Source organism: Micromonospora sp. SCSIO 07396 (assembly GCF_053667945.1).
In genome coordinates this window covers 3995339-4226024 of the sequence record NZ_CM132210.1, presented here as the reverse complement: position 1 = coordinate 4226024, position 230686 = coordinate 3995339, and the positions used below count along the sequence as shown (strand labels likewise).

The 230686-nt window shown below is 72.9% G+C and carries 199 protein-coding genes, 2 pseudogenes and 1 riboswitch (2 of these 202 cut by a window edge); of the genes and pseudogenes, 101 read left to right on the top strand and 100 right to left on the bottom strand.

All coding sequences use genetic code 11. From position 1 onward, the window contains the following. Positions 1-163, bottom strand: the 5' portion of a protein-coding gene (locus ACWCHM_RS18190; protein WP_204957240.1) for a DUF5988 family protein. The gene continues 107 nt to the left of window position 1, outside the view; the window shows 163 of its 270 coding nt (coding positions 1-163); it begins with the start codon at positions 161-163; its stop codon lies off the left edge, out of view. A gap of 827 nt (positions 164-990) precedes the next feature. Here ACWCHM_RS18190 and ACWCHM_RS18185 point away from each other — a divergent pair. The 3 genes from ACWCHM_RS18185 to ACWCHM_RS18175 all read left to right on the top strand — a co-directional run bounded on the left by ACWCHM_RS18185 (position 991) and on the right by ACWCHM_RS18175 (position 7338). Next, on the top strand, positions 991-3825 hold the full coding sequence (locus ACWCHM_RS18185; RefSeq protein WP_204957241.1) for a helix-turn-helix transcriptional regulator: 2835 nt from the start codon (positions 991-993) through the stop codon (positions 3823-3825). A 142-nt stretch (positions 3826-3967) separates the two neighbouring features. Then, positions 3968-4774: an ABC transporter ATP-binding protein gene (locus ACWCHM_RS18180; RefSeq protein WP_204957242.1), complete on the top strand. Its 807-nt coding sequence runs from the start codon at positions 3968-3970 to the stop codon at positions 4772-4774. Continuing rightward, on the top strand, positions 4774-7338 hold the full coding sequence (locus ACWCHM_RS18175) for an FtsX-like permease family protein (RefSeq protein ID WP_454219111.1): 2565 nt from the start codon (positions 4774-4776) through the stop codon (positions 7336-7338). The genes ACWCHM_RS18180 and ACWCHM_RS18175 overlap by 1 nt, the downstream gene beginning before the upstream one ends. Positions 7339-7406: 68 nt before the next feature. Here ACWCHM_RS18175 and ACWCHM_RS18170 read toward each other — a convergent pair whose 3' ends face one another. Genes ACWCHM_RS18170 through ACWCHM_RS18160 form a run of 3 tightly spaced genes read right to left on the bottom strand, consistent with a single transcriptional unit; the run spans position 7407 to position 10881 of the window. Beyond that, positions 7407-8069: a response regulator gene (locus tag ACWCHM_RS18170; protein ID WP_204928153.1), complete on the bottom strand. Its 663-nt coding sequence runs from the start codon at positions 8067-8069 to the stop codon at positions 7407-7409. Further along, positions 8033-9337, bottom strand: a complete 1305-nt coding sequence (locus ACWCHM_RS18165; protein ID WP_308447894.1) for a sensor histidine kinase — start codon at positions 9335-9337, stop codon at positions 8033-8035. The genes ACWCHM_RS18170 and ACWCHM_RS18165 overlap by 37 nt, the downstream gene beginning before the upstream one ends. Before the next feature lie 17 nt (positions 9338-9354). After that, the gene (locus ACWCHM_RS18160; RefSeq protein WP_454219108.1) at positions 9355-10881 is read right to left on the bottom strand and encodes a serine/threonine-protein kinase; all 1527 of its coding nucleotides are present in this window, start codon (positions 10879-10881) and stop codon (positions 9355-9357) included. Between the two features lie 427 nt (positions 10882-11308). On the opposite strand from ACWCHM_RS18160, the gene ACWCHM_RS18155 reads away from it, so the two are divergent. The 4 genes from ACWCHM_RS18155 (at position 11309) to ACWCHM_RS18140 (ending at position 15738) form a co-directional block, all read left to right on the top strand. Beyond that, positions 11309-13144 carry a 2-oxoacid:acceptor oxidoreductase subunit alpha gene (locus ACWCHM_RS18155; RefSeq protein ID WP_454223104.1) on the top strand — a complete coding sequence of 612 codons (1836 nt, stop codon included), beginning with the start codon at positions 11309-11311 and terminating at the stop codon, positions 13142-13144. Further along, complete coding sequence (locus tag ACWCHM_RS18150) at positions 13137-14186, top strand: 2-oxoacid:ferredoxin oxidoreductase subunit beta (RefSeq protein WP_454219106.1); 1050 nt, start codon at positions 13137-13139, stop codon at positions 14184-14186. The genes ACWCHM_RS18155 and ACWCHM_RS18150 overlap by 8 nt, the downstream gene beginning before the upstream one ends. After that, on the top strand, positions 14183-14821 hold the full coding sequence (locus tag ACWCHM_RS18145) for a 4'-phosphopantetheinyl transferase family protein (RefSeq protein WP_454219105.1): 639 nt from the start codon (positions 14183-14185) through the stop codon (positions 14819-14821). Before ACWCHM_RS18150 ends, ACWCHM_RS18145 begins: the two co-directional genes overlap by 4 nt. A gap of 77 nt (positions 14822-14898) precedes the next feature. Then, positions 14899-15738 carry a metallophosphoesterase family protein gene (locus ACWCHM_RS18140; protein ID WP_454219103.1) on the top strand — a complete coding sequence of 280 codons (840 nt, stop codon included), beginning with the start codon at positions 14899-14901 and terminating at the stop codon, positions 15736-15738. Between the two features lie 4 nt (positions 15739-15742). On the opposite strand, the gene ACWCHM_RS18135 is transcribed toward ACWCHM_RS18140, so the two are convergent. Further along, positions 15743-17140 carry an acyl-CoA synthetase gene (locus ACWCHM_RS18135; RefSeq protein ID WP_454223103.1) on the bottom strand — a complete coding sequence of 466 codons (1398 nt, stop codon included), beginning with the start codon at positions 17138-17140 and terminating at the stop codon, positions 15743-15745. Positions 17141-17339: 199 nt separating this feature from the next. Between ACWCHM_RS18135 and ACWCHM_RS18130 the strand changes: the two genes are divergently transcribed. The 3 genes from ACWCHM_RS18130 to ACWCHM_RS18120 all read left to right on the top strand — a co-directional run bounded on the left by ACWCHM_RS18130 (position 17340) and on the right by ACWCHM_RS18120 (position 20385). Then, positions 17340-17846, top strand: coding sequence for a mycothiol transferase (locus ACWCHM_RS18130; RefSeq protein ID WP_204961438.1), 507 nt, complete (start codon positions 17340-17342; stop codon positions 17844-17846). Positions 17847-17944: 98 nt separating this feature from the next. After that, on the top strand, positions 17945-18322 hold the full coding sequence (locus ACWCHM_RS18125; RefSeq protein WP_454219100.1) for an SCP2 sterol-binding domain-containing protein: 378 nt from the start codon (positions 17945-17947) through the stop codon (positions 18320-18322). After that, the gene (locus ACWCHM_RS18120) at positions 18319-20385 is read left to right on the top strand and encodes an amylo-alpha-1,6-glucosidase (RefSeq protein ID WP_454219098.1); all 2067 of its coding nucleotides are present in this window, start codon (positions 18319-18321) and stop codon (positions 20383-20385) included. Before ACWCHM_RS18125 ends, ACWCHM_RS18120 begins: the two co-directional genes overlap by 4 nt. Here ACWCHM_RS18120 and ACWCHM_RS18115 read toward each other — a convergent pair. Further along, positions 20377-21072 (bottom strand): Pr6Pr family membrane protein, encoded by a 696-nt coding sequence (locus ACWCHM_RS18115; protein ID WP_421488941.1) that lies wholly within the window; start codon positions 21070-21072, stop codon positions 20377-20379. The genes ACWCHM_RS18120 and ACWCHM_RS18115 overlap by 9 nt on opposite strands. A gap of 52 nt (positions 21073-21124) precedes the next feature. Then, complete coding sequence (locus ACWCHM_RS18110) at positions 21125-21412, bottom strand: hypothetical protein (protein ID WP_281899234.1); 288 nt, start codon at positions 21410-21412, stop codon at positions 21125-21127. A 183-nt stretch (positions 21413-21595) separates the two neighbouring features. Between ACWCHM_RS18110 and ACWCHM_RS18105 the strand changes: the two genes are divergently transcribed. Then, positions 21596-22060: a hypothetical protein gene (locus ACWCHM_RS18105; RefSeq protein ID WP_281899232.1), complete on the top strand. Its 465-nt coding sequence runs from the start codon at positions 21596-21598 to the stop codon at positions 22058-22060. A gap of 4 nt (positions 22061-22064) precedes the next feature. Further along, entirely contained in the window at positions 22065-23111 is a 1047-nt protein-coding gene (locus ACWCHM_RS18100; RefSeq protein ID WP_421488940.1) for a polyprenyl synthetase family protein, read from the top strand. Between the two features lie 9 nt (positions 23112-23120). Here the strand turns inward: ACWCHM_RS18100 and ACWCHM_RS18095 are convergent, their stop codons facing one another. Further along, positions 23121-23627, bottom strand: coding sequence for a DinB family protein (locus tag ACWCHM_RS18095; protein WP_421488939.1), 507 nt, complete (start codon positions 23625-23627; stop codon positions 23121-23123). A gap of 144 nt (positions 23628-23771) precedes the next feature. Here ACWCHM_RS18095 and ACWCHM_RS18090 point away from each other — a divergent pair, with 144 nt between their 5' ends. Then, positions 23772-24671 carry a DUF72 domain-containing protein gene (locus tag ACWCHM_RS18090; protein ID WP_454219094.1) on the top strand — a complete coding sequence of 300 codons (900 nt, stop codon included), beginning with the start codon at positions 23772-23774 and terminating at the stop codon, positions 24669-24671. Between the two features lie 109 nt (positions 24672-24780). Here the strand turns inward: ACWCHM_RS18090 and ACWCHM_RS18085 are convergent, their stop codons facing one another. The 4 genes from ACWCHM_RS18085 to ACWCHM_RS18070 all read right to left on the bottom strand — a co-directional run bounded on the left by ACWCHM_RS18085 (position 24781) and on the right by ACWCHM_RS18070 (position 29098). After that, a complete protein-coding gene (locus ACWCHM_RS18085; RefSeq protein ID WP_067311729.1) occupies positions 24781-25404 on the bottom strand; it encodes a hypothetical protein in 624 nt (207 codons plus the stop codon). A gap of 100 nt (positions 25405-25504) precedes the next feature. Continuing rightward, positions 25505-26368, bottom strand: coding sequence for an alpha/beta hydrolase family protein (locus ACWCHM_RS18080; protein ID WP_204961170.1), 864 nt, complete (start codon positions 26366-26368; stop codon positions 25505-25507). 56 nt (positions 26369-26424) lie between these two features. Further along, on the bottom strand, positions 26425-27642 hold the full coding sequence (locus ACWCHM_RS18075) for a glycosyltransferase (RefSeq protein WP_204961171.1): 1218 nt from the start codon (positions 27640-27642) through the stop codon (positions 26425-26427). 238 nt (positions 27643-27880) lie between these two features. Next, positions 27881-29098: a globin domain-containing protein gene (locus ACWCHM_RS18070; RefSeq protein WP_454219091.1), complete on the bottom strand. Its 1218-nt coding sequence runs from the start codon at positions 29096-29098 to the stop codon at positions 27881-27883. 145 nt (positions 29099-29243) lie between these two features. Between ACWCHM_RS18070 and ACWCHM_RS18065 the strand changes: the two genes are divergently transcribed. Then, positions 29244-29699, top strand: a complete 456-nt coding sequence (locus ACWCHM_RS18065) for an RrF2 family transcriptional regulator (protein ID WP_204961173.1) — start codon at positions 29244-29246, stop codon at positions 29697-29699. A 62-nt stretch (positions 29700-29761) separates the two neighbouring features. On the opposite strand, the gene ACWCHM_RS18060 is transcribed toward ACWCHM_RS18065, so the two are convergent. Further along, positions 29762-31018, bottom strand: coding sequence for an SGNH/GDSL hydrolase family protein (locus ACWCHM_RS18060; RefSeq protein WP_204961174.1), 1257 nt, complete (start codon positions 31016-31018; stop codon positions 29762-29764). A gap of 312 nt (positions 31019-31330) precedes the next feature. On the opposite strand from ACWCHM_RS18060, the gene ACWCHM_RS18055 reads away from it, so the two are divergent. Together ACWCHM_RS18055 and ACWCHM_RS18050 are read left to right on the top strand one after the other, a co-directional pair. Further along, positions 31331-33388, top strand: a complete 2058-nt coding sequence (locus ACWCHM_RS18055; protein ID WP_454219089.1) for a DNA gyrase/topoisomerase IV subunit B — start codon at positions 31331-31333, stop codon at positions 33386-33388. Between the two features lie 38 nt (positions 33389-33426). Beyond that, positions 33427-35916, top strand: coding sequence for a DNA gyrase/topoisomerase IV subunit A (locus ACWCHM_RS18050; RefSeq protein ID WP_454219088.1), 2490 nt, complete (start codon positions 33427-33429; stop codon positions 35914-35916). A 44-nt stretch (positions 35917-35960) separates the two neighbouring features. On the opposite strand, the gene ACWCHM_RS18045 is transcribed toward ACWCHM_RS18050, so the two are convergent. The 7 genes from ACWCHM_RS18045 to pseB form a co-directional block, all read right to left on the bottom strand. Further along, the gene (locus tag ACWCHM_RS18045; RefSeq protein WP_454219087.1) at positions 35961-36593 is read right to left on the bottom strand and encodes an alpha-ketoglutarate-dependent dioxygenase AlkB; all 633 of its coding nucleotides are present in this window, start codon (positions 36591-36593) and stop codon (positions 35961-35963) included. 13 nt (positions 36594-36606) lie between these two features. Further along, positions 36607-37695, bottom strand: a complete 1089-nt coding sequence (locus tag ACWCHM_RS18040) for a PseG/SpsG family protein (protein ID WP_454223101.1) — start codon at positions 37693-37695, stop codon at positions 36607-36609. Beyond that, complete coding sequence (locus ACWCHM_RS18035) at positions 37692-38420, bottom strand: cytidylyltransferase domain-containing protein (protein WP_204961439.1); 729 nt, start codon at positions 38418-38420, stop codon at positions 37692-37694. Before ACWCHM_RS18035 ends, ACWCHM_RS18040 begins: the two co-directional genes overlap by 4 nt. A 74-nt stretch (positions 38421-38494) precedes the next feature. Continuing rightward, entirely contained in the window at positions 38495-40300 is a 1806-nt protein-coding gene (locus ACWCHM_RS18030) for a class I SAM-dependent methyltransferase (protein WP_372446015.1), read from the bottom strand. Further along, positions 40297-41133, bottom strand: a complete 837-nt coding sequence (locus ACWCHM_RS18025) for a hypothetical protein (protein WP_204961179.1) — start codon at positions 41131-41133, stop codon at positions 40297-40299. Before ACWCHM_RS18025 ends, ACWCHM_RS18030 begins: the two co-directional genes overlap by 4 nt. 12 nt (positions 41134-41145) lie before the next feature. Then, entirely contained in the window at positions 41146-42303 is a 1158-nt protein-coding gene (locus ACWCHM_RS18020) for a DegT/DnrJ/EryC1/StrS family aminotransferase (RefSeq protein ID WP_204961180.1), read from the bottom strand. Further along, on the bottom strand, positions 42300-43283 hold the full coding sequence (gene pseB / locus ACWCHM_RS18015; RefSeq protein WP_204961181.1) for a UDP-N-acetylglucosamine 4,6-dehydratase (inverting): 984 nt from the start codon (positions 43281-43283) through the stop codon (positions 42300-42302). Before pseB ends, ACWCHM_RS18020 begins: the two co-directional genes overlap by 4 nt. A 323-nt stretch (positions 43284-43606) precedes the next feature. Between pseB and ACWCHM_RS18010 the strand changes: the two genes are divergently transcribed. Then, positions 43607-45397, top strand: coding sequence for a hypothetical protein (locus ACWCHM_RS18010; protein ID WP_454219086.1), 1791 nt, complete (start codon positions 43607-43609; stop codon positions 45395-45397). A 96-nt stretch (positions 45398-45493) separates the two neighbouring features. Here the strand turns inward: ACWCHM_RS18010 and ACWCHM_RS18005 are convergent, their stop codons facing one another. After that, the gene (locus tag ACWCHM_RS18005; protein WP_281899204.1) at positions 45494-46006 is read right to left on the bottom strand and encodes a GNAT family N-acetyltransferase; all 513 of its coding nucleotides are present in this window, start codon (positions 46004-46006) and stop codon (positions 45494-45496) included. An 89-nt stretch (positions 46007-46095) separates the two neighbouring features. Between ACWCHM_RS18005 and ACWCHM_RS18000 the strand changes: the two genes are divergently transcribed. Genes ACWCHM_RS18000 through ACWCHM_RS17985 form a run of 4 tightly spaced genes read left to right on the top strand, consistent with a single transcriptional unit; the run spans position 46096 to position 48742 of the window. Continuing rightward, complete coding sequence (locus tag ACWCHM_RS18000; protein WP_239486210.1) at positions 46096-46347, top strand: acyl carrier protein; 252 nt, start codon at positions 46096-46098, stop codon at positions 46345-46347. After that, positions 46344-47591 carry an AMP-binding protein gene (locus ACWCHM_RS17995; RefSeq protein ID WP_454219085.1) on the top strand — a complete coding sequence of 416 codons (1248 nt, stop codon included), beginning with the start codon at positions 46344-46346 and terminating at the stop codon, positions 47589-47591. Before ACWCHM_RS18000 ends, ACWCHM_RS17995 begins: the two co-directional genes overlap by 4 nt. Beyond that, entirely contained in the window at positions 47584-48330 is a 747-nt protein-coding gene (locus tag ACWCHM_RS17990) for an SDR family NAD(P)-dependent oxidoreductase (RefSeq protein WP_204961185.1), read from the top strand. The genes ACWCHM_RS17995 and ACWCHM_RS17990 overlap by 8 nt, the downstream gene beginning before the upstream one ends. After that, on the top strand, positions 48314-48742 hold the full coding sequence (locus tag ACWCHM_RS17985; protein ID WP_281899197.1) for a hypothetical protein: 429 nt from the start codon (positions 48314-48316) through the stop codon (positions 48740-48742). Before ACWCHM_RS17990 ends, ACWCHM_RS17985 begins: the two co-directional genes overlap by 17 nt. 43 nt (positions 48743-48785) lie before the next feature. On the opposite strand, the gene pseI is transcribed toward ACWCHM_RS17985, so the two are convergent. From pseI to ACWCHM_RS17970, 3 genes are all read right to left on the bottom strand, one after another. Next, positions 48786-49835: a pseudaminic acid synthase gene (gene pseI, locus ACWCHM_RS17980; RefSeq protein ID WP_454219084.1), complete on the bottom strand. Its 1050-nt coding sequence runs from the start codon at positions 49833-49835 to the stop codon at positions 48786-48788. 62 nt (positions 49836-49897) lie between these two features. After that, entirely contained in the window at positions 49898-51016 is a 1119-nt protein-coding gene (locus tag ACWCHM_RS17975; protein ID WP_204961187.1) for a glycosyltransferase family 2 protein, read from the bottom strand. Positions 51017-51105: 89 nt separating this feature from the next. After that, positions 51106-52431: a polysaccharide pyruvyl transferase family protein gene (locus ACWCHM_RS17970; protein WP_454219083.1), complete on the bottom strand. Its 1326-nt coding sequence runs from the start codon at positions 52429-52431 to the stop codon at positions 51106-51108. A gap of 180 nt (positions 52432-52611) precedes the next feature. Between ACWCHM_RS17970 and ACWCHM_RS17965 the strand changes: the two genes are divergently transcribed. The 4 genes from ACWCHM_RS17965 (at position 52612) to ACWCHM_RS17950 (ending at position 56990) form a co-directional block, all read left to right on the top strand. Beyond that, positions 52612-53838 (top strand): acyltransferase family protein, encoded by a 1227-nt coding sequence (locus ACWCHM_RS17965; RefSeq protein ID WP_454219082.1) that lies wholly within the window; start codon positions 52612-52614, stop codon positions 53836-53838. A gap of 215 nt (positions 53839-54053) precedes the next feature. Further along, entirely contained in the window at positions 54054-54449 is a 396-nt protein-coding gene (locus ACWCHM_RS17960) for a hypothetical protein (RefSeq protein ID WP_454219081.1), read from the top strand. A gap of 137 nt (positions 54450-54586) precedes the next feature. Beyond that, positions 54587-55348, top strand: a complete 762-nt coding sequence (locus ACWCHM_RS17955; protein ID WP_454219080.1) for a hypothetical protein — start codon at positions 54587-54589, stop codon at positions 55346-55348. A gap of 372 nt (positions 55349-55720) precedes the next feature. After that, a riboswitch (cyclic di-AMP (ydaO/yuaA leader) is annotated at positions 55721-55865 on the top strand. 273 nt (positions 55866-56138) lie between these two features. Then, positions 56139-56990, top strand: coding sequence for a C39 family peptidase (locus tag ACWCHM_RS17950; RefSeq protein WP_204961444.1), 852 nt, complete (start codon positions 56139-56141; stop codon positions 56988-56990). 408 nt (positions 56991-57398) lie between these two features. On the opposite strand, the gene ACWCHM_RS17945 is transcribed toward ACWCHM_RS17950, so the two are convergent. From ACWCHM_RS17945 to ACWCHM_RS17930, 4 genes are all read right to left on the bottom strand, one after another. Beyond that, positions 57399-59111, bottom strand: coding sequence for a CDP-glycerol glycerophosphotransferase family protein (locus ACWCHM_RS17945; RefSeq protein ID WP_454219079.1), 1713 nt, complete (start codon positions 59109-59111; stop codon positions 57399-57401). A 24-nt stretch (positions 59112-59135) separates the two neighbouring features. Next, positions 59136-60644, bottom strand: coding sequence for a D-ribitol-5-phosphate cytidylyltransferase (locus tag ACWCHM_RS17940; protein WP_421488925.1), 1509 nt, complete (start codon positions 60642-60644; stop codon positions 59136-59138). Between the two features lie 170 nt (positions 60645-60814). Continuing rightward, positions 60815-61633 carry an ABC transporter ATP-binding protein gene (locus tag ACWCHM_RS17935; protein WP_281899178.1) on the bottom strand — a complete coding sequence of 273 codons (819 nt, stop codon included), beginning with the start codon at positions 61631-61633 and terminating at the stop codon, positions 60815-60817. Next, complete coding sequence (locus ACWCHM_RS17930) at positions 61626-62519, bottom strand: ABC transporter permease (protein WP_204961194.1); 894 nt, start codon at positions 62517-62519, stop codon at positions 61626-61628. The genes ACWCHM_RS17935 and ACWCHM_RS17930 overlap by 8 nt, the downstream gene beginning before the upstream one ends. Before the next feature lie 177 nt (positions 62520-62696). On the opposite strand from ACWCHM_RS17930, the gene ACWCHM_RS17925 reads away from it, so the two are divergent. The 5 genes from ACWCHM_RS17925 (at position 62697) to ACWCHM_RS17905 (ending at position 69827) form a co-directional block, all read left to right on the top strand. Next, the gene (locus ACWCHM_RS17925) at positions 62697-63335 is read left to right on the top strand and encodes a TetR/AcrR family transcriptional regulator (protein ID WP_421488924.1); all 639 of its coding nucleotides are present in this window, start codon (positions 62697-62699) and stop codon (positions 63333-63335) included. Between the two features lie 167 nt (positions 63336-63502). Beyond that, entirely contained in the window at positions 63503-65599 is a 2097-nt protein-coding gene (locus ACWCHM_RS17920) for a DUF6077 domain-containing protein (protein ID WP_421488923.1), read from the top strand. 214 nt (positions 65600-65813) lie between these two features. Then, the gene (locus ACWCHM_RS17915) at positions 65814-67568 is read left to right on the top strand and encodes a CDP-glycerol glycerophosphotransferase family protein (protein WP_204961445.1); all 1755 of its coding nucleotides are present in this window, start codon (positions 65814-65816) and stop codon (positions 67566-67568) included. Positions 67569-67738: 170 nt separating this feature from the next. Next, positions 67739-68395, top strand: a complete 657-nt coding sequence (locus ACWCHM_RS17910) for a response regulator transcription factor (RefSeq protein ID WP_204961197.1) — start codon at positions 67739-67741, stop codon at positions 68393-68395. Positions 68396-68405: 10 nt separating this feature from the next. Then, positions 68406-69827, top strand: a complete 1422-nt coding sequence (locus tag ACWCHM_RS17905; RefSeq protein ID WP_454219078.1) for an ATP-binding protein — start codon at positions 68406-68408, stop codon at positions 69825-69827. Between the two features lie 4 nt (positions 69828-69831). Here the strand turns inward: ACWCHM_RS17905 and ACWCHM_RS17900 are convergent, their stop codons facing one another. The 3 genes from ACWCHM_RS17900 to yaaA all read right to left on the bottom strand — a co-directional run bounded on the left by ACWCHM_RS17900 (position 69832) and on the right by yaaA (position 72459). Next, positions 69832-70794 carry a TAXI family TRAP transporter solute-binding subunit gene (locus tag ACWCHM_RS17900; RefSeq protein ID WP_372446016.1) on the bottom strand — a complete coding sequence of 321 codons (963 nt, stop codon included), beginning with the start codon at positions 70792-70794 and terminating at the stop codon, positions 69832-69834. A gap of 101 nt (positions 70795-70895) precedes the next feature. Continuing rightward, positions 70896-71561: a hypothetical protein gene (locus tag ACWCHM_RS17895; RefSeq protein ID WP_204961199.1), complete on the bottom strand. Its 666-nt coding sequence runs from the start codon at positions 71559-71561 to the stop codon at positions 70896-70898. Between the two features lie 97 nt (positions 71562-71658). Continuing rightward, complete coding sequence (gene yaaA, locus ACWCHM_RS17890) at positions 71659-72459, bottom strand: peroxide stress protein YaaA (RefSeq protein WP_307821436.1); 801 nt, start codon at positions 72457-72459, stop codon at positions 71659-71661. 158 nt (positions 72460-72617) lie between these two features. On the opposite strand from yaaA, the gene ACWCHM_RS17885 reads away from it, so the two are divergent. Beyond that, the gene (locus ACWCHM_RS17885; protein ID WP_454219077.1) at positions 72618-73658 is read left to right on the top strand and encodes an App1 family protein; all 1041 of its coding nucleotides are present in this window, start codon (positions 72618-72620) and stop codon (positions 73656-73658) included. 7 nt (positions 73659-73665) lie between these two features. On the opposite strand, the gene ACWCHM_RS17880 is transcribed toward ACWCHM_RS17885, so the two are convergent. The 3 genes from ACWCHM_RS17880 to ACWCHM_RS17870 all read right to left on the bottom strand — a co-directional run bounded on the left by ACWCHM_RS17880 (position 73666) and on the right by ACWCHM_RS17870 (position 79565). Next, complete coding sequence (locus ACWCHM_RS17880; RefSeq protein ID WP_454219076.1) at positions 73666-75153, bottom strand: M48 family metallopeptidase; 1488 nt, start codon at positions 75151-75153, stop codon at positions 73666-73668. Positions 75154-75225: 72 nt separating this feature from the next. Then, positions 75226-77328, bottom strand: coding sequence for a 1,4-alpha-glucan branching protein GlgB (glgB, locus tag ACWCHM_RS17875; RefSeq protein ID WP_454219075.1), 2103 nt, complete (start codon positions 77326-77328; stop codon positions 75226-75228). Further along, positions 77316-79565: an alpha-1,4-glucan--maltose-1-phosphate maltosyltransferase gene (locus tag ACWCHM_RS17870; RefSeq protein WP_204961203.1), complete on the bottom strand. Its 2250-nt coding sequence runs from the start codon at positions 79563-79565 to the stop codon at positions 77316-77318. Before ACWCHM_RS17870 ends, glgB begins: the two co-directional genes overlap by 13 nt. A 168-nt stretch (positions 79566-79733) precedes the next feature. On the opposite strand from ACWCHM_RS17870, the gene ACWCHM_RS17865 reads away from it, so the two are divergent. Further along, complete coding sequence (locus ACWCHM_RS17865; protein ID WP_422752486.1) at positions 79734-80042, top strand: hypothetical protein; 309 nt, start codon at positions 79734-79736, stop codon at positions 80040-80042. Between the two features lie 68 nt (positions 80043-80110). After that, positions 80111-80422, top strand: a complete 312-nt coding sequence (locus ACWCHM_RS17860) for a hypothetical protein (protein WP_422752485.1) — start codon at positions 80111-80113, stop codon at positions 80420-80422. 84 nt (positions 80423-80506) lie between these two features. Here ACWCHM_RS17860 and ACWCHM_RS17855 read toward each other — a convergent pair whose 3' ends face one another. Then, positions 80507-80863: a GntR family transcriptional regulator gene (locus tag ACWCHM_RS17855; protein ID WP_454219074.1), complete on the bottom strand. Its 357-nt coding sequence runs from the start codon at positions 80861-80863 to the stop codon at positions 80507-80509. Positions 80864-81034: 171 nt separating this feature from the next. After that, positions 81035-81262 carry a winged helix-turn-helix domain-containing protein gene (locus ACWCHM_RS17850; RefSeq protein WP_204927966.1) on the bottom strand — a complete coding sequence of 76 codons (228 nt, stop codon included), beginning with the start codon at positions 81260-81262 and terminating at the stop codon, positions 81035-81037. Positions 81263-81478: 216 nt separating this feature from the next. Here ACWCHM_RS17850 and ACWCHM_RS17845 point away from each other — a divergent pair, with 216 nt between their 5' ends. Continuing rightward, a complete protein-coding gene (locus ACWCHM_RS17845) occupies positions 81479-81676 on the top strand; it encodes a hypothetical protein (protein WP_281899156.1) in 198 nt (65 codons plus the stop codon). A gap of 16 nt (positions 81677-81692) precedes the next feature. Continuing rightward, the gene (locus ACWCHM_RS17840) at positions 81693-82895 is read left to right on the top strand and encodes a helix-turn-helix domain-containing protein (protein WP_454219073.1); all 1203 of its coding nucleotides are present in this window, start codon (positions 81693-81695) and stop codon (positions 82893-82895) included. A 9-nt stretch (positions 82896-82904) separates the two neighbouring features. Here ACWCHM_RS17840 and ACWCHM_RS17835 read toward each other — a convergent pair whose 3' ends face one another. From ACWCHM_RS17835 to glgA, 3 genes are read right to left on the bottom strand one after another with little or no spacing between them, the layout of a single operon-like run. Then, a complete protein-coding gene (locus ACWCHM_RS17835) occupies positions 82905-83162 on the bottom strand; it encodes a Txe/YoeB family addiction module toxin (protein ID WP_204961208.1) in 258 nt (85 codons plus the stop codon). Next, positions 83159-83434, bottom strand: a complete 276-nt coding sequence (locus ACWCHM_RS17830; RefSeq protein WP_067303547.1) for a type II toxin-antitoxin system Phd/YefM family antitoxin — start codon at positions 83432-83434, stop codon at positions 83159-83161. The genes ACWCHM_RS17835 and ACWCHM_RS17830 overlap by 4 nt, the downstream gene beginning before the upstream one ends. Before the next feature lie 43 nt (positions 83435-83477). Then, entirely contained in the window at positions 83478-84680 is a 1203-nt protein-coding gene (glgA, locus tag ACWCHM_RS17825) for a glycogen synthase (protein WP_454219072.1), read from the bottom strand. A gap of 95 nt (positions 84681-84775) precedes the next feature. Here glgA and glgC point away from each other — a divergent pair, with 95 nt between their 5' ends. From glgC to ACWCHM_RS17800, 5 genes are all read left to right on the top strand, one after another. Then, positions 84776-86008, top strand: coding sequence for a glucose-1-phosphate adenylyltransferase (gene glgC, locus ACWCHM_RS17820; protein ID WP_204961210.1), 1233 nt, complete (start codon positions 84776-84778; stop codon positions 86006-86008). Positions 86009-86078: 70 nt separating this feature from the next. Beyond that, the gene (gene pgm, locus ACWCHM_RS17815) at positions 86079-87716 is read left to right on the top strand and encodes a phosphoglucomutase (alpha-D-glucose-1,6-bisphosphate-dependent) (protein ID WP_454219071.1); all 1638 of its coding nucleotides are present in this window, start codon (positions 86079-86081) and stop codon (positions 87714-87716) included. 159 nt (positions 87717-87875) lie between these two features. Then, on the top strand, positions 87876-89243 hold the full coding sequence (locus tag ACWCHM_RS17810; protein ID WP_454219070.1) for a hypothetical protein: 1368 nt from the start codon (positions 87876-87878) through the stop codon (positions 89241-89243). Further along, positions 89243-90562, top strand: coding sequence for a hypothetical protein (locus tag ACWCHM_RS17805; protein WP_454219069.1), 1320 nt, complete (start codon positions 89243-89245; stop codon positions 90560-90562). Before ACWCHM_RS17810 ends, ACWCHM_RS17805 begins: the two co-directional genes overlap by 1 nt. Then, positions 90559-91863, top strand: coding sequence for a hypothetical protein (locus ACWCHM_RS17800; protein WP_454219068.1), 1305 nt, complete (start codon positions 90559-90561; stop codon positions 91861-91863). Before ACWCHM_RS17805 ends, ACWCHM_RS17800 begins: the two co-directional genes overlap by 4 nt. A 31-nt stretch (positions 91864-91894) precedes the next feature. Here ACWCHM_RS17800 and ACWCHM_RS17795 read toward each other — a convergent pair whose 3' ends face one another. From ACWCHM_RS17795 to gmd, 3 genes are read right to left on the bottom strand one after another with little or no spacing between them, the layout of a single operon-like run. Next, positions 91895-93019: a DegT/DnrJ/EryC1/StrS family aminotransferase gene (locus tag ACWCHM_RS17795; protein ID WP_454219067.1), complete on the bottom strand. Its 1125-nt coding sequence runs from the start codon at positions 93017-93019 to the stop codon at positions 91895-91897. Next, positions 93016-94218: a glycosyltransferase gene (locus tag ACWCHM_RS17790; protein ID WP_421488906.1), complete on the bottom strand. Its 1203-nt coding sequence runs from the start codon at positions 94216-94218 to the stop codon at positions 93016-93018. Before ACWCHM_RS17790 ends, ACWCHM_RS17795 begins: the two co-directional genes overlap by 4 nt. Beyond that, positions 94215-95228 (bottom strand): GDP-mannose 4,6-dehydratase, encoded by a 1014-nt coding sequence (gene gmd / locus ACWCHM_RS17785; protein ID WP_204961217.1) that lies wholly within the window; start codon positions 95226-95228, stop codon positions 94215-94217. Before gmd ends, ACWCHM_RS17790 begins: the two co-directional genes overlap by 4 nt. Positions 95229-95409: 181 nt before the next feature. On the opposite strand from gmd, the gene ACWCHM_RS17780 reads away from it, so the two are divergent. Together ACWCHM_RS17780 and wecB are read left to right on the top strand one after the other, a co-directional pair. Further along, on the top strand, positions 95410-96651 hold the full coding sequence (locus tag ACWCHM_RS17780) for a glycosyltransferase (protein WP_454219066.1): 1242 nt from the start codon (positions 95410-95412) through the stop codon (positions 96649-96651). 64 nt (positions 96652-96715) lie between these two features. Then, complete coding sequence (gene wecB / locus ACWCHM_RS17775; RefSeq protein WP_204961219.1) at positions 96716-97840, top strand: non-hydrolyzing UDP-N-acetylglucosamine 2-epimerase; 1125 nt, start codon at positions 96716-96718, stop codon at positions 97838-97840. Here the strand turns inward: wecB and ACWCHM_RS17770 are convergent. Further along, the gene (locus ACWCHM_RS17770) at positions 97769-98500 is read right to left on the bottom strand and encodes a NeuD/PglB/VioB family sugar acetyltransferase (protein ID WP_204961220.1); all 732 of its coding nucleotides are present in this window, start codon (positions 98498-98500) and stop codon (positions 97769-97771) included. The genes wecB and ACWCHM_RS17770 overlap by 72 nt on opposite strands. 235 nt (positions 98501-98735) lie before the next feature. Here ACWCHM_RS17770 and ACWCHM_RS17765 point away from each other — a divergent pair, with 235 nt between their 5' ends. Then, entirely contained in the window at positions 98736-99944 is a 1209-nt protein-coding gene (locus ACWCHM_RS17765) for a glycosyltransferase family 4 protein (protein ID WP_281899131.1), read from the top strand. A 139-nt stretch (positions 99945-100083) separates the two neighbouring features. Next, on the top strand, positions 100084-100602 hold the full coding sequence (locus ACWCHM_RS17760; protein WP_204961222.1) for an acyltransferase: 519 nt from the start codon (positions 100084-100086) through the stop codon (positions 100600-100602). Positions 100603-100622: 20 nt separating this feature from the next. Here the strand turns inward: ACWCHM_RS17760 and ACWCHM_RS17755 are convergent, their stop codons facing one another. Further along, positions 100623-102653 (bottom strand): hypothetical protein, encoded by a 2031-nt coding sequence (locus tag ACWCHM_RS17755; RefSeq protein WP_281899129.1) that lies wholly within the window; start codon positions 102651-102653, stop codon positions 100623-100625. A gap of 225 nt (positions 102654-102878) precedes the next feature. Between ACWCHM_RS17755 and ACWCHM_RS17750 the strand changes: the two genes are divergently transcribed. Genes ACWCHM_RS17750 through ACWCHM_RS17735 form a run of 4 tightly spaced genes read left to right on the top strand, consistent with a single transcriptional unit; the run spans position 102879 to position 107765 of the window. Beyond that, complete coding sequence (locus ACWCHM_RS17750; RefSeq protein ID WP_204961224.1) at positions 102879-103835, top strand: NAD-dependent epimerase/dehydratase family protein; 957 nt, start codon at positions 102879-102881, stop codon at positions 103833-103835. Next, the gene (locus tag ACWCHM_RS17745) at positions 103832-105319 is read left to right on the top strand and encodes a lipopolysaccharide biosynthesis protein (RefSeq protein WP_454219065.1); all 1488 of its coding nucleotides are present in this window, start codon (positions 103832-103834) and stop codon (positions 105317-105319) included. The genes ACWCHM_RS17750 and ACWCHM_RS17745 overlap by 4 nt, the downstream gene beginning before the upstream one ends. Continuing rightward, positions 105304-106506, top strand: a complete 1203-nt coding sequence (locus ACWCHM_RS17740) for a glycosyltransferase (protein ID WP_454219064.1) — start codon at positions 105304-105306, stop codon at positions 106504-106506. The genes ACWCHM_RS17745 and ACWCHM_RS17740 overlap by 16 nt, the downstream gene beginning before the upstream one ends. 5 nt (positions 106507-106511) lie before the next feature. Further along, positions 106512-107765: a glycosyltransferase gene (locus ACWCHM_RS17735; RefSeq protein WP_454219063.1), complete on the top strand. Its 1254-nt coding sequence runs from the start codon at positions 106512-106514 to the stop codon at positions 107763-107765. Positions 107766-107822: 57 nt separating this feature from the next. Here the strand turns inward: ACWCHM_RS17735 and ACWCHM_RS17730 are convergent, their stop codons facing one another. From ACWCHM_RS17730 to ACWCHM_RS17720, 3 genes are read right to left on the bottom strand one after another with little or no spacing between them, the layout of a single operon-like run. Then, positions 107823-109277 carry an O-antigen ligase family protein gene (locus tag ACWCHM_RS17730; RefSeq protein WP_454219062.1) on the bottom strand — a complete coding sequence of 485 codons (1455 nt, stop codon included), beginning with the start codon at positions 109275-109277 and terminating at the stop codon, positions 107823-107825. Positions 109278-109332: 55 nt separating this feature from the next. Next, positions 109333-110331 (bottom strand): dTDP-4-dehydrorhamnose reductase family protein, encoded by a 999-nt coding sequence (locus ACWCHM_RS17725; protein ID WP_281899120.1) that lies wholly within the window; start codon positions 110329-110331, stop codon positions 109333-109335. Continuing rightward, the gene (locus ACWCHM_RS17720; RefSeq protein ID WP_204961230.1) at positions 110328-111371 is read right to left on the bottom strand and encodes a polysaccharide biosynthesis protein; all 1044 of its coding nucleotides are present in this window, start codon (positions 111369-111371) and stop codon (positions 110328-110330) included. The genes ACWCHM_RS17725 and ACWCHM_RS17720 overlap by 4 nt, the downstream gene beginning before the upstream one ends. 220 nt (positions 111372-111591) lie before the next feature. Between ACWCHM_RS17720 and ACWCHM_RS17715 the strand changes: the two genes are divergently transcribed. From ACWCHM_RS17715 to ACWCHM_RS17705, 3 genes are read left to right on the top strand one after another with little or no spacing between them, the layout of a single operon-like run. Further along, entirely contained in the window at positions 111592-112428 is an 837-nt protein-coding gene (locus tag ACWCHM_RS17715; protein WP_454219061.1) for a sugar transferase, read from the top strand. Next, on the top strand, positions 112425-113354 hold the full coding sequence (locus tag ACWCHM_RS17710; protein WP_454219060.1) for an NAD-dependent epimerase/dehydratase family protein: 930 nt from the start codon (positions 112425-112427) through the stop codon (positions 113352-113354). The genes ACWCHM_RS17715 and ACWCHM_RS17710 overlap by 4 nt, the downstream gene beginning before the upstream one ends. A 5-nt stretch (positions 113355-113359) precedes the next feature. After that, positions 113360-114631 carry a glycosyltransferase family 4 protein gene (locus ACWCHM_RS17705; protein ID WP_204961233.1) on the top strand — a complete coding sequence of 424 codons (1272 nt, stop codon included), beginning with the start codon at positions 113360-113362 and terminating at the stop codon, positions 114629-114631. Here the strand turns inward: ACWCHM_RS17705 and ACWCHM_RS17700 are convergent. Together ACWCHM_RS17700 and ACWCHM_RS17695 are read right to left on the bottom strand one after the other, a co-directional pair. After that, positions 114594-115028, bottom strand: coding sequence for a hypothetical protein (locus tag ACWCHM_RS17700; RefSeq protein WP_454219059.1), 435 nt, complete (start codon positions 115026-115028; stop codon positions 114594-114596). The two genes, ACWCHM_RS17705 and ACWCHM_RS17700, sit on opposite strands and share 38 nt — an antisense overlap. 189 nt (positions 115029-115217) lie before the next feature. Then, entirely contained in the window at positions 115218-117680 is a 2463-nt protein-coding gene (locus ACWCHM_RS17695) for a Tex family protein (RefSeq protein WP_281899112.1), read from the bottom strand. A 247-nt stretch (positions 117681-117927) separates the two neighbouring features. Between ACWCHM_RS17695 and ACWCHM_RS17690 the strand changes: the two genes are divergently transcribed. Beyond that, positions 117928-119439 (top strand): deoxyguanosinetriphosphate triphosphohydrolase family protein, encoded by a 1512-nt coding sequence (locus tag ACWCHM_RS17690; protein WP_454219058.1) that lies wholly within the window; start codon positions 117928-117930, stop codon positions 119437-119439. A 77-nt stretch (positions 119440-119516) separates the two neighbouring features. Here ACWCHM_RS17690 and ACWCHM_RS17685 read toward each other — a convergent pair whose 3' ends face one another. The 6 genes from ACWCHM_RS17685 to ACWCHM_RS17660 all read right to left on the bottom strand — a co-directional run bounded on the left by ACWCHM_RS17685 (position 119517) and on the right by ACWCHM_RS17660 (position 126911). Further along, positions 119517-120662, bottom strand: coding sequence for an MBL fold metallo-hydrolase (locus ACWCHM_RS17685; protein WP_454219057.1), 1146 nt, complete (start codon positions 120660-120662; stop codon positions 119517-119519). A gap of 141 nt (positions 120663-120803) precedes the next feature. Continuing rightward, the gene (locus ACWCHM_RS17680; protein ID WP_454219056.1) at positions 120804-121796 is read right to left on the bottom strand and encodes an SDR family NAD(P)-dependent oxidoreductase; all 993 of its coding nucleotides are present in this window, start codon (positions 121794-121796) and stop codon (positions 120804-120806) included. Then, positions 121793-122977: a zinc-dependent alcohol dehydrogenase gene (locus tag ACWCHM_RS17675; protein ID WP_204961237.1), complete on the bottom strand. Its 1185-nt coding sequence runs from the start codon at positions 122975-122977 to the stop codon at positions 121793-121795. Before ACWCHM_RS17675 ends, ACWCHM_RS17680 begins: the two co-directional genes overlap by 4 nt. A 505-nt stretch (positions 122978-123482) precedes the next feature. Next, positions 123483-124244, bottom strand: coding sequence for a succinate dehydrogenase/fumarate reductase iron-sulfur subunit (locus ACWCHM_RS17670; RefSeq protein WP_204961238.1), 762 nt, complete (start codon positions 124242-124244; stop codon positions 123483-123485). After that, positions 124241-126178, bottom strand: coding sequence for a fumarate reductase/succinate dehydrogenase flavoprotein subunit (locus ACWCHM_RS17665; RefSeq protein ID WP_204961239.1), 1938 nt, complete (start codon positions 126176-126178; stop codon positions 124241-124243). The genes ACWCHM_RS17670 and ACWCHM_RS17665 overlap by 4 nt, the downstream gene beginning before the upstream one ends. 1 nt (position 126179) lies before the next feature. Then, on the bottom strand, positions 126180-126911 hold the full coding sequence (locus tag ACWCHM_RS17660) for a succinate dehydrogenase cytochrome b subunit (RefSeq protein WP_454219055.1): 732 nt from the start codon (positions 126909-126911) through the stop codon (positions 126180-126182). Positions 126912-126940: 29 nt separating this feature from the next. On the opposite strand from ACWCHM_RS17660, the gene ACWCHM_RS17655 reads away from it, so the two are divergent. Then, complete coding sequence (locus ACWCHM_RS17655) at positions 126941-127879, top strand: LysR family transcriptional regulator (RefSeq protein WP_204961241.1); 939 nt, start codon at positions 126941-126943, stop codon at positions 127877-127879. Here ACWCHM_RS17655 and hrpA read toward each other — a convergent pair whose 3' ends face one another. Further along, complete coding sequence (hrpA, locus tag ACWCHM_RS17650) at positions 127880-131935, bottom strand: ATP-dependent RNA helicase HrpA (RefSeq protein ID WP_454219054.1); 4056 nt, start codon at positions 131933-131935, stop codon at positions 127880-127882. Positions 131936-132169: 234 nt separating this feature from the next. Between hrpA and ACWCHM_RS17645 the strand changes: the two genes are divergently transcribed. After that, on the top strand, positions 132170-132649 hold the full coding sequence (locus tag ACWCHM_RS17645) for a cytidine deaminase family protein (protein ID WP_204927927.1): 480 nt from the start codon (positions 132170-132172) through the stop codon (positions 132647-132649). Positions 132650-132684: 35 nt separating this feature from the next. On the opposite strand, the gene ACWCHM_RS17640 is transcribed toward ACWCHM_RS17645, so the two are convergent. From ACWCHM_RS17640 to ACWCHM_RS17620, 5 genes are all read right to left on the bottom strand, one after another. Continuing rightward, positions 132685-134181: a peptide ligase PGM1-related protein gene (locus ACWCHM_RS17640; RefSeq protein ID WP_454219053.1), complete on the bottom strand. Its 1497-nt coding sequence runs from the start codon at positions 134179-134181 to the stop codon at positions 132685-132687. A gap of 148 nt (positions 134182-134329) precedes the next feature. Continuing rightward, positions 134330-135064, bottom strand: a complete 735-nt coding sequence (locus ACWCHM_RS17635) for an iron-containing redox enzyme family protein (protein WP_204961244.1) — start codon at positions 135062-135064, stop codon at positions 134330-134332. 20 nt (positions 135065-135084) lie between these two features. After that, positions 135085-136032, bottom strand: a complete 948-nt coding sequence (locus ACWCHM_RS17630; RefSeq protein ID WP_204961245.1) for a U32 family peptidase — start codon at positions 136030-136032, stop codon at positions 135085-135087. After that, the gene (locus ACWCHM_RS17625) at positions 136029-136772 is read right to left on the bottom strand and encodes a GNAT family N-acetyltransferase (protein ID WP_204961246.1); all 744 of its coding nucleotides are present in this window, start codon (positions 136770-136772) and stop codon (positions 136029-136031) included. The genes ACWCHM_RS17630 and ACWCHM_RS17625 overlap by 4 nt, the downstream gene beginning before the upstream one ends. Before the next feature lie 227 nt (positions 136773-136999). Next, complete coding sequence (locus ACWCHM_RS17620; RefSeq protein WP_204961247.1) at positions 137000-137644, bottom strand: hypothetical protein; 645 nt, start codon at positions 137642-137644, stop codon at positions 137000-137002. Positions 137645-137839: 195 nt separating this feature from the next. Between ACWCHM_RS17620 and ACWCHM_RS17615 the strand changes: the two genes are divergently transcribed. Beyond that, complete coding sequence (locus ACWCHM_RS17615) at positions 137840-138565, top strand: nucleotidyltransferase domain-containing protein (protein ID WP_454219052.1); 726 nt, start codon at positions 137840-137842, stop codon at positions 138563-138565. 87 nt (positions 138566-138652) lie between these two features. Here ACWCHM_RS17615 and ACWCHM_RS17610 read toward each other — a convergent pair whose 3' ends face one another. Next, a complete protein-coding gene (locus ACWCHM_RS17610; RefSeq protein WP_454219051.1) occupies positions 138653-141166 on the bottom strand; it encodes a DEAD/DEAH box helicase in 2514 nt (837 codons plus the stop codon). A gap of 128 nt (positions 141167-141294) precedes the next feature. Next, positions 141295-141921: a tRNA (guanosine(46)-N7)-methyltransferase TrmB gene (gene trmB, locus ACWCHM_RS17605; RefSeq protein WP_239486251.1), complete on the bottom strand. Its 627-nt coding sequence runs from the start codon at positions 141919-141921 to the stop codon at positions 141295-141297. A gap of 221 nt (positions 141922-142142) precedes the next feature. Between trmB and ACWCHM_RS17600 the strand changes: the two genes are divergently transcribed. From ACWCHM_RS17600 to ACWCHM_RS17590, 3 genes are all read left to right on the top strand, one after another. Then, positions 142143-142817, top strand: coding sequence for a hypothetical protein (locus ACWCHM_RS17600; RefSeq protein ID WP_454219050.1), 675 nt, complete (start codon positions 142143-142145; stop codon positions 142815-142817). A 241-nt stretch (positions 142818-143058) separates the two neighbouring features. After that, positions 143059-143802 carry a class F sortase gene (locus ACWCHM_RS17595; RefSeq protein ID WP_204961251.1) on the top strand — a complete coding sequence of 248 codons (744 nt, stop codon included), beginning with the start codon at positions 143059-143061 and terminating at the stop codon, positions 143800-143802. A gap of 56 nt (positions 143803-143858) precedes the next feature. After that, a complete protein-coding gene (locus ACWCHM_RS17590) occupies positions 143859-145151 on the top strand; it encodes a lanthionine synthetase LanC family protein (protein WP_454219049.1) in 1293 nt (430 codons plus the stop codon). Positions 145152-145167: 16 nt separating this feature from the next. Here the strand turns inward: ACWCHM_RS17590 and ACWCHM_RS17585 are convergent, their stop codons facing one another. Next, the gene (locus tag ACWCHM_RS17585; protein ID WP_088646246.1) at positions 145168-145488 is read right to left on the bottom strand and encodes an antibiotic biosynthesis monooxygenase family protein; all 321 of its coding nucleotides are present in this window, start codon (positions 145486-145488) and stop codon (positions 145168-145170) included. Between the two features lie 157 nt (positions 145489-145645). On the opposite strand from ACWCHM_RS17585, the gene ACWCHM_RS17580 reads away from it, so the two are divergent. Beyond that, the gene (locus ACWCHM_RS17580) at positions 145646-146509 is read left to right on the top strand and encodes a helix-turn-helix domain-containing protein (RefSeq protein WP_454219048.1); all 864 of its coding nucleotides are present in this window, start codon (positions 145646-145648) and stop codon (positions 146507-146509) included. Between the two features lie 18 nt (positions 146510-146527). On the opposite strand, the gene ACWCHM_RS17575 is transcribed toward ACWCHM_RS17580, so the two are convergent. Next, a complete protein-coding gene (locus ACWCHM_RS17575; RefSeq protein ID WP_454219047.1) occupies positions 146528-147340 on the bottom strand; it encodes an exodeoxyribonuclease III in 813 nt (270 codons plus the stop codon). A 116-nt stretch (positions 147341-147456) separates the two neighbouring features. Next, positions 147457-148377 (bottom strand): proteasome assembly chaperone family protein, encoded by a 921-nt coding sequence (locus ACWCHM_RS17570; RefSeq protein ID WP_204961256.1) that lies wholly within the window; start codon positions 148375-148377, stop codon positions 147457-147459. A gap of 418 nt (positions 148378-148795) precedes the next feature. On the opposite strand from ACWCHM_RS17570, the gene ACWCHM_RS17565 reads away from it, so the two are divergent. The 3 genes from ACWCHM_RS17565 (at position 148796) to ACWCHM_RS17555 (ending at position 150859) form a co-directional block, all read left to right on the top strand. Next, complete coding sequence (locus ACWCHM_RS17565) at positions 148796-149680, top strand: peptidase M23 (protein ID WP_204961257.1); 885 nt, start codon at positions 148796-148798, stop codon at positions 149678-149680. 146 nt (positions 149681-149826) lie between these two features. Then, entirely contained in the window at positions 149827-149976 is a 150-nt protein-coding gene (locus tag ACWCHM_RS17560) for a hypothetical protein (RefSeq protein WP_168222413.1), read from the top strand. A 160-nt stretch (positions 149977-150136) separates the two neighbouring features. Next, the gene (locus ACWCHM_RS17555; protein WP_454223099.1) at positions 150137-150859 is read left to right on the top strand and encodes an EcsC family protein; all 723 of its coding nucleotides are present in this window, start codon (positions 150137-150139) and stop codon (positions 150857-150859) included. Between the two features lie 86 nt (positions 150860-150945). Here ACWCHM_RS17555 and ACWCHM_RS17550 read toward each other — a convergent pair whose 3' ends face one another. After that, positions 150946-151800 carry a GDSL-type esterase/lipase family protein gene (locus ACWCHM_RS17550; protein WP_281899087.1) on the bottom strand — a complete coding sequence of 285 codons (855 nt, stop codon included), beginning with the start codon at positions 151798-151800 and terminating at the stop codon, positions 150946-150948. A 253-nt stretch (positions 151801-152053) separates the two neighbouring features. Here ACWCHM_RS17550 and ACWCHM_RS17545 point away from each other — a divergent pair, with 253 nt between their 5' ends. The 8 genes and pseudogenes from ACWCHM_RS17545 to ACWCHM_RS17510 all read left to right on the top strand — a co-directional run bounded on the left by ACWCHM_RS17545 (position 152054) and on the right by ACWCHM_RS17510 (position 158470). Next, positions 152054-152317 (top strand): DUF6343 family protein, encoded by a 264-nt coding sequence (locus tag ACWCHM_RS17545; protein WP_281899085.1) that lies wholly within the window; start codon positions 152054-152056, stop codon positions 152315-152317. Positions 152318-152329: 12 nt separating this feature from the next. After that, a complete protein-coding gene (locus tag ACWCHM_RS17540; protein WP_454219046.1) occupies positions 152330-153742 on the top strand; it encodes an NADP-dependent succinic semialdehyde dehydrogenase in 1413 nt (470 codons plus the stop codon). 66 nt (positions 153743-153808) lie between these two features. Continuing rightward, entirely contained in the window at positions 153809-154774 is a 966-nt protein-coding gene (locus ACWCHM_RS17535; RefSeq protein ID WP_281899081.1) for a TIGR03885 family FMN-dependent LLM class oxidoreductase, read from the top strand. Between the two features lie 37 nt (positions 154775-154811). Next, entirely contained in the window at positions 154812-156389 is a 1578-nt protein-coding gene (locus ACWCHM_RS17530; RefSeq protein ID WP_421488889.1) for a Na+/H+ antiporter, read from the top strand. Then, on the top strand, positions 156389-156646 hold the full coding sequence (locus ACWCHM_RS17525) for a UBP-type zinc finger domain-containing protein (RefSeq protein WP_088646235.1): 258 nt from the start codon (positions 156389-156391) through the stop codon (positions 156644-156646). The genes ACWCHM_RS17530 and ACWCHM_RS17525 overlap by 1 nt, the downstream gene beginning before the upstream one ends. Before the next feature lie 96 nt (positions 156647-156742). Continuing rightward, positions 156743-157306 (top strand): annotated as a pseudogene (locus ACWCHM_RS17520) (snapalysin family zinc-dependent metalloprotease); the annotation flags it as partial. 205 nt (positions 157307-157511) lie between these two features. After that, positions 157512-158279 (top strand): Scr1 family TA system antitoxin-like transcriptional regulator, encoded by a 768-nt coding sequence (locus ACWCHM_RS17515; protein ID WP_204961264.1) that lies wholly within the window; start codon positions 157512-157514, stop codon positions 158277-158279. Continuing rightward, on the top strand, positions 158270-158470 hold the full coding sequence (locus ACWCHM_RS17510; RefSeq protein ID WP_204961265.1) for a DUF397 domain-containing protein: 201 nt from the start codon (positions 158270-158272) through the stop codon (positions 158468-158470). The genes ACWCHM_RS17515 and ACWCHM_RS17510 overlap by 10 nt, the downstream gene beginning before the upstream one ends. A 42-nt stretch (positions 158471-158512) precedes the next feature. Here the strand turns inward: ACWCHM_RS17510 and ACWCHM_RS17505 are convergent, their stop codons facing one another. Together ACWCHM_RS17505 and ACWCHM_RS17500 are read right to left on the bottom strand one after the other, a co-directional pair. Then, on the bottom strand, positions 158513-158923 hold the full coding sequence (locus tag ACWCHM_RS17505) for a hypothetical protein (protein ID WP_454219045.1): 411 nt from the start codon (positions 158921-158923) through the stop codon (positions 158513-158515). Positions 158924-159052: 129 nt separating this feature from the next. Next, positions 159053-161662 (bottom strand): glycoside hydrolase family 9 protein, encoded by a 2610-nt coding sequence (locus ACWCHM_RS17500; protein ID WP_421490423.1) that lies wholly within the window; start codon positions 161660-161662, stop codon positions 159053-159055. 264 nt (positions 161663-161926) lie between these two features. Between ACWCHM_RS17500 and ACWCHM_RS17495 the strand changes: the two genes are divergently transcribed. Then, complete coding sequence (locus tag ACWCHM_RS17495) at positions 161927-162652, top strand: PP2C family protein-serine/threonine phosphatase (RefSeq protein ID WP_204961267.1); 726 nt, start codon at positions 161927-161929, stop codon at positions 162650-162652. Positions 162653-162676: 24 nt separating this feature from the next. Here the strand turns inward: ACWCHM_RS17495 and hrpB are convergent, their stop codons facing one another. From hrpB to ACWCHM_RS17480, 3 genes are read right to left on the bottom strand one after another with little or no spacing between them, the layout of a single operon-like run. Next, the gene (gene hrpB / locus ACWCHM_RS17490) at positions 162677-165190 is read right to left on the bottom strand and encodes an ATP-dependent helicase HrpB (RefSeq protein ID WP_454219044.1); all 2514 of its coding nucleotides are present in this window, start codon (positions 165188-165190) and stop codon (positions 162677-162679) included. A 25-nt stretch (positions 165191-165215) separates the two neighbouring features. Next, on the bottom strand, positions 165216-165416 hold the full coding sequence (locus ACWCHM_RS17485; RefSeq protein ID WP_281899070.1) for a DUF397 domain-containing protein: 201 nt from the start codon (positions 165414-165416) through the stop codon (positions 165216-165218). 40 nt (positions 165417-165456) lie between these two features. After that, positions 165457-166302 (bottom strand): helix-turn-helix domain-containing protein, encoded by an 846-nt coding sequence (locus ACWCHM_RS17480; RefSeq protein ID WP_281899068.1) that lies wholly within the window; start codon positions 166300-166302, stop codon positions 165457-165459. 142 nt (positions 166303-166444) lie between these two features. On the opposite strand from ACWCHM_RS17480, the gene ACWCHM_RS17475 reads away from it, so the two are divergent. From ACWCHM_RS17475 to ACWCHM_RS17465, 3 genes are read left to right on the top strand one after another with little or no spacing between them, the layout of a single operon-like run. Then, entirely contained in the window at positions 166445-167071 is a 627-nt protein-coding gene (locus tag ACWCHM_RS17475; protein WP_204961271.1) for a GOLPH3/VPS74 family protein, read from the top strand. 53 nt (positions 167072-167124) lie between these two features. Continuing rightward, entirely contained in the window at positions 167125-168645 is a 1521-nt protein-coding gene (locus tag ACWCHM_RS17470) for an APC family permease (RefSeq protein WP_204961272.1), read from the top strand. Next, positions 168642-169235, top strand: a complete 594-nt coding sequence (locus ACWCHM_RS17465) for a GNAT family N-acetyltransferase (protein ID WP_454219043.1) — start codon at positions 168642-168644, stop codon at positions 169233-169235. The genes ACWCHM_RS17470 and ACWCHM_RS17465 overlap by 4 nt, the downstream gene beginning before the upstream one ends. Before the next feature lie 190 nt (positions 169236-169425). Here ACWCHM_RS17465 and ACWCHM_RS17460 read toward each other — a convergent pair whose 3' ends face one another. Continuing rightward, the gene (locus ACWCHM_RS17460) at positions 169426-170247 is read right to left on the bottom strand and encodes a SigB/SigF/SigG family RNA polymerase sigma factor (RefSeq protein ID WP_088644086.1); all 822 of its coding nucleotides are present in this window, start codon (positions 170245-170247) and stop codon (positions 169426-169428) included. 317 nt (positions 170248-170564) lie between these two features. On the opposite strand from ACWCHM_RS17460, the gene ACWCHM_RS17455 reads away from it, so the two are divergent. Then, positions 170565-171314 carry a hypothetical protein gene (locus tag ACWCHM_RS17455; protein WP_454219042.1) on the top strand — a complete coding sequence of 250 codons (750 nt, stop codon included), beginning with the start codon at positions 170565-170567 and terminating at the stop codon, positions 171312-171314. Here the strand turns inward: ACWCHM_RS17455 and ACWCHM_RS17450 are convergent. Further along, entirely contained in the window at positions 171263-172852 is a 1590-nt protein-coding gene (locus tag ACWCHM_RS17450; protein ID WP_281899059.1) for a phospholipase D family protein, read from the bottom strand. The two genes, ACWCHM_RS17455 and ACWCHM_RS17450, sit on opposite strands and share 52 nt — an antisense overlap. 137 nt (positions 172853-172989) lie before the next feature. Between ACWCHM_RS17450 and ACWCHM_RS17445 the strand changes: the two genes are divergently transcribed. After that, positions 172990-173118 carry a hypothetical protein gene (locus tag ACWCHM_RS17445; protein WP_269756975.1) on the top strand — a complete coding sequence of 43 codons (129 nt, stop codon included), beginning with the start codon at positions 172990-172992 and terminating at the stop codon, positions 173116-173118. Positions 173119-173179: 61 nt separating this feature from the next. Here the strand turns inward: ACWCHM_RS17445 and ACWCHM_RS17440 are convergent, their stop codons facing one another. Then, positions 173180-174166: a pirin family protein gene (locus tag ACWCHM_RS17440; protein WP_454219041.1), complete on the bottom strand. Its 987-nt coding sequence runs from the start codon at positions 174164-174166 to the stop codon at positions 173180-173182. A gap of 10 nt (positions 174167-174176) precedes the next feature. Continuing rightward, positions 174177-174659: a MarR family winged helix-turn-helix transcriptional regulator gene (locus ACWCHM_RS17435; protein WP_454219040.1), complete on the bottom strand. Its 483-nt coding sequence runs from the start codon at positions 174657-174659 to the stop codon at positions 174177-174179. Between the two features lie 136 nt (positions 174660-174795). On the opposite strand from ACWCHM_RS17435, the gene ACWCHM_RS17430 reads away from it, so the two are divergent. Then, positions 174796-175323: a GNAT family N-acetyltransferase gene (locus ACWCHM_RS17430; RefSeq protein ID WP_454219039.1), complete on the top strand. Its 528-nt coding sequence runs from the start codon at positions 174796-174798 to the stop codon at positions 175321-175323. A gap of 329 nt (positions 175324-175652) precedes the next feature. After that, positions 175653-176249, top strand: coding sequence for a DUF1684 domain-containing protein (locus tag ACWCHM_RS17425; RefSeq protein ID WP_454219038.1), 597 nt, complete (start codon positions 175653-175655; stop codon positions 176247-176249). Between the two features lie 69 nt (positions 176250-176318). Here the strand turns inward: ACWCHM_RS17425 and ACWCHM_RS17420 are convergent, their stop codons facing one another. Both ACWCHM_RS17420 and ACWCHM_RS17415 read right to left on the bottom strand, forming a co-directional pair. Further along, the gene (locus ACWCHM_RS17420; protein WP_454219037.1) at positions 176319-176573 is read right to left on the bottom strand and encodes a flavin reductase; all 255 of its coding nucleotides are present in this window, start codon (positions 176571-176573) and stop codon (positions 176319-176321) included. Next, positions 176570-176851, bottom strand: a complete 282-nt coding sequence (locus ACWCHM_RS17415; protein ID WP_454219036.1) for a hypothetical protein — start codon at positions 176849-176851, stop codon at positions 176570-176572. Before ACWCHM_RS17415 ends, ACWCHM_RS17420 begins: the two co-directional genes overlap by 4 nt. Positions 176852-177281: 430 nt before the next feature. On the opposite strand from ACWCHM_RS17415, the gene ACWCHM_RS17410 reads away from it, so the two are divergent. Next, complete coding sequence (locus tag ACWCHM_RS17410) at positions 177282-178049, top strand: DUF5753 domain-containing protein (protein ID WP_204961279.1); 768 nt, start codon at positions 177282-177284, stop codon at positions 178047-178049. Continuing rightward, entirely contained in the window at positions 178040-178231 is a 192-nt protein-coding gene (locus tag ACWCHM_RS17405) for a DUF397 domain-containing protein (RefSeq protein ID WP_204961280.1), read from the top strand. Before ACWCHM_RS17410 ends, ACWCHM_RS17405 begins: the two co-directional genes overlap by 10 nt. 212 nt (positions 178232-178443) lie before the next feature. Here the strand turns inward: ACWCHM_RS17405 and ACWCHM_RS17400 are convergent, their stop codons facing one another. Further along, a complete protein-coding gene (locus tag ACWCHM_RS17400) occupies positions 178444-179031 on the bottom strand; it encodes a general stress protein (protein ID WP_088644078.1) in 588 nt (195 codons plus the stop codon). Positions 179032-179215: 184 nt separating this feature from the next. Here ACWCHM_RS17400 and ACWCHM_RS17395 point away from each other — a divergent pair, with 184 nt between their 5' ends. The 3 genes from ACWCHM_RS17395 to ACWCHM_RS17385 are packed head-to-tail and all read left to right on the top strand — an operon-like array spanning position 179216 to position 182427. Beyond that, positions 179216-181063, top strand: coding sequence for a glycoside hydrolase family 15 protein (locus ACWCHM_RS17395; protein WP_204961281.1), 1848 nt, complete (start codon positions 179216-179218; stop codon positions 181061-181063). A 41-nt stretch (positions 181064-181104) separates the two neighbouring features. Continuing rightward, positions 181105-181884: an SDR family oxidoreductase gene (locus ACWCHM_RS17390; protein ID WP_204961282.1), complete on the top strand. Its 780-nt coding sequence runs from the start codon at positions 181105-181107 to the stop codon at positions 181882-181884. A gap of 42 nt (positions 181885-181926) precedes the next feature. After that, positions 181927-182427, top strand: a complete 501-nt coding sequence (locus ACWCHM_RS17385; RefSeq protein ID WP_454219035.1) for a metallophosphoesterase family protein — start codon at positions 181927-181929, stop codon at positions 182425-182427. A 2-nt stretch (positions 182428-182429) separates the two neighbouring features. Here the strand turns inward: ACWCHM_RS17385 and ACWCHM_RS17380 are convergent, their stop codons facing one another. Beyond that, complete coding sequence (locus tag ACWCHM_RS17380; protein WP_088644100.1) at positions 182430-182642, bottom strand: DUF3072 domain-containing protein; 213 nt, start codon at positions 182640-182642, stop codon at positions 182430-182432. Positions 182643-182736: 94 nt separating this feature from the next. Between ACWCHM_RS17380 and ACWCHM_RS17375 the strand changes: the two genes are divergently transcribed. Next, positions 182737-183675, top strand: coding sequence for an NAD(P)/FAD-dependent oxidoreductase (locus ACWCHM_RS17375; protein ID WP_454223098.1), 939 nt, complete (start codon positions 182737-182739; stop codon positions 183673-183675). A 29-nt stretch (positions 183676-183704) separates the two neighbouring features. Here the strand turns inward: ACWCHM_RS17375 and ACWCHM_RS17370 are convergent, their stop codons facing one another. Next, complete coding sequence (locus tag ACWCHM_RS17370; RefSeq protein ID WP_454219034.1) at positions 183705-185000, bottom strand: cation:proton antiporter; 1296 nt, start codon at positions 184998-185000, stop codon at positions 183705-183707. Between the two features lie 175 nt (positions 185001-185175). Next, positions 185176-187296 (bottom strand): ATP-binding SpoIIE family protein phosphatase, encoded by a 2121-nt coding sequence (locus ACWCHM_RS17365; protein ID WP_454219033.1) that lies wholly within the window; start codon positions 187294-187296, stop codon positions 185176-185178. 187 nt (positions 187297-187483) lie between these two features. On the opposite strand from ACWCHM_RS17365, the gene ACWCHM_RS17360 reads away from it, so the two are divergent. Next, entirely contained in the window at positions 187484-188356 is an 873-nt protein-coding gene (locus ACWCHM_RS17360) for a membrane protein (protein WP_454219032.1), read from the top strand. 62 nt (positions 188357-188418) lie between these two features. On the opposite strand, the gene ACWCHM_RS17355 is transcribed toward ACWCHM_RS17360, so the two are convergent. Both ACWCHM_RS17355 and ACWCHM_RS17350 read right to left on the bottom strand, forming a co-directional pair. Next, the gene (locus ACWCHM_RS17355; protein ID WP_204961288.1) at positions 188419-188784 is read right to left on the bottom strand and encodes a DUF6401 family natural product biosynthesis protein; all 366 of its coding nucleotides are present in this window, start codon (positions 188782-188784) and stop codon (positions 188419-188421) included. Positions 188785-188972: 188 nt separating this feature from the next. After that, a complete protein-coding gene (locus ACWCHM_RS17350) occupies positions 188973-189902 on the bottom strand; it encodes a hypothetical protein (protein ID WP_454219031.1) in 930 nt (309 codons plus the stop codon). 232 nt (positions 189903-190134) lie between these two features. Here ACWCHM_RS17350 and ACWCHM_RS17345 point away from each other — a divergent pair, with 232 nt between their 5' ends. Beyond that, positions 190135-190941 carry a hypothetical protein gene (locus ACWCHM_RS17345; protein WP_454219030.1) on the top strand — a complete coding sequence of 269 codons (807 nt, stop codon included), beginning with the start codon at positions 190135-190137 and terminating at the stop codon, positions 190939-190941. A gap of 15 nt (positions 190942-190956) precedes the next feature. Here ACWCHM_RS17345 and ACWCHM_RS17340 read toward each other — a convergent pair whose 3' ends face one another. After that, positions 190957-191169: a hypothetical protein gene (locus ACWCHM_RS17340; RefSeq protein WP_088644069.1), complete on the bottom strand. Its 213-nt coding sequence runs from the start codon at positions 191167-191169 to the stop codon at positions 190957-190959. A gap of 161 nt (positions 191170-191330) precedes the next feature. On the opposite strand from ACWCHM_RS17340, the gene ACWCHM_RS17335 reads away from it, so the two are divergent. Beyond that, positions 191331-192635, top strand: a complete 1305-nt coding sequence (locus tag ACWCHM_RS17335; RefSeq protein WP_204961291.1) for an MFS transporter — start codon at positions 191331-191333, stop codon at positions 192633-192635. Between the two features lie 142 nt (positions 192636-192777). Here the strand turns inward: ACWCHM_RS17335 and ACWCHM_RS17330 are convergent, their stop codons facing one another. The 4 genes from ACWCHM_RS17330 to ACWCHM_RS17315 all read right to left on the bottom strand — a co-directional run bounded on the left by ACWCHM_RS17330 (position 192778) and on the right by ACWCHM_RS17315 (position 195133). Beyond that, on the bottom strand, positions 192778-193041 hold the full coding sequence (locus ACWCHM_RS17330; RefSeq protein WP_454219029.1) for a hypothetical protein: 264 nt from the start codon (positions 193039-193041) through the stop codon (positions 192778-192780). Positions 193042-193155: 114 nt separating this feature from the next. Continuing rightward, positions 193156-193617, bottom strand: coding sequence for an SRPBCC family protein (locus tag ACWCHM_RS17325; RefSeq protein WP_281899028.1), 462 nt, complete (start codon positions 193615-193617; stop codon positions 193156-193158). A 52-nt stretch (positions 193618-193669) separates the two neighbouring features. After that, positions 193670-194086 carry a DUF2795 domain-containing protein gene (locus ACWCHM_RS17320; RefSeq protein ID WP_281899026.1) on the bottom strand — a complete coding sequence of 139 codons (417 nt, stop codon included), beginning with the start codon at positions 194084-194086 and terminating at the stop codon, positions 193670-193672. Between the two features lie 63 nt (positions 194087-194149). Then, positions 194150-195133 carry a YihY/virulence factor BrkB family protein gene (locus ACWCHM_RS17315; protein WP_421488875.1) on the bottom strand — a complete coding sequence of 328 codons (984 nt, stop codon included), beginning with the start codon at positions 195131-195133 and terminating at the stop codon, positions 194150-194152. A gap of 167 nt (positions 195134-195300) precedes the next feature. Between ACWCHM_RS17315 and ACWCHM_RS17310 the strand changes: the two genes are divergently transcribed. Beyond that, positions 195301-195702: a ChaB family protein gene (locus ACWCHM_RS17310; RefSeq protein WP_204961295.1), complete on the top strand. Its 402-nt coding sequence runs from the start codon at positions 195301-195303 to the stop codon at positions 195700-195702. 42 nt (positions 195703-195744) lie between these two features. Here the strand turns inward: ACWCHM_RS17310 and ACWCHM_RS17305 are convergent, their stop codons facing one another. Continuing rightward, the gene (locus ACWCHM_RS17305; protein ID WP_281899021.1) at positions 195745-197178 is read right to left on the bottom strand and encodes an aldehyde dehydrogenase family protein; all 1434 of its coding nucleotides are present in this window, start codon (positions 197176-197178) and stop codon (positions 195745-195747) included. 70 nt (positions 197179-197248) lie between these two features. Here ACWCHM_RS17305 and ACWCHM_RS17300 point away from each other — a divergent pair, with 70 nt between their 5' ends. After that, positions 197249-198853 carry a phytoene desaturase family protein gene (locus ACWCHM_RS17300; protein WP_454219028.1) on the top strand — a complete coding sequence of 535 codons (1605 nt, stop codon included), beginning with the start codon at positions 197249-197251 and terminating at the stop codon, positions 198851-198853. 28 nt (positions 198854-198881) lie between these two features. Here ACWCHM_RS17300 and ACWCHM_RS17295 read toward each other — a convergent pair whose 3' ends face one another. Continuing rightward, positions 198882-199649, bottom strand: coding sequence for a polyprenol monophosphomannose synthase (locus ACWCHM_RS17295; protein WP_281899017.1), 768 nt, complete (start codon positions 199647-199649; stop codon positions 198882-198884). 89 nt (positions 199650-199738) lie between these two features. After that, positions 199739-200188, bottom strand: a complete 450-nt coding sequence (locus ACWCHM_RS17290) for an SRPBCC family protein (protein WP_454219027.1) — start codon at positions 200186-200188, stop codon at positions 199739-199741. A gap of 184 nt (positions 200189-200372) precedes the next feature. Here ACWCHM_RS17290 and ACWCHM_RS17285 point away from each other — a divergent pair, with 184 nt between their 5' ends. From ACWCHM_RS17285 to ACWCHM_RS17250, 8 genes are read left to right on the top strand one after another with little or no spacing between them, the layout of a single operon-like run. Then, entirely contained in the window at positions 200373-202070 is a 1698-nt protein-coding gene (locus ACWCHM_RS17285; RefSeq protein WP_454219026.1) for an HAD-IIIA family hydrolase, read from the top strand. Further along, positions 202067-203029 (top strand): glycosyltransferase, encoded by a 963-nt coding sequence (locus ACWCHM_RS17280; protein ID WP_454219025.1) that lies wholly within the window; start codon positions 202067-202069, stop codon positions 203027-203029. Before ACWCHM_RS17285 ends, ACWCHM_RS17280 begins: the two co-directional genes overlap by 4 nt. Further along, a complete protein-coding gene (locus ACWCHM_RS17275; RefSeq protein WP_454219024.1) occupies positions 203014-204231 on the top strand; it encodes a glycosyltransferase in 1218 nt (405 codons plus the stop codon). Before ACWCHM_RS17280 ends, ACWCHM_RS17275 begins: the two co-directional genes overlap by 16 nt. Then, positions 204231-205001 (top strand): D-sedoheptulose-7-phosphate isomerase, encoded by a 771-nt coding sequence (locus ACWCHM_RS17270; protein WP_454219023.1) that lies wholly within the window; start codon positions 204231-204233, stop codon positions 204999-205001. The genes ACWCHM_RS17275 and ACWCHM_RS17270 overlap by 1 nt, the downstream gene beginning before the upstream one ends. After that, a complete protein-coding gene (locus tag ACWCHM_RS17265) occupies positions 204998-206482 on the top strand; it encodes a PfkB family carbohydrate kinase (protein WP_204961304.1) in 1485 nt (494 codons plus the stop codon). The genes ACWCHM_RS17270 and ACWCHM_RS17265 overlap by 4 nt, the downstream gene beginning before the upstream one ends. Then, on the top strand, positions 206479-207180 hold the full coding sequence (locus tag ACWCHM_RS17260; protein ID WP_204961305.1) for an SDR family oxidoreductase: 702 nt from the start codon (positions 206479-206481) through the stop codon (positions 207178-207180). Before ACWCHM_RS17265 ends, ACWCHM_RS17260 begins: the two co-directional genes overlap by 4 nt. Next, positions 207177-208187, top strand: coding sequence for a glycosyltransferase family 9 protein (locus ACWCHM_RS17255; protein ID WP_454219022.1), 1011 nt, complete (start codon positions 207177-207179; stop codon positions 208185-208187). Before ACWCHM_RS17260 ends, ACWCHM_RS17255 begins: the two co-directional genes overlap by 4 nt. Before the next feature lies 1 nt (position 208188). Continuing rightward, entirely contained in the window at positions 208189-209172 is a 984-nt protein-coding gene (locus ACWCHM_RS17250; protein WP_204961307.1) for a DNA topoisomerase IB, read from the top strand. Positions 209173-209373: 201 nt separating this feature from the next. Here ACWCHM_RS17250 and ACWCHM_RS17245 read toward each other — a convergent pair whose 3' ends face one another. Next, positions 209374-210408 carry an AraC-like ligand-binding domain-containing protein gene (locus tag ACWCHM_RS17245; protein ID WP_421488868.1) on the bottom strand — a complete coding sequence of 345 codons (1035 nt, stop codon included), beginning with the start codon at positions 210406-210408 and terminating at the stop codon, positions 209374-209376. Between the two features lie 459 nt (positions 210409-210867). On the opposite strand from ACWCHM_RS17245, the gene ACWCHM_RS17240 reads away from it, so the two are divergent. Then, positions 210868-211311 (top strand): hypothetical protein, encoded by a 444-nt coding sequence (locus ACWCHM_RS17240; protein WP_454219021.1) that lies wholly within the window; start codon positions 210868-210870, stop codon positions 211309-211311. 120 nt (positions 211312-211431) lie between these two features. Here the strand turns inward: ACWCHM_RS17240 and ACWCHM_RS17235 are convergent, their stop codons facing one another. Beyond that, positions 211432-215799 carry a LamG-like jellyroll fold domain-containing protein gene (locus ACWCHM_RS17235; protein WP_454219020.1) on the bottom strand — a complete coding sequence of 1456 codons (4368 nt, stop codon included), beginning with the start codon at positions 215797-215799 and terminating at the stop codon, positions 211432-211434. Positions 215800-215918: 119 nt separating this feature from the next. On the opposite strand from ACWCHM_RS17235, the gene ACWCHM_RS17230 reads away from it, so the two are divergent. Both ACWCHM_RS17230 and ACWCHM_RS17225 read left to right on the top strand, forming a co-directional pair. Beyond that, a complete protein-coding gene (locus ACWCHM_RS17230) occupies positions 215919-223073 on the top strand; it encodes an RHS repeat-associated core domain-containing protein (RefSeq protein ID WP_454219019.1) in 7155 nt (2384 codons plus the stop codon). A 54-nt stretch (positions 223074-223127) separates the two neighbouring features. Further along, entirely contained in the window at positions 223128-223562 is a 435-nt protein-coding gene (locus tag ACWCHM_RS17225; protein WP_454219018.1) for a hypothetical protein, read from the top strand. Between the two features lie 247 nt (positions 223563-223809). On the opposite strand, the pseudogene ACWCHM_RS17220 reads toward ACWCHM_RS17225, so the two are convergent. The 5 genes and pseudogenes from ACWCHM_RS17220 to ACWCHM_RS17200 form a co-directional block, all read right to left on the bottom strand. Beyond that, a pseudogene (locus ACWCHM_RS17220) lies at positions 223810-224692 on the bottom strand (IS5 family transposase); the annotation flags it as partial. Positions 224693-224986: 294 nt separating this feature from the next. Further along, on the bottom strand, positions 224987-225490 hold the full coding sequence (locus ACWCHM_RS17215) for a hypothetical protein (protein ID WP_282266572.1): 504 nt from the start codon (positions 225488-225490) through the stop codon (positions 224987-224989). A 61-nt stretch (positions 225491-225551) separates the two neighbouring features. Continuing rightward, entirely contained in the window at positions 225552-227183 is a 1632-nt protein-coding gene (locus ACWCHM_RS17210; RefSeq protein ID WP_204961313.1) for a RecQ family ATP-dependent DNA helicase, read from the bottom strand. Between the two features lie 179 nt (positions 227184-227362). Then, positions 227363-228313 (bottom strand): TIGR03557 family F420-dependent LLM class oxidoreductase, encoded by a 951-nt coding sequence (locus ACWCHM_RS17205; protein ID WP_204961314.1) that lies wholly within the window; start codon positions 228311-228313, stop codon positions 227363-227365. A gap of 96 nt (positions 228314-228409) precedes the next feature. Further along, positions 228410-228535 carry a hypothetical protein gene (locus tag ACWCHM_RS17200; protein ID WP_255470159.1) on the bottom strand — a complete coding sequence of 42 codons (126 nt, stop codon included), beginning with the start codon at positions 228533-228535 and terminating at the stop codon, positions 228410-228412. A gap of 139 nt (positions 228536-228674) precedes the next feature. Here ACWCHM_RS17200 and ACWCHM_RS17195 point away from each other — a divergent pair, with 139 nt between their 5' ends. Beyond that, a complete protein-coding gene (locus ACWCHM_RS17195) occupies positions 228675-230162 on the top strand; it encodes a glycoside hydrolase family 3 protein (protein WP_281898990.1) in 1488 nt (495 codons plus the stop codon). An 18-nt stretch (positions 230163-230180) separates the two neighbouring features. Here the strand turns inward: ACWCHM_RS17195 and ACWCHM_RS17190 are convergent, their stop codons facing one another. Next, positions 230181-230686 carry the 3' portion of a cysteine desulfurase-like protein gene (locus ACWCHM_RS17190; protein ID WP_281898988.1) on the bottom strand. The gene runs 721 nt beyond the window's last position, so 506 of the gene's 1227 nt are visible here — the last part of the coding sequence; the start codon falls outside the window, past its right edge; the stop codon is at positions 230181-230183.

Sequence of the window (230686 nt, the reverse complement as noted above, 5' to 3'; positions counted from 1 at the left end):
CCAGGTAGGGCACCTTGATCCGGCCGGTGCCGGCCGGCGCGCTGTGGGCCCGCTCGACGGCCGTCAGCCCGACCGGGCCACCTTCGAGCACCACGTCGAAGTGGTCGCCGCCGCGAACGTCGCTGAACCGCCGCGCGCTGCTCACCCGGGTGAGATCGTCCACGCTTTCCTCCTCGGCTGGGGGCGGGAGACGCGATCGACAGTGTTTCGCGTCACTGCCCTCGGATGCCTCCAGCGTGGCGGCACCGCCGGTCGGCGCATACCCGGAAGCGACCCCTAACTCCCGACCGGGGGCCAGATTTCAACGGCCGGCCAACCTGCGGTTACTTTGCGGCCCGGTGAGTCGCATTTGTGATAGCCCCCGGCTTGCCGCAAGGGTACGGCATTGACCAATGCTTATGAATTGCTTCTGTAATAGAGCTGTCTTCTCCCTGAAACTCAATTTTTGCTCAAGAGTAGATTGCCCGATTCGATGCTTCTCGTCCGGTCGGTGGTGGTGTGCCGACGTCGGGGGCAACGGTGCAGGCCGGGGGGAGTTGGCCCGAAAGCTTCCGGTAGGAGTCCTCTGTCGGAGTCATTTCCCAGGTCAGGGCCGTGTGCCGTGGGTGGAATCTGCGGTCATCCGCGCAGGTGGGAGGGGTCGCGATGGCTCTTCGATCATGTAATTGCTACCGAGTGGTAATTTCTCGACCGGGGACGACAAACCGACAAAACGCCATCCCCGCTCGTAATATCGGTGACGAAGTATCATCACCCCACTACCGTCTTGTACGGGTGTCTATGTATGCTGTGCTCGCCGTCGGGACGCGGTGAAAGCCATCAATCAATTGGCAGTCATCATTGCAAGACCTGGTTTGCCGGCTGACGTGGCCAGTGACCGGGCGGGTCCCGGCGGACCGCGTGGCATCGAGCCGAACGGTTTCGTCGGGGGCCTGACCCGGAGCCGGCAGCGCCCGTTCGATGCGTCATCGCTGACCTGGGGGGAGACGGGTGGATTTTGTGGAGAGAAGCCGCGAGCTTGACATCTTGCGGGACCTTTACTCCGACAGTGCCACGGGCAGGGGGCGGGTCGCGCTGATCAGCGGCCCCGGTGCCACGGGCAAGACCGAGCTGTTGCGGGCCTTCGCCGACCACGTCGGCGCGGCGGGCGGGCTGGTGCTGCGCGCCGCCTGTTCCCGGGCGGAACGGCTGCTGCCCGCGGCCGTGATGGGGCAGCTGTTCCACAGCGTGCCGCTGCCGGCCGAGGTGATGCGGCGCATCGGCGCGTTCGTCGACATCGACGGCGTCGCGACGGAGGGTGACGCCGACATCAGGGCCGTGCACGCCATGTGTGTCGAGTTGCTCGACCTCGCCCGTAGCCGGCCGCTCGTACTGCTCGTCGACGACGTCGAGTTCGCCGACGAGCGGACCCTGCACACCCTGCTCTACCTCCAGCGCCGGCTCACCGCCGCACAGATCCTGGTGGTGCTCACCGAGTCACCGCAGCCCCAGCCGTTCCATCCGGAGTTCCGGGCCGAGATCAGCCGGCAGGCGAGCTTCTGCAACATCCAGCTGTCACCGCTGTCCGAGGCGGGCGTCGCCGAACTGCTGCGCGGCTGGACCGACGACGAGACGGCCACGGCGCTCGCCCCGGCGTACCACCGGGTCAGCGGTGGCAACCCGTTGCTGCTGCACGCGCTCGGCCAGGACCGGCGGGTCGCCGGGGCGACGGAGCCCACCGAGGTGGTCGTCGGTGACCAGTTCCGCCAGGCCGTCCTGGCCTGCCTGCGCCGCTGGGACCCGACCATCCTGGAGACCGCCCACGGGTTGGCCCTGCTCGGCGACTTCGCCACCCCGGCGTTGCTGGCCCGGCTGCTGGACACCAAGCCGGCCCGGGTCCAGTGGGTGCTCAACGCGTTGACGATGTCCGGCCTGCTGCACGGCGGCCGGTTCCGGCACCCGGCGGCGCGGGCGGCCGTCCTGCACGACCTGGCCCCGGACGCGCTGTCCGAGATGCACGCCCGGGCGGCGGAACTGCTGCACGCCGAGGGCGCTCCGGCGCCGGCGATCGGTGGGCACCTGCTCGCCGCCGGTGGCCTGGCCGAACCGTGGGCGATCACGGTGCTCCAGGACTCGGCGACGCACGCACTGGCCGAGGACCGCGTCGACGACGCGGTGGAGTCGCTCAAGCTGGCGCACGACATGTGCGACGACGAGCCGCGCCGGGCGGCGCTGACCGCGATGCTGGCCGCCTGCCAGTGGCGGGTCAACCCGGCGGCGGTGAGCCAGCACCTCCAGTCGCAGCGCGAGGCGCTGCGGGCCGGGCACCTCTCCGAACGGCACGCCGCCGCGCTGCTGCGCTACCAGCTCTGGCACGGCCACCGGGCGGACGCCCAGGAGACCCTGCGGCACCTGCGCGACAACCGGCAGCAGCTCGACGCCACCACCGCCGCCGAGCTGGAGGGATGCGCGGAGTGGCTGCGGCTGCACTTCCCCGTCGCCTTCGCCGAGCTGGACGCCGACGTCGGCCCGACGGCCACGCCGGCCGGTGCCCCGGCCCGCTCCGACGGCTCCCTCGGGTCAGCCACGCCGTCGCTGACCGCCGTGCTCACCGACGGGGTGACCGACGAGGTGATCGCCCGCGCCGAGCAGGTGCTCGGCAGCCACCTGCTGGTCGACGTCGGGCTGGAGTCGGCGCTGTGCGCCCTGCAGACCCTGGTCTACGCCGACCGGATGGACCGCGCTGTGCACTGGTGCGACGTGCTCGGCACCGAGGCCGGCGCGCGGGGCGCCACCACCTGGCACGCCATCCTGTCCGACGTCCGCTCGCACATCGCGCTGCGCCAGGGCGACCTGCCGCTCAGCGAGCGGTTCGCCCGGGAGGCGCTGGACGCGATGTCCCCGCACAACTGGGGCGTGGCGATCGGCTCACCGCTGTCCAACATGCTGCTCGCCAAGATCGGCATGGACAAGCTCGACGAGGCCGAGGCGCAGCTCAAGCACGTCATCCCGGACGCGATGCGCGACACCTGGTTCTGGCCGATGTACCTGCGGGCCCGGGGCCACCTGCACCTGGCCGGCGGGCGGGTGCACGCGGCGCTGGCCGACTTCGAGACCTGCGGGCAGCTGGCCACCCAGTGGGGGATGGACCTGCCGACCCTGCTGCCCTGGCGCGGCGACCTGGCCCAGGTCTACCTGCGTTCCGGCCGGCCCGACCGGGCCCGGGGCATGGTGACCGAGCAGCTCTCCCGGCCCGGCGCCGACAACGCCCGCACCCGGGGCATCTCACTGCGGCTGCTCGGGTCCGCGCTCGACGTCAAGCAGCGGGTCAACACGCTGCGCCAGGCGGCCAACCTGCTCCAGGAGTCCGGCGACCGCTACCAGCTCTTCCTGGCCCTGGCCGCGCTCAGCAGCGCGCACTACGGGCGGGGCGAGTTCAACACCTCGCGGGTGGTGGCCCGCAGCGCGATGCAGCTCGCCAAGGACATCCAGGCACAGGCGTTGTGCCGCCGGCTGCTGCCCGGGGGCGACGCGGCCGGCGCCGACGACCCGGACACCCCGCCGGAGCACGAGGAGATGTCCCGGCTCAGTGACGCCGAGCAGCGGGTGGCGACGCTCGCCGCGCTCGGCCACACCAACCGGGAGATCGGCAAGAAGCTCTACATCACGGTGAGCACCGTCGAACAGCACCTCACCCGGGTCTACCGGAAGCTGAACGTCAGGCGGCGCACCGAGCTGTCGCTGGGGCTGCCGATGGACGCCGCCGGGGCCGGGCTGCTCGCCGTCGCGCCGGGCGGGACCGAGCGGTCCTGGCCGCAGTGGGAGTCGGCGGTCCAGGCGAGCTGAGCTCGTCAGCGGTGGCGATTCCGGGGTGGGCCTAGGCCCACCCCTTCGGGTCATTAGCTCCATTGAGCGCAATCGGCCCGATCCATACCGTGAAACATGTACCCACCGCCGTTCGGCGACGTTCTTTTGCGGGGAGCATGAGGTGAACAGAAACAAGGACCGGCGGACGCCGATCAGTGGTGCCGACGCGGTGCGGCTCGACGACGTGCGCAAGACGTACGGGCGCGGCGACAACCGTGTCGACGCGCTGCGCGGCGTCACGATGAGCTTCCCCCGGGGCAGCTTCACGGCCGTGATGGGGCCGTCCGGCTCCGGCAAGAGCACGTTCCTGCACTGCGCGGCGGGGCTCGACGTGCCCTCGTCCGGCTCGGTGGTGCTGGACGGCAAGGAACTCAGTGGCATGAACGAGAACCAGCTGACCCGGCTGCGTCGGGAGCGGGTCGGCTTCATCTTCCAGGCGTTCAACCTGATGCCGGCGCTCAACGTCGAGCAGAACGTGGGCCTGCCCTTCCGGCTGGCCGGCCGCCGGCCCGACCGGCACTCCGTGGTGGAGGTGCTGGGCCGGGTGGGGCTGGCCGAGCGGCGCAAGCACCTGCCGAGCGAGCTGTCCGGTGGTCAGCAGCAGCGGGTCGCGATCGCGCGGGCGCTGATCATGCGCCCGGCGGTCATCTTCGCCGACGAGCCGACCGGCGCGCTGGACACCCAGACCACCATCGAGGTGCTGCAACTGCTCCGCGAGACGGTGTCCAGCGGGGGACAGACCATCATCATGGTGACCCACGACCCGGTCGCCGCCGCTGCCGCGCACCGGGTGCTGTTCCTCGCCGACGGCCAGTTCATCGGTGAACTGGAGGCGCCGACCGCCGACGTGGTGGCCGAGCGGATGACCCACCTGACCGCGTGGCAGCAGAACCGGGCGCCGCAGTCCACCGGCAGGGGTGGCTTCTGATGACGTACCTCGCGTGGCGCACCCTGCGCTACCGCAAGCTCGCCTTTATCGCGACATTTATCGCGGTCTTCTTCGGTGTGGCGCTGATCGTCGCCTGTGGCGGGCTGATGGAGACCGGCATCCGGATGGCCGTCCCGCCGCAGCGGCTGGCGGCGGCCGACGTGGTGGTGAGCGGCAAGCAGACCTACGGCGTGCCCAAGAAGGACCCGCAGGACACCAAGAACATCAAGTCGGTGCCGCTGGCCGAGCGGTACTGGATCGATCCGGGCCTGGTCGGCAAGATCCAGGGCGTGCCCGGGGTCGAACGGGCGGTGGCCGAGGCGTCGTTCGCCGCCACCGTCGTCCGCAACGGCGCACCGGTGATCGTCGGGACCCAGTCGCTGGGCCACCGGTGGGAGTCGGCGCAGCTCGGGCCGTACCGGCTCGACGGGCAGCCGCCGGCCCAGGCCGGCCAGGTGGTGCTGGACCGGGCGGTGGCCAAGCTGGCCCGGATCAAGGTCGGCGACCGGGTCGACGTCGTGGTCGGCGGGGTCCAGTCGTCCTTCCAGGTGACCGGCATCGCCGCGCCGCCCGGTGAGCTGAGCCAGTCGGCGCTGTTCTTCTCCGACGACGACGAGCGGCGGCTCAACCCGCACACCGGCACCGCGGACGCGATCGGTGTGCTGGCCAAGCCCGGCACCGACCTGGACGCGTTGCGCGAGCGGATCGAGCGGGCCCTCGCCGACCGCAAGCTCGTCGTGCTCACCGGCGACGACCGGGGCGCGGCCGAGTTCCCCGAGGCGGTCGGCGGTCAGGCGCAGCTCATCCCGCTCTCCGGGGTCTTCGCCGGCATGACGGTCTTCGTGGCGATCTTCGTGGTCGCCAGCACGCTGGGCCTGTCGGTGCAGCAGCGGCAGAAGGAGATCGCGCTGCTGCGTTCGATCGGCGCGACGCCCCGGCAGATCCGTGCGATGGTGCGCCGTGAGGCGCTCGTCGTCGCGGTCGGTGCGGCGATCCTCGGCTGCGCGCCCGGGGTGTTCCTCGGGCCGCTGCTCTACGACATCGTCTCCGACGCCGGGGTCATCTCGCCGGTGGTGCAGTTCCACCAGGGTTTCATCCCCTACCTGGCCGCGCCCGCGATCGGCATCTTCGCCGCCATGGTCGCCGCCTACGTCGCCGGTCGCCGCCCCTCCAAGACCAAGCCCACCGCCGGCATCGCCGAGGCCGCCCTGCAGCGCAAGTGGGTGAGCTGGCCCCGGGTGGTGTTCTCCATCCTGTTCTTCGCCGCCGGCTTCGCGCTGATCCTGGTGACCGCGATCGTGATGCAGGGCGCGGTGGCGTCCGCGACCGCCGGGCCGGCGGTGATGTGCTGGGCGATCTCGATCGCGTTGATCAGCCCGGGGCTGACCCGGCTGCTGGCCGGCGTGCTCAGCCTGCCGGTACGGGCGTTCTTCGGCCTCGCCGGCTACCTCGGCACGGTCAACGTCCGCACCCGCGCCGTCCGGGTGGCCTCCGCGGTCACCCCGATCATGCTGGCCGTGGCGCTGGCGGTGGCCAACTTCTACCTCCAGACCACCCAGAACGAGGCCGCCGAGCGCTACTACTCGGACAACCTGCGGGCCGACCTGGTGCTCAGCTCCACCACCGGCGGCTTCCCCGCCGACACCGTGGAGGCGATCCGGTCCGCGCCGGGCGTCGAGGAGGCGTCGGCGTACGTGACCAGCGCCGGCTGGATCAACAAGCCGTACGACGGGTCGCACGTCGAGTCGCCCTGGCCGTTGCAGGGGGTCAGCGGGGCCAGCGCCGCCGGCATCACCGGGGTGCGCACCAGCGACGGCAACCTCGGTGACCTGCGGGGCGACACGGTGGCGCTGCCCGAGGTGGCCGGGAAGAACCTCAACGTCGGCGTCGGCGACCAGATCACCCTGCGGCTCGGCGACCGCTCGGCGGTGGACCTGCGGGTGGTGGCGCTCTACCCGGCGAAGAAGGGGTTCGAGACGATCCTGCTCCCCGCCGACCTGCTCGCCGCGCACAGCACCACCGGGCTGTCCCGGCAGATCCTGGTCACCGCCGAACCCGGCACCAGCCGGGACGCGCTGACGGCCAGCCTGCGGGAGAAGGTCGCCGGTAACCCCGGCACGATGATCGAGGGGCGGGAGGCGATCACCACGTTCGCCGAGCGGACCAAGACCCAGGCCTGGGTCAACTACCTGCTCGTCGCCCTGGTCGCCGGCTACACGATGATCTCGGTGGCGAACACCCTGATCGTGGCGACCGCCGGCCGCCGCCGGGAGTTGGGCATGCAGCGGCTCATCGGCGCCACCCGCAAGCAGGCCCTCCAGATGCTCAGCGTGGAGGCGGGCATGGTCGCGGTCATCGGGGTGGTGCTCGGCACGATCGCCTCCATCGCGACGCTGATGCCGTTCAGCATCGTGGTGCTGGGCCGACCGGTGCCCTCCGGTCCGATCTGGATCTATCTGGCCGTGGTGGCGGGCGCGACCGTGCTCGCCTTCGCCGCCACCGTGCTGCCGGGCCGCCGGGTGATGCTCTCCCGGCCGGCGGAGGCCGCCGTCGCCGTCGAGTGACGGCAACCCGCACACACGACGGTGCCCCCGGTCGACCGACCGGGGGCACCGTCGTGTGTGGTGTCGGGTCAGCCGACGTCGGCCCGGGTGCCGTTGAGGTACGCCAGCACGGCCAGCACCCGGCGGTTGCTGTCGTCGGCCGGGGTCAGGTCCAGCTTGGTGAAGATGCTGGTCGTGTACTTGGCGACGGCACCCTGACTGACGATGAGACGTTGGGCGATGGCCGTATTCGAACATCCCTCGGCCATCAGCTTGAGCACCTCCCGCTCGCGCGGGGTGAGGGTCGACAGTGGCTCCCGACGGGACCTGCCGGCGAGCAGCTGCGAGATCACCTGTGGGTCCATCGCGGTGCCCCCGTCGGCGACCCGGCGGATCGCGTCGACGAACTGGTCGCTGTTGAGCACCCGGTCCTTGAGCAGGTAGCCGATGCCGCCGCTGGCGTCGGCGAGCAGCTCCTTGGCGTACAACTGCTCGACGTGCTGGGAGAGGACCAGGATGGGCAGTCCGGGGCAGCGGCGACGCGCCTCCAGGGCTGCCTGCAGGCCCTCGTCGGTGAAGGTCGGGGGCAGGCGAACGTCGACCACCGCGACCTCCGGGCGGAGGGTCACCAGGGCGTCGAGCAGGGCCGGGCCGTTGTCGACCGCCGCGACGATCTCGAAGTCGTAGGATTCGAGGAGCTGGACCATTCCCTGTCTCAGGAGGAAGAGGTCCTCGGCGAGTACAACGCGCACGGCAGCTCCAGGATCGCGACGGTCGGCCCACCTTCGGGACTGCTGAGGACGAGCGTCCCGTCGAACGTAGCACAGCGCCGCTCGATGCCTCGGAGTCCGGTGCCGAGGGTGGCGTCGGCACCGCCCTGACCGTTGTCGATCACCACGGCGCGCAGCGAACCGTCCTCGTGCCGCAGGTCGATGCTGGCCCGGTCGGCGTTGGCGTGCTTGACCACGTTGTTCAACAGCTCCGACAGGGCGAAGTAGACGGCGGACTCCGCCGGGGCGGCCAGCCGGCCGGGTACGTCGGCGATGACGTCGACCTCGATCGGGCTCTCCAACGCGATCGCCCGGATGGCGTCCTCCAGCCCCCGCTCGGCCAGCACCGGCGGGTGGATGCCCCGGATCAGGCAGCGCAGTTCCTCCAGCGCGCTGGCGGTGGCGTTGCGCGCGTCGACCAGCAGGGTCTCCGCGACGTCCGGATTGGTCCGCAGCTGCCGGGTGGCCGCACCGAGCTTCATGCCGATCGCGACCAACCGGGCCTGCGCCCCGTCGTGCAGGTCCCGTTCGATCCGGCGCAGTTCGGTGGCCTGGATGTTGATCACATCCGAGCGGGTCTCGGAGAGGTGCCGCATCCGGGAGGCGATCTCCGCCCGTTCGCTCGGGCCCAGCAGCGTCCGGGCGAAGTAGGCGTGTCCGGCCACCACCCCGGGGGCGGCGGCCACCCAGATCGCGAACACCACCAGGCTGACCAGCGCGCCGAGCACCGCGTGCGGCCAGGTGTCCATCGGGGTGAAGCCGTACCAGAAATCCACCCCGGACTCCCGCATCAGCATCCAGAACCCGGCGGAGAGCAGCAGCCCTTCCACCGAGTAGACCAGCAGGGTGACCGGCAGCAGGCCGAGCACGAAGCCGACGAACACGTTGAGCAGGAGGAACAGCAGGTCGCGCCAGGTCGCCGGGTCGGTGAGGATGGACCGGCAGCGCTGCACCCAGCCGACCACCCCCCGCTCGGTCGGCGGCGCGGGCAGGTAGGGCGTGGCGATCGACACCCCGGCCCGGCCGGCGAGATCCCGGCACAGCCCGGTGAGCCAGCGGACCAGCGGGGTGACCAGGGGCAGCAGCAGCACCCCGACGCCGAGCGAGATGAACGCCGTGGCGAGCACGGTGGCGACGAGCAGGGCCAGGCTGAGCGCGGCGCTGGCGACGAGCACCACGCCGCGCCCGGTGGCGTGCAGCGCCCGGGACAGGGCCCGCCCGGTGAGTTCCGCGGTGATGGCGACGTCCATGTCCTCCGGCTCCCCGGTCACGGCAGATCGATGGTGGTGCCCGCACTCAGTGGCGTGTCGTGGACGACCAGTTGGCGCAGTTCGGTGCCGACCGGCGTGTCGTAGACCAGTGATCCGCTGACCGTCGCGCCGGGCTTGATGCTCTTGGTCAACCGTTGCGTGTCCGGATAGTAGAGCAGGGAACGGGTGTCCGGGGTGTATCCCCGCCCGTCCGCGTCGACCAGTCGCTGGCTGAGCGGCCAGACGATGGTGCCCTTGGACCCCTTGTTGACCACGTCGACGTCGACCATGCAGAACACGCCGTCCGCCTTCTGGGTCAACGGCCAGAACCCGATCTCCCGCGACCCGCAGTGCACCCCCGTCACGGTGAACTCCAGCGACCCGTCCTGCCCGGTCGCGGTGGCGGGGGTGGGGCTGGGGGTGGGGGTGGGCGACGGGCTCGGGGTGGGGCTCGGTGTGACGACGCCGGACGGCGCGGACGGGTCCGGCCCGGCGGACGGTGCCCCCCGCTGGTCGGCCTGTCGCAACGCGACCACGCCCAGCACGACGAGGGCCACCACCGCCACCACCCCGGTCAGCACCGCCGGCCAGGGCGGCGGCGGTCGACGCGGCGGCGGCGTCGGGGCGACCAGGGTGGCCGGCTGGCCGGCCACCGGGTACCACCGGGTGCCGTCGAGCTGCTCGGTGGTGGCGGCCACCGGTTCCACCGCCGAGCGGATGCTGGCCGTGTCGGCGCTGCCGACCAGGATCAGCATCGCCTCCCGGGCGGTGGGACGTTGCCGGGGGTCGGTGCGCAGCGCCCGCGCGACCACTGCGGCGAGGCCGGCGGGCAGCCCGCTCAGGTCGGGCGGGCCGGCCGGGTGCACCCGGGGGTCGACCGGCAGCCGACCGGTGGCGGCCCAGCCGACGAGGATCCCCCAGGCGTAGACGTCGGCGGGCTGGGCGGGCGGGAAACCGGCGAGGCGCTCCGGGGCCAACCAGCCGGGCGTGCCGTACGAGGGGCCGGTGGTCGGGTCGAGTGCCTCGATCAGGCTGGCCAGCCCGAAGTCGATGACCTTCGGACCGAACGGGGACAGCAGGACGTTGCGGGGGGTGAGGTCGCCGTGCGCCAGCCCGGCGGCGTGGATCGCGGTGAGCCCGGCGGCCACCCCGACGGCCAGCGCCTCGGCCTGCGGGCCGGAGAGCGAGCCGTGCCGGGTCACGTGCTCGTGCAGGGACGACCCGGTCACGTACTCGGTGACGAGGTAGGGGACCGACCCCTGCGGGTCGGCGTCGAGCACCCGGGCGGTGCAGAAGTCGGCGACCCGGCCGGCGGCGGCGACCTCGCGGGCGAACCGTCGCCGGAACTCCGGCCGGGAGCGCAACTCGTCGTGGACGACCTTGACCGCGACCCGGCCCCCGCCCGGGGCCTCGGCCAGGAAGACCACCCCCATGCCGCCCGAGCCGAGCAGGCGGCGCAGCCGGTAGGGCCCGACGTGTTCCGGATCGCCCGGCCGCAGCGGTGACCCCGGCTCGGCCACTGCGCCGCTGGTCAGCTCGCCCATGTAGACAAGTGTCCCATGCCGGGTCGAGGCACGCGCCCCCTGCGCCGTCCCCGGTGGACGCCCCGCGTCGCCCGTCGCCGGGCCGTCCGCGGGTGGGTCGGGGTAGGGGATCGCTAAGGGTTGGCACGGCCGGGACCGGAACCTAGCGTGTGGTCGCACGCGCTCGCCGGCGCTTGATGCGGTCGGCGACCCCGCCGGCTGACGCCGGGGTCGCCGACCCCGGCGGTACGGACCTGCGCCGGCCGTACCGCGCCGGCCGACGGCTGCGCTGGTACCGCCGGGGCCGGGTGTCGGCCCGCCCGTTCACCGGCGGCGCACCGTCGTGGTGCGCGCCGCGCAGCAGAGAGGGACGTGATCGCCCATGACCTCCACGACACGGTACGACGATGCGCCGGCGACGGACGGTGGGACCCCCGGCGGGACCGAGGTGCGTCAGTTGGACCGGGTGGTGATCCGGTTTGCTGGTGACTCGGGTGACGGGATGCAGTTGACGGGGGACAGGTTCACCTCGGAGACGGCGCAGTTGGGTAATGATATTTCGACGTTGCCGAATTTTCCGGCGGAGATTCGGGCGCCTGCGGGGACGTTGCCGGGGGTGTCGAGTTTCCAGGTGCATTTCGCTGATTACGATATTTTGACGCCGGGGGACGCGCCGAACGTGTTGGTCGCGATGAACCCGGCGGCGTTGAAGGCGAATGTGGGTGATCTGCGTCGGGGTGCGGACATCATCGTGAACACCGATGAGTTCACCCGTCGGAACCTGACGAAGGTCGGTTACGCGGTCAGCCCTCTCGACGATGACACCCTGGATGGGTTTGTGGTGCATCCGGTGGCGTTGACGTCGATGACGGTGGGTGCGTTGGCGGAGTTGTCGGTGTCGAAGAAGGACGCCGAGCGGGCGAAGAACATGTTCGCCCTGGGGTTGTTGTCGTGGATGTACTCCCGCCCGTACGAGTCGACCCTACGGTTTTTGGAGCGGAAGTTCGTCAAGCGGCCGGATCTGGTCGCGGCGAACATCGCGGCGTTCAAGGCGGGCTGGAACTACGGCGAGACGACGGATTCGTTCTCGGTGCGGTATGAGGTGAAACCCGCGGCGATGCTGCCGGGCACCTACCGCAACATCACCGGTAACGCTGCTCTGTCGTTGGGGTTGGTCGCGGCGGGGGTGCGGTCGGGGCTGCCGGTGTTCCTCGGCGCGTATCCGATCACCCCGGCGTCGGACATCCTGCACGAGTTGTCGAAACACAAGCGGCTCGGTGTGGTCACCATGCAGGCCGAAGACGAGATCGCCGCGGTCGGCGCCGCTCTGGGCGCCTCCTACGGCGGCGCCCTGGGAGTGACCACCACCAGCGGCCCCGGTGTCGCCCTGAAATCCGAGACGATCTCCCTGGCCGTCGCCCTGGAACTCCCGTTGGTGATCGTGGACGTGCAACGCGCCGGCCCGTCGACCGGCCTGCCCACGAAGACCGAGCAGGCGGACCTGAACATGGCCCTGCACGGCCGCCACGGCGAAGCCCCCGTCGCGGTGATCGCCGCGAAGTCCCCGTCGGACTGTTTCCACGCCGCCCTCGAGGCCGCCCGGATCGCCCTGACCTACCGCACCCCGGTGATCCTGCTGTCGGACAACTACGTCGCCAACGGCTCCGAACCCTGGCTGCTACCCGACGTCAACGACCTGCCCGACCTGCGCGTGGAGTTCGCCACCGCCCCCAACGGCGACGACGGCGTCACGTTCCTGCCCTACCTACGCGACCCGGACACCCTGGCCCGCCCCTGGGCCGTGCCCGGCACCCCCGGCCTGCAACACCGCATCGGCGGCCTGGAAAAAGCCGACAAGACCGGCGACATCTCCTACGACCCGGCCAACCACGACTACATGGTCCGCACCCGCGCCGCCCGCATCGAAGCCATCGACGTGCCCGACCTCGACGTCGACGACCCCGACGGCACCGCCCGGACCCTCGTGCTCGGCTGGGGCTCCACCTACGGCCCGATCGGCGCCGCCTGCCGCACCCTGCGCCACCGCGGCCAACCCATCGCCCAAGCCCACCTACGCCACCTCAACCCCCTGCCCGCCAACCTCGGCGACGTCCTTTCCGCCTACGACCGCGTCGTCATCCCCGAGATGAACCTCGGCCAACTCGCCCAGATCATCCGCGCCCGATACCTGACCGACGCGATCACCTACAACCAGGTCCGCGGCCTACCCTTCACCGCCGCCGAACTGGAGACGATGCTGGAAGAGGTCTGCAAAAATGCCTGAACCCGTCGCCCTGAAACTCACCGGCAAAGACTTCAAATCCGACCAGGAAGTCCGCTGGTGCCCCGGCTGCGGCGACTACGCCATCCTCGCCGCCCTCCAACAATTCATGCCCGAACTCAACATCCCCCGCGAAAACACCGTCTTCATCTCCGGCATCGGCTGCTCATCCCGCTTCCCCTACTACATGAACACCTACGGGATGCACTCCATCCACGGCCGCGCCCCCGCCATCGCCACCGGCCTCGCCGTCACCCGCCCCGACCTGTCCGTCTGGGTCGTCACCGGCGACGGCGACGCCCTGTCCATCGGCGGCAACCACCTCATCCACGCCCTACGCCGCAACGTCAACCTCAAAATCCTGCTCTTCAACAACCGCATCTACGGCCTCACCAAAGGCCAATACTCCCCCACCAGCGAAACCGGCAAAATCACCAAATCCACCCCCGCCGGCTCCACCGACGCCCCCTTCAACCCCCTGTCCCTCGCCCTCGGAGCCGAAGCCACCTTCGTCGCCCGCACCATCGACTCCGACCGCAAACACCTCCAAACCATCCTCCGCGCCGCCGCCCAACACCACGGCACCGCCTTCGTCGAGATCTACCAAAACTGCAACATCTTCAACGACGGCGCCTTCGACCCACTCAAACAACCCGACACCCGCGACGACTACCTCATCCCCCTCGAACACGGCCAACCCATCACCTTCGGCCACAACAAACAACACTGCCTCGTCCACCCACCCCACAGCTTCGGACTCGACATCCGCGACACCGCCACCACCCCACCCGAAAACATCATCACCCACGACACCACCATCACCGACCCCGCCTACGCCTTCGCCCTCACCCGCCTCCCCCAACCCGACCACCGCAACACCCCCATCGGCATCCTCCGCCAAACCCAACGCCCCACCTACGACACCCTCGTCCAACACCAAATCACCACCGCCAAAAACACCACCACCGACACCCCCGAACAACAACTCACCACCCTCCTCCACACCGGCGACACCTGGACCATCAGGCCGCTGGCCGACGCATGATCGACCGGATCACACCGCCTGGCGTCGTCGCCGTCGAGGCGTTCGACGACACCGACACCGAGCCGCTGCACCCCGCGGAGGCCGCGCTGGTGGCCCGCGCCGTCGAGAAGCGGGTGCGGGAGTTCACCACCGCCCGTACCTGCGCCCGCCGGGCGCTGCGCGCCCTCGGCGTACCGCCCGCGCCGGTGCTCACCGGCGAACGCGGCGCACCCGTCTGGCCGTCCGGTGTGGTCGGCAGCCTCACCCACTGCCCCGGCTACCGCGCCGCCGTGGTCGCCCGCGCGGCCGACGTACGCGCCATCGGCATCGACGCCGAACCCGACGCGGCACTGCCCGACGGCGTGCTCGACGCGATCGCCCTGCCCGAGGAACGCGCCATGGTGGACCGGCTGGCCACCGACGCCCCCGGACCGCACTGGGACCGGCTGCTGTTCAGCGCCAAGGAGTCCCTCTACAAGGCATGGTTCCCGATCACCGGGATCTTCCTCGGCTTCGACGAGGCCCGGATCGTCCTGCACCCGACCGACCGCACCTTCACCGCCCGCGTCCTCGTCCCCGGTCGCGGTCGGGACTTCGACGGTCGCTACCTGCACGACGCCGGCCTGACCCTGACCGTCGTCGCCGTACCGCACTGAACCCGAGCCGTACCGCACCAGCCGACCCGGAACCGCGCCCCGCCGTGCGGACCTGACGAACGAGGGGACCACACCCGATGAACGCCGGCATCTACGCCGTCAGCGACCTGCACGTGGCGTACCCGGAGAACCGGAAGATCGTGGAGAGCCTGTGGCCCCGAGCGGCCAGCGACTGGCTGATCGTCGCCGGTGACGTCGCCGAACTCTTCGCCGACGTCACCTGGGCGCTGACGCTGCTGGCCCAACGGTTCGCCAAGGTGATCTGGGCGCCCGGCAACCACGAGTTGTGGACCCACTCGCAGGACCCGGTCCGGCTGCGCGGCGAGGCCCGCTACCAGGCCATCGTGCGGCAGTGCCGGGACCTGGGGGTGGCCACCCCCGAGGACGACTACCCGATCTGGACCGGGCCCGGCGGCCCGCTGCTGGTCGCGCCGCTGTTCGTCGGCTACGACTACTCGTTCCGCGAGCCGGGCGTCACCAGCAAGGAACAGGCACTGGCCCGCGCCCACGCCGCCGGGGTGGTCTGCGCCGACGAGGTCTTCCTGCACCCCGACCCGCACCCGAGCCGGGACGCCTGGTGCCGGGCCCGGGTGGCGCTGACCGAGACCCGGCTCGCCGGCAGCGACCCGGCGGTGCCGAAGGTCCTGGTCAACCACTACCCGCTGGTCCGGATGCCCACCGACATCCTGCGCTACCCCGAGTTCGCCCAGTGGTGCGGCACCGAACTCACCGCCGACTGGCACCGCCGCTTCCACGCCACCGCGGTGATCTACGGGCACCTGCACATTCCCCGGGTGACCTGGCACGACGGGGTGCGCTTCGAGGAGGTCTCCGTCGGCTACCCCCGGGAGTGGCGTACCCGCCCCCGCCCCGACTCGTGGCTGCGGCGGGTGCTGCCGACGCCCGTGCAGGTCTGACGGCTCACCCCTCGACGAGGCGCTTCTTCTGCACCTTGCCCAGCGCGTTGCGGGGCAGGGCGTCGACCAGCCGCACCTCCCGGGGCCGCTTGTGCACCGACAGTTGCCGGGCCACGAAGTCCACCAGCTCCGGCCCGGTCACCCCGTCGCCGACCACGTACGCGGTGACCTGCTGCCCCAGGTCCGGGTGCGGCAGGCCCACCACGGCCGCCTCGCGCACCGCCGGGTGGGCCAGCAACGCCTCCTCCACCTCACCCGCCCCGATCCGGTACCCGCCGCTCTTGATCAGGTCGGTGCTCGCCCGGCCGACGATGCGGTGCCACCCGTCCGGGCCGACGGTGGCGACGTCCCCGGTGCGGAACCAGCCGTCGGCGGTACGGCTCGCCGCGTCGGCGTCCGGCCGGTTCAGGTAACCGTCGAACAGGGTCGGGCCGGTGACCAGCAGCTCGCCCATCGCCGTACCGTCGGTGGGCAGGTCCCGGCCCTGCTCGTCGACGATCCGGGTGCGTACCCCGGGCAGGGGCACCCCGACGGCGCCCGGACGGCGCGGGCCGTCGGCGCGGGCGCTCACCGTGATCAGGGTCTCCGTCATGCCGTACCGCTCGACGACCCGGTGCCCGGTCAACCCGGTCAGCTCGTCGAAGACCGCCGTGGGCAGCGCCGCGCTGCCCGACACCAGCAGCCGCGCGCCGCGCAGGGCGCGCGCCGAGGCCGACGCGGCGGCGATCCGCGACCAGATCGTCGGTACGCCGAAGTAGAGCGTCCCGCCGGCCGCCGCGTACCGCTCGGGCTGCGGCCGGCCGACGTGGTGCAGCCGGCTGCCGACCCGCAACGGCCCGAGCACCCCGAGCACCAGCCCGTGCACGTGGAACAGCGGCAGCCCGTGCACCAGCAGGTCGTCAGGCGTCCACGCCCAGGCGTCGGCCAACCCGTCCAGGCAGGTGGCGATCGCCCCCCGGGACAGCAGCGCGCCCTTCGGCGCGCCGGTGGTGCCGCTGGTGTAGAGGATCAGGGCGGTCCGCTCCGGTCCGGGTTCCGGATGCGTGGTCGCCGACACCCGGCCCAGGTCTACCGGGACGACAGGCAACCTGTCCGCCGCCGGGGAGCCCTCCGGGGTCGTGCCTGCCGGCGCGAGCAGGGCCCCGGCCGCCGAGTCGCGCAGGATGTGCTCCCGCTCCCGGGGCCCGGCGTCCGGCGGCACGGGCACCACCGCCGTGCCCGCCAGCAGTGCGCCCACCACCCCCACCACGGTCTCCATCGTCGGGGTGGTCTCGACCGCGACCCGGTCCAGGCCATGCAGGTCGTCGGCGACGGCGGTGGCCAGCCCGTGCAACCGGGACCGGGACAGCGACAGGTCACCCACCCGGATCAGATCCGGACGGTCGTCCACCGACGATGACATCGCGGCCAGCAGCGACACGGTCCACGCCCCTCCGGTCGATTCGCCCGGGGCACGGTGCGGCCCCGTGCCGCCGACGCTAGTGCGGCGACCGGCCCGTCACCACCCCTACCACGCTGCGCCACCGGGGTTCCCGGCGCGGCGGTTTGTGGTCGTCCGGTTGCGGTATCCCGGTCGGGTACGCCGCTACGAGGAGGACCCGGTGGATGTCGACGACCTGCTGACCGGAATCTACGACCAACTGCCCGACCTGGTGGACGCGGCGGTGGACGGGCTCGGCCCCGAGGAGCTGTGCCGTACCCCCCGGCCGGGCGTCAACCCGGTCGGCTGGCTGGTCTGGCACCTCACCCGGATCCAGGACCAGCAGGTCGCCGACCTGCTCGGGGTCGACCAGGTGTGGGTCGCCGGTGACCGGGCGGCCCGGTTCGGGCTGCCCGCCGACCCGGCCGACACCGGCTACGGCCACACCCCCGAGCAGGTCGCCACGGTCCGGCCGGAGAACGCGCAGGCGCTCGTCGACTACCACCGGGCGGTGGCGCAACGGACCCGGGGGTTCCTGACCGGGTTGCGCCCGGCGGACCTGGACCGGGTGGTCGACGAGAGCTGGGACCCGCCGGTGACCCTCGGGGTCCGGCTGGTCAGCATCGCCGCCGACGACCTCCAACATGTCGGCCAGGCCGCCTACCTGCGGGGCCTGCTGCGACCGTGACTCGTCCGGCCCGATCTCGTCCGGCCCGGGTGAGCCGGCCTCACCCTCTCGACCGGCAGGCTGAGCAGGCACGTGACACACCGTGGGGGAGGGCAGCCGTGGGGACGTCGGTGGCGGAGTTCCTGGACCGGTGGGACGGGGGTCGGCGGCCCGACCTGCCGGAGACGACAAGCGGCACGCTGCGCCTGGACGCCGCCGAGGACGGGCACACCGCGCACTGGCGGTTGACCGTCCGCGACCAGCGCGTCGAGGTCACCCGGTCCGCCGAGGACGCCGACCTGGTCGTCCGCGCCGACCGGGACGTCTTCGACCGGTTGGCGTCGGGCCGGACCCACCTCGCCACCGCGCTGCTGCGCAACGACCTGTCGGTACGGGGCAACATGCTGCTGCTGATGCTGCTGCGGCGGATCTTCCCCGGCCCGCCCGACGCCCGGCACCCCCGGGAGGCCGCCCGGGAGCGGGACGGTCACCGGTGAGGGAGGAACGGGTCCACGTCATCGCCGGCAACGCCTTCGCCGTCAGCGACGCGCACGGCGACATGGAGGTGGACCCGAGGACGCCGGTGGGGTTGTTCTCCTTCGACACCCGGTTCCTGTCCCGCTGGGTGCTCACCGTCGACGGGCAGCGGCTGCACGCCCTGTCCCGCGACGACATGACCTACTTCGAGACCCGGTTCTTCCTGGTCCCCGGCACGGCCAGTCACTACGTCGACGCGGACGTGTCGGTGATCCGGCACCGGTCCATCGACGACAGCTTCACCGAGCAGTTGACGGTGCTCAACCACTCCGCCGAGCCGGCCGAGTTCGTGGTGCGGATGGAGGTCGGCGCGGACTTCGCCGACACCTCGGAGATCCGCAGCCCGACGCCCCGGCGGATCACCACGGTCGCCTCCCCGTCCGACGCGGTGCTGCGGCTGCGCTACCACCGGGAGCGGTTCGCCCGGGAGGCGACGGTCTCCAGCACCGCCCCGGCCGACGTCGACGAGGGGGGCTTCACCTACCGGATCACCGTGCCGGCACACGGGAAGTGGACCACCGACCTGCACGTCGCGATGTCCATCCGCGGCGAGGGCGGGCACGACCTGCGGGAGAGCCTGGAGTCGCACCGGCTGCGGGTACGCCACGACATGCGGCACGACCTGAGCGACTGGCTCGACCGGGCGCCGCAACTGGTCAGCGAGCGGGAACGGCTGCCGGCGACGTACGAGCAGGCGCTGACCGACCTGGCCGCGCTGCGCTACGTGCCGCTGGCGTACTCGGGGCGGGTTCCGGTGGGGGGTCTGCCCTGGGCGATGGCGCTCTACGGCCGGGACGCGTTGATCACCTGTCTGATGACCCTGCCGTTCACCCCCGAACTGGCCCCGAACACGCTGCGCATGCTCGCCCTGCTCCAGGGCGGCCGGCTCGACGACCAGCACGACGAGGAGCCCGGCAAGATCCTCGGCGAGCTGCGGTACGGCGAGTCGGCCGCCTTCGACGAGCAGCCGACCGGGCTCTACTACGGGGCGGCCGACACCACCCCGCTGTTCGTGATCCTGCTCGACGAGTACGAGCGCTGGTCCGGCGACGCCGCGCTGGTCCGTCAGCTGCGCCACCCGGCCCGGATGGCGTTGGACTGGATCGACGGGTACGGCGACCTGACCGGCGACGGCTACCTGCGCTACCAGCGGCGCAACACCCGCAACGGGCTGGTCAACCAGGGCTGGCGCAACTCGCCTGACGCGATCGTGGACGCCGACGGCCGGGCTCCCGCCGGGCCCAGGGCCACCTGCGAACTCCAGGGCTACGCCTACGACGCGAAACGGCGTGGAGCCCGCCTGGCCCGGGAGTTCTGGGGCGAGCCCGAGTACGCCGACCTGCTGGAGCGGCAGGCCGCCGCGCTGAAGGAACGGTTCGACAGGGACTTCTGGCTGCCCGGCCAGGAGTACTACGCGTCGGCCCTGGAGCCGGACGGCACACCCGTGGTGGCGTTGACGTCCCAGCTCGGGCATCTGCTGTGGAGCGGGATCGTCGCCGAGGACCGGTCCGCCGCCCTCGCCGCCCACCTGGTGGGGCCGCAGCTCTTCTCCGGCTTCGGGGTCCGCACGTTCGCCGCCGGACAGTTGGCGTACAACCCGGTGGGCGCGCACCTGGGTGCCGTGTGGCCGTCGGACAACGCACTGGTCGCGGCCGGGTTGCGGCGGTACCACCATGACGAGGAGGCCGCCCGGATCGCCGACGGCATCTTCGCGATGGCGGATCTGGTCGGCGGGTCGGTGCCGGAGGTGGTCGCCGGTTATCCCCGGGAGAGCACCGGCTACCCGGTGCAGTTGCCGATGGCCGGCCGGCCGCAGTCGTGGTCCGCCGGGGCCCTGCTGATGCTGCTCGGCACGATCCTCGGGCTGCGGCCCTGCGGGGACAACCTGCTGGTGAACCCGGCCCTGCCCGCCGGTTTCGGCCGGGTCGAGCTGCTGGACGTGCCGGGCCGGTGGGGTCGGGCCGACGCGTACGGCCGGGACCGGTCGGCCGTACGCCCGGGGCGTCGCCCCCGGCTACGCTGACCGTCCGGCCGGTGGCGGGGTCGGTCGCGTGGGGGTGACCGGGTCGGCCGGCGGGTGGGTGACCCACCGGGACAGGGCCCGGTCGACGCCGACGAAGAGCAGACCGAGCAGCCAGAAGGCGACGGCGAAGAAGACCGCGCTGACCGTGACGCCGTCGTAGCCGAGCTGCCCGGCGTCGACGAACGGGTACGGATAGCGGTGCACGACCAGCCCGCGTACCAGGGCGAACCCCAGGTACGCCAGCGGGAACGCCAGCCACCAGAGGGCGTACCGGGGGCGCAGCCGGCCGCGCGGGTCGAACAGCGTCCAGTCGGCGACGGCGAGCAGCGGCACGACGGTGTGCAGGAGCTGGTTGCCCACCGCCTCGCCCGGCGTCCGGTCGGGCTGGGTCATCGCGAACGGGCTGGCCGGGTTGGCCAGCACCAGGTGGTAGACCACGCCGGTGATGGTGATGTAGAGCGTCACCGCGCCCTTGAGCGCGGACGGCGGTTCGGGCCGACGCCGCGCGGCCCGCCAGGCGGCGTAACCGGCGAACAGGCCGACCGCCAGGTTGCTCTGGATGGTGAAGTACGGCAGCAGCCCGGTGACGGTGGCCGGGCCGAGGGCGGTGAGCACGATCCCGGCCAGCACACCGATCACGATCGCCAGCCGGAAGGCCACCGCCAGGCGTCGACGCCGCAGACTCATCGGCGCAAGCTACCAGCTCCCGTCGGTGCCGTCGTCTGCCGTGGCTCGGCGGTCACCGGCCCCGGCGGTCGTCGGTCGGCGTCGGCGGCTGGACGTCGTCGCCGTCCAGCGGTCCGGTCGGATCGGCGGCGGACCGGGCGGGGACGGGGGTGGCCAGGGCGGCGCGCGCGGCCCGGAACGCCGACACCGCCGCCGGCTCGCCTGGTAGTTCGGCCGGGGCCACGGCGGCGCGCACCGCGGTCAGCAGCGTCGCCAGCGGCCGGACCGGACCGGTCGACCCGTCGACCACCCCGCTGAGCAGCCGCTCAGCGGTTTCCTGATCCAGACGGTATCGGGTCATCTCGTGTCCCTCAGCGTCGGCGCGGCGTGGGACGTCACGCCGCCGGGGCCCGGCGTGGCCCCGGTCACATCCGACCCGCGTGGCGACGACGCGAACCCGGTCGGCATCCCTACAGTACGTGACCGGCTGGGGTGCGCTGGTGTAAAAATCCGCTGGACAGGTCGCATCGAGGGAGGTTGGGCCATGCCCGAACGTGACACCCACCGTGACGAACGCTTCGATCAGGTCGGCGACGAGGTGTCGGCCGCCGTCACCCGCGCGGCATCGGTGCTCCAGGAGGAGCTGTCCGCCGGCATCGACAGCGCCCGCCGGCTCCAGGAGAAACTCACCGCCGACCGGCGGGTCGACCCGGCGGCCTTCGACGAGGTGGCCGGACGGGTCCGCAGCGACACCCACGCGCTGATCGACATGGTGGTCGCCCAGCTGCCGGCCACCGGTGACCGGGGCGAGCTGACCCGCCGATACGCCGCCGACGCCCACGACGTGCTGGACAGCCTGCTCGACCTGGCGCGGCTCGCCCCGGAACTGGCCAACGGACTGATCGACCGGATGTCCCGGCAGGGGTCGGAACCCACTCCCGGCCCGGTCCGCGTCGACCGGGACGCGGGGGCCCCGGCGGCCGACGGCGGGCCCGGCCCGGTGTCCTGAGCCGATGACCCTCCCCGGCATCGACGACCAGGTCGGCGCGGTGCTGGACCGCTACCGGGCGCGGACCATGGCGACCCTGCTCGCCGACCTGCCCACCGGCGGCCCCCGCCACCTCTACGATCTGGTCGCCGACTATCCCCGCCGCTCCGGCAAGGGGCTGCGGGCGGCGCTCTGCCTGGCCGCGTGTCGGCTCGCCGGGGACGGCGGCGAACCGGACGAGGCGGCGGTCAACGTGGCCACCACCGTCGAGTTGTTCCACAACGCCTTCCTCATTCACGACGACATCCAGGACGGCAGCGAGCAGCGGCGGGGCGCGCCGACCCTGCCCGCCGCGTACGGCGTGGGCGTGGCGCTCAACGTCGGCAACATGACCAACCTGCTCGCCCTGGACCGGCTGCTGGCCAACCGGGACGCCCTCGGCTCCGGCACCACCTGGCAACTGGTCGAACAGACCCGGCTGATGCTGCGTCACTCGCTGGAGGGCCAGGCCATCGAGATCGGCTGGATCAGGGACAACGCCTGCGACCTCACCCCCGACGACTACTACCGGATGTGCCTGAAGAAGACGTCCTGGTACACCTGCATCTACCCGTGCCGCACCGGCGTGCTGGCGGCCGGCGGCGGACGGCTGCGCCCTGACCGGCTGGACCGCTACGGCTGGTATCTCGGTGCGGCCTTCCAGATCACCGACGACGTGCTGAACCTGGTGGGGGAGTACGCCGCCTACGGCAAGGAGATCGCCGGCGACCTGTGGGAGGGCAAGCGCACCCTGATCCTCATCGACTTCCTCGCCCGCTGCACGGCCGGGGAACGGGAACGGGCGGTGGCCTTCCTCGGCACCCCCCGCGCCGAGCGCACGGCGACCGAGGTGCGCTGGCTGCACCGCCGGCTGACCGCGTACGACAGTGTCGAGGTGGCCCGCCGCAGCGCCCGGGAACTGGCCGGGGCGGCGCTTGCCGAGGGGCGTGCCGTCCTCGGTGACCGGGCCGACACCGAGGACGGCCGGTTCCTGCTCGGCCTGACCCGTTACGTCGTCGACCGCCCACGGTGACCGGCCGGCTCAGCCCATCGTCTTCGCGCCGTCGATGGACTCGCGGATGATGTCGGCGTGCCCGGCGTGCTGGGCGGTCTCGGCGATCACGTGCAGCACCGTCCGCCGCACCGACCAGCTCGCTCCCGGCTCGAACCAGGGTGCCTCCGGCAGCGGGTGGACCGTGTCCAGGTCGAGGGTGGCGACCAGCTCGTCGGTGCGGGCCGCCGTCCCGGCGTACCGGGCGAGCAGGTCGGTCAGGGTGTCGTCGTCGGTCATCCGGAACATGCCCGCCCAGTCGACCGGCTCGCTCTCCATCGCCTCCGCACCGCCGGCCATGAACCGCGCCCACCGGTGCTCCACCATGGTCACGTGTTTGATCAGGCCGCCCAGGCACAGCTCGCTGGCGGTGCTGCGGGTCGCCGCCTGCGCGTCGGTCAACCCGCGCACGGTGTGCCGCAGGAAGCCGCGGTGCAGGCCGAGGGACTGCACCAGGTCGGCCCGTTCGCCGGTGAGCACCCGCTCCGAAGTGGTCATCCGCCACCCTCCGTGGTCGATGTCGTCGGGGGTCACGCTAGGGCCACCCTCCGACACTTTCCGCCCCGCCCCGCCCCACCGCACCTGCGACCGCATCCGCCCCTGCGGTTGCCGATCCGGCCGCCTGGCGGTGGACTGGACCACATGGGAACGATCAGGGTGGGCACCTCGTCCTGGGCGGATCAGACGCTGCTGCGCGCCGGCTGGTATCCCCGGTCGGTGCGTACCCCGGCCCAGCGGCTGGGCTGGTACGCCGGACGGTTCGGGCTGGTCGAGGTCGACACCTCGTACTACGCCGTCCCGGTGCCGCAGACCACCGCCGGCTGGGCGGCGGCCACCCCGCCGGGCTTCACCTTCGACGTCAAGGCGTTCAGCCTGTTCACCGGGCACCCGACACCGGTCCAGGTGCTGCCGAGGGACCTGCGACCGGCCACCGGCCCGTCCCGGGTCCGCCGCCGCGACCTGCCCGAGGCGACGTACGACGAGCTGTGGGCCCGGTTCCGGGCGGCGCTGGCGCCGCTCGTGGCGGCCGACCGGCTCGGCGCGGTGCTGCTGCAGTTCCCGCCGTGGCTGGTGCGCGGGGAGGGCGCCCGGCGGCGGATCGCGGAACTGGCCGACCGGTGCCGGCCCTGGCGGGTCGCCGTGGAACTGCGCCACGGGTCCTGGTTCGACGGTGCGGCGGCGGCCGAGACGGTGACCTTCCTGCGCGACCACGACCTCAGCCTGGTCTGCGTGGACATGCCGCAGGGGCACCCGTCCTCGGTGCCCCCGATCATGATCGGTACCGCCGAGCCGGTGCTGGTCCGGATGCACGGCCACAGCGCGCACTGGGAACACGGCAGCAAGGAGGACCGGTTCCGGTACGCCTACGCCGACGACGAACTGCGCCGCTGGGCCGACCTGCTCACCGACCTGGCCGACCGGTCGGGCGAGGTGCACGTGCTGTTCAACAACTGCTGCGCGGGGCAGGCCCAGCGCGACGCCGCCCGGCTGGCCGAACTGCTCGGGGTGGTGGCCCCCACGACGGCAGCCGCCCGCCACTGACCGTGCCGGTACGGGCCCACCGTTCGTGCCGGGCCACTGACCGCGCCGGTACGGGGCCCGCCGTCGGCGTTGACGGCGGCCCCCGTACCGGCCGGTCCCGGCCCGCCGGTCAGCCGGCCATCGCCATCCGCCGCCGGGCCCCCGTCGCGGCCAGCCGGCCCATCGTCATCGGGGCACCCATCAGCCCACCGGCGCGCCCGAGCATCCCCCGGAACACCTGGCCCGGCTTCTGCTGCTCACCCATGTACGCGGTGACCACCACCAACGCCCCGGTCAACGCCGGCACGGTCCACTGCAGGACCTTCATCTGCCGCTGCCGGTGCGCCACCTCGGCGGGCGTCTGGTAGTTGGGCTCGGTGGTCCCCGACACCGGCGGGTTGCCGGCGTTCTGCAACTTCATGCCCACCAGCCGGCTGTAGCCGGTGACCGCGAGCGCGCCGACGGTCAGCGCCGTCTTCACCGCGCTCATCCGACCCACCCCGGACTGGGCCATCATCCGGGGGCTCTCGGTGGCCAGCTCACCCACCGCGCCGGCCAGGTGCGCGCCGATCGCCGCCGCGTTGACCGGCGTCCACCGCGACCAGCCGGCCGAGGCCACCGGAAGCCGTTGGGTCGAGTCGCTGATCCGTGCCGCCGCTCCGTTGACGCCCAGCGCCCCCATCAGGGAGCCACCGAACCAGGCCGCCAGGCCGAGATCGTGCATCGAGCGCAGTGCGGTGTGTCGTTCCGACATCTGATCCCCCTCCACCGTGTTCGGGCGCAGCGGCATACCCGTCCCGACGGGGGCTACGCGCCCGGCTGCCGGCGGGCAGGTACCGGACCGGACACCGGGGTCAGCGGCGGGGCAGACCGGCCGCGAAGTCGGCTACCCGCCGGCTCAGCGGCAGGCCGGCCCGGACCCAGCGGAAGTGGTCCAGCGGGGCCCCGGCCTCGGCCGCCGTGTACCGGTGCCTGGTGACCGGCGCGGCGGTGAGCTTGGCGCAGAGGTGGTCGACGATCGGGTGCGGGGTGTACTGGTCGTCGTCGACGCTGACCGCCAGCACCGGCAGGGTCAGCCGGCCCACCGCCGCGTCGCCGTCCACCCCGTCGAGGGTGGGGAAGCGACCGGTGCGGGCGGTACGCGCCCAGTCCCGGATCACCCCGCGCGCCTGCCGGCCGCCGAACCCCCAGCCCGGCCAGACCCCGAGCGTGCCGGCGACCGCCGCGATCCCCTGGCTGTACGGCAGCACGCCGTACCGGCGCAGGCCCGGGTAGCCGCGCCAGTACGGCATGCCGACGGCGAACAGGGCCAGCCCGTCGACCTGGTCGACACCGTGCAGGGCGAGGTGCAGCAGGGCCGCCTGCCCGCCGAGGGAGTGCCCGAGCAGCAGCGTCGGGCGGCCGTCCCGGTGGGACTTGAGCGCGTCGAGGACCGCGCCGACGTCGGCGGCCAGTTCGCGGTAGCCGTACCGGCAGGCCCGCGACGGCGTGGGCGTGCTGGCCCCGGTGCCACGCAGGTCGGCGACGACCACGGCCAGCCCGGCGGCGCGCAGCGCGGCGGCGAACGGGCGGTAGTAGCGGGCGCGGACCCCCATCGCCGGGCAGATCAGCACCAGCGGCGCGGCGGGCGACCCGGTGGGCTCCGGATAGACCTGGATGCCGATCCGGGCCCCGTCGACGTCGACGAACTGCTGCGTGTAATCCGCGTCCCCGCTCACCGGAACATCCTACCGGTCGGTAATAAGCGGTCTGTCGCGCCGCCCGCCGGGGGCGGTCAGGCCGCCGCCGGGGCCAGCCGGCCGACCCCGCTGACCGCGGCGTAGACCGTGCCGAGCTGCTCGGCCCAGTGCCGCAACGAGTAGCGCACCCGCACCCGGTCCAACGCCGCCGTCGCGTACGCGAAACGGCGTACCCGGTCGGCGAGCAGCCGGCGGACCGCGGTGCCCAGCGCCCGGGGGTCACGCGGCGGCACCAGGTCCCCGGTCAACCCGTCGACCACACTGTCGGTGATCCCGCCGACCGCCGTGCCCACCACCGGCACGCCGCACGCCATCGCCTCCAGCGGGCTACGGCCGAACGGCTCGTACCACGGGGCGGCGACCAGGACGTCGGCGGAGCGGTACCAGGCCGCCAACTCCGCACGGGGCACCGCACCGACCAGCCGGACCCGGTCGGCGACACCGCAGGACCCGGCGAGCGCGGTCAACCGGCGGGCGACGTCGTCGGCCGGCAGCGACCCGGCCGGCGGCCCGCCCACCACCACGTACTCGGCCCCGGGCACGCCGGGCAGTGCCCGCACGACGTCCTGCACGCCCCGGCGTTCGTGCAGCGGACCCACGGTGAGCAGCCGGGGCCGGCCCGCGACCCGGGCGGCGGCCGGCCCGGTCGGGCTGAACAGCCGCTCGTCCACCCCCGACGGCACCAGCGCCAGCTTCGCCCGGGGCACCCCGAGCCGGACCAGCTCCCCCAACTCGTCGTGTGACTGGACGACGACCCGGTCGACGGCCCGCCCGAGCGCCCGCTCGTAGCCGATCCGCCCCCGGCCGGCCCGCTCCCGGCCATCCGGGCGGCGACGGTACGCGCTGCCCAGGTCGTGGTACGTCAACACCACGGGCGTGCCGGTACGCCGACCGGCGTGCACGGCCGCCAGGCCGCTGAGCCAGAAGTGGGCGTGCGCCACGTCCGGCCGCCACCCGTCCTGCTGCCAGTGCGTGGCCAGCCAGCGGCCGAACTCGCCCAGGTGGGGCAGGAGTTCGTCGGCGGGCACCGGCCGGGCCGGACCGGCGGGCACGTGCCACACCTGGTACCCCGCGTCGGTCGGCACCGTGTCGGGCAGCCCGGTGTCGTCCCGTCTGGTGTAGACCCGCACCTCGTGGCCCTCGGCGGCCAGCGCCGCCGCCTGCTCGGCGACGTGCAGGTGCAGCCCCACGGCGTCATGTCCGCCGGGAACGGCGAGCGGGCTGGCGTGTCCCGAGACCATCGCGATGCGCATGCTTCCTCCTCCGTGGGCCGGTCACCGGCGAGGCGGAATCCGGTGCGGCGGCTCCGGCCGGCGTCATCACCCGGTCCCGCGCACCGGGCGCGTGACAGGCACCCGGCCGCCCCTGCGGCGTCGGTGCCCGGACGTCACGCGCCGCCCGGCATGCCGAACCAGTTGCCCAGCGCGGAGGCGGTAAACAACAACTTTGCGTGCCCGTCCGAGCGCCCTGCGTCCCCGTGACCGGCAGTGCTCAGCCCACCTCGGGCAGCATCCCCGGACCGAACACCTCGTAGGCGATCCGCTCCACCGGCACCCCCCGGCGCAGCAGGCCGCCGCGGACCCGGTTCATGAACGGCAGCGGACCGCACAGGTGCACGTGCACGTCGGGGGAGAGCGGGATCAGCTCCGGGTCGATCCGGCCCCGGGTCACCTCGGCGGGCAACCCCCGGGCGTCGTCGCCGGTGGTCTCCTCGTACCACAGCCGCAGGCGCAGCCGGGGCAACCGGGCGTGCAGCTCGACCAGGTCGGCCCGGTGGGCGTGGGCGGCGCCGTCCCGGTCGGCGTGGGCCAGCACCACCGGCCGGTCCGGCGCGGTCGCCGCCAGGTGGGCCAGGGCCGACATCGCCGGGGTGAGCCCGATCCCGGCGCTGACCAGCAACAGCGGCCCCTGGCCCGCCACCGCGCTCACCTCGCCGAAGGGTGGGCTCAGCGGCAGGGTGCCGCCGGGGCCGACGTGGTCGTGCAGGAAGCCGGAGACCAGCCCGTCCGGGGCCGCGCCCGTGCCGCGTACCCGCTTGACGGTGATCCGCCAGTGGTCGGCGTCGGGCCGGCCGGAGAGGCTGTACTGCCGGATCTGCCGGCCGCGCCCGCCGTCGAGGTCCACCGCGACCGAGACGTACTGGCCGGGCACGAAGCCCGGCACCGGGCCGCCGTCGACCGGGACGAGGGTGACCGAGACGACGTCGGTGGCCTGCGGCGTCACCCCGGTGACCCGCCAGTCGCGCCAGACCACCCCGCCGTGGGGCAGCCCGGTGGCCGCGTACAGCCGGGCCTCCCGGGCGACGAGTTCGCAGGCCATCAGCCAGTACACCTCATCCCAGGCGGCGGCGACCTGCGGGGTGACCGCCGCGCCCAGCACCTCGCCGACGGCGGCCAGCAGGTGCCTGCCCACCAGCGGGTACTGGTGGGCGGCGATGCCCAGTGCGGCGTGCTTGTGCGCGATGCGCTCCAGCACCGCCGTCCACCCGGTCGCGTTCTCGCCGGTGAGGTGCCCGGCGTACGCGACCACGGAGGCGGCCAGCGCCGCCTGCTGCCGGCCGGTCGCCTGGTTGCCCCGGTTGAACAGGTTCAGCAGTTCCGGATGGGCGGCGAACATCCGGGCGTAGAACCGGCCGGTGATCCGGTCGGCATGGGCCCGGACCACGGGCAGGGTGGCGGTGACGACGGCGGCTGACGACTCCGAGAGCACGGCTCCTCCTCCAAACGGGTACCGGAGACCACTAAAACAGGAACTTGAAAGTCCTCTTAGAGCCGAAAGTCCCGGGCCCGTCGGCACGCCGGTCACCGCCACCCGGCCCCTGTCCGCCACCAGGGGCGCTGGCTAGGGTCGGACCGTGAAGCTCAACCTGTCGACGGACATGGCCCTGCGGATCGTCATGCTCACCGCCCCCGCGTCGACCCGGACCACCGTCGACGAGTTGGCCGAACGGCTGGACCTGCCCCGCAGCCACGTGGCCAAGGTGGTCCAGCGGCTCCAGCGCATCGGGGTGCTGTTCACCGTCCGGGGCCGCTGCGGCGGGGTGGCCTTCGCCGAGGGGGCCGAACGGATCACCGTCGGCCGGGTCGTGCGTGCCTTCGAGGGGGAGGGGGAGGTGGTCTCCTGCGAGGAGACCGGCTGCGCCCTGCGCGCCGGCTGCCGCCTGCGGGTCCAGCTCCGCCGCGCCCAGGCGGCCTTCCTCGCCGTACTCGACGAGATGCCCCTGGAGGAACTGGCCGGCGGCCCGGCGGTGGCCCTGCTGCCCACCCCCGCGCCCGGCCCGGCCGCGGCCCGCACCCCGGTGGCGACCTGAGCGGCCCGGGGCGCGGACCGGCCGGCAGGGCGACCCACACGATCGCCCTGCCGGCGTCGGGTTCAGCTGATCTGGATCGTCCCGTCCGGCGAGCGGACGCAGGAGACCGCGTGGGCGCTGGTCGCCGCCGCACCGGTCAGGCACCGGCCGAGCACCTGGTGCCCGGCCGCGCTCGGGTGCCAGGACTCCTGGCACGTCTGGAAGTACGTCCCACAGGTGTTCGCGATTCGCTGGATGTCCAGCTTGTCGTAACCGGACAGGCTGGTCACGAAGACCCCGGAGGTGCCGTCCTGGAGCCGGATCGGGGTGGCCAGCGCGTTGCCGGGGCTGCCCGCCGACTCGCACAGCCGGGCCCCGTCGAAGGCCCGCTGCACGTTGAGGTAGACCAGGTCGGCGGCGGGGAACTCGGCGGACAGCGTGCTGCGGACCGAGCTGACCAGGGTGCCCAGGCCCTGCGAGAAACGCTGACCGGGGGCGAGGCTAGCCCGGTGGATCGGACAGCCGGCCGCGTACCGCTCGGCCCCCAGGTCGCGGAACTTGTCCCGGGTGTCGTCCCGGCTGTCCTCCTCCCAGTAGGTCGAGGCCAGCTCCGGCGGCAGCGGGTTGGTGTAGTCCTGGAAGACGATCCGGTGCTGGCCGTCGGCGTCGATCTCGTCCAGCGTGGTCAGGATCTGCCGGACCGCCGCCGTGGTCTCCGCCGTCGCGGCGGCGACCTGGGCGGAGGTGGCCAGGTCGGCGTCCGAGCAGGGCTCCTGCTCCACCGGGCCGCCGAGGTACGCCCAGAACTCCCACCACCCGGTCCAGGCGTCGGCGATGAACCGGTTGGCGCACTTCTCGGCGACACTGCCGAAGGTGAACGAGCTGTTGTTCGAGCCGAGACCGACCAGCACCAGGTCGATGTCGTGGGTCTGCCCGACCGCGCGCAACTGGTCGAGCTGGGCGGCGACCTGGCGGCCCTTGGCCCGGCTGGCCGAGGCGTTGGCGATGTCGTAGGGCTGGCCGCCGGAGCAGGCCAGGTTGAACCGGTCGGCGATCCCCGGCAGATCCGCCCTGAACAGTGAGGCGTTGGGTGACCGGTGACAGAAGTACGCGTTGGTGTTCGGTGCCGACCAGCCCGGGAACGGCTGGGCGACCCCGTTGACGTCGGTCACCGCCGAGTACGCCCCGGCCCCCTCGCCGCTGATGAAGCTGTCGCCGAGGGCGACCGCGGCGGTGGGCAGGGCGGCGACGGCCGGCGCGGGCGGGCCGGCGGCGACCGGCAGGGCGGCCGCGGCGACGGTGAGCAGCGCGGCGAGGGCGCTACGGTGGAACCTGGACATGACGTCCCCCATCTGTCCATGGAAATGTGAAAGATCCTTCCGGGCCGGATCAGATCACTTGGCGAGATGGACGTCAATGCCTCTTAACACGATCGTCCAACGGCGGAAACGGTCGTTCCCGGCCCGGGGTGCACCCCGTCAGGGAAGGCCCCGACGCCTGACGGCGTTGTCCCCGGCGGACGCGCACCCGCCGTCCGACGTGGGGCTGCACGGCGCTGTCGGGGCGTACGGCTACGCTCGCTGCGGCACGCCGCGCGTGGAGATCGAGACGGTGAGCGGCACCACACCGCCGAGACCGGGGAGTACGACCAGTTGACCGCACAGCCTGAGACCCTCTACGGGGCAGACGACCTCACCCACCTGGAGGGCCTGGACGCCGTCCGCAAGCGTCCCGGCATGTACATCGGCTCCACCGACAGTCGTGGCGTGGGTCACCTCGTGAACGAGATCCTCGACAACTCCACCGACGAGGGTGTCGCCGGTCACGCCACCACGGTCGAGGTGATCCTGCACGCCGACGGCTCGGTGCAGGTCGACGACGACGGCCGGGGCATCCCCACCGACGTGCACGCCAAGTCCGGCATCTCCGGGGTCGAGCTGGTGCTCACCCGGCTGCACGCCGGCGGCAAGTTCGGCGGCTCCGGCTACAAGACCTCGGGCGGCCTGCACGGCGTGGGCGCCTCCGCGGTCAACGCGCTGTCCCGCCGGTTCGACGTGACCGTCAGGCGCGGCGGCAAGGTGCACGCGATGTCCTTCCGGCACGGGGTGCCCGGCGTCTTCGCCGGTGACGGCCCGGACGCCCCGTTCACCCCCGGCCCCGGCCTGCAGGTCGTCGGGGCGATGAAACGCGGCCAGCGCACCGGCACCTCGATCCGCTACTGGCACGACGCCCGCTACTTCGAGACCGGCGCGCGCCTCGACGTCGAGGCCGTCCGGATGAAACTGCGCAACACCGCCTTCCTGGTCCCCGGGGTCGACTACCGGCTGCGCGACGAGACCGCCGAGGAGCCGGTCGAGGAGCGCTTCCACTACCCCAACGGGCTCACCGACATGGTCGAGTTCCTGGCGCCGGCCGGTGACCGGCCGGTCTCCGGCACCCTGCTGGTCACCGGCGAGGGGACGTACCGGGAGAACGCCGCCGACGCCAACGGCGTGATGCAGTCCAACGTGCAGCGCCGGGCCGAGGTCGAGATCGCCTTCCGCTGGGGCACCGGCTACGAGCGCACCGTCGAGTGCTTCACCAACACCATCCGCAACGCCCACGGCGGCACCCACCGCCGGGGCTTCGAGCGGGCGCTGACCCGGACCCTGGCCGACGCCGTCCGCAACACCCGGGGCCTGCTCAAGCCCAAGGAGGACCCGCCCACCCTGGACGACGTCCTGGAGGGGATGACGGCGGTGGTGCACGTGCGCATCCCCGAGCCGCAGTTCACCTCGCAGACCAAGGACGAGCTCTCCACCGCCGGCATCACCAAGGTGCTCCAGACCCTGGTCGAGCAGCAGGTCAAGGCCTGGCTGGAGGACAAGCGCAGCAAGGCCGAGGCGCGCACGGTGCTCCAGAAGATCGTCGACGCGGCCCGGGTCCGGCTGACCCAGAAGCAGCAGAAGGACGCCGCCCGGCGCAAGACCGCCCTGGAGGGCGCGTCGATGCCCGCCAAACTGGTCGACTGCCGCGCCGCAGGCATCGATAGGAGTGAATTATTTATCGTGGAAGGGGATAGCGCCCTCGGCACGGGGCGACTTGCCCGTTCTGCGGAATATCAGGCGCTGCTGCCGATTCGCGGCAAGATCCTCAACGTGCAGAAGGCCAACCTCCAGCAGGTGCTCGACAACGCCGAGTGCGCCGCGATCGTGCAGGTGCTCGGGGCCGGCTCGGGACGTACCTTCGACCTGTCCGCGCTGCGCTACGGCCGGGTGCTGATCATGGCGGACGCCGACGTGGACGGTGCGCACATCCGGACCCTGCTGATCACCCTGTTCGCCCGCTACATGCGCCCGCTGATCGAGGCCGGCCGGCTCTACGCCGCGATGCCGCCGCTGCACAAGATCACCACGAAGGGGCGCAGCCCGCAGACCACCTACACCTACACCCAGGCCGAGATGGAGGCGACGGTCCGCAAGCTGGAGAAGGCCGGCAAGCAGATCGTCACCCCGATCCCGCGCTTCAAGGGCCTCGGTGAGATGGACGCCGACGAGTTGTGGGAGACCACGATGAACCCGGCCACCCGGGCCGTGCGCCGGATCACCCTCGACGACGTCGACGCCGCCGAGCGCATCCTCGAACTGCTGATGGGCGAGAAGGTCGAGCCGCGCCGTAACTGGCTGATCGACTCCTCCGACCGGGTCGACCGGGACGCGATCGACGCATGAGCACCGTGGCCGCCGCACACCGGGAAGAGAGCTGAACGATGGCACGCCGTAAGGACGACCGCGCCAAGGTGGACCTGTCCGCCTTCGACCAGGCCGGCGCGCGGGTCTTCGACAACCCGCTGGTCACCGAGGTGTCCGACTCCTACCTGGAGTACGCCTTCTCGGTCATCCACTCCCGCGCCCTGCCCGACGCCCGCGACGGCCTCAAGCCGGTACACCGCCGCATCCTGTACTCGATGCACGAGAACGGCTTCCGGCCGGACCGCTCGCACGTGAAGTCGGCCCGGGTGGTCGGCGACGTGATGGGGCGCTACCACCCGCACGGTGACACCGCGATCTACGACGCGATGGTCCGGATGGCCCAGGACTTCTCGCTCAACGCCCCACTTATCGACGGGCATGGAAATTTTGGTAGCCCGGACGACGGCCCGGCCGCGGCGCGCTACACCGAGGCCCGGCTCGCCCGGGAGGCGATGCTGCTCGTCGGTGAGCTGGGCGAGGACACCGTCGACGTCGAGCCCAACTACGACGGCTCGCTGACCCAACCGACCGTGCTGCCCGCCGCCTTCCCCAACCTGCTGGTCAACGGCGCGTCCGGGATCGCGGTCGGGATGGCGACCAACATGATCCCGCACCACCTCGGCGAGGTGGTCTCCGCCGCCCGTTGGCTGATCAACCACCCGGACGCCGACCTCGACAAGCTGATGGAGTTCGTCCCCGGCCCCGACCTGCCCACGGGCGGTCTGCTGCTCGGGCTGGACGAGGTGCGCCGGGCGTACGAGACGGGGCGCGGCGTGGTGCGGATGCGCGGGCGGGTCGAGATCGGCCCGCTGGAGGGCAGCCGGGGTCGGCAGGCGATCACCGTGGTCGAGTTGCCGTACGGGGTCGGCGCGGAGAAGGTCATCGCGGCGATCACCAACGAGGTCAACAAGACCAAGCGGCTCACCGGCATCGCCGACGTCAAGGACCTCACCGACCGGGAGAGCGGCACCCGGCTGGTCGTCGAGTGCAAGGTGGGGGTCAACCCGCAGGCGTTGCTGGCCGACCTCTACCGGCTGACCCCGCTGGAGCAGTCGTTCGGCATCAACAACCTGGTGCTGGTCGACGGCCAGCCGCGCACCCTCGGGTTGAAGGCGCTGCTGGAGGTGTTCCTGGCCCACCGGTACGAGGTGGTGACCCGGCGCAGCGCGTACCGGCGGCGCAAGCGCGAGGAGCGGCTGCACCTGGTCGACGGCCTGCTGATCGCCCTGCTCGACATCGACCGGGTGGTCAAGCTGATCCGGGCCAGCGAGGACGCCCAGGCCGCGAAGGACGGCCTGATGCAGAAGTTCAAGCTCTCCGAGATCCAGGCCACCTACATCCTGGACACCCCGCTGCGCCGGCTGACGAAGTACGACCGGATCGAGCTGGAGGCCGAGCAGGACAAGCTGCGCGGGGAGATCGCCGCGCTGTCGAAGATCCTCGACGACCCGAAGGTGCTCCGCAAGGTCGTCTCCGACGAGCTGGCGGCCGTGGTGAAGCAGTTCTCCGGGTCGCGGCGGACCACCCTGGTCGACGGGGACCTCAAGGAGGTGCTGGCCGCGTCGGTGCCGGCCGGGCCGCTGGAGGTGGCCGACGACCCGTGTCAGGTGATCCTTTCGGCGACCGGGCTGGTGGCCCGGACGGCTGCCGAGTCGGAGGAGGCCTCCGAGGGGCGTCGGCGTAACGGCCGGGTCAAGCACGACACGGTACGCGCGGTCGTGCACACCACGGCCCGGGGCCGGGTGCTCCTGGTCACCAGCGCCGGCCGGGCCTTCAAGGTCGACGTGTTGCCGCTGCCGGTGCTGCCCGAGCAGGCCGGCACGGTGTCGCTGCGGGGCGGGATGGCCGCCGCCGAGCTGGTCCCGCTGGCGGCGGGGGAGACGGTGATCGGGCTGGCCCCGCTGGGCCCGACCGCGCAGGGCTCCCCGGGCCTGGCGGTGGGCACCCGGCAGGGCGTGGTGAAGGTGTGCACACCGGAGTGGCCGGTGCGGTCCGACGAGTTCGAGGTGATCTCGCTGCGGTCGGGCGACGAGGTGGTGGGGGCCACCTGGCTCGCCGACGGCAGCGAGACGTTGGCGTTCGTGACCAGTGAGGCGTCCCTGCTGCGGTTCGCGGCGTCCGTGGTCCGCCCGCAGGGGCTCAAGGGTGGCGGGATGGCCGGGGTCAGCCTGCCCACCGGTGCCCGGGTGGTGTTCTTCGGGGCGGTCCGCACCGACGACGCCGTGCACGGGGAGCCGATGGTGGTCACCTCGACGGGGGCGACGGTCAAGGTGACGCCGTTCGCGTCGTACCCGGCGAAGGGGAGGGCGACCGGCGGGGTGCGGGCGCAGCGGTTCCTCAAGGGTGAGACGGATCTGGTGGTGGCCTGGATCGGCGCGCGGCCGGTGGGTGCGACGGCGACGGGTGACCCGGTGGAGTTGCCGCCGGCCGATCCGCGCCGCGACGGGTCCGGCTTCGCCGTCATGCTCGGCCCGACCGTCGTCGGGCACCTGATCGAACGCGACTGAGGTCGCCCCGGCCGCCGCGAGGGCTGACGGCCGCCCCGTCGGCGTCAGGCGACGTCGACGGGGCGGAACTGGACGCTGACCCGGGGGCCGACCGGGCGGGTGGTCTTGGGCACGGCATGTTCCCAGGTGCGCTGGCAGGACCCGCCCATCACCACCAGGTCGCCGTGGCCGAGCGGGAAACGCAGGGTGTCGCCGCCGCCCCGGGGGCGTAGCAGCAGCGGGCGGGGCGCGCCGAACGACACGATCGCCACCATCGTGTCGGTGTGCGCGGAACGGCCGATGGTGTCGCCGTGCCAGGCGACGCTGTCCCGCCCGTCGCGGTAGAGGCACATGCCGGCGGTGACGAACGGCTCGCCCAGCTCGGCGGCGTAGTGCCGGCTCAGTGCCGCGCGGGCGGCGGTGAGCAGCGGGTGCGGCAGCGGGCGGTCGGGGCCGTACCAGCAGAGCAGGCGGGGGACGTCGACCTCGGTGTCGTACATGGTGCGGCGTTCGGCCCGCCAGGGGACGTCGGTGCGTAGGGTGTCGAGGACCGTGTCGGAGCCGCGCACCCAGCCGGGCAGGTGGTCGACCCAGGCGCCCCGGGTGAGCATCCGGCGGCGCAGCCCGGTCAGCGGGGTCAGCGTCGGGTCGGTGTCGGTGAGGTCGAGCATCGACGGTTGGTAGGCGGCCGGCGGCATACCCGGCACCCTATCAGGGTTTTAGCACACCCGTACGATCAGCGATCCTGGTGAGGACAGCGTCGGCCACCCGCTGCCGGCCGCGCCCGTCGACGGTGGCCCAGGCGCGGGCGGCGAGCGCCGCCCGCCGCTGCGGGGAGGCCAGCAGGGTGTGCAGGGTGCGGGCCGCGTCGGCCCGCGCGGCCCGGCCGGCCAACCCCGGCGCGGTCAGCTCCGGCAGCTCACCGAGGCCGGCGGCGAGCCGGTGCGCCACCACCCGCCGGTACGCGTCGCGCTGGTTGTCCACCACGCAGACCAGCGCGGCGGGCGCACCCAGACAGCACAGCTCCCAGGTGGAGGTGCCGGCGGCGCTGACCACTAGGTCGGCCGCGCCGATCAGCGTGGGCAGGGCGTCGGTCGGCGCGACGAGGTGCAGCGACTGCCCCCGCCCGGTGCCGACCTGCGACAGGTCGGCCTCGATCCCGGGGCGGGCGACGACAACGGTCACCGCCATCGGGTGCCCGGTGCCGAGCAGCACCCGGGTCAGCACCGGGGCCGCGCCGACCGCGTCGGTGCCGCCGAAGAAGGCCAGCACCCGGGGTCGGTCCGTCGGGGTGGCCGGCGGTGGCGCCGGCGGCCGGGCGGCGGTCACCGCGTCGCGCAGCAGCGCGTACCGGACGCCGGCCAGCAGCCGCCCGTCGCCGGGTGTGCCGGCGGTGGGCTGCCCGTCGGGGGTGTCCGCGCCGAAGTTCTGGTCCAGGTAGAGGTCGGCGTCCTGACCCCGGGTGTCCCCGTCGACGATCGCCAGGGTGACCACGCCGGCCGCCCGCAGCGCCCCCGCGCCCGCCGGGTCCAGCTCGTACGAGTCGAGCACGAACGCGTCGAGGGCGTGCGTACGGGCCGCCTCGACCAGCCCGGCGGGGGTGTCCGGACCGGGGTGGACCGGGATGCCGCACGCGGCCAGGTGGGCGGCGGCCCAGCCGACCCGGTCCACCGTGCCGAACAACTCGACCCGCGCGCCCCGGGCCAGGAACTCCTCCCCGAGGGCCAGACACCGCACCAGGTGCCCGACGCCGGTGTGCGGGCCGGCGTCGCAGCGCAGCCCGATCCGTGGTGGGTTCAGGATTCCTCCAGCCGCTTCTGGCGTACCGAGGAGTTGAGGGTACGCAGGTCGGGCCGCCCGTCCAGCCAGTCGGCGAGTTTCGCCAGCGGCACGCTGACGTCGCCGAAGTGGTCGACGACCGCGCTGACCAGCGCCCAGTCCTGGTCGGTGTCGAGGGTGAGCCGCAGCGCCGACCGGTCCGGGGTGAGGGTCACCCCGAGCACCCGGAACAGCTCCGGATGGGCGTACGCGAAGGAGGTGACGTGCACCCGGTGGTGGTCGGCGGCGAGCCGGTCCAGGGTGCGCAGCGCGTCCGCCCGGATGATCTCCACGTCCAGCCCCCGGGGCAGGGTACGGGCGATCGAGGTGCTGGCGTAGTCGAGCCCGGGGACGGCCCGGTAGACCGCCGCCACCAGGGTGACGATCTCCGGGTCGAGCAGCGGGCAGTCGGCGGTGAACCGCATGACGGCGTCGCCGGGGTGGGCGTCGAGCGCGCCGACGAACCGGCTCAGCACGTCGTCCACCGGTCCCCGGTGCACCGGCACGTCGAGCCGCGCGCACTCGGCGACCACCGCGTCGTCGACCGGGTCGACACTGGTGGCGACCACCAGGTCGGCGAGGACCCCGCTGTCCCGGGCGGCCCGGACCACCCGGCCGAGGACGCTGCGTCCGGCCAGCGGGCGCAGCACCTTGCCGGGCAGCCGCGACGAACCCATCCGGGCCTGCACGATCCCGACGATCCGCAGGTCGGAGCCGGCCGGCCCGGCCGGTGCGAGCGCGCCGTGCGGTGGGGCGTCGGACTGTCCCGTGTGCGGGGCGGTCACTGCTGTTCCTCCGCCGGCTTCGGGCCGAGCGCCTCGCGGGCCCGCCGCTTGGCCGCCCGGGCACCCCGCTTCGCCAGCCGGGCCGGGGTGATGGCGAGCCGGCCCACCCGGTAACTGAGCGAGCCGCTGAGCAGGTTGATCGTGGCGTCGGCGCGGCGCAGCGCCCGTTCCCGCGAGGTGAGCAGCTCCTCGGTCCACTTCAGCAGGGCGGCCAGCCGGGTCAGCTCCTCCCGCTGGCGTACCCAGGCTTCGCGCATCTGCTGGTAGCTGCGCGGTCCGGCGGGCGGATCGGTGGGGGTGACCGCGTGCAGTTCGGTGGCGAGCATCCCCCGCCCGTCGGCGTCCAGGCCACGCAGGGCGGCGGCGACCGCCGCCTCGGTCTCCACGGCTGCGTCCACGGTGGCCCGGTCCAGGTCGTGCCCGGCGACCCCACCGAGGACCACGGTCAGCCCGGCGACGTCGAGGGTGGACGGCCACGGGTGGGCGTAGCCGCCGGTGAGCAGGGTGACCGCGAACCGCCACAGCCCCCGGGCCAGCACCACGTCGAGGGGCAACGGTTCGCTGGCCCGCCAGCTCGGGTCGAGCACCGCGAAGGTGTCCCCGTCGACGACCACGGTGTCCGGGTCGGCCAGCGCCGCCGCGCCGGTGAGCCGCCTGTCCGGGTCGGCCTGCCCGGCGAGCCAGCCCGCGTAGCCGCGCAGCAGCCGGCGCAGGGCGTCCAGGTCGCGACGCAGGCAACCGTCGAGCAGCACGGTGCGCAGCAGCCGTCCCGGCGGAACCGGGCCGGTGAGTGCGGCCGGGTCCCGGTGGGCGGCCTCCCGGCTGGCGAAGGGCGCCGGCCGGGTCCGGTCGGCCCCGCCGCCGGTGACCGACCAGTGCCAGCCGTCCGACCGGTCGGCCACCTCGACCACTCCGACGCCGGGCGGGCCGGTCTGCACCAGCACCACCGGCAGCGCCCAGTCGACGGGCGCGTCGGGGCCGGGGCGGCGGGCCAGCGTCAGCCAGCCGGGGGCCAGCGCCGCGCCGAGCCCGGCGTGCAGCGCGTCGACCGCCAGCCGGGCCGGGTCCTGGAGCACCGGGCCGGCGGTGAACCCGCCCGCGCAGGCACCGTGCAGCACCGCGTCGAGCAGCCCCGAGGTGGGCCGCTGCTCCAGCGCGTCGGTGGCGACCAGGGCCGTCGGGGCACCCGGACCGGGGTACGCGGCATAGCTGACGCCCACGGTCAGCCCCACCTCGGCGAGCTGGGCCCGCAGCTGCTCCCGGTTGGCCGGGCGGCCCGCGTCGAGCACCCCGCCGATGCTCCACGCCGCGTCGCCCCGGTCGGCGTACCAGGGGGTGGGGGCGACCAGCCGGGACACCCCCAGCGGGTTGTCCAGGCGCAGCAGCAGCGTGCCGCCGGGCCGCAGGGCGGCGGCCAGCCGGGCCAACACCCCCGTCCAGCCCAGCCGGGCCCCCTCGACCGACTCGACGGCGTCCAGTCCGGCCCCGGCCAGCACCACGTCGAACGTGTCGGCCGGGTCGAGTCCGGCGGGGCCGCCGACCACCACCCGGGCGGCCCGGTCGGCCAGGGCCACCGCGTCCGGGTGGCTACGCAGCAGGCAGGTCACCTCGGCGTGGGCGAGCCGGTCCAGCAGCGCCGGGTCGTGCGGCCCGGCCAGCAGCACCCGCGCCCCGGCCGGTACGACCAGGGCGGCCAGCGCGCCCAGCGGCCCCCCGTCGGCCAGCCGCTGCTCCGGCAGGTCGGACCAGGCCAGCATCTCCCCACCGGGCAGGACGACGGGGGCGGTGGTTCCAGTGGTCAACTCGTGCCTCCTGCGGGACGTGCCCAGCCGAGCAGTTCACGCAGCTCGGCGGGGGTGCAGCGGTGGTCGGTGCCCAGCTCGGCGTGGGCGATCGCGACGGCGGTCGGCAGGTCCACCGACTCGCCGTGCAGCTGCGGCCACTGCCGGCGGATCCGGGCGGTGCCGCCGAAGGTGGGGTCCTCCTTGGCCAGGATCATCGGGTCGCCGTAGACGGCCGGCTCACAGCCGGCGGCGATGCCGTAGAAGATGGCGCTGGTCAACCGGTTGGACGCCACCCGGGCGTGCCGGCGCAGCTCGGTGAGCTGCTTGTCGAGGAACAGCGGGTCGGTGTCGCGCCACCAGTGCCCCCGGTAGCCGTGGCAGATCACCCGGAAGCCGGCGTTCTCGTAGAGCCGGCGGACCCGGCGCATGCCGTACTCGTGCCAGTAGAGGCAGACGGTGACCGGGCCGGGCTCGGTGTCCCGGATCCGGGCGATCAGCTCCCGGTGGTCGCCCTTGACGTGCTGACCCTCCCAACCGTGGAACGGGTACCAGATGGTGCCCTCCCGGGCGGCCGGCGGCGGGTCGTCGCGGCGCAGGTCGAGCAGGTACGCGAAGGGTGCGCCGACGACCACCACGTTGCGCCGCCCCACCGACCAGGCCCGTCGCCGGGTCTGCTCCGACCAGAGCAGGCTGGGGGTGCGCTCGGCGTACGGGTGGCCGGGGGCGAGGCCGTCACCGATGTTCCAGCCGTGCTGGACGTACCCGTTGATCCGGGGCGGGTGGCCGTCGCCCAGCCCGCAGTAGCGGGCCAGCACGTGGGCGTGGCCGTAGAAGTGGTTCGCGTGGTGCATCGGTTCCCCCGGTCAGGCGGCGGTGGGCGCGGTGACGCCGCGCAGCGCCGCGCCGAGCGCGTCGATCACCCGGTCCTGGTCGGTGTCGGTGAGACCCGGGTACAGCGGCAGCGAGAGCTGCTGGGTGTAGAACGACTCGGCCACCGGGCAGGACCCGCGCCGGTAACCGAGGTCGGCGAAGGCCGGGTGCCAGTGCACCGGCAGGTAGTTGACCTGTACGCCGATGCCGGCGGCGCGCATCCGGTCGTACACCTCGCGGCGGCGGCCGTCGAGGACCCGGACCGGGTAGAGGTGCCAGGCGGGGGCGGCCCAGGACCGGCGGGTCGGGGTCAGCACCCCGTCCAGGTCGGCCAGCGCCTCGTCGTAGCGGGCCACCAGCCGGGCGCGGGCGGCCAGGAAGTCGCCGAGCCGGCGCAGCTGGCTGCGGCCCAGCGCGCAGAGCACGTCCGGTAGCCGGTAGTTCAGCCCGAATTCGTGCACCTCCTGGTGCCAGCCGCCCTCGTCCGGGGCGCGCAGCTCGGCGCGATCCCGGACCAGCCCGATGTTGCGGAACCGGCGGGCCCGCGTCAGCAGCTGCGGGTCGGCGGTGGCGACCGCGCCGCCCTCGGCGGTGGTGAGGTTCTTGGTGGGGAAGAACGAGAAGGTGGTCAGGTCGGCCAGCGACCCGACCGGCCGGCCCCGGTAGCTGGCCCCGATCGAGTGGGCGGCGTCGGCCAGCAGCAGCGCGTCGGAGCCGGCCAGGGCGGTGCGCAGGGCGTCGTAGTCGGCCGGGTGGCCGGCGTAGTCGACGGCGGCGACGACCTTCGTCCGGGCGGTGGTCGCGGCGGCTGCCGCCGCCGGGTCCAGGGTGAACGTCCCCTCCTCGACGTCGGCGAAGACGATCCGCGCGCCGAGGGCGACCGCGCTGCTGGCGGTCGCCACGAACGTCATCGGCGGCACCACCACCTCGTCGCCGGGGCCCACCCCGGCCGCCGCGTAGGCGACGTGCAGGGCGGCCGTGCCGTTGGCGACGGCCGCGCAGCCGGCCCCGCCGGTCCAGCCCGCGAGGTCGGCCTCGAACGCGTCGACCTGGGGGCCGGTGGTGAGCCAGTCGCTGCGCAGGGTGGCGACCACGGCGGCGACGTCGTCGTCGGTCACCGACTGCCGGCCGTACGGGAGCATCGTCGTCATGCGGCGATGCCGAGCATGTCGCGCAGCTGCGGGACGCTCAACCACTCGTCGTTGCCGTCGGACTGGTAGGCGAAGCCGTCCGGCACCGGCTCGCAGTCGACGGGCGGCCGGTAGCCCCAGGTGGCGATCGTCGGCTGGACGATGAACCGGTCCTTCGCGCGCAGCGTCCGGCGGCTGTCGTCCGGGGCGATCATCTCCTCGTGCAGCTTCTCGCCGGGCCGGATGCCGATCTCGTGGGTGGTGGCGTCCGGGGCGACCGCCTCGACCAGGTCGAGGATGCGCATGCTGGGGATGCGCGGCACGAACAGCTCACCGCCCTGCATCTGGTCGAAGCTGTCCAGCACGAACTGCACGGCCTGGTCCAGGGTGATCCAGAACCTGGTCATCCGCTTGTCGGTGATCGGCAGGCTCTTGCCTTCGGCGGCGAGCCGGCGGAACAGCGGCACCACCGAGCCCCGGCTGCCGACCACGTTGCCGTAGCGGACCACGGCGAACCGGGTGGGGTGCTGGGCGGCGTAGTGGTTGGCCGAGACGAACAGCTTGTCGCCGACGAGCTTGGTCGCGCCGTACAGGTTGATCGGGCTGGACGCCTTGTCGGTGGAGAGCGCGATGACCTTCTTGACGCCGGCCTCGATGGCCGCGTCGACCACGTGCTGCGAGCCGGTGATGTTGGTGGCGATGAACTCCGACGGGTTGTACTCGGCGGTGTCCACCTGCTTGAGGGCGGCGGCGTGCACCACGTGGTCCACCCCGTGCATGGCCCGGGTGAGCCGGTGCCGGTCCCGGATGTCGCCGATGAACCAGCGCAGCCGGGGGTCGTCGCCGAGTTGCTGGCGCAGCTCGTACTGCTTGAGTTCGTCGCGGGAGAACACCACCACCCGGGCCGGGTCGGCCACGTCGAGGACGTGCCGGAGGAACGTCTTCCCGAAGGAACCCGTCCCGCCGGTGACCAGAATGGAGGACCCGTTCAACTCACTCAAGGTGGTGCTCCCCAGCTCGTGGTTGCGCCGCCGGCTCGGGCCAGGCGACCGGACGGACGCTAGCCAGGCCGGGTTAACACCCCGACGCCCCCGGGTGAACCGACCACGCTGGTCGTGTGAATGCCGGCCCCCCGGCAGGCGAACACTTGCCGACCCGGTGGCTGCCGGCTGACCAGCGGGTACGCCGCTGACTACAGTGGCCCGGCGCGGCCGGTGGGCACCGGGACCGCATCCGACACCCACGGCCGGACACCAGCCGGCCCGGGACCGCCGCGTGTCCCGGGCGGGCCGACGTGGGTGCCCCGACGAGCAGGAGGCGACGCATGGTGGCCGTCACCGAGGTGGGACACCGGGTCGCCGACCCGGCCGGGCGGCCGGTGGGCCGACGCCGTCGACTGGTGCCGGTGCTGCTGGTGGTGGGCTGGCTGCTGGGCGTCGGCTGGCGGATGTGGCTGTCCCGGCACGTGCCGCTGCCCATCGCCCACACCGACGAGGACAGCTACCTGCACACCGCCCGCGCGCTGGCCGGCGGGCCGGGCGGCTTCAGCAGCGAGAACGGGCCGTTGCGCCGGGTCGGCTACCCGCTGCTGATCTCCCCGGTGTTCCTCGGGGAGCGGGACTTCGCCGACAGTTACCGACTGGTGCAGTTGATCAATGCGGCGGTGAACGCGACGGTGCTGCCGCTTGCGTACCTGCTGCTGCGTCGGCTGACGCCGGTACGCCGGCCGGTCGCCCTGGTCGCCGCCACCGTCGCGGCCACCCTGCCGGCGACGGTGTTCTACGCCGGGGTGGCGATGATCGACGCGGTGCTCGCGCCGCTGGTGCTGGCCTGGCTGCTGGCCGTGCACCACTGGGTGCGCCGGCCCGGCCCGCTGGCCGCCGCCGGGGTGGGCGCCCTGGTCGGGGTGTTCCACCTGCTGCACTCCCGGGGCCTGGTGATCGTGGGCGTGCACGCCGGCCTGGTGCTGCTGCTGTTCCTGCGGCGTCGGGTCAGCCCGGCGCAGGTGCTCGCCGCGGTGCTGCCGGTGCTGGCGTTGGCGCTGCTCAACGAGGTGGTCATCCGGCTGCTCGGCGACCGGGTCTACCTGCTGGGCGACCCGCCAGGCGGCGGCACCGTCCGGGCGGTCGCCTCCGGGCCGGGGCTGCTGCGGGTCGGGGCGGCGGTCGCCACCCAACTCTGGTACCTGGTGGTCATCACCTTCGGGCTGGCCGGCGTCGCCTGGGCCGGTGCCGTGCACCTCCTGCTGCGTCGTCCCACCCCCGCCGCGACCCCGGGGCCCGACGCCGTGCCCCCGGGGCCTGCCGCCGGCCCGGCGGACGCGGTCGGGGCGACCCGGTGGACGGTCGGGGTGGCGCTGGTGACCAGCGTGGGGGTGGCGGCCGGAGCGTCGGTGATCCTGGCCGGCATCACCGGCAAACCGCTGGACGCCATCTACGGCCGGTACGTGCAGATGCTCGCCCCGTTCTGGCTGCTGCTCGGGGTGGGGATGCTGGTGACGGCGACGCCCCGGCAGCGGTGGCGGCGGGCGGCGGTCGCGGTGGGCCTGCTGCTGGCCGGCGCGACCCTGATCGCCGCCCGGCTGGCCTGGGTCGCCGGCCGGGGACACGAGCTGCGCTACGGCGGGTTCGGCGCACCGGACCTGATGGCGCTCACCGGTGGCTGGCGGGAGTTCCGGCCGTTCACCGGGGCGGCCGTGGGGATCGCCGGCTGCCTGCTGCTGGTCGCCGCCCTGCGGCTGCCCCGGTGGCGGGTGCCGGTGCTCGCCGCCCTGGTGGTGGTGAACCTCGGCACCATGCAGGTGATCACCGACCGGCTGGTCCGGCCGCTGGTCGCGGCGACCGCGCCCACCCCCCGGGTTTCCGACCTCGGGGTACGTCCCGGCGACCGGGTCTGGGCGTCGCTCGGCGTGCAGTGGGTGCTCCGGTTCAACCTCAGCCACCAGGTGACCTGGGCCGACGTGCGGTGGTTCGGGGACGACCCGCCGGCCGACGCCGACGTGGTGTTCGTCAGGTGGGCCCCCGGCGAGCCGGACGACTGGGACGGCACCCGGCGCGGCTTCGTCCGCCTCGGCGGCAACCCGGAGCAGCACTGGGCCGCCTGGCGGCGGAGCTGACTCCATCGCCGGGCCGCCCGTGACCGCCCCGCCGGGGCGCAATTCGGTTAACGGGGGGTGGCGAGTCGGTGAATGGTCGCCGGACAATCGGGAAAATCAGCGATGACGGCGGTTCTCCCGATTCAGGGAAATGGGGACGACGGTGATTTCCCGGCCGTCGTGCGTCTCCCGTCGGGCGGTGCCCTCGACGAACCGGAACCGTCGGTTCATCTGCCGGACGACCGTGTTGTCGGCCAGTACCTCGCCGTCGAGCCGGTCCAGCGCGAGCACGTCGAAGGCGTGGTCCACCGCCGCCCGCATCACGCCCAGCCAGGCGGGCAGCGTCGCCCCCCGCTCGGTCAACCCGTCGGCGTCCAGGTAGAAACCCCAGGAAGCGGTGCGTTGCGGGCCGTCCGGACGCAGGTCGAAGAAGGTCACCACGCCGGCCGGCCGGTCGTCGTACAGGTAGATCAGCACCCGGCGGGTCGGGTCGGTACGCGCCCGCGACCACCATGCCGCGTGTTCGGCGGCGGTGATCTCGTGACTGGTCTTGCTGACCCGCCGGTTGGTTTCCTGATTACGCCAGGACAACATCAGGTTAACGTCGTCCGTCGTGGCCTCGCGCAGCACCCGTACCCCTTTGTATTCACCTTGTGGACTCCTGCGGACCTTACCCGGGTAAAGCGGCCCGATAATTGTCGGGCTGTACACTCCGGCGCATGAACGAATTGAGTCGCGCGCAGATTCGCGACCTCATGGCGCAGGTGGTGCGCAACCAGGGCCGGGTGCTGCCCGACGACGACGCCACCGACCTGCGGGAGATCGGCTTCCGGTCGCTGGACTTCTCGGAGCTGGCCCTGCGGGTCGAGGACGCCACCGGCGAGGAGCTGAACTTCGACGCCCCCGGCCTGCGCCGGATCGCCACCGTCGGCGACGTCCTCGACTTCCTCGCCGAACTCCAGCGACAGTGACCGTCGCGACCTCGCCGGCCGGGCTGGACAACCGGGTCGTCGTCGCCGGGGTGGCCCGGAGCTGGCGCGACCTGCCCGCCCCGGCGCTGCCGTCCCCCGGGGTGGTCCTCACCGCCGGGGCCGCCGACGCGCTCGCCGTCGCCGGGCGGCACGCCGTCGACGGCACCGAACTGCTGCTCGCCGCCCCCACCCGGGTCGACGCGGCGATGCGCGACGAGCTGCGCGCCGCCGGGTTCGCCGTCACCGTGCTCACCGACGGGGTGCCGCAGACCGAGCCGCCGGCCACCACCAGGTCACCCGAGCCGGGTCGGCTCTGGCTGCTGACCTCCGGGTCGACCGGGCGGCCCAAGCGGGTCGGGCACAACCTCGACTCGTTGACCACCGTACGGTCGGCGCAGCCGGCCCGGACCTGGCTGTGCCCGTACGCCCCCGGCAGCTACGCCTGGTGGCAGGTGGTCACCCTGTCGTTGACCCAGCCCGGTCAGCACCTCGTGGTGGTCGACCCGCACGAGTTGGACGACTGGCCGGCGCTCGCCGCCGCGCACGGCGTCGACGCCGTCTCCGGCACCCCCACCTTCTGGCGGCGCACCCTGCACCGCGACCCGCAGGCGCTGGCCCGGGTGCCGCTGCGCCAGCTGACCCTCGGCGGCGAACCGGTCGACCAGGCCGTCCTGGACCGCCTGCGGGAGCTCTTCCCGACCGCCCGGATCTCCTGGATCTACGCCTCCTCCGAGGTCGGCGCGTCGATCGTGGTGCACGACGGGCGGGCCGGGTTCCCGGTCTCCTGGCTCGACCGGGTCACCCCGGGCCGACCCACCCTCTCCCTGCGCGACGACGAACTGGTGATCACCTCCCCGCACCACGGGGTGGGCCTCGGCGGGCCGGTGCGCACCGGTGACCGGGCCCAGGTGGTCGACGACCGGGTGGTGATCACCGGCCGGCTGGACTCCGACGAGATCAACGTCGGCGGCAGCAAGGTCTCCGCCGGGCTGGTCCGCGCCGTGCTCACCGCCCACCCCGGGGTGGCCTGGGCCCGGGTCACCGGCCGCCGCGCACCGGTGCTCGGCCGGATGGTGGTCGCCGAGGTCGTCCCCAGCACCGCGCCGGGCGACGCCGGGGTCCCGCCTGACGAGGGCGCGCTGGTGCGCTGGTGCGCCGACCGGCTCCCCGAGTACGCGGTGCCCCGGCGCATCCGCCTGCTGACCGAGATCCCCGTCAAGGAGACCCTGAAGAGCGATGTCTGACTCCCCGCCCGTTCCCGCCAGCACCGTGGTCCTCGTCTCCGGCGGGTCCCGGGGGCTGGGCCTGGCCATCGTCACCGACCTGCTCGACGCCGGGCTCACCGTGGCCGCGTTCGCCCGCAGCGTCACCCCCGAGCTGGAGAAGCTGGCCGACGCGCACCCCGACCGGGTGCACGTCGGGGCGGTGGACGTCACCGACCTCGCGGCGGCCCAGCGCTTCCTGCGGGAGGTCGAGGCGCGGTTCGGCCCGGTCGACGGCCTGGTCAACAACGCCGCCGTCGGCCAGGACTCGATGCACACGCACACCGCCACCGCCGACATCGCCCGGATCGTCGAGACCAACCTGACCGCGCCGTTGCAGCTCACCCGCCTGGTGGCCCGGCGGATGCTCGGCCAGGGGCGGCGCGGGCGGATCGTCAACGTCACCTCGATCTGCGCGCAGCGCGGCTTCCCCGGCCTGGTCGCGTACTCGGCCACCAAGGGCGGGATGGACGCGGCGACCCGCTCGCTGGCCCGCGAGCTGGGCGGGCGGATGCTGGTCAACGCCGTCGCACCGGGTTTCTTCGCCTCGGAGATGTCCGCCGTGCTGGGCAGCACCCAGCTCGACCAGATCGTCCGTCGCACCCCCACCGGCCACCTGACCGAACCGGCCGAGGTGGTCCCGGTGGTGCGGATGTTGCTGTGCGCGCACACCAACATCAACGGCCAGGTCATCGTGGTCGACGGTGCCGCCTCGATCTGACCTGGCCCATCCGGGCCGGGACGTCGGGCTACGGCCGGTGCCGGCGTTGCTGGGCGCCGCCGAACGGCACCTGCGCGTCGGCACCCCCGCCGAGCTGCGGTACGCGGTGACCCGCAGCCACCTCGACGACGGGCGCTGCGTCGGCTGGTACGGGCCGACCGCGCCCGGTTGGCGGGTGGCGATCGACGCCGAACGGGCCACCGCCGAGGTCCCGCCCGCGTTGGCCGCGCGCTTCGGCCCGGCCGACTTCTGGGCCCGCTGGACCCGGGCGGAGAGTCTGTGCAAGCTGGCCGAGGTGCCGGTGGCGGCCTGGTGGCGGCGGCACGGGCTGGCCGTACCCCCGCACACCCGCGCGGTCTGGCGCACCCTGCGCCTGGCCGACCTGGTGGTCACTGTCGCCTTCGCCCCCTGAGGCGTCCTGCTGCCCCACCGCAACGGCGGGGCAGCAGGACAGCTCAGATGAGGTCCCAGCTCAGCGGGGTGCCCCGGGGGACGTCGGTGGTGAAGGTGCGGCCGAGCACCCGGTCGATCTCCACCGGGGGCAGGCCGCCGGCCGGACGGATCGAGCGGACGTTCGCGGTGGTCACCTCGTCGCCGGCCCGGACGTCGGCCACCACGAACAGGGAACGGCGGAACCGCAGCCCTTCCCGCTCGGCCGGGGTCGGCCCGACGGCGGTGCCGCCGAGCGCCGCGTGCGCCCGCGCCGACTCCACCACCAGGGCGGCCAACTCGTCGGGGTGCAGCGAGAAGTCGGAGTCGACCCCGCCGTCGCCCCGGTCGAGGGTGACGTGCTTCTCGATGAAGCAGGCGCCCAGCGCCACCGAGGCCACCGGCACCCCGATGCCCGGCGTGTGGTCGGACAGGCCGACCGGCACCCCGAACGCGTCGGCCAGCACCGGGATCCGGCGCAGGTTGCTGTCGGCAGGCGGGGCCGGGTAGGCGGCGGTGCAGGCCAACAGCACGATGCCGCCGGCCCCGCCGTCGCGGGCGGTGCGCACCGCGGCGTCGATCTCGGCGAGCGTGGCCATGCCGGTGGAGATGACCAGCGGCTTGCCGGTGCCCGCGACCAGCCGGATCAGCGGCAGGTCGACCAGCTCCGACGAGGCGATCTTGTACGCCGGGACGTCCAGCCCCTCCAGCAGCTCCACCGCCGACGGGTCGAACGGGGACGAGAACACGGTCAACCCCCGATCCCGGGCCCGTTCGACGATCGGCCCGTGCCACTCGTACGGGGTGTGGGCCCGCTCGTAGAGCCGGTAGAGGTTCTGCCCGCCCCACAGCTCGTGCCCGCCGGAGATCCGGAACGCCGGGGTGTCCACGTCGATGGTGATGGTGTCCGGCCGGTACGTCTGCAGCTTCAGCGCGTGCGCCCCGCTGGCCGCCACCGCGTCCACGATCGAAAGCGCCCGGCCCAGGTCACCGTTGTGGTTGCCGGACATCTCCGCCACCACGAACGGCTGCTCCCCGGCCCCCACCAGGTGCGGCCCGATCTTCACTGTCGTCATCTGAAACCCCTGTTCCCTGTGCTCGTTGCTGGTACCCCCGCCGCCGCCGAACCACCGGCCGGTCACCTGCTGCCGCGACCCGCCAGCGCGTCGCGGTCGGCGGGGGAGTGGTGGGCCGGCCCGACGACCGGCGGCACCGGTTGCGGTGGGGCGGCCGGGCGGCGCAACCACCCCGCCAGCCGGTGCGCGTTGCGCAGCACCGCGTACGCGAGATAGGCGTCCCGACCGACCAGCCGGTGCTTGAGCCCGGCCACCCCGCCCGGCCGGGGGTAGCCGCCCGGCGGCAGGTGCCGGCGGTAGTGCGCGGCGACCCGGTGGAAGAACTCCCGACGCAGGTGCGGGTGCAGCCGGCCGTCGTTGCCGACCACCACCAGCATGTGGTTGACCATCAGGGCGAACAGCTCGCCGCGCAGCCGCTCGTCGGGATACCGGCGGGCGACCCAGTCGAACAGCCGGTCGTACTGGTCGAAGGCGTCGAAGTGGCGACCGCTGCGGGTGGAGGTGATCGCGCCCTGCCGGCCCTGCCGGTAGAGGTAGCAGACCCGGTCCAGCACGGAGATCCGCTCGGCACCGATGAGCAGCGGGTTGCTGAACGGGATGTCCTCGTACCAGCCGGGGTGGAAGCGCAGTTCCAGCGCGTGCAGGTGGGCCCGGCGGACCACCTTGTTCCACGCGGTGTGCTGCACCCGCAGCAGCCCGGGGCGGTCGGCGAGGCGGACCACCCCGGGGATGCCGCGCAGCAGGTGACTGCTCGCGTCCACCTCGCGCCGGCCGTCGTCGCGTACCCGCAGGTGGTCGAGCATCAGCACGTCGGGGCGGTGCGCCCGGAGCCGGTCCAGCACCGCCGGGACGGTGCCCGGCGGCAGCCAGTCGTCGCTGTCGACGAACCAGACGTACTCGCCGACGGCCACGTCCAGGCCGGCGTTGCGGGCCGGACCCAACCCGACGTTGCGGGCCAGATGCACCACGCGGACGCCCGGATGCTCGGCCGCGTACGCGCGCAGCAGCTCCCCGCACCGGTCCGGCGAGGCGTCGTCGACGGCGACGATCTCGACCGCGCCCGCCGCGTCGGCCGGCACGTCCGTGCGCACCGAGTCGAGGCACTGGTGCAGGTACGCCTCCACCCCGTGGACCGGGACGACGACGCTGAGCAGCGGGGTGGGCGCGGGCTGGTTGACCACCCCGCCACCCTGGTGCACGGGTATGGACGGCCACGGAACGTGACGTATCCGGTGGAGATGGAGCTGCTGAACACCGGCCGAGCGGCAGGTTAACGACCCATGATCCGCCGTACCGGTGCCGGGACCGCGCGCCGCACCCGGGCCCGAAGCCGCTGGTCACGCAGCTCCCGCACGTCGTCGCCGAGCGCCGTGTTGCGGTCGCGCAGCCACTGGATGCGGGCCAGCAGTTCCTCGGGTGAACTGGCCGAGGCGGGCCGGACCGCCGGTGGGAACACCGTCTCGCGGACCTGCGCGTCGAAGCGGGCCGCGCTGTCGCCGTCGTCGAACGCGTTGCCGAGGTCGTGCCGGGCGAGGAAGGCGCGCATCACCTCGTAGCGGGCCCGGTGCCCGGTGTTCAGGCCGGTGTAGTCGGCCTCGGCGTAGAGCTGGGCGGCGTCCACGTCCGCCGGCACGTCCGGCATCAGCCGGTGCGGGATGTCGAAGTAGCGGGCCAGCTCCAGGGTGCGCGAGTCGTGCGCGAACAGGTAGCCGGGGGTGCCGGAGACCAGCGCGGTGATGGTGCCGTGGATGCGGGTGCCGAAGGCGAAGTCGAACCCGGCGAGGTAGTCCATCCAGGTCCACGGGTCGAGGAACATCCGCACCTTGTCCTGCGTGAACAGCGGGTGCGAGGTGTGGATCGGGATGGCGCTGGTCTTGCCCCGGTCCTGCGGCGCGTCGCCGTAGAGCAGGGTGCCCAGCGTCTTGAGGTCCTGCGGCAGGTAGCGCAGGTTGGGGTAGCGGGCCTGGTGCGAGGCGATGATCTTCGCCATCGACTTGACGTACGGGGAGACGGTCAGCGCCACCCGGGCGTCGGTGCTCAGGGCCGGCGCGGACTTCTCCACCCGGAGCCGGTCGCCGTGCAGGAACATCGACGGGCAGCCGATCACGTCGACGGCGGAGAAGCCCAGCGTGTTCAGGTACTGCGCGGTGATCTCCCCGCGTACGCCGATACTCGGCCCCCGCTCCAGCGCCGCCCGGACGAACCGGCTGACCACGTCGTCGATCGGACGCAGGTACTCCCGGTCGCCGTGGATGTCGGTCTGTACGCCCACCCCGAACACCACCACCGGGATGCGCAGCCGCTCGACCAGCTTCGTCATCACCTCGATGCGGTGGGCGTAGCTGCGCCGGAACGCGTTGGCCAGCGGGATGACGTACACGTCGTACTGCTCGTTGATCCGGTCGGCGTCGCGCAGGTCGACCTTGAACTCGGTCGACGTGATCCGCGCGGTGGAGGTGCGCAGCAGCTTGTGCGCGGCGTGGCTGAAGACCAGGTTGCCGTTGTTCTCCCCGATCCAGTTCCCCTCGTACGCCTCCTCCGGGCCGCGTACGTCGAACGGGTCCTTCTTCGCCCGCATCAGGATCCGCTGGTGCACCACTTCGCTCCGTTCCTCGTTCGCCGGGAGCCTCCGCCGGCCGCCGATCTGACCCACGGGTACGCCGACACCGACAGGTCCCGCGATGTTAGGGCAGTGGAGGGATTTCGTACACCTTCCGCACATCCGCACCACCCCGGTCCGTCGCCGGTACCGGGGGGTGCCGGTAGGGTGCCCCGGGTGACCAGCGTGCCCACCCCCGCGTCCCCGGCGCTGAACCGGCTCCCGTCGCTGACCGGGCTGCGGTGGATCGCCGCCATGCTGGTCTTCGGCTACCACGTCGGCACCATGCGGATCGTCACCCAGCCCGACGCCAAGGCGGTGGTTGACTGGCTGTTCACCCTGGGCCTGTCCGGGGTGCAGTTCTTCTTCATCCTCAGTGGCTTCGTGCTGGTCTGGTCGGCCCGCGACGGCGACCGGCGGCGGGACTTCTGGCGTCGCCGGCTCGCCAAGATCTATCCCAACCACGTGCTGACCTGGGCGGCGGCGCTGCTGGTGATGTGGTGGTTCGCCGACCCGGTGGTGCCCCGCGCCGCCCTGGAGAACCTCTTCCTCGTCCAGGCGTGGGACCCCACCCCCGGCTACTTCTACAGCATCAATAACGTGAGCTGGTCGCTCTCCTGCGAGCTGTTCTTCTACCTCTGCCTGCCGCTGGCGCTGCCGGCGATCCGACGGGCCCACTCCGGCGTGCTGTGGGCCGTGGTGGTGGCGGTGCCGCTGGTGATCCTGGCGCTCTGGCCCGGCCAGCAGTTGCTGCCCGAGGGCAGCAACTGGTGGTTCACCCAGGTCTTCCCGCTGGTCCGCTCCACCGAGTTCTGGCTGGGCGTGGCCGCCGCCGAGCTGCTGCGCCGGGGCCACTGGCGGGGTCCCGGGCTGACCCTGGCCAGCCTGCTGTTCGTGGTCGTCTGGGTGGCGGCGCACTGGATCCCGGCCGAGATGTGGGCGGCGCTGCTGTCGGTGGCGTACATCCTGGTCATCCCGGCGGCGGCCCGCGCGGACGTGCAGGGTCGCCGGTCGCCGTGGCGGCACCGCACCCTGATCTGGCTCGGTGAGGTGTCGTTCGCCTTCTACCTGGTGCACGTGCTGGTGATGATGACCGTGCTGCGGCTCACCGGGCACTGGGGTGTCGGGTTGCCCGGCTGGTCGGGGCCGCTGGCCGTGCTCGGCTTCCTGGTGGTGAACCTGGCGCTGGCCGCCGCGTTGCACCGCTTCGTGGAGACCCCGATGATGCGCCGGCTGGCCCCCCGCCGCCGCACCGCCCCGGCCGCTGTTCCCGGTGCCGCTGTTCCCGGTGCCGCTGCTCCGGGTGCCGGCGGGACGGCGGTCGTGCCGGGGCCGAGGGGGGCCGACGGCGGGCCGCGCGACGCCCGCCCCGTCGAGTACGCGGGCCCGCGCGACCCGCACTGATCTTGCCCCGGCTCTGTTCCCTGCCGGCCTGCCGCTACCTGCCGCCTCGGTGGCGGTGTGCCGGCTCGGTCGTGGGCGGCGGCGGGACTCCCTCCACGGTGGATGCCAAGCCCGGGGTCCGTCGCCCGCCCGGGTGTGACCGGTTGCCGCGCGGCCGGCGCGGCGACACGCCCGGCGGTGCTGCGGGCCGGTGGCCCCTTCGGTAGCGTGGTCCCGTGTTCCCGGTCGCGCCCACCAGTCCCCTGTGGTGGGTCGCGCGCGGGATGTCCCGGCTGCTCGCCGGCCTCGCCGTCGCACTCGCGTTCGCCGCCGCCGGCCCGGCGCTGTCCGGCCCCGCGCTGTTCGATCCGGTCCCCGGCGCACTGTCGGCCGACGCGTCGCACTCCTTCCCCGCCGCCGGGGCCCTCGACACCCCGTCCGATCAGGGTGACGGCATCCGCGCCGACGGCCGCGGGACGGAGCGGGTCGACGTGGTGACGACCGACCGGGTCGACGCCGGCCTGCCCGCCGTGCCGGCCGGTCCGGCACGGGAGCTTCCGACGGCCACCCTGTCGACACCGGCCGGTCGGATGCCCGCCGCCCCCGGGCCCCGGGCACCCCCGGCGCGCTGACCCCGCCCCACCGGGGCCGCCCGCCCGCCGCCACCACCACGACCTCGTCCCCGTACCGCCCCGGACGGACGTTGCCCGCAACGGTTCCGCCCCGGTACGGCCCCGATCCGCCCCATCCGCCCGCGAGGTGTCGACCCGTGACCACCGTGCTGTCCCAGTTCCTGATCGGGGTGCCGACCGCCACCGCGATCTGGTCCCTGCTGCTCGTCCTCGCGTTGACCGGCCTCGCCGTCCTGGTCGCCCGCCCCGAACGGGAGCAGCCGACCGACGTGACCGCCGTCGGGCCGCCGCCCGACGCCCCACCCCCGGTCGCCGACCTGCGCCGCTACGCCGACGAGGTGACCGTGGCCGCCGCCGGGGCCGCCCAGACCGCCCGCCGTCACCGGGCCGCCTGGCTGGCCGCGCAGGACACCCTGGAACGGGCCTGGCAGGAGTACGACGAGGCGGAGACGGCGGCCCGACGGTTCACCGGCGCGGGGGCGCTGCCCAGCCCGCGTACCCCCCGGACGCCTGCCGAGTACGCCGGCCGGGAGCGGTGGCTGCACCAGGAGGCGGTGGCGGCGCACTGGCGGGGCGAACTGTCGGTGGAGCGGCTGCGGGACGTCTTCGCGCACCGCGACGGCTGGGACCCGCGCCGGCACCCCGTCGAGCACGAGGTGATGCTCGCCCGGGCGGTCCGGGAGGACCGGCGGGCGGCGTACCGGGCGGCGCACTGGCGGGAACGCGTCGCGTGGCGGGCCGCCGAGCTGGCCGCCGAGGCCGCCCGGTCGCTGGCCGCCGAGGCGTACGCGGCGACGCAGCGGGTGCGTCCGGGCCGGGTGCCGCTGCCCCGGGCCGCGACGTCGGCGGCGACCCGCCCGAGCCCGGCCACCCGCTGGCACCCGGCCCGGGTGGGCTGACCCGCCCCGCGACTACCGCCTGGGTCCACCCCGGGCCGGGTGGGCCGGGAGGTCGGGAGGTCGGGAGTCCCGGGGACCGAATTGTTACCCAGGCGGGTGTGGACGCGGTCACGCAGCGGCGGAACCGGACAGCCCGTCACACCCGGTCACATCGACTTCGTTGATCATCGGAGGTTGCGGGTCGGTTGTCCGGTCACGGCCCCGACGGGCCCGGACGACCATTCGTCCCCGGCCCGCACCCGGGCTGCCCGAACGCCCCGCACATCGGCCTGCCCAGCTATGTTTACGCAGGTCACAGGGCTTGGCGGGAGGGGAGGGCGACCAGTAGTGTCGCTGCCGTCCGGTGCGGTTCCCGATCGCAGCAGGCGACGCCGCGCCGACCCGCTCAATCGTGCTTGTCACGAACCGGGGACCCACACGCACCACCTGGGGTGAATCTCCGGGCCACGGCCCGGGGTAGGGCGATCTTCCCGCCCGAATCCGTCAGCTAACCCGGTCGGCGGCAGCGGAAGGAGTTCCCTCCTCGTGCAGCATGACCCCACCCCCTCGGTAATCCCTCCACCTCGGTGCCGGGGTGCCGCCGGACCGTCGCGCCTGACGCGCTGACCCGGCCGTCCACCCCGCCGCCCGACCCCGCTCGGGCGACCCGCCGATCCGCCCGGCTCCCGTCGGGCGGACCCTGCCGAACGAGCGGCCCAAACACCCGATCCGCGCGTGGCGTACCCGCCACGTGCCGGTCCGGCGTGCCCGGCCGCCTCGCCCCGTGGAGGAACACCCCGTGAAGCACCACATGAAGCGACAGCTCCGCCGACTGGGCGCCCAGCGCCCGTACCGGATGGTCGTCGGCTCGGCGGCGGTCCTCGTCCTGGCCGCCGGTGGCACCGCCCTGGCCGCCGGGGTCGACGACGCCCCGACCGACCAGCAGCGCGCCACCGCCGTGGCCGAGACCGCCCCCCGCCTCGACGACGTCGCCAGCCGCGCCCAGGCCCGGGTGGCCACGCCCGCCCCGGCCAGCCCGTCGGCCACCCCCACGGCCAGCCCGTCGGCGAGCCCCACCCCGTCGCCGCGCGTCACCCGGGCGAAGTCCCGTCCCACCGTCGACCCGGACCTGACCCGCAAGGCGGCCCCGAAGCCGCCGTCGTCGAAGGTTCTGCGCTACGACTACCAGGCCCAGATCACCTACTACTACTGTGGCCCGGCGGCGGTGCGTAACGCGCTCAGCGCGGCCGGCATCGAGCGCGGCCAGGACGACCTCGCCGCCCAGTTGGGCACCACCGAGATGGGCACCAACTCGGCCGAGGACACCACCCGGGTGCTCAACGCCGTGGTCAAGGGCGATCCGTACCGGACCCGGATGTTCGCCGGCACCCCGAGCGACGCGCAGGTCGAGCGGCTGCGGGCCGACGTGGTCGCGGCGGTCACCGACAAGCGGGCCGTGGTCGCGAACGTGGCCGGGGACGCCACCGACCTCGACGGCGGCTGGCACTCCTTCCCCGGTGGCCACTACGTCGCCGCCGTGGGCTACCGGGACAACGGCCGTACCGTGCGGATCGCCGACTCGGCCGACCCGTCCCTGCCGGCCTACTGGGTCGGCGTGACCACCCTGGCGAACTGGATCGCCACCCGGGGCTACTCCGCCTGACCCGTTGCTCTCGAATTCGATCCGGACCGCCTCGGCTGCCTGACCACGGGCACCGGGGCGGTCCGCTGTCGGCCCGACCGACGAGGACTGACGGCATCGGCACCACCGATGCCGGGTGCCACCCGGCGCGCCCCGGACCAACCACGCCTGCATCGTCCGAGGGGTGCACATACCACCCTCGCTCCCTACAGAGCTGATGACGGCAACGACTCAGTGCCGACGCCGCACCTACTTCAGGCGGAGCCGATCATTGCCGGTACCCGGCCGGTCAGCGAGGGCACACACGGCGTGATTCGTTTGCGTCATCAGGTCTGTAGGCGGCAGACGGCACTTGTGAGGGGGCGTCCGTGCACGCGTCGGGCCCGAGTGGCGAACCACGCCACCACCCCGGCCCGGGTCGACTCCCGGTCAGCCGCGCGGGGACACCGAAGCGTCGTCCCAGGTGGCGGTGCCGGCGGTACGCGGGGCCGGCGGGTTCCAGCCCGGCTCCAGCTCCCGGCGGGCCGCGTCGAGGAAACCGTCGGCGTACGCGTCGTCGGGGAAGTCGCCCAGGTAGCGGCGGCGGGTGTCCCACCGGGCCGCCGCCAGCGGATCGGTGTCCAGCAGCCCGGTCAGCACCTCGTCCAGGTTGGCCATGTCCCGGCGCAGCACGTAACCGGAGCGGGCCAGCGGGAACCGGTCCAGGAACTCGTCACCGTCGACGCCCAGGTCGGTCACCGCGTACGGCTTGCCCGAGTAGAGGTAGTCGGAGATGACCCCGGAGACGTCGGAGACCAGCGCGTCGGAGCGGTTGACACAGTCGGTCAGGCTCAGCTCACGGCTGGCCGCTGCCCCCCACAGGTGCTGCCGCCCGGTCCGGGTCCGGTCGGCGGCGAGCAGCTCGGTGAGCCGGGCCAACTGCCGGGCCGAGGCCGGGTTCTGCCCGGTGTACGGGTGGGCCCGCAGGATCACCGTGGCCCCCCGGTCGAGCAGCCGGCGCAGCAGCGGCTCTGCCACCGGCAGCGAGCAGTAGTTGGCGTCGGCGTGGTGGCCGGTCCAGGTGGGGGTGTAGAGCACCGTCGGGGCGGCCGGCGGGCGGGCCTCCCGGCGTACCTCGATGGCTTCGACCTGCGGACGGCCGACCACGACGAACTTCTCGGCGGGGATCTCCACGCCGGCCCGCGCGTACCGCTCGATCGCCGCCGGACCGGCCACGAAGATCTTGTCGAAGATGGCCGAGACCGGGTTGGCGCTGGGGGCCTTGTCGCTGTCGCCGTGGTGCAGCTGCACGTGGGTGAGCTGGGTGAACCGGATGCAGTGGCTGTTCTTCGCCCCGTGGTTGACATAGAACGCCACCCGCAGGCTGGGCACCAGCGCCTCGTCCATGGCCTTGAGGGTGGGGCAGTAGACCACCGGGGCGCTGGTCGCGGCGGCGATCGTGGGCAGGAATTCCGGCTCCCGCAGCAGCACCAGGAACGGCCGGCCCAACCGTTCCAGGTAGGGCAGCCACATGGTGACCTGGTATTCCGAGCCGGGTGGGGCGGAGAAGTAGAGCAGGAACTCCGGCTGGTGCGCACGTAGCGCCCGGGTCACCGGGCCGCCCCCGCCCGACGGCCGGAACCGCCGCCGGGCCAGGTCCAGGCCGACCGCGCCGCAGCCGGCCGCCACCACCAGCACGACGGCCAGCGCGACCACGGCGGGCAGGGCGAGGGCGGCGGCCACCGCCACCACCGCGAGCAGCCCCAGCAGGATGCCGCCGAGGCGGGCGGCGACCAGCGGGGTCCACGCCCGCACCGGCAGGTTCGCCGCCCGGATCTCCAGGTTGCCGGCGTCGCGCAGCGGCCCCACCAGCAGCACCAGGCCCAGCAGCAGCAGCGCGGTGAGCGCCAGCACCGGGTCGAACCCGTCGTCGAGCCGGCGGGCGTAGCCGACCAGGATGCCGGCGGCCAGCAGCACCGTCTCGGCGACGATGTCGGCGTCGGGGCGGACCCGGCGTTCGTAGCCGGCGGCGGCCAGCGCGGCCACCGCCAGGGCCAGGCCCCAGCCGGTCGCGCCGGTGAACGCCACCACCAGGAAGGCGAGCACGGCCAGGCCGGTGGTCAGGCACCGTGCGATCAGTTTCCTGACCAGGTCACCACGCATGTCGTACGTCTCCGGGGGGTCGGGTCAGCCGGCGTCGACGCCGCTGGGCAGCCGGTCCTGCTCGGCCGCGGTTGGCTGGGCCGGCACCGGGGCCGGCTCGCCGGGGGCCCGCCGGACGTCGATCACCTGACCGGTCAGGTCGGAGATCAGCACGTCGAGCGAGGATTGGGCGACCGTCTCGGCGGCCAGCAGGGTGTGCTCCGGCTCCTCACCGAACGCCTTGGTACGCATCGGGGTGGCGGTGCGCTCCGGGTTGATGCAGTTGACCCGGACGCCGTACTCGGCCCACTCGTCGGACAGCGCCTGGGTCAGGTTGACCAGCGCCGCCTTCGTCGAGGAGTAGAGCGCGTACTGGGCCCGGCCCCGGGTGTAGGAGCTGGACGTGTAGAGCAGCAGCTGACCCTTGGTCTGTTGCAGGTACGGCAGGGACTGCCGGGCGGCGATCACCGGCCCGACGAAGTTGACCTGGAGGACCCGGTCCATGGTCTCCTCGTCCATCTCGGCCAGCGCGCCCTTCTCCAGGATGCCGGCGGTGACCACCACGTGGTCGATCCGGCCGGTGGCCTCGAACGCGGTCTTCAGCGCGGCCTCGACGTCGCCGGTCTGCTCGACGTGGGTGCCGGTGCTGGACCGGCTGAACGCGAAGACCTGCGCACCGTAGCCCCGGGCCAGCTCGGCCAGGTCGTGGCCGATGCCGTAGCTGCCGCCGAAGATGACGATCGTCCGGCCGGCCAGCTCCTCGGTGTAGCTGCGGTGCGACAGCCGGGGGGCCTGGGCGGCGGCGAGCTGGAACAGCTTGTCGGCGAGGTGCACGTCGACCGGGTGGGTGACCTTGATGTTCTCGTCCGACCCGTCGATCACCTTGATCGGGGTGCCGGGCAGGTAGCGCAGCACCACGCCGCAGTCGTCGGTGGCGGCGAAGTCCGGGTCGCCCTCGGCCCGCCGGTACGCCTCCCGGATGGTGCCCGAGCGGAACGCCTGCGGGGTCTGCCCCCGGCGCAGCCGGGACCGGACCGGGATGTCGGTGATGCACTCGTCCTCGTCGACCTGGATGATCGTGTCGGCCGAGGGGATGGCCACGTCGACGGCGGAGTAGGTCCACAGCGCGTTCACGCACTCGCGGACGATCCGGGCGCTGACCAGCGGGCGGACCGCGTCGTGGAAGAGGATGTTGACGTCGCCGTCGCCGACCGCGTCCAGGGCGATCCGGGTGGTGGCGTTGCGGGTGTCGCCGCCCTCGATCACCTTGCTGACCTTGCGGAAGCCGGCCTTGTCGACGATCTGCTGGGCGTCGGCGACGTGGCCGGTGGCCATCAGCACGATGATCTCGTCGATCTCCGGGGCGGCCTCGAAGACGGCCAGGGTGTGCTCGATGATCGGCTTGCCGGCGATCTTCAGCAACTGCTTCGGGATGCCCAGGCCCAGCCGGGTCCCGGTGCCTCCGGCCAGCACCACCGCCACCGTCCGCGAGGGCCGCCACGGCGCCGGGGTCTCCGGTGTGGCGTCCGGGCCAGTGGTGTGGTCCTGCGTCATTGCCGATCCTCACTCTCGGGGGATGTCTGCACGCGTCCCGGGGGTCACCCTGAACGGAGGGTTGCGCCAGCGTGGCGACGGGATGAACCTTAACGCGCGGACCGCGCCGCCCCAACGGGACGACGCGGTCCGCTGGGCGTCGAACCGACGCGGTACGCGCGCCCGGAATGCTACTTGCCGTTGGCGAATGCCTCGTACGCCCGGATCACCTCGTCGGTGGGCCCGTCCATCCGGATCAGCCCCGACTCCAACCAGATCGTCCGTTCACAGGTGTCCCGTACCGAGGAGAGCTGGTGGCTGACCAGGAAGACCGTGCCGGCCCCCTCGCGTAGTTCCCGGACCCGCTGCTCGCTGCGCTTGCGGAAGCCCTTGTCGCCGGTGGCGAGCGCCTCGTCGATCAGCAGCACGTCGTGTTTCTTGGCGGCGGCGATGGAGAACCGCAGCCGGGCCGCCATGCCCGAGGAGTACGTCCGCATCGGCAGGCTGGCGAAGTCGCCGCGCTGGTTGATCCCGGAGAACTCGATGATCTCCGGAGTCATCCGGGCCACGTCGTCGGGCTGCATGCCCATCGCCAGGCAGCCGAGGGTGACGTTGCGCTCACCGGACAGGTCGTTGAGCAGGGCGGCGTTCACCCCGAGCAGGGACGGCTGGCCCTGGGTGTAGACCGCGCCCCGGTTGACCGGGAGCAGCCCGGCGATGGTGCGCAGCAGGGTCGACTTGCCGGAGCCGTTGCTGCCGATCAGGCCGATCGCCTCACCCCGGTAGGCGGTGAAGGAGACCCCCTTGACCGCGTGCACCTCCTGGATGTTCGGTGCGGAGGAGCGCTTGACCAGCCGGCGCAGCGCGGCCACCGGGGTGGTACCGCCCCCGGCGCCCTTGTGTACCCGGTAGATCACGTGCGCGTCGTCGACCACCACGGTGGGGATCCGCTCGACGACCCGGGGCAGGGTCACGGTGACGTCGTTGGACGTCTCGAACCGGTCATCCACGGCCGTACTCCTGTTCGCCGCGCCAGAAGTAGACGTACCCGGCGATGCCACCCAGCACCGCCCAGCCGAACGCCACCAGCCAGAGTTGGGTCACCGACTCGTTGAGCAGCGGCGCCTGCTCCAGCAGGGCGTACCGGGCCAGCTCGATGTAGACCAGGATCGGGTTGAACTGGATCAGCGTCGAGGCCCACTCGGGCAGCCGGTCGAACAGCTTGACGCTGTAGAGCACGCCGGAGCCGTACATCCAGGTGCGCAGGATGAACGGCATGACCTGCTTGAGGTCGCTGGCCTTGGAGCCCATCCGGGCGACCACCATCACGACCCCGGCGTTGAACAGCGCCTGCAGCAGCAGCGCCGGGGGCAGCATCAGCCAGGCCAGGGTGATCGGCTCGCCGGTCACCAGGACGATGCCGACCAGCACGATCATCGAGGCCAGCAGCTGCTGGAACTGGGTGAGCGTGGCGGCCAGCGGCAGGCAGGCCCGGGGGAAGTGCAGGGCCCGGATCAGCCCCAGGTTGCCGCTGATCGACTGGGTGCCGGCCAGCACCGCGCTCTGGGTGAAGTTGAAGATGAACAACCCGGTGGTCAGGTACGCGATGAAGTTCGGGATGGTGTTCTGCCCGAGCACCACGCCGAAGATCAGGTAGTAGACGGCGGCGTTGGTCAGCGGGGTGAGCACCTGCCAGATCTGGCCCAGCTTGGCGTTGCTGTACGAAGCGACCAGTTTGGCGTTGGCGTACGCGGCGGTGAAGTGCCGGTAGGCCCACAGTCTGCGGCTGTACTCGGTCAGGGAGGGGCGCTCGCCGGCGACCCGTAGTCCGTGCCGAGCGGCCAGCTGCGCCTGGGTCAGGCCCGTTTCGGGGTCGACCAGCGCGGTGGTGGCCATGGGAAGGGCGCTCCGATCTTTCGTACCAACGGGATGCGCGCGACGATGGGAACTGTGGGTCGGCGCGGCGCCGGGGCAGCCTCGTCGCTGCGTGGACGGTAGTCCATAACACGTCGGGACGCAACCGTACCGTCGTTGCGCTACATTGGCCCCCGTGACAGGTGCGAGAAGTCCCCGATGACCAGCGACAAGAGGCGTGCGCCGGCCGGTGCCGCAGTGCTGAGAGGCGACATCACCAGGGCCATCCGCCGCGCGTTGATGCAGGAACTCGCCGCGGTCGGATACGGGCGGCTCTCCATCGAGGCGGTGGCCCGCCGGGCCGGGGTGAGCAAGACCGCGATCTACCGGCGGTGGAACTCGAAACTCGACCTGGTGATCGAGACCGTGGTGGCCGCCGCCGGCAACAAACTGCCGGCGCTGGACACCGGCAGCCTACGCGGCGACCTGACGCTGCTGTTCCAGGTGATCGCCCACGCGCTCGGCCACCCGCTGGCCTCGCAGATCATCCCCGACCTGCTGGCCGAGGCGGCCCGCAACCCGACCATCGACGCCACCCTCCAGCAGCTCCTGCGGGCCAAGCAGCAGGAGATCGGCGGGCGACTGATCGGCCTGGCGGTACAGCGCGGCGAACTGCCCGCCGACACCGACGCCGACGCGGCCGTCGACCTGATCGTCGGCCCGCTGTACTGGCGGCTGGCCATCGCACGGACCCCGCTCACCCCGAGCTACCTGGACCTGCTGGTGGAGTCCGTGGCGACCGGGTTGACCGCGAACGGCACGGTGCCCCGCCAGCGGGAGGCACCGGTGTCCGGTTGACCGGTCCCCACCCGGCCGTCTCCGGGACACCGCCACGCCGCCCACCGGCCATCGATCCGAGGTGGTTGCGGTTACCCTGCTTTGCGGACCGGAGCCGGGCGACCGTCCGCCGCCCGCCGGCCGTACGACTCTCGCGTACCGTGCCCGTACGACGACAAGGACGACCCGTGCCGAACGCCGACCCCGTTGCCGTCGCGCCCCCGCCCGTCGCACCACCCCCCGCCGGGCCGGTCGCCGGACGACCGCGCCCCGCGCACCGGCTGCGGTCGGCGCTCGCCGCCGCCCCGGCCGTCATCACCGACGCGGGTGTGCTCGGCTTCGCGCTGTGGACGGTGCTCTACCACGCCTCCTTCCTGTTCGGGCTGCGCCCGTCGGTGACCTTCCTGAGCTGGCTCGTCGGCTGCGTCGTGATCGCCGCCGTGGTCGCGGTGCGCGCCCTGCGGCGGACCCGTGTCCCCGTCACGCCCCCCGCACCGGCCGCCGACCCCGTCCCGGCGGGCGGGACGGGCCAGCCGCGCCGCTTCCTGCTGCCCGTGGTCGCCGCCGGAGTGGTCGCCGCCGTCACCGCCGGCCTCGCCGGCACCCCGGCCGGCGACGTGCTGTCCTGGTGGGTCCCCGCCGTCGCCGGCGCTGTCGCGGGGATCGGCGTCATGCTGCTCACCCGGCGGGCGTGGCGGGCCGACGACGCCGACCCACCCGCGCCACCCGTCCCCACCGCTCTCCAGTCCGGGTACGCGCTGCTGATCTCGGTCGGGGTCGCGATCTCCTCGCTCTACCTGGCCCGTAACACCCCGGACGACGTCTACTACGTCGGCAAGACGGTCTGGGTCGCCGAGCGTGACCTGGTGCCCACCAACGACTTCCTGTTCACCGAGAACGTCGCCCCGGCGATGGGCTCGCTGCCGCCCACCCCGTCGATCGAGGTGTTCGACGGCGCGCTCGCCCACGTGCTCGGCATCCACGGGGCGTCCGCCACCTGGTACCTCGCGCTGCCGGTGATGGCGGTGCTGGCCGTCCTGGCGCTGTGGCGGCTCACCCACCGATGGGCCCCGCGCCGCCCGGTGCTCGCGTTCAGCGTCGCGGTGACCTACCTCTACCTGGTGGCCGGGTCGGACGCCGCGCTCGGCACCTTCCACCTGCCCCGCCTCTACGAGGGCAAGGGGATGTTCGTCTCGGCGGTCATCCCGTTGATGTGGCTCTACCTCACCGAGTGGTTCGACACCCGGTCCCGCCGTTCGCTGCTGCTCGTCTTCGCCCTCTCGGTCACCGCGGCCGGCCTCACCACCACCTCGGCGATCATCCTGCCGATGCTGGTCGGCGCGGCCGGGCTGGCGATGCTGCTGGTCGGCCGGTGGAAGGACGCGGTGGTCGGTGGGCTCGCCGCCGTGGCGTACCCGGTGGGGGCGATCGTGGTGTCCCGGCTCGTGCTGGGCGGCATGGACGCCGCCGGTGCGGACGACGCCTTCTTCGACGCCGAGTACACCTACCGGCGCACGCTGCTGGTCGGGATCGTCGGGGTGATCAGTGGCCTGGCGCTGTGGTGCGGGCCGCTGCTGGCCCGCCGGCGCACCCCGGCGCTGCTGGCCGCCGGTGCCGCCCTGGTGATGAGCGTGCTGCTGGTGCCCGGCGTGCTGGAGACGCTCGGCGCGCTGACCGGCATTTCCGTGGTGCTCTGGCGGGTGCCGTGGCTGCTCGCCCTGCCGACCCTGATCGGTCTGCTCTGCACGGTGCACGTCCCGTCGCCGTCGCGGCTGCTGCGCGGTGCGGTCGGCGCGCTGGTCGCCGCCGCGATGGTCACCTCGTTCGCCGTCTGGGCCACCCCGATGTGGTCGCCGGACAGTTGGGTGGAGACGCACACCCGACCCACCTGGAAACTGCCCCAGCAGCGGCAGGAGATCGCATTCTGGATCGCCGGACGGGACCGGCCGGACGGGCTCGTCCTGGCCCCCTCGACGATCATGCGAACCTCACTGATCGTCACCAGTCGGGTCCGGGTCGTCCTGCCCCGCGACTTCTACCTGGTCGAGTACGACCTGAACTCCGATTTCGCCAAGGACCGGCTGCTGCTGGCCCATTTCGCCGACGGGCGGGAGAAACCCGACCGGGCGCAGGTCGCCACCGCCGTCGACCGGCTCGGGGTGGGCACCATCTGCGTCTACAACGGCAACCGGTACGCCCGGCAGACGGCCGTCGAGCTGGGCTTCACCGAGTTCGCCTCGCGGCGTGGCCCGGGCGCGACGACCTGCTACGGCCGGACGGGCTGAGCGGCGGACGGCCCGGGTCGTCCGCCAGGTATCGTCTCGTCTGACCGAAATGGACCTGGATACCCGAGCGACACCGGGACGTCCTCTCGCGTTAAAGTCGCAGTCACCCGCAGGCCGGCCCGTTCGGTCGCGGTGCTGCGGTCACGCCCGTCGTACGACGAGGCCGTCGACCGCCGGGCCCCGCCCGTCATCGATCTCGTTGGGAGCGTCCCCCTTGTTCGGCTCGTTACTGGAACGCACCGGCACCGCCGCCCGAGGCGCGCTGCTGGTGCTGTCCTACCTGGTCATGCTCGTCGCGGGCGTTTTCGGATGGGTGGCCCTGTTCGCCGTGGCCGGGCTGGCCGCCGTCGTCGGCGAGTTCGCCGTCACCCGCTGGTCGCCTCCCTCGGAGACGCTGCTGGAGAAGGTCGGCCTCAACCGGGGCTACCGGCAGCTCAGCCGCGACCTGGCCAGCGTGCTGCTGGTCGCCGCCACGGTCCCGCTCACCGGGGTCGAGCTGACCTGGCTGCTGGTGCTGCCGGCGGCGGTCTGGGTGACCGCCGTCTTCTCGGGCGCCCTCAACACCATGATCGACAGGCGGAACCCGGTCTCCGCCCTGGTCCGCAACATCGAGCTGGGTCCGATCCGGTCGGCCCCCCGCCCGCCCGGCTGGGTCGCCGCCCTGGCCGGCGTCCCGCTCGCGGTGCTCAACGTGCTGCTGATCCCGGCCGCCGTGGTCGCGGCGGTCCGCACCGACGTCACCGTCATGCTGGCGGTCGCCGCGCTGGCCGCCGGGCTCGCCGCCCTGGTCGGCGCGGTCGTCGCGGTGACCTGGCTGCGCGGGCGGGGCACCGGCAAGAGCCCGGTGCTGCCGGTGCTCCAGCGCTGGATCGACGGCTACCGCCCCGAGGTCGCGCTCTACTTCGCCGGCCCGGCCAAGGACGTCTACCAGGCGAACATGTGGCTGGCCCCGACCGAGGCGCTGAACCAGCGGGCGGTCGTGCTGATGCGCAGCAGGGAGGCGTTCTTCGAACTGGCCGACACCCGGCTGCCGGTGATCTGCGTGCCGACCGGCCCGGACTTCATGAACCTCGAACTGGGCACCGTGCGGGCCGCCCTCTACGCGGCCAACGTCGGCGCGAACATCCACATGCTGCGCGAGCCGGGCATGAAGCACGTGTTCGTCGGCCACGGCGACAGCGACAAGCAGGCCAGCGTCAACCCGTACAGCAAGGTGTACGACGAGGTGTGGGTCGCCGGCCTGGCCGGACGGGAGCGGTACGCGCGGGCTGCGGTCGGTGTCCGCGACGAGGACATCGTGGAGATCGGCCGGCCGCAGCTGGCCGGGGTGCACACCTTCGGCGGGACCGCCCCGGACCGGCCGTTCACCGTCCTGTACGCCCCCACCTGGGAGGGCTGGCTCGACGACGACCCGTACCACACCTCGCTGGTGCTGATGGGGGAGCGGATCGTCCGGGGCGTGCTCGCCTCGCCGCAGGTGCGCCTGGTCTACAAGCCGCACCCGCTGACCGGCTCCCGCTCCAAGGAGGCACGGGCGGTGCACGAGCGGCTGGTGTCGCTGATCCGCGCCGCCGGCGGCGACCCCGACTCCGGTTCGCTCGACGGCCCGGGGCACCGGGTGGTCACCGGCCGGGTCCCCGCCCTGTTCGACTGCTTCAACCAGACCGACCTGCTGATCAGCGACATCTCCAGCGTGGTCTCCGACTTCGTGCAGAGCCAGCGGCCGTACGTGGTGGCCAACCCGAGCGGGCTGCCGGAGGACGAGTTCCGGCGCGAGTTCCCCACCTCCAGGGGGGCGTACCTGCTCTCCCGGGACTGCGGCGAGCTGGAGAAGATCGTCGCGGTGACCCGGGCCGGTGACGACCCGATGACCGACGCCCGGCGGGAGCTGAAGACCTACCTGCTCGGCCCGGCCGAGGCCAACCCGATGGACCGGTTCCAGGAGGAGATCGGCCGGCTCTGCCGCTGACCGACCGGGCCGTGGGACCCGGGGTGGACGCCCGCCCCGGGTCCCGCGCCGTTTCCCCGGCCGGTGGCGGCGGCATCCCGGTGACCGGCGCGGGGTCGCCCACCGTTTCCCCCACGCCGGCGCTTCTGCCACCATTCGCTCGACATCCGTACGACGAATGGGGGTCACCGGTGCGCATCCTGCTGGTCGAGGACGACCGACGGGTGGCCGCCGCCCTCGCCTCGGCGCTGACCCGACGCGGGTACGAGGTCGAGCACGCGGCCACCGTCGCCGCCGCCCTCTCCGCCGCCCCCTGCGACCTGGTCCTGCTCGACCTCACCCTGCCCGACGGGGACGGCACCGAGGTGTGCCGGGAGTTGCGGCGGCGCAGCAGCCAGCTCGGCATCATCGCGGTCACCGCCCGGGGCGAGGAACGCGACCGGGTGCTCGGTCTGCGGCTCGGTGCCGACGACTACGTGGTGAAGCCGTTCTCGATGGTGGAGTTGCAGGCCCGGATCGAGGCGGTGCTGCGGCGGGCGGCGCACGCCGCGCCGGCCCGGGACCTGATCGAGGTCGGGCCGGTCCGGATCGACGTGTCCGCCCGGACGGTCGCCGTCGCCGGTCAGCCGGTGGCGTTGACCCGTAAGGAGTTCGACATCCTGCTCTCGCTGGCCCGTCAGCCCGGCACGGCGGTGCCCCGGGACCGCATCCTGCTCGACGTCTGGGGCACCACCTGGGCCGACCGGCACACCGTGGAGGTGCACGTCGGTTCGCTGCGCGGCAAGCTCGGCGACGCCCGGCTGGTGGAGACCGTACGCGGGGTCGGCTACCGGCTCCGGGGCGAGTGAGGGGCAGCCGGTGCGGCGTCGACTGGTGATCAGCTACCTGCTGCTGATGGTGCTGGTGCTGCTGGCGTTGGAGACACCCCTCGCGGCGACCCTGGCGTCCCGGGAGACCGACCGGGTCCGCGCCGACCGGCTCGCCGACGCGACCCGGTTCGCCTCGCTGGCCGGGCCGGCGCTGCGCGGCGGCGGAGCAGGGCCGCTGACCGGCGAACTCGTCAGCTACGACCAGCTCTACGGCATCGGGGCGGCCGTCGTCGACCGGGACGGCCGGGCGCTGGTGGTGTCGACGAGTTGGCGTACCGGCCGGGACACCCGGGCGGCCCTGGACACCGCGCTGGCCGGGCAGCAGTTCAACGGTCCGGACTCGGTGTGGCCGTGGGTGGACGGCCCGCTGGTGGTGGCCGTGCCGATCAACGACGGTGGTGAGGTGCTCGGCGCGGTGGTCACCGCCACACCGGTGGCGAAGGTGCGCCGCACGGTCACCGCGTGGTGGCTGCTGCTGGCCGGGATCGGCCTGCTCGCCGTGCTGGCCTGCGTCTCCACCGCGTTCGGGCTGGCCGGTTGGGTGCTGCGCCCGGTGACCGAGCTGGACGCGGTGACCCACGAGATCGCCGAGGGGGACCGGGGTGCCCGGGTGCAGGACCGGTGGGGCCCGCCGGAGCTGCGCCGGTTGGCGGCCAGCTTCAACCACATGGCGGCGGTGGTCGCCGACGTGATGGACCGGCAGCGGGCCTTCGTCGCGCACGCCAGTCACCAGCTGCGCAATCCGTTGACCGCGTTGCGGCTGCGGGTGGAGGAGCTGGGGCCGAGCGTGGTCGACCAGGACGGCCGGGCCGAGCACCGGCTCGCCCTGGAGGAGACCGACCGGTTGGCGCTGGTCCTCGACGGGCTGCTCACCCTGGCCCGCGCCGAGCGGGAGCAGAACGAGCGGGTCACCGTGGACGCGGCGGCGGTGGCCGCGTCCCGGGTCGCCGCGTGGGAGCCGCTGGCCCGGCACCGGTCGGTCACGTTGCGCCTGGCGGCGGCCGGCCCGGCCTACGCCCGGACCGTGCCGACCGCCGTCGACCAGGCATTGGACGCGCTGATCGACAACGCGATCAAGTTCAGCGGCGACGGTGGTGAGGTGACCGTGGCGGTCCGGCACGCCGAGGGGGGCACCGCGCTGGAGGTGCGCGACACCGGCCCCGGGATGACCTCGGGCCAGCTCGACCAGGCCACCGAGCGGTTCTGGCGGGCCCCGGACGCGCAGAACATCGAGGGCGCCGGCCTCGGGCTGACCATCGTGGCGGTGCTGGTGGACGCCTCCGACGGCCGGCTCACCATGCACCCGGGTCAGCCGCGCGGCCTGGTCGCCGAGCTGTGGTTCCCCGGCCCGTGCGGCACCGACCCTCCGTCGGACGCCGGTGCCCCCGCCCTGCCCGCCGGGGCGGGCTGAGCGGTCAGGGTTTGGCGGACCGGTACCAGTCGGCCGCGCCCGGGTGCAGCGGTAACGGCGTGGTGGCGATCGCCGAGCGGGGACTCATCCGGCCGGCCGCCGGGTGGGCGGCGGCCAGCTCCGACCGGCGTTCCATCAGCAGCCGGGTCACCTCGCGTACCAGGGGCTCGGGCAGGTCCGCCCGGACGATCAGGTAGTTGGGGTTGGCGACGGTGGTGACCGGGTCCACCCCGTACACCGAGCGGGGGATGTCCCGGGAGACGTACACCTCGCGGTAGGCGCGGCGCAGTGGCTCGGTCCACTCGCCCAGGTTGACCAGCCGGATCGAGGTGGCGTCGGCGAGCGCCTTCACCCCGCGTACGGGCAGGCCGCCGGAGAAGAAGAAGGCGTCGATCCGGCCGGCGCGCAGCGCCGCCACCGAGTCGTCCAGCCCGAGGTGTTCCTGTCGGACCTGGTCCCCGCCGAGCCGGGCCACCGCCAGCAGCCGGGTCACGGTGACCTCGGTGCCGGAACCGGCCGCGCCCACCGAGACCCGTCGCCCGCGCAGGTCCGCGAGGTCGTGGATCGGTCCGCCGGCCGTGGTGACCAGGTGCAGCAGGTCGTCGTAGACGCGGGCCACGGCCAGCACCTTCGGCGGGGTGGTCGGGTTGGTGTCGAGCACGTCGGCCTGGGTGAAGCCCAGTTCGGCGGCACCGGAGCCGACCAGCCGGACGTTCTGGGCGGAGGCGGCGGTGACCACCACGCTGGCGCGCACGCCTGGCAGTTCGCGGTTGAGCACGGTGGCCAGCGACTGGCCGAAGGCATGGTAGACGGCGGTCGGGCTGCCGGTGGCGATCCGGATCGGGATCGGCTCGTCGGGGGAGTCCTGGCAGGCGGCCAGCCCGCCGAGCACCACGACCAGCAGCATCAGCAGCGCCCCGCCGGCGGAGGCGGGCCGCCGGCCGCGCCCGGTCCGGCTACGGCTCACGCGGTGCACTCTGCGCCGTCACCGGCTCCGGCGCAAGCTCGGGCGGCCGGTGACCGGTCTGAGCACCGGTCAGCGTGCGGTGTGGTGGCCGGTGGCCGTGGTCAGACCAGGGTGGGGGTCCGGGCGGGCGCCAATGCGGCCCGCTCCATGATCCGCAGCCGGTCCGGCCCGTCCGCGACGCTCACCACCAGGCAGCCGGCACCCGGGCGCAGCAGGGCCGGCACCTCCAGCAGCGCCGCCGACCGGATCAGCACGGCGGCCAGTTCCCGGTCGGCCAGCCGGATGCCGAGGATGTGCCGCCGGACGTGCCGGCCGCCGGCCAGCAGGGCCGAACGCCAGGCGGCCGAGGCGAGCCGGGTCCGCCAGGCGGCCCGGGGGGTGGAGGAGCCGACGGCCGGCCCGAGCAGTTCCCGACGCCCCTGCCGCCAGCCGGTCTCCCGCAACCTGGTGAACCCGGCGCGGTGATCCGCCGGCACGTGCAGCCGGTGCAACTCGTAGCGGCGGCGCAGGCCACCGGTGACCACCTCGTGCTCGACCGGCACGTCGAGCCGGGCGAGCAGTTGCCGCATCCGCAGTGCGGCGTCCTCCCGGTTGAACTCCACCGCGACCCGCTGCGGTGGCGTGGGGGCGTGCGGGCGGGCCGTCGGTGTCGGCGTGCAGCGCACCAGGCAGGCCACCTCGAACGCGTCGGCCAGGGTCAGCCAGTCCAGCGGCGGCGGGGACGACGGGAGGCGTGGCCGGTCGAGCAGGCGGGGTTCGGAGGTCATCGGACCGCTCCTTCTCGACGTCGGATGCCCCTAACGGTCGCCTGCCGGTCGGCCCGCCTCCAGCCATCGGCACGGGATTTGAGGAAATCTTGCGTTCCTAGAGTTCGGTCACCACCACGTCGATCTGCCGGGGCCGGCCCGCCGTCACCGGCTGCTCCTCGACCGGATACTTCAGGTCACGCAGCGCGGCGATCAACGCGGTCGCGGTCCGTGGCCGGGCCCCGGCCAGCAGCAGGTCACGGACCAGCCGCCCCTTGGTCGCCTTGTTGAAGTGGCTGACCACGGTGCGTTCGCCCGGCCGGCGCTCGTGCAGCACCCGCACGGTGACCGTCCGACCGGCCAGCGCCGCGGGCGGCGTCCAGGTCGCCGCGTAGGCGGCGGAGCGCAGGTCCAGCACCGGGCCGCTGCCGGCCGCCGCCGTCAGCACCGGCGTCAGCACCCGCCGCCAGTACGCCGACAGCGCCCCCACCCCCGGCAACCGCGCCCCGATCGGGCACCGGTACGGCGGGATCCGGTCGGCGAGCCGGACCGCGCCCCACAGGCCCGAGCTGACCAGCACGGTGCGACGGGCCGTCCGCAGCGCCCCGGGCGGCAGGGTGGAAAGGCCGAGCGCCTCGTAGAGCACCCCGGTGTAGACCTGCCCGGCCGGTGCGGTGGCGGCCCGGTCCAGCCGGGCGTTGCGGGCCAGCTCGCCCCGCTGGCCGGCGGTCAACCCGAGGGCGGTCAGGGCGGCGTCCGCGGCGGCGTCGGACCGGCCGGTGGCGCTGAGCGTCATCAGCGCGCCCAGCACCTCCTCGCGGGCCGGGGTCAGCTCGGGCAGGGAGAGCCGGGTCAGGTCGAGCCGACGGCCGGTGCCGGTGTCGGCCTTGCCCTCGGAGGGCGGCAGCAGGATGAGCACCGGCACAGCGTACGGACCGAGGTCGGTGCCCCGGCCGGACGGCGCTCGGGCCGCTCCCGCTCCCACCCGGACCGCCGGCCCGGCGTGTGCCGAGCAGCCCGGGTGGCTACCTGGGCGCTCGCCTGGCCGCTGCCGGACACCTGTGGCAGGGTTGCAGCGTGCCATCCACCACCGCAGGCCAGCTGGCCGTACCCACCCTGCACCGGGCCGCGCGGATCGAGGACGCCCTGCACCAGTTGGTGGAGCGTCGGCTGCGGCGCACCGGGTGGCAGCCCAACATCGTCGCGTACGCCGGTTACGGCGCGCCCGGCTGGGCCCGGGTGCTGTGCCGGGTGCTGCTCAGTCGCCCCGACCGGCGGCAGGGCCGGCTGGAGAAGGTGCGCGGCTGGCGCAGCTTCGCCACCCTGCCCGCCAAGCACGTCGAGGTCACCATCGAGGCGGGCGGCGGCGTGCACACCGCCCAGGCCGACCGCAGTGGCTTCGTCGACACCGTGGTCAAGGCCGACTTCATCCCCGGCTGGGCGTCGGTGCGGCTGCGGGTCGCCGACGCCGAACCGGTCGAGGCGCTGGTCCGGGTCATCGACCCGGAGGTGCGCCTGGGCATCCTCTCCGACATCGACGACACGGTCATGGTGACCGCGCTGCCCCGCCCCATGCTGGCCGCGTGGAACACCTTCGTCCTCGACGAGCACGCCCGCACGGCCGTGCCGGGCATGGCGGTGCTCTACGAACGCCTGGTCACCGCCCACCCGGGCAGCCCGGTGTTCTACCTGTCGACCGGCGCGTGGAACGTCGCGCCGACGCTGACCCGGTTCCTGTCCCGGCACCTCTACCCGGCCGGTCCGCTGCTGCTCACCGACTGGGGGCCGACGGCCGACCGCTGGTTCCGCAGCGGCCGGGAACACAAGCGGGCCACCCTGGCCCGGCTGGCCACCGAGTTCCCCGACGTGCGGTGGCTGCTGATCGGCGACGACGGCCAGCACGACCAGGAGATCTACCGGGAGTTCGCCGCCGCCCACCCGGAGAACGTGGCCGGGGTGGCGATCCGCCGGCTCTCCCCGACCCAGTCGGTGCTCGCCGGTAGCCTGCCCGTGCCGAACGACCGGCCGTCGTCGGCGGGGCCGGTGGGGCAGAAGTGGCTCTCCGCCCCGGACGGGGCCGGCCTGTGGAAGCTGCTCCGCGACGCCGGCCTGGTCTGATGCCCGGTCAGGCGGTCGGGGCGGCTTCGGAGGTGACAGTCGTCCGGATTCCGAGCGCGGCGAGACGGTCCCGTGCGGCCGGTACGGTGGCGGGGTCGGCCGACAGGTCCACCAGCTCGCCGAGCGGCAGCGGTTCGCCGGCCGTGCTGGACAGCTCGGGCGGGCCGGACCAGGAATGCCGCCACGAGGCGGCGGCGGAGTCGACCGCCGCAGCCTCCAGCGCCCCCTCGTAGGCCACCGTCAGGGACCGGAGGGCGTCCTCCTCGGCGGCATCCGGGGCCAGCTCCCGGGCGAGGTCGAGGCACCGGTCCTCGGCGAGGAGGGCCAACAGCAGGTCGAGATCGGCGTCGGGTCGCCCGGTCAGCCGCGCCGCCGCCCGGTACAGCGGGTCGGCCTGCTCCCGGGCGGACCGGTGCGCGAGGGTGGGGGTGAGCCCGTCCCAGGGCAGCAGTCGGATTCCGGGCCTGTCGAACAGGCTGTCCCGGAGCCGGCGACCTGCGGCGTCGAGGTCGGGAACCAGTACGGTGGCGGGGCGGCGGTCCGGGACGACGGACACGTCCGGCACGAAACGCAGCGCGGCGATCCGTTCCCTGAGCGGTGGGTGCGACTCCCACCAGGCGGGCTCGGCGGGGGCCACCTCGACACTGCGCTCGCGGATTTCCTCACGGCACTCGGCCAGGTAGGCGGCGAACCCCTCGAACAGGTCCTCCGGGAGGTGCCCACGGTCGTACGCCGGCAGCACGTGGTCGGCGAGGTACGCGTCCCAGCCGGTGCCCACCAACCGGATCTCGCGTAGGGCGCTCACCATGGCGTCCCGCCCGGCGACGGCCACCGCGTAGCGGTCCGCCTCGTACTCCATCTGCCGGCTGATGCCCTGCTCGACGGCGACGAACAGCCGGGCGTACGCGGAGAGGACCGCGCGCAGCACGCCGTCCACGGTGTTCTGGGCGGTCCCGACGATCATCATCCGGGCCCGCAGGGCGATCCGCACGCTGCGGGTGTGCCGACCGGAGAAGTGCCCCATCTCGTGGGCGAGGACCGCCCGGATCTGGTCGACGGTGTACGCCGGCAGCAGGGGCAGCCCGAGGATCACCGTACGGCGGCCGGGCAGCAGGCCGAGCAGCCGCACCTCCTCGGTCACCGCGGCGTTGGCCCCGGCGACCAGGCGGACGTCGTCCGGCTCCCGGGTGCCCACCCGGGCCGCGAGGTCCCGGACGATGCGCCACAGCTCGGGTGCCTGTTCCGGGCTGAGCAGGATGCCGGTCGGCGGGGCGGGGCGTCGGGTCAGCATCCGACCGAGAGTGAAGACCAACGCGAACAACACGGTGAGGGCGGCACCGACGACGAGCGGCCGGAACACCCGGCTGCCGGAGCCGTCCCCGTCGGTGCCGTAGCCCAGGCCGAACGCCCCGACCCCCACCACCAGCGCGACGGCCAGGACGAGGAAGCCGACGAGCAGCATGATGGACAGCACGGCCTGCAACCACGTCTTCACGCGCGTTCCTCCCCCGGTGCGGCGTGCACAGTATCGACCGGAGGAGATGCGCCACAAGGCCCTTTCGGACGGTCAGTCGCGGCGCAGCCAGAGCACGCCGAGCGGGGGGACCCGCAGCGAAACCGAGGCGGGCAGGCCGTGCCAGGGGACGTCCTGGGCGTGCACCGCGCCGAGGTTGCCCACCCCGGAGCCGCCGTAGTGGTGGGCGTCGGTGTTGATCACCTCGGTCCAGGTGCCGGCGGCCGGCAGGCCGACCCGGTAGTCCTCCAGCGGGCTCGCGGAGAAGTTCGCCACACAGACCAGGGTCGCGCCGTCCGGGGCGATCCGGACGAAGGAGACGGTGTTGTTGGCGACGTCGTCACCGGCGATCCAGCGGAACCCGGCCGGGTCGGTGTCCTGCGCCCACAGCGCCGGGGTGTCCCGGTAGGCGGCGTTGAGGTCGGCGACCAGCCGCTGCACGCCGGCCCGCGCCGGATCGTGCAGGAGGTACCAGTCGAGGCCGCGTTCCTCGCTCCACTCCCGGTCGTCGCCCAGCTCGCAGCCCATGAAGAGCAACTGCTTGCCCGGGTGCGCCCACATGTACGCCAGCAGCGCCCGTACGTTGGCCAGCCGTTGCCAGGTGTCGCCGGGCATCTTGCCGGCCAGCGACCCCTTGCCGTGCACCACCTCGTCGTGGCTGATCGGCAGCACGTAGTTCTCGCTCCAGGCGTACGCCAGGGAGAAGGTGAGCTGATGGTGGTGGTGCTGCCGGTAGATCGGGTCCTTCGCGGTGTAGAGCAGGGTGTCGTGCATCCAGCCCATGTTCCACTTGAAGCCGAAGCCGAGCCCGCCGTCGCTGGTGGGCCGGGTGACCCCGGGCCAGGCGGTGGACTCCTCGGCGATCATCACCACCCCGGCGTGGTGCTTGTAGACGGTGGCGTTGACCTCCTGCATGAAGGCGATCGCCTCCAGGTTCTCCCGGCCGCCGTGCTGGTTGGGCAGCCACTGCCCCTCGGGGCGGGAGTAGTCCAGGTAGAGCATCGAGGCGACCGCGTCGACCCGCAGGCCGTCGACGTGGAACTCGTCGCACCAGTACAGGGCGTTGGCGACCAGGAAGTTGCGGACCTCGCGGCGGCCGAAGTCGAAGACGTACGTGCCCCAGTCGGGGTGTTCGCCGCGGCGCGGGTCGGGGTGTTCGTAGAGCGGGGTGCCGTCGAAACGCGCCAGCGCCCACTCGTCCTTGGGGAAGTGCGCGGGCACCCAGTCCAGCAGCACCCCGACGCCGGCGGCGTGCAGCCGGTCGACCAGGTAGCGGAAGTCGTCCGGGTCGCCGAACCGGGAGGTGGGTGCGAAGTAGCCGGTGACCTGGTAGCCCCAGGAGCCACCGAACGGGTGTTCCATCACCGGCAGGAACTCCACGTGGGTGAAGCCCATCTCGGTGACGTACGCGGTGAGCTGCTCGGCCAGCTCCCGGTAGCCGAGGCCGGGCCGCCAGGAGCCGAGGTGCACCTCGTACACGCTCATCGGTTCCCGGTGCGGCTGCCGGCGGGCCCGACGCTCCATCCACAGCGCGTCGGTCCACTCGTAGCGGGACCGGTGCACCACCGAGGCGGTGGCCGGCGGCACCTCCGCGTACGCGGCCAGCGGGTCGGCCTTGTCCCGCCACTGTCCGTCGACGCCGAGGACGCGGTACTTGTAGCGGGCCCCCTCCGGCGCGCCGGGCACGAAGATCTCCCAGACGCCGCTGGAGCCGAGGCTGCGCATCGGCCAGCCGTCGTCGGCCCCCCAGCCGGTGAAGTCGCCCACCACCCGTACCCCACGGGCGTTCGGGGCCCACACCGTGAACGCGACGCCGTCGTCGCGGACCCGCGCGCCGAGCGCCTCCCAGAGCCGTTCGTGCCGGCCCTCGCCGATCAGGTGCAGGTCCAGCTCACCGAGGGTCGGCGGGTGACGGTACGGGTCGTCGGTGACCCACCCGTCGACGTCGACCCGGTAGTCGAGCACGCTGCCCTCGACGCGGGCCTCGAAGACGCCGACGTCGTGCACCCGCTTCATCGGGTGCCGGTCGTCGCCGACGAGCAGCGCCACGTCACCCGCGCCGCGCCGCATGGTGCGGATCGTGGTCCACCCGTCGGCGGGGTGCGCGCCGAGCAGGGCGTGCGGGTCGTGCGTCGCGCCGGCGATCAGCTGGTCCATCGGTCGTCCTTCGGGGCGGGGTCGGTCGGGGTGCTGCCGTGCGGGGCACGGCCGGTCCTGGTGCCACCGGCCCGGGTTCCGCCGGCCCTGCCGCGGCGGACCCTGGCAGGGCCGGGCGCGGGCAGGTCGGTCGCGGCGGCTCCGGTCGGCTGGTCGGCCTCCGGGGCGGGGGCGGGGGCGGTCGGGGCGGTGCCGCCGGAGAGTTCGGCGGGCACCTCCGTCACGGTCAACTCGGCCGGTTCCGCACCGGCCGGCGGCACGGCCGGCGGTGTCGGCGGACGCCGGACCGTCAGCACGTGCGCCGGTTGCAGGTACGGGTCGAGCCGGACCGCGTTGCGCTGCCCCCATTCGTAGCTGGCCCCGGTCAGCTCGTCGTGCACGGTGAACCGTTCGTGCCAGTCGAAGCCGAGCGCCGGCATGTCCAGTGTGGTGTTGCCCCACTGCACGGTCTGCGAGTCGAACGAGCAGACCACGATGACCGTGTCGCCGGTGTCCGGGTCGCGCTTGGACCAGCAGAGCAGCGCCGGGTTGTCGATGTCGTGGAAGACCAGGTTGCGCAGCCGGTGCAGGGCCGGGTGCTCGCGGCGGACCCGGTTGAGGGTGGCGACGAACGGGGCGAGCGAGCGACCGTGTGCCTGCGCGCCGGCCCAGTCCCGGGGGCGCAGTTCGTACTTCTCGTTGTCGAGGTACTCCTCGGCCCCGGGCCGGGCGACGTGCTCGAACAGCTCGAACCCGGCGTAGATGCCCCAGGACGGGCTGAGCAGGGCGGCCAGCACCGCCCGGATCTTGAACATCGGCGGTCCGCCGTGCTGCAACGATTCGTGCAGGATGTCCGGGGTGTTGGGCCAGAAGTTGGGCCGCATCCAGTCGACCGAGGCGACCAGTTCCTCGCAGTACTCCCGCATCTGCGCGGCCGTCGTGCGCCAGGTGAAATAGGTGTACGACTGGGTGAAGCCGATCTTGCCGAGCCCGTGCATGATCGCCGGCCGGGTGAACGCCTCGGCCAGGAAGAGCACGTCCGGGTCGGTGCGTTTGACCTCGGCGATCAGCCAGTGCCAGAAGTCGAACGGCTTGGTGTGCGGGTTGTCCACCCGGAAGATCCGGATGCCCTCGCCGATCCAGTGCCGCACCACCCGCAGCACCTCGGCCCGGATGCCCTCGGGGTCGTTGTCGAAGTTGACCGGGTAGATGTCCTGGTACTTCTTCGGCGGGTTCTCCGCGTACGCGATGCTGCCGTCGGCGCGGGTGGTGAACCATTCCGGGTGCTCGGTCACCCAGGGGTGGTCGGGGGCGCACTGCAACGCCAGGTCCATCGCCACCTCCAGGCCCTGCTCGGCGGCGGCGGCGACGAAGTCACGGAAGTCCTCGGGCGTACCCAGGTCGGGGTGGATGGCGTCGTGGCCGCCCTCGGCCGCGCCGATCGCCCACGGCGAGCCGACGTCGTCGGGGCCGGCGGTCAGCGCGTTGTTGCGGCCCTTGCGGTTGACCCGGCCGATCGGGTGGATCGGCGGCAGGTAGAGCACGTCGAAGCCCATCGCCGCGACCCCGGGCAGCCGGTCCATCGCGGTGACGAAGGTGCCCGAGCGGGCCGGGGCGTCGACGGTGGCCGGGATGGCGCCTTCGGAGCGGGGGAAGAACTCGTACCAGGCGGAGAAGAGCGCCCGGGGGCGGTCCACCCAGAGCAGGTGCGGGGTGCCGGTGGTGACCAGTTCCCGCACCGGATGGGCCCAGAGCAGGTCGGCCAGGTCGAGGGCCGGGGCGACCCGGTGGGCCAGCTCGGCCTCCTTGTCGCCCAGCGCGGCCACCGCCGCCTCGACCCGCCCGACGTCGCCGGCCGGTACGAGCTCCAGCGCGGCGGTCAGCACCCGCACGCCCTCGGCCAGGTCGTTGGCCAGCTCGGCCGCGCCCTGCCCGGCGGCGACCTTCTTGGTCACCGCGTTCTGCCAGGTCAGGTACGGGTCCTGGAACGCCTCGACGGTGAAGGTCCACTCGCCGACGGCGTCCGGTCGGATGGTGGCATGCCAGCGGTCCTGCCCCGGTTCGCCGGGGCGCATCCGGGTGAACGGGCGGGTCACGCCGTCCGGGCCGTGCCAGACCACGTTGCAGCCGAGCGCGTCGTGGCCTTCCCGGTAGGCGCGGGCCGACACCGGCACCAGCTCGTCGACCACCGCCTTGGCCGGGTAGCGACCGCAGGCGACGACAGGGGAGACGTCTTCGATCGGGAACCGTCCGCTCACCCGCTCAACCTACTGTGCGAGATCCCCTCGCGCTCAACCAAGCGATCCCTTCTCCCGCCGGCCGCCCCGTCGGACGTTCGCCCAGCTCCGGACACGTGGCGTTGCGGGCTGATCACCACGTGTGTATGGTCGGCTGGGTCAATCGACGGATCATGATCTGGAGGTAGGATGAATCGGCTCAAATCCCGCGCGGCGGCCCTCGTGGCGGGTGCCTCGATCGCTGGCCTCGCCGTGGGTGTGGTGCCCGGCACCGCCGCCCAGGCCGGTTACTACCAGTACCGCAAGTGCTCCGATGCGGTCTCGCTCTCCTTCTTCGTCGACAGCACCTCGTCGACCACGCGGTGGCCGCACTCGATCGGCTGGAACAACGTCATGTACGCGGCGCAGGAAGCCAACGGCCGCTACCACGTCTCGCTCTGGGACACCTCGGGTGACACCAACGGCTGGGTCAGCACCGCCTGGGTCCGCGCCTGCTGAGCGGCCCGCCGCCGACTCTGACGACGACGCGGCCCCGACCCACCCACCCGAAGACCCGGAGGTACCCCATGAGCACGATCGGCAAGCGCGCGGCAGCCCTGTTGACGGTGACCGCCCTGACCAGCCTCGGCGCGGCCGTGGTGACCGGTGGTGCCGCGCAGGCCGCGTACTACCAGTACAGCAAGTGCTCCACCGCCGTCAGCCTGTCCGTGTTCGTGGACAGCACCTCGTCGACCACGAAGTGGCCGCACTCGGTCGGCTACAACACCCGGATGTTCGCCGCGCAGGAGGCCAACGGCCGCTACCACGTCTCGCTCTGGGACGCCTCGGGTGACACCAACGGCTGGGTCAGCACCGCCTGGGTCCGGCCCTGCTCGTAGTTCCCCGGGTTCGCGCAGGCGTCCGACCTGCCCGTAGCTCTCCGGCGGCTGCCGCGTGGCCGGCCGTGCGGTAGGTCCCCCCCTTCAGGCCCCTGCCCCGCGTCGGAAATCCCCTCCCCGCGTCACCTGTCCGGAGACACGTGTGCCCGGCTGGCATGTCCCTGCCAGCCGGGCACGCCGTATTGGCGAGTGGCTGGCGGAGGATGCTGTCTCCCACTGCCGGGTGGCCCGCCGCATCCGCTGCGCCCGAGCGGAGATGCCGATGATGATCCCGTGGGCCTGTAGCAGCATCACCGCTCGCTGCACGATCGAGACGCTTGCCGAGTAGAGCTGGGCCAACTCGGCGTAGGTGGGCAGCCGGCTCTCCGGTGGGTACTCGCCCTGCTGGATGCGGGCATGCAGGTCGGCGGCGATCTTCCGATAGCCCATCGGGATGGTCATGGACCGGCTCCGTTCGGCAACACTATCGTCGGAGAACCTGTATTCCTGTCAGGCATAAATATGCCTGACAGTCATACGACCTTCTGGAGAGTGGTACCCCCGTCGGGGTTACGCATCGTGCGGGCGGGCAAGCTATTCCGGGCTGTCGGGTGTCCAGCAGCGGTTCCCGCGCTATGCGGGCGGCTTCGGTGCCACGAACGAGCCCTTGCCCTGGTGTACCTCGATCCAGCCCCGCTCATCCAGAATCCAGAGGGCTCGCTTGATCGGGTTGTCGGAAGAGCTGTACTGCTGGGCGAGCTGGGCGATCGTCGGCAGTCTGTCGCCGGGTTTGAGCGTGCCGCTGCGAATCGACGCGATGACGTCGTCAACGACCTGTTCATAGACGGGCTTGCGGGGCATGGGACCACCTCTCGTCAGCCGGTCCAGAATCTCACCAGGCGCGACACGGTGTGGACTCTGTGTTGACTCAGGTGCCTGAGGGTCCTAAGTTGGTCCCTGTCAGGAGGGCTTTCTCGTCAGCATCGGATCGCCTCCCGGTCGGAATCGGCAAATATGCACAACCATCCGGCCGTCGGCCATGACCTGCATCTTTGGCACACTCATGAGGAGGTATGGATGGATGGGCGTCCACATCAGGGGCCGCTGCGAGGGGCGTACCCGGTGCCGGGTGGTCCTGCTCCGCTGCCGGATGGCGACCGGGTGCCCGTGCCGGTCCGGTCGCGCCGCACGCTGCTGCGTCGGCGGCGGTTCGCCTACGGTGTGGCGGTCGCGGTGTGCGTACTCGTGCTGCTCGTGGTGGGGGTTTCGCGGTGAGCGGGACGGGCCGGCGGTGAACGAGCTGCCGGTGGGCCGCCGGGTCGCCCAGTGGCGGGTGCGGCGCAACATGACGCAACAGCAGTTCGCCGACCATCTCGGCAAGTCGAAGAGCTGGGTCGACAAGGTCGAGCGCGGGGTACGCCGGCTGGAGCAGGTGTCCAACCTCCGGATGGTCGCCGAGACGCTCCGGATCGACCTGGAGGTGCTGCTCGCCGGGTCGGCGGGGGAGCCGGCGCGACCGGAGACCGCCACCACCGGGGTCGACGCGGTGCTGGCCGCGCTGGCCCGCTACCACGTCGAGCCGCCAGCCCGGCCGCCCGACATCGCGGAGCTACGCACCCGCCTGGCCCACGCGGAGCAGAGCTACCGGCACGCCCGGTACCCGGAACTGCTCGTCCTGCTGCCCGGCCTGGTCGACGCCGTCCGCGCGGCGCGGGCACTGCGGGCCGGTCGGGCTACCGACGGCCTACTGGCCCAGGGGTACGGCCTGGTCGCGCTGGTGCTGCTCAAGGTCGACCGGCCGGAGGTGGCCTGGTTGGCTGCCGACCGGGCGCTGGCCGCCGCGCAGCTCACGAAGGACCCGTGGGTGGCCGCCGCCGCCACGGTGCCGTTGGCCCAGGCGCTGCGCCACGGCGGCCGGCGGCGGGCCGCGATGGAGGCCGCCGCCGTCGCCGCCCACCGCCTCCTGCCGGGGCGCTCCCCGAGCGCGCCACGGCCGACCTCGTCGACACCCGGTGACGACCAGTCGGCCGACCCGACCCTGCTCGCCACGCTGCTGCTCCAGGCCGGCCTGGCCGCCGCCGGGCGGGGTGACGGCCGGGCCGCCCGGGACCTGCTCGACCGGGCCGGCCGAGCCGCCCGGGATGCCGGGGCCGAGGGTGGCACAGCGGCGGTCGAGGCCGCGCGGGTGGTCGCCGAGGCCGCCCTCGGCGAGATCACGGCGGCGACGGTACGCCACGAGCGGCTGGTGGCCGGCGACGAGTGGCGGTGGCTGCCTCCCGAGCACCGGGCCGCGTACCTGCTCGACGCCGCCCGTGCCTACGTGCTCGACGGCAACCTGCTCCGCGCCGGCCGGGCGGTGCTCGAAGCGGAGCGAACCGCCCGCAGCGAGGTCCACCACCGCCCGGCGGTACGCCCCCTGGTCGCCGTGGTGGCCCGTTCCGCCGCCGCCCCGCCCGCACTGACCCGCCTCGCCGCCACCCTCCACGTCACCTGAGTCTGAGGGCTACCTGTCGCCGTAGTGGTACCGGCAGGCGATGATCTCGACGTCGTCCTTGGTGACCCGGTACACCAGCCGGTGTTCGCGGTCGATCCGGCGGGACCAGAAGCCGGACAGCTCACCCCGCAGGGGCTCCGGCTTGCCGATGCCCTCGTATTCGTTGCGCATGACGTCGGCGATGAGATCGTTGATGCGCTTGACCAGCTTGCGGTCCGTGTGGCTGAGGTACTGGCTCCACGCTGTCGCGGTGAAGACCAGCCTCACGCGACGTCCCGTACGGTCGTCGGGTCGACCAGTTCCCGCTCGGTGGCGTCACCCTCGTCGAGTTCCGCGATCGATCGGCGCAGGGCTGCCGCGTTGCCCGGACTGCGCAGCAGGTACTCGGTCTCCTTCATCGACTCGTACTCCGCCAGCGGCACGATGACCACCGGCTCGTGACCCGACCGGGTCACCACCACCTCCTCCGCGTCGTTGATGACGCTGTCGAGTTCGGCGGCCAGGTTCTGCCGTAGCTGGGTGAAGTTCACGGTCCGCATGACCACCTCCGAGGCAGGTACAGAAAACTGTACCTGACCCTGGTTATTCCAGGAGTGAGCGGTACAGCTCCAGGGTCTGGACGGCGATCGCGTCCCAGGAGAAGTGCTCGACGGCCCGCCGCCGGCCGGCGAGACCCAACTCCTCGGTGCGCTGTGGGTCGGCCAGCAGCTCGTTGATCGTCTTGGCGAGGTCGGCGACGAACCGGTCCGGGTCCAGCGGGTTGCCGCTGCCGTCGCCGGCCTGCTCGATCGGCACCAGCAGCCCGGTCTCGCCGTCGGCGACCACCTCGGGGATGCCGCCGGTGGCGGTCGCCACCACCGCCGTCTCGCAGGCCATCGCCTCCAGGTTGACGATGCCCATCGGCTCGTAGACCGAGGGGCAGACGAAGACGGTGGCGTGGGTGAGCACCTGGATCACCTCGGGCTTGGGCAGCATCTCGGCCACCCAGACCACCCCGGACCGGTTGGCCCGCAGCTCGCCGACCAGCCCCTGGACCTCGGCGGCGATCTCCGGGGTGTCCGGGGCGCCGGCGAGCAGCACGAGCTGGGTGTCGGCGGGCAGCTCCCGGGCCGCCCGCAGCAGGTACGGCAGGCCCTTCTGCCTGGTGATCCGCCCGACGTAGACCACGCTGGGGCGGGCCGGGTCGATGCCGAGCCGGTCCAGCACGTCGGTGCCGTGGTCGGGGGCGTACTGGGCGGTGTCGATGCCGTTGTAGACCACCCGCACCCGGTCGGGGTTCACCGCCGGGTAGGCGGTCAGCACGTCCCGGCGCATCCCCGCGCTGACCGCGACGATCGCGTCGGCGGACTCCATCGCCGTCCGCTCGCACCAGGAGGAGAGCGCGTAACCGCCGCCGAGCTGCTCGGCCTTCCACGGGCGCAGCGGCTCCAGGCTGTGCGCGGTCACCACGTGCGGCACCCCGTACAGCAGCTTGGCGGTGTGCCCGGCCAGGTTGGCGTACCAGGTGTGGCTGTGCACCACGTCGGTGCCGGCGCACCCGGCGGCCATCGCCAGGTCGACGCCCATGGTGCGCAGCGCCGCGTTCGCGCCGCCCAGGTCGGCCGGCTCGGGGTACGCGGTGACGCCCGGCTCGTCGCGCGCCGCGCCGAAACAGTGCACCCGCACGTCGGCGAGCCGGCGCAGCTCCCGGGCCAGGTACTCGACGTGCACCCCGGCCCCGCCGTACACCTCCGGCGGGTACTCCCGGGTCAGCAGGTCCACGCGCAGCGGGGCGGAGTCGGTCATGACCGGCACCCTAGTGCAGAATCCGGCCGGGCACCGGTCACGGAACTGCGCCCGTACGAGTGGTGAAGTCGCAGCGGTATGGATAGCGTCTGGTCATGGCTGCCAAGGTGCTCGCGATCGTCCTGGCCGGCGGAGAAGGCAAGCGCCTCATGCCGCTCACCGCGGACCGGGCCAAGCCGGCCGTCCCGTTCGGCGGGATGTACCGCATGGTCGATTTCGTCCTGTCAAATCTGGCGAACGCCGGCTTTCTCAAGATTGTCGTGTTGACCCAGTACAAGTCCCACTCGTTGGACCGGCACATCACCAAGACCTGGCGGATGTCGACGCTGCTCGGCAACTACGTCACGCCGGTGCCGGCCCAGCAGCGCCGGGGCCCCTGGTGGTTCGCCGGTTCCGCCGACGCGATCTACCAGAGCTTCAACCTGATCAACGACGAGCAGCCGGATTACGTGATCGTCTTCGGTGCCGACCACATCTACCGGATGGACCCCCGGCAGATGGTCGACGACCACATCGCCTCCGGTGCCGCGGTGACCGTCGCCGGCATCCGCCAGCCGCTGTCGACGGCCGACCAGTTCGGCGTGATCGAGGTCGGCCCGGACGGCAAGCGGATCACGTCCTTCCGGGAGAAGCCCACCGACGCCGTCGGCCTGCCCGACGCCCCCGACCAGATCTACGCCTCGATGGGCAACTACGTCTTCTCCACCCGGGCGCTGTGCGAGGTCGTCGAGCGGGACGCCGCCGACAAGACCAGCAAGCACGACATGGGCGGCAGCATCATCCCGATGCTCGTCGAGCGGGGCGAGGCCAACGTCTACGACTTCAAGGACAACGAGGTGCCCGGCAGCACCGACCGGGACCGGGGCTACTGGCGGGACGTGGGGACGCTCGACTCGTTCTACGACGCGCACATGGATCTGATCAACGTGCACCCGGTGTTCAACCTCTACAACTTCGACTGGCCCATCTACACCGACCAGCCGCCGTACCCGCCGGCGAAGTTCGTCCACCAGTGGGGTGAGCGGGTCGGCCGGGCGGTCGGCTCGATGATCTCGCCCGGCGCGGTGATCTCCGGTTCGCTGGTGGAGAACTCGGTGGTCTCGCCCAAGGTCAAGGTGCACTCCTGGGCGCAGGTCGACGGCGCGGTGCTGATGGAGGGCGTCGAGATCGGCCGGCACGCGGTGGTCCGCCGGGCCATCCTCGACAAGAACGTCTTCGTGCCCGAGGGCGCCGAGATCGGCGTCGACCTGGAAAAGGACCGGCAGCGCTACACGGTCTCCGACAACGGCGTCGTCGTCATCGGCAAGGGTCAGCGCGTCGAGCCCTGAGCCGGGTGTGACCCGGCCGCCGCCGGGGAAGACAGCGCTCCCGTCCCGTACCACCGAGGAGGTTTCCGCAGTGGCCCACCCCCGTGCCGGACAGCCCGCCGAGCCCGCCGACCTGGTCGACGTGCCCCGGCTGGTGACCGCCTACTACGCCGAGCACCCGGACCCGGACGACCCGGCGCAGCAGGTCTCCTTCGGCACCTCCGGCCACCGGGGGTCCAGCCTGCGTAACGCCTTCAACTCCGACCACATCCTCGCGGTCACCCAGGCGCTCTGCGACTACCGCCGCCAGCAGGGCCTCACCGGGCCGCTGTTCCTGGCCCGGGACACCCACGCGCTGTCCGCCCCCGCCGAGGCCGACGCGCTGGAGGTGCTCGCCGGCAACGGGGTGACCGTGCTGCGGGACAGCCGCGACGGCTACACCCCCACCCCGGCGCTGTCGCACGCCGTGCTCACCCACAACCGGGGGCGCACCGACGGGCTCGCCGACGGCATCGTGATCACCCCGTCGCACAACCCGCCCGACGACGGCGGCTTCAAGTACAACCCGACCAACGGCGGGCCCGCCGACACCGACGTCACGAAGTGGATCCAGGACCGGGCGAACGCGATCCTGGCCGCCGGGCTCAAGGAGGTCAGGCGGATCCCGTACGCGCGGGCGCGCGCCGCCGACACCACCGGCACGTACGACTTCCTCGCCGGCTACGTCGACGACCTGCCCTCGGTGCTCGACATCGACGCGATCCGCGACGCCGGGGTGCGGATCGGGGCCGACCCGCTCGGCGGGGCCAGCGTCGCCTACTGGGGTGAGATCGCGCAGCGGCACCGCCTCGACCTGACCGTGATCAACCCGTTGGTCGACCCGACCTGGCGGTTCATGACCCTGGACGGGGACGGCAAGATCCGGATGGACTGCTCGTCGCCCAACGCGATGGCGTCGCTGATCGCCGCCCGGGACCGGTTCCAGGTCTCCACCGGCAACGATGCCGACGCCGACCGGCACGGCATCGTCACCCCCGACGGGGGCCTGATGAACCCCAACCACTACCTGGCGGTGGCGATCGGGCACCTGTTCCGTACCCGGTCGCAGTGGGGTCCGGCGGCGGCCGTCGGCAAGACCCTGGTCTCCTCCTCGATGATCGACCGGATCGCCGCCGACCTGGGCCGGCCGCTGCTGGAGGTGCCGGTCGGCTTCAAGTGGTTCGTCCCCGGGCTGCTCGACGGCACGGTCGGCTTCGGCGGCGAGGAGAGCGCGGGGGCGTCCTTCCTGCGCCGTGACGGCAGCACCTGGACCACCGACAAGGACGGCATCCTGCTCTGCCTGCTCGCCGCCGAGATCATCGGCAGCACCGGCCGGACCCCGAGCGAGCACTACGCCGCGCTGACCGACCGCTTCGGCGCGCCCGCGTACGCCCGGATCGACGCCCCGGCCAGCCGGGAGCAGAAGGCGGTGCTGGGTCGGCTCTCCCCGGATCAGGTCACCGCCACCGAGCTGGCCGGTGAGCCGATCACCGCCACGCTGACCAGCGCCCCGGGCAACGGCGCCTCGATCGGCGGGCTGAAGGTGACCACCGAGTCCGGGTGGTTCGCGGCCCGGCCGTCGGGCACCGAGGACGTCTACAAGATCTATGCCGAGTCGTTCCAGGGGCCCGAGCACCTGGCCCGCATCCAGCAGGAGGCGAAGTCCCTGGTCGACGAGGTGCTGGGCTAACAGCCGGACGACGTCGTCGCGCCCCGCCGGTCACCGCACGGTGACCGGCGGGGCGTAGTCGTCTGCGCCCGTTTCCGGGGTTTTCTCCCGGTGAGCGTGTCGCCGCCCCCGCTGCCTCGTTGCGCATGAGGCGACCGAAAACAGTGAGGGGAACATCTGATGGTCTGGTCCAGGGCGGTCACCGACCCTGGACCGCGGATCGACGTCATCGACACCCGGGCGGTCCGCCTGACCCGAGGCGTCCGGTCGAGACGGCAGCGGGAGCTGGTCGGTCGGCTGTTGCGCTGCTATCCGGTCAGCTTCCTGGTGCTCGCCCCGTACGCGTTGCTGATCTTTCCGATGGCAGTGTTCTACGACAACCCGCAGACCGGCTTCATCGTGCTCCTGGTGGGGCTGGCCCTGCTGGGCAGCGTCAGCGTGGAGACGCTGGGTCTGCTCTTCGGGCGTCCCGACCCGCAGTGGCGGCAGGGCATGCGGCAGGCGACCGCCCGGTATCCGTACATCTATCCGGTGGCCCGGCTGGTGACGTTGACCAGCATCGCGGCCGACCTGCTGGGCGCCTACCTCGGGCGGGGGAGCATCGTCGCGCAGATCTCCGGGGAGTTGTCCGATGCGCCGATGGTGGCGCTGACCAAGCTCTTCTCCGGCTGGGGCGCGCTCGGCTTCGCGCTGCTGGTCGCCAGCCACCTGGGCGGCCGACTGACCCGGGGCAAGCTGTACGGCTGGCTCGCCGCGCTCGTCACCACCCAGGCGGTCGTCACCATGCTGACCGCCCTCACCGCCCCCCTGATCGCCTTCCTGTTCTTCGTGGTCGCCGCCGGGGTGGTCTGTGGCGTGTTCCGGCTGCGGTACCTGTTGCTCGGCACGGTGGTGATGGTCCTGCTCTGGCCGTCCATCTTCGACTACCGCAACGAGATCCGACAGGACCAGGGCATCGAGGTGAGCGACGCCGTCACGGCGGCGGACCGGATCCGCCTGGACCGGCAGTTGACCCTCGTCGCGGGCATCGATGTCCCCGTCGACCTCGGCCAGCCCGGCCTCGTCGACCACCTCCGGTACGGGCTGGTGCCCCGGATCGTCGATCCCGACCGGCCGGCGCTGTCCACCGGGCAGCAGATCAACCAGTTCCTCGGCGGCGGCCCGACGTCCGCCTCCAACTTCCTGCTGCTGGGCAACATCTGGTTCTTCGACGGGCCCGTCGGGGTGCTGGGCGTGCACGCCTTCTGGGCGGGCTTCGTGGCGTTGCTGCTGCGGTGGCGGGCCCGGCCCGGGCCGGCCCGGTTGAGCCTGTTCTGCCTCGTCTGCTCGGACGTGCTGCTGTGGTCCGGCACCTACCCCGAGTCGACGATAGCCTTCCTGCAACACGTGGTGTCGGCCATGACGGTCTTCTTCCTCCTGTGGCTGACCCGCAGGATCCCCCTCGGGGCAGGTGGCCGTCCGGCGCTGCTGCCTGCTGGCGGGCGTGTGCGGTCGGGAGCGTTGCGGGGCCCCGGCCGACGTGGCGCTCACCGGGCAAGGGACGCCTGATGATCGGGCCCAGGGCGGCCGGAGAGCAGCTGGCCGTCGACTGTGGACCCGGGCCCGGGGTGAGCGGCGCGTTGCCGGTCGGGCCGGGCCGTGGCGGCTGGTCCCGGCAGCGGGAGCTGGTCGGTGGGCTGTTGCGCTGCTATCCGGTCAGCTTCCTGGTGCTCGCCCCGTACGCGGTGTTCATCCTCCCGATGGCGGTGCTCAACGACAACCCGCAGACCGGCTTCATCGTGCTCCTGGTGGGGCTGGCCCTGCTGGGCAGCGTCAGCGTGGAGACGATGGGTCTGTTCCTCGGGCGTCCCGACCCGCAGTGGCGACGGGGGATGCGCCAGGCGACCGCCCGCTATCCCCGGATCTACCCGGTGGCCCGGCTGGTGACCCTGACCGGGATGGTGTCGAGCATCATCGGGGCGCACCTCGGGCGGGGGACCATCGTCACCCAGGTGTCCGGCGACCTGTCCGACAACCCGCTCGCGATGGTGTGCGCCCTCTTCTCCGGTTGGGGCACCCTGGGCTTCGCCCTGTTGGTGGGCAGCCACCTCAGCGGCCGGCTGTCGCCACAACGGTTGTACTGCTGGGTGGCCGTGCTCGTCGGCGTGGAGGCGTACGTCGCGGTGCTGACGACCCGCTCCGCGCCCCTGGTGGCCCTGGTGTTCTTCGTGGCCGCCGCCGGGGCGGTCTGCGGGGTCTTCCGGCTGCGTCACCTCCTGCTCTGGACGGTGGTGCTCCTGCTCGCCTGGCCCGCCATGTTCGCGCAGCGCAACGCCCTCCGGGAGGAGCAGGGGGTGGTGGTGGACACCCAGGTCACCGCTGCCGACCGGCTCCGGCTGGACAGCCAGCTCACCGCCGTGGCGGCGTTCGCGGTGCCGGTCGAGATCGGCCAGCCCGGTATCGCCGACTACTTCAGGTACGGGCTGGTGCCCCGGGTGCTCGATCCGGACCGGCCGGCGTTGTCCACCGGGCAGCAGATCAACCAGTTCCTCGGCGGGGGACCGACGTCGGCGTACACCTTCCTGCTGTTGGGCAACATCTGGTTCTTCGACGGACCCGCCGGCATGGTGGCCGTGCACGCCTTCTGGGCGGGCTTCGTGGCACTGCTGCTGCGCTGGCGGAGCCGGCCCGGCCCGGCCCGCCTGACGCTGTTCTGCCTGGTCTTCTCCGACGTGCTGCTCTGGTCGGGGACCTACCCCGACTGCACCATCGGGTTCCTGCAACACGTGGTGTCGGCCGCACCGGTCTTCCTGCTGTTGTGGCTGACCCGCAGCGCCCCCGCCGGTCGCGACGACGAGGTGACGCTGCCGGTGGGTGCCGTCCGGTGACCGTTCCGGTCCGCTCCCGGGTCGGCGGTACCGGTGTCCGGGGTGCCCCCCGACGCGGTCGTCGGGCTCTGCTCGCGCTGGTCGTCGGGGGGTTGTCCAGCGGCGGCAACCTGCTGGTGGCGGTCACCGTCACCCGGCTGGAGTCGATCGGCGGGGTGGGCGAGTTCGCGCTGGCCTTCTCGTGTTACGTGCTCGGCTCCGGGCTGGTCCGCAGCATGGTGACCGAGGCGACCCTGGCGGCGGGGACGGGCGTGGCCCCGGCCGCCCGACGGGTCGTCCTGCTCGGGGTGCTCTGCGGCGTTCCGGTCGGTGCGGCCGGCGTGGCGTACGGGTCGCCGTATCTGCTCGTGGTGGGCCTCGCCCTGCCGGGCCTGGTGCTCTACGACCACGCGAAGGCGGTCGCCGTCGGGCTCGGCGTCCCGTCGGGCGCGTTGTGGCAGGAGGCGACCTGGGCGGCTCTCACCGGCTGCGCCGCGCTGGCCGGCCTGCTCGGGCTGGTCGACGCGCCGTGGGTGGTGGCCGGTTGGGCGGCCGGCGGCGGCGTGGTGGGCGTGGTCGTCGCGGTCCGGCGCGGCTACGCCCTGCGGCCCGGCTGGTACGTCGACCGGGCGCAGCGCCGGATCGCGCTGGGATTCGGTACGCAGTTCCTGCTCACCACCGGGTCGGCGCAGCTGTCGCTGAGCGCGGTGGCGGCCTTCGCGGGCACCCCGGTGGTGGGGGCGTTGAGTGCCGGGCGGACCCTGCTGGGGCCGGTGAACCTGCTGCTGTCCACCGCCGCCACGCTGACCCTGCCCTACCTGGCCCGCACCCGTACCGCGTCCCGGTCGGTCCGGTCCCGGGCGGCCGTGCGGGTCGCGCTGCTGGTGGCCGCCGCTGTCCTGCCGATCACGGCGGCGGTCGCCCTGCTGCCCGACCGGCTGGGCAGGATGCTCCTCGGCGGCAACTGGGACCTGGCCCGCAGCCTGCTGGTGCTGCTGGCGCTGGAGAGCCTGTTCGCGGTGCCGGCCGCCGTCGGCTTCGCCGGGCTACGGATCGAGCAGGCGAGCCGCCTGGCGATCCTGCTCGGGGTCCTGCTGGGCGGGCTGCGGGTGCCGGTGGTCGTCGGCGCGGCGGTCCTGGGTGGGGCGACCGGCGCGGCGGGCGCCCTCGCGGTGTTGGCCCTGGTCAGCGCGGTCGCCTGGGCGGGCAGCTACCTGCTGCTGCTGCGGGGGGCCGGCCGCCCGCCCGCCCACCGGTGGGATGCCCGGTCCCACCCGCCGGCACACCGGCGTCGACGCCACCCGGTCCCGCCCATGGGCTGATCGGGGACGGGACCGGGTGGGTCGGCCGGGCTCAGCCGACCGCCGCCAGGGCGGCGCGGACGCGTTCCACCACCGTCTTGACCCCCGGCTCGGTCAGCTCCGGATAGGTGGGCAGGTTGATCCCGCGCCGGCTCAGGTCGACGGTCACCGGGCAGTGCGCCGCCGGATCGTGGTGGGCGGGCAGTTCGGGGATCGGCACGAAGAAGGGCCGGGTCTCCACGCCGAGCCGGTCCAGCGCCAGCGCCAGCGCGTCCCGGGAGGCGGTGTCCCCGGCGGGCCCGACCAGGAAGCAGGCCATCCACGGCGCGCGGCGGACCCCGGGGAGCACCGGCTGGGCCGACAGGGCCGGCTCGTCGGCGAGTTGCGTCTCGTAGCCGGCGACCACCGCGTCCCGCCGGGCGATGATCTCCTCGGCCCGGTCGAGCTGGGCGCAGAGCAGCGCGGCGGCCAGGTTCGTCATCCGGTAGTTGTAGCCCAGCACCGGGAAGTAGTACCGCCGCTGCGGGTCCATCCCCTGGTTGCGCAGCAGCCGCATCCGTTCGGCCAGCGTCGCGTCGGAGGTGGTCACGCAGCCGCCCTCGCCGGCGGTGAGCACCTTGTTGCCGAAGAACGAGAACGTCGTGGCGTCGGCCAGGGAACCGGTCGGCTCCCCGTCGAGCGTGGCCCCGAAGGACTCCGCGGCGTCGGCGACCAGGAGCAGACCGTGCCGCTGGCACAGCGCGCGCAGGGCCGGATAGTCGGCGGGGTGGCCGTACAGGTCGACGGCGACGACCGCCCGGGTGCGTGGCCCGATCGCCGCGCGGACCGCGGCCGGGTCGACGCACCAGCTCTGCGGCAGGACGTCCACACAGACCGCCCGCGCCCCGCAGTACGCGACGGCGTTCGCGGTCGCCACGTAGGTCAGCGCGGGCACGATGACCTCGTCGCCCGGACCGATCCCGGCGGCGGCGAGGACCAGGTGCAGGGCGACCGTGCCGTTGGCGGTGGCGACCGCGGTGCCGGCGGCGCACCGGCGGGCGAAGCGGTCCTCGAAGTCGGTGAGGAAGGGACCCCGGGAGGAGACCCAGCCGCTGCGCAGGGCCTCCACGACGTACCGTTGCTCAAGGTCGGTCAGGCTCGGGCGGGACACCGGATAGCTGTCGTCGGTCAGGCTCACGAGGTTTCCTCCCCGGTCAGTTCGGCGGCGAACGCCGAGCGCGGCATCGGTCCCGGCCGGCCGTCGGCCACCCAGCGCAGCACGTCGAGGTAGTCGCCGCCGGTCGCCGTCCAGGTGCGGGCGGCCAGCCGGCCGTTGGCGTGCCGGGCGGCGGCGGCGTAGTGCGCCCGGTCGGCCAGCAGCCGGTAGACCGCCTCGGCCAGCGAGGCGGGCTCGGTGGCCGAGAAGACGGCCGCCTCGGCGCCGGTGAACTCCAACTGCGCCAGCAGCGGTTCGGCGTCGGCGCAGGCGACGGGCAGGCCCCAGCTGAACGCCTCCAGCATGGCGCCGCTCGCCGCCTCCCACAGCGACGGGATCACCACCGCGTCGGCGCGGGCGTAGAGGGCGTTCAACTCGTCGAGGGTGACGAACCCGGGGAAGGACACCCGGCCGCGCAGGTCGGGCTGCGCGGCGCGGGCGAGCAGCCGGCTGGCGTCCGGCTCGACCAGCGGACCGGGGCAGACCAGCCGGCACTGCGGGAGCAGCGCCATCGCCTCCAGCAGCGTCGCGTGGTTCTTGTGGGTCGCCGTCGAGGACGGGTAGAGCAGCAGGCCCGGTTCGGGGCGCGCGGCGGCGCGGGCGGGCGCGGGTTGGAACGTCGGGGTGGGGATGAGCGCGGTCCGCTCCGCCGCCTCGGGAAACAGCCGTAGCGTCTCCCGGTACGGGTGCGGCCAGGTCACCACGACGGCGTCGGCGCGGGCCACGTTCTCCCGGACCACCGCGGCGAAGCCGGGGGAGTGGAAGGCGGCCAGCAGGTGCCGCAGGTCGTGCACCACGACGACCGACGGGCCGGTGCCGATCGGGGCGCTGTGGAACGGGTAGAGCGTGACGTCCGCGCCGCGCTGCCGGGGCACCGAGCGGTGCCGGACCGCATTGACCGCCCGGCGTACGGCGAGGGAGTCGCGGACCCGGGTCGGTGTCCAGCGGCGTAGGAGCTGCCCGGGGGCGGTGTCCGAGCGCAGCGGCTGGGTGACCTCGGCCCAGCCGATCCGTTCGGCGGGCACCTGGTCGCGCCACCGCTCCAGGGTGCCCCGCAGCACGTTCACCCGCAGCTCGCAGGAGGTGTCGGCGACCATGCCGGTGAGCAGGCCGTAGGTGAACGCCTCGACCCCGGCGGCGTGGCCGGGCCGGATCGGGGTGGCCTCGACGGTGATCCTCATCGGTCCACCCGCACCAGGCGTCCCATCCGCTCGTCCTCCAGCAGTTGCCGGTCGGCGTCCACCATGATCCTTACCAGGTCGCCGAAGAGGGTCTTGGGCGCCCAGCCCAGCCGCCGCCGGGCCTTGGTGTAGTCGCCGATGAGCGCGTCGACCTCGGCCGGCCGGAAGTAGCGGGGGTCGATCTCGACGTACCGTTGCCAGTCGAGCCCGACCCGGTCGAAGGCGGCCTCGACGAACTCGCGCACCGAGTGCCCCTCGCCGGTGGCCACCACGTAGTCGTCCGGGGTGTCCTGTTGCAGGGCCAGCCACATCGCCTCGACGTACTCGGGGGCGTAGCCCCAGTCCCGGACGGCGTCGAGGTTGCCCAGGTAGAGCCTGTCCTGGATGCCGGCCTCGATCCGGGCGACCGCGCGGGTGATCTTGCGGGTGACGAAGTTCTCCCCCCGTCGGGGGCTCTCGTGGTTGAACAGGATGCCGTTGACGCAGAACATGTCCCACGACTCGCGGTAGTTGACCGCCGTCCAGTAGGCGTAGACCTTGGCGCACGCGTACGGGCTGCGGGGGTGGAACGGGGTCTCCTCGCGCTGGGGCGGCGGGGCGGAACCGAACATCTCCGACGAGGACGCCTGATAGAAGCGGCAGTCGACGTCGGCCGCGCGGGCCGCCTCCAGCATCCGCAGGGCACCGAGCCCGGTGACGTCGGCGGTGTAGCCGGGAATGTCGAACGAGACCCGGACGTGGCTCTGCGCGCCGAGGTTGTAGATCTCGTCCGGCCGGATGTCGCGGATCAGCGCGGTCAACGACGCCGGATCGGACAGGTCGCTGTAGTGCAGGAACAGGCGGGCCTCCCCGTCGCGGGGATGGACGTCCACCTGGTCGATCCGTTCGGTGTTGAACGAGGACGACCTTCGCTTTATCCCGTGCACCGTGTAGCCCTTGTCGAGAAGGAACTCGGACAGATAACTGCCGTCCTGACCGGTGGTGCCGGATATGAGTGCCACTCGCGACATGGGGGTCCTCTCGTGCCGGGTCAGATATTTCTTCGCCGCCTTCCTTATACCGGCTCAAGTCCTGCTGGCTGTGGGTTTCCGGCTAGTGTTCGACGGATTGGCGATAATTGCGTAACGCAGTCACGAAATGGGTCTCCGCTCGTTGAACCGATCAGTTTCGTGTCTTCAGCGAGGAGCGAGGATGGCCGGCGACACCAGCCCCGCGACGGAAGTCGACGAACGGTTGGCCGAGGCCGGGGGAAAGAGTTTCCGGGTCCTCGTCACGGCCGGCTACTTCAGCCCCGGCTGGCGTGCCGGAGGGCCCGTCCGCTCCATTTCCGACGTCCTCGACACGGCCAGCGCCGGGGTCTCCACCATCCTGCTGACCCGCGACCGTGACCTCGGCAGCCCCGCCGCCTATCCCGGCCTGTCCGGCACCTGGGTACGCCGGGGCCGCACCGACATCTTCTACCTCGGCGTACGGCACCCGGCGCACTGGCGGACGCTCTGGCGCTCGCTGCGCTCGGCGCGGTTCGACCTGCTCTACGTCAACAGCGTCTGGTCGGTCTTCTCGATCCTGCCCATCGTCGCGGCCCGGCTCGGCCTGCTGCGGGCGGAGCGCATCCTGGTCGCCCCCCGGGGCGAGTTCGGCGCGGCCGCCCTCGGCCTGCACCGGCTGCGCAAGCGGGTGTTCCTGGCCGGCTGGCGGTGGATGCTGCGGGGACGCCGGGTGCTGTGGCACGCCACCGGGCCGCAGGAGGTCGCCGACATCCGCCGGGTGCTGCCCCGGGCCCGCATCGGGGTGGTGGCGATCGCCCCCGGCCCCGAGCCGCACCCCGCCCCGGTCGCGCTGCCGGCCACCGACCACACCCGGCTGGTCTTCATCAGCCGGATCTCCCCGATCAAGAACCTCGACCTGGTGCTCGCCGCGCTCGCCCACGTCCGGGTCCCGGTGCGGCTGGACATCTACGGCCCGGTCGAGGACCCGAGATACTGGCAACGGTGCCGGGAACTGCGGGCGGCCCTGCCGGACCCGTCGGTGGTCAACTACCTGGGTGAGCTGCCCCCCGGGCAGGTGGGTGCGACGTTCGCCAGGTACGACGCCTCGGTCCTGCCGACCCGGGGCGAGAACTTCGGCAACGCCATCGCGGAGAGCCTCGCGGCGTACTGCCCGGTGGTCTGTTCGGACCGGACACCGTGGACGCCCGTGCTGCGCGACGGCGGAGGGCAGGTGCTCACCGAGCTGACCCCGGCGGCGCTCGGCGCGCTGCTCACCCGGATCGCCACCGCCCCGCCCGAGCAGCGGCAGGCGGCCCGGCTCAGCGCGGGGGAGGCCTACCGCAGGTGGCGGCGCAGCCGACCCCGGATCAGCGTGCTCGACCAGGCGTGGCAGGCGATCGACGAACCGTCGCACCGGGTGCCCCCGCAGGGCCGCTCGTCGTGACCACCGCCGACCCGTACGGCCGACGGTTCCCGCAACCACCCAGACCAACCACGAGGAGACGTCCGTGACCCGGGTGATGACAGTCGTCGGGACCAGGCCGGAGATCATCCGCCTGGCCCGGGTGATCGACACGCTGGACCGGACCGTGCAGCACACGTTGGTGCACACGGGACAGAACTGGGACCCGGCGCTGTCCGACATCTTCTTCACCGAGCTGGGCGTACGCCCGCCCGACCGGTTCCTGCGGGCCGACACCCGGTCGCTGGGCAGCCTGCTCGGCGCGGTGCTGGTCGGCACCGAGAAGGCCATCGCCGAGCTGCGGCCGGACGCGCTGCTGGTGCTCGGCGACACCAACAGCGCCATCGCGGCGCTGATGGCGCGGCGGATGAAGGTGCCGGTCTACCACATGGAGGCGGGCAACCGGTGCTTCGACCTCAACGTGCCGGAGGAGACCAACCGCCGGCTGGTCGACCACGTCGCCGACTTCAACCTGGTCTACTCCGAGCACGCCCGGCGCAACCTGCTCGCCGAAGGGCTGCACCCCCGCCGCATCCTGCACACCGGCTCACCGATGCGCGAGGTGCTCGACCACTACCGGCCGCAGATCGAACGGTCCACCATCCTGGCGCAGCTCGCCCTCGAACCGGACGGCTACTTCGTCGTCAGCGCCCACCGGGAGGAGAACGTCGACCACCCGGACCGGCTCCGTCGGCTGCTGGACTGCCTGTGCGCGGTACGCGACGAGTGGCGGCTGCCGCTGCTGGTCTCCACCCACCCGCGTACCCGCAAGCGGCTGGAGGTGCTCGCCGTCGACGGCACCCTGCTGGACGGCATCACCTTCCACGAGCCGTTCGGCTTCTTCGACTACGTGACCCTGCAACGGCACGCCCGGTGCACGCTGTCCGACAGCGGCACGGTCAGCGAGGAGGCGGCGATCCTCGGCTTCCCGGCGGTGACCCTGCGCGAGTCCATCGAACGCCCCGAGGCGCTGGATACCGGGGCGATCGTGATGACCGGCCTCGACCCGGAGGGTGTGGTGGAGGCGGTGCGGGTCGTGGTGGACCAGGTGGCGGCCGGTCCGGTCGACTGCCCGGCGGACTACCGGGTCCCGGACACCTCACGCCGGGTGGTCGACTTCATCCTGTCGACCGTGCGCCGACACCACGACTGGGCGGGCATCCGCCGCTGACCCCGGCGTCACCGGCCGGGCGGGTACCCCGGTGACCACCGTGTCCGCCGGGACGTCCCGGGTCACGCACGCGCCCGCGCCCACCACGGCGTCCCGCCCGACCCGCAGCCCCGGCAGGACGGCGGCCGTGGTGCCCACCATGACGCCGTCGTCCAGCCGGCAGTAGCCGGAGACCGCGGCGAGCGGATTGACCGAGACGTGGTCGCCGAGCACGCTGTCGTGCCCCACGGTGCAGTTCTGGTTGAGGTGCACCTGGCGGCCCAGCACCACGTTCGTCGTCACCCGGGCCCCGCCGGCCGCGAACAGCCCCTCCCCGACGACGCAGTCCGGGCCGATCTCCGCCGCCGGGTGCACCACCGTGGCGGCGGGCAGGCCGTACCGTTGGAGAGCCAGATCGGTCTCGCGGCGCAGCCGGGGATGCCCGACGCCCAGCGCCACCGTCAGGCCCGCCTGGCCACCGGCGAGCCAGCGGGTGGGGCCGAGGAAGGGGACGCCGAGCCGCCGCACCCGGGCCACGTTCTCCTCGGTCGGGTAGTCGTCGACGAAGCCCAGGACCCGCCACGGGGCCGCACCTGCCGCGTAAGCATTGAGCAGCCGAATTACCCCGAACATCTCCCTGCCCATGCCGCCCGCGCCTACGATCACTACGTCGGTGGTCAACCGTTGCCCCCTCGGCCACGGAGAACACCGGTCGCGTTCCGCCAGCCGGCCCCGCGCGGCACCGCCGGTGCCCGTCCGACGTGCGCGGCGGCACGGGTCGAGTCCATGGCCCGCGAGCGCACCCTTCCCCTCGACGGCGACCTCCGGCACGGGCCGGGCCCTCCGGCCACCGCCCGTGCGGTGCAGACATCCCTACGGGACGCCGCCTTCCGGGCGGCACGGTGAAGGTGGGCCGATGGTGAACAAGTTGACAAGGCTGCCCTCCCTGGACGTCGCCGACGCGCCACGACGGTCCGTGGGCACCTACCGGGTGGTCGCGACCGCGGGGGTGTTCGAGCCGGGTTTCCGGGGCGGCGGCCCGATCCGCTCGCTGCGGTTCATCCTGGACACCCTGCCGGGGGACCTCGACGTCACCCTGATCACCCGGGACCGGGACCTCGGCTCGTCAGCACCGTACCCCGGTCTGTCCGGAAGGCTGCTGCGACGCGACGGGCGGTCCGCCGTCTTCTACCTCAATCCGTGGGCCCCCCGGCACTGGGCCCGGCTGGTCCGCCACGTCCGGGCCCGTCCGGTCGACCTGCTCTACGTCAACAGCATCTGGTCGTTGTTCTCGGTGCTGGCGATCCTGGCGGTGGCGCTGCGCCTGGCCCGGGTCGGGGCCATCCTGGTCGCCCCGCGCGGCGAGCTGTCGCCCGGCGCCCTGGCGATCAGGGCCACCAAGAAGCGTGTCTTCCTGGCGTTGTGGGCACCGCTGCTGCGCCGGCTGCGGGTGCGCTGGCAGGCGTGCAGCGGGCTGGAGGAGCGGCAGATCCGGGCCAACCTGCCGTGGGCGCAGGTGATGGTGAACGGCAACGAGAGCCCGATCCCGGCGGACCCGCCCCCACCTGTCGTCGCGCACGACGGTCCGCTGCGGCTGGTCTTCGTCGGCCGGATCTCGCCGATGAAGAACCTGCGTACCGCCCTGGAGGCGGTGGCCGGCACCACCCGGCCGGTGGAGTTCGACATCTTCGGCCCGGCGGAGGACCCGCACTACTGGTCGCGCTGCCAACGGGTCATCGCGACCATGCCGGGGCACGTCCGGGTCCGCTACCTCGGCGAACTCGCGGCGGCGGACGTCATGCCGACGTTCAGCCGCTACGACGCGTTCCTCTTCCCCACCCTCGGTGAGAACTTCGGCCACGTCATCCTGGAGAGCCTGGCGTCGGGTTGCCCGGTCGTCTGCTCGGACAACACGCCGTTCAGCGACCTGATCGCCGACACCGGCGGGATGGTGGTCCGCCCGGCGACGGCGGCCGACCTCAGCCGGGTGCTCGACCTGCTCGCCGACCGGACACCCGCCGAACGCGCCGAGGCCAAGGCCACCGCCGGGCGGCGCTACCGGCACTGGCGGCAGCGGCACCGGGAACTGCACGTGCTGGCCCACGCCCGCCAGTTCTGCGGCTGACCGTCGAGGACGGCGGTCAGCCGTCACCGGGGTCGGACCCCGGTCGTTGTCCCAGTGAGCGGACCCGCCCGTCCCCGGGCCGGCAGCCCGGGACCGTACCTGCGATCGAGGACAGCCAGTGCCCAGTCGTGTTCGTACGATGGCCCGGCGCGTACGGGACCATCTGGCCGCGTCCCGCGACCCCGAGGCGTTCGTCAGGTCCCTGGGGGTCAACCTCACCGGTCGGGTCAGGTTCTACGGGGTCAACCGGGCGATGTTCGGCTCGGAACCCTGGCTGATCACCATCGGCGACAACGTCTACGTCACCTCCGAGGTGCAGTTCATCACCCACGACGGCGGCACGCTGATCCTCCGCAAGGAGTATCCCGACCTCGACTGGACCGCGCCGATCACGATCGGCGACGACGTCTACATCGGCATGCGTGCGATGATCCTGGCCGGCGTCACCATCGGCAACCGGTGCGTCATCGGGGCCGGTTCGGTGGTCACCCGGGACGTCCCGGACAACACGGTGGCGGCCGGGGTCCCGGCCCGGCCGCTGCGCACCACCGACGAGTACCTGGAACGGCTGCGGGCCAAGTCGCTGGGCATCGGGCACCTGCCCGTCCCGGCCAAGCACGAGGCGATGAAACGGATCTACGGCGTCCCCACCGGCTGACGTCCCGCCCGGCCGCCGGGTCAGGCCCGCCGGTAGGCGACCTGCGGCGGGGGGAACCGGTGCAGCCCGGCGATGGTGATCGCCCCCAGCGCGCCGGTCACCCCGGTCACCTCGTAGCCGTACCGGTCGCCGGTCATCGCCGCCGCCGTCGAACCCAGGTTCAGCACGGTGGCGCAGCCGACGCCACTGGCCCGCACCGTCGGCGCGGTGCCGCCGCTGACCTGCCACACCTGCGCGTACCAGTGCCAGCCGGCCGGCAGCCCGACGGGCGCGGCCAGCACCGACTCCTTCACCCCGACGGTGGTGACGGCCACGGTGCCGAAGTCGGCGACCGGGCCGAGCAGGGCGGGCCGGCCGGTGGCCGGGTCGTGGGCGTACACGCCGTGGCGCAGCACGCCGGTGCCGACCCGGGTCACCTCCACGCAGGCCCGGTCGACCGGGGTCGGCTCGGCCAGGAAGAACGGGTGCAGCAGCAGCTGCTGGTAGGCACCGGTGCAGGTGCTCTCCACCGTCGGGCCGGACCGGACGAGGAAGTAGCCGCCCCGGGCGAGGGACGCCCCCGGCAGCGGCTGCGCCACTGCCCCGTCGGGGTCCGCGCGCCACATCCCGTAGCCGGGGGAGACCGGCACGGCGTACGGCACACCGGCGACGGTGACCCGGTCGGGCACGGTGAGGTTCGTCGCGCCCACCGGCACCAGCAGCCGGTGGAACAGCTCGGGCGCGGCCAGTTCGGCCTGGGCGACCGTGCCGACCCGTTCGATCACCACGAAGTCGTCGTCGCCGGCGGAGACGACGAGCCCGGTGGCGGTCGACGGCGGGGCCAGGTAGCGGCGGTAGGCGGTCCCGGTCACCGACTCACCGGCGGCCAGGGTGCGCCCCCACACCAGCTGCGGGTAGTTCTTCTTCAGGCTGGAGCTGATGAACCAGCTCTTGGCCGTGGTGTAGCGGGCCCGGACGGTGGGCACCCCGTCCGCGACCGGCAGCAACCCGACGGCGATGCCCCACTGCTGCACGCTGCCGCCGCTGACCACCCACTGGGTCATGCTGGCCGCCGGCATCGTCCGGTCGGTGAGGTTGGCCGGGGTGACGTCGGTGAGGGCGGCGAGGGTGTCGATGTTGGCCCAGGTCGACCAGTTCAGGCCGCCGGCCACCCCCACGTTCGGCATGAACTGCCGGCGGGAGCCGCCCGTCACCGGTGTCAGCGGCGCGCACTGGGTGACGCCCGCGTTGAGGGTGAACCGGGTCAGCGCGGTCACCGTCTGGGTGACGAGCAGGCCGCCACCGGGCGACCAGCGGTAGACGTTGGCGATCCGGCACAGCGACGGGATCCTGGGCATGATCGTGGCGATCGGGGTGCCGACGTTCGCCCGCGCCGTGTCGATCATGCCTTGGTAGGTCGGGATGAGGTACGACTCCCGGATCACCAGTTCCAGTCCGGTCGACCGGCCGTCGGGCACCGGCCGGCCGTCGAGTTCGACGGCGACCGTGTGCGAGTGGGTGGCGGGGCGGATCTGCACGTCCGGGGTGAGACCGGTGATCGGCACGGTGGTCCGGTTGGTCGCCCCCGAGACGTGGGTGAGCGGCCCGGCCGGCTTGACCCGGGCACCCTGCGCGATGCCGTCCACCACCGTGTACGGGTTGCCGAACAGCAGGCTGTTGGCGTTGGTGACGGCCAGCAGGGTGAAGATGCGGGTGCCGTCGCTCCACTGCGAACCCACGTCGGCGGTCGTCTTGCCGTGGTTGGTCACGACGATCTGGTTGCCGACGTTGTAGCCGTGGTTGCCGCCGACGTACGACCAGCCGGTGTTGATCGGGCAGTTGTCGTCGGAGGTGTCGTGGACGCGGGTGCCCACGGCGGACATGACCGGCCACACCTGGGCGTCGGTGGCGGTCGAGGGCACGAGGCTCACCTGCGGCAGGCCGGAGTGCCACAGGCCGACCATCCCCTCGGGGTACGCCAGGTTGGCCGGCATCACCACGTCCCGGGTGGCGTCGAACCGCGACCTGACCGACATCAGGGCGTTGGACCGGTAGACGATCAGCTCGGGCATCCCACACCTCCACCGTGACGCACGACGACCCTGTCACTGTGCGCGTTTCCGCAGCTCACGGCGCTTTTTGGTCGGTTCCCGGACAGCACCGTCGGCCGTTCGGTGGAGACCGGTCCGGCCGCCGGCCGACATCCCCGCCGTGGGGAGGGTGAATTTCGCGCCGCCGCCGTAACGTGCCGCGCCCTGGCTCGATGTACAGGTGATGTGCGTACATGGGGGTGGTTCATGCGCATTCTGATTACGGGTGGGGCCGGTTTCATCGGCGCCAACCTGGCCCGCGCCGCGTTGGCCGAGCCGGCCGTCAAAGAGGTCAGCGTCCTCGACGACTTCTCGGTGGGGCTGCGCGGCAACCTCGCCGGGCTCGACGTCGACCTCGTCGAAGGGTCGATCCTGGACCCGGCGGCCCTGGACGCGGCGATGGCGGGCCGGGAGGCGGTGGTCCACCTGGCCGCGCTGCCCAGCGTGCCCCGGTCGCTGCGGGACCCGCTCGCCTCCCACCACGCCAACGCCACCGGCACGCTGATGGTGCTGGAGGCGGCCCGCCGGCACGACGTCGGGCACGTACTGGTCGCCTCCTCCTCGTCGGTGTACGGGATGAACCCGGCACTGCCCAAGGCGGAGCTGACCTGGACCCGCCCGATGAGCCCGTACGCGGCCAGCAAGCTCGCCACCGAGGCGTACGCGCTGGCCCACCAGGCGTCGTTCGGGCTGCCCACGCTGGCGTTCCGGTTCTTCAACGTGTTCGGCCCCGGGCAGCGCCACGACCACGCGTACGCGGCCGTCATCCCCCGGTTCACCCACGCCGCCCTGCGCGGCGAGCCGGTGCAGGTGCACGGCGACGGCACCCAGTCCCGCGACTTCACCTACGTGGGCACGGTCTGCGAGGTCATCCTCGACGCGGTGCGCCGCCGGGTGCACCACCCGCACCCGGTCAACCTCGCCTTCGGCGCGCGGGCCAGCCTGCTCCAGGTCCTCGACGAGTTGGAGGAACTGCTGGGCCGGCCGATCGCCAGGGAACACGTGGCACCGCGTACCGGGGACGTCCCGCACTCGCTGGCCGACAACACCACCCTGCGGGAGTTGTTCCCGGACGTCACCCCGGTGGAGCGCCGGCAGGGGCTGCGGGCCACGGCCGGGTGGCTGGCCGAGCGGCTTGCCGTCGCCCCCGCCCCCCTCCGGTGACCCGGGCCGCCGCCGGCACGGCCCCCGCCGACGCGACGGCCGTCGGGACCACACCCGCGACCGCCACCCCCGCCCCCGCAGCGGCCGGCACGACGGCCGACGGACCGACGACCGGCGGCACGACGGCCGACGACGGGACGACGACCACCCCCGCGCCGCCAGCCCCGGCGTCGGGGCCCAGCCGGGACCGGACCGTCACGGTGGGCATCGCCACCGCGATGGTGGCCAAGGGGATCGGCCTGGCCGCACCGCTGGTCATCACCCCCGCCTGCTTCCGGTACCTCGGCGAGCAGCGGTACGGCCTGTGGATGGCGATCACCGCGCTCACCGGGATGGCCTGGTTCGCCGACCTGGGGCTGGGCAACGGGCTGCTCACCCGGCTCGGCCAACTGGCCGACGACCCCCGCCGGCAGGCCCGGGAGATCTCCGGCGCGTTCGCCACCCTCGGCGTGGTCGCGGTGCTGCTGCTGGCCGCCCTGCTGGTGGTGACGCCGGTGGTGCCCTGGGTGGAGCTGTTCGCCGTCGGTGACCCGGGCGTCGCCGCGCAGACCCCCACCCTGGTCCTGCTCTGCTTCGGCGCGTTCGTCGTCAACATCCCGCTCTCGCTGGTCCAACGGGTGCAGTACGCCCGGGGCCAGATGGTGCAGAGCAACGCCTGGCAGTCGGCCGGCGCCCTGGCCGCCCTGGCCGTGGTGCTCGCCGCCATCGCCGCCGGTTGGCCACCACTGGTGGTCGTCGCCGGTGCGGTGCTGGCCGTGCCGGTGACCAACCTGCTCAACACCGTCACCTACTTCTGGGCCTGCCCACCTGCCCACCGGCCGGGGCCACGACTCGTGCACCGGGACACCGTCGCCGGCCTGCTCCGGCTGGGTGTGCGGTTCTTCGCGCTCACCACGATGTCGTCGATCGCGCTGAACGTGGACAACCCGCTGGTCGCCAACGTGCTGGGGCTCGCGGCGGCGGCCCACTACGCGGTCGTGGGGAAGCTGTTCGGCGTGCTGTGGGTCTTCGTCGGGCTGGTGGGCATGACGGTCTGGCCGGTCAACGGCGCCGCCCTGGCCCGGGGCGAGGTGGCCTGGGTACGCCGCAACACCCGGCGGATGGTGCTGCTCTACGGGGTGGTGGTGGGCTCGGTCGGGTTGGCGCTGGTCGGCACCGGTCACCGGCTGATCGCCCTCTGGCTCGGGTCCGTCGACCGGTCGACGATCCGGCTGCCCGTCCTCGTCGGGCTCGCCAGCTGGTCGCTGCTGGTCGCGGTCACCTCACCGCTGCTCATGGTGCAGAACAGCATCGGCCTGCTCCGGCCGCAGTTCGTCGGGTGGGCGGCGTTCCTGGTGCTGGCCACCGCGCTCAAGGTCTGGGGGCTGCGCCAGTTCGGCCTGGCCGGGCTGCCGGCGGCGGCCTGCGTCGCGTACCTGTCGACCATGGTGCCGGCCGCGCTGGTGGGCTACCGGCGGGCGCTGGCCCGGTGTGGTCCGTCGTGACCGGCCGGCTGCGGGTGCTGCGGGTCGTCGGCGAGCTGAACTTCGGCGGCACCGAGATGCGTACCGCCGAACTGCTGCCCCGGCTCGCGGCCGGCGGCGTCGACCTGCACCTGGTGACGCTCAGCGACCGGGTCGGGCCGGGGCCGCTGGCCGACGTGGTCGCCCGGCACGGCGGCAGCGTCACGGCGATCCCCCTCGACGCCCGCTTCCCCCTGCGGTTCCTGCGGCTGCTCGCACGGCTGCGCCCGGACGTGGTGCACGCCGACTGCGCCAACTTCTCCGGCGTGCCGCTCGCGCTGGGCGCGCTGCGCGGCGTACCCGGGCGGGTCGCGCACTTCCGGGGCGACGACAACGCGCCGCGCACCCTGCGCCGCCGGGTCTACCGGTTCGTCTGCGGGCGGCTGCTGCGGATCTGCGCCACCGACGTCCTCGGTGTCTCGCCCAGCTCCCTGACCTTCGGTTACCACCCGGGCTGGCGGGCCGACCCCCGGTGCCGGGTGGTGCTCAACGGGCTCGACCTCGACCGGCTGCGCCGCCCCAGCCCCGACGACCTGCGGGCCCTGATCGGCGCGGGACCGGCCGACCTGGTCTGCGTGACGGTGGGCCGGGCCTCACCCGAGAAACGCCGCTGGCTGCTGCCGCCGATCCTGGCCGCGCTGCGCGACCGGGGGGTGTCCGCGCACGCGGTGCTGGTCGGGCCGGGCGACCCGGCCGACGACGAGCGGGTCCGCGCGGCGGCGGACGCCGTCGGACTCGGCGACCGGGTGCACCTGCTGGGCCCCCGCGACGACGTGGGTGGGCTGCTGCGGCAGGCCGACGTCGTCGTCCACCCGTCCTGCCTGGAGGGGCTGCCCGGGGGAGTGCTGGAGCCCGTCGCGTTGGGCGTCGGCACGGTCGCCGCCGACCTGCCGGGCGTGCGCTTCATCGACGAGCGGCTGCCCGGGGTGACAGTCGTCGGGGTCGACGCCCCGCCGCAGGTGTGGGCGCGGGCGGTGGGCCGGGCGGCGGCGTACACCGCGTCGACCGCCCCCGCGGTGGCCGCCGACCGGTTCGTCGCCAGTGCCTTCGCCATCGACACGGCCGCCGCCGCCCATCTGGAGATCTACCACCGGTGGGCGGCGGCCCACCCCGGTCGGGACCGCACGCCACGACAGAGCAGCCGGCCACCTGTCGGCTCGGGACGGTGAGACAGATGAACGAGCAGACCGTGGTCGTGGGTCGGCGACCCCTACCGGACGGCGGACCGACCGTGCGGACCGGCCCACCGGGTCCCCTGCTCGTCGGTGCCTACGCCTTCCCGTACGGCGACGCGACCTCCAACCGGCTGCTGCAACTCGCCCGGTCCGCCGCGCCCGAGGGCACCCGCACGCTCGTCGTCAACGACTGGCCCTGCGAGCTGCCCTTCCCCGCCCGGCCACCCGAGGCGGCCGGCGTCGACCTGGTCACCCTGCGCGTGCGGGGCCGGTACCGGCTCACCCGGCTGCCGGCCCGGCTGGCCCGCCCGGTCCGCGTGCTGCGGGCCGCCCGCCGGCAGGGGGTACGCCGGGGCGACGTGAGCGTGGTGCTGCTGCCGATGGCGCTGATGACGCTGGGCAACTGGGCGGTCCTGCGGCTCGCGTTGCGCTGCCCGGTGGTGGTCGACGCCAGCGAACGCCACGACCGGCGACAGTTCCGCCACGGGTGGCTCACCCCGTACTACGTCCGGCACCGGTGGTCGACGTTCCTGGCCACCCGGCTGGTCGACCGGGCCACCGCGGTCTCCACCACGCTGGCCGGCTACCTCACCGGGCACGGGATGTCGGTGCTGGTGGTGCCGCCGCAGGTCGACTGCGACGACTTCCCGGCGGCCCGGCCACCCGCGCTCTCCACCGGCCTGCGGCTGCTCTATGCCGGCACCCCCGGCCGCAAGGACATGCTGGACGTGATCCTGCGCGGGATCAGCCTGCTCACCCCGGCGCAGCAGCGCCGGGTCAGCCTCACCATCGCCGGGGTCACCCGTGAGGCCGCCGCCACCCACTCCGACCTGGACGTCGCGGTCCTCGACGGGATCGTGGCCGAGGTGCGGTTCCTCGGCCGGGTCCCCCGTGACACGGTGCTGACGCTGCTCGCGGAGTCGCACTTCTCGATGCTGGTCCGCCCCACCGGCGGATACGCGGCCAACGGTTTCCCGTCCAAGGTGCCGGAGAGCCTCGCCGCCGGCTGCCCGGTGCTGCTCAACCACACCAGCGACCTGGCCGCCCACGTGCACGACGGCGTCGAAGGGCTGGTGCTCGACGGCAACGGCCCGGACGACGTGCGGCGGGGGATCGAGCGGGCGCTGCGGCTGCGCGACGAGGAGTGGACGGCGATGAGCCGGGCCGCCCGGTCCCGGGCCCGCGGTTCGTTCGACCACCGCGCCTGGCGGGACGAGGTCAGCGCCTTCCTGGTGGCCGACGACCGGCGCTGAGCCGGGTGCACACGAAGCGGTGGGCGTCCCGACCGGGACGCCCACCGTCGCGTGACCTCAGCGCAGGGCCGGGACCGGTAGGCGGATCAGGCCGTCGGCCGGGACACCGACCCACGGCGGGGACGACGCCGGCTCCGCCTCCGGTTCGTCGACGTCGACGCGTTCACCTGGCAGGTGCAGCAGCACCCCGGCGGCCACGCACCAGAACACGTACGGGTACGTCTGCCCGGTGCCGAAGATGGCCGACTCGGTGATCTGGATCAGCAGGCCGGTGACGACGAGCCAGACCAGCCCGGAGTCGGCCCGGCGTACCGGTGCGCGCAGCGCGACCCGTCCGACGGCCAGTAGCAGCAGCGCCAGCGGCGCCACGGCGGCGAGCCCCAGTTCCAGCAGCAGTTGCAGGTAGCTGTTGTGCACCACGCTCACCCCGGTCCCGAAGGACTCGTCGAGGCTGGCGAGGGCGAACAGGTGGTTGCGGGAGGCGTACCCGAAGCCCAGGGTGGGGCGGTTCTGCCACCACAGGTCGACGGTGGCCTGCCACATCTCGGTGCGGCCGTTGGACAGGTCGCCGCCGGTGGGGTCGGTGAAACGCAGCACGAGCTGCCGCATCCAGGGGCCGGCGAACAGGACCGGCAACAGGTTGAACAGGTACGCCACCAGCAGCCCCACGGCCAGTCCGGCACCCAGCCGGACCATCCGGCCCAGCCCGTTGCGCAGCACCACCCAGCAGGCCCCGGCGAGCACGGCGATCAGGCCGGTGCGGGACTGCGACAGCAGCAGGCAGGCGACGGCCGGCACCATGCCGAGCAGGTCCACCCGGCGACGGGATTGCCGGTAGACGGCCCAGCCCAGCGGTGTGGTCAGGGCGCAGACGATGCTGAGCATGTTGGGGTTGTTGTAGAGGCCCTCGAACCGGTCGGTGCGCGACAGCGCGGCCATCAGCGTACCGTCGGTGAACCCGACGCCGAGGCTGATCACTGCGGAGCCGCTGAGGACCAGGTAGACCATGCGCAGGTCGGCCAGCATGACCGCCCGGTCGGTCCACCGGCGGCGGACCAGGACGTGCACCAGGGCGGCCAGCAGGAGCAGCGCCACGCCCCGTTGCAGGGTCTCCAACGGCACCACCGACCAGGTGAAGCTCAGCGTGGCCAGGCCGGCCATCGCCCAGAGCGCGCCGACGAGCAGGCGGGTCCACGGGTCGACCCGGGCCACCGTCCGGCCCGGCGCGCCCAGCGCCCAGACGACCAGGACGGCCACCGCCGCGTACCGGGGATAGAAGCTGGCCTCCACCAGGGCCGGCAGCTTCGACGAGGCGCAGACCAGCAGCGCCATGGTCAGGCCCAGCAGCCACCGCCAGCCGTCCATCTGCTGCGCGAGCGCGAACAGCGCGAGCAGCAGCAGCGCCACCGCGCCGACCGCGACCAGCGGGACGGTGACGCTGGCGACGGTGGTGACCACCACGGCCAGGACCGCCCCGACGACCAGGCACAGTTGACCCACTCGGTTCCCCACGTGATGTCCTTCGACTCCGACAGGCCGGCAACGCCGGCGGTGGTCGTTTGCTGCGTCAGCGCGGCGCGCCCGCCAGGCCCGGCCGGGCCTGGCCGAACGCCCAACGTTCCCGGGCGGCGTGCAACGCGGTGATCATGTCCGGCCAGCTCGGCGGACGGTATCCGGTGGCGTGGGCGAGGGCGTCCGCGCGCAGCGACCGGTCGCAGACGAACCCGTCGTCAGGCACCAGCTCACCGGGCCACCCGTACACCTCGGCGACCAGCCGGAGCAGGTCGTACTTCGTGATCGGTTCGGCGGCGACGTGGTAGAGGCCGGTGAGCTCCGGCCGGGGCAGGACCACCGTACGCAGCAGCCGGGCGAACTCCACGGTCGTCACCCCGCTGTAGACCGCCCTGGTGAAGCCGCGCACCCGAGCCCGTTGGGAGAGGAACCAGTCGACCAGGGAACGGCTCGTGGTCAGCTCGTGCCCGACGATCGAGGTACGCAGGGTGAGCGCCGACGCCCCCGTCGCCTCACCCAGCAGTTTGGACCGGCCATAGAGGTCGGGCGGGTCGGGCAGGTCGTCCTCGGTGTAGCCGCCCCGCCGGCCGGAGAACACGCAGTCGGTGCTGACGTGGACGAGCCGGCCGCCGACCTGTGCGCAGGCGTCGGCCAGCAGGTGGGGGAGGAGCGCGTTGAGGGTGACCGTCGGGACCGCGTCCTGCACGTCCGGCCGCTGCTTGATGACGCCGACGCAGTTGACGACGACGTCCGGCCGCACCTCGTCGACGAGCCGTCGGACGTGGTCGAACCGGGTCACGTCGACGGCCGGGACGATGCGGGCCAGCAGGTGCGGCGGATACCAGCCCGCCCGGTCGTCGATGCTGCGGGCGAGGCCGTGCACGTCGAGCGTCGGATCGTCGGCGAGTTCCCGCAGCACGGCGTGCCCGAGCATGCCGGTGACGCCGACGACGAGGACCCGCCGCGCCGGGGCGGCGGCCCGCTGGTCCGCCCGGTCGTCGGTGCGACGGCGGGGCACCCGGTCCGGGCGGGTGGCGTCGGCGGTCGCGCTCAACGCGTCACCACTGCCGGAGTGGCGGCCTCGACCTGCGCGCGCACCTCGGGCAGCGTCATCAGCAACGACTCGATCTCCGGTACGGACAGTCGGCGGGCGTTGTGCGAGTGGAAGTCGGCGAGGCCGCCGTGTTCGACGTCGCCCTCCTCGAAGTACAGGGAGTAGTTGAGGTCGCGGCTGTCCACCGGCACCCGCAGGAAGTCGCCGAGGTCCTCGGCGAACGCGAGTTCCTCCCGGCTGGCCAGGGTCTCGTAGAGCTTCTCCCCGTGCCGGATGCCGAGCACGGTGAATTTCGCCGGCACCCCGAACAGGTTGCACAACGCGGTGGCCAGGTCGCCGATGGTGCAGGCGTCGGCCTTGCGGATGAAGACGTCCCCGGGCTGGCCGAAGGTGAACGCGTGCTCCACCAGTTCCACCGATTCGGGCAGCGACATCAGGAAACGGGTCATCGACGGATCGGTGACCGTCGGCAGGCCGCCGCGCAGGATCTGGTCGATGAACAACGGAATCACCGATCCGCGCGAGTACATGACATTGCCGTAACGCACGCAGCAGACCCTGGTCCGGGCCGTCGCGTTGTTACGGGAGTGCGCCTGCGCCACCTTTTCCATCAACGCCTTGGTCAGGCCCATCGCGTTGACCGGGTAGACGGCCTTGTCGGTGCTGAGCAGGACCAGCGTCTCCACCCCGACGCGTTCGCAGGCGTCCACCACGTTGGCACTGCCGAGCACGTTCGTGCGGACCGCCTCCAGCGGGAAGAACTCGCAGGAGGGCACCTGCTTGAGCGCCGCGGCGTGGAAGACGAACTCCATACCCCGGGCCGCCTTGAGCACGCTGTCGTAGTCGCGCACGTCACCGATGTAGTAGCGGACCCGGTCGTTGCCGAGGCGGTGGCGCATCGCGTCCTGTTTCGACTCGTCCCGGCTGAGGACCCGCACCTCGGCGGCACCGGCGTCGAGCAGTCGGGAAACCATTGTCTGGCCGAACGAACCAGTGCCCCCGGTGACCAGGAAACGCCTGTCCGCAAGCGAGGAAAGCATTTCTCCTCCTGCCTTTTCCCGTCGGACCATCCGCGGGGATCACGATCTCGTCAATGGTGACCATACTGTTGCGATAACGAGACCGTGCGGGCTTCCGGTAAAGGGAGGGACAGTCACGTTTCACGTTTTGCGCGGTGCCTCGCGACGGTCGTTGCCGAACCACCGGTGCGGCAAATGTGAAACTGCGGGCCGGTCGCCGGGAAGATGGTAGGTCTGTTCCATGTCCAAAGTTGCTGCCCCCGCGGCACAGCCGCGCGCCGGTGCCGCCGGCCCGGTGACCGGACGGGCGACCGGCCCGTCGACCCGCCGCCCGTACGACAGGTGGAAGCGGCTGCTCGACGTGCTCGGCGCGCTGGTCGTGCTGACCCTCGGCGCGCCCCTGCTGGCCCTGGTCGCCCTGCTGGTGCTGGTCACCCATGGGCGGCCGGTGCTGTTCCGGCACACCCGGCCCGGCCTGCACGGCGAACTGTTCGAGGTGGTCAAGTTCCGCACCATGCGCCACCCCGACCCGCAGCGCGGGCTGGTGACCGACGCGCAACGGCTCACCGGGTTCGGCAGGTGGCTGCGGGCGAGCAGCCTCGACGAGCTGCCCGAGTTCTGGAACGTGCTGCGCGGCGAGATGAGCGTGGTCGGCCCCCGCCCGCACCTGGTGCGGTACCTGACCCTCTACACCCCCGAGCAGGCCCGCCGGCACGACGTGCGGCCGGGCATCACCGGGCTCGCCCAGGTACGCGGACGCAACGCCCTGAGCTGGGAGGCCAAGTTCGCCTCCGACGTCGAGTACGTCGACAGGCGCTCGTTCCTGCTGGATCTGAAGATCGTGCTGACCACCGTCCGGGTGGTGCTCAACCGGGAGGGCATCTCGGCCCCCGGCGCGGCCACCTGGCACGAGTTCACCGGCAACGCCCCGTCCCCCGCCGACGATCGGCCCGCCGCGCCGCCGTCCGGTGCCGACGGCTCCGCCACGCCGTCGTCGGGTGCCGCCGTACCGTCGTCGGGAGTTGACCGGGCGTGCGGGTCGTCGGCCGACGACCGGGACGTCGTGCAGCGCCGATGAGCCGGGTGCTGCTGCTGGGCGCGGGCGGATTCCTCGGCCGGCACATCCATGCCGTGCTGGCCGCGCACGGCACCGTCCGGGCCCCCTCCCGCGCCCGGTGTGACCCGGCCCGGATGGAGCTGCCCGAGCTGACCGCGCTGGTCGCCCGGGAACGCCCCGACGTGGTGGTGAGCGCCGCCGGTCGCATCGTCGGCTCCGGACCCGACTTCGTCCGGGCACACGTCGTGGCGACCGCGCAACTCATCGAGGCGGTGGCCGTCGCCGCGCCCGCCGCCCGGCTGGTCCGGATCGGCTCAGCGGCGGAGTACGGCGTCGTGCCGCACGGCCTCGCCGTCGCGGAGGACCATCCGGCCGCCCCGGTCAGCGAGTACGGGCTCAGCCATCTGGCGGCGACCCGGCTGGCCGAACTGGCGGGTGACGCCGGCCGGCTCGACACGATCGTGCTGCGGGTCTTCAACCCGGTCGGGCCGGGGATGCCGGCCGGCAACATGCTGGCCCGGGCGACCGCGATGGTCCGTACGGCGATGGCCGACGGCGCGGACGGCATCGCCCTGGGCCTGCACGACACCTACCGGGACCTGGTCGACGTGCGGGACGTGGCGGCGGCGGTGCTGGCCGCGACGCGGTGCGGCCCCGTCGGCGGGCAACGGATCGTCAACGTGGGCAGCGGACGGGCGACGGCCACCCGCGACGTCGTCCAGCTGTTGGCCGACGTGGCCGGGTTCACCGGTCAGATCCGCCCCGGTGGCTTCCCGCCGGACGCCACCCGCTCCGCCGCGGTGCCCTGGATGTGCGCCGACGTCGACCGCGCCCGCCGGGTGCTCGGCTGGACCCCGGCGTACGACCTGGCCGCATCGCTGCGCGCCCTGTGGCGGGCCGACGGCGAACCGTCGGACCGACCGGTGGCCGGCGTGGCGGCGGGGTGAGGCGGATGCGGATCGGTCTGCTCACCCAGTGGTTCGACCCGGAGCCCGGCCCGGCGGCCCTGCCCGGGATGCTCGCCCGTGCCCTCGCCGAACGGGGGCACGAGGTCCGGGTGCTCACCGGGTTCCCGAACTACCCGACGGGCCGGCTGGCCCCCGGCTACCGGCTGGCCCGCCGCCGCGACGAGGTCGACGGCGCGACCCGGATCCGCCGGGTGGCCCTCTATCCCAGCCACGACCGTTCCGCGCTGCGCCGGGTGGCGAACTACGGCTCCTTCGCGGTCTCCGCGCTGGTCTCCGGCACCCCGGCGCTGCGTGGCCTGGACGCCCTCTGGGTCGGCAACTCGCCGATCAGCGTCGCCCTGCCGATGTGGTTCACCCGCCACGTGCACCGGGTGCCGGTGCTGCTGCACGTGCTGGACCTGTGGCCGGACAGCGTGGTCGCGAGCGGGTTCCTCGGCACCGGCCGGGCGTCGCGGGCCGTCGAGCGGGGGATGGCCGCCTGGTGCGGGGCGATGTACCGCAGCGCCTCCCGGGTCGCCCACGTCGCACCCGGCGCCGCCGACCTGCTCGCCGACCGGGGCGTGCCCCGGGACAAGCTGGTGCACATCCCGGTGTGGGCGGACGAGACGGTGGGCGTCCGCGCCACCGACCTGCGCGCCGAACTCGGGCTCCGTCCCGACCAGGTGGTGCTGGTGTACGCGGGCGCGCTCGGCGAGGCGCAGGGGCTCGACTCGCTGGTCGACGCCTGCGCCCGTACCGACGATCCCCGGCTGGTCTGCCTGATCGCCGGTTCCGGCACCACCGGGGAGCGGCTCCGTCGGCGGGCCACGGCGGTGGGCGCGTCCAACGTCCGGTTCCTCGGGCAGTTGCCCCGGGAGCGGATGCCCGCGCTGATGGCCACCGGGGACGTGCACTACGTGAGCCTGCGCCCCGGCGGCATGTCCGCGTACACGATGCCGAGCAAGGTGCAGGCGACCCTCGCCGCCGGGCGGGCGCTGCTGGTCGCCGCGGAGGGCGACGCCGCTGCGGTGGCCCGGGACAGCGGCGCGGGGATCACCGCCCGGCCCGGTGACCCCGGCTCGATCGCGGACGCCCTGCGTGAGGTCTGCGACCTGGGCCGGGAGAAGCTGGAACTGCTCGGGCAGGCTGGTCGGGCGCACTACGACCGGATGTTCTCCGTCGCCGTGGGTGCCGACCGGGTCGAGCGGACCCTGCACGAGATGGTGGCGGAGCCGGGGTTCAGGGCCAGTCGTCGCCGGCGGCGAGCCGACGGGTGAGCAGGTCGGCCAGCGGGATCGACTCACCGTCGCGTCCGCCGCGCCCGACGACCAGGGGTGGCCGGGCCGGCGGCACGTCCACGCCGAGCAGCCGGGCGCGTACGCCCGACGGCACGGTGAGCAGGTAGAACCGGCCGTCGACGGTGACCGCGCGCAGGCCGGCCCGGTCGACGTACCAGCCGGTCAGCCCGGTCCGGTACCGGCCCCGCCCGTCGTAGCCCCGGGCCACCAGCCGGGTGGTGCGCAGCCCGCGCCGGGTCGCCTCGGCGGTGAACCGGGCCACCAGTTCCTCGGCCCGCGCGTGCTCGCCGTCGCGCTGGCGGGCGTCGGCCGCCGCGTGCGCCCGGACCGCCCGCTGCCGCCGCTCCCGCCACTGCGGGCCGCCGTCACCATCCATGCCGCGACGGTACGCCCACCGCCGGCGACCCGGCGACGCCCCGTCACCGGCTGCACCCGGCCCCGGTGCACGGTCCGCCGCCCGTCGAACCGGTCCGGCGAGCGCGCACCCGCCCGGCCCGACCGCGACGCGGTGACCGGCGGGTGCCGCCCCGCCCGGTCGGTGCCGGGCGGGGCGGTGCCGGCCGGGTCAGGCCAGGCCGGCCCGGCGCAGCGCCTCGGCCATCGCGTCGTTGGCGGGTGCCGGCGCGGAACCGCCCCGGCCCTGCCGTTGCTGCGGCCCGCCCCGGGTACCGCCCCGCTGCTCCCGCTGGCCGCCGGTCCCGCCCGCGCCGCCGGACCTCCCCGCGCTTCCGGACCCGCCCGCGCCACCGCGCCGGCCGCCCGGGGTCTCGCCGCGCCCGCCCTGGGGGGTGCCGCGCTCGCGCCGCTGCCCGTCGGTGGCCGGCCGGCCACCGCCCGCCGGCACCTCGTCGTCCAGCCGCAGGGTCAACGAGATCCGCTTGCGCGGCACGTCGACGTCGAGCACCTTGACCCGGACCACGTCACCGGACTTCACCACGTCGCGCGGATCCTTGACGAAGGTGTGCGACATCGCCGACACGTGCACCAGGCCGTCCTGGTGCACGCCCACGTCGACGAACGCGCCGAACGCGGCCACGTTGGTGACCACCCCCTCCAGCAGCATCCCCGGGGTCAGGTCGCCGATCTTCTCCACCCCCTCGACGAAGGTGGCGGTGCGGAACTCCGGTCGCGGGTCCCGGCCGGGCTTCTCCAGCTCGGCGATGATGTCGGTGACGGTGGGCAGGCCGAAGGTGTCGTCGACGAAGTCGGTGGCCCGCAGCCCGCGCAGGATCGCCGACTTCCCGATCAGCGAGCGCAGGTCCTGCCCGGTGCTGGCCAGGATGCGCCGCACCACCGGGTACGCCTCCGGGTGCACGCTGGACGAGTCGAGCGGGTCGTCGCCGCCGGGGATACGCAGGAAGCCGGCGCACTGCTCGAACGCCTTCGGGCCGAGCCGGGCCACCTTCTTCAGCTCGGCGCGGGTGCGGAACGGGCCGTTGGCGTCCCGGTGCAGCACGATGTTCTCGGCGAGCCCCGCGCCGATGCCGGAGACCCGGGTCAGCAGGGGTGCGGAGGCGGTGTTGACGTCCACCCCGACGCCGTTGACGCAGTCTTCCACCACGGCGTCCAGCGAGCGGGACAGCTTCACCTCGGACAGGTCGTGCTGGTACTGGCCGACGCCGATCGAGCGCGGGTCGATCTTGACCAGCTCCGCGAGGGGGTCCTGGAGCCGCCGGGCGATGGAGACCGCCCCGCGCAGCGACACGTCCAGCGTGGGCAGCTCCTGCGAGGCGTACGCGGAGGCGGAGTAGACCGACGCGCCGGCCTCGGAGACCATCACCTTGGTCAGACCGAGCTGCGGATACCGCTTGATCAGGTCGGCGGCGAGCTTGTCGGTCTCCCGGCTGGCGGTGCCGTTGCCGATCGCGACCAGCTCCACCCGGTGCGCCCCGGCCAGCTTCGCCAGCGTCTCGATCGAGGCGTCCCACTGCCGGCGCGGCTCGTGCGGGTAGATCGTGTCGGTGGCGACCACCTTGCCGGTGGCGTCGACCACCGCCACCTTCACCCCGGTCCGCAGGCCCGGGTCGAGACCCATGGTCGCCCGGCTGCCGGCCGGCGCGGCGAGCAGCAGGTCGCGCAGGTTGGTGGCGAAGACCCGGACCGCCTCCTCCTCGGCCGCCTGCCACAACCGCATCCGCAGGTCGGCCCCGAGGTGGATCAGGATCCGGGTACGCCAGGCCCAGCGCACCGTGTCGGCCAGCCACCGGTCGGCGGGCCGGCCCGCGTCGCTGATGCCGAACCGGCCGGCGATGGCCGCCTCGTAGCGGGTCGGGCCGGTGGGCGGGGCGTCCGGGTCCTCCTCGACGTCGGGGGCCATGGTGAGGTCGAGCACGCCCTCCTTCTCGCCCCGGAACATCGCCAGGATGCGGTGCGAGGGCAGCTTCGGGTACGGCTCGGCGAAGTCGAAGTAGTCGGCGAACTTCGCGCCGGCGTCCTGCTGCCCGTCGCGTACCCGGGCGACCAGCCGGCCCCGCGACCACATCTGCTCGCGCAGGGCGCCGATCAGGTCGGCGTCCTCGGCGAACCGCTCGATCAGGATGGCCCGCGCGCCCTCCAGCGCGGCGGCGGCGTCGGCCACCCCGCGGTCGGCGTCGACGAACCCGGCGGCCGTCTCCTTCGGGTCCCGGGTCGGGTCGCCGAGCAGCGTCTCGGCCAGCGGCTCCAGCCCGGCCTCCCGGGCGATCTGCGCCCGGGTCCGCCGCTTGGGCTTGTAGGGCAGGTAGATGTCCTCCAGTCGGGACTTGGAGTCGGCCGCCATGATCTGCGCTTCCAGCGCCTCGTCCAGCTTGCCCTGGCTGCGGATCGACTCCAGCACCGCGGCCCGCCGCTCGTCCAGCTCCCGCAGGTAGCGCAGCCGCTCCTCCAGGGTGCGCAGCTGGGCGTCGTCGAGCAGGCCGGTGGCCTCCTTGCGGTAACGGGCGATGAACGGCACGGTCGCGCCGCCGTCGAGCAGCTCCACGGCCGCGCGCACCTGGCGCTCGGCGACGCCGAGCTCGTCGGCGATCCGCTGATGGACTGACTGGGTCACGATGTTGATCCGCCTTCGTTTCGGGTTCCCTGCTGCATTGTGCCGCCCACCCCCGACGCGGTGTGCCACCCCCGCCGGGACGGTGCCGGCGGTCGTCCGCCCGCCAGACCGCCGATCGCCCGACCGGCGTATCCCGCCGGCCGCCCCGGGCCCGGCCGCCGGCCGGCGTACCCCGCCGGGCCCGGCCCGCCGGTGGCCCGGCGTGAGCCGGCGCGGCCGGGCGGTCGGCTGCGCTAGCGTGGCGATCATGGAGCAACCTGCGGACCCGCGTGCCCGTCGCCTCTTCGGCGGCAGCGCCCGAGCCCTCGGCGACCTGGCCGCGAGCCCGTTCCGGGCCGACCGGGACCGGATCGTCGCCTCACCGTTCTTCGCCCGGCTCGGCGGCGTGACCCAGGTGATCAGCCCGGTCGGCTCCGGCCTGCTGGTGCACAACCGGCTCACCCACAGTCTCAAGGTCGCCCAGGTGGCCCGCGCGATCGCCGAACGGCTGACCGCCGACCCGACGCACCGGGACCTGCTGGACAAGTTGGGCGGCTGCGACCCGGACGTGGTGGAGGCCGCCGCCCTCGCCCACGACCTCGGCCACCCACCGTTCGGGCACCTGGGGGAACGGGTGCTCGACCGGCTGGCCCGGCAGCGGCTCGGGCTGGCCGACGGATTCGAGGGCAACGCCCAGTCGTACCGGATCGTCACCAGCACCGAGATCCGGGGGGCCGCCACCACGGGCCTCGATCTGACCGCCGCCGTCCGGGCGGCGATGCTGAAGTACCCGTGGACCCGGCTGGACCACCCCGACCCGCACCCCCGGCACCTGCGTCCCGCCCCCCGGGGTGCCGCCGCCCCACCCGACGACCCGGACAGCGGCTCGCTGAAGTTCGGCGCGTACGGCACGGAACTCGCCGACCTGCGGCAGGCCCGCGCGCCGTTCGCCGGGCGGATCGCGCAGTGGCAGCAGACCGTCGAGGCGTCGGTGATGGACACCGCCGACGACATCGCGTACGCCATCCACGACGTGGAGGATTTCTACCGGGTGGGGGTGCTCCAGCAGGGCACCGTCGCCGCCGAGCTGATGGCCTGGCAGCGCGAGGGCGGGCACCTGCGGGCGGTCACCGACGCCGCGTTGACCGGCGCGGCCCGCCGCCCCGGTTCGGCGATCGAGGCGCTGCGCCGGCAACTGCACCGCAAGGACGCCTGGGTCGCCGACGACGACGCGTTCGCCGCCGCCGTCGAGCACGTCCGCGAGGAACTGGTGGACGGGCTGCTGGCGCTGCCCTTCGACGGGTCGATCGAGGCGGAGCAGTACGTGGCCCGCTTCTCGGCCCGGTGGACCACCCGGCTGGTCGACGCGATCACGGTGACCGCCGTCCCGGACGTGCGCTCCGGTCACGTGCTGCTGGCCCGCGCCCAGTGGCACGAGGTGCAGGTGCTCAAGTTCGTCCACCACCGCTTCGTGCTGGCCCGCCCCGACCTGGCCCTGCACCAGCGGGGCCAGGCCCGGCTGCTGGGCACCCTGGTCGAGTCGCTGTGGGAGTGGCTGCTCGACCCCGAGGAGGAGTCCCGGCTGCCCCGCCGCCTGCCCGACCTGGTCGAGCTGGCCGAGGCGGAGCTGCACCCGCGTACCCCGGACCGGATCTCCCGGGCCCGGGGCCGGGCCATCGTCGACTTCGTCGCCCAGCTCACCGACGGGCAGGCGGCGGCGATGCTGGACGTGTTGTCGGGCCGCTCCGGCGCGCTGTGGACCGACGCCTTCGTGCTCTGAGCGCCGGCCCGGCGCTCTGCGGCGAACGGCGCGGCGGGCCGGCGCTCTGCGGCGAACGGCGCGCGCCGGGCCCGTGGTCAGGCGACCGTCTGCCACCAGCCGTCGACCGGCGACGGGTCGTCGGCCACCACCCGCTCGCCGGGGCGGGGCACCGCCAGCCGCACGCCCCGCGCCTTGGCCTCGGCCCAGAGCCGGTCCACCGGCTCGGACCAGTCGTGCAGGGCCAGGTTGAAGGTGGCCCAGTGCACCGGGACGAGCAGGTCACCGCGCAGGTCGAGGTGGGCGGCGACGGCCTCCTCCGGGAACATGTGGATGCCCGGCCAGGCCCGGTCGTACGCGCCGATCTGCATCAGCGTCAGGTCGAACGGCCCGTGCTCGGCGCCGATCTCGGCGTACCCGTCGAAGTAGCCCGAGTCGCCGGTGTAGAAGACCTTCCGGTGCGCCCCGGCGACCACCCACGAACTCCATAGCGTGCCGTCGCGGCGCAGCCCCCGGCCGGAGAAGTGCTGGGCGGCGGTCGCGGTGATCTCCAGGCCGCCGACCCGGTGCCCCTGCGACCAGTCCAGCTCGACGATCCGGTCGTCGGGCACCCCCCACCGGTCGAGGTGCGCGCCGACGCCCAGCGGCACCAGGAACGACGCCGACTGCCGGCGGACCAGCTCCCGGACGGTGGCCATGTCCAGGTGGTCGTAGTGGTCGTGGGAGATCAGGATCGCGTCGACGGTGGGCAGTTCGTCGAGGCGTACCGGGGGCTCGTGCAGCCGCCGGGGTCCCACCGCGGCCGACGGCGAGCACCTGTCGCTCCACACCGGGTCGACCAGCACCCGCTGCCCCTCGATCTCGATCAGCGTCGAGGCGTGGCCGTACCAGACGACGTTCAGCTCCCGGTCGATGTCGGTGGTCGGGGCGGGGGCCGGACGCAGCAGCGGGACCGGGGCGGTCGGGCGGCGGCGCTGCTGGCCGAAGAGCAGCTCCCGCAGCAGGTTGCGGCCGGAATCGCCGCCGGGCATGGTGCGGGTGGGCACCCGGTTGTGGAAGGTGCCGTCGCGGAACTGCGGGGACCGGGCCGCCCGTTGCGCCCGCGCGCCGGTCAGCCGGCCGCCCAGCGCCGCCGGCACGTCCCGCGCCGTCCACGCCAGGCCGGCGACCGCCGCCAGCCCGGCCAGTTGCCACAGCCGCCCGCCGAGCGTCCGCTCGACCGCACGTTCCGCTGGTTCCCGCATGTGTCGTCCCCCTCGCCGGTGTCCCGCGGTACACGGTAGTCACCGTCCGCCGCTGCCGCCCACGCCGACCCTCGGTACCCCCTCCACTGCGCCGGTCGGCCGACGCGGAGACCGCGACCAGCGGGGCGACGAGTTCCGGGCTCACCGCCGCCGACGTACCGCCCCACCCACCGCGAGAGCCGTCCCGGCGGCGACCGCCAGCCCGGTCGCCACGGCGGTCGCGCCGGCCGGCGTGCCGGCCCGGCGCAGCAGGGCGGACAGCTCCGGCAGCCAGCCGCCGCGCACCGCCGCCCCGGCCGGGTCCGGGGTGAACACGACGCCGTCGTGCGGGGCGACCGGCTGACCGGTCAGCCCGCCGCGACGCATCAGCGGCCCGACGAGCGCGTCGTAGATGCCCGGCACGATGGTGAAGCCGCCCCGCATGAGCAGGTTGACCCGGCCCACCGAGACCTCCCGGCGGGGCCGGTCGGCGCAGCGGGCGATGGCCCGCGCCACCCGCTGCGGGGTGGTGACCGGCAGCGGGGGCCGGCCGGCCCGCCCCAGGTAGTTCGCCGCCCGCTGGTAGACCGGGGTGTCCACACTGCCCGGGGTGACCAGGCAGACGTGCACCCCGGGCAGCTCCCGGGCCTCCTGCTGCACCGTGCGGACCAGCCCTTGCAGGCCCCACTTGCTGGTCACGTAGCCGCTCATGTAGGGGGCGGTGACGTGCCCGAGGACCGAGCCGGTGAGGATCAGGGTGCCCTTGCCGGCCGCCCGGAACCGGCGCAGCGCCACCCGGAGGACACCGGCCGCGCCGAGCAGGTCGGTGCGGACCACCCGGTCGAAGACCGCCGCCGGGAGGTCCTCGAACCGGCCGTACGCCATCACGGCCGCCGTGTGCACCCACACGTCGATGCGTCCGAACTCGGTCACCGCCGTGTCGGCGAGCGTGTCGAGCGCGTCGGGGTCGGTGACGTCGGTGGGCACCGTACGGACCCGCCCCGCGCCGGCGTCGTGGCACTCCCGGCGTACCTCGGCCAGGCTTTCGGGGGAGCGGGCGGCGAGGACCAGGCGGTCCCCGCGCCCGGCGAACTCCAGGGCCGCCGCGCGGCCGATGCCGCTGGTGGCGCCGGTGACCACCACCACCCGGCTCACGGCGCGAGCACGACCTTGACGCAGCCGTCCTCCTTCTTCTGGAACATCTCGTACGCCTTCGGCGCGTCCACCAGCGGCAGCCGGTGGGTCCGCAGGTCCTCCACACCCAGCGGGTCGTCGTCGCCGGACAGCAGCGGCAGGATCTCGTCGGTCCACCGGCGTACGTGGCACTGGCCCATCCGCAACTGGATGCCCCGGTCGAACATCTCCATCAGCGGCATCGGGTCGACCTCGCCGCCGTACACCCCGGAGATCGAGACGGTCCCGCCGCGCCGGACGGCCTTGAGGGCGGCCTTGAGCACGGTCAACCGGTCCACGGCGACCTTGTCGATCATCGTCTGGGCGAGCTTGTCCGGCAGCAGCCCGGCCGCGCTCTGGGCGAGCTTGCCGCTGGTCGAGCCGTGCGCCTCCATGCCGACCGCGTCGATCACCGCGTCCGGGCCGCGCCCGTCGACCAGGTCGATCAGCGCGCCGGGCACGTCGTCGAGCTGGCTGACGTCGAGCGTCTCGATGCCGTGCCGGCGGGCCATCTCCAGCCGCTCCGGCACCAGGTCCAGCCCGATCACCCGGCCCGCGCCGAGGTGCCTGCCGATCCGGGCGCAGAACTGCCCGACCGGACCGAGCCCGAACACGGCCAGGGTGCCGCCGGGCGGGGTGTCGGCGTACTTCACCGCCTGCCAGGCGGTGGGCAGGATGTCGCTGAGGTACAGGTAGCGCTCGTCGGGCCCGGTCTGCGGGATGGTGATCGGGCCGAACTGGGCCTGCGGGACCCGCAGGTACTCGGCCTGCCCGCCGGGTACCGATCCGTAGAGGGAGGTGTAGCCGAACAGCGACGCGCCCTTGCCCTCGGCGGTCACCTGGGTCGTCTCGCACTGGGCGTAGAGCTGCCGCTCGCACATCCAGCAGTGCCCGCAGGAGATGTTGAACGGGACGACCACCCGGTCGCCGGGCTTGAGCCGGGTCACCCCGGAGCCGACCTCCTCGACGATGCCCATCGGTTCGTGCCCGAGGATGTCACCGGGCTTCAGGTACGGCCCGAGCACCTCGTACAGGTGCAGGTCGGAGCCGCAGATCGCGGTCGAGGTGATCCGGACGATCGCGTCGGTCGGTTCCTCGATCCGGGGGTCCGGCACGTCGTCCACCCGGACGTCGTGCCGGCCGTGCCAGGTCAGTGCCTTCATGCCGGAAATCCCCTCTCGGTGCCGTCGACGGGTCTGCTACCCCGAGGGAGGCGCTTGAACCGGCGAGGTGGAACGGCTGTTCGTCAACCAGCACTGCCTCGCCGATCATGGAGTTGCCGTGGGTAACATAACGCCCGTAAAGCCCACAAAATCGGCACCATAACTCCATGATCGCCAAGCGAGCCCACCCCGTTGCCCGATCGGGCACTTCCTGTCCCGGGTTGACCAGCCGCCCACGGCGCTAACGCAACGTTGTTGTCCTGGATGTAGTGGCCTCATGGCGTGCGGAGGCCGCTACATCCAGGATCGAGCCCGCAGCCCGCAGCCCGCAGCCCGCAGCCCGCAGCCCGCGAGCCCGCGAGCCCGCAGACCGGGGCGTGGGGCGCGCTGGGTGCGGGGCGTGGGGGCGGAGGTGTGGGGGCGGGACGGAGCGACCGCCGCACCCCTCGATCGGGGGTGCGGCGGTCGGAGGGTCCGGCGGCGGCCGGTCGGACCGTCGGCGGGCTCAGGAACCGGGGGTGTCGCCGCGCTTGGCGGTGGCGGTGAGGTAGTCCCGGTTGAGCCGGCCGATGGTGTTCAGCGGGATGCCCTTGGGGCAGACCGCGGTGCACTCGCCGGCGTTGGTGCAGCCGCCGAAGCCGGCCTCGTCGTGCGCGTCGACCATGCCGATCACCCGGGTGTAGCGCTCCGGCTGGCCCTGCGGCAGCAGCGAGAGCTGAGTGACCTTGGCGGCGGTGAAGAGCATGCCGGAGCCGTTGGGGCAGGCGGCCACGCAGGCGCCGCAGCCGATGCAGGCGGCGGATTCGAAGGCGGCGTCGGCGTTGGCCTTGGCCACCGGTGCGGCGTGCGCCTCGGGGGCGCTGCCGGTCGGGGCGGTGACGTACCCACCGGCCGCGATGATCTTGTCAAAGGCGCTCCGGTTGACCACCAGGTCCTTGATCACCGGGAAGGCGCGGGCCCGCCACGGCTCGATGTCGATCGTCTCGCCGTCTGTGAACTGCCGCATGTGCAGCTGGCAGGCGGTGGTGCCGCGCTGCGGGCCGTGCGCGTCCCCGTTGATCATCAGACCGCACATGCCGCAGATGCCCTCGCGGCAGTCGTGGTCGAACGCGACCGGCTCCTCCCCGGCCAGGATCAGCCGTTCGTTGAGCACGTCGAGCATCTCCAGGAACGACATGTCGGGGGAGACGTCGTCGACCGGGTAGGTCACCATCCGCCCCTTGTCCTGGGGGCCGGACTGACGCCAGATGCGCAGGGTCAGGTTCACTTGTAGCTCCGCTGCGTGGGGTGGACGTACTCGAACTTCAGGTCTTCCTTGTGCAGCACGGCCGGCTCACCGGTGGCGGTGAACTCCCAGGCCGCCACGTAGGCGAACCGGTCGTCGTCGCGCTGCGCCTCACCGTCGGGGGTCTGGTGCTCGGCCCGGAAGTGGCCGCCACAGGACTCCTCGCGGTGCAGGGCGTCGATGCACATCAGCTCGGCCAGCTCGAAGAAGTCGGCCACCCGGCCGGCCTTCTCCAGCGACTGGTTGAGCCCCTCGCCGTCGCCCGGCACCCGGACCCGCTGCCAGAACTGCTCGCGCAGCGCCCGGATCTCGTCGATGGCCTTGCGCAGCCCGGCCTCGGAGCGCTCCATCCCGCAGTGCTCCCACATGATCTGGCCCAGCTCCCGGTGGAACGAGTCCACCGTCCGGTCGCCGTTCACGGCCAGCAGCCGGGCGATCCGGTCCTCGACGTCCCGCCGGGCCTGCACCGCCGCCGGGTGGCTGGCGTCGACCTTGTCCAGCGGCCCGGAGGCCAGGTAGTGGGCGATGGTGGTGGGCAGCACGAAGTACCCGTCGGCCAGGCCCTGCATCAGGGCCGACGCGCCGAGCCGGTTCGCGCCGTGGTCGGAGAAGTTCGCCTCACCGATGACGAACAGGCCGGGGATGGTCGACTGGAGGTCGTAGTCGACCCACAGCCCGCCCATCGTGTAGTGCACGGCCGGGTAGATCCGCATCGGCACCTGGTACGGGTCCTCGCCGGTGATCCGCTCGTACATCTCGAACAGGTTGCCGTACTTGGCCTCGATGGCCTTGCGGCCGAGCCGGTCGATCGCGTCGGCGAAGTCGAGGTAGACCCCGAGCTTGGTCGGCCCGACGCCCCGGCCCTCGTCGCAGACGTTCTTGGCGGCCCGGGAGGCGATGTCGCGGGGGACGAGGTTGCCGAACGACGGGTAGATCCGCTCCAGGTAGTAGTCCCGCTCGTCCTCCGGGATCTGCCGGGGGTCGCGGTCGTCGCCCTTGGCCTTGGGCACCCAGACCCGGCCGTCGTTGCGCAGCGACTCGCTCATCAGGGTCAGCTTGGACTGGTGGTCGCCGGAGACCGGGATGCAGGTCGGGTGGATCTGGGTGTAGCAGGGGTTGGCGAAGTACGCGCCCTTGCGGTGCGCCCGCCAGGAGGCGGTGACGTTGCAGCCCTTGGCGTTGGTGGAGAGGTAGAAGACGTTGCCGTAGCCGCCGGAGGCGAGCACCACCGCGTCGGCCATCTCGGTGCTGATCTCACCGGTGACCATGTCGCGGACCACGATGCCCCGGGCCCGGCCGTCCACGACGACCAGTTCCAGCATTTCGTGCCGGGTGTGCATCTCCACGTTGCCCAGGCCGATCTGCCGCTCCAGCGCCTGGTACGCGCCGAGCAGCAGCTGCTGGCCGGTCTGGCCCCGGGCGTAGAAGGTGCGCTGCACCTGCGCGCCGCCGAAGGAACGGGTGTCCAGCAGCCCGCCGTACTCGCGGGCGAACGGGACGCCCTGGGCGACGCACTGGTCGATGATGTTGACCGACACCTCGGCGAGCCGGTGCACGTTCGACTCGCGGGAGCGGAAGTCGCCGCCCTTGACGGTGTCGTAGAACAGCCGGTGCACCGAGTCGCCGTCGTTGCGGTAGTTCTTGGCGGCGTTGATGCCGCCCTGCGCGGCGATCGAGTGCGCCCGGCGTGGGCTGTCCTGGTAGCAGTAGCTGCGCACCCGGTAGCCCTGCTCGGCGAGGGTGGCGGCGGCGGAGCCGCCGGCCAGGCCGGTGCCCACCACGATCACCGTCAGCTTGCGCCGGTTCGCCGGGTTGACCAGTTTGGCCTCGAAGCGGCGGGTCTCCCAGCGCTTCTCGACCGGGCCGTCGGGAGCCTTCGTGTCGGCGATCGGCTCGCCCTCGGTGAAGAGTTCCATGTCAGGACACCAATCCGGTGAGTACGGCGAACGGGACCACCAGGTAGCCGGCGCAGAGCACCACGGCGAAGATCAGCGCGGCGGTACGGGCCCGCCGTTCACCCCGAGGGGTCTGCTGACCGAGGCTGCGCAGCGCGGAGAACACCCCGTGCCGCAGGTGGAAGCCGACGGTGACGATCGCCAGGGTGTAGAACAGCGTCACGTACCAGCGTTCCGGGGCGAAGTCGGCGACCACGTTGCCGTACGGGTTGCTGGCGTCGCCGACCGGGTTGAGGGTGCCGGTGGTCAGGTCCAGGATGTGGTAGATCACGAAGAGCAGGATGATCACGCCGCCCCAGCGCATGGTGCGCGCGGCGTAGCTGCCCCGGACCTTCTTGCGGTGGGCGTAGCGCACCGGGCGGGCGGCGCGGGCCCGCACGGCCAGCAGGGTCGCCGCCCAGATGTGCCCGAGCACGGCCACCACCAGCGCGGTGCGCAGGATCCACAGGAACCACACGCCGGGCAGCAGTGGCTTGCCGATGTCGCGCAGCCAGTGGGCGTAGTGGTCGAACGAGGTCTCGCCGGTGAACACCTTGAGGTTGCCGAGCATGTGGGCGACGAGGAACAGCACGAGCATGATGCCCGTCACCGCCATGACGGCCTTCAGGCCGACGTTGGAGCGGATGGGCGACCGAGTTTTCGTGATTACCACCTGACCGACGCTAGGAGCCCCGCAATCAGTCGTCCAATGCATCGAACTCGCAGTCTCGATAGCCGTAAGCTATGAAGATGCAGCTCCATCAGCTGAGGTACTTCGTTGCGGTGGCTGAAGTACGACATTTCACCCAAGCCGCCGACATCGTCGGCATAACCCAGCCGTCGTTGAGTAAGCAAGTTCACGCTCTGGAGACCACCCTCGGCGCCCCCCTGTTCGAGCGGGTACGCGGCAACATCGCCCTCACCGCCGCCGGCGAGGTGCTGCTGCCGCTGGCCAAACGCATCCTCGCCGACGTCGACACCGCCACCCGGGAGGTGCAGGAACTGGTCGGGCTGCGCCGGGGCCGGGTCCGGCTCGGCGCGACCCCCAGCCTGGCCACCTCGCTCGCCCCGCCGGTGCTACGCCGGTTCCGCGACGCCCACCCCGCCGTCGACCTGCGGGTCGAGGAGGGCGGCTCGCAGGACCTGGTCCGCGACCTGCTGCGCGGCGACCTCGACCTGGCCCTGATCATCATGCCGGCCCAGGGGGCCGATCCCGGCCTGCGGGTGGACCCGATCCTGCGGGAGAGCCTGGTGGTCGCCTCGGTGGAACCGCTACCCGCCGCGCTGGTCAGCGGCGAGTTGCGGATCACCGACCTGCGCGGCCAGCCGCTGGTGATGTTCCGCGAGGGCTACGACCTGCGCGACGCCACCATCCAGGCGTGCCGGGAGGCCGGCTTCGAGCCCACCTTCTCGGTCGACGGCGGTGAGATGGACGCCGTGCTCAGCTTCGTCGAGGCCGGCCTGGGCATCGCCCTGGTGCCGGGCATCGTGGTCAGCCGCCGCCCCGGCGTCCGGGTCACCCGGCTCGCCCCGCCCGGGGTGAGCCGGACCATCGCGGTCGCCCGTCGCCGCGACGTGGTGCCCACCCACGCCGGGCGGGAACTGCGCCGCATTCTCCTCGACTACGTGCACGCGGCCACCAGCACCAGCGACCTGCCGCCGGGCGTGGAACCGCTGCCCTGATCAGCGCCCCTCGGCGTCGTCCATCGCCCGGTAGATGCGCTGCTCGGAGACCGGATAGGGGGTGCCGAGAGCCTGCGCGAAGATGTTCACCCGCAACTCCTCGATCATCCAGCGGATCTGCCGTACCGGCTCCGAGGCGCGGCGGGCCGGGGGCAGCGCGGCCACCATGTCCCGGTATTCCTGCTGCACGGTGGCGATCCGGTCCTGCTGCTGTTTGTCCCGCTGCGGGTTGGCGGTCAACCGGTCGAGGCGGCGCTCCATCGCGGTCAGGTAGCGCAGCAGGTCGGGCAGCCGGGCGTACCCGGTCTCGGTGACGAAACCGTCGTGCACCAGGCCGGTGAGCTGCTGGCGCAGGTCGGCCAGGGCGGCCACCACCGCCAGGTTGCGGGTCGCGCCGAGCCGCTGCTCCACCGCGTACGCGGCGGCGAGCACCTGACGGACCCGGCCCATCACCTCCACCACCGTGTCGACCAGGTCGGCGCGGACCCGGTCGCGCAGCGCGGCGAAGCCGTCGGCGTCCCAGGCCGGCCCACCCGCATCGGCGATCAGCTTGTCGATGGCGGCCCCGGCGGCGTCGGCGATGAGCTGCTGCACCCCGCCGTGCGGGTTGCGGCTCAACGCCAGCTTCGCCTCGTTGCTCAGCCGCCCCTGGAGGAACTGCGCCGGTGACGGCACGGTCAGCCGCAACAGCCGCCTGGTGCCCGCCCAGTGCGCGGCGGACTGCTCGGCCTCGGAGTCGAAGACCTTCACCCCGACCGTGGCGCCCTCGTCGACAAGCGCCGGGTAGGCGGTCACCGCGTAACCGGCCCGGACCTGCTCGATGGTGCGCGGCAGGGTGCCGATCGTCCACCCGGTCAGCCCGGTCCGGGCCACCTCCGGCGCGGTGGCGGCCACCACCTGGCGTACCTCCTGGCGGAGCTGGCGTTGCAGGGCCGGCAGGTCCTTGCCCTCGGCGACCGGCTGGTCGGCGTCGCCGATCACCCGGAACGTCACCCGCAGGTGCGGCGGCAGCTTCGCCGGCTCCCACGCCTCCCGGGGCACGGTCACCCCGGTCATCCGGCGTAGCTGCCGACTCAGCGCGTCCAGCAGCGGCTCCTCGCCCGGGGTGATCGCGGCCAACGCCGCACGCGCGTGGTCCGGCACCGGGACGAAGTTGCGCCGGACCGCCTTGGGCAGCGACCGGATGAGCGCGATCACCAGTTCCTCGCGCAACCCCGGCACCTGCCAGTCGAAACTCTCCGCCGGCACCTGGTTGAGCAGCGGCAGCGGGATGTCGACGGTGACGCCGTCGGTGGGCGCGGTCGGGTCGAAGGTGTACGTCAGCGGCAGGGTCACCCCGTCGGCCCGCCACTCGTCCGGGAAGTCGGCCTCGTCGACCCCGCCGCGCCCGGCGTTGACCAGCACCTCCCGGGTGAGGGTGAGCAGGTCGGGCTGCTCGTGGCGGGCCTTCTTCCACCAGGCGTCGAAGTGTCGTCCGGAGACCACGTCGGCCGGGATCCGCTGGTCGTAGAAGGCGAAGATGCTCTCGTCGTCGACCAGGATGTCCCGGCGGCGGGCCCGGTTCTCCAGCTCCTCGACCTCGGCGCGGAGCTTCTCGTTGTCCCGCCAGAACTGGTGGTGGGTCTGCCAGTCGCCCTCCACCAGGGCGTGCCTGATGAACAGCTCCCGGCTCAGCGCCGGGTCGATCCGACCGAAGTTGACCTTGCGGGAGGTGACCAGCGGGACGCCGTACAGGGTGACCTTCTCGTAGGCCATCACGGCGGCCTGCTTCTTCTCCCAGTGCGGCTCGCTGTAGCTGCGTTTGACCAGGTGCTGGGCCAGCGGCTCGACCCACTCCGGCTCCACCCGCCCGGCGACCCGCCCCCACAGCCGGGAGGTCTCCACCAGCTCGGCGGCCATCACCCAGCGCGGCGGCTTCCTGAACAGCGCCGAACCGGGGAAGACCGCGAACTTCGCCCCCCGGGCGCCCAGGTACTCGTGCTTCTGGGCGTCCTTGAGCCCGATGTGCGACAGCAGGCCGGGCAGCAGCGACTGGTGCACCTTCGGGGTGTCGATCTCCTCCGGCAGGTCGGCGGCGACCCCGCGCCGGCCCCCGTCGGCCGGGGGCTGCGCCGCGCCCCGCCGGCCCCGCCGCCCGTCACCCTGCTCCGGGGTACGCAGCACCTGCCGCAACTGGGCGACGATGTCCTGCCACTCGCGGACCCGCAGGTAGTTGAGGTACTCCGCCCGGCACATCCGGCGGAACGCGCTGGAGGACAGCTCCCGCTGCTGCTCGCGCAGGTAGCGCCACAGGTTGAGCAGCGACACGAAGTCGGACTCCCGGTCGGTGAACCGGGCGTGCGCCTGGTCGGCCTGGGCCTGCTTGTCCGCCGGCCGCTCCCGGGGATCCTGGATCGACAGCGCGGCGGCGATCACCAGCACCTCGGTGGCGCAGCCGTTGCGTTCGCCCTCGATCACCATCCGGGCCAGCCGGGGGTCGACCGGGAGCTGGGCCAGCCGCCGGCCCAACGGGGTGAGCCGTTTGGCCGGGTCGGCCTCGGTCGGGTCCAGCGCACCCAGCTCGTGCAGCAGGTTCACCCCGTCGGTGACGTTGCGCCGGTCCGGCGGGTCGATGAACGGGAACGCGGCCAGGTCACCGAGGCCGATGGCGGTCATCTGGAGGATGACCGAGGCGAGGTTGGTGCGCAGGATCTCCGGGTCGGTGAACTCCGGCCGGGAGGCGAAGTCCTGTTCGTCGTAGAGCCGGATGCAGATGCCGTCCGAGGTCCGGCCGCAGCGGCCCTTGCGCTGGTTGGCCGACGCCTGGGAGACCGGCTCGATGGGCAGCCGCTGCACCTTGAGCCGGCTGGAGTAGCGGGAGATCCGGGCCGAACCCGGGTCCACCACGTACTTGATGCCGGGCACGGTCAGCGAGGTCTCCGCGACGTTCGTGGCGAGCACCACCCGGCGTCCGGCGTGCGGGGCGAAGACCCGGTGCTGCTCGGCGGCCGACAGCCTGGCGTACAGCGGCAGGATCTCGGTGCCGAGCAGCGCGCGTTTCGACTGGGTCAGCTTGCCCAGCGCCTCGGCGGTGTCCCGGATCTCCCGCTCACCGCTGAGGAAGACCAGGATGTCGCCAGGCCCCTCGGCGGCCAGCTCCTGCACCGCGTCGCCGATCGCCTGGATCTGGTCGCGGACGTTCTCCTCGTCGTCGCCCCCGTCCTCGTCGCCCTCGGCCACCTCGACCAGCGGCCGGTAGCGCACCTCCACCGGGTACGTCCGCCCGGACACCTCGACGACCGGCGCGGGCTTGCCGTCGGCGTCGGCGAAGTGCTCGGCGAACCGGGCGGTCTCGATGGTCGCCGAGGTGATGACCACCTTGAGGTCGGGACGGCGGGGGAGCAGCTGGCGCAGGTAGCCCAGGATGAAGTCGATGTTGAGGCTGCGTTCGTGCGCCTCGTCGATGATCAGGGTGTCGTACTGGCGCAGCATCCGGTCGGTCTGCAACTCGGCCAGCAGGATGCCGTCGGTCATCAGCTTGACCAGGCTGCGGTCGCTCACCTGGTCGGTGAAGCGCACCTTGTAGCCGACCACGTCGCCCAGTTCGGTGCCGAGTTCCTCGGCGATCCGGTCGGCGACCGTCCGGGCGGCCAGCCGGCGGGGCTGGGTGTGCCCGATCAGCCCGGTGATCCCCCGCCCCAGCTCCAGGCAGATCTTGGGTAGCTGGGTGGTCTTACCGGAGCCGGTCTCACCGGCCACGATCACCACCTGGTGGTCGCGGATGGCGGCGGCGATGTCGTCGCGCCGCTCGCTGACCGGCAACTGCGCGGGGTACGTGATGGTCGGCACGGCGGCCCGCCGGGTGGCCAGCCGGCCCTCCGCCCGGGACACCTCCCCGGCGATCTCGGCCAGCGCCTCGTCGCGCCGCTGCGGGTCGCGCAGCTTGCGCACCCCGTCCAGCCGCCGCTGGAGGCGACGCTGGTCGCGGAACATCAGCGCAGTGAGCCGGCGGTGCAGCTCACGGGCGGACACGGTGGCGGCGGGCGCGGCGGGGCCGGCGGCGGTTGGATTCTGCATGTCGTCGCCAAGGATAGGCAGCCGACCACCGGACCGCCCCCGGGTTACGCCCCGGAGTCCCACGGCCGCTGGTGGGTCGGCTACCCCCGGCTGTCCCGGCGCAGGTCACGGGCCGGGTGGGGGCGGGCGCGCGGTGCGGTGCGCGACCGGTCACGTCCCCCGGTGCGCTGCCCGGGAAACGGGCCGCCGCCGGGCTACGCTGAGCGCCGACGACGCGACCACGGGGGCTGCCGGATGACGACGACGATGCTGGACACCGACCGCGCGCTGGTCCAGGCTGCCACGGCGGTCGCCAAGCTGCGCTGCCGCAGCGAGAACCACACGGTCGCGGCGGCGGCCCGGACCACCGACGGCCGGGTCTTCACCGGGGTGAACCTGTTCCACTTCACCGGCGGCCCCTGCGCGGAGCTGGTGGCCATCGGCGCCGCCGCCACCCAGGGCGTGGGGGAACTGGAGACCATCGTCGCGGTGGGTGACCGGGGACGCGGCGTGATCCCGCCGTGCGGGCGGTGCCGGCAGGTGCTGCTCGACTACCACCCGGGCATCCAGGTCATCGTCGGACCGCTGGACGCCCTGCGCAAGGTGCCGGTGGCCGACCTGCTGCCGGACACCTACATCTGGGCCGAGCAGCGGCTCGACGCCTCCGCCATCGTCCGGACCGGGCAGTGGCCGATGCCGACGGTCCCGGCGAGCCGCCCCGCCTCGGAGGACTGAGCCCCCGTCGTGACGACCGGCCCGGCCGGGTGCGGTCAGCCGTCCTTTGCCGCCACGTCCAGGGCGAGGGCGCGGGTGCGGTCCATCAGCTCCGCCGCCTCGGCTGCGTCCCGGCCGATGCAGACCGCGCCGAACTTGCCGTGGTCGGGCAGAGCGCTGAGCATGTGCAGCACCGTGCCGGTGCGCCGGGTGTGGTCGTAGCGCAGCGGTGACCGCTCGACGGCGTCGATCAGCCGGGCCGGGGCCAGCCCCACCAACGACGGGTCGGTGATCGAGTCGGACGCCTGATAGACCCGCTCCGCGCGGCCGTCGGGGGTGTCGGTGAACAGCCTGCCGTCGGCGTCCGGCACGGTGTCGAGCAGGTGGCTGGCCATCACGAAACCGTGCTTGGTGCCCGTCGCGCGCAGGTTCAGCTCGCAGCCGAGCACCCGCACCGTCGCGCCCCGACGGGCGGCGAGGAAGTCGACGCCGTAGTCGCCAGTGGTGACGCCCTGCGCCACGAGGTACCGGCCGACGCGCAGGCCGTACTCCACCACCGTGTCGCGGTAGGCGGCGTCGGCCGGGAACGAACTGCCGACGTAGGTCAGCCCCACCCCACCGAGCACCTGGTCGTGGGTGGAGACGCACTCGACGTCGCCGGTCGGGGTCACCCGGCCTTGGAAGCTGGGGCTGCGCAGCTCGTCGGCCTCGACGAACTCCTCGGCGACGATGCCGGCGTGGGGGATCAGGTCGGCGAACTCCGCCCAGCCCAGCCTGCCGTCGACGAGGCGGCTGCCGGGCAGCCGCTTGGCCACGGCGGCGACCACCTCGGCCCGGTCGGTGCCGGTGACGTCGGTCAGGTCGACGGTGGCGTTGCCCATCCCCGCGCCGTACGCGGTGCTGCTCAGCTTCAGCACCAGCCGGCGTCGCCCGGCCAGCACGAGGTCGGCGACCGCCTCGGCGAGCGTGTCGACGTCGTGGCACTCGGGGGTGCCCGCCGGCACCTCGATGCCGAGCGTCCGGAACATCTCCCGGCCGGCGCTCTTGGTGCCGAGCGGGATGTACCCGGCGTCGGCCTGGTCCCCGGGGACGCCGAGGGCGGCGGCGTAGTCCTGTAGGGGGCGGGACGGCTCGAAGTAGCTCAGCGCGACCTCGTCACCCGCCTGCCGGGCGGCGGCGACGAAGTCGGCCACCCGCTCGCGCAGCCGGGTGGCCGCCGGGTTGGCCGGGTCGAGCAGCTTGTCGCTCAGCCAGCGGGGCGAGGAGTCGTCGAGGCTGCCGACCACCACCCGGTCCCGGCGGGGATCCCGCCCGTCGACCGGCTCCTGCGGCAGCAGCCCGAGGAAGTAGTCCACCTGGCGGTCGGCGTCGATCATGCGGGGGGCGGTGACGTAGAGCAGCGAACCGCCGCCACGGCAGACCACCGCGACGATCGCCGCCCCGACCGGCCGTTCGGGAAACAACGTCGATCCGCTCAACCGTTCCAACAGTTCGGGGCTGCATTCCCGGCTCTGCACGGAAACGACGGCACGACGGATGCCGGTGACGGCCATCGCGATCATTCTCCTCGGCGACGGAGGTCGACGGGCGGTCGTGCCACCGGAGGTGACATGACCGCCCGTCCGACGGACGGTGGGCCCGACCCTAACACCGCGATCGACGCCCCGAGGTGACCCGCGTCCGCCCGCGATTCCCCCGCCGTCAGGGGTGGGTCAGCGCTTTCACCACCGCGAATGCACCGTCCTGTTTGAGTACGGTGCGGTGGTACAGCTCGGTGTAGAAGGCGCAGAACAGCCGGTACACGTTGGTGATGTGTTCCACCACCCGACGCCGGTCGTCGTCGGTGTGCACGAACGTCATGAGCACGTCCCACACGAAATCGGTGTGGTCGTCCTCCAGGTCGTGGTTGACGTGCGCCTGCTGCCCCTTGGCCATGCCCGCGCCGAGCACCTGCTCGACGTTCTCGATCCAGTCCGGTTGGGTCATCAGCGAAACGTTCTCGATGAAGTACGAACTGGACAGCGAGGCCAGCGGCCGGCCCTCGTGTTCGAGGCCGTAGTAGAAGTAGCCCTGGAGCAGTTTGGTGGAGAACATCGGCTCGGTCGAGTAGATCTCCTCCCGGCTCACCCCGACCCGTTCCAGGTCCTTGGCGAACATCGAGTCGTGCAGCATCTCGTCCTCGGTGTACGCACACCACTTCTTGGCCAGCACCGGGTTGTGCTTGGTGAAGTAGTGGATCGTCAGCGCGTCGATCCACCGCTTCATCCGCAGCCGGAGGATGATCTCGATGACGTGCCGCTGGTAGTAGGCCATGTTGATGTCCCTGGCCCGGAAGAGGTGGTCCGCGCCCTCGACCTCGCGGTAGAACTGCTGCACCATCTGTCGCAGCAGTTCGTCGACCTCCTGCTTGAACTCGGCGTGCTCGTTCTTCGTCATGCGCTTGCCGGCCCCTGTCGTCAGTCGGATGCCGCGGCCGGAATCGCGTACTGCCGGCTGCGGCGGGAGATGGCGGTCTTGTCGGGAAGGTGGCGGTCGAGCATTTCCAGGCCGCGGGCGACGCGCCGGACCCGTTCGACGGTCCGTGCCTCACTCGGCGGGTCGTACGGATGTTCCTGCACGCTCGCGCCCATCTTGAGCATCACCGGTGCGGCGATCTGGACGATCTCGGCCAGTTCGTAGAACCGGATGAAGCCGCCCTTGGTGCGGTAGACGTCGGTGGGCACGTCCATCGGCAGTTCGGGGTTGAGCCGCCGGATCTCCTGGATCATCGGCAGGCCCAGGTCGTGCGCCAGGGTGATGCTGTCGGCACCGTTCTCGGCGAAGATCCGCGCCAGGAACGGGTTCGTCGGCATGCAGTGGCTGGAGGTCTTGAAGACCAGGTCGGCCGGGAGCAGCCCGTCCGACCGCAACTCCGCGAGCACCCGCAACACGCCGATGTCGTAGACGGTGATGCCCCGGCAGCCGAGCGCCGCGAGCCGCAGCGCCTCGGCGACGCAGGCGCGTATCCCGTCGCTGTTGTTGATCTGCCGCCCCATCTCCAGGCCGAAGCCGGTGCGGTAGAAGGCGCTCTTCGTGTCGTACTCGGGGCGCGGGCCCAGGCTGACCACGATGCCGTGGTCGTTCTCCCGGCACAGGGCGAACATGTCGGTCAGTTCGGCGTCCGAGAGCAGAAACGACCCCAGCGTCTCGTTGAACCGGGTGACCCGGACCCCGTGCTCGTTGAGCAGTTTGACCATGATTTCGAGGTCGCGCATCGAGTTCACCGCCGGGATCTCGACGCCGAACTGCCCGCCCCCGTCGAACTCGCCGGCCGAGCGGTGGAACTCGACGGTGTCGGTGAACGGGTAGCCCTTTCCGGCCAGCCAGTCCCGTGCCGCACTGCCGGACATGGTTACGTCGTTCACGCGATCTCCTGTCGGGGTGCCGGATCGGGGGTGATGCCCAGTGCCGCGGCCAGTGCCGCGCGGGCGGCCGGTGTCGGGGCGTGCACCAGGCACAGCACCCGGTCGAACTCTCCGACCTCGGCGGCGAAGAATGCGTCGACGCGCCGGTTTCCGGAGCGTGGCTGGTACCGCCAGAAGTCACTGCCGACGCTGCCGCCGCCGTGCACGACCACCCCGGTACGAGGATCGAACCGGCATTCCGGTGACAGTCGGGCGGCCAGTCGGGCGGCCAGCCGGCGTACCTCGTCGGGGTCGGAGCCGTCGAGGGACGGATAGCAGCGGATGTCGTCGTGCACGGTGAACCGGTGCATCACCGCGTACGCCTTCGGCGTGTAGGTCTTCATCGCCACCAGTTCCGGAAAGTCGCCGAGCCGGCGGGTGATTTCGCGGAACAGTCGGGAGACCAGACCGAAGGCGACGGTTCCCCCGTGGTGGTCCTCGGCGACCAGCAGGGTTTCGATGTAGGTGAAGGGCTGGTCGTCGGGGTCGCGTTCGGTGGCGGCGATGAGCCCGACGCACCCGTGGGCCGTCTCGGCGGCGACGAGGTGGTGGCTCTCCCGCAGGATGTGCTGTTTGGTGGCCAGGTAGTCGGCGACCTGGTGGCGGGGCATCGACCGGGCCAGGTCGGTGCGTATTCGGTGGACGAAATCAGGGGGGATCGATTCTGCCCCGGCGAAGTAGCGGAACCGGACGTGACTCATCGGAAATTCCACCTCCGATCGACCAGGTGCTTTTCTGCGCCATTACGCATCGAGGTAGACCAACGTTATTTCCGCAACACTCTACGTTCGGGGCCGGCGCTCAAGGTGATCGGAGCGGTATTTGGGAAAGTCTGCAACGACAGACAGATCGGACGGCGGCGGTGCCGTCCGATCTGTCTCAGAAAACTATGCAGGTCAATGCATAAACGAATGTTCCGGGAGTGTGGTCAGGCGGCGGTGGACCAGATGGCGCGGAAGGCGGCCGCCTCGCCGGCGAGCCACTGCTCGACCTGTGCCGGCTTGACATGCTCGGGCGTCCGGTGTGCCACCCCGCGCCGCACGTCCACCAGGACCGGCTCGGCGTGCGGCAGCACCGCGTCCATGTGTCGGGCCATCAGGTGCAGGGTGGCCAGGGCCGCCTCCTCGCTCGGCGGGGTTTCGTCGAAGTGCAGCCGCACCGCTTCGGCGTGGCCGTCGGCGTACCGGACGCCGAAGTGGGGATTGATCTTGACGGGCAGGTCGCCGAGCATCGCGAGGGCGTCGCGGGTCTGCGCCAGGTCGACGCCGGCCGGCTCGCCGAGCGACGCCAGCCACGCCGTCGCGCCGGGCGTCAGCGCCTGGTAGAGCGGACGCCAGCGCGGCTTGACCAGATCGGCCACCCCGGCCAGGTGGGTGCCGCCGGTGTGGAAGGCGATGTCGGCCTTGAGTGCCTTGACGAACTGGCCGTGCGGGTTGAAGCCGTGCCGGCTGGCCCGCTGCTTGCGCAGCCCGCCGACGAAGCTTGCCTTGGTGGGCCCGGTGCGGTCGACGTACCGGGTGAAACCGAGGAGGGTGGCGTACGGCGTGAGGGGGGCGTTGACGGGCGCGGTCACGAGCGTCCTCCCAGCTCAGGAACTCGATTAGTACATACATTCTAATCGACGGGGGTGACATCTCCCAGGGGTGGAAGCCGTCGATCCTCCATGTTCCGGCGCACTGGCCAACGTCGGCCGGACCGGACCACGCCCGCGCCATCGGAGTGACCATGCCGGCCGTCGACGCACCTGGCGTTTCCTACACTCGCCACCATGGCGACGTCACCTGCTGCCGTTCGAGACCTTGGCTACGAACTGAAGGAACTCGGTTGGGTCAGCGATCTCCTGGTGGCAGGGTCGTTGGCCACCGGTGACTACGTCCCACGCATCAGCGATCTTGACCTGGTTGCGCTTGTTGACGGCCCTGTCGACACCGGTCGGCAGGCAGCACTTTCAGTGATCCACCGTCGACTCGACGGCGGGAGCGGCGCGGGCTTCAGCCTGGGCTGCGTATACGTCGACACTGCGACCGTCTCCGATATCGAGGAGCAGCATCCGACCTGGACTCACGGCCAACTCGTTCACCGCATTCTTTCCCGGGTCACCAGAGCAGAACTGGCGAGACACGGATACGAGGTCTTCGGACGCTCGCCGCGCGAGGTCTTCCCCGCAGTCTCAGCCGAGGACATACGAGCGGCGGCCCGCGCCGAGCTCACCGGCTACTGGGCCTGGGCCGTTCGACGTCCGTGGATATGGGCGGACCCCACCATCGCTGAACTCGGCCTTACCTCCATGGCCAGGGGGCGCCACGCACTCGACAAGGGCGAACTCCTCACCAAGACGCAGGCCATCAGACAGGTGCACGCCCCGACCTGGCTGATCGACCAACTCAGCGCGAGACGGCGAGGCGAAGCCGTCTCCTCGCCCCGGATACGGACAGCCGTAGTCGCCTGGCTCGACGCCCGCCGGACAGTCGCTCGCGCGAAGCGCGCTCGGTGAACTCCCGACTCCCGCCTCGCCGCAACGCCCCGGGCGGCCACCGATGCCCGGACACGGACGCACCGGACGGCCCCTGCGGAGAAGAACTCAGAGCTGCCCCACGTCCGTCACCCGGACCACGGCGGCCCCCACCTCGTCCGAGGCGGCCAGGTCGACCTCGGCGCTGATCCCCCAGTCGTGGTCGCCCTCCGGGTCGTCCAGGATCTGCCGGACGGTCCACTTCTCCCGGCCCTGCTCGATCATGAGCAGCGCCGGGCCACGCGCGTCCGGCCCCACCCCGATCCCGTCGTACGCCGCGAAGTACGGCTCCAGCGCCTCCGCCCAGGCGTCGGCGTCCCACCCGGACGCCCCGTCCAGCTCGCCCAGGTCCCACCAGCGGCGCAGGGCGGCCAGCTCGACCCGGCGGAACAACGCGTTGCGCACCAGCACCCGGAAGGCACGGGCGTTGCGGGTGACCGCCGGCACCCGCTCCTCCAGCGACGCGTGCGCCTGGGCGGCGTCGGCGACGTCGGACGGGTTGCGCAGCCGCTCCCACTCGTCGATCAAGCTGGAGTCGACCTGCCGGACCAGCTCGCCCAGCCACTCGATGAGGTCGACCAGCTCCTCGGTCTTGGCGTCCTCGGGCACGGTCTGCCGCAGCGTCTTGTACGCGTCGGCGAGATAGCGCAGCACCAGCCCCTCGGACCGGGTCAGCCCGTAGAACTGCACGTACTCGCCGAAGGTCATCGCGCGTTCGTACATGTCCCGGACCACGGACTTGGGGGAGAGCTGGTGGTCGGCGACCCACGGGTGCCCCTGCCGGTACATCTCGTACGCGGCGTGCAGCAGCTCCGCCAGCGGCTTCGGCCAGGTCACCTCGTCGAGCAGCTCCATACGGGCCTCGTACTCGATGCCGTCGGCCTTCATCGCGGCGACCGCCTCGCCGCGCGCCTTGAACTGCTGCGCGGAGAGCACCTGGCGCGGGTCGTCGAGGATCGACTCGATCACGCTCAACACGTCCAGGGCGTACGACGGGGATTCGGCGTCGAGCAGTTCGATGGCGGCCAGGGCCAGCGGCGACAGCGGCTGGTTGAGCGCGAAGTCGAGCTGGAGGTCGACGGTGAGCCGGACCCGGCGGCCCGTCTCGTCGGGCTCGTCGAGCTGCTCGACCACCCCGCCGGCCCGCAGCGCCCGGTAGATCGCGATCGCCCGGCGGATGTGCCGGCGCTGGGCGGCGGCGTCCTCGTGGTTGTCGGTGAGCAGGTGCCGCATCGAGGCGAACGCGTCACCCGGCCGGCCGATCACGTTGAGCAGCATCGAGTGGCTGACCTGGAAGCTGGAGGTGAGCGGCTCCGGCTCGGCCTCGACCAGGCGCTGGAACGTCGGCTCGCCCCAGCCGACCGAGCCCTCCGGCGGCTTCTTCTTCACCACCTTGCGCCGCTTCTTCGGGTCGTCACCGGCCTTGGCCAGGGCCTTCTCGTTGTCGATCACGTGCTCGGGGGCCTGCACCACGACCCGGCCGAGGGTGTCGAAGCCGGCCCGCCCGGCCCGCCCGGCGATCTGGTGGAACTCGCGGGCCTTGAGCAGCCGGGTGCGCACCCCGTCGTACTTGCTCAGGCCGGTGAACAGCACCGTGCGGATCGGCACGTTGATGCCCACGCCCAACGTGTCGGTGCCGCAGATGACTTTCAGCAGCCCGGCCTGGGCCAGCGTCTCCACGAGCCGGCGGTACTTGGGCAGCATCCCGGCGTGGTGCACGCCGATGCCGTGCCGCACCAGCCGCGACAGCGTCTTGCCGAAGCCGGAGGTGAACCGGAAGTTGCCGATCGCGGCGGCGATCATGTCCTTCTCGGCCCGGGTGCAGACGTTCACGCTCATCAGCGCCTGGGCGCGTTCCAGCGCGGCGGCCTGGGTGAAGTGCACCACGTACACCGGGGCCTGCTTGGTCTCCAGCAGCTCCTCGAGGGTCTCGTGCAGCGGCGTCATCGCGTACGAGAAGATCAGCGGGACCGGCCGCTCGGCCGACCGGACGACGGCGGTCGACCGGCCGGTACGCCGGGTCAGGTCGTCGACGAACCGGGTGGTGTCCCCCAGGGTGGCCGACATCAGCACGAACTGCGCCTGCGGCAGCTCGATGATCGGCACCTGCCAGGCCCAGCCCCGGTCCGGCTCGGCATAGAAGTGGAACTCGTCCATGATCACCTGGCCGACGTCGGCCCGCGCGCCCTCGCGCAGCGCCAGGTTGGCCAGGATCTCGGCGGTGCAGCAGATGATCGGGGCGTCGGCGTTGACGCTGGCGTCGCCGGTCAGCATGCCGACGTTCTCCGCGCCGAACACCTCGCACAGCGCGAAGAACTTCTCCGACACCAGGGCCTTGATCGGCGCGGTGTAGAAGCTCGTCCGGTCGTCGGCCAGGGCGGTGAAGTGCGCCGCGATCGCGACCAGGCTCTTGCCCGAACCGGTCGGCGTATTCATGATCACGTTCGCGCCGGAGACGATCTCGATGACCGCCTCCTCCTGGTGCGGGTAGAGGTCCAGCCCACGCTCGGACGCCCAGCCGGCGAACGCGTCGAAGAGGGTGTCGGGGTCGGCGCTTCGAGGCAGCGCGGCAGTCAGCGTCATAGCGCCCCCATCGTGCCCGCACCACCACCCCGCCCGCCAACCGGGCCACCCGCGCGCTGAACCGCCTGGGGGTCGAGGTAGCGGCATCACTACCGGTCGGACACCGCCGGACGGGCCGCGCAGCGGGCTCAGCGGCGGCGGTGCACCAGATCGAAGACGGGCCGCCCGGCGGTCAGGGCCCGCCGCTCGAACTTGGTCACCGGGCGGTGGGCGGGCCGGGGAGCGTACCCGCCGTGCACGTCGACCAGCTCCGGGTCGGCGGTCAGCGTCGAGCGCATCGACCCGGCGTACTCGGCCCAGTCGGTGGCGCAGTGCAGCGTCCCGCCGCCGGCCAGCCGGGACCGCAGCAACGCCACGTGCTCCGGCTGGATGATCCGCCGCTTGTGGTGCCGCGACTTGGGCCACGGGTCCGGGAAGAACACGTGCACCGCGTCCAGGCAGCGCTCCGGCATGGCCCGGAGCAGCTCCAACGCGTCACCCTGGGCGACCCGGACGTTGCCCAGGCCGTGCCGCTGCACCAGGTCGAGCAGGTTGGCGATGCCCGGGGTGTGCACCTCGACCGCCAGGTAGTCCCGGTCCGGGTCGGCGGCGGCCATCGCCGCGGTGGCGTCACCCATCCCGGAGCCGATCTCCAGCACCACCGGCGCGCCCCGACCGAAGAACCCGGCCGGATCGACCGGCCCGTCGAGGTCGGCGATCTCGATCCCGTACGCCGGCCGCAGCCGGGCCAGCGCGTCGGTCTGCCGGCTGGTCATCCGGCCCCGTCGGGGGTGGAAGGTGCGGATCGTCCCGGTGCCCGGCCGGGCCACCGGGACGGCGGGGTTCTGGTCGATGGAGGTCACAGCGACCCGAGCCTACGCGACGGTTCCGCCGTATCGGATGTGCCGTCGGTCGGAGGGTGAGACGATTCATCCCGTACGGCAGGTCGGCGTCCGGGTCGGTCCGGCGCTGCCCCGGGGCGCCGGAAGGGGGAGACGTGTCGGTTCCGCTGTACCGCACCGCGCTCGCGGTCGCCGTCGGTGCCCTCGTCCCCGCGCTGTGGCACACCGCCCCGGCACCCGCCGCCCCGCCTTCCGCCGCTCCGGTCTCCGCCGCCCCGCTTTCCATGGCCCCGCTTTCCACCTCGCCGTTTTCCGTAGCCCGGCTTTCCGCCGCTCCGCAGGCTGTCGCCGCGGCCCCGGGGCCGGGTCAGCCCCCGCCCGACGGCGGTGGTGAGCCGCAGCCGCCGCCAGGCGTGCTCTTCGTCGAGGTGACCCCGGGGACCGTCGAGCCGGGTTACCTGGTCGGCATCCGGGCGAGCTGCCACGACAACTCGATCCCGGCGACCGTCGTGTCCGACGCCTTCGGCCGGGTCCAGGTGCAGCCGCAGCGCGGGCTGCTCACCGCCGCGCCGATGGTCAAGGAGCGCGTCCGCCCGGGCAACTACCGGGTCAAGCTGGAATGCCCCGACGGGGCGACCGCCTCGACGGCGCTCCAGGTGGTCAAGAAGGTCAAGCCCAGCCCCGGGCCGCACACCGGCTTCGGCGGCGCGGCCGGTGCCGGCGGGCTGCCCGGCGGGCTGCTCGTGCCCGGCGGGCTGGCGTTGACCATCGCCGGGGCCGTCGTCGGTATCGTGGCGGCCCGCCGGCCGCGTGGCGTCACCGGGCAGTGACGTGCCGCCCGCCTCCCCGGGTCCGCGCAACGGCCCGCTCCCGCCCCCGGGCAGCCCGCCCCCCGGTGGTACGCGGTCGCACCCTTCCCCCTCCGGCGGCCCGCTGCCCGGCGGTGCCCGCCCACGCTGGGGCGGCCTGATCCCCCCACCGCCCGGTCCGCCGCCGTCCGCCGCCGCGACCGCGACCGCGCGGCACGGCACTCCGACCCGCAGCACTGCGCCCCGGCCGCCCGACGATCCGATGTCGCCGCCGTTCCGTGCCCCGGTCCCGTCCAGCGGCGGCCCGACCGGCTCCGGCCGGTCCCCGTCCAGCAGCGCCCCGGCCCCGGCCGCCCCGGACGGCGGCCGGTCCCCGACGCGCGGCCCGTGGTCGGTGCCGCTGGCGGTGGTGCTGGTGCTGCTCGGGGTCTTCGCCACCGGTGCCGGGCTGGGGCGCTCGGTCGGGCCGCTGGACCGGACGGGCACGCCCTCGCAACGTCCGGCCGCCGACGCCCGGCGGAGTCCCGCGCCGGGCAGCCTGCCGGCCAGCCGACCGGTCCGGCTCACCGTGCCCACCATCAAGGTGGCCGCCCCGGTGGCCCCGGTCGGTCAGGCCCGCGACGGGTCGATCGACGTGCCGCCGCTCGACCGGCACAACGAGACCGGCTGGTACGACCGGGGCCCGACCCCCGGCGAGCCCGGCCGGGCGATCATCGTCGGCCACGTGGACTCGAAAGACGGCCCCTCGGTCTTCTACGACCTGCGCAAACTCGCCCCCGGCGACACGATCGAGGTGACCCGGGAGGACCGACGGGTGGTGGTGTTCCGGGTCGACTCGGTGGAGTTCTTCGACAAGTCGGCCCTGCCCGCCGACCGGGTCTACGGCCGCGACGGCGCACCCGCCCTGCGGTTGATCACCTGCGGCGGCCAGTGGATCGGCGGACGCACCGGATACGCCGACAACGTCATCGCGTTCGCCTCGCTGGCGGCGACGCGGTCACCCTGAGCAGCCGGAGCGTTATTGCGGCGACGCCGCCCGCCGGCGGATGGCAGGATCGCGCGGTGACGGCGGACGTGGTGCGGCAGGCTTTCACCTGGATCGAGTCGGTGGCGGTGCCCGCCGACGGCGGCCCGCTCTGGCGGGAGGCGGGCGAACCCTTCGACGACCTGTACGCCGGCACCGCCGGGGTGCTGCTCGGCTGCGCCGAGGCCACCGCCGCCTCCCCGGCAGGCGGGCTGCCCACCGGGACCGCGCCGCCCGTCACCGGGTCGGGCAGCGGGGCCGGGCCGGACAGCGGGACCGGGTCGGCTCTCGACCGGGTCGCGGCCGGTGCCCGGGACCGGTTGGTGCACCTCGCCCGGCACGAGCCGGACGCCCCGACGCTGCCCGACGACGGAATGTTCGGCGGTTGGGCCGGAGCCGCCGTCGCCCTGCGCGCCTGGGGTCGGGTCGCCGCCGACCCGGTCGCCCTCGACGTCGCCGCGTCGGTGACGGCACGCGTCGCCGAACGGCTGCGCGACCGCCCGGTGGACCCGGGCCGGTGCTCCGACGTCATCTCCGGCGACGCGGGCATCCTGCTGGCCCTCCTCGACGCCCACGACGACACCGCTCCGGTGGTGACGCAGGCGGCTCACCTCCTCGCCGACGGGCTGGTCGGGCTCGCCGAGGAACACCCGGACGGGCCGCACTGGCGGATGCGGGCCGGCGACGAGCGCCTGATGCCGGGCTTCTCCCACGGCACCGCCGGGGTCGCCTACGCCCTCGCCGTCGCCGGTGTCACCCTGCGCCGCGACGACCTGCTCGACACCGCCGTCCGGGCCGCCGACGGCCTGCTGGCCATGGGCCACCACCCGGACGGCTGGGCGCTGCCACTGCTGGTCCCGCCCCGCCCGGACCGCCCGGCTGTCAACTTCGGCTGGTGCCACGGCCCCACCGGTACGGTGCGGCTGTTCACCCTGCTGGACACCGTCGACCCGCAGCCCCGCTGGCAGCGGGCCGTGGACGGATGCCTGCGGGCGCTGCGCGACAGCGGCCTGCCGCAGCGGAGGTACCCGGGCTACTGGGACAACCTCGCCCGGTGCTGCGGCACGGCCGGCGTCGGGCAGTTGCTGCTCGACCGCTACTGGTCCACCGCCGACCCCGCCCTGCTCGACTGGGCGCACCGGCTCGCCGGGGACGTGCTCGCCCGGACGGTGTCCACCCCGACGGGGGTCGCCTGGTCCAACACCGAACACACCCGGACCCCGGCGGAACTGCCGCCGGAGCCCGGGTTCATGCAGGGCGCCGCCGGGATCGCCGGCTGGCTCGCCCGGCTCGCCGCCCCCACCACCGCGCCTGTCCTGCCCTGGCTCTGACCGCCGGGGCCGCCGGTCAGCCCTTGCCGGTCACCTGCTGGACCACCTCGAACTCCAGCAGCGTCGCGCCGGAGGCGACCGGCCGCTGCTGCTCGCCGCCCCCACCACCGGCGTGCGCGGCGCGCGACGGCCCGGCCGCCCACGCCTGGTACGCCTCCTCGGTCTCCCAGCGGGTGTACACGAAGTAGCGGCTCTCGCCGGCCACCGGGCGCAGCAGTTCGAAGCCGAGGAAACCGGGGGAGTTCTCCACCGCGCCGGCCCGGGCGGCGAACCGCTTCTCCAGTTCCTCGCCGGCACCGGGCGGGACGTCGATCGCGTTGATCTTCACGACTGCCATCTCCCCACCCTAGCCCCGCGCCACCGGGCCGGCCCCCGGCTGGTGCGCCGGGTCCGGTGAACGGATCGTGGAGAGTTGTCGTCGCCCCGCCCGCCACAACTCTCCACGATCCACCTGCCGCCGGCCCGTCCCGGCGAAACGATCAGTCGGTGGGTGGGTGGAGCCAGGCCAGGAAACGGTCGGTCAGGTCGACCTGACGACCACAGTCGAGCTGCGTCAGGTGTTCGGTAGCCTCCACCGACAACTCGGCCAGGAGAACCCGAAGAACGAATCTCTACGGGACGCGCTGACCGCCGCCGGGCTCACGGTCGGCCAGCTCGCGGAGAAGTGCGACGTCGATGCCAAGACCGTGCAGCGGTGGGTCAGCCGGGGTCGCCTGCCGCATCCACGCTCGCGGGTGCGGGTGGCAGGTGTTCTGGGTAAGGATGTGGACGTGCTGTGGCCTGATGCTGTGCGTCGCGCGGTCAAGTTGGGTGCGGACCGGGAGTTGGTGGGCGTCTATGCCCGCCGTTCCGACCTGCCCCGGTCGTTGCTCCGGGAGTTGATCGAGGGAGCGCGGTCCCGCCTCTGGTTCGGCGGCTACACGAGCTACTTCGTCTGGCTGGACGTGCCGAACGCCGCCGGGACCCTGGGGGCGAAGGCGCAGGCCGGAGCGGACGTACGTTTCCTGCTCGGTGACCCGGCGAGCCCGGTCACCGCCGGTCGGGACCGGGTCGAGGCGACCCCCCTCGACCTCGGGACCCGGATCGCCATGACGCGTGCCGAGATCGGCAAGTCGCCCACCCCGCTGGCCGTGCGGCTGTCCGACCGGCACGTCGCGATGTCGGTCTGGGTGTTCGACGACGACGCGATCGTGGCCACCCACATCGGCGGCGCGCTGGGCCAGGACTCCGTCACGTTCCACCTGCGCCGGCGGGAGAGCGATGGGCCGTTCAGCAGGTACGTCGAGCACTTCGAGGCGCTCTGGGCCGATGCGACGCAGCAGCAGCCCGCCGATGCGGCAGCAGAGCAGCGGGGCTGACCGGCTGGGTGTGGCGCGTTACCGGGCCCCGGTCGGGTGGGTCGGCTCCGTGCCGGGCAGGTCGGCGTCGACCACGACCGGGGCGTGGTCGGAGGGGCCCTTGCCCTTGCGGGCCTCCCGGTCGACGTACGCGGAGCGGACCGCGCGGGCCAGCGGCGCGGAGGCGTACACCAGGTCGATCCGCATGCCCTTGTTCTGGTGGAACATGCCGGCCCGGTAGTCCCAGTAGGTGTACGGGTGTGGGCCCTTCATCGGGGTGGGCACCACGTCGCTGAGGCCGAGGTCGCGCAGGGCGGCCAGGGCGGCCCGTTCGGCGGGGGTGACGTGGGTCGAGGTGGCGAAGAGCGCCGGGTCCCAGACGTCGGCGTCGGTCGGGGCGACGTTGAAGTCCCCGCAGACGGCGACGGGGCCACCGGCGGCCACCGCCGGCGTCACCGCGTCCCGCAGCGCCGCCAGCCAGGCCAGCTTGTACGCGTAGTGCGGGTCGTCGGTGGCGCGGCCGTTCGGCACGTACACCGACCAGATCCGGACCCCGGCGCAGGTGGCGGCGATGGCGCGGGCCTCGGGCCGGGGGAAGCCCGGCTCGTCGGGGAGCCCGACGGCGACGTCGGTCAGGCCGACGCGGGACAGGACGGCGACCCCGTTCCACCGGCCGTCGCTGTGGCTGGCCACCTCGTAGCCCAGCTCGCCGACCTCGGCGACGGGGAAGGCCCCGTCGGGGCACTTGGTCTCCTGGAGGCAGACCACGTCGGGGGCGGTGCCGGCCAGCCAGTCCAGCAGGCGGGGCAGGCGGGCCTTCACCGAGTTCACGTTCCAGGTCGCCAGGCGCATGGGCCCAGCCTGCCGCATCGCGGCCCGGCCCGCCGGGCCGGCCCGCCGTCGGGCCGGTTCCGGCGCGCGGGGGCGGGTGGGCGGGCCGGGCGGCGGCGACACCGCCCGGCCGTGGGTCAGGCGCCCGGGGTCTCCCCGGGTCGGGTCTGCTCGGCGAGGAAACGCTCCAGCTCGGCACCCAGCTCGTCGGCGGTGGGCAGCGGCCCGGTCTCGGCGGCGAGCAGGTTCTTCTCACCCCGGCCCCGGGCGAACGCGTCGTACTGCTCCTCCAGGGCGGTGACCAGCGCGGCGGCCTCGTCGGTCTGGGCGACCTGCCGGTCGATCTCCACCCGGACCGCCTCGGCGGCGGAGCGCAGGCTCTCGTTGGGCAGCAGCAGACCGGTGCTGCGGGACACCGAGGCGAGCAGCACCTCGGCGGCGGCCGGGTACTCCGTCTGGGCGACGTAGTGCGGCACGTGTGCGGAGAACCCGAGGGCGTCCCGGCCGGTCTCGCCGAGCCGGTACTCCAGCAGGTGCCCGACGCTGCCCGGGACCTGCACCCGCTGCAACCACGGTTCGTAGCCGGCGATCAGTTCACGGCGGGTGGCGTGCGCGGTGACCCCGGTGGGCCGGGTGTGCGGGACGGCCATCGGGATCGAGTTGAGCCCGACGGTGAGCCGGACGTCGAGCCGGGCGACCACCGCGCCGACCGCCGCCACGAACCGCTCCCACTGAAGGTCCGGCTCGGGGCCGGTGAGCAGGAGGAACGGGGTTTCGTCGTCGTCGCGCAGCAGGTGCAGGGCCAGCTCCGGGGCGTCGTAGTCCTCCCAGTGGTCCTCGACGAAGGTCATCACCGGGCGGCGGGACCGGTAGTCGAAGAGCTGGTCGACGTCGAAGGTGGCGATCGTCCGGGCGTCCAGTGAGGTGAGGAGCTGCTCGCGGGCCAGCCGGGTGGCGTTGCCGGCGTCGACGAAGCCGGTGAGCGCCTGGATCAGCACCGGCTGACCGAGGTCGGGCAGATCGTCGGTGAGCTGGTACAGCTCGTGTGGGTCGAGCACCGGTCGGACCTCCTGAGGAAATGCGCCTACGGGCGACCGCGCACGGACGGCACCCGGTTCGGGGAACGTACGCGTCGGCGTCATCCATTCCATCACTGGGCGCGTCGTGACCGATCCGGCTATCAAACCAGGAGGAAGCCACCAATTCGCCGGACGGGCCGGAGTGGCTCGGTCGGACGGTTCCGGCGTGTCACCCGAAAGGGTGACATGGTGGATCATGCAGCCGGCCACGGTGGTCTGGGTGGTCGATCCACTCCGACGACGGCGGGCGCGGTTGTTGACCGCAATGCCCGTTTCGGGTGGTATGTCGCCCTGGGTCTGCGTCCGGGGTGGGCGTCCCGGCGGCCCGCCGGAAAGTGTGGCGAGGGCCACTTCCTGCTGGTGGGTGGGCGGGAAAGGGCATGCCTAGCCTCGGCGGATGCGTGACGACGACACCATCGACGACCAGGGGGCCCCTCGGGGCATGACTGGCCGTTCGGACGACACCCCCTCGTCCGTTCAGGTCGGCGTTCTCCGTGAACCCGACTCCCTCCGTACCCGCCTCGGCGGGCTCGTTAACCTTCGCCGCCGCCGGCCGGCGCTGCTCGCCGCCGGGGTGCTCTGCTGCCTCGGCCTCACCGCCGTCGCCGGCGTCCAGGCACTGCCGGACGAGCGGGCCGACGACCGGACCGGCACCGAGGCCGCCCTCGCCGAGCGCGCCCAGCAGCAGGCCGCCTCCCGCGCCGAGGTCCGTACCCCGGTCACGGTCGTGCCCAGCAGCCCGCCCGCCGCCAGCCCGCCCGCCGCCACCCCCAGCCCGACCCCGAGCGCGACCAGGACCACCAAGCCCAAGCCCCGGCCGAAGCCGAAGCCCCGACCCAAGCGGATCGTTCCGGTGGCCGGCCTCGACCAGGCCCAGATGGACAACGCCAAGGAGATCGTCAAGGCCGGCCGGGCGATGGGCGTGCCGCGCCGGGCCCTGGTCATCGCGGTGGCCACCGCCATGCAGGAGAGCAACCTCTACAACTACGCCAGCGGGGTGCTGCCCGAGTCGCAGAACTACCCGCACCAGGCGATCGGTTGGGACCACGACTCGGTCGGGCTGTTCCAGCAGCGCCCGAGCAGCGGCTGGGGCGAGGTCGGCCAGCTGATGGACCCGGCGTTCGCCACCCGGGCGTTCCTCACCGCGCTGCTGGAGATCCCCGGCTGGGCGGACCTCCCGCTCACCGTCGCCGCGCAGGCCGTGCAGATCTCCGCCTACCCGGACCTCTACGCCCAGCACGAGTGGCGGGCCACCGAGGTGGTCACCGCCCTCCTGGTCTGAGCCGCCGGCCCGGCCCGCACCGCGGGCCGGGCCGGGCCGGTTCGCGTCGGCGTCGCCGGATGGCTACCCTCGGCCGGACACAGTGGACGGTTGGCGGTTGCTCGGATCGGGTACACATGACGCAGGACACCCGATCGGAGGACGACATGTCAGCACTGATGCAGCGGATCAGCGCCTTCCTGCGCTCCCCCAAGGGGCAGCAGCTGGTCGACCGGGGTCGGCGCGAGCTGGCCAAGCCGGAGAACCAGGCACGGCTCAAGCAGGCGGCCGGCAAGCTGTCGGGCCGTCGCCGCTGACCGTCCGCGAACCGATTCCAGCCCGGGAGCACCTGTGACCGAAGCCGTCCCCGTCGACGACGAACCGACCGTCCCCACGCCGCCGGTACCGGCGGACACCACCGGCCCGGCCGTTCCCGCGACACCGGCCGTCGGGTCGCCGACCGCCACGGTCCCGGCGGTGGGGGCGGCGGCTCCGGTTCCGGCGGTGCCGGCAGGTGATCCGGGCGACGCCCCGGAGGCGCCGCCGGCCCGGCTCTGGGACCGGATGCGGGACGACCCGCAGTACGCCCCGGAGCACCTGGCCCTGGAGGCGGTCCGCCGGCTCGGCCCGGAGGCGGCGCAGTGGGTCGCCCGCACCCGGGCGGAACGCCCCGACGCCACCGCCGACCAGTTGGCCGAGCAGGCCATCAGGCGTTTCGTCAACCGGGCCCGCCTCTCCGGCGCGGTCTCGGGTGCGGCGGGGCTGCCCGGCGCGGTCATCGACGTCGGCGTGCTGGCCTGGACCCAGGCCCGACTGGTGCTGCATGTCGCCGCCGCGTACGGCGCGGACCCGGTGCACCCGGACCGGGCCACCGACCTGCTCGTCCTGCAGAAGGTGCACAAGGCGGCCGAGACGGCCCGGTTGGCGCTGGGCGTCGCGGCCGGTCGGGAGCGGGCGGGCGCGCTGTTCGGTCACGCCGCCCAGAACCCGCTCGGGCGGGTGATGCTGCAACTCGGCGTCCGGCTGGCCCGGATGGCCGGGGTGCGGGCGGCCAAGCGGGTCTTCGCCAAGGTCGTCCCGGGTGCCGCGATCATCCTCGGCACCTGGGCCAACTCCTCGGCCACCAAGGATCTCGCCGAACGCGCCCAGGCGCTCTACCGGGAACACCGGGGCGGACTACCCCACCCGCGTCGCCCCTGACCGGAGGAGCTGCCACGCCGTGCCCGGCCCACCGCCGGGCGCGGCCCGCGCGACCCCGGCCCCGAGCGGGTCGGTGCCGGGGTGGCTCAGAGCCGCCAGCCGGCCGCCGAGAACGTCGCGTCGGCGAGCCGGTTCTGCCCGGCGACGTTGGGGTGGAACCAGTCCAACCCGTTGACCTCGTCCAGGCTGAACCGCACCCGGTGCACCGCGCCGCCGTCGTAGCGGCACCGCGACCCGTACGCCCGGCAGGCCGCCTTGAGCTGGCTGTTGTACGCGTCGATCCGGTCGGCGAAGCGGGCCCGGCGGTCCCGGTCGGCCTTGGCGTCCGAGGTGGGATTGGCCAGCAGGGCGGGGCAGATCCCGGTCTTCCAGATCCGCACCGCGCGGGACTCGGTGCGCCCAACCTCCCAGAGCCGGTTCAGGTCGGGGATGCTGGCCACCAGGACCCGGGCCTTCGGGCGGCCCTCGCGTAGCACCCGTAGCGCCCTGTCGACCTGGCTGCGGAAGGTGGCGGTCGCGGTCATCTGGTCGATGTCGTCGCGGCAGGCGTCGTTCGCGCCGATCAGCACGGTGACGTAGTCGGCCTTGTCCTTGACGGCGGCGTCGGCCTGCCCGGCGAGGGCCTCGGCGCGGGCCCCCGGCACGGCGTGGTTGCGGGCCCGGTTGCGGATCGGCGCGTCGGCGTCGAGCAGCCGCCGGTAGTGACTCTCCACCCGGATGCCGTCGCCGGTGGACCAGGAGTTGCGCTGGCACGAGGTGAGCACCAGGCAGGAGCCGAAGCCGGTGGTGATCGAGTCGCCGAGGGCGGCCATCGTGGTGGGCAGCCCGGTCGGTGTCGATCCGCTCTTCGTCGGGCGCGGGGAGGCCCCGCCGCCCTCCTCACAGGCGAGCGCGGTCAGCGCCAACAGGCAGGCCACGGCGGCGACCCAGCGTCGAGGCATGCGTCTTCCCCCGGTCAGACGGCGCAGAGCGACAGCCCGGTCACTCTACGGGCCGTACCGGGTGGGAAGGTCCGCTCGTGTCGACTTCCGGGCAGATTCAACAGCTCGAAACACGAATCTGGTAGGAACATCTCGGAGTGGGGCTATCCGGGCAGGTCAACCGCCCGACACCGGCGCGGTGGGCGGCGTCGACGTGGGGTGATCCGGGCGTCGGGACCGGTTAGCGGCGTCCGTGCCGGGGTAGGCCGAGACGATGACGAGATCGCAGCCCCGGCGCGCCCGTGGCACGGTCGGCCACGCCTACAGCGCGTTGAACCTGCGCCTGGCGCTGGCCCTGTTCGGCCTGGTCACCATGACCGTCCTCGCGGTCGTGGCGTTCTGGGCCGGGTTGGGCTGGCTGGGCGTGCTCTGCGCGCTGTTCGCCGTCGTGGCGGTCGTCGACCTGGTCGTCATCCAGCGCCGCCGTGCCGCCCGCCGCCGTGCGCAGCCGGGCGCGCGGCACTCACTCTTCGAGTGACAGGAGTACGAGATGCCCATCGCCACCACCAACCCGGCCACCGGTCAGGTGCTCAAGTCGTACGAGCCGATGTCGACCGAGCAGATCGACGCCGCCATCGACCGGGCCGACCTGGCGTTCCGGGACCTGCACCGGACCACGCTCGCCCAGCGGGCGCAGTGGATGAACGCCGCCGCGGACCTGCTCGACGCCGAACGCGACGAGACCGCCCGGCTGATGACCACCGAGATGGGCAAGACCTACGCCGCGGCGAAGGCCGAGGTCACCAAGTGCGCGACGGCCTGCCGGTTCTACGCGGCGAACGCGGAGCGGATGCTCGCCGACGAGCCCGCCGACGCCGCCGCGGTGCAGGCGAAGCGGGCCTTCGTCCGCTACCAGCCGATCGGGGCGGTGCTGGCGGTGATGCCGTGGAACTTCCCGCTCTGGCAGGTGATGCGGTTCGCCGCGCCGGCCCTGATGGCCGGGAACACCGGCCTGCTCAAGCACGCCTCCAACGTGCCGCAGACCGCGCTCTACCTGGAGGACGTGTTCCGCCGGGCCGGGTTCCCCGAGGGGGCGTTCACCACCCTGCTGGTCGGCTCGGACGCCGTCGACCGGATCCTCAGCGACCCCCGGGTCCGGGCGGCGACGCTGACCGGCAGCGAGGGCGCGGGCCGCTCCATCGCCCAGATCGCCGGCCGGGAGTTGAAGAAGACGGTGCTGGAGCTGGGTGGCAGCGACCCGTTCGTGGTGATGCCCTCGGCCGACCTGGACCGGGCCGCCGAGGTGGCCACCACCGCCCGCTGCCAGAACAACGGCCAGTCCTGCATCGCCGCCAAGCGGTTCATCGTGCACACCGACGTCTTTGACGCGTTCGCCGGGAAGTTCGCCGCGAACATGGCCGCGTTGCGGGTCGGCGACCCGATGGACGCCGGCACCGACGTCGGCCCGCTGGCCAGCGAGAGTGGCCGGGACGAGATCGACGCCCAGGTGCAGGACGCGGTGGCGCACGGCGCGACGGTGCTCTGCGGCGGCGAGAAGCCGACCGGCGACGGCTGGTTCTACCCGCCGACCGTGGTGACCGACCTGAACCCGCAGATGCGGATGTGGGCCGAGGAGGTCTTCGGCCCGGTCGCCGGGCTCTACCGGGTGTCGTCGTACGACGAGGCGGTCGCGGTGGCCAACGGCACGCCGTTCGGGTTGGGCGCGAACGCCTGGACCACCGACCCGGCCGAGCAGGAGCGGTTCGCCACCGACCTGGACGCCGGCAACGTGTTCGTCAACGGCATGACCACCTCGTACCCGGAACTGCCGTTCGGCGGGGTGAAGAACTCCGGCTACGGCCGGGAGCTGTCGGCGCTGGGGATGCGGGAGTTCTGCAACACCAAGACCGTCTGGGTGGGGGAGGGCGCGGCCACCGCCGGGGCCGGCGCGCACGCCGAGTGACCGCGCGCCGGGTGACCGGCGCGGGCGAGCTTTAACCGGACACCGTCATGGGTACGGAAGGACGCCATGACGGTGTTCGGCTTCCACGCCTCCCACGAGCAGATCCATCCGAGCCGCCTGCTGGAGGCGGTGGTGCACGCCGAACGCGCCGGCTTCGACGCCGCGATGTCGTCGGACCACTTCTCGCCGTGGAGCACCCGGCAGGGCCAGTCCGGGTTCGCCTGGTCCTGGCTGGGGGCGGCGCTGCAGGCCACCGGGCTGCCGTTCGGGGTGGTCAACGCCCCCGGCCAGCGTTACCACCCGGCGATCATCGCGCAGGCGATCGGCACCCTGGGCGCGATGTACCCGGGCCGGTTCTGGGCGGCGCTGGGCACCGGCGAGGCGAGCAACGAGCACATCACCGGCGACGGCTGGCCGCGCAAGGACGTGCGGACCGCCCGGTTGCGGGAGTGCGTGGAGGTGATCCGGGCGCTGCTGGCCGGCGAGGAGGTCAGCCACGACGGCCTGGTCCGGGTGGACCGGGCGAGGCTGTGGACCCGGCCGGAGGAACCGCCGGCGCTGATCGGGGCGGCGGTCAGCGTGGCCACCGCCCGCTGGTGCGCCGAGTGGGCGGACGGCCTGATCACGGTGAACGCGCCGACCGCGCACCTGCGCGAGATGATCGACGCCTACCGGGACGCGGGCGGGCGGGGGCCGCTGCACCTGCAGGTGCACGTGAGCTGGGCACCGGAGCAGGCCGAGGCGGAGGCGATCGCGTACGACCAGTGGCGCAGCAACGTCTTCGCGCCGCCGGTCTGCTGGGACCTGGACACCGCCGAGCACTTCGACGCGGTCAGCGAGCGGGTGCCGATGGAGCAGGTCGCCGAGGTGGTGAACGTGTCGGCCGACCTGGGCCGGCACGTCGGCTGGCTGGAGGAGTACCTGTCGCTGGGCTTCGACCAGATCGCCCTGCACCACGTCGGGCAGGAGCAGCGCGCCTTCATCGACACGTTCGGCGCGGAGGTGCTGCCGAAGCTGCGCGCCACCGGGTGATCAGCCTGACCCGTCCGTACCCCTAGGCTGCTACTCCATGGAAGCTCTGTTCGAGGTCGTGGTCTTCCTGGCGATCGCGACCTTCGGCGCCGCGCTGGCCCGCCGGTTGGGTCTGCTCGCGCCGATCCTGCTGGTGGTGCTCGGCCTCGGGCTGTCCTTCGTGCCGGGGTTCCCGCACGTGCGGCTCGATCCCGACCTGGTGCTGGTGGGCATCCTGCCGCCGCTGCTCTACGTGGCGGCGCTGGGCACGTCGGTGCCGGCGTTCCGGCTCAACCTGCGGCCGATCCTGCTGCTCGCGGTGGGTCTGGTGATCTTCACGGCGTTCGTGGTGGGCACGGTGGTGCACCTGCTCCTGCCCGACCTGCCGTACGCGATCTGTGTGGCGCTGGGCGCGGTGGTGGCGCCGCCGGACGCGATCGCGGCGACCGCGGTTGCCCGGCGGGTGGGTCTGCCCCGCCGGGTGGTGACCATCCTGGAGGGGGAGAGCCTGGTCAACGACGCCACCGCGCTGGTGCTGCTGCGGGTGGCGATCGTCGCGGCCACCGCCAGCGCCGGCTCGGTCAGCTTCGGGTACGTGGCGCAGGAGGTGGTGGTCGCCACCGGTGGCGGGGTGCTGGTCGGGCTGTTGGGCGTGGTGGTCTTCGGCTACCTGCACAAGCGGACCACCGACCCGCTGCTGGACAACGCGCTGTCGCTGATCGTGCCGTTCGCGGTGGTCTTCGCGGCCGAGGAGATCCACGCCTCCGGGGTGGTGGCGGTGGTGGTGACCGGGTTGGGCATCGGCCACAAGATGCCGCTGCTGCTGTCGGCGGCGTCCCGGTTGCAGACCGGCGCGTTCTGGCGGCTGGTGCAGTTCCTGTTGGAGGGGCTGGTCTTCCTGCTGGTCGGCCTGCAACTGCCCGAGGTGCTGCGGGATCTCGACGAGCCGACCGGCCGGCTGGTGGGGATCACCGCGGCGGTGCTGGCGGCGGTCTTCCTGGCCCGCTTCGTCTGGGTCTTCCCGGCCACCTACCTGGCCCGGCTGGTGCCCCGGGTCCGGCAGCGCGACCCTGGCCCGCCGGTGCAGTTCCCGATCGTCATCGGCTGGGCCGGGATGCGTGGGGTGGTGACGCTGGCCGCCGCGCTGGGTCTGCCGCTGACCCTGGCCGGGGAGCAGCCCTACCAGCGGGCGCTGTTCATCTGGTTGGCCTTCGCGGTGATCGTGGCGACGCTGGTCGGGCAGGGGGCGACCCTGCCGTGGGTGGCCCGCCGGTTGAGGCTGCCCCCGGACGACCCGGTGGCCGACGCGCTCTCCGCCGCGACGGTGCAGCAGCAGGCCGGCCGGGCGGCCCGGGAGAAGCTGGACGAGTTGGCCGACGGTGCGCCACCGGCCGTGGTGGAGCGGTTGCGCGGGCTGGTGCAGAGCCGCACCAACCTGGCCTGGGAGCGGCTCGGCGGCACCGACCGGGAGACGCCGTCGCAGGCGTACGGTCGGCTGCGGCAGGAGATGATCGACGCCGAGCGGGAGGTCTTCCGGGCCGCCCGGGACGAGGGACGGATTCCCGAGGAGGTGCTGGTGCGGGCGTACCGCGACCTGGACCTGGAGGAGTCGTTGTTGCGACGGGAGAGTGACTGATGAGCTGTGCGCACCTGACCGGGGCGGGAACCGCCGAGCCGAGCGTCACCGACGCCTGCCCGGAGTGCGTGGCCGTCGGCAACGACGACTGGGTGCACCTGCGGTCGTGTGTGGAGTGTGGGCAGGTGGGGTGCTGCGACTCGTCGCCGTACCAGCACGCGACGAAGCACTTCGAGTCCAGCGGGCACCCGGTGATGCGGTCCATCCAGCCGGGGGAGTCGTGGCGCTGGTGCTTCGTCGACGAGGAGATCGGCTGAGCCGTCCGGTGGTGGCGGTATGACGTAACCGCTATTCGACCGGGTTCCGACCGACCGCATAACATCGGTGAACTTCTATCGATGGGAGGTCGGACGATGCGCCGACGACAGTTCTCGCGTACCGCCGGGACCCTGCTGGCGCTGGTGCTCACGGCGACCGGCGTGGTCGCGGCGGGCGGCGGCACGGCGTCCGCCGCCGCGCGGACGGTCTACTACGACGCGAGCCGGGCCGGGGAGTTCCGCACCAACTTCGACCAGGCCGCGACGATCTGGAACAGCTCGGTGGCCAACGTCCGGCTGGTCGCCCGCACCCCCGGCAACATCACCATCTACGTCGACACCGGCTGGCCCCGGGCGCAGACCACCAGCCTGGGCAACGGCCGGGTCTGGATGGGCACCCAGGCCGTCGACCAGGGGTACGACCGGACCCGGATCGCCACCCACGAGATCGGTCACATCCTCGGCCTGCCGGACAACCGGACCGGCCTGTGCACCGACCTGATGTCGGGCAGCAGCGCCCCGGTGTCGTGCCGCAACGCCACGCCGAGCGCCGCCGAGGCGTCCCGGGTCAACGCGTTGTTCGCCGGCTCGCTCACCGCGCCGGCCGGGGTCAGCTACGTCTGGCGCGGCGACGGTGCCCCCGCGCCGGTCGCCGTGGGTGCCCCCGCCGGCTCCTGAGCCCCCCGTCGGTCCATGGTGGAGGGTCGTTCCCGCCGCTGGGCGGGAGCGGCCCCGGTGGGCGTCGCCGACCGGGGTCCGGCCCGTCGGTGACGCCGCTCGATCTCCCGGTGCCGAAGGGTTGCGACATGATCACACGGCGTAGCAAGATGACTCCGGATATCCAGGATGTCCGGGGAGGGTCAGGATGAATCTGGCAGTCAAAGAGGCGATGGCCGAGGCGGGTGAGACGGCCGAGAGCCTCGCCGCCCGCATCGGGGTCGACCCGAAGACCGCCGCGCGCTGGGCCAGTCAGGGGCGGATTCCCCAGACCCGGCATCGTGCCGAGGTCGCCGCGCTGCTCAAGCGGGACGTCCTGGACCTCTGGCCCGACCTGCACAAGCGGCACGAGCCGGTGTGGTTCCGGCCGTGGGCCGACATCGAACGCGAGGCCGTCGTGCTGCGCGGCTTCGAGCTGGCCTGGGTGCCCGGCCTGCTCCAGACCGAGGCGTACGCGCGGGCCACCCTGGCCGGGGAGACCCTGACCGGGCAGGAGGTCGACCAGCTCATCACGGCACGCCTCACCCGCCAGGCGATCCTGCACCGCGACCGCCCGCCGCTGCTGGTCGCCGTCATCGACGAGTCGGTGCTGCACCGCCCGGTGCCGGGCCGGCCCGAGCTGATGCGTGAGCAGTGCGCCCACCTCGCCGCCTGCGCCGAGCTGCCGACCGTACAGGTGCACGTGGTCCCGGCCGAGACGGGCATGTACGCCGGCCTCGGCGGCCCCTTCGTCGTCGCCGAGCTGGACGACGGCACCCGGGTGGCACACGTCGACGGGCAGGTACGCGCGCAGATCATCGACCAGCGCGCCGATATCGCTGTCCTGGAACGCCGGTGGGCGCGCATAGTGGGGGAGGCCCTACCCCGGGCGCGATCCCTGGAACTCGTCAGGAAAGCGGCGGCATCATGGAGCTGAGCGGCGCGCGGTGGCACACGAGCACCAGGAGCGGCAACAACGGTGGCAACTGCGTCGAGGTGGCGGGCAACCTGCCCGGCGTCGTCCTCGTCCGCGACACGAAGGACCGCACCGGCGGCATCCTGGCCTTCACCCCTGACGCCTGGCGTGGCTTCCTGCGCCTGGCCCGGTCGACGCGACAGGCCGGCTGACCGGCCCACCCGCCGTCGGTCACCGGGTCGGCGAGGTGCCGGTCAGGGCGCGGGATGGTGGCGCAGCGCGGCGATGAACCAGTCCAGCACCGGGGTCAGGGTGGGCGGCGCGGTCCAGCCGTTGACCGCCGCGAGGAGCTGGAAGTACCGCTCGGTGCGTGGGTCGTTGGCGACCTGCAGCCGGGCCAGCAGCGCGCTGCGGTAGCCGGCGTCGTCGACCCGGTCGAAGACCTCGCCGTACGCGCAGACCAGCGCGGCCACCACGTGGCCGGCGCGGGGCGACTCGGGGGCGATGCCGGCGGCGCGGGCCAGTTCGACGGTGTCGCGGACCCGGTGGGTGAGGTCACGGACCATCGCCACCACCTCGGGGTGGGCGTCGCCGACGGTCTCGTCGACGAACTCGTGGACGATGCGCCGACGCTCGGCGTCGGAGATCGTGGTCTGCTCGGGCATCGGACTCGTCTCCACTGCTGGGCCGGGCGTGCCGGGCGGTCGGGCGGGGGCGCCGGGCGGTCGGGGGACGACCGCCCGGCGCGCTCGGACCCCGGGTGGCAGCCCGGGGTCCGAGGGTAGGAGTGCCGGTCAGGACACCGTGCAGGCGACGCCGTTGACGGTGATCAGATCCGGTTCCGGGTTGGCCAGCGTGCCGGTCCTGGCGAGCAGACCGAAGGTGATGCTGGCGCCCGGCGCGATCTTCGCGTTGTACGACTCGTTCTTCGCCGTCACGGTGGCCCCGGACTGGGTCACCTTCGCCGACCACGCCTGGGTGACCTTCTGGTCGCCGGTGTAGGCGTAGCGCAGGGTCCAGCCGTCGATCGCGGTGTCACCGGTGTTGCGCAGGACGACCTGGGTGTTGGAGCCGTCCGGCCAGGTGCCGTGCACCTGGTAGCTGACCGCGCAGGTACGCGGGGCCACGGCCTTGGCCTCCCCCTGGTCGGCGAGGAACGACGCGAGCCAGGCCAGCGCCGAGTTCCAGTTGATCGCCACCTCGTTGGTCGAGTACGAGTTGATGTCGTCGACGTAGCAGAACATCGGCGCGCAGCCCTTGAGCAGCTGGGCGACGAACGGGTCCTGCAGGGCGGCGTTCGGGCCGCCGGCGAGCGAGCCGACCGGCGGGTTCGGCATGGCCGGGTTGAGCTGGTTGCCGAAGATCCGGCTGTGCTGGTTGCGTGCGTTCTGCTCGCCCCAGCCGGTGACGAACGACATGTTCAGCGCGTTGCGGCCGAGCAGGTAGTCGCTCGCCTGCACCGCGCCGTCCCGGTACTTCGCTTCCCGGGTCAGGTCGAACGCGGTGGCCAGCACGACCATGTTGTTGATGATGTTGCTGTTGCTGCCCCAGACGTAGCTGGCCGCCTCGCCCGGCACCGGCAGGCCGTACGCCTGGGCGTGCAGGGTGGTCAGGTAGTTGTCGGCGGCGGCGGTGACCGAGGCGCGGACCCGGGCCTTGTCGGCGGCGGGCAGGCCGTTGGGCACGGTGGCCAGGTCGAGCCGGCCGACCGCGGCCACGCTCTGCCAGCTGAACGCGCCGCCCGTGGCGAACACGTCGCCGGTGTGGTGCGGCGAGGCGGTCAGGTCGTCCAGGTACGCCTTCTTGCCGGTGGTCAGGTACAGCTCCACGGCGGCCCAGTAGAACTCGTCGGTGACGTTGTTGTCCTCGTAGGCCCCGCCGCCGATGCCGTCGGCCGGGTCGGCGTAGACGGCCGGGTGCGCCTTGGCGGCGGCGTACGCGCTCGTCGCGGCGGTGCCGCAGCGGGCGGCGAACGTCGCGTCGTACGGGGCGAACAGGCGCTGGCACTGCGCGGCGACGGCGGCCAGGTTCAGCGTGGCGGCGGTCGACGGCGGGTGCAGCTCACGCGGCTGCGCGTCGTCCTGCGGGGCGAGCGGCAGACCGGTCCACGCCTTGTCGTGGATCTTGTGGTGGACCATCCCGGCCAGCGGCTTGCCGACCGGCACCTGCATCCGGAGCAGGAACTCGATCTCCCAACGGGCCTCGTCGAGGACGTCCGGCACCGCGTTGCCGCGCTCGGGCACCCGCAGCGTCGAGTCGCCCAGCGCGGCGCCACCGGCGGCGGTCTCCGCGGTCTTGGTCCGCTCGAAGGCGCTCAGCAGCTGGTAGGCGGCGATACCGCCGTTGACGACGTACTTGCCGTGGTCGCCCGCGTCGTACCAGCCGCCGCGCACGTCCAGCGTGTAGTCGCAGACGCCGGGCTGGCAGGGGACCTGGGTGTCGCCCTGGTTGGGGGCCACCCCGAGGTGGCCGGCCGGGCGGGCGTACTCCTCGCCGATCAGGTCACCGTCGATGGCGATGCCGCTGCGCTGGGCGTAGAAGAACTGCATCGCGTCGGCCCGCAGCCGGTCGTAGAGGTCGCCGGAGATGTCGAACGGGTGGCTGGTCTCCCCGTCGGCGACCAGCGTGTAGCCGGTGCCGGGCGTACGGAAGGACGAGAAGTCGACGGTCTGCACGTTCTGCCCGGAGGCGGCGTCGACCCCGCGCGGGGTGCTCTGGCCGCTGGCGACGACCGTGCCGGCAGCCGACTTGAGCTGCCAGGGCAGTGCCTCGGTCGACTCGGTCACCACGGTGGCGTTCTTCGGGCCGCCGGGCAGGTAGCCGACCTGGTTGACCCGCACCCGGGGGCCGGTGTCCGGCACGTACGGCGGGGCGGCCTCGCCACCGCGCAGCGAGACGTTGTCCAGGCAGAGCCGCTGCTCGGCGGCGGCTCCACCGACCTGGAAGATGAGCTGGGCGTTGGGGTTGTCGTCCGGGACGGTGAAGGTCTGCTCGACCCGCTTGGTCGTCGGGTTGGCGACGGCCGGAACGCTCGCGTACGACGTGTAGGGGGCGCTGCCGAGCTGGAGCACGGCGTTGACGGAGAGGCCGGGGGTGGCCGAGATGTCGAAGCTGAGCTTGTACTCCGCGCCGGCGTTGAGCCGGACCCCGTCGTGGCCGATGCCGGCGTCCCACGGGTTGACCAGCCCGGCGGGGACGGTGACGCAGAGCTGGCCGTCGACGACGTCGAGCGGGCCGGTGCCGTAGGAGAACCAGGGCGCGACGCCCTCGCTGAAGTCGCCGTTGCTGATCTGCTCGGGGGCGTCCGGCGGGACCTCGGCGTGGGCCACGCCGGTGCCGACGCCGGTGAGGACCAGGGTCGTCGCTGCCAGTACCGCGAGATGCCGCCGACGTCGTCGGGTCAGGATCACGGGATTCCTTTCCGGGCGGAAGGGTGGTGATGGAGATGATGGAGGTGTGCCGTCGATGCCTGTCGCTGGGAGCGCTCCCAGCTATCAGCCAGATGTTTCCAGCGCGTCTCGTCCCTGTCAATCGATTCGACTGGATGACCTTCGGGCTGGTCGAGGCGGCCCGGACCGACCCCGACGGCAGTGAGATTCGCCGCGCCACGCGCAGTCGTCCTGATCTCCTAGAGACAACAACACCCTCCGCCTGGCAGGCTGCCACCCATGACCCTGAAGCTTCGTTCCGTCGGGACGAGCGACCGTGGGCTGATCCGCAGCGGAAACCAGGACGCCATGCACTCCGGAGCCTGGCTCGTCGCCGTCGCCGACGGCATGGGCGGGATGGCGGCCGGCGACCTGGCCAGCCGGATCGCCATCGACGCGGTCGCCCCACTGGACGTGGAGACCCCCGAGGACGCCCTGGTGGCGGCGTTGCAGACCGGCATCGAGCTGGCCACCGCGCGGATCAACCAGGCCGTCCAAGAGGACCCCGAGCGGCAGGGCATGGGCACCACACTGACCGCCCTGCTGTTCTCCCGCACCGGCAGCTGCCTGGCGCTGGCCCACGTCGGCGACTCCCGGGCCTACCTGTTCCGCGAGGGCACCCTCAAACAGGTCACCCGGGACGACACCTTCGTCCAGATGCTCGTCGACCAGGGCGTGATCAGCCCCGAGGAGGCGTCCAGCCACCCCCGGCGCGCCGTGGTCACCCAGGCCCTGCAGGGCGAGCAGGTCTCCCCGTCGTACGCCACGATGGTGCCCCGGGCCGGCGACCGCTGGCTGCTGTGCAGCGACGGCCTCTCCAACGTCGTCCGCCCGGACACCCTGACCGAGGTGCTGCGGGAGACCCCGGACCGCCAGGACTGCGCCCGCCGACTGATCGACCTCGCCCTGCGGGCCGGCGGCCCCGACAACATCACCGTGCTCATCGCCGACGTCGTCGACGAGTGACCACCGAGCGGCGCACGCGCCGGCTCAGCGGCGGCGGTGCGCCGTGTGCCGGGTCGGCGCGGCCGTGACCGGGTCCTCCGGCCAGGGATGGCGCGGGTAACGCCCGCGCAGTTCCCCGCGCACCTGCGGATAGCCGGTACGCCAGAACGACGCCAGATCGGCGGTGACCGCGACGGGCCGGCCCGCGGGGGAGAGCAGGTGCAGCAGCACCGGCACCCGGCCGTCGGCCAGCCGGGGCGCCTGCTGCCAGCCGAACGTCTCCTGGAGCTTCACCGCCAGCACCGGCGCGGCCGGATCGGCGTAGTCGACCCGGACCCGGGAGCCGCTGGGCACCTCGATGCGTTCCGGGGCCAGCTCGTCCAGCCGGCCCGCCTGCGGCCAGGGCAGCAACCGGCGCAGCGCCCCGGCCACGTCGATCCGGGCCAGGTCGGCCCGGCGGCGGGCGGTGGCCAGCTCCGGCCCGAGCCACCGGTCGGCGGCGGCGAGCAACGCGTCGTCGGAGACCTCCGGCCAGTCCGCCCCCAACGCCTGCCGGCAGAACGCCAGCCGCTGACGCAACGACCGGGCCGCCGGGGTCCAGGTCAGCAGATCCAGTCCCGCCTGGCGGAGGCCGTCGGCCAGGGCGGCGGCCAGCAGCTCCGGCGTCGGCCGGGCCAGCGGGCGACTGACCAGCTCGATCGCTCCGAGCCGGGTCACCTGACGGGCCAGCACGTCGCCGTCGACCCAACCGACCTCGCGGTCCTCGCTCACCAACGCCCCGCCGACCTCCCGGGCGGTCGCCTCGTCGAGCGGGGCGGCCAGCCGGACCCGGGCGGTCGGCGCGCCCGGCGAGCGGTCGGCCACCGCGACGGCCAGCCAGCCCGTCCCGGTCAGCGCCGATCCGGCGGCCAGCTCGGCCCCCGTCCCACCCGCCATCAGGTACGACGTCCCACCGGCCCGACGTAGCCGGGCCAGCCGCTCCGGGTGGGCCAGCCCCACCAGCAGCCCGGCCGCCAGGTCATCGGGTAGCCACCCGCGGCCACCGCCCCGCTCGGTGTCGGGCAGGGCGGCGCGCAGCCGGCGTACCTCGGCGCGCCAGCGGGCGGTGGCACCGGGGTCGGTGTCGTCGCGTAGCCGCCGCCACGCGGCGGTGAGGTCGTCGTGCCGCCCGGCCAGGCCGTCCTCGGCGAGCAGGGCGACCAGCTCGGCGCCCCGGTCCCGACCGATCCGGACGGCACCGTCGAGCAGGGCCCGGCCCAGCCGGGGGTGGGTGCCGGTGGCGGCGATGGCCCGTCCCCGGGCGGTCACCCGACCATCGGCGTCGACCGCGCCGAGGGCGGTCAACGTCTCCCGGGCCACGGTCAGCGCGGCGGGCGGCGGGGGATCGGGCAGCGCCAGGCCGCCGCCGTCCGGGCTGCCCCAGGCGGCCAGGTCCAGCGCGAAGCCGGTCAGGTCGGCGGTGGCGATCTCCGGCCCGGGCTGCGCGGCGAGCCGGCCGTGGGTCGCCTCCGACCAGCAGCGGTAGACCACCCCGGGGCCCTGCCGGCCGGCCCGGCCGGCCCGCTGCGTCGCGGCGGCCCGGGATACCGGCACCGTGACCAGCGCGCCCAGCCCCCGGGCCAGGTCGGTGCGGGCCACCCGGGCCAGGCCGGCGTCGACCACCACCCGGACCCCGGGCACGGTCAGGCTGCTCTCCGCGACCGAGGTGGCGAGCACCACCCGACGCCGGTCGGCGGGGCGCAGCGCGGCGTCCTGCGCGGCGGCGGGCAGTCGCCCGTGCAGCGGCAGGACGGCCACCCGGTCGGTCAGGTCGGCCAGCCGGCGGGTCACCGCCCCGATCTCGCCCGCCCCGGGCAGGAAGACCAGCAGGTCGCCGTCCTGCTCGTGCAGGGCCCGCCGGACGGTCGCGGCGACATGGTCGAGCAGCAGCGGATCTACCCGTCCCGCGCCCGGTGGCGCGACCGGGCGCGGCGGTGGCGTGAAGACCCGGGTGACCGGGTGCAGGGCCGCCTCGGCGCGCACCACCGGGGCCGGCGTGTCACCGCCGAGCAGCGCGGCGAACCGGTCCGCCTGCGGGGTCGCCGACATCGCCACCAGCCACAGCTCGGGCCGCAGCGCCGCGCGGGCCTCCACGGTGAAGGCCAGCGCGAGATCGGCGTCGAGTTGCCGCTCGTGCACCTCGTCGAGCAGCACCGCGTCGACGCCGGGCAGGTCCGGGTCGCGCAGCAGGCGGCGCACCAGCAGGCCGGTGGTGACCACCTCGATCCGGGTGGCCGGCCCGACCCGCCGGTCGCCGCGCACGGCGTACCCGACCCGGTCGCCGACCCGCTCACCGAGCAGGTCGGCCATCCGCCGGGCCGCCGCCCGGGCGGCCACCCGGCGGGGCTGGGCGACCAGCACCCGCCCGGCCACCCCGTCGGCCACCGCGAGCGGGGCCAGGGTGGTCTTGCCGGTGCCGGGCGGGGCCACCAGGACCGCGCTGCCGGTGCCGGTCAGCGCCCGCAGCAGCGGTGGCAGCGCCGGCCGGACCGGCAGGTCGAGTGGTACGTCACGGAGCACGGCTGCCACTGTGGCACGCCCGGGGTCAGCCCCGGCGTACCGCCTCCATGCCGGTGACGAAGGCTGTCCAGGCGTGGGCGGAGAAGACCAGCGCGGGGCCGCACCGGTCCTTGCTGTCGCGCACCGCGATCCGGTCGTCGGTGGAGGCGATCTCCACGCAGTTGCCGTTGCCGCTGCTGCGACTGCTGGTCCGCCAGTCCATCATGGACAGAGGCAGCGCCTGCATTCCCGTACCTTCCGTTCCCCCCGGGCGTGCCGCAATGCGATCACGCAAAGTGACGAGCAGCCTCCTCCAGGCGGGCCAGAGACGCCGCCGGATCCAGTGCCATCCGACACAGCTCCTCGTGCACAAGGGTATACCCGCGTACGTGTCCCGCTTCCTCCAGCGCCAGACCCAGCGTGAGATTGTCCAGGTAAACCACGGAATTGTCGGCCGCGTCGGCAAACGTGATGATCACGTACGGAGTGCTCATCGCGGGGTGCCCACCGGACGCGAACGGAAGTACGTGACATGTCACGTTCGGTGATCGGGCGACCGTGGCCATGTGAGTCAACTGCTCCGCCATGACGGCCGGCCCACCCACCGGGCGCAGCAGCACCGCCTCGTTGAGGACCACCGACAACTCGACTGCGGGCGAGTCCCGGTGCAGCACCTCCTGGCGGCGCAGCCGGGCGGCCACCTTGCGCTCCAGCCCCTCCTCGCCGGCCGTACGACGGAACATCTCCCGGGCGTACGCCTCGGTCTGCAGCAGCCCGGGGACGGACTCCGCCTCGTAGGTGCGCAGGCTCTCCGCCTCGGCCTCCAGCCCGACGTAGAACTCGAACCACTCGGGCAGCACGTCGCTGTAGTTCTGCCACCAGCCGCGCTGCTGGGCGCCCCGGGCGATCTCGATCAGCGCCTCGGCATCGACACCGGTCACCTCGTAGAGGGCCAACGCGGCGCGGACGTCCCGGGGCTTGATGCCGATCTGGGCGTTCTCGATCCGGGACAGGTTGCTCTTGGACATGTCGAGTTGGCGGGCGGCGACGTCCAGTGTCATGCCCGCGCGTTCCCGCAGTTGGCGGAGTTCACGGGCGATGCGGCGGCGGCGAACAGTGGGGCTGACGGTCACCCTCCGAGTCTGTCACGACAAGATCCGCAGGTCGCATGAGTACGGAGTGCAACCACCGAATCTGGGAGTTGCAAAGCTGGAGCTCTGCGGGCATCCTGTCACCCGGCGTGGATCACCTGTGGACAATGCGTGGGAGGCTCGTTTGCTGGTCGCCGACGAGTTCTTTCTGATTGCGCACAACGACAGCCGCGGCAAGGCCAAACTGCACCCGAGCGCCACCGGGCTCGGCCTGGCCGCCGGGTTGCTGGCCGAGCTGATCCTGTTCGGACAGATCACCGTCTCCGGTGGACTGGTCACCGTGATCGACAGGCGTCCCCCGACCGACGCGCTGGCCCACACCGTGCTCGACCAACTGATCGGCGAGTCGCAGCACCAGGCGGTGCGCACCTGGCTCGCCTTCCTGGCCCAGTCGTCCACCACCTCGGTGGGGGAGCGGCTGGCCCGGGCCGGGGTGCTGCGCCGGCAGGAGACCCGCCGCCTGCTGCGGACCACCGTCAGCTACCTGCCGATCGACCTCAACGCCGCCGCCTGGCCGGCGACCCGGCTACGGGCCCTGGTGGAGCGGCCCGAACAGCCGCTGGTGTCGGACACGACGCTGCTCGGCCTGGTGGCCGCCGCCGGGCTGACCCGCGAGGTGCTGTGGAGCGCCGGGCCGCGTGCCCACCACCGACTGTCCACCCTCGTCGGGTCGCTGCCGCCCCCGTTGAAGGAACTCGTCGTGCACACCGAGGCCGCGGTCGGCGCGGCGGTGCTGCGCGGCATCCCCTGATCTCGCCGCGCCACCCCCTTCCCCCCTCACCTCCCCTCTTCCGGAGCAGCCCCATGCCCCCGCATCCGACAGTCGACCGCCCCAGCAACGTCAGTGACGCCCTGGCCCGTGGCCGCCTCGGCGTGCCGTCGGTCATCTTCTTCGTCCTCTCCGCCGCCGCGCCGCTGACCGTGGTCGCCGGCGTGGTCACCACCGGCTACGCGGTCACCGGCATCACCGGCATGCCGCTGGCCTTCCTCACCGTGGGCGCCGTCCTGGCGCTCTTCTCCGTCGGCTACGTGGCGATGGCCCGCCGGGTCGAGAACGCCGGCGCGTTCTACGCCTACGTCGCCCGGGGCATCGGCCGCCCGGCCGGCGTCGGCGCGGCCTGGGTCGCGCTGATCGCCTACAACGCGCTCCAGGTCGGTCTCTACGGCGCGATCGGCGCCGCCGCCGCCCCGGTGCTCGGCACCCTGTTCGGCGTCGAACCGCACTGGTCCGTGGTGGCCCTGGTCGCCTGGGCCCTGGTCGCGTTCCTCGGCCTGCTGCGGGTGGACGTCAACGGCCTGGTCCTGGCGGTGCTGCTGATCGCCGAGATCGTGGTGATCGTCGTGTTCGACCTGGGCCAGCTCAGCCACCCGGCGGGCGGCTCGACCAGCTTCGCCGCCCTCGCCCCGGCCAACCTCCTGGTGCCGGGGGCGGGCGCGCTGCTGGTCCTCGCCATGACCGGCTTCGTCGGGTTCGAGTCCTCGGTGGTGTTCAGCGAGGAGAGCAAGGACCCCCGGCGGACGGTCCCGCTGGCCACCTACCTCTCGGTGGCGATCATCGCCGGGCTCTACGCGCTCTCCTCCTGGTCGATGACCGTGGCCGTCGGCCCGGAGAACATTTCCGCCGCCGCCGGTGAGCAGAGCATCGAACTGATCTTCAATCTGGCCGCCGCGCACCTCGGCGACACCGCCGTCACCATCGGCCAGGCGCTGTTCATGACCTCGGTGCTGGCCGCGATGATCTCGTTCCACAACACCACCGCCCGGTACGCCTTCGCGCTGGGCCGGGAACGGGTGCTGCCGGCCGCCTTCGGGCAGACCTCGCCGCGCACCGGCGCGCCCCGGATGGCCTCGCTGGCGCAGAGCCTGCTCGGCCTGCTGGTGATCGTCCTGTACGCGGTGAACGGCTGGGACCCGGTGGTGCAGCTGTTCTACTACGCCGGCACCGGTGGCGGTTTCGGCGTGCTGCTGCTGATCGCCACCACCAGCGTCGCCGTCATCGTCTACTTCGCCCGCTCCGACACCGCGGAGTCGCTGTGGAAGCGGGCGATCGCCCCGGCCCTGGCCACCGTCGCGCTGGCCGCCGTCGTGGCGGTGGCGGTGGCGAACTTCGCCACCCTGCTCGGTGTCGCGCCGGATTCGCCGTTGCGCTGGATCATCCCCGGGGTCTACCCGGTGGCCGCGCTGATCGGCCTGCTGTGGGGTCTGGTGCTGCGCGCCAACCGTCCCGACGTCTACGCCCGGATCGGGCGCGGCGCGGAGAGCGCGGCGACCTCACTGTTCGCCCCGCCGGTGGACGGCCCGGTGCCGGTGGAGGCCCGGCGGTGACCGCGCCGGCCGTCGGACGGCTCGCCGCCGCCGACACCCGGTGGGCCGCCGAACGGATCGCCGAGGCGTTCCTGGTGCTCCCGGCGACCCGGTGGCTGGTGCCGGACGAGGCGAAGCGGGAGGCCGTCTTCGCCGACAACTTCGAGATCCTGGTCGACCATGCGATGCGCCACGGCCTGGTCTTCGGCACCGAGGACCGGGACGGGGTGGCGGTCTGGCTGCCGCAGGTCGGTGGTGAGTCACCGGCCCCGGAGGACTACGACGACCGGCTGGCCGCCGCCTGCGGGGAGTGGACCCCCCGGTTCCGGCACCTCGACGAGCTGTTCGCCGCGAACCACCCGCACCCCGACCACCACCACCTGGCGCTGCTCGCCGTCCGGCCGGGCCGGCAGGGGCGGGGACTGGGCACCGCGCTGCTGCGGCACCACCATGCCTGGCTGGACGCCCACGGGGTGCCCGGCTACCTGGAGGCCAGCAGCGAGGCCGGGCGGGACCTCTACGCCCGGCACGGCTACCGGCTGCGGGAGGTCTTCCGGCTGCCGGACGGCACACCGTTCTATCCGATGTGGCGGGACCCGGCGGTCGGCTGACCGGCATCCCGGGCAACGTCAGCGTCGCGTACCGGCGTGAACGCCGACCGACGTGGCACCGGCCCTGACGCGAGTGCGTCGGGGCCGGTGCCACGTCCGGAGTCGGGAAGGCCCGGCCGGCGAACCGCCGGCCGGGCCCCGTGGCTGTGGCCGTCGCCGACCCGTCGGGCCGGTGACCGCCGCCACCCCCTCAGTAGGTGCCGTCGAGCTGACCGCGCAGCTTGGTCAGGGCCCGGGCGAGCAGCCGCGACACGTGCATCTGCGAGACGCCGATCTGGTCGGCGATCTGCGACTGGGTCAGGTTGCCGTAGAAGCGCAGGGTGAGGATCTTCTGCTCGCGCTCGTCGAGGGTGGCCAACGCCGGGCCGAGGGCGACCCGCAGCTCGGCCAGCTCGAACTCGTTGTCCTCGCCGCCGAGCATGTCGCCCAGCTCGGTGGCGCGGTCGCCGTCGCCGGTCGGGGTGGACAGCGACACCGCGTTGTAGGCGCGGGCACCCTCCAGGCCCTCCAGCACCTCTTCCTCGGTGAGTTTCAGGTGGGCGGCGATGTCGGCGACCGTCGGCGAGCGGCCGAGGGTCTGCAACAGCGAGCTGTTGGCGTCGGAGATGGCCAGCCGCAGCTCCTGGAGCCGCCGGGGGACCCGGATGTCCCAGGTGCGGTCGCGGAAGTGGCGCTTGAGCTCGCCGATGATGGTCGGGATGGCGTAGCCGGCGAAGTCGACACCGCGCGACGGGTCGAACTTGTCGATCGCCTTGATCAGGCCGACCGCGGCGGTCTGGGCCAGGTCGTCGGTGGGCTCGCCCCGGCCGCTGTAGCGGTGGGCCAGGTGGTTGGCCAGCGGAAGCCAGGCCTCGATCGCCCGGTCGCGCAGCGCCGCCCGGGACGGGTGGCCGGCGGGCAGCGCGGCCATCGCGTTCAGCAGGTCGGCGGCGCTGTCGGTGAGCGCACGCGGGTCCAGCTTCTCGGTGGTGGACGGTGTCGCCGCCGGCTTGCTCATGGTTGGCGCGGTCATTGGTGGTCCTCCCTGCACCTCGTCCGCGATCAAAAAGACGTGACGCTTCGGTTTAGCTTCAGATGGGCCGTTCGGAAGCCACCATAGCCTGATCGGTGAACGGAAATCTAGCCGAAAGGCTGATGTACTTAAGTGATTTTCGACAACAAAACTGCACTATCGGACATGGTTCGCGTCGACTGTGATCGCGGGCACCTGTCGAACCGGTCGGCCACCCGGAACCCGACGCCGCGGTAACGGTGTCGGCTATCCGTCCTTGTCCCGCCGACGGGGCCGCCCGTAGCGTCGCTTGAGACCATCGCCGTACGGAGGACCACGTGCTCGACCCCGCGGACCCGCAGCTCGTCGTCGACAGCCGTACGTTGCGCTTCAGCTGGTCGCCGGCCGACCCGGACGCGGTCGCCGCCCTGGTCCCACCCGGCCTGTGCCCCCGGCCCGACCGGCAGGTCTTCATGAACCAGTACGTCGTCGAGGACGCCGCCCAGACCTCCGGCCTCGGCGCCCACTCGCTGACCTACCTGGGGGTGGCCCTCGCCGGGGTCGACGCGCCCGACAGGGTTACCCCCGGCGGCTGGTGGACCCACTACGTCACCTCCAGCCCCCGGGTCCGGGACTACGCCGTCGCCCGGGGCGCGCCGGCCGTCCTGGGCCGCACCACCCTGCGGGTACGCGGTGACGTGCTGGTCGCCGACACCGAGGTCGGCGGTGTCCCGCTGATCCGGACCCGGGCCCGGATCGGCCACACCGGCCATGAGCTGCGCGCCGGCCACCACCGCTACTTCACCCGGCGCGACGGCGAGCTGTTCAGCGGGGTCTACCCCTACGTCTCCGAACCGGTCAGCCCGTTCGAGATCGAGTCGGTGGAGTTCCTCGACCCCCGGCACCCGAGCTACGCGCTGCGCCCGGAGAACCCCCTGCTCATCGCCAACGGCTGCTACGCCCCGCGCACCTCGTTCGCCCATCCGGGCGGGCTGACCCGCTACCCCCCGCCCGCGTCGGCCCCGACCGGCGGGAGCTACCAGGTGCCCTTGCGGCGGGCGTGCAGCGGCCTGCCGTCGGGGTCGTAGACCAGCCGGTACGCCGGTAGCGCCCACAGCCGGGTGTACCAGGGCAGCCGCTCCGGCCGGTGCGGACGCAGCCGGCCCGGCGGCCGGGGGCCCGAGCGGCCGGAGTCGTGCCACCGCTGCAGGGCGTCCGCCGAGGCGGTGATCGCCGCGACCGCGTCGGCCGGGTCCAGCAGGTCGGCGTCGTCGGCACCGTCCGGGTCGCGGTCCAGGTGCTCACGCCACAACCGCAGCCGCAGGTCCCGGGCGAACACCCGGGCCCCGTCACCCCGACCCGCCGGGTCGACCGGGGCCCGCTCGTCGCGGGTCTCGTCGAGCACCGCGCAGGACAGCTCGCTGTCGTGCGTCCACGACCGCCTGTTGAAGTTGTCACTGCCCACGCTGGCCCACACGTCGTCGACCACGCAGATCTTGGCGTGCACGTAGACCGGGTCGCCCGCCCGGTTCTCCACGTCGAAGACGTGCACCCGGTCCGGCGCGGCCCGCGCGCACAGCGACAGCGCCTGCTCCCGGCCCACCATGTTGGGCGGCAGCGCCAGCGCACCGTCGACGTCCGGGTAGCGGGGGACCACCGCGACCAGGTGCAGGTCGGGATTGTCCCGCAGCGCCTCGGCGAACAGCTCGGCCACCTCGGTCGACCAGAGGTACTGGTCCTCCAGGTAGATCAACCGGCGGGCCCGGCGTACCGCCTTGGTGTAGCCCCGGGCCACCGTCCGCTCGCCGTCCGGGGCGAACGCGTAGCGGGGCCGCACCGCCGGATAGGTGCGCAGCACCTGGATGTGGTGCGGGCCGCAGGGCGGCGGATCGGCCGGCGGGTCGGGCAGCGGATCGGGGCTCAGGTCGGAGCCGCGCAGCCGGTCCCGCAGGTAGGCCAGCGGGTTCTCCGAGTCCAACGGCATCGGGTCGGTCCATCGCTCGCGGAACGTGGTGTCCAGCGCGGCGACCACCGGCCCCCGGACGGCCAGCTGCACGTCGTGCCACGGCGGATGTGGGCCGTACTTCGGTGACATGGCGAGGGCCTGCGGGTCGCCGTGGTGGTCGGCGTCGTCGCGGCGGCTGTGGCACAGGTCGATCCCGCCGGCGAAGGCGACGTCCCGCTGCGGGGCGTCGCGGTGGCGCAGCACCACCAGCTTCTGGTGGTGCGACCCGCCCCGCCGGACGCGCTGGTCGAGCAGCACCTCACCACCGGCGGCGTTGACCGTCTCGCTCAGGTCGCGGTTCTCCGCCTCGCTGTAGGACAACGAGTCGAGGTGGGAGCGCCAGAGCAGCCCCTTGACCAGCACGCCCCGCTGGGCGGCCCGGGCGAAGAGCTGGGCCACCGTCGGGCCGTCCGGGCGCATCCGCTCGTCCGGGTCGCCCCGCCAGTCGGTGAAGAAGAGCTGGTCACCCGCACCGAGCGCCTCGACCTCGGTGACCAGGCGGTCGAAGTACGCCGAGCCGTGAATCAACGGCTCGGCGAGGTTTCCGGACGTCCAGACGGGTATCCCGGAGACCGGGTTGGCGCGTTCCTCAGCGGTCAGGAACCAGTCCTCGATCGCCACGTTCCAACCTCCCGAGGTCGACGACGTCCTCACGGTAGGACCCCCACCGTCGGTACGCACTCCGGGTCTCCCGGACCCCGCCCGGACGGTGGCCTACCGCACCCCGCGAAGCCGTGCACGCCGAGGAGGCCAGGCCCATGCCCGCCGAGACGACGAACCCCGCGACCGAGGACCGTACGGATGCGGTCGAGAGCGAACGCGGCGCGATCCTGGCGGTGCTGCTGATGGTGATCCTGGGGGTGGCCGGGATCTTCGCGGTGTCCTGACCGACGCGGTGCCGCCCCGGGCGTCCCGGGGTGACACCGGGACGCCCGTCGCAGGTCGGTCTCAGGGGCGGTCGCCCTGACCGCCGGTGTGCGGCAGCCGCTGGGCGGGAACCACGCCCAGCTTGCCGGCCTGGAAGTCCTCGAAGGCCTGCATCAGCTCGGCGCGGGTGTTCATCACGAACGGCCCGTAGTGCGCCACCGGCTCCCGGATGGGCTTTCCGCCCATGATGTAGAGGTCCAGGGCCGGGGTGTTGCCGTCCTGTTTGCCGGCGGCGGTCACCCGCAGCGCGTCGCCCGCACCGTGCACGGCCAGCTGGCCGCCCTGGAACGGCCGCCGGTCGGTGCCGACCGTGCCGCGACCGGAGAGCGCGTAGACCAGCGCGTTGAAGTCGGCCCGCCAGGGCAGGTCCAGCTCCGCGCCGGGCTCCAGCGTGACGTGCGCGATGGTGATCGGGGTGTGGGTCGACCCCGGCCCCCGGTGCCCGGCGATCTCACCGGCGATGATCCGGATCAGCGCGCCGCCGTCCGGCGTGGTCAGCAGCGCCGACTCCCGGCCACGGATGTCCTGGTAGCGCGGCGGCATCATCTTGGCCACCCGGGGCAGGTTGACCCAGAGCTGGAGGCCGTGGAAGAGACCGCCGCTGGCCACCAGGTGCTCCGGCGGGGCCTCGATGTGCAGCAGGCCGCTGCCGGCCGTCATCCACTGGGTGTCGCCGTCGGTGATGGTGCCGCCGCCGCCCTGCGAGTCCTGGTGGTCCATGATCCCGTCGATCATGTAGGTGACGGTCTCGAAGCCCCGGTGCGGGTGCCACGGGGTGCCCTTCGGCTCGCCCGGCGCGTAGTCCACCTCGCCCATCTGGTCGAGGTGGATGAACGGGTCGAGATCCTGCATCGGCACCCCGGCGAAGGCGCGGCGGACCGGGAAACCCTCACCCTCGTAGCCGCTGGGGGCGGTGGTCAGCCGGCGGACCGGCCGGTAGCTGGTGGTCTCGTCGAGCCGGGGCAGGCGGGGCAGGACGAGGACGTCGTCGACGGTGATCGCGGGCATCACGGGCTCCTCAGGTGTCGCGGTGGGTGGACGACGCGTCCCGGTCGGCGCGCAGCCGCCGGCCGAGCCGGTCGAAGACCCGGGTCAGGGTGGCGACCTCGGTGTCGTCGAGGTCGTCCATCAGGTGCCGCCGGACCGAGGCGAGGTGCCCCGGCGCGGCCTCACGCAGGGCGAGCAGCCCGGCGGCGGTGAGCACCGCCTCGCTGCCCCGACGGTCCCCGGGGCAGGACTGCCGGGCGACCAGACCCCGCCGCTGCATGGTGGAGATCTGGTAGGTGAGCCGGCTGGGGGAGAAGACCAACCGGGCGGCCAGCTCGCCCATCCGTAGCCGTTGGCCGGGTGCCTCGGAGAGCAGGACCAGCACGTGGTAGTCGGCGAAGCTCAGCCCACCGTCGGCGCGCAGATCGTCCTCCAGCTGGGTGAACAGCCGCTGGCTGGCCTCGATGTAGGCACGCCAGCAAGCCATCCGCTCGCTGTCCAGGCTCTCCGTCATGGCTCGAACAGTAGCACTCTTTCAAATTTAAACAAGCTCACTGATTCCCGTGTGAGCAGCGAGACAGTCCTCCTTGACGGGAGGAAGTTCAGGATTTGAAAGGAATGGGTGGCAGGTGAGCTGGCAGACTGCCCCGGTGGAACCCGTACAGATCACCGCGCCCGGCCTGGTGCTACGCCCCTGGCGGGCGGCGGACGCGCCCGCCGTGCTGGCCGCCCTGGTCGACCCCGACATCGTCAGGTGGAACGGGCAGGGGGTGACCGACCTGGCGACCGCCGCCGCGTGGATCACCAGGCGGGCCGACCACAGCGACGACAGCCATGTCTCCGTCGCGGTCACCGACGCAGCCGACGGGACGCTGCTCGGTGCGGTCTCCGTCCACCAGATCCGGCACGGCAACGCCGCCGTCGGCTACTGGACCGCTGGGCCGGCGCGCGGACGCGGGGTCGCCTCCGGCGCGCTGCGGGCGCTCACCGACTGGGCCTTCACCCACCTCGACCTGCACCGGATCGAGCTGTGCCACGCGGTCGACAACCCCGCCTCCTGCCGGGTCGCCACCCGCGCCGGCTACCGCTGGGAGGGCACACTGCGCGAGTCGCACCGCTACGGCGACGGCCACCGCCACGACGAACACCTGCACGCCCGCCTCGCCACCGACACCTGACCCGCTCCGCTCCCGCTCACCCGTCGCTCCCGCCCCGCCCCGGCCCTGCCCTGTCCCGGGTGATCAAGAGCTTTGCGTCACCATTGAGCCGAATGCTGACCCAAACCTCTTGATCACCGCCGCTCGGCGCGTTGTCCCGGTGGAGCGTCCCGTGATCAAGAGGTTTGCGTCATCGATGAGCCCGGTTTCCGCCCCAAACTTCTTGATCACCGCCCGTGGGCGGCGCTGTCCCCGGTGATCAAGAAGTTTGCGTCATCGCTCAGCCCGATACTGACGCGAACCTCTTGATCACCGGGGGCGGCGGTTCGGGGGCTGGTTAGGGTCGACGGGTGGACGACCTCGATGTGCTCGACTGGCGGGAACGCACCGCTGCGCTCTACCTGTCCGACACCGATCTGGCCGGCTTCCGGGCCGCCCGGGACGAGTTGTTCCGCAGTCACCCGGCCAGCCCGCTGCCGGCCGCCGACCGGGCCGGTTTCCCCGGGCTCGGCTGGTTCCCGCCGGACCCGGGGGCGGTGGTCGAGGCCCCGCTACGCCCCGCCTCCGGCACCGAGACCATCGACACCGGCGGCCCGGACGGCGTGGTGAGCTACCGGCGGGTGGCGGTCGCGGAGACGCCGTGGGGGCCGCTGACCCTGTGGTGGATCGAGGCGTACGGCGGGGGACTGTTCGTGCCGGTCCGCGACGGCACCAGCGGCCGGGAGACGTACGGCGGTGGCCGGTACCTCACCGACACGGTCAAGGGGACCTTCGGGCGGGGACTCACCGTGCTCCCCGGTCAGCGGGTACGCCTCGACGCCAACTATCTCTACAACCCCAGTTGCGCGTACGACGACACCTGGGCCTGCCCGCTGGCACCCCCGGAGAACCGGCTCGCCACCCCGATCCGGGCCGGTGAACTGGTCTATCCCCGCCGCGACCGCTGACCCTGCCACGTCCCCGCCCTACCCGCCCCGCCCTACCCGCCCCGCCCCGCCGCTCGGCGAGAGGTGAGGTCAGCGGCCGGCCTGGCATGCCCAGGTCAGGAATCGGTCGGTCGCGTCCACGGTTCTGCCGCCGTCGAGCTGCGTGAGCTGGTCTTCGGCTTCCTCCCTGAGCTTCGACAGCAGGGTCAGCAGGCCCGGCCGGTCGTCGGCGTACGCCGCGAGGAGCGCGAGTTTCGCTTCCCCGCAGGGCCACGGGTGGGCGTCGATCCGGCAGAGCCAGGTGGGTGGCAGCGGCGTGTGCCGGCCGGGAAGCAGCTCGGTCACGCCACCACGACCCTTCCCGGGGTCGGCCTGCGCGGAGCCGGTCGACGGGGGCCGGGCTCCGGGCGCGTCGCTCCGGCCGGCATCAGGAACAGGGTCCGCCGCCGGACCGCGTCGCCGGCTGCGTCCAGCTCGTAGGCGTCGATCCACAACCAACCGTCGTACGTGTGCCGGTCGGTGAGCACCCGGATGACCCGTACCGTGATCGGACGGATGAACTGCACGCTCGCGGCGCGCGTCAGGTGGAGCACGTCACCGGGGCGGATCGGGTGCGGGGTCACCGGGCTGGCTCCCGTTCCAGCCGAGGGGCCCGGCGGTGGCAGGGGGTCCGGCGGTGGCAGGGGACGGCGTTCGCCAGCCGGCCGGGGCCCCGCCACGGTGGGACGAACGGCCCGATCGGGCCGGGCACCGACGGGCGTGCCGGTGGCGGGTCGTCGTCAGGCTTGCGGCGCGGCTCGGGCGGCGGTGGGCTGTCGGGCTCCGGCGTGTCCGGCACGGTGCTCCCCCTTCGTAGCGGTGGATGGAACGGGGGCCGCCTCCTGCCCCTCCACAGGAGACGGCCCCCGCAGCAGACGCGGCCGGCGGATCTCCCCTCCGACCGGCGGCGCCGCTCTGGACTCCACCTTGCCGAGGGTTGTGGAGCAAACACACCGCGTAGCAATATGCAGGCAGACGTTCGGAACGTTCGGCCGCAAAATGGGAGGGAGCGGGATGAATCTGGCAGTCAAAGAGGCCATGGCGCAGACCGGGGAGACCGCCGAGAGCCTGGCAGCTCAGGTCGGGGTCGACCCGAAAACCGCAGCCAGGTGGGCACGCCACGGGAGCATCCCGCAGACCCGGCATCGCGCCAAGGTCGCGGCGGTCCTGGGCCGCGACGTCCTGGACCTCTGGCCGGACGCGCTGAAGCGCCACGAGCCGGTCTGGTTTCGCCGCTGGGCGGACATCGAGCGCGAGGCGGTGGTGCTGCGGGGGTTCGAACTGGCGTGGGTGCCGGGGCTCCTGCAAACGGAGGCGTACGCGCGGGCGACGCTGGCGCTGGCGACCCCCACCCCCGAGGAGGTCGACGAGCTGGTGACGGCGCGGATGCAGCGGCAGGCGATCCTCCACCGGCCAGAGCCTCCGCTCGTCGTCGCGGTGATCGATGAAGCGGCCCTCCGGCGGCGCGCAGGACGCGACGGCAAGCTGATGCGCGAGCAGTGTGAGCACATCGCGGCCTGCGCCGAACTGCCGTGCATGCAGGTGCACGTCGTGCCGCTCGACACGCCGATCTATCTGGGCATGGGCGGTCCGTTCGTGCTGGCCGAGCTGCCGGACGGTGCGCGGCTGGCGCATCAGGACGGTCCGGCCAGGGCGCACATCACCGACGACGCGGCAGAAATCGCTAGCCTTGAACGTAGCTGGGCTCGCATAGTCGGCGAGGCCCTACCCCGGACGCAATCTCTCGATCTCATCAGGAGAGTGGCAGCGACATGGACATGACCGGCGCGCGGTGGCGTAAGAGCACGAGGAGCGGCAGCAACGGCGGGAATTGCGTCGAGGTCGCCGACAACCTGCCCGGCGTCGTCCTGGTGCGGGACACGAAGGACCGTGCGGGTGGGACGCTGGCGTTCGCGCCGGGTGCGTGGCGGGGGTTCGTGGACTTCGCGAGGGCGTCCCGCTAGCCAGAAATCCCAGTGCCCCCGTTGGCCGGGGCATTCCTCGCTGCCCGGGTGACGGGTGCTCCCGGCGTGTCATGGCCGGGCCGCCCGCCCCGGTGAGGGGCCGACGACGCGACCACCGCCCCGACGCCACCGCCGCCCCGACGCGACCGCCGCCCCGACGCGACCGCCGCCCCGACGCTGGGCGCGTCGGGACGGCGGCGGGGTCGGACGGGTCAGCGGGCGGTGGCCCCGGTCGGGGTCAGGTGCATCCGGCCGAGCATCTGCCGCGCCTGGTCGGCCAGGGCGGCGTCGACGGTCACCGCGTACTGGCCGGCGCGTAGCGAACTGGCCGAGGTGAAGTCGCGCTGGCCGCCGGACATGGCGTGCGCCACCGCGCCGAACACGGCACCCCAGATCGCGCCGATCACCAGGCCGACCAGGATCACCGCGAGCCAGTTGCCGACCGTGAAGATGCCGAACAACAGGCCGATGAACAACCCGAACCACGCGCCGGTGCCGGCACCCAGCAGGGCGGCGCGTCCCGTGGTGAGCCGGCCGAGCACCGTCTCCACCAGGGTGAGGTTGGTCCCGACGATCGCGGTGTGCTCCACCGGGAACCGGTTGTCCGCCAGGTAGTCCACCACGCGCTGCGCGGACGGGTAGTCCGGGTACGCGCCGATCGTCACCGTGGGCGGGCCGCCCTGCGGGCCGTGTCCGTCCCCCGGCGGGGTCGCCGGCCGGCCGGCCGGACCGGACGGGAGGTTGTCGCCGCCCGGCATCCCGGGTCGCCAGGTGGCGGTCGGGTTCGCTGCTCTGGTCATGGCCTCCTCCTTCGTCAACGACCGGCGTTCCCGTGGGCCCGTCGAGGTAACGCCGGCAGGTCCGGTAATCCGGGCCCGACCTGGATGACGCCGGGAGGCTGGGGCCGCCGGAGCGAGGGTCACGGGCGGACAGAAGACGGTGTGGTCGAGGAATGCGCGCCGAGGAGCCCGGGTAACCCGGCCCGTGGACAGCGGACGGATCAGCGAGCACGGGTTCCTCGCCGACGGGCGCAGCGCCGCGCTGGTGGACCGGCACGGCTCGGTCAACTGGTGGTGCCCGGCCCGGTTCGACAGCCCGTCGGTCTTCGGCCGGCTCCTCGACGACCGGGCCGGGCACTGGTCGATCACCCCGGAGGGCGACGACGTCCGGGTGTCCCGCTCCTATCTGGACGATTCGCTGGTGCTGCGTACCGTCTTCCACACCGGCACCGGCTCGGTGGCGGTCACCGACGCGCTGGCCCTGGAACCGGAGGCGCGCGGGCACGACATCGGCCTGCGCTCGCCCCGGGTCCTCGCCCGGCTGGTCGAGGGGCTCTCCGGCGAGGTGCCGGTACGCGTCGAGTTCGCTCCCCGGTTCGAGTACGGCCGGGTCACCGCGTACCTGACCCACGCCGCCGGGGTGATCGACGCGCGGGCCGGCGCGTGCCGGCTCAGCCTGCGCTCCGACGTACCGTTGGCCTGCCGGCACGGCGACGCCGTCGGCCGGGCGACCGTCCGGGCCGGGGACACCCTGCGGCTCACCCTCGGGTACGCCCCGACCTACGACGGCGGCGAACCGGCGCTGCCCGCCGCCGACCGGGTGGTGGCCGACGCGGTGACCGGCTGGCGCTCCTGGGCCGACCTGCACGACTACCAGGGTCTCTACCGCGACCAGGTACGACTCGGCGCGATGGTGGTGCAGGGCATGACCTACCAGCCCAGTGGCGCGATCGTCGCGGCGGCCACCACCTCGCTGCCCGAACAGGTGGGTGGTGACCGCAACTACGACTACCGCTACGTCTGGGTCCGCGACTTCAGCCTCACCCTCCAGGCGCTGTGGCGCTCGGCCTGCCCGGACGAGGCCGACCGGCAGTTCTCCTGGGTGGCGCGGGCGATGGGCCGCATCGACGACGGCCGGGTGCCGATCATGTACGGCGTCGAGGGCGAGCGGGACCTCACCGAACACGCCCTCGACCACCTGCGCGGCTACGCCGACAGCCGACCGGTGCTGGTCGGCAACGACGCCTGGACCCAGCGGCAGAACGACGTGCTCGGCGAGATCCTCGACGCCGCCTGGCTGATGCGGCACTACCTGGACCCGATGTCGCCGGACGTGCGGCACCTGCTGCGGGCGCTGGCCGACCAGGCGGTCCACAGCTGGCGTCTGCCGGACTCCGGCATGTGGGAGGCCCGCGACGCCGAACGGCACTACGTGTCGTCGAAGGTGCAGTGCTGGACGGCGTTGGACCGGGCGGTGCGGTTCGGCCCCCGGCTCGGCGACCCGGCCGACATCCGGCGGTGGGCGGGGGCCCGCGACGAGGTCCGCGCGGCGGTGCTGCGGCGGGGGTGGAACGACCGGCTGGGCGCGTACACCGGGGCCTTCGACTCCGACCGGTTGGACGCCTCGGTGCTGCTCATGCCGCTCGTCGGGTTCCTGCCCGCCGCCGACCCGAGGATGCGCTCCACCATCGACGTGGTGGAGCGGCGGCTGTCCCGCGACGGGCTGCTGCGCCGCTGGGACGGTGACCCGGCCGGTTTCGTGATCTGCTCGTTCTGGCTGGCCAGCTGCCTGGCCCTGGCCGGCGAGCAGGAGCGGGCCACCCGGCTGTTTGAGCAACTCGCCGGCCGGGTCAACGACCTCGGCCTCTACGCCGAGCAGATCGACCAGGCCACCGGCGAACAGGTGGGCAACTTCCCGCAGGCGTTCTCGCACATCGGCCTGATCAACGCGGCCGGCCTGCTCACCGACATCGCCGAACGACGGCGCGACCTCGCCACCGACCGGCCGCATTTCGTGACGACCGGCACCGACGTCGTGGCGACGTCGACCTGAGCCGTGCCGACCGGCACGGGACCGACGGAGGGAACACGCTGATGAGTGGACGACTGACCGGCCGCACCGCCCTGATCACCGGCTCGGACTCGGGCATCGGGCAGGCCACCGCGATCGAGTTCGGCCGGGAGGGTGCGGACGTGGTGGTGCACTACCTGCACGATCACGCCGGCGCGGACCACACCCGGGCCGAGATCGAGAAGGCCGGCCGACGGGCGGTGGTGGTGCAGGGCGACATCAGCGTCGAGCATCAGGTCGAGGCGATGTTCGACGAGGCGCTGGCGGCGTTCGGCACGGTGGACGTGCTGATGAACGACGCCGGGGTGGACGCCTCCGGCATCGGCGTGGCCGACCTGGACACCGCGACCTGGGACCGGTGCATCCGCACCAACCTGTACGGGATGTTCTTCTGCTGCCGGCGGTTCGTCCGGCACCGCCGCGACCAGGGCGGCGGCGGGAAGATCATCAACATCACCTCGATCCACCAGGAGGTCGCCCGGGCCGGCGGGGCGGACTACGACTCCAGCAAGGGCGGCATGCTCGAACTGGCCAAGAGCCTCGCCCTGGAGGTCGCCCCGATGCGGATGAACGTCAACAACATCGGACCCGGGATGGTGCTCACCCCGTTCAACCAGGAGGCCATCGACGACCCGAAGTACCTGGAAGAGCAGGTGCAGAGCATCCCGTGGAAGCGGGCCGCCGAACCGGCCGAGATCGCCAAACTGGCCGTCTTCCTGGCCAGCGACGACGCCGACTACGTGACCGGGTCGACGTACTTCATGGACGGCGGCCTGATGCAGAATCAGGGCCAGGGCGCCTGAGCCGGCCGGCCGCGCCCGGCCCCCGCCCGGAAGGCCCGCCTGATGCGGCTGCTCATGATCGCCGACACCCACCTGCCCCGACGCGCCCGGGACCTGCCGGACGAGGTCTGGACGGCGGTGGACGCCGCCGACGTGGTGCTGCACGCCGGGGACTGGGTCGAGGTGGGGCTGCTCGACCGGCTGGCCGACCGGGCCCGTCGGCTGGTCGGCGTGTACGGCAACAACGACGGCCCCGACCTGCGGGCCCGGCTGCCCGAGGTGGCCGAGGTGGAGCTGGCCGGCCTGCGGGTGGCGGTGGTGCACGAGACCGGGCCGAAGACCGGCCGGGAACAGCGCTGCGCGGCCCGGTTCCCCGACCACGACCTGCTCGTCTTCGGCCACTCGCACATCCCGTGGGACAGCGTCGCGCCGGGCGGCCTGCGGCTGCTCAACCCGGGCTCACCCACCGACCGGCGGGCCCAGCCGTACGCCACGTACCTGACCGCCGAGGTGGCGGCGGGACAGCTCGACCGGGTCGTGCTGCACCGCCTGCCACCCCGCTGAGGTCACCGGCCCCGGCCGGTCTCCTCCTGCAACTCGTCGATCCGCCGGGACGCCTCCGCCTTGGTCAGGTCGTCCGGCACCTCCTCGCCGGCCTCCCGGGCGAGGGTGTGCAGGTACGACTCCTGGGCGGCGGTCGGCGGCTCGTCCCCGGTCACCCACTCGTCCGGGTCCTTGATCGCCCCACGCGGGTCGGGCAGCTGGTCGTTGTCGGTCATCACGTTCACCTCTCCTCGAACAGCCGTGCCAATACCCCGCCGGTCGCCCGGTCATGCCGGTCGGTGCACATACGATCAACAGGTGGACGCGGATGTGATCGTGGTGGGTGCCGGCATCGCCGGGGTGGCGTGCGCCGGGGAACTGACGCGGGCAGGTGTGCCGGTGCAGGTCCGGGAACGCGGTCGGGTGGCCGGGGGCCGGATGGCCAGCCGACGCTTCGACGGCCGCCCCGCCGACCTGGGGGCGGCGTACCTCACCGCCGACGACCCGGACTTCGTCGAGGTCGTCCGGCGGTGGCAGGCCGCCGGGCTGGTGCGGGAGTGGACCGACACCTTCGTCGCGTACGGCCCGGACGGCCGGCGGGAGGTGCCCGGACCGGTCCGCTGGGCCGCCCCGCGTGGCCTGCGTTCCCTGGTCGAGGAGCTGGCCCGGGAGTTGCCGGTGACCGTCGACCGGCTCGTGTCGGGCGTCGCGCCGGGCCCGCTGGTGGACGGGGAGCCCGCCGCCGCCGTGGCGCTGTGCACCCCGGGTCCGCAGGCCGCCCTGCTGCTCGACCCGGCGCTGGCCGGGGCCACCCGGGCCGCCGTACGGCAGCGGTGGTCGCCGGTGCTCGCGGCGGTGCTGCGTTTCCCCGGCCGGCGGTGGGCCGACTTCCGGGGCGCGTTCGTCAACGACCACCCGGTGCTCGCCCTGGTCTGCGACGACGGCGACCGGCGCGGCGACGCCGCCCCGGTGCTGGTCGCCCACACCACGCCGGAGTTCGCCGCCGGGCACCTGGCCCAGCCCGGGGGTGCCGGCCCGGCGATCGAGGAGGCCGTCCGCGACCTGCTCGGCCTGCCGGACCCGGCCGAGCTGACCCACGTGCACCGGTGGACGTACGCCCGGCCGGTCGAGCCGGACCCTGACGGGACGTTCTTCCTCGACGACGACCTGGTCGGGTTGGCCGGGGACGCCTTCGGCAGGCCCCGGGTGCAGAGCGCCTGGCGCTCCGGCCGGGACCTGGGCCGGGAACTGGCCCGCCGGCTCACCTGACCGTGCGGCCGGCCCGTTCCGGTGCCCGGTCAGCCCCGGGCGGCATCCAGGGCCGGCTCGTCGCGTCGACCCCGCTCCGACGGGTCGGCGGTGCGTTCACCGGCCCGGTCCAGCAACTGCATCACCGGGGTCGCGGCGATCCCGTGCACCACCACCGACACGACCACCACCAGGCCGACCGTCGCCCAGATCAGGTCCGCCTGGGCGAAGTCCGCCTTGGTGGTGGCGTACGCCAGGTAGTAGAACGAGCCGACGCCGCGGATGCCGAACGACGCGATCACCCAGTGCTCCGCGGGGCGACCCGGTGCGCCGCGCAGCGACAACCACCCGAACAGCGGGCGGATGACGAACACCAGGGCCAGCCCGACCGTCGCCGCCTGCCAGGTGAGCGGGGCGAGTAGACCGGTGATCACCGCGCCACCGAACAGGAGCAGCAGCAGGACGGTCAGCAGCCGTTCGGTCTGCTCGGCGAAGTCGTGCAGCACGGCGTGGAACTCGTGGGTCCGTTCGGCGGCCCGGATCGCCCGCGCGGCGACGAACACGGCCAGGAAGCCGTACCCGCCGACCACCTCCACCAGTCCGTACGCCAGGAAGGTGGCGGCCAGCGCGAGGAAGCCCTCGGCGTGCCGGGCCAGCCGCAGCTCGCTCGGGGCGCGGAAGAACAGCTTGCCGAGCAACCAGCCGATCAGCAGGCCGCCGCCGACGCCGACGGCCAGCTTGTAGAGCACGTCGACGGTGAACCACTCGGCGAACCAGCCCGACGGGGCCAGCCCTGCGGTGGCGATCGCGATGGCCGCGTAGACGAACGGGAAGGCCAGGCCGTCGTTGAGGCCGGCCTCGGAGGTCAGCGCGAAGCGCACCTCGTCCTCGGAGTCCTCCGCGTCGGTGGGCTCGCCGACCTGCACGTCGGAGGCGAGCACCGGATCGGTGGGGGCGAGGGCCGCGCCCAGCAGCAGCGCGGCGGCCGGCACCAGCCCCGCCCACCACCAGCCGAGCAGCGCCACCGCCGCGATGCACAGCGGCATCGCGATCGCCAGCAACCGCCAGGTGGACGACCATTTCCGCCAGCTCAACGGCCTGTCGATCTTGAGGCCGGCACCCATCAGCGCCACGATCACGCCGATCTCGGTCAGGTGGGTGGCGACCTGCGGGTACCGCAGCGGGTCCGGGGCGGGCAGGCCGATCGGCAGGGCGAAGACCAGCATCCCGAGGCCGAGGAACGCTATCGGCATCGACAGCGGGCGACGCTCCAGCAGGCGGGGGAGCACCCCGGCCAGCAGGGCCCCCGCGCCCACCAGCGCGAACTCGACATCGACCAGTTCCACCCCGACCACCTCTCACCCCCGGCCACGGGTGTGGGCGGGGATGGGACTGTGCCCCGTCGATGGTCGGGCTAAGCCTGGGTGTCCGGCTTGTCTCCGCTTGTCTCCGCATGGTCGCCCGAGCGGCGGACTCGGTCCGCAGCCAGGGACCGACCTGGCGCGCTGGCGGGACTCCTGATCAGGCCGGGGGCAGGAGGATCTCGAACCAGACCGTCGAGCCCCGGACCGTCGGGTCGGTGCCCCAGGCGTCGGAGAGCTGTTCGATCAGCCCCAGGCCCCGGCCCCGGCTGCTCAGCGTGTCGGTCTGGGCGCGGGTCACCGTGCCCCGGGTGCCGGAGTCGGCCACCGACACCAGCAGCCGTTCCGGGCTGAGGTCGATCTCCACCCGGGCGGCGGTGCCGGCGTGCAGCAACGCGTTGGTGGTCAGCTCGCTGGTGCACAGCACCGCCGCGCCGATCACCGCCTCGGGCACCTGCCACTCGGCCAGCTGCGCGGTCATCCAGTGGCGTACCCGGCTGGGCGCGGTCGGCTCGGCGGGCATCTCCATCCCGGCGGACCGGCTCGGCTTGAGCGCGTGCTCGACCGCGAGCACCGCCACGTCGTCCTCGGTGGCGCCGGGGACCGCGCCGGTGGCGACCGCACACAGCGCCCGGGGGTCACCGCTGGCGGCCCCGGCCACCGCCGCCGCCAACCCGGCCAGGCCGGCGGTGAGGCTCTGCCGCCGCCGCTCGACCACCCCGTCGCTGTAGAGCAGCAGGGTGTCGCCGGGGGCGAAGGGCACGGTCGCGGTGTGCGGCAGACAGCCCAACCCCAGGGGCGCGCCGGTCGGCAGCTCGACGAAGACGGCGGTGGCGACGCCGTCCGGCCCGGACCGCCGGATCAGCGGCGGGGGATGCCCGGCGCTGGCCAGGGTGATCTCGCCTCGGTCGGCGTCGACCACCCCGAAGGCCACCGTGACGAACAGCTCGTGGGTGCCGGTCTCGGTGCCCAGGCTCGCCACCAGCCGGTCCAGCCCGGCCAGGACGGCGTCCGGGCGGGGATCGGTCAGCGCCAGCGCCCGCAGCGCCGCGCGTACCTGCCCCATCCGGGCCGCCGCCTGCACGTCGTGCCCGGCGACGTCGCCCAGCACCACGCCCAGGTCACCGGAGGGCAGCAGGAACGCGTCGTAGAAGTCGCCCCCGGCGGCGTTGCCGTCGACACCGGGGTCGTAGCGGGCGGCGATGCGCAGCCGGGGCAGCGTCGGCAACTGCTCCGGGAGCATGCTGCGTTGCAGGAGCTGGGCGGTACCGTGCTGGGTCTCGAACCGGCGGGCACGCTCCGCCGCCTGGCCGACCAGTTCGGCCGAGGCGGCCAGCAGCGCCCGTTCCGCCGCCGTCCAGCCGTGCGGGGTCTGGTAGCCCACGGCGAGGCCGCCGCGGATCACCGACGAGCGCAGCGGCAGCGCGGCCAGCGAGCGGATCTTCTGGTCGTGCCGGTCGACGGCGGTGTCCCGCAGCGGCTGGCCGTCGCCGGCGAAGAAGGGCACCCCGCTGCGCGCGCCGACCACCACCGGCGCGGTGGTGTCCGCCGGGATCGGCCGCCACAGCGGGGGCAGCCGCTCGTCGGCCTCGTCGAGCAGTTCGCCCCGGATCCGGCGGACCAGCCGCCAGGCGGGGCCGTCGTCGACGGCGAAGGAGACCTGGTCGGCGTCGAAGGAGTGCAGCGCGTAGCGCAGCGTCACCCGGGCCACGTCGTCGAGCGTGAGGGTGCCCGACAGCGCCGCGGCGAAGTCGGACAGGCTCTGCAACTGCTGGGTGAGCTGGCTGGTCTGGGCGGCGACGGTGAGCACGCCGACGATCCGCCCGGTGCTGTCGCGGACCGGGGAGTGGCCCCGGGTGAAGACGGTGTGCTCACCGGTGCCCTGCTGGTGGACGGGGAGCACCGACTCCTTCTGGAGGAAGGACTCGCCGTGCCGGTAGGCCCGCTCGATGACCTCGCCGACGCCCGGGGTGTGCCACAGGTCGGCGTAGACCTCGGGGGCGGGCCGGCCCATCGCGTCGGGGTGCCGGTCGCCGATCACCTCCGCGTACGCCTGGTTGTAGAGCAGCACGAAGTCGTCGCCGTAGTGCAACGCCATCGGCACGGGGCAGGACAGGATCACGTCGACCAGGACGCGGATGGTCACGTCCCAACCCTGTTGCGGACCCAGCGGGGTGTCGGCCCACGGGTGGGCGGGCACGGCTGCCGCCTCCGGTGTGACCCCGGCCGGCCCCGGTGCGGGGGTTGGTGACGTCGGGACCCGCCCGACCGTGCCTGGCATGCCCGCAGCCTATCCGGAGCCGGCCCGGGTGACCCGATCATGCCCGTCGCCTTCACTGACGCCGACCTTCGTGTAGTTCCGGCGGGGTTTCTACAGACATGTCGGGAAAATCGGTGCGGATTCTCCGGCGTGCCGCTGCGGCGGACGGGTAACCGGGCGGCGCAGTCCATTGGACAGGAGGGACATCATGCCGGAAACCCTTGCGGTCAGGCAGGTCGACATCGGTAGCGCCTTGACCGACATGTGGCGGTCGGTGCTGCTGTTCGTGCCGAGAGCCATCGCGTTCATCGTCATCCTCGTGGTGGGCTGGCTCATCGCCCGCGCGGTACTCAAGATCGTGGACGCAGCGCTGGAACGGGTGGGCTTCGACCGGGCGGTCGAACGGGGGGGGATCAGACGCGCGTTGGAACGCACCAAGTACGACGCCAGTGACATCCTGGCCCGACTGGCGTACTACGCGGTGCTGCTGTTCACCCTGCAGTTCGCGTTCGGCGTGTGGGGGCCCAACGCGATCAGCGACCTCATCCGGGGGGTGGTGGCCTGGCTGCCGCGGGCGTTCATCGCGATCGTCATCGTGGTCGTGGCCGCCGCCATCGCCAACGCCGTGCGGGACCTGGTCTCCGGTGCGCTCGGCGGCCTGTCGTACGGCAAGGTGCTGGCCGACCTGACGGCCATCTTCATCCTGGCGCTCGGCGTGATCGCCGCGCTGAACCAGGTCGGCATCGCCACCACGGTCACCACGCCGGTCCTGATCGCGGTGCTCGCCACCGTGGCCGGCATCCTGATCGTCGGCGTCGGCGGCGGTCTGGTGAAGCCGATGCAGTCCCGCTGGGACGGCTGGCTGGACCGGGCGGCCGAGGAGTCGCGGGCGGTCCAGGAGCACCGGCGGGCCCGCGCCGCCGGGCAGGGCGACATGGGTCGGCAGATGGCCGACCGGGGCGGCGAGCGGACGCAGGCCATGCCGCGCGTCGACGAAACCCGCACGATGGCCGGCGGTCGGGGAACCTACCAGTCCGGCACCGGCGACGAGACCCAGCAGTTCGGCCGTCCGGGCAGCTGAGTCGGCAGTACCACCGGGAAGGGTGTCCGCGCGAGGCGGGCACCCTTCCCGCGTGGACCGGGTCAGGCCGGGTCGAGGTGCCGGGGGTCGAGGGTGCGGGCCAGGGCGCAGACCGCGAGCAGGCGGACCAGCACCCAGTCCGGGGCGGTGAAGTCCGCCGCGCCCTCGGGGAGCAGGCCGTGCTCCCGGGCGGTGTCGCGGACGCCCTCGGCGTAGCCGGCCAGGGCGGCCGGGGTCAGCGGCCGGCGGTCACCGTCGAGGCTGTCCCGGATCGCCGCGGCGTGCTGGTCGACCAGCGCGAGCAGGCCGGGCCGGGCCGCGGCGGCAGCGAGGCCGGGCGCACCGACCGAGGCGCTGAGCAGGGCCAGGTGGGAGCGCGCCGCCCGTACGGCGGTCCGGGTCGCGACCTGGGGGTACGGCACTCGCATGAGGATCGAGGTTAACCACCCGGTAACCCCGGCGGAGTCGGCCACCCGGCCGGTACGGGTTCCCCCGGTGGCCGACCGGCCCTCGGCCACCGGGACCGATCCGCGCCCCGGCGGGCAGACGGCGCACCGGCCACCGTCGGCGTCCGGGCGGACAGCAACGGGACGCGGTGCCGGAATCCCCCGGGGCGTCAGGGGGTCAGTGACCCGAGCAGCACGGTGCCGCCGCACGGCAGCTGCCCGACGTTGCCGACGGTCAGCACGTACTGCCGCTGGCGGGAGCCGTCCGGGTTGGCCCGTTGCACGTACCGGCTCCGGGTCACCTCCAACTGGCAGGCGTTGCCTGCGGCGGCTCCCGTCGGGGCCAGGCCGGGCAGGTAGACCGCGGTCAGCGGGTTGGCGTTGTTCCAGGTCCAGGTGGCCGAGGCCCCGACGGGCAGGGTGCCGGTCCGCCACGACGCCGACGGGCCGGTCTGGGCGAGCTGGAACTGGCCGGAGCAGGTGATCGTGCCGATGTTGCGGAGCACGAAGTAGAACTTGCGTACCCCGTCCGGTTCCTGCCGGTACCAGCTGCGGGTGATCTCCAACTGGCAGGCGGCCGTCGCGGTCGCCCCGGTCGGCGTCACCCCCAGCAGGTACGACACGGTGGGCGCGATCTGCTCCACCCAGCCGTAGTTGCCGCTGGCCCCGGGCGCGAGCGTGCCTGTCGACCAGTCGTGGGTCGGCGTCAGCCAGGACAGCAGGACGGTGGCCGTGCAGGTGAGCGTGCCGCTGTTGGCGACCGTGAAGTGGAACCGCCGCTCGCCGCCCGGCTCCCGGGAGTACCAGGTCCGGGTCACCTCGAACTGGCAGGGGGTCAGGTCACCGGCCCCGGTGGGGGACAGCCCCACCTGGTACGCCGCGTTCAGCGGGTTGGCGTTGTTCCACACCCAGCCCTGGGTGACGCCGGGTGCGACCGGGCCGGTGGACCACGACGCCTGCGCGGCGGCGCTGCGTACGGCGGCGAGGTCGCGGGCGTCCCGCTCGCCCACCGGCGGTGCGGCCGACGCCGGCGTCGGGGCGAGCGCCACCACCGCCAGCAGGCTCAACAGCCACGTCCACACCGTCGGTCGTCTGGTCACGGTCGGCGCTCCTCGGGGTCGGGGGTGCCGGAGTACGGCGACCGGGGCGCGGCGGGTGCCGGGCCGGTGCCGGTGTGCGGCGGGGTGTCGACAAGGTCGCACACCGGCGGTCGCCGTGGCGGGGCCGATATCCGACAGCGCGGGACGACGCCCCGGGCGGTCCGGCGTCGCTACAGTCCAGATCCCACCCGGAAGGAATCCCACCGATGGCCCTGTCCCGTTCCGCCCGCCGGTGGTTCGGCGCGCGCCTCGCCGGCACCCTCGCCCTGGCCCTGACCTGCCGCTCGCCCAGCCCGGAGCGGCCCTGGCCGGCACCGCGCTCGGCGACGGCGACGTGCAGATCGCCCGGACCGCGCAGGACTACACCTACCGCACCTACCAGCGGCACTGGTCGGTGGTCGCCGTCCAACCCGCCGCCACCGCCGACTGGGACCTGACCCTGCGCGACGCCGCCGGCAGCACGCTCGCCACCAGCGTCTACGGGCTCGGTCGTACCGACTTCGTGGTGGTCGACTCCACGGCCGGACACCTGCCGTTCGGCGCTTACACGGCCGTGGTCAGCGCGTACACCCCCGGCGTGTACTGGGTGCAGCAGCGCACGGACACCGCCACGATCACCCTGCCGCCGGTGACGCACTCCGGCACCACCGGCCCGGCCGACCCCGACCTGACCTTCTCCAGCCTGGTCGACCACGACGTGGTCACCGTCGCCGACCTCTGGCTGACGGCCGGGGAGTCGTTCTGGGCGCACACCACGACGGCCGCATCCTCGCTGCTGCTGGCCGGGAGCGACCCGGCCGACCCGACGAGCTTCGTCCAGGGCCGGGCCACCGTGGCGGCCCGGCAGCACACCGAGGTCATCGACGGCTGCACCAGGTACACCGCGCAGCGCACCGGTTGGCACGCCCTGATCCAGATCGGCGACCGCGCGCCGAGCACACACGTTCCGACCCAGGGCACCGGGTACGCCCTGCACCGGGTCGACCCGGCGCACCCGCTGAGCTGCCCGCAGCGGGAGTTCCCCGGCCCGACCCCCTGACGGGCCGCCGGGCGGTCAGTCCGCGCTGGTGGCGTCGGCCGGGCGACGACGGCTGGCGTCGTCGGCGATGATCACGGTGGCCACCATCAGCGCGACGCAGAGGCTGAACAGCCACGAGTCGTCGGAGGAGAACCTGGCGGAGACCGGGGCCTGGACGGCGGCGAGCAGGAAGCCGAGCCAAGCCAGACGACGCTGACGAGGGGTGAGGAAACCGGAGCCCTGTTGCATCCCGAAAGTCTTGCGCGACCCCTTCGGATTACCGGCAGCCGAACGGCGGATTCTGGACGACCTGTCCGGTTTACTGCCCGCTCGGGCGTTCCAAACCACCGGTTCGGGGGAGGCGACAATCACGTCGACCCGTTCTCGGTGATGCGGCAGGATGAGCCTCCGTGTCCGTCGCTCCGCCCCGTACCTCACTGCTCCTGCTCGCCTACCTCGCCTTCGTCAGTCTCGGCCTGCCCGACGGCCTGCTCGGCGTCGGCTGGCCCTCGATCAGCGCCGAGTTCGGCGTACCGACCGGCGCGGTCGGGCTGGTGCTCACCGCCGGCACGATCGGGTACCTGACCTCCAGCGTCCTGGCCGGTTTCACCCTCGCCCGGCTGGGCGTGGGCCGGCTGCTGGCCGGCAGCACCCTGCTGGCCAGCCTCGCGCTGACCGGGTACGCCAGCGCCCCGGCGCTGACCGTGCTGATCGGCTGTGCGCTGGTGCTCGGCCTGGGCTCCGGAGCGATCGACTCCGGTCTCAACGCGTACGCCGCCGGGGCGTTCGGCCCCCGGCACATGAACTGGATGCACGCCTTCTTCGGCCTCGGCGTGGCGATCGGCCCGCTGGTGATGACCGCCATGCTGAGCACCGGGGCCGGCTGGCGCTGGGGGTACGCGGTCACCGCCGCCGCCCAGCTCGCGTTGGCCACCGCGTTCGCGCTCACCGTCGGCGCATGGCGGGACCGCACGGCCGGCTCCCCGCCGTCGCCCGCCGCGCCGGTCGACCGGACGGTCGGTGCGCGGCCCGACGACAGCGTCGTCGCGCCGGCCGGCCACCCCGGACCGGTCGACGGTCCGGCGGTGGCCGGGCGTGGCGGGTCGGCCGGTGGCCCGGCAGGGGTGCGGATCGCCGACACGCTCCGGTTGCCCGCCGTCTGGTTCGGCGCGCTCGCCTTCGCCGTCTACGTGGCCATCGAGGTGTCCGCCGGGCTCTACGCGTTCCTGCTGCTCACCGAGGGGCGGGGGGTGTCCGCTGAGGCCGCCGGGGTGGCGGTCTCCGGCTACTGGGGCAGCCTCTTCGTCGGCCGGGTGGTGCAGGGGCTGGTCGCCGAGCGGCTCGGCACCGCCCGGGTGCTGCGGGGCAGCCTGCTGGGCATGGCCGTCGGCGCGGTGCTGATCGCGCTGCCGGGGCCGGGCTGGGTGACGGTGGCCGGCCTGGTCGTCCTCGGGTTCGCCGCCGCGCCCGTGTTCCCGCTGCTCACCCTGAGCACCGCCGAACGGGTCGGCCGGCAGCACGCCGACCGGGTGATCGGCGTGCAGATCGGCGCCGCCGGCATCGGGGCGGCCCTCATCCCGGCTGGGCTCGGCGTGCTGCTCGGCGACATCTCGGTGCGGCTGCTCGGCCCGGCGCTGACCGTGCTGGCGGTGGCGCTGCTGGTGGCGCACGCCGCAGCCGCCCGCCAGACCGCCGCGCCGCCCCCCACCCACTGAGCCCGCTTCCGCCCTTCTCGGGCTCGGCCAGCCAGGGCAATCGGGCTTCTGGGCCGATGATGCGGTGTCGTTCGACCGGGACACCGCATCATCGGCCCCCATGCCGCCGACCCCGACCCGACGCGGGCCCCGACGCCGACCGTCACATCGTGTCGGGCCCGGTACGTCCCGTCGTGGAGGGGCGGTAGGCGCGCTCGGTGTCGGTCATCTCCCGGCGCTCGGCCTGCGGGCCGGCACCCCGGTCCACCGGTTCGGGACCGTGCCCGAAGGTGGCCTCCTCGCCCGCGTCGTTGCCGGTCGGGTCGTCGGCCTGCCCGTCGATGGTGGATCTGGCGATCGCCCGGTCCAGTTCCTCCAGCGGCGTCCTCTGCTCGTCCCGCCACACCCTGCCGTCGTTGTCCGTCATACCTGCGCGGTACCCCGACCCGATGATCGCAAACGGTCGGACCCGGACGCGGCGACGGCCGCCGGTTCACCGGCGGCCGTCGGGGCTGTGCGTCCGTGTCGGGGGAGACGGGGATCAGGGCTGCGGACGGTCGACCGACCCGCGCCACGCCCCGGTCTCCTGACCGCGACGCTCGATGAACTGCTTGAACCGCTCCAGGTCGCCCTTGGCCCGCCGGTCGACCACACCGAGCTTGTCGCCCGCCTGCTCGACCACGCCGTGCGGCTCGAAGTCCATCTGCAGGGTGACCCGGGTGTTGCCCTCGTCGAGCCGGTGGAACGTCACCACACCGGCCTGCTGGGTGCCGCCCGTCGACTTCCAGGCCACCCGCTCGTCGGGGAGCTGCTCGGTGATCTCGGCGTCGAACTCGCGCTTGACCCCGGCGATCTCCACCGTCCAGTGGGTCATCGTCTCCGACAGCTGCCGGACCTCCTGCACCCCCTCCATGAAGTGGGGGAACTCCTCGAACTGGGTCCACTGGTCGTAGGCGGTCCGTACCGGTACCGACACGTCCACGTGCTCGATGACGCCGCTCATGCGAAATCCTCCTCTGGCCGCTGGTGTCCGTCCGGATCGTGGGCCGATCCGGTCACCAACGCGTCGTCTCGTTCCGGTGCCCGAGTGCGGCCCACACCTCGGAAATCGTCTGGAACCGGGTGCCCTCCGGCAGGCGCTCCAGGGCGGCCACCAGGTCGTCGGGCGCGTCGTTCTCCCGCGCGTTGGCGACCAGCGCCAGCCGGTCGCCGGGCAGGGCCGTCATCGTGATGAACCGGCCCAGCCGGCTGCGCGCCTCCACGTCCTGTGCGGTCATCCCCTGCGGGGTGCCGGTGCGCAGGTCGCCCGCCGGTGCCGTGGTCGCGCCCGGCTGGTCCTCGCCGGCCGGCTCCGCCTCGCGGAACTCCTCGACCCGGGAACCACCGGCCCCCGACCCCTGGACCAGGCCGCTGACCTCCTGGCTCATCTGGTCGTCGACCCTCGGTGCGTGCTTGCTGCTGCCACGTTCCATGTCTGTTGTGCTACCCGCGCTCGCCCCGGGGAAACACCGACCCGGACGCCGGACCCGACGGGGTCACGAACCGGCGGTGGCCTTCGGCGGCAGCACCGGCTCACCCGGGTCGTCGACGCCCGCCTGCAACCGACGCCCCCGCTGCAACTCCGCGTTGATCTGCACCCCGAACATCAGCGCCGAGTTCGACAGGTACAGCCACACCAGGAAGGCGATCACCGCCCCCAGGCTGCCGTAGGTGACGTCGTACGAGCCGAAGTTGGCCACGTACAGGCCGAAGCCGAAGGAGACGACGATCCAGGACAGCAACGCCACCGCCCCGCCCGGGGTGAGCCAGCGGAACCGGGGCTGCCGGACGTTGGGGGCGATCCAGAACATCAGCGACAACAGCGTCATCATCACCAGCGCCAGCACCGGCCACTTCACGACGCTCCACGTCGTCCGGGCCAGCCCACCGGCACCCACCAGGTCGCCGACCGCGTCGGTCACCGGGCCGCTGACGATCAACCCCAGCGCCACCACCGCGAGCAGCAGCAGCGACACCCCGGCCAACCCGATCTGCAACGGGCGCAGCCGGTAGAACGGGCGGCCCTCCTGTACCCCGTAGACCGCGTTGGAGGCCCGGGTGAACGCGCCGATGAACCCGGACGCCGACCACAACGCGCCCACCAGACCGAAGCTGAGCAGCACCTTCGTCCCGCTCTGCTGGTCGACCACCGTGCGCACCACCGACACGAAACCCTCGTTGCCGACCACCGAACCGGCCCCGATGTCGCGGGCCAGGTCCAGCACGGTGTCCACCGTCCGCTCGCCGTCGGAGACCAGCCCCACCAGGGCCACCACCACGACCGTGGACGGGAACAGGGCGAGCACCCCGTAGTAGGTCAACGCCGCCGCCCAGTCGGCGCAGTTGTCCTTCACGAAACCCCGGCCGCTGCGCACCAGCACCCCGCGCCAGGTCGACCAGCTCAACTGGCGTACCCGGCGGGGTACGCGTACCCCCGGGTCGTCACCGGCGGCCGTGGTCGGCTCCGTCGTCGCTGCCATGCTCGGCTCCTCGTCGCCCGACGACCCGGCGGACCCGGCGTCCGGCGCGCGTCTGGGCCCGGCGGTACCCGACGGTGGAAATCGACAAACCCGACGTCGGTGTTTGCCGGTGCGGGCCCAGGGAACCGTTGGGGTCAAGCCAGGAAATCGACGCGGAGGAGGACGGGATGCCCGGGCGCGAGGTACTGCCCAGCACGCTGCGACGCTCCCCGGAGAAGGCGCAGCGCACCTGGGAGAAGACACACGACTCGGCGGTGCAGACCTACGGCGAGGGGGAGCGGGCGCACCGCGCCGCCTTCGCCGCCGTCAAGCACAGCTTCGAGAAGGTGGGCGACCACTGGGAAGCGAAGGGCCGCAAGGGCCCCAGCGACCGCCAGGCCGAAGGCGGCGGCCCCGCCCGCCGGGCCCCCACCGCCGGTGGGGTGGACGCCAACGCCACCAAGGACCACCTGATGCAGGTGGCGAAGAAACTGGACGTGCCCGGCCGCAGCCGGATGACCAAGCCGGAACTGGTCAAGGCCATCGAGAAGGCCAACAACCGGGCCACCCGCAAGGCCCGCGGCGACTGACCGGAAGTACGCGCGGGGCCGCCCCGGACGGGGCGGCCCGGCTCACCAGTGGCCGCCGGCCGGCGGTTGCAGGTGCACCGCCTTGACCGTGCTGAACTCGTCCAGCAGCTCCGGGCCGTACCCGAAGCCCTGGCCGCTGCCCCGGCGCGGCTGCGCGGCACCACCCGGCGCGCCCCCGAACACCGCGTTGACCTTCACCGTGCCCACCGGCAGCTCCCGAAAGGCCCGCTGGGCGTGGCTCATCGACCCGGTCAGCACCGTCGCCGCCAGCCCGTACGGCGAATCGGCGGCACACCGCAGCGCCTCGCTGAACGAGTCCACCGTCACCACGGCCGCCACCGGCCCGAACGTCTCCTCCCGCACCAGCGTCATCTCCTGCCGGCAGTCGGTGACCACCGTCGCCGGATAGAACGCCCCCGGCCCGTCCGGCAGCACCCCACCGGCGCGCAGCGTCGCCCCCTGCGCCACAGCGGCCGTAACCTGCCCGTGCACCTGGTCGCGGTGCCGCCGGTCGACCAGCGGGCCCAGCTCGGTGGCCGGGTCCCGGCCCGGCCCGACCGTCAGCGCCCCGGCCCGCTGCACCAACGCGTCGACGAAGTCCTCGGCGACGTCGCGGTGCGCGTAGATCCGCTCCACCGCCACGCAGAGCTGCCCGGCGTTGGCGAACGCGCCCAACGCCGCCTGCCCGGCCGCCCACCCCGGGTCCACCCCGGCGTCGACCACCAGCGGGTCGCTGCCGCCGTTCTCCAGCAGGGCCTTCGCCCCGGTCCGGGCACAGGCCGCCGCGATCGCCCGGCCGGTCGCCGTGGCACCGACGTGCGCGACCACGTCCACCGGCTGCGCGGCCAACGCCGCGCCCACCTCCGCGCCCCCGGTCAGCAGGGACAGCACGCCCGCCGGGAACACCCCGTCGAACAGCCGGGCCAGCAGCCACCCGGTGACCGGGGTCCGCTCGCTCGGCTTGTAGAGCACCACGTTGCCGGTGACCAGGGCCGCGCCGAGCAACCCGCAGGAGACCGCCACCGGGTCGTTCCACGGGGTGATCGCCGCCACCACCCCCCGCGCCTGCGGCAGCATGAAGTCGATCGCGTCGCCGTCGCCGTGCAACGTCCGGCCGCCGCGCAGCGGACCCAGCTCGGCGTACTGGCGCAGGGTGCCGACGCCGGCCGCCACCCCGCCCCGGGCGTCGCCCAGCGGCTTGCCCATCTCCGCCGTGGTCGCCGCGGCCAACTCCTCCGCGTCCGCCGCCACCGCGTCCGCCGCCTGGTGCAGCAGCTCCGCACGCTGCGCCGTCGGGGTCGCCGCCCACTCGGCGGCCACCTCCCGGGCCGCCTCGACCGCCTTGGCCACCTCGTCCGCCGTCGCCACCGGCACGGTGCCGACCGGGGAGCCGTCGGCCGGGTCGTGGACCGTCAGCTCACCACCCTCGCCGCCCGCGCCCCACACCCCACCGATGAGTTGCTCCACCCGGTACATGCGGCGGGATGCCCCGCTCCCGCCGAAGCAAACGCGTTTCGCCCGGTTGCCCGCCGGGTAGCCGGATCCGATGATCTCGCCGGGCACGGACACCGCGGACGCCGTCGTCATCGGCGCCGGACACAACGGCCTGGTGGCCGCCAACCTGCTCGCCGACGCCGGCTGGGACGTGCTGGTGCTGGAGGCGACCGGCGCACCCGGCGGGGCGGTCCGCTCCGCCGAGGTCACCGCCCCCGGTTACCTCAGCGACCTGTACAGCTCCTTCTACCCCCTCGGGTACGCCTCCCCGGTGCTGGCCGGCCTCGACCTGCCCCGCTACGGCCTGACCTGGACGCACGCCCCCGACGTGCTGGCCCACCTGCTGCCCGACGGGCGGGCCGCGGTGATCAACCGGGACCTGGACACCACCGCCGCCTCGCTGGAGACGTTCGCCCCCGGCGACGGGGACCGCTGGCGGCACGCGTACGCCGACTGGGCGCAGGTGTCCGGCCCGATGCTCGACGCCATCACCACCCCGTTCCCCCCGGTACGCGGCGGACTGGGCCTGCTGCGCCAACTGCGGGTCGGCGGCGCGTTACGGCTGGCCCGCCGCCTGGTCCTGCCGGTGCGCAAGCTCGGCAGCGAACTGTTCACCGGCGACGGCGGCCCGGCGCTGCTGGCCGGCTGCGCCCTGCACACCGACCTGTCCCCCGAGGAGGCCGGCTCCGGCGTCTACGGCTGGCTGCTGGCCATGCTCGGCCAGCAGGTCGGCTGGCCGGTGCCGGTCGGCGGCGCGCAGCGGATCACCGACGCGCTGGTGGCCCGGCTCACCGAGCGGGGCGGCCGGATCAGCTACCGGGCGCGGGTCGACCGGGTGCTCACCGCCCGGGGTCGGGCGGTGGGCGTCCGTACCGTCGACGGGCAGCTGTGGCGGGCCCGCCGGGCGGTGCTCGCCGACGTGCCCGCCCCCGCCCTCTACCTGGACCTGGTCGGGGCCGCCCAGCTGCCGCCCCGACTGGTCGAGGACCTGGCCCACTTCCGCTGGGACGGCTCCACCCTCAAGGTCGACTGGGCGCTGTCCGCCCCGCTGCCGTGGACCAACCCGGCGGTGGCCGGCGCCGGCACCGTGCACCTGGGCGCCGACCTCGACGGCCTCACCACGTACTCCGCCGAACTGGCCCGGGGTGAGATCCCGGCGAAGCCGTTCCTGCTGGCCGGGCAGATGACCACCGCCGACCCCACGCACTCGCCGGCCGGCACCGAGTCGCTGTGGGCGTACACCCACCTGCCGTTCCGGCGGGACTGGCGGGCCGAGGACGTCGCCCGCCAGGTCGACCGGATGGAGGACGTGCTGGAGGCCGCCGCCCCCGGGTTCCGCAGCCTGGTCGTCGGGCGGCACGTCGCTGGGCCGGCCGAGCTGGAACAGGGCGACCCGAGCCTGGTCGGCGGGGCGCTGGGCGGCGGCACCGCCGCGGCGTACCAGCAGCTGTTCCTACGCCCGATCCCCGGCCTGGGCCGGGCCGACACCCCGGTCGACCGGCTCTACCTGGCCAGCGCGTCGGCGCACCCCGGCGGCGGGGTGCACGGCGCACCCGGCGCGAACGCCGCCCGGGCGGCGCTGGCCCGCGACCGCGCCGTCACCGGCAGCGTGTACGCCGGCATGATCGACGCCGCGCACCGGACGCTCTACCGCTGAACCGTCCACCCACGACCCCGCTGCGGGGTCAGGAGTCCAGGTTGCGGTGCCGGGTGCGCAGCTTGAACGGCATCAGCGCGCTCTCCACCTTGGTCGCGGTGGTCATCTTGGACGCGCCGTCGCGCCGCTCCTCGAACCGGATCGGCACCTCCAGGATGGTGTGCCCCAGCTTGGTGGCCAGGTAGTGCATCTCCACCTGGAAGCTGTAACCGTTCGACTGCACCCGGTGCAGGCCGATGTCGCGCAACGCGTCGGCCCGCCAGATCTTGAAGCCGGCGGTCAGGTCGCGGATGCGCACCCGCAACAGGGTGTGCACGTAGAGGTTGGCCCAGCCGCTGAGTGCGCGCCGGTAGAGCGGCCACGCCTCGTCGAGCTGCCCGCCCGGCACGTACCGGGAGCCGATCACCACCCCCGCCTGGGTGGACAGCAGCGCGCCCAGCATCCCGGGCAGCGCCTCCGGCGGGTGCGACAGGTCGGCGTCCATCTGCGCCACGTACTCCGCGCCGCCGTCCAGGGCCCGGCCGATGCCGTCCACGTACGCCCGGCCCAGGCCCTCCTTGCCGGCCCGGTGCACGACCTGCACCCGGTCCGGGTTCTCGATGGCCAGCTTGTCGGCCACCTCACCGGTGCCGTCCGGCGAGTTGTCGTCGGCGACGAGCACCTTCAGGCCCGGCAGCGGAAGGGCCAGCAGCCGTTCGACCAGCACCGGGAGGTTGCCCGCCTCGTTGTAGGTGGGGACCACGACGGTCAGGCGTGCGTCCCGCCACGGTGACGGCAGCTCCACGGGTTCGATCATCTCGGACATCCTCAGTCGGGGTCGGCATTCCCCCACAGGGTAGCCAAAAGCCCGACGGGACCCCGCCGAGGCTCCCCGCGACCGCCCGGTCACCGTTCGGCGCGCGCGTCGGCCTTCTGTCGGGTGGCGATGTCGCAGAGCCGGCGCAGCGTCTCCTTGTTGCGCTGGTGCAGCACCAGGTCGTTGAGCTTGTTGCGGATCCAGCGCAACGGGCCGGCGGCGAAGTCCTCGCCGATGCGGACCCGGGTCGCGCCGTCCCCTTCCGGGGTCAGCGTGAACACCACGACCGCCTCCCCGGCCGGCCACAGGCCGGCCCGCAGCACCAGCCGGTGCGGCGGCTCGCAGACCAGCACCGTCGAGGCGTCCTCCAGGGAGAACGGCCAGGGGCCGGCCCGGTGGTGCAGTCGGGTGCCGACCCGGGGCCACTGCGCGTCGACGTCACGCACGTGCACCGTGCCGACCACCCAGTCGCTGTACGTCCAACCGTCGGCCAGCACGTCGAAGACCTGCTGCGGGGGTGCATCGATCACTTTCTCCACGACTGCCACCGCTGAGCAGTACCCGGGCCGGCCCGGCCTAACCCGCCGCGTTAGCTTCTCCGGGCCGACGGGTAACGCTGCACCGACCCGGTTCGGGTCGACGGCGCGGCCCGGCCCGACGCCGGGCGGCGTACCGCCCGGTAGGGCCAGGTTTACTCCCCGGGGCCTCGGGAACCCGCCGCCCGTGCGACGGGACGCGGAGCCGTATCAGCGCAGGTCAGGCCGGATTGATCCGGTCGCTGGCCGGGGCGGCCGCGCACTGTACGACGCGGTGCTGCTCGACCGGGACGGCACCCTGATCGAGGACGTGCCCTACAACGGCGACCCCGACAAGGTACGGCCGGTGCCCGGCGCGCGGGCGGCGCTGGACCGGCTGCGCGCCGCCGGGCTACGGCTCGGCGTGGTCACCAACCAGTCGGGGCTGGCCCGGGGGCTGTTCACCGCCGCCCAACTGCGGGCGGTCAACGCGCGGGTCGAGGAGCTGCTCGGCCCGTTCGACACCTGGCAGTGCTGCCCGCACGACGAGCGGGCCGGCTGCGCCTGCCGCAAACCCGCGCCCGGCATGGTGCACGCCGCCGCGCGGGCGCTCGGCACCACCCCGGACCGCTGCGTGCTGGTCGGGGACATCGCCGCCGACCTGGGCGCCGCCGCCGCGGCCGGCGCGGCCGGGGTGCTCGTGCCCACCCCCACCACCCGGGCCGTCGAGGTGGCCGCCGCCGGGCAGGTCGCCGCCGACCTGCCCGCCGCCGTGGAGCTGATCCTCACCCGGTCCGCCCTGGTCGCCGGCCCGCCGCCGCGCCGGGCCGGCACCGTGCTGGTGGTGCGCAGCGACTCCGCCGGGGACGTCCTGGTCACCGGCCCGGCCGTCCGGGCCGTCGCCGGGTACGCGCAGCGGGTCGTGCTGCTCTGCGGCCCCCGGGGCCGCGCCGCCGCCGCCCTGCTGCCCGGCGTCGACGAGGTCGTCGAGTGGCCGCTGCCCTGGATCGACGGCACGCCCGACCCGGTCGACCCGGCGGACATCGACCGGCTCACCGACCGGCTGCGCGCGGTCCGGGCCGACGAGGCGGTCGTGTTCACCTCGTTCCACCAGTCGCCCCTGCCGCTGGCGCTGCTGCTGCGGCTGGCCGGCGTGCCGAGGGTCAGCGCGATCAGCGACGACTACCCGGGTTCGCTGCTCGACGTGCGGCACCGGGTCCCCGCCGGGCTGCCCGAGCCGGAGCGGGCGCTGTCGCTGGCCGCCGCCGCCGGTTTCACGCTGCCGCCCGGCGACGATCCGCGACTGCGGGTCCGCGCCGACCGGGTGCCGCCGGCGCCGGCCGGGCTCGGCGGCCCCGGGTACCTGGTGCTGCACCCCGGTTCGGCGGTGCCGAGCCGGGCCGTGCCACCGGAACTGGCGGCCCGGATCGTGCGGACCCTCACCGCCGCCGGGCACCGGGTGGCGGTCACCGGCGGACCCGACGAGACGGCGCTGACCGCCCGGGTGGCCGGCGACACCGGCATCGACCTGGGCGGCCGGACCGGCCTGGCCGACCTGGCCGGGGTGCTCGCCCACGCCGGCGCGCTGGTGGTCGGCAACACCGGGCCGGCGCACCTGGCCGCCGCGCTGGGCGTGCCGGTGGTCAGCCTGTTCGCCCCCACCGTCCCCTACGGACAGTGGGGGCCCTACCGGGTGCCGACGGTCCGGCTGGGCGACGCCGCCGCACCGTGCCGGGACACCCGGGCCACGGTCTGTCCGGTGCCCGGCCACCCCTGCCTGTCGGCCGTCGAACCGGGCCGGGTCCTCGACGCGGTACGCCTGCTCGGCGTCCCCGCCGACGCCCCGGCCGGGGTGACGCCGGCCGGGGTGACGCCGGTGACCGCCGGGCGGGGGAGTCGGCGATGAACATCCTGCTCTGGCACGTGCACGGCTCCTGGACCACGTCCTTCGTGCACGGCAGGCACCGCTACCTGGTGCCGGTCACCCCCGACCGGGGCCCGTACGGGCTGGGTCGGGCGCGCACCTACCCGTGGCCGGACACCGCCGTCGAGGTGACCCCGGAGCAGTTGCGCCACGCCGACGTCGACGTGGTGCTGCTGCAACGCCCCGAGGAACACGACCTGGCCCGGCAGTGGCTCGGCCGGGCGGTGCCGGCGGTCTACGTCGAGCACAACACCCCCAAGGGCGACGTGCCGAACACCAGGCACCCGATGGCCGACCGGGAGGACCTGCTGCTCACCCACGTCACCCACTTCAACGAGCTGTTCTGGGACAACGGGTCCACCCGCACCGCCGTCGTCGAACACGGCGTGGTGCCACCCGCGGTGACCTGGACCGGCGAGCTGGACCGGCTCGCCGTGGTGATCAACGAGCCGGTACGCCGGAATCGGATCACCGGCACCGACCTGCTCGCCCGGTTCGCCGAGATCGCCCCGCTGGACGTGTTCGGCATGAAGGTGGCCGGGCTCGCCGACCACCTGGGCCTGCCGGCCGACCGGTTGACCAGCCACGACGACGTCCCGCAGCACCTGATGCACGTCGAGCTGGCCCGGCGGCGGGCCTACCTGCACCTGTGCCGGTGGACCTCGCTCGGGTTGAGCCTGATCGAGGCGATGACCATCGGGATGCCGGTGGTCGCGCTGGCCACCACCGAGGCCGTGCAGGCGGTGCCTCCCGCGGCGGGGGCGTTGTCCACCCGGGTCGACACCCTGCTGGCCGCCGCCGCCCGGTTCGTCGCCGACCCCGCCGAGGCGCGTCGCGCGGGTGCGCAGGCGCGGACCGCCGCGCTGGGCCGTTACGGCCTGGACCGTTTCCTCGCCGACTGGGACCGCCTGCTGGAGGAGGAAGTATGCGCATCGCGATGATCTCCGAGCATGCCAGCCCGCTCGCCGTGCTGGGCGGTGAGGACGCCGGTGGGCAGAACACGCACGTCGCGGAACTCTCCGCCGCGCTGGTGGCGGCCGGCCACGACGTCCGGGTCTACACCCGACGCGACGCCGTCGACCTGCCGGTCGCCGTGCGCGCCCCGGACGGGTACGAGGTGGTGCACGTGCCCGCCGGGCCGGCCGAACCGGTCGCCAAGGACGCCCTACTGCCGCACATGAAGGAGTTCAGCCACTGGCTCACCGGCCGCTGGCGGGGCGGGGACTGGGTGCCCGAGGTGGTGCACGCGCACTTCTGGATGAGCGGGTTGGCCGCGCTGGCCGCCGGCCGGCAGACCGGGGTGCCGGTGGTGCAGACGTACCACGCGTTGGGCACGGTCAAGCGGCGTCACCAGGGGGTCCAGGACACCAGCCCGGCCCGGCGGATCGGCTACGAACGGGAACTGGGGTGCGCCGTCGACCGGGTCGTCGCCCAGTGCAGCGACGAGGTCGGCGAGCTGGTCCGGCTCGGCGTACCCCGGTCCCGGATGACCGTCGTGCCGTCCGGGGTGAACCTGGACACCTTCGCCCCGCTCGGCCCGGCCGTCGACCGTGACGCCGACCGGCCCCGGGTGCTCACCGTCGGCCGGCTGGTGGAACGCAAGGGCTTCCAGACGGTGATCCGGGCGATGGCGCTGGTGCCCGACGCCGAGTGCGTGGTCGTCGGCGGGCCGCCCGCCGGGCTGCTGGAGACCGACCCGTGCGCCCGGCGGCTGCGGGCGCTCGCCGGCACCTGCGGGGTCGCCGACCGGGTCCGGCTGGTCGGGGCGGTGCCCCGGGAGGAGATGGGCCGCTGGTACCGGTCGGCCGACGTGCTGGTCGCCGCCCCCTGGTACGAGCCGTTCGGGCTGACCCCGTTGGAGGCGATGGCCTGCGGGGTGCCCGTCGTCGGCACGGCGGTCGGCGGCATCCGGGACACCGTGGTCGACGGGGTGACCGGGGACCTGGTGCCGGCCCGGGACCCGCAGGCGCTGGGCGACGCGCTGGCCGGCCTGCTCGGCGACCCGGCCCGCCGCTACGGCTACGCCACCGCCGCGTTGCAGCGGGCCCGCCGCAGCTACTCGTGGGCCACCGCCGCCGACCGGTTGACCGAGGTGTACGCCGAGGTCGCCGCCGTACGCAGGCCGAGCCGGGTGGTCGCCTGATGACGACCTCGACCCGGGCGGCACGGGCCGGCCTGCTCGACGCGCACCTGACCCTGCTGGCCGAGGCGCTGCTGCCGTACCGTGCGGCGGAGCCGTTGCTGGCCCGCTGGGGCACCGAGCTGGCCGGCATCCTGGTCGGCGGCGGGCGGTTGCTGGTCGCCGGCAACGGGGGCAGCGCCGCCGAGGCCCAGCACCTCACCGCCGAACTGGTAGGCCGGCTGCGCGACGAGCGCCGGCCGCTGTCGGCGATCGCCCTGCACGCCGAGACCTCCGCGTTGACCGCGATCGGCAACGACTACGGCTACGACGAGGTCTTCGCCCGGCAGGTGCGGGCCCACGGCCGTCCCGGTGACGTCCTGCTGCTGATGTCCACCAGCGGGTCCAGCGGCAACCTGCTCGCCGCCGTGGCCGCCGCCCGGGAGGTCGGGCTGCGCTGCTGGGCGTTCACCGGCCCGACGCCGAACCCGCTCGCCGACGCCTGCCACGAGGCGCTGGGCGTCGCCTCGCCGGACAGCCAGGTGGTGCAGGAACTGCACCTGGTCTCCACCCATGTGCTCTGCGAGTACGTCGACCGGGCGCTGCCCACGGCGCTGACCGCGCTGGCCGGCCAGGCGGCGGCCAGCGCCGCCGCGTCGGCGGCCCGGCCCGTGGACCCGGCGGCGGACGACCCGGTCGACGCATCGCCGGTGGCCGACGGCGGGCCGGTCCGGGCCGGGGTGGAGGTGGTCGTCGACCCGACGGCCGACCGACGGCGTGGGGACCCGGTGTGAGGGGCCCGCTGGTGGTGCTCGGGGACACCCTGCTCGACCGGGACGTCGAAGGGGTGGTGAACCGGCTGTGCCCCGACTCGCCGGTGCCGGTGCTGGACGAGACGGCCGCCGCCGACCGGCCGGGCGGGGCGGGCCTGGCCGCCGTCTTCGCCGCCGCCACGGGTGCCGAGGTGGCGCTGGTGACCGCGCTTGCCGACGACGCCGGGGCGGCCCGGCTCAGCTCGCTGCTCACCGCCGCCGGGGTGCAGGTGTACGGGCTGCCGCTGGCCGGGGCGACCCCGGAGAAGGTCCGGCTGCGGGCCCGGGGCCGGGTGCTGCTGCGCCACGACCGGGGTGGCATGGCGGGCGAACCGGGGCCACCCACCGAGGCGGTGCTGCGGCTGCTCGCCGGGGCGTCCGCCGTGCTGGTCAGCGACTACGGCCGGGGGGTGGCCCGACAGCCGGCGCTGCGGGCGGCGCTGGCCGCGACCCGCGCCCCGGTGGTCTGGGACCCGCACCCCCGGGGCCCGGTCGCGGTGCCCGGGGTGCGGCTGGTCACCCCGAACGAGCCGGAGGCCCGGGAGTTGGCCAAGGTGCCGCCGGGCGGGTCCCGGCTGGCGGTCGCCGCCCGCGCCGGCCAGGGACTGCGGGAACGCTGGCGGGCCGGGGCGGTGGTGGTCACCCTCGGGGGTGACGGCGCGCTGCTCTGCTCCGCCGGGGCGACGCCGCTGATGGTCTCCGCGCCGGTCAGCGCCGAGGGGGACACCTGCGGGGCGGGGGACCGGTTCGCCTCGGCCGCCGCGGTGGCGCTCGCCGGGGGCGCGCTGGTCTCCGAGGCGGTCCAGGCGGCCGTCGGCGCGGCGTCGGCGTACGTGGCCGACGGCGGGGTGGCCGCCGCGCTGCCCGTACCGGTGCGGGACTGCCCGCCGGTGCTGGTCGGCGGCGGGGAACGGATCGGGGCCGCCGCGGCGGGCGCGGTGGTGGCCGAGGTCCGCGCTGCCGGTGGCACCGTGGTCGCCACCGGGGGCTGCTTCGACCTGCTGCACGCCGGGCACGTGGCGACGTTGCAGGCCGCCCGGCAGCTCGGCGACTGCCTGGTGGTCTGCCTGAACTCCGACACCAGCGTCACCGGCCTCAAGGGCCCCGACCGGCCGGTGATCCCGCAGGGCGACCGGGCCCGGCTGCTCGCCGCGTTGAGCTGCGTCGACGCGGTGGTGGTCTTCGACGAACCCACCCCGCACGCCACGCTGGGCTGGCTGCGGCCCGACGTCTGGGTCAAGGGCGGGGACTACGCCACCGGCGTCGGCGACGGGCCGGGCCTGCCGGAGGGCGAGCTGTTGCGCCGGTGGGGCGGGGACAGCGTGGTGGTGCCGTACCTGGACGGGCGCTCCACCACCGACATGATCGCGGCGGCCCGGGGCGAACGCCGGGGCACCGGCCGGCCGGAGCCCGCCGGGTCCCCGGTCGGACCGGCGCATCCGACGACGGAGGGAGCACGATGAGCAGCAGTCCACCCGGTGCCGGTCCGGCCGTCCTGGTCACCGGCGGGTCGAGCGGCCTCGGCGCGGCGGTGGTCACCGCCGTCGCGCGCGCCGGCGGACGACCGCTGGTGCTGGACCGGCGACCCCCCGCCGACGGGGTGCCGTGGATCGAGTGCGACCTGGCCGACACCCGGGCCGCCGAGGAGGCCACCCGGGACCTGGCCGAACGGGTCGGCGGGCTGGACGCGGTGGTGACCGCCGCCGGCATGGACGTGCCCGGCAGACTGGCCGACGTCCCCCGCGACACCTGGGAACGGATCGTCGTGGTGGACCTGCTCGCCACGGTGGCGGTGGTCCGGGCCGCGCTGCCCTACCTGGAGGCGTCCCGGGGCAACGTCGTCACGGTCGCCTCCACCCTGGGCGTCAAGGCGGTCGGCGACGCCACCGCGTACTGCGCGGCGAAGTTCGGGGTGGTCGGGTTCACCAGGTCACTCGCCGCCGAGCTGGCCGGCAGCGTCGGGGTGACCCTGCTCATCCCCGGCGGGATGCGCACCGCGTTCTTCGACGACCGCGACCCGCAGTACCGTCCGGGCCCGGACGCGAAGCTCAACGACCCGGCCGACACCGCCGCCGCGATCATGTTCGCGCTGTCCCAGCCACCCGGTAGCACCGTGCGGGAACTGGTGGTCTGCGCCGAGCAGGAGACCTCGTACCCGTGATCCTGGTGTTGCGGGCGCTCGGCGTCGGTGACCTGGCCACGGCGGTGCCCGCGCTGCGCGCCCTGCGGGCCGGGCATCCGGGCGAGGAACTGGTGCTGGCCGCGCCGGCCTGGCTGGGCCCGCTGGTCGAGCTGGTCGGCGGGGTCGACCGGCTGCTGCCCACCGACGACCTCGGCCCGCCGCCCTGGCCCGTCCCGCCGTCGGCCGACGGGTCGTCGCCGGGCGTGCCGTCGTGGTCCGGGCCGCTCCCGAATGACGTGCCGTCGTGGTCCGGGCCGCCGCCGCGGGTGGCGGTCAACCTGCACGGACGCGGGCCGGGGTCACACCGGATGCTGGCCGGCGCGGGCCGGCTGGTGGCCTTCCGGTGCCCGCCCGCCGGGCACCGCGACGGCCCCGACTGGGACGACGACGAGCACGAGGTGGACCGCTGGTGCCGGCTGCTCGACTGGTACGGCATCCCGGCCGACCGCACCGACCTGGCGTTGCGCCGCCCACCGCCGGGCCGGCTGCCGGCCGGGGTGACCGTGGTGCACCCGGGCAGCAAGGTCGAGGCGAAGCGGTGGCCGGCGGACCGGTTCGCCGCGCTGGCCCGGCGGCTGGCCGACCGGGGGCACCGGGTGGTGGTGACCGGCTCGGCCGGGGAACGGGACCTGGCCGCCCGGGTGGCGGCCGACGCGGGCCTGCCCCGCTCGGCGGTGCTGGCCGGCCGGACCGACCTGGGTGAGCTGGCCGCCCTGGTGGCCGCCGCCCGGCTGGTGGTCAGCGGGGACACCGGGGTCGGTCACCTGGCCACCGCCTACCGGGTCCCGTCGGTGCTGCTGTTCGGCCCGGTGCCGCCGGCCCGCTGGGGCCCGCCGGCCGACCGGCCGTGGCACCGGGTGCTCTGGGCCCCGGGCGGGGATTGCGCCGCCGTGCCCGGGGTAGGTACGGCGTCGAGATGGGCGGCGCTCCCGGTCGACCGGGTGCTGGCCGCCGTGGACGAGGCCGAGGAAACGGTACGGGTCTGAGGTGCGACTACGGCGCAGTGATCCGGGTCGGGCGGGGTACGGGCGTCGCCGGCGCGGCAAGGGCTGGACCTTCCTGGACCGGCACGGTGAGCGGGTGCGGGACCCGGACACGCTTGCCTGGCTGGGCGAGCTGGTGATCCCGCCGGCCTGGTCCGACGTGTGGATCGCGCCGTACCCCAACGGGCACATCCTGGCCACCGGCACCGACGCCGCCGGACGCCGACAGTACCTCTACCACCCGCAGTGGCGGCGCAAGCGCGACGAGGCGAAGTTCGACCACGTGCTGGAGGTGGCCCGCCGGCTGCCGACCCTGCGCGACCGGATCGCCGGTGACCTGGCCGGGCGGGGGCTGAACCGGGACCGGGTGCTGGCCACCGTCGTCCGGCTGCTCGACATGGGCGCCTTCCGGGTCGGCAACGAGCAGTACGCCGTCGGGGAGGACGCCACCTTCGGCGTGTCCACCCTGCGCCCGGAGCACGCCCGGTCCCGGGGCGGCTGCGTGGTGTTCGAGTTCCCGGCCAAGGGCGGCGTCGAACAGGTCCGCCGGATCGAGGACCCGCAGCTGTGCCAGGTGCTGACCACCCTGCGGCGGCGTCGGCGTACCGAGGAACGCCTCTTCGGCTACTGGGACGGGCGGGTCTGGCGGGATGTGCGCAGCGACGAGGTCAACGGCTACCTGCGCGACGCCAGCGGCGGCGAGATGACCGCGAAGGACTTCCGCACCTGGCACGCCACCGTCCGGGCGGCCACCGAACTGGCGACCGTGGGGACCCAGCGTTCGGTGACGGCCCGTCGCCGGGCGGTGGCCGGGGTGATGCGGGCGGTGGCCGACCTGCTCGGCAACACCCCCACGGTGGCCCGGACCTCGTACGTGGACCCCCGGGTGGTCGACCTCTACCACGAGGGCGTGGTGCTGCCGGTGCCCGCCGACGCCCCGCGTGAGCAGGTCGAACGGTCGGTGCTGGAGCTGCTGGCGGAGACCTGACCGACCCCGCCGCTGTTCCTGGGGGGAAGGCGCGACGGGGCCGGGGCCGGTGCGGCCGGGGAGCCATCCGGGCGACGGCGGTCGTGTGCCGGACGGGCTGCGGCACCGGGCGGCCGTCCGTGACCCGCCTGGGTCACGGACGCCACGCCGCGGTCCCCCGTTACCGTCGGGCCGGGCGGTCGGGTGACCGCCGGCCCACGGTCAGTATGTCGGTCCCGGGTTGACTGCGGACGCCGTGCTGTTGACGATCCGTGCCTGTTGCAGGTGCAGTTCCCGGTACGCCTGGGGGGTGAGCTGGTGGGCGGCCCGGAAGGCCCGGCTGAAGTGCGCCTTGTCCCGGAAGCCCCAGCGGGCGGCGACGGCCTGCACCGGCCGGTGGGCCAGCGTCGGGTCGGCCAGGTCCCGCCGGCACCGCTCCAACCGCAGCTGCCTGATGTACGACGCCACCGTGGCGTGCTCCTCCTCGAAGAGCCGGTGCAGGCTGCGTACCGAGATGTGGTGTGCCTCGGCGATGGTGGCCGGGGTCAGCCCGGCGTCACCGAGGCACCGCTGGACGTACGCCTGCACCTGGGCGAGCAGTGCCCGGCGGCGTACCTCGCGGGGCATCTCGTCCTCGGCGACCAGGTACCGGCCGAGCATGGTGGCGATCAGGTCCAGTGCCACCCCGCCCAGCCGCTCGGCGTCGGCCTGCTGGTACTGCTCCGGATGGCTGGTGATCCGGGTCAGGTACTGGGCGACCAGCGCGCCGACCCCCTCGCTGGCCGACATCCGGCCGGCCAGCAGCGGGGCGAGCTGGTCCGGGGTGAGCGGGAGCGCCCCGTACGGGACCAGGGCGACGATCGAGGCGGCGTGCTCCGCGCCGTTGCCGTCGCCGAGGTGGCTCACCTCGTGCGGCCGGGAACCGTCGTAGAAGGTGAACTCACCGGCCCCGAGCCGGCTCTCCCGCCCGGCCTGCCCGGCGATGCCGGTGCCGTTGGTGGTGAGAGCGAGCATGTGGAAGTCCACCTCGGTGCGGCGGACCAGCTTGGGGGTGCGGACCGCCGCAAGCGACGGGTAGCGGTAGCGCACCAGCCGGATCGGGCCCAGCTCGACGAACTCGGCGCGGGCCCGGAAGTCGTGTTGGTGGTCGGAGCGGATGCGCAGCGGCGCGGCGGTCCGGGCGACCAGGTCGAGCCACATCCCGAACCGTTCCGTCGGCGGCAGTTGTTCGGTGTCGATCACTGTGCGGTGCACCATGTCCGGCCTCCCCGTCGGCGGGCACTTCCCCTCCATTCTGGACGAAGAACCCACCGGCCCGCTCCGCGCGGGGTCCGGGCCGGTGTCACCGGTTCGCGATGTCACCGATTCAACGGCATCGAAGCGACCGGGACACCGCAACATCGGCGACAGTGAGTTGACCAACGGATCCGCGACCGCCGGTTGTCGTTTCTCGGTGCTGGTCGCCGGGTTCGTGGGCGTCCCGTGTCCGGTGCGCCGGTGTGCGGTCTGTGACGGTGACGACCGCGGCGCGGTCGAGTTGATCGATGACGTTGTCGGGATGGCGGCCCGGGCCGGTGACGGTACGGCTACTTCCGCCGCGCCGTGGTTGAGGTTGGTGCCGGCAGCGGTCGGGGCTTCGGATTGGTCGCGTAGTTGGGCCGGGCCGGAGTGGTAGCTTTACCGCCCCGTTGTGGCTAGTGCAGATAGGACGTTTGCGTGACTGACGATCACTCCCTGGCCGACCACGCCGTGGAGGTGCCGAGTCGACGACGCCGGTGGGTCGGCCTGTTGGTGGTGTTCCTCGTTCTGCTCGTTCTAAGTGTCGGCGGCGCGGCGGCGTACCGGCAGTTCGCCGACCGGGAGGATGAGGATCCGGGGGTTACGGCGTGCCGGTCGGCGGGGTTCGTGGTGCGGGCCGCACAGGGTGAGGTCGTGCCCGATGACGAGTTGCAGCGGATGTGGGAGTTGTTTCAGCGTTCCGCTCACGAGGATCTGAAGTCTGCCGGGCTCTTCGCGGTGGGCTCGGCACAGCGGGTGCAGTTGGGGAAGGGGCAGAACGATGCGCCGATGGTGGTCGATTTCCGAATGGCCAACCTGGCTTTCGCGGTTCCCAGGTTGACGGCTGCCTGTGGGAACCACCAGGTCACCGTCGAGGGATAGCAGTGGAGTCGACGCCGCCGCAGCCAGTTGCATGGTCGCGGCGACGCCCACTCGATCGACGGGCTGACGGCGGAGTGGCGCTGAGGGCTGTTCGGTGGTACCGCCCGCCCAGCCAGGTGGCTACCAGCCGGTGGCGATGGTGGTTCTTGCGCTCAGTAGTCCGTTGGTGGTGCCTGGGTAGAGGTACACGGTGCCGGTGGAGTTGTCGCGGGCGATGACGTCGGGTTTGCCGTCACTGTTGAAGTCGGTGAGGCCGAATGAGGTGAAGTTCCCCCAGCCGGTGCCGACCTGGCTGACGTTGTTGGGTGGGAAGTCGTACAGGTTGAGGATGCCGGTGCTGGTCAGGCGGGCGTATACGTCGGGTGTGCTGTCGCCGACGACGTTGGCGATGCCGAAGGTGCTGTAGTTGGTGGACCAGCCGGTGCCGAGCAGTACCCGGGTGGCCTGGCCGCCCTTCAGGTCGCCGGGATAGTTCCACATGTCGCCGGTGGAGCTTGCGGTGATGATGTCCTGGTAGCCGTCCCTGTTCCAGTCGGTCACGCCGAAGGGGCGGAAGCTGCACCAACCGTTGCCGAGGAACGTGGGCTGGGGGTTGAGGTCGTTTGCGGTTCCGAGGAAAACCTGGAGGTTGCAGGTGGTGTCGTCGCGGGCTATGAGGTCCTGGTAGCCGTCGTGGTTGAAGTCGGCGATGCCGAACGGGGTGAACTGGTCCCAGCCGGTGGACATGAGGTGGGGATCGGTCAGTTGGGTTCCCTGCTTGCGGTACTTCCAGAGGCTGCCGGTGGTGTCGACGGCGTAGGTCTCCGTCTCGGCGGTGCCGGTTCCCGGCGGTGTCCAGGTCGTCGATCCGAGCGGTGTGAGGGAACCGGTCTTGGTGGTGTTGCTCGCGCCGGCCTGGGTCGGGGTCAGTGCCCGTTTCCATACCTGTAGGTTGCTGATCTTGCCGGCGTAGTAGGCGGTCGGGGCGGCTTGGTACTTGTATCGGCCGACCACGAACTTGCCGGTGCTCGGCCAGGTCGGATTCGCTGTGAACGCGGTGCTGCCTTTGAGTACGCCGTTGACGTAGAGCGAGATGGTGCGGGTTTCGGCGTTGTACGTGGCGACCAGGTGTGTCCAGACGCCGAGTGCGGTCCCGGCCGGAGTCACGACCTGGGTGTAGGACCAGCCGCTGTCGGCGTTGCCCAAGCCGAAGCGCCAGGTGTTGTCGCTCGTGTTGTTCCAGAGGATGAAGCGTGAGGCGTTTGCCCCGTCCTCGGAGACGATGACGCCGCCTGCGGTGGTGGGCTTCACCCAGACCGCAAGGCTGAACGACTTGGTGGTGTCGATCAGAGAATCGTTGCGGAAAAGCTCGCCCTGTAACGCAGGGTTCGGCGTGGCGGTCGCCGAATCCATGTTGAGCATCAGGCTGGGACTGAACATGTCTCCGCTGCGCCACAACGCCCCCGTGGTGGTGGCGGTGAGGGACTTGCCACCCGAAGAGTCGACGGCGCTGGACACCGCCCCGTCGGTGCCTTCGTCGAACAGCCAGGTGTGCTGTGAGGTGATCAGACTCTGGGTGGGCTGTGCGTCCAAGGCCGTGGGGCTGGAGTTCGTACCTACCAGCCAGGCGGTGACTGCCGCGCCTGCTCCCGTGGCCCATAGGTCTGGCGTGCCATCGCCGTTGATGTCGGCGGCTCGAAGGACCAGAGCGGTGGCCTTGTTCCAGTCGGCGGTGGCCAGTGTGCGGCTGGCATAGGTCAGCTGCGCGGTGTCGAGGTCGAAGGTGAGATCGGTCCACAAATACAGGGCACCGGTGGAGCGGTTCCACAGGAACATGGCGGTGCCGGTGGCGGTCTGGGCGGTGGTGACCGTCCAGTTGTTCCAGTCGGTTCCGCCGGTGGGGGTCAGTGCCGTGGTACGGGTGGCCTGCTGGTAGCCACCTGGTGCACCCGTGGGGTAGTAGGTGAGATAGTAGCCGCCTGTGGTGTTGCCGCTGGTGCCGATGAGATCGGGCACGAGCGATCCGGTCTGCCGCCCGTCTCCGGCACTGGCGACCTGGATCGGGGAGGTATCGGCTTCGTCAACGAGTGCTTCTCGGGGAATGGTGATCTGCTGATCGCCGCCCCGCGACTCGATGGTCGATCCGTCACCGTTGGCGTGCAGGAGCACGGCGTCGCCGCTCGTGGGACGGTAGACCAGCACATCCTGTAGTCCGGTGTCGAAGAAGTGGCCGGTGAGCACCTGGCTGCCATCGAAGTCGGAGGACGTGCTGGTGGTGGCGACGCCGGTTCCCTGCGTGCCAATGTTGACAATGTTGGGGTTGACGCTGAGGGAGCCGCTGTTTTCGGCAAGCCAGAGACCTGCTGGCAGGTTGTTGGCCGCGCCCACGGTGATCAGGTCCGCCCTGCCGTCTCCGGTCATGTCGGCGTCGTTGGCGGTTGCGGCGGGGTCGGAGTTGAAGACTCTCACCGCCGTGTCCCCGATGTTGCCTCCGGCCGAGATGCTCGTCACGACGAGGGTGTTGGTGAACCGGGTGGGCTTGAGTGCGATCGACGTCGTTCCGGCCGATGCGGGGATCACCACGGGTGGGGCGCTGTTGAGTTGGTAGCTGTAGCTGGTTGGTGCGGTACCACCGATTGGTGGGGTGATGCCGAAGGTCGCGGTTTGGCCGACGATGGTCGGCTCTGCTGAGGTCAGTTGCACCTCGGGTTTGCCCGCACGCGTGGGGTCGAAGATGAACTTGCAGGTCACTGACCAGTCTCCGGCTGCGCCGAAGTCGGTGGCCTGAACCCGCCAGGAGAAGCTCGTCGCGGTTCCTGTGCCCGGCCCTGTGTAGCCCGAGTAGGTCCGGAGTGTGCTCTGCGGAATCACCAGCACAGCGGTGCTACCTGACGGGTAGGTGAGTGTGCTCGGATTGGAGCTGGCGACGTTGGCAGCGTCACTGGTTCTGGTCACCTTGAAGGTGACGCCGAGCACCCCGCCGTTGCGATCGGAGACGGGCGCGTACAGCGACACTGCGGAATCTCCGACGACGGTGGGTGTGGCTGCGGTGCATGAGGTGGTCGGTGAGGTGCTGAGGCCTGTGGGCGTGTTCGGTTTGTGGTTGTAGAGGATCTCCAACGCGGGGCTGGTATCCAGGAATTCCTTCCAGCTCTGGGTATCGCTGGCCTCGTTGTACGCCTTCAACCACAGGGTGCGTGTGCTCCTCTTCGCCGTGACGTCACTCGCGATCTGGCCGGTGATGTCGAATGAGACACCGCTGGCGGCGCATCCGCTGTATCCGTAGGCGAAGCTCTTGTTGGCGGCCAACGGGCCGCTGCTCTGGGACTCCCAGAAGTCCCACTTCGCGTTGCCGGAGCTGAGGACAGCGGAGGGGGCATGAACGTCCACGCGTTTCGCGGTGCAACTCCACGACAGGGTGTTGGTGATCTTGAAGAGCGCGGAATTGATCGTGGCGCCCGTCAGCGTGCTGTAGGGGATCGAGAAGTTGATGAGCGTGTTGGAACGTTGCACCCCGGAGTTGCCTACCTGCATCCGCTTGTATGGGTCGGGCGTGTCCTTCCAGTAGTTGGTCGACTGATGTTGGGCCGAGATGGTGGCCCAGCCCCCTTTGCTTGACCCGGTCGGAGTCCAGTTGAAGGTGGGGTCGATGTATACCGGGTAGACGGTCTTCGGGTTGGACAGCAGGGCGCGGTCCGGACTGAGAACGAGGTGCCCCGGCTTGATCTTCACCTTGATGGGGGCGGTGCGGGCATGGCGGCCTGGGGCTGCCGGTGAGGAGGCCGTGGTGCGGCGGTCAGCCGGCGGGCCGGCCGCGTCCCCTACGGTGGAATCCCACATGACCGGTGCGGCGGCGGTGATGACCGCGCTGCCGGAGCGATCTCGACCGGCGATGTTGCCGGCCGCGTCGGCGCTGAGAGTGAACCCGGTGCTTTCGGTGGTGAGCGTCAAGTCGGCAAGTCGAGAGTTGGTGGCGGCTTCCGGGGTGTTGACCACGAAGACGTGGGAGAAGGACCCCTCCGTGTCGACCGTGACGACCAGGTCGACGTCGGGGAGCACCTGCCGGTATGTGGCCGTGGCGCCGGAGAGTGTCGGAGGCGGCAGGGGTGCTGGTACGCCGAGGGTGAGCGCACGGTCGCCGGAGACCATCTCGGCCAGGGTCTGGTTTCCTCCGGGGGAGAGGCGGACCTCGTTCGTGGTGACCCCTGCCGTGATCCTGCCGTCGTCGTGTTGGACGAGGTTCGGGTTCAACGACTTCCACTGCCCGTCGATCTGAGTGCGCGTCGGCTTCACATGCTCGGTGAGCTGGATCTGCCCATCGGGACGGGCCGTCACCACCGTCGTCGAGGTCCCGGCGGCGGTCGCCTCGACTGGGGACCCGGTGCGTCGTGCCTCGACGACCGCCTGAGCGACTCCGATGGGTGCAGCGACGGTCTGCGCAAGGGCTGCTTCCCTGGATGGTGAGCCAGCGGCCGGGCCGCACCAGGTCGCGGCAACTGCGATGACCATGCATGCCGTCACTGTGGACGTGACCAGGCGCGGCCCTCGCGCGAGGCTGTTTCCGGGCATCAAGTCATTACTCCCCGTGTGTCAGGGGACACGCTGCCGCATGTCCGGTGGCGGCCACAGTGAACCAGCCAGACCGCCACGGCGGAACGCCCATCCTTTCCGCGCTGCCCCTTTCGACCTTCTTCGACAGGTCTGGATGCCCGGCCGCGATCTTTCGTTATGCTCCCGTGACCTCTGTGGCCGCGCGACGTGAAACATTGTCCACGCCGCTTGGTGGTCGACCCGACACCCTGCGTGTCTTTTCGTCGGTCGTCGGTCAAGGTGGGTTGGCAATGGTCGGACACGGGGGATCGCGGCTGCTCACACGCCGCAGCAGGCTCGCCGCGCTCTGCATGGGAGCGGTGCTCATCGCCGGAACGCTGGTGGCGACGCCCCCAGGGGCGATGGCCGCCGGTGCTGCAACAGCTCGACCTCCCGTCCCATCGCCCGGCCGCTCGGTCACGGGAGTGAAGCCCCTGAAGTCGAAGTTCGTCGTTCCACGTGACGCCGCGAAGACCAACTCTCACCCGACGCGGACCACCTGGCCGAAGGCCGCAGCGGCTGAGGTCGACCTGGCCTCAGCCGGTGTCCGTGCTGATGCGCCGATAACGGCGAGGGCAGCGGGAACCCCGATCTGGGTGCAGACTGCCCCGCAGCGTCAGTACTCCCACGTCGGCCCTCAGCGTCTTGGCGTGCGGGTGCTCGATCGCGCTGCCACTGCGGCTGCCGGGGTGCACGGCGTGCTGCTCAGCGTATCCGCGCCAACCGCGCGCAGCGCCGGTGCCGTGCGCGTCGGCGTGGACTACGCCGACTTCGCCGAGGCATACGGTGGCAACTACGGCTCCAGGCTCAGGCTGGTCAAGCTACCCGCCTGCGTGCTGACCACCCCACAACAAGCCGCCTGCCGTTCCATCGAGCCACTGTCGTCACGCAACGACGTGGCGGCCAGGACGGTCTCGGCTGAGATCACGGTCGGTGGTGCCGACCGTGAGGCAACTGTTGCCGGCCCCGCCACGACGGTACTCGCTGCGCTCGCTGGCGCGGGAGAGGAAGGCGGGGAGGGGGGCACCTACGCGGCTACGGATCTGAAACCCTCCGGTTCGTGGAGCGCAGGCGGAAGCACCGGGTCGTTCAGCTACTCGTACCCGCTGACCGTGCCGCCGACGCGGTCGAAGCTGGCACCGCAGTTGGCACTGTCGTACGACTCCAGCGCGGTGGACGGGCAGACCGTCGCTACCAGCGCGCAGGCGTCGTGGGTGGGTGACGGTTGGTCGACGCCGCGCAACTACGTGGAGCAGACTTTCGTCTCCTGTCAGGACGACCCCGGCGGCACTCCGTCGCCGAAGAAGACGTACGACCGTTGCTACACCGGTCCGATTCTCACCCTGTCGCTCAACGGCTCGTCGACGTCGATGATCTGGGACTCCGGCAAGGAGACGTGGAGACTCCAGAACGACAACGGCTCGGTCATCAAGCAGGTGACCAACTTCGAAACCGGCAGCGGCACCTACAACCACGACTACTGGCGGGTGACCGAACCGGACGGCACCGTCTACGAGTTCGGCCGCAACAGGTTGCAGGGTTGGTCCACCAATAAGCCAGAGACCAAGTCGGTAGACCACACCCCAGTCTATTCGCCGCATGCCGGTGATCCCTGCTACAAGTCGACCGGGTTCTCCTCCTCGGTGTGCACCATGGCCTACCGCTGGAACCTCGACTACGTCAAGGACGTCCACGGCAACGCCATGGCCTACTACTACAACCAGGCAACCAACTACTACGGCCGCAACGAGGGCGCCACGGACGTCTCCTACATCCGGGACAGTTGGCTGGCACGCATTGACTACGGCTTCACCGACGGCAACGCCTACGGCACCGTCCCGAACCGGGTCGTCTTCAACACCGGAGACCGGTGCCTCTCGGGGACCTGCAATCCGCTGAACGAGAACACGAAGGCGAACTGGCAGGATGTCCCGTTCGACCTGATCTGCAAAGAGAACACCGACTGCAAGTCCTGGAGCCCTTCGTTCTTCTCCACCGTCCGTCTCACCTCCGTCGAAACGCAGCAGTACGACACGGCAACCGCAAATTACCGGCCGGTGGACTCATACGCCCTGACACAGACCATGCCGACGACTGACGAAGACACGTCCCCGACGCTGTGGCTGAGCTCCATCACCCGCACCGGCCACGACACCACCTCAGGCGGATCGACCACGCCGATCACGCTGCCGTCCGTGTCGTTTACCGGGATTAAGCTGCCGAATCGCGTCGACACCGCAGGCGGCCTGCCCTCCTTCTACCGGCAACGCCTCGAGACGGTGACCACCGAGACCGGCTCCGTCATCACCGCCAGCTACGAGCTGCCAGAGCCCTGCACGGCACCGGTCAGCGTCAGTCCCGCGACGAACACCAAGTCCTGTTACCCGGTCTACTGGACCCCTGACGGATACTCCAATCCCACTCGTGACTGGTTCCACAAGTACGCCGTTACCAGAGTCACCGCCACCGACCCGACGGGCGGAGCACCGGCGACCGCGACCAGCTACACCTACGTTGGAGGCGCTGCCTGGCGCTACGACGACAACGAGGTCGTGAAGACGAAGTACCGCACCTACGGCCAGTTCCGCGGCTACGGCAAGGTCGAGACCCGCAACGGCGATGCCACCAACGACCCACGCACGCTCACGGCCGCCACCTATTACCGCGGCATGTCCAAAAACAACAACACCACCGTCGTCAACGTCACCGACTCGGCCGGCGGCCTCCACGAAGACATCGACCAATTGGCCGGCCGGGAACTGGAAACCACCACGTACCGCGGTGACGGGGGACCCGTCGAAACCTCGACGGTAACCTCGTACTGGATCTCGGCGGCCAGTGCGACTCGGAGCCGGACAGGCCTGCCCGACCTGACGGCGAACAAGATGGCACCGATCCAGACCTGGACCCGGCAGGCCATGACCAGCACCGGCGCGACCACCTGGCGCTACAGCCAGACCGACAACACCTACGACACGTCGGCCAGCTCGCCCACCTTCGGCCTGCTCAAGCACTCCTACGACCACACGGTCCCGGTCAACACCGCTTACGACCAGTGCACCACCACCACGTACGCACCGGCCAACACCAGCCTGAACATCATCGGGCTGATCAGCCAGGTCGAGACGGTCGCCGTGGCCTGCGGCGGCTTCACCCCGGGATCGCCGGCATCGGTCCCCGGCAGCGTCAACACCCTCACCGCGCCGACCACCGTCGACCGACCCGCGCAGGTCGTCTCCCACGTGCGCACCTACTACGACGACCCCAGTTTCGCCACGACGTTTCCCCAGGCTAACGCGCCTTCCAAAGGCAACGTGACGATGGTGCGTAAGGCGTCCGACCACGTCGCCGGCGCCTACGTCTACCAGACCACCGACCGCGCAGAGTTCGACTCCTACGGCCGAACCACCGCGATGTACGACGGGAACGGCAACAAGTCCACCACCACGTACACGGACAACGCCGTCGGCCTCACCACCGGCGTGACCACCAAGAACGCCAAGGACCACGTCTCGTCGACGACGGTCACGCCGATGCGCAACCTGACCACGGTCTCCACCGACGCCAACCTCGTGTCGACCCGCCGCCAGTACGACGCCCTCGGCCGGGTCAGAGCCGTGTGGGTGGCCGGACGGGCCACCAGCAACCCGCCTCACCATCGCTACACCTACACGGTCCAGAAGACCGGTCCCACCGCCACCACGACCGAGACGTTGAACAACGCCGGTGGCTACGCCACCTCTACGACCATCTACGACGCGCAGATGAGGGTGCGCCAGACCCAGAGCACCAGCCCCGCCGGTGGTCGCATGATCACCGACAGCTTCTACGACACCCGGGGTTGGGTACGCGCCACGTACGACGGCTGGTGGGACGAGGCCAACAACCCGGACACAACGCCCGTGTCGGCAACCAATCTCGGCAAGACGGTCTACCACCAGACCTTCAACACCTATGACGGTGCCGGCCGGGCGATCCTGGTCCAGAACGCGCGCGACAACCAGGTCGTCTCCGCCACCAGAACCGTCTACAACGGCGACCGAACCACCGTCATCCCACCAGCGGGCGGCACCACCACCTCCACCGTGACCGACCCGACGGGCCGCACCGACAAGGTGCTCCAGTACACGACGACCCCGATCCTCGTCACCCCGTCGAACCCGTTCACCGGGACGTACCACCTGACCGGCGGCACCACCACCGCCACGAGCTACGGCTACGACGCACGCGGAAACCAGGCCAGCCTCACCAACTCCGCAGGCACCACCTGGAACAGCCGGTACGACCTGCTCGCCCGGGTGATCGAGAAGACCGACCCGGACGCCGGCACCAGCACCATGACGTACGACGGTGCCGGCAACCTCACCCAGACCACCGACTCCCGCACCAAAACCGTCTCGTTCACCTACGACTCGATCAACCGCAAGACCGGCACCTTCGCCGCGCCCCTGTCCGGTCAGTCGGCGACGAACAAGCTCGCCTCCTGGGCGTACGACAACGACAACGCTGCAGTCGCCAACATGACCAACCCGATAGGCAAGTTGACCACGGTCACCGCCTACCGCAACAACGCCGCCTACATCACCCAGTACAACGGCTTCAACGCCTTCGGTGCGTCCACCGGCGAGACCATCACCATCCCCGCGGTCGAAGGGCTGCTCGGCAACACGTACACCTTCGGCCATGCGTACCTCGGGGTGACCGGACAGCCGTACAGCAACGCCTTTCCCGCCAAGGGCGGACTCCCCTCCGAGACCGTGACCTACGCGTACACCGGTGCCCTGGAACTACCGACCACCGCAGGTAGCCTGCTCGGCACCTACGCCAACGCCACCTACTACGACGCCTGGGGCCGGGTGACCGGTGGCCGGATCAACGCGAGCAGCAGCCAAGCCACCATCATCAACACCTACGACGAACACAACAGCCGGCTGAAGACCCAGAAGATCACCAAGACCACCACTACCACCAAGGACGTCGCCCAAAAGGAGTACGAGTACGACCTGTTCGGCAACATCACCAAACAGGTCGACACCCGGTACGAGCCCGCGACCACAGCAGAGACCCAGTGCTACCGGTACGACGCGCTGCGCCAACTCACCTCCGCCTGGACCGCCACCGACAACTGCGCCCTCACACCGAGCGGCAGTAACCGTGGCATGGTCGGCAGTGGCATCGGCTCCACCAGCGCCTACTGGACCGAGTGGACGGTAGACCTTCTCGGCAACCGCCAGAGCCAGAAGCAGTATGCGCTCAGCGGCGGCACGGACACCACCACGACCTACACCTATGACGGCAACAGCAAGGGGCAGCCGAACACCCTGACCAGCACGGCAACCAGCGGCGGCCTGACCGGCAACACCTCGTACACATACGACAAATCCGGCAACATGGCCACCCGCAGCGCAGGTCAGGGCAACCAGACCTTGAGCTGGGACGACACCGGCGAACTCACCGCCGTCACCGGCGGCACGGACGGCGACAGTTCCTTCCTGTACGACGCCGACGGCAATTTACTCATCCAGAAGGACCCGGGGACCAGCACCCTCTATCTCCCCGGGCAACAGATCACCCTCAACACGAGCGCCCAGACTTTGACCGGCGTGCGGTACCACCCACTCCCCAACGGGGCGACCGCTATCCGCACTGGTACCGGCAGTAACTATGGCTACACCGTCCCCAACCACCAGGGCACCCCGAGCCTCTATCTCAACAACACCGCCCAGGTCCCCACCTGGCGTCAGTACACCCCGTACGGGGACCCCCGTGGCGCCACCGTCACCACCCCCGACAACCGGGGCTTCCTCAACCAGCCCCTCAACACCAACATCGGACTCACCCAGGTCGGCGCCCGCAACTACGACCCGGCCACCGGACGCTTCATCTCGCTCGACCCCCTGCAGGACCTCACGGACCCCCAGCAGTGGAACGGCTACGCCTACGCCAACAACTCACCCGTCACCTCCAGCGACCCCAGCGGACTGATCCCCGAAGACTGCCTCGACCACGACTGCTACGGCTACAGTCCCACCAAGGGCTGCCCAGGCGGCTGCGGCACCCCGGCCAATGAACACTGGGGAAAGCGCAACGGACACAAGGGCACCACCCCCATCCGGCGACACGACCCCCGGATCCTCGGCCACGTCATCCGGGTTCCCGTCACGGTCCCACTGGAAGAGTTCACTCGCCGCTGGAACGAGCAGCGCGGCGAGAAGTTCAGCCAAGGCGTCTCCAGCTTCGATTTCGTGCGCTCAGATGAGCGTGAACTCGCGATGAGAATCTGTTACGAGATGGGCAACCCTGGTGGCTGTGGGAAGTGGACCGAAGAGCTCTGGGGTAAGCATTTCGATTTTATGGCAGAGAATCTTCCGGTAGACGATTCCCTGCCAATGCTCGGCCTTGCGGGAAAGCTCGGAAACCGTGGTGTCGGGCCAGGAAAGGGTTCTCCGCTGACGGGAGCCTGTAGCTTCAGCGGGGACACGAGAGTCCTGATGGCCGACGGTACGGCCAAGCGCCTGGATGAGGTGCGCCCAGGCGACGAAGTGATCGCCGCGGACCCAGAATCCGGCGCACAAGGTCCACGGGTCGTTGAGCACGTATGGGTTCACTTCGATGAACTTATCGACCTGGAGATCGACGGGGCGCTGCTCACCACCACCGAGGACCACCCCTTCTGGAACCACACTGCCCATCAGTGGCAGCGGGCAGACCAGCTTGACCGCAACGATCTCGTCGTGAGCCCTGAAGGACTCCAGGCTGTCGGCGGCCTCGTCCCCTCCTCGACGCAGACGGCCCTCGCATACAATCTCACGGTAAACGCCATCCACACGTACTATGTGTTGGCTGGCGCAACACCAGTCCTCGTCCACAACGACAATGGCGGCATTGATCTCAGTAATGCGACCGAGGTGCGGGGCCGATTCCCGGTGGGTGGTGCACTGGATGCAGGTGGTCCCGCTAACGGAATTCTTTACCGAACCCAGAATGGCTCAATCAGCAACTATGCTGTCTACGACGCGGATGGTGTCATTCTGCGGAGGGTTGATCTGGTAGGGGCCGCTCATGGCGGGGTCCCCACGCCGCACGTCCAGGAGTTCACGCGCAACGTGGCTCCCGACGGGCGCATCTTCCCGCAGCAGAGTAGGATCGCGACGCCGGCCGGGCCAGGTGACCTTCCGCGCGTTGGATGTTGATTAAATAGGACTTGATGGAATTAGGTCAGAAGAACTAGGAGAGGTTGCGTAGCCGTGGATCTCGATAAGCTACCGCAGCTGGAAGGCTGGATGGCGGGCGTGGACTTTGATCCACGATCATTCATCCTATCTACCACGACTGTTGCCGAAGCGGCAGCTGCATCCTTATTTTTCTGGCCTAATTTCGTTGAGTATCGCGGATTCATATTCCTGAATTTCGCTTTCGATGAACAGGCCATCGAAAATTGGTTCAGTGAGCTTGAGGGCGATGGTAAAGCTGTAGAATCGATCGCTAACCATGTTCATCTGTGGGATGTTTTCGCAGCAAAAACGGACGCTGAGAACAGAGTTCTTGCTGGCCTTGCGTCGCGGTTGGCTGAAATGTGGAGCGCCGCCCTACGGCGCGCTTTTCCGGATCGGGAATTTCTCGTTACGGTTACCGATGAGTCGGAAGACTATGGCCCGACCGTGTCCTTTCGATCGGCCTGATTCGCGACTTCTGGGAGCGCTGGCCTCGCTTCGTTGTGCGCTGTCATGCGAGGCTGTCCGCTCCGGTTGATGTCAGGGTTGATGTCAGCCGATCATGAAGACTCATCATTATCGATGATTGGTGTGACGCTGGACTTGCTCCAGCGGTCAGGCTTCGCAGGCGTGCGCGCGGGGCCGTAGGCCTTGAGCGCGTGCGCGCGGCCCGGCTTCGGCCGGGCCGTTCTTGATCCTGTATAGCTTTTCTTAGAGAGCGTTTCGCATGTCTGTCGGTCGGGTGTGTTGAGGGTGCGGCGTTGTTGGCGGGTGGTGGTCCGCCTCGGGTGAGACGGGCGAGCATGCCGGCGATGGCGGCCCAGCGGATCATGGCCTCGGAGGTGGCGGGGTGGGTTTCGTAGTCGCGGGCCAGCCGGCGGTGGGCGGTGAGCCAGGCCAGGGTCCTCTCTACCACCCATCGACGGCGGTGCACGACGAATCCTTGCTGGTCGGCGGGTTTGCGGATGATCTCCAGGGTGGTGCGCAGGACGTCGCGGGCCCAGTCGACCAGACGGCCGGCGAACCCGGAGTCGGCGAACACATGCCGGATCGGAGTCGCCATATAGGTGGCGAGCAGGGCGCCCTTCGCGCCGTCGCGGTCCTGCCACGAGGCAGCCAGGACCCACACGGTGACCAGCAGACCGAGGGTGTCGGTGACGATGAACCGTTTGCGGCCGTTGACCTTCTTCCCACTGTCGTAGCCGCGGGTATCGGAGTGCACGGTGTCGGCGGCGCGCACGCTCTGGGAGTCGATGATCCCTGCGGTCGGCTGCGGCTGCCGGTCGTGGGCCAGGCGGACATCCTCCCGCAGTTCGGTGAGGATCCGCTCGGTCACACCCCGCCGGTTCCACCGCTGGAAGTGGGAGTACACCGTCTGCCAGGGCGGGAAGTCCACCGGCAGGTACCGCCACGCGCAGCCGGTACGCACCACGTACAGGATGCCGTCAACGATCGCCCGACGAGGATGCTTCTCCGGCCTGCCCATCCACTGCGGCGACGGCAGCATCGGCTCGACGAACGCCCACTCGGCATCGGTCAGGTCAGACGGGTACCGCCGCACTCGATCCATACCCGTCTACCGACCGGACCCAGTTCATCGATCGCACCCACTGTGCGACACGCCCGACCAGCACACATCCCAAACGCTCTCTAAGGTGAAGGAAGCGTCCGGTTACATCCCGTATATGGCTTCCTTGCGGTGCACATGCCCTGCGGCCGACGTGGTCCGCGGCCGAGTCGGTAGGGCGGCAGGCGCGGACGCGAAGCCGCCGCTAACGGCCGCCCGATGTGTCGGCCCCGCCTGAAACCTGGCCCGGCAGGGTCTCCAACTCGCTGCGCTATGACGACAGGCCGGGCCGCCTGTCGCCGGCCCGGCTCGCACAGCGTCGACGTCAGTCGTTGAGGACCTGGGAGAGGCGGTCGCGGAACTTCCGCTCCGAGTCGCTGACCTGGTCGCCGCCGATGCCGAGCAGCCCCCCGCTGGAGGCGGCCCCGACCACCTGGTCGGCGATCTCCACCAGCCAGTGCCGGTACGCCCCGGCCTCGCCCTCGTCCACCTTCGCGGCCAGCAGGGTGGCCGCCTGCCCGGCCCGGACCAGCACGTCGTCGATGAGCGCCTGCGGGTCGGCCGGCGAGATCACCGGCAGTTCCTCGCCGGCCTCCGGGTCGCCCACCCGGGAGACGATCTCCCCGGCGACGGCGGCGACGAGCGGGCTCGCCGACTCCCGGCCGGCGGCGATGGTCTCCAGCCCGGCCGCGTTCTCGGCGCGGGTGCGCCGGGCACCGTCCGACTCGGCGGCGCTGGCCGCGGTCAGGACCGACTGCGGCAGGCCGACCAGCAGCCCCCACTCCTCGTCGGAGAACCCGAACCCGGTGTACGCCGGCTGTTCGATCACGACTGAGCCCCTCTCGATCGTTGCACTGCGGGCACCGCCCCCGGCGGTCGCCCGGGTCAGGCTAGTCCAGCGTCAGCAGACCCTGTTCGGACACCACGCGTACGGAGAGCGTCTTGTAGCCCACCTCGTCGAAGAGCACCGTCATCCGGTCCTCCTCGTAGTTGAGCACCAGCCCGGGGCCCCACTCCGGGTGCCGCACCTGGCTGTGCACCGGGAACGGACCGACCGCGCCGTCGCTTGCGACGCTGGTGCCGGCGTGGCAGTTGTCGCAGTGCCCGCAGACCTGCGACATCTGCTCGCCGAAGTAAGCCAGCAGCACCTGCCCCCGGCACCCGGTGGTCTCGGCGAAGGCGCGCATCATGTCGGTACGCGAGCGGGTCACCGTCTGCTGCCGTTCGGCCTCGGCCAGGGCCGCCGCGCCCGCCTCCGCCGGGGTGGGGGAGTAGCGCGGCGCGCCGATCTTCTGCCCGGCCCGGGGTTCGGCCGCCCCGATCTGCTCCAGCAGGGCCAGGTACTGCCCGAGCTTGCGCGGCCCGAGGCCGGTCGCCTCGCGCAGCGCCTTCTTCGTCGTCGCCCGGCGGCGCAGCAGCGCGGCCAGGTCCCGCAGTTCGGTCTCGTCGGGCAGGCCGCCGGAGAAGTAGCGTTGCAGGCCGACGTCCTCGGCCCGCCACAGCAGCAGCACCCGGGCCGGCGCACCGTCGCGCCCGGCCCGGCCGATCTCCTGGAAGTAGCTGTCCGGCGAGTCGGGCAGCGCCATGTGCACCACCCAGGCGATGTTCGGCTTGTCGATGCCCATGCCGAACGCCGAGGTCGCCACCATGATCGGCACCTGGTCGGCGAGGAACGCCTCGTGCAGCCCGTGCCGGGCGGCGGTGGGCATCCCACCGTGGTAGTACTCCGCCGGGAACCCGGCGGTGGTCAGCCGCTCGGCCAGCTCCTCGGCGGCCCGGCGGGTCGGCACGTAGATGATGCCCGGCCGCTCGTCGTCGCGCAGCAGCGCGATCAGCCGCCGCCACCGGTAGTCGTCGGTGGGGCAGTAGGCGACCTCGACGAACAGGTTCGGCCGGTCCAGCCCGGAGACCACCACCTCAGGGTCGCGCAGCCGCAGCCGGGCGATGATGTCGTCGCGTACCGGTGGGGAGGCGGTGGCGGTCAGCGCCACCACCGGCGGACGGCCGAGACCGTCGATCAGGTGGCCCAGCGCCAGGTAGTCGGGGCGGAAGTCGTGCCCCCACGCCGAGATGCAGTGCGCCTCGTCGATCGCCACCAGCGCCGGTGCCAGCGACTTCACCTCGGCCATCCGGTCGGGGTTGCTCAGCGCCTCCGGGGTGATGAAGAGGAACTCCGCCCGCCCCTGCCGAACGTCGTCGATCGCCTGGGCCTGCTGGGCGGCGCTCTCGTCGGAGCTGATCCGCACGGCGCGCAGCTCGGGGCGCTGGCGTTCGTTGAGCGCGGCGATCTGGTCCTGCTGGAGGGCCAGCAGGGGCGAGATCACCACCGTCGGCCCGGGGATCAGGCTCGCCGGGATCTGGTAGATCGCCGACTTGCCGGCTCCGGTGGGGAGCACCACCAGGGCGTCGCGTCGTTTCATCACCGCACGCATGGCGGCGAGCTGGTTGGGCCGCAGCGCTTTCCAGCCGAACAGGCTGCGCGCCGCGCGGCGCAACGTCGTCGAGTGCATGGACAGCTTCATCGAGGGCCGGAGGTACCCGGGTGGACCGGTGGCGAAACCGCTCCCACCGGATCGGACACATCACGCACGCCGGCCGGTACGTCGCAGGTCAGGCGCGGTGACCGGGTGCGCACACGCGATCGACCACGGGTCACCGTCGGCGGGGGTGCGCCGGTGACCCGTGGTCGGGGCGGGCGGGTTCAGCGCAGGTGGGGGAGCACCTCGCGCTGGTAGAGGTCGAACAGTCCCTGCCAGTGCGGACCGGCGTTGCCCACGTAGACCTCGTCGAAGCCGGCCTTGGCGTACCTGTCGATCATCTCCAGGTGGGCGTCGGCGCTGTTGCCGCAGACGAAGCCCTGCCGCACCTGGTCCGGTGTGACCAGTTGGGCCGCCTGCTCGAAGTGCCTGGGGGAGGGCAGCACCTGGGACAGCTCGCCGGGCACCCCGGCGTTGGGCCACGTCTCGTACGCGATCCGCGCGCCCTCGTCCTCGGTGTCGGCGTACGCGGCCTTGAAGCCGGCCTGGCACGGCTTGTCGCCGCCGCCGTTGTCCCGGAACCGGCTGACCAGGTCGCCGTCGGGCATCATGCTGACGTAGCCGTCGCCGATCCGGGCGGCCAGGTCGACGGCCTTGGGGCCGAAGCCGGAGACGTACACCGGCGGGGGTGCGTCGGGCAGCGTGTAGACGCGGGCGTGCTCCACCGTGTAGTGCCGGCCGTGGTGGTTGACGAAGTCGCCCCGCCACAGTTCCCGCATCACCGCCACGGCCTCCTCCAGCATCTCCAGCCGGACGTCGGTCTGTGGCCAGGCGTCGCCGAGGATGTGCTCGTTGAGTGCCTCGCCGGTGCCGACGCCGAGGACGAACCGGCCGGCGTGCATGACCGCGCTGGTCGCCGCCGCCTGCGCCAGCACCGCCGGGTGGATGCGGACCGTCGGACAGGTCACCGCGGTGCTCACCGGCAGCGTGGTGACCTGGCTCAGCGCCCCGATGACGGACCAGACGAAGGGACTCTGCCCCTGGGCGTCCGTCCACGGGTGGTAGTGGTCGGAGATCCACAGTGCCTGGAAGCCGGCTCGTTCGGCGGCCCGGGCCTGCTCCAGCAGTTGCGCCGGGGTGAACTCCTCGCTGGACAGGAAATAGCCGATCCTCATCGTGCCCCCTCGCTGGGCGCGCCGCCGGGTGCGGCGTGACGTCCCGCTACCGGTACCCCGGCCGGTGCGGGATCAGTCGGTCGGCGGCGGTCGATCTCAGCGGCGGCCGAACATGGCCCGGATGGCGGCCAGCAGCAGCAACCCGCCGACCACCAGACCGAGCAGGCGTACGCCGGGGATGTCGGCAGGCGAGGTGGCGTCGGCGAGCGGCGGCAGGTCCATCCCCGCACTGTGGCACGTCGCCCCGACCGACGCCAGACAGTAACAGTAAGGTTTATTGACTATTACCTCGCCCGGTGTGACCATGACAGCACCGCGACGGCACCGGGCCGTCGACACGCGACGGGGGTACCGGGGCCGGATGAACGAGCGCAACCTGGCGGGTCTGGCCGCCACCGTCCTGCAACCCGGCTTCGTCGGCACCACCCCGCCCGACTGGGTCCGCCGGTGGCTGGCCGACGGGCTCGGCGCGGTGGTGCTGTTCGCCCGCAACGTCGTCGACCCGCACCAGGTGGCCGCGCTCACCGCCACGCTGCGCGCCGAACGCCCCGACGTGCTGGTGGCCATCGACGAGGAAGCCGGCGACGTCACCCGGATCGAGTCCGGCCGGGGCAGCTCCCGCCCCGGCAACCTCGCCCTCGGCGCGGTCGACGACCCGACGCTCACCGAGGACGTGGCCCGCGACCTCGGCGTCGAACTCGCCGACCTCGGCGTCACCCTCAACTACGCCCCGGACGCCGACGTCAACATCAACCCGGCCAACCCGGTGATCGGGGTGCGGTCCTTCGGCGCCGACCCACACCTGGTGGCCCGGCACACCGCCGCCTGGGTGCGCGGCCTGCAGTCCGCCGGCGTCGCCGCCTGCGCCAAGCACTTCCCCGGCCACGGCGACACCCGGGTCGACTCCCACCACGACCTGCCCCGGATCGCCGCCAGCCGGGCCCGCCTGGACGCCGGTGAGCTGGTCCCGTTCCGGGCCGCCGTCGCCGCCGGCGTGCAGGCGGTGATGACCGGGCACCTGCTGGTCCCCGCCCTCGACCCCGACCTGCCGGCCACCCTCAGCCCGCGCATCCTCGGCGACCTGCTCCGCGAGGAACTGGGCTTCTCCGGCGTGGTGGTCACCGACGCGGTGGAGATGCGCGCCGTCGCCGACCGGTACGGCTTCGCCGGCACCGCCGTACGTGCCCTCGCCGCCGGGGCCGACGCGATCTGCGTCGGCGGCGAACGCGCCGACGAGGCCACCGCCCGCTACCTGCGCGACGCGATCGTGGCCGCGGTGCTCGCCGGTGAGCTGCCCGAGGAACGCCTCGCCGAGGCCGCCAAGCGGGTCGGTCAGCTCGCCGAGTGGAGCACCGCCGCCCGCGCCGGGCGGCCCGATGCCGCCCCGCGCCCCGCCGACGGCTCGCCGGTCGGCCTGAACGCCGCCCGCCGGGCGGTACGGGTCAGCGGCGACGCGGTCGGCCGGCTGCCGCTGACCGCTGCCGCGCACGTGGTCGAGTTCGCCGCACCGCACAACATCGCGATCGGCGCGGAGACCCCGTGGGGCCTCGGGGCGCCCCTGGCCGACCTGCTGCCCGGCACCACCACCGTCCGGCTCGCCGAGGCCGACCTGCCCGCCGACCCGACCGCCGGGGCGGCCGGCCGGCCACTGGTGCTGGTCGTGCGGGACCTGCACCGGCACCCGTGGATGCGGGCCGCGGTCGACCGGGCGCTGGCCACCCGGCCGGACGCCGTCGTCGTCGAACTCGGCCTGCCCGAGCTGGTCACCGGCGGGCTGCACCTGGCCACCCACGGCGCGACCCGGGCCGCCACCCGCGCCGCCGCCGAACTGCTCACCGCAGGCCGCTGACCGACCCGCCCACGCGGCTCACCGGCCCGCCGGTTCCCCCTGTTCGGCCAGCCGGTCCAGTTCGGCCAGCAGCCGGTCCACCTCGTCGACGGTGTTGTAGTGGTAGACGCTCGCCCGCACGGCACCGCCGCTGTCGCGCAACCCGAGCGCCTGGAAGTACTCGTACGCGTAGTAGTCCCCACTGGACAGGCAGAGCCCGGCGGCGCCCAACGCGGCGGCCAGGGCGGCCGGCGTCCACCCGGCCACCCGGAACGACACGGTCGGGCAGCGCCGCACCCCGGCCGGCAGGACGGTGACCGCCGGCCGGGCGGCCAGGCCACCGACCAGCCGGGCGAACAGCGCCCCCTCGTACGCCTGCGCGGCGGCCAGCCCGGCGCGGACCCGGGCCCGCCGGTCCCCGGTGGCCGTCGGGTCCAGTCCGGCCAGGTGGTCGACGGCGGCGGCCACCCCGGCGAGCAGCGGGAAACTCGGCGTGCCGGCCTCGAACCGGTCGGGCACCGCGTCGGAGGAGGGGACCAGCTTGG

Bases quoted from the DNA above. Each gene is read 5' to 3' on its own strand.
- ACWCHM_RS18175 (WP_454219111.1), top strand. From the start codon at position 4,774: ATGACGTACCTCGCGTGGCGCACCCTGCGCTACCGCAAGCTCGCCTTT.
- ACWCHM_RS18165 (WP_308447894.1), bottom strand. From the start codon at position 9,337: ATGGACGTCGCCATCACCGCGGAACTCACCGGGCGGGCCCTGTCCCGG.
- ACWCHM_RS18160 (WP_454219108.1), bottom strand. From the start codon at position 10,881: ATGGGCGAGCTGACCAGCGGCGCAGTGGCCGAGCCGGGGTCACCGCTG.
- ACWCHM_RS18150 (WP_454219106.1), top strand. From the start codon at position 13,137: ATGCCTGAACCCGTCGCCCTGAAACTCACCGGCAAAGACTTCAAATCC.
- ACWCHM_RS18145 (WP_454219105.1), top strand. From the start codon at position 14,183: ATGATCGACCGGATCACACCGCCTGGCGTCGTCGCCGTCGAGGCGTTC.
- ACWCHM_RS18140 (WP_454219103.1), top strand. From the start codon at position 14,899: ATGAACGCCGGCATCTACGCCGTCAGCGACCTGCACGTGGCGTACCCG.
- ACWCHM_RS18135 (WP_454223103.1), bottom strand. From the start codon at position 17,140: ATGTCATCGTCGGTGGACGACCGTCCGGATCTGATCCGGGTGGGTGAC.
- ACWCHM_RS18115 (WP_421488941.1), bottom strand. From the start codon at position 21,072: ATGAGTCTGCGGCGTCGACGCCTGGCGGTGGCCTTCCGGCTGGCGATC.
- ACWCHM_RS18110 (WP_281899234.1), bottom strand. From the start codon at position 21,412: ATGACCCGATACCGTCTGGATCAGGAAACCGCTGAGCGGCTGCTCAGC.
- ACWCHM_RS18105 (WP_281899232.1), top strand. From the start codon at position 21,596: ATGCCCGAACGTGACACCCACCGTGACGAACGCTTCGATCAGGTCGGC.
- ACWCHM_RS18100 (WP_421488940.1), top strand. From the start codon at position 22,065: ATGACCCTCCCCGGCATCGACGACCAGGTCGGCGCGGTGCTGGACCGC.
- ACWCHM_RS18095 (WP_421488939.1), bottom strand. From the start codon at position 23,627: ATGACCACTTCGGAGCGGGTGCTCACCGGCGAACGGGCCGACCTGGTG.
- ACWCHM_RS18090 (WP_454219094.1), top strand. From the start codon at position 23,772: ATGGGAACGATCAGGGTGGGCACCTCGTCCTGGGCGGATCAGACGCTG.
- ACWCHM_RS18085 (WP_067311729.1), bottom strand. From the start codon at position 25,404: ATGTCGGAACGACACACCGCACTGCGCTCGATGCACGATCTCGGCCTG.
- ACWCHM_RS18075 (WP_204961171.1), bottom strand. From the start codon at position 27,642: ATGCGCATCGCGATGGTCTCGGGACACGCCAGCCCGCTCGCCGTTCCC.
- ACWCHM_RS18060 (WP_204961174.1), bottom strand. From the start codon at position 31,018: ATGTCCAGGTTCCACCGTAGCGCCCTCGCCGCGCTGCTCACCGTCGCC.
- ACWCHM_RS18050 (WP_454219088.1), top strand. From the start codon at position 33,427: ATGGCACGCCGTAAGGACGACCGCGCCAAGGTGGACCTGTCCGCCTTC.
- ACWCHM_RS18045 (WP_454219087.1), bottom strand. From the start codon at position 36,593: ATGCCGCCGGCCGCCTACCAACCGTCGATGCTCGACCTCACCGACACC.
- ACWCHM_RS18025 (WP_204961179.1), bottom strand. From the start codon at position 41,133: ATGCACCACGCGAACCACTTCTACGGCCACGCCCACGTGCTGGCCCGC.
- ACWCHM_RS18020 (WP_204961180.1), bottom strand. From the start codon at position 42,303: ATGACGACGATGCTCCCGTACGGCCGGCAGTCGGTGACCGACGACGAC.
- ACWCHM_RS18010 (WP_454219086.1), top strand. From the start codon at position 43,607: ATGGTGGCCGTCACCGAGGTGGGACACCGGGTCGCCGACCCGGCCGGG.
- ACWCHM_RS18000 (WP_239486210.1), top strand. From the start codon at position 46,096: ATGAACGAATTGAGTCGCGCGCAGATTCGCGACCTCATGGCGCAGGTG.
- ACWCHM_RS17990 (WP_204961185.1), top strand. From the start codon at position 47,584: ATGTCTGACTCCCCGCCCGTTCCCGCCAGCACCGTGGTCCTCGTCTCC.
- pseI (WP_454219084.1), bottom strand. From the start codon at position 49,835: ATGACGACAGTGAAGATCGGGCCGCACCTGGTGGGGGCCGGGGAGCAG.
- ACWCHM_RS17950 (WP_204961444.1), top strand. From the start codon at position 56,139: ATGAAGCGACAGCTCCGCCGACTGGGCGCCCAGCGCCCGTACCGGATG.
- ACWCHM_RS17945 (WP_454219079.1), bottom strand. From the start codon at position 59,111: ATGCGTGGTGACCTGGTCAGGAAACTGATCGCACGGTGCCTGACCACC.
- ACWCHM_RS17940 (WP_421488925.1), bottom strand. From the start codon at position 60,644: ATGACGCAGGACCACACCACTGGCCCGGACGCCACACCGGAGACCCCG.
- ACWCHM_RS17930 (WP_204961194.1), bottom strand. From the start codon at position 62,519: ATGGCCACCACCGCGCTGGTCGACCCCGAAACGGGCCTGACCCAGGCG.
- ACWCHM_RS17925 (WP_421488924.1), top strand. From the start codon at position 62,697: ATGACCAGCGACAAGAGGCGTGCGCCGGCCGGTGCCGCAGTGCTGAGA.
- ACWCHM_RS17895 (WP_204961199.1), bottom strand. From the start codon at position 71,561: ATGACCTCCGAACCCCGCCTGCTCGACCGGCCACGCCTCCCGTCGTCC.
- glgB (WP_454219075.1), bottom strand. From the start codon at position 77,328: ATGGACCAGCTGATCGCCGGCGCGACGCACGACCCGCACGCCCTGCTC.
- ACWCHM_RS17865 (WP_422752486.1), top strand. From the start codon at position 79,734: ATGAATCGGCTCAAATCCCGCGCGGCGGCCCTCGTGGCGGGTGCCTCG.
- ACWCHM_RS17860 (WP_422752485.1), top strand. From the start codon at position 80,111: ATGAGCACGATCGGCAAGCGCGCGGCAGCCCTGTTGACGGTGACCGCC.
- ACWCHM_RS17855 (WP_454219074.1), bottom strand. From the start codon at position 80,863: ATGACCATCCCGATGGGCTATCGGAAGATCGCCGCCGACCTGCATGCC.
- ACWCHM_RS17850 (WP_204927966.1), bottom strand. From the start codon at position 81,262: ATGCCCCGCAAGCCCGTCTATGAACAGGTCGTTGACGACGTCATCGCG.
- ACWCHM_RS17845 (WP_281899156.1), top strand. From the start codon at position 81,479: ATGGATGGGCGTCCACATCAGGGGCCGCTGCGAGGGGCGTACCCGGTG.
- ACWCHM_RS17830 (WP_067303547.1), bottom strand. From the start codon at position 83,434: ATGCGGACCGTGAACTTCACCCAGCTACGGCAGAACCTGGCCGCCGAA.
- glgA (WP_454219072.1), bottom strand. From the start codon at position 84,680: ATGACCGACTCCGCCCCGCTGCGCGTGGACCTGCTGACCCGGGAGTAC.
- glgC (WP_204961210.1), top strand. From the start codon at position 84,776: ATGGCTGCCAAGGTGCTCGCGATCGTCCTGGCCGGCGGAGAAGGCAAG.
- ACWCHM_RS17810 (WP_454219070.1), top strand. From the start codon at position 87,876: ATGGTCTGGTCCAGGGCGGTCACCGACCCTGGACCGCGGATCGACGTC.
- ACWCHM_RS17805 (WP_454219069.1), top strand. From the start codon at position 89,243: ATGATCGGGCCCAGGGCGGCCGGAGAGCAGCTGGCCGTCGACTGTGGA.
- ACWCHM_RS17790 (WP_421488906.1), bottom strand. From the start codon at position 94,218: ATGAGGATCACCGTCGAGGCCACCCCGATCCGGCCCGGCCACGCCGCC.
- gmd (WP_204961217.1), bottom strand. From the start codon at position 95,228: ATGTCGCGAGTGGCACTCATATCCGGCACCACCGGTCAGGACGGCAGT.
- ACWCHM_RS17780 (WP_454219066.1), top strand. From the start codon at position 95,410: ATGGCCGGCGACACCAGCCCCGCGACGGAAGTCGACGAACGGTTGGCC.
- ACWCHM_RS17765 (WP_281899131.1), top strand. From the start codon at position 98,736: ATGGTGAACAAGTTGACAAGGCTGCCCTCCCTGGACGTCGCCGACGCG.
- ACWCHM_RS17760 (WP_204961222.1), top strand. From the start codon at position 100,084: ATGGCCCGGCGCGTACGGGACCATCTGGCCGCGTCCCGCGACCCCGAG.
- ACWCHM_RS17755 (WP_281899129.1), bottom strand. From the start codon at position 102,653: ATGCCCGAGCTGATCGTCTACCGGTCCAACGCCCTGATGTCGGTCAGG.
- ACWCHM_RS17750 (WP_204961224.1), top strand. From the start codon at position 102,879: ATGCGCATTCTGATTACGGGTGGGGCCGGTTTCATCGGCGCCAACCTG.
- ACWCHM_RS17735 (WP_454219063.1), top strand. From the start codon at position 106,512: ATGAACGAGCAGACCGTGGTCGTGGGTCGGCGACCCCTACCGGACGGC.
- ACWCHM_RS17720 (WP_204961230.1), bottom strand. From the start codon at position 111,371: ATGCTTTCCTCGCTTGCGGACAGGCGTTTCCTGGTCACCGGGGGCACT.
- ACWCHM_RS17715 (WP_454219061.1), top strand. From the start codon at position 111,592: ATGTCCAAAGTTGCTGCCCCCGCGGCACAGCCGCGCGCCGGTGCCGCC.
- ACWCHM_RS17710 (WP_454219060.1), top strand. From the start codon at position 112,425: ATGAGCCGGGTGCTGCTGCTGGGCGCGGGCGGATTCCTCGGCCGGCAC.
- ACWCHM_RS17705 (WP_204961233.1), top strand. From the start codon at position 113,360: ATGCGGATCGGTCTGCTCACCCAGTGGTTCGACCCGGAGCCCGGCCCG.
- ACWCHM_RS17700 (WP_454219059.1), bottom strand. From the start codon at position 115,028: ATGGATGGTGACGGCGGCCCGCAGTGGCGGGAGCGGCGGCAGCGGGCG.
- ACWCHM_RS17690 (WP_454219058.1), top strand. From the start codon at position 117,928: ATGGAGCAACCTGCGGACCCGCGTGCCCGTCGCCTCTTCGGCGGCAGC.
- ACWCHM_RS17685 (WP_454219057.1), bottom strand. From the start codon at position 120,662: ATGCGGGAACCAGCGGAACGTGCGGTCGAGCGGACGCTCGGCGGGCGG.
- ACWCHM_RS17675 (WP_204961237.1), bottom strand. From the start codon at position 122,977: ATGAAGGCACTGACCTGGCACGGCCGGCACGACGTCCGGGTGGACGAC.
- ACWCHM_RS17665 (WP_204961239.1), bottom strand. From the start codon at position 126,178: ATGGAACTCTTCACCGAGGGCGAGCCGATCGCCGACACGAAGGCTCCC.
- ACWCHM_RS17660 (WP_454219055.1), bottom strand. From the start codon at position 126,911: ATGCATTGGACGACTGATTGCGGGGCTCCTAGCGTCGGTCAGGTGGTA.
- ACWCHM_RS17655 (WP_204961241.1), top strand. From the start codon at position 126,941: ATGAAGATGCAGCTCCATCAGCTGAGGTACTTCGTTGCGGTGGCTGAA.
- hrpA (WP_454219054.1), bottom strand. From the start codon at position 131,935: ATGCAGAATCCAACCGCCGCCGGCCCCGCCGCGCCCGCCGCCACCGTG.
- ACWCHM_RS17645 (WP_204927927.1), top strand. From the start codon at position 132,170: ATGACGACGACGATGCTGGACACCGACCGCGCGCTGGTCCAGGCTGCC.
- ACWCHM_RS17640 (WP_454219053.1), bottom strand. From the start codon at position 134,181: ATGGCCGTCACCGGCATCCGTCGTGCCGTCGTTTCCGTGCAGAGCCGG.
- ACWCHM_RS17635 (WP_204961244.1), bottom strand. From the start codon at position 135,064: ATGACGAAGAACGAGCACGCCGAGTTCAAGCAGGAGGTCGACGAACTG.
- ACWCHM_RS17625 (WP_204961246.1), bottom strand. From the start codon at position 136,772: ATGAGTCACGTCCGGTTCCGCTACTTCGCCGGGGCAGAATCGATCCCC.
- ACWCHM_RS17615 (WP_454219052.1), top strand. From the start codon at position 137,840: ATGGCGACGTCACCTGCTGCCGTTCGAGACCTTGGCTACGAACTGAAG.
- ACWCHM_RS17610 (WP_454219051.1), bottom strand. From the start codon at position 141,166: ATGACGCTGACTGCCGCGCTGCCTCGAAGCGCCGACCCCGACACCCTC.
- trmB (WP_239486251.1), bottom strand. From the start codon at position 141,921: ATGACCAGCCGGCAGACCGACGCGCTGGCCCGGCTGCGGCCGGCGTAC.
- ACWCHM_RS17595 (WP_204961251.1), top strand. From the start codon at position 143,059: ATGTCGCCGCCGTTCCGTGCCCCGGTCCCGTCCAGCGGCGGCCCGACC.
- ACWCHM_RS17585 (WP_088646246.1), bottom strand. From the start codon at position 145,488: ATGGCAGTCGTGAAGATCAACGCGATCGACGTCCCGCCCGGTGCCGGC.
- ACWCHM_RS17575 (WP_454219047.1), bottom strand. From the start codon at position 147,340: ATGCGCCTGGCGACCTGGAACGTGAACTCGGTGAAGGCCCGCCTGCCC.
- ACWCHM_RS17565 (WP_204961257.1), top strand. From the start codon at position 148,796: ATGCGTGACGACGACACCATCGACGACCAGGGGGCCCCTCGGGGCATG.
- ACWCHM_RS17560 (WP_168222413.1), top strand. From the start codon at position 149,827: ATGTCAGCACTGATGCAGCGGATCAGCGCCTTCCTGCGCTCCCCCAAG.
- ACWCHM_RS17550 (WP_281899087.1), bottom strand. From the start codon at position 151,800: ATGCCTCGACGCTGGGTCGCCGCCGTGGCCTGCCTGTTGGCGCTGACC.
- ACWCHM_RS17545 (WP_281899085.1), top strand. From the start codon at position 152,054: ATGACGAGATCGCAGCCCCGGCGCGCCCGTGGCACGGTCGGCCACGCC.
- ACWCHM_RS17540 (WP_454219046.1), top strand. From the start codon at position 152,330: ATGCCCATCGCCACCACCAACCCGGCCACCGGTCAGGTGCTCAAGTCG.
- ACWCHM_RS17535 (WP_281899081.1), top strand. From the start codon at position 153,809: ATGACGGTGTTCGGCTTCCACGCCTCCCACGAGCAGATCCATCCGAGC.
- ACWCHM_RS17530 (WP_421488889.1), top strand. From the start codon at position 154,812: ATGGAAGCTCTGTTCGAGGTCGTGGTCTTCCTGGCGATCGCGACCTTC.
- ACWCHM_RS17525 (WP_088646235.1), top strand. From the start codon at position 156,389: ATGAGCTGTGCGCACCTGACCGGGGCGGGAACCGCCGAGCCGAGCGTC.
- ACWCHM_RS17515 (WP_204961264.1), top strand. From the start codon at position 157,512: ATGAATCTGGCAGTCAAAGAGGCGATGGCCGAGGCGGGTGAGACGGCC.
- ACWCHM_RS17510 (WP_204961265.1), top strand. From the start codon at position 158,270: ATGGAGCTGAGCGGCGCGCGGTGGCACACGAGCACCAGGAGCGGCAAC.
- ACWCHM_RS17505 (WP_454219045.1), bottom strand. From the start codon at position 158,923: ATGCCCGAGCAGACCACGATCTCCGACGCCGAGCGTCGGCGCATCGTC.
- ACWCHM_RS17495 (WP_204961267.1), top strand. From the start codon at position 161,927: ATGACCCTGAAGCTTCGTTCCGTCGGGACGAGCGACCGTGGGCTGATC.
- ACWCHM_RS17485 (WP_281899070.1), bottom strand. From the start codon at position 165,416: ATGCAGGCGCTGCCTCTGTCCATGATGGACTGGCGGACCAGCAGTCGC.
- ACWCHM_RS17470 (WP_204961272.1), top strand. From the start codon at position 167,125: ATGCCCCCGCATCCGACAGTCGACCGCCCCAGCAACGTCAGTGACGCC.
- ACWCHM_RS17460 (WP_088644086.1), bottom strand. From the start codon at position 170,247: ATGACCGCGCCAACCATGAGCAAGCCGGCGGCGACACCGTCCACCACC.
- ACWCHM_RS17445 (WP_269756975.1), top strand. From the start codon at position 172,990: ATGCCCGCCGAGACGACGAACCCCGCGACCGAGGACCGTACGGATGCG.
- ACWCHM_RS17440 (WP_454219041.1), bottom strand. From the start codon at position 174,166: ATGCCCGCGATCACCGTCGACGACGTCCTCGTCCTGCCCCGCCTGCCC.
- ACWCHM_RS17435 (WP_454219040.1), bottom strand. From the start codon at position 174,659: ATGACGGAGAGCCTGGACAGCGAGCGGATGGCTTGCTGGCGTGCCTAC.
- ACWCHM_RS17410 (WP_204961279.1), top strand. From the start codon at position 177,282: ATGAATCTGGCAGTCAAAGAGGCCATGGCGCAGACCGGGGAGACCGCC.
- ACWCHM_RS17405 (WP_204961280.1), top strand. From the start codon at position 178,040: ATGGACATGACCGGCGCGCGGTGGCGTAAGAGCACGAGGAGCGGCAGC.
- ACWCHM_RS17400 (WP_088644078.1), bottom strand. From the start codon at position 179,031: ATGACCAGAGCAGCGAACCCGACCGCCACCTGGCGACCCGGGATGCCG.
- ACWCHM_RS17390 (WP_204961282.1), top strand. From the start codon at position 181,105: ATGAGTGGACGACTGACCGGCCGCACCGCCCTGATCACCGGCTCGGAC.
- ACWCHM_RS17385 (WP_454219035.1), top strand. From the start codon at position 181,927: ATGCGGCTGCTCATGATCGCCGACACCCACCTGCCCCGACGCGCCCGG.
- ACWCHM_RS17380 (WP_088644100.1), bottom strand. From the start codon at position 182,642: ATGACCGACAACGACCAGCTGCCCGACCCGCGTGGGGCGATCAAGGAC.
- ACWCHM_RS17365 (WP_454219033.1), bottom strand. From the start codon at position 187,296: ATGCCAGGCACGGTCGGGCGGGTCCCGACGTCACCAACCCCCGCACCG.
- ACWCHM_RS17360 (WP_454219032.1), top strand. From the start codon at position 187,484: ATGCCGGAAACCCTTGCGGTCAGGCAGGTCGACATCGGTAGCGCCTTG.
- ACWCHM_RS17355 (WP_204961288.1), bottom strand. From the start codon at position 188,784: ATGCGAGTGCCGTACCCCCAGGTCGCGACCCGGACCGCCGTACGGGCG.
- ACWCHM_RS17340 (WP_088644069.1), bottom strand. From the start codon at position 191,169: ATGCAACAGGGCTCCGGTTTCCTCACCCCTCGTCAGCGTCGTCTGGCT.
- ACWCHM_RS17330 (WP_454219029.1), bottom strand. From the start codon at position 193,041: ATGACGGACAACGACGGCAGGGTGTGGCGGGACGAGCAGAGGACGCCG.
- ACWCHM_RS17325 (WP_281899028.1), bottom strand. From the start codon at position 193,617: ATGAGCGGCGTCATCGAGCACGTGGACGTGTCGGTACCGGTACGGACC.
- ACWCHM_RS17320 (WP_281899026.1), bottom strand. From the start codon at position 194,086: ATGGAACGTGGCAGCAGCAAGCACGCACCGAGGGTCGACGACCAGATG.
- ACWCHM_RS17315 (WP_421488875.1), bottom strand. From the start codon at position 195,133: ATGGCAGCGACGACGGAGCCGACCACGGCCGCCGGTGACGACCCGGGG.
- ACWCHM_RS17310 (WP_204961295.1), top strand. From the start codon at position 195,301: ATGCCCGGGCGCGAGGTACTGCCCAGCACGCTGCGACGCTCCCCGGAG.
- ACWCHM_RS17305 (WP_281899021.1), bottom strand. From the start codon at position 197,178: ATGTACCGGGTGGAGCAACTCATCGGTGGGGTGTGGGGCGCGGGCGGC.
- ACWCHM_RS17300 (WP_454219028.1), top strand. From the start codon at position 197,249: ATGATCTCGCCGGGCACGGACACCGCGGACGCCGTCGTCATCGGCGCC.
- ACWCHM_RS17295 (WP_281899017.1), bottom strand. From the start codon at position 199,649: ATGATCGAACCCGTGGAGCTGCCGTCACCGTGGCGGGACGCACGCCTG.
- ACWCHM_RS17280 (WP_454219025.1), top strand. From the start codon at position 202,067: ATGAACATCCTGCTCTGGCACGTGCACGGCTCCTGGACCACGTCCTTC.
- ACWCHM_RS17275 (WP_454219024.1), top strand. From the start codon at position 203,014: ATGCGCATCGCGATGATCTCCGAGCATGCCAGCCCGCTCGCCGTGCTG.
- ACWCHM_RS17270 (WP_454219023.1), top strand. From the start codon at position 204,231: ATGACGACCTCGACCCGGGCGGCACGGGCCGGCCTGCTCGACGCGCAC.
- ACWCHM_RS17260 (WP_204961305.1), top strand. From the start codon at position 206,479: ATGAGCAGCAGTCCACCCGGTGCCGGTCCGGCCGTCCTGGTCACCGGC.
- ACWCHM_RS17245 (WP_421488868.1), bottom strand. From the start codon at position 210,408: ATGGTGCACCGCACAGTGATCGACACCGAACAACTGCCGCCGACGGAA.
- ACWCHM_RS17235 (WP_454219020.1), bottom strand. From the start codon at position 215,799: ATGGTCATCGCAGTTGCCGCGACCTGGTGCGGCCCGGCCGCTGGCTCA.
- ACWCHM_RS17210 (WP_204961313.1), bottom strand. From the start codon at position 227,183: ATGAAGCTGTCCATGCACTCGACGACGTTGCGCCGCGCGGCGCGCAGC.
- ACWCHM_RS17205 (WP_204961314.1), bottom strand. From the start codon at position 228,313: ATGAGGATCGGCTATTTCCTGTCCAGCGAGGAGTTCACCCCGGCGCAA.
- ACWCHM_RS17200 (WP_255470159.1), bottom strand. From the start codon at position 228,535: ATGGACCTGCCGCCGCTCGCCGACGCCACCTCGCCTGCCGACATCCCC.
- ACWCHM_RS17195 (WP_281898990.1), top strand. From the start codon at position 228,675: ATGAACGAGCGCAACCTGGCGGGTCTGGCCGCCACCGTCCTGCAACCC.